Genomic DNA, 167,934 nt, shown 5'->3' on the forward strand with positions numbered 1-167,934 from the left:
ATAGCCCCGGCCGCGCGACAGGGTCATCAGATGTGTGGCGCCGAGGAAGATATCGAGCCGGTCATCATGCAGCCTCACCCGCAGGCGGTGGCCGATCAGCCGCGACGGCACGGTGTAGAAGACCCGCCTCAGAATGAAGCCGCCCGATGATGTGACGGTGACCGTGGTCTCTTCGCCGTCGCTGGTGCGGCGGGTCGGCAGCGGTTGCAGCGTGGCGCGCTCGGCGTCGATGCGCTTGCGGTTGTGGGCGTTGCGCCGACCACAGAACTCATCGAGGAACCGGCGGTAGACGGCGAGGTCGTCAAAGTCGCGCGTGCCGCGCAGCAGCAGGGCGTCCTCGAGCGCCCGCTTGAGATGGCCATGTGGCCCTTCGATCGAGCCGTTCTCATGCGCGACGCCACGGTTGTTGCGGCTCGCCGTCATGGTGTAATGCGCGCACAGGGCTTCGTAGCGGACCGTCCAATCGGTGGCGGCGTCGCGCTCGAGGTTACGGAAAGCTGCGGACAGGCTGTCGCTGCGATGCTCCCGGGGGGCGCCGCCGAGCGCCCAGAGGGCATTCTGCAAGCCCTCGGCCAGCGCCACGAAACTCTCGCCGCCGAGCACCGCATGGACATGTTCGAAGCCGCTGTAGGCCAGACGGAAGTGATAGAGCCGGTGGATCAGCGGCGCGCCCGCGACGCTAACGCCGAGGTCGGCCATGTCAGTGAAGTCCGACAGGCCCATCCGGCCCGGTTCGTGAACCTGGCGGAAGATCACCTCGCGGTCCGCGCCGTGCAGCGCGCGCCAGTGGCGCATGCGACGCTCCAGGGTCCGCCGGATTCCCTCGCCAAGCTCGGGATGACGGCGCAGAACCTCGCCGAGGACCGCCACCGGCCGCAGGCCCGGTGCGGCTTCCAGCATCGGAACGATCTCGGCATCGAAGATCCCGGCCAGAGGATCGGACCGTCGCCGATCCCGCGGGGCGCGCTTGAGCGAGGGGGATCGTGGATCCTCCTCCAGCCGATACCCTGTGGCGGTGCTAAAACCAGCCTTGGCGGCGGCGACAGGCATCGTGTCCGTCGATCGATACTTCATGAAAAGCCTCATCTGATGATCGGTTGCATGACGGCCGGGCACGGGTGCTCCCTCTTCGAGGAGAAAAGCCCCACATACCCCAGCCGACTGCGATCACCCGATGGCGCGGTTCCCCCGGAACCCTTGCCGTCGTAGGGCCGGGAACCTCGTTCGGGCTACGCCCTCCCGATGTTCCCGGCCCTACGACCCATTCTCACCCTGATTGTCGCGCCCGTCGCATCCTGATCGTCGCGCTGCACGCGGGCTCTCTCGAACCGGTGGCGTTTGCCCGCTCGCTCCTGACCCGCTTCACGGCCTTTGGAATGCCGCAAACTCAACGCGCGGGATGAGACTGTCCAAGGAAAGGGAAACCTCGACCTCAGGCTGATTTGCGCAACAGGGCCGGTCCTACACCCCAAAACCGCGGCATCCGAAACCGGATTTCTCACCCCTTGGCGTTTGAGGATCGCGCCAGGCCGACCTGACCTGCGGCCCACGAAACCGGCAGCAGGCCAGTTCTGCAGCAGCCCGCTAAGGCAGCACGCTGAGCAGAATGTCGCCCTCGGACAGCTTTGCGCTGAGGCTGCGGCCGAGGCGCCGGACCTCTTCGGGCACCAGCGCGAACTGCACCTGGGCGGGCGAGACGCTGAGCGTTGCGGCTGGATTGGACAGAACCTCCCACAGGGCGGGATTGATCTTCATGCGTGCCGCCGTGCCGCGCAGGTGCCAGGCCTTGTTTTCCAGGGTCACCACGACGCGGCCGCCAAAAGGCATCGCCGTTTCGAGGCACTGGATCAGCAGGAAGGCGAGCTTCACCTCGCCGCGCGGCTGGTCGCCGGGAACCTGCCAATCGATCGTAAGCCGCCCGCCGCGCGTGGTGTCGGCCAGAATCGACAGGACTTCCGGCCGCCCGATGCGCTGGTCCGGCGCGGCGATGCCAAAGGCCACGCGGTAGAACCGGATGCGGGCATTCGCCGCCGAGACGCTTTCCGAGATCAGCGCAAGCTCCGGCCCCGCCGAGGTCGCGCTGAGCGACAGAAGTTCGACCCCATTGCCGATCGCACCCAGCGGGCTGATAAGATCGTGGCAGATTCGAGAGCCGATCAGCGCAGACAGGTCGGTGGTGTTTGACATCCGGGCGGAACTTTCCAAGGGGCGGGCGGTGACAGGGCTGAACGCGATACTCGAACCGGGCATGTTGGTCAGGCACCCCGGCCGCCCGGACTGGGGCCTTGGTCAGGTCCAGTCGCGGATCGGGGCCCGGATCACCGTCAATTTTGAACACGCCGGGAAGGTCGTGATCGACGGCGACCGGATCGCGCTCGTGCCTGACCGCGATGCGTGATGCCACTATAGGTTGTGAAATTCACGAATTGCAACCGTGAGAATGTCCCGCCGGGGGGGCCCTGCGGGGATGTTGCATTCCCACCATGCAGCGCCTACAACCCGGCGACCCGACTGGCGGATCAGAGCAGCAGACCCGGCGCCGATGATATCCGATGAGCCACATCTTCAGGTCCGGCTGGCAAGGGACGCGCAGGACCTGATGGGGGCGCAGCGTCTGCGCTACGAGGTCTTCGTCGAAGAACTCGGCGGCACCGGAGAGATGGTCGATCATGTCCGCAGGCTGGAATGCGATGAATTCGATCCGGTCTTCGAGCATCTCATCCTGGTCGACACGCGACGCGACGCGACCACTCTTGACCATGTCGTGGGGGTCTACCGGCTGCTGACCGGCGAGGCGGCGTCGCGGTTCGGCCGGTTCTATTCGGAAACCGAATACGACCTTGGGCCGCTCAAGCGCAACGGGCGGCGGCTGCTGGAGCTTGGCCGGTCCTGCGTGCACGCCGACTATCGGGGCGGCACGGCGATGTTTCATCTCTGGAACGGGCTGGCCGATTTCGTGCTGGAGCGCCGGATCGAGATCCTGTTCGGCGTCGCCAGCTTTCACGGCACCGATATCGAGGCGTTGCGGATGCCGTTGGCCTATCTGCACCACAATCACCTGGCGCCCGAGGCGCTGCGCGTGCGCGCGCAACCCGATCACTTTCAGACCATGGACCTGGTGCCGGTCGACCAGATCGACCGCCGCGCGGCGATGGTCGGCACGCCCGCACTGATCAAGGCCTACCTGCGGCTGGGCGGCTTTGTCGGCGAGGGGGCCTTCATCGACCGGCCGTTCAACACCACCGACGTGTGCCTGCTGATGGACACCGCGCGGATGTCGGACCGCCACATCGGGTTCTACACCCGCAAGTTCGAGGCCAAGGCGTGACACCCTGGCGGCGGGAGGACGAGCCCGATCCTGTGCGGGTCGGCCCTCTGGGGTGGGTCCGGGTCGTGCTGAAGGGCGGGCTGCTGTGCCTGGTGACCTACGGCTGCCTGCTGATCCTGCTGCTGGTCCGGCTGATCGAGCGCCCGCTGTGCGGCCTGAACCGGCCGGTGACCCCCTACATCACGCAGTTCGTCTGCCGATCGGCCTTTGTCATTCTTGGCATGCCCCTGCGGGTGGCCGGGCGGCCGATGCGGGGCAACGGGGCGGTGGTCTCTAACCATGCCACCTGGTTCGACATTTTCACGCTGAACGCGCCGCAGCGCGTCTATTTCGTGGCGAAGTCAGAGGTGGCGGGCTGGGCCGGAATCGGCTGGCTGGCGCGGGCGACCGGCACGGTATTCATCAACCGCAAGGGCAACGAGGCGAAACTGCAACAGGAGGTGTTCGAGGCGCGGCTGCGCGCCGGGCACCGGCTGCTGTTCTTCCCCGAAGGCACCAGCACCGACGGGCTGCGGGTGCTGCCGTTCAAATCCACCTTGTTCGCCGCCTTCTTCGCCGACGGACTGGCGCAGGAGATGCAGATTCAGCCGGTCAGCGTGGTCTATCACGGCCCGCCGGGGCAGGATCTCCGCTTCTACGGCTGGTGGGGCGACATGGATTTCATCCCGCATCTGGTGAAACTTCTGGCCGCCCCGCGGCAGGGATCGGTGGATGTGGTGTTCCACGATCCGGTGCGGGTCGCGGATTTCGCGAACCGCAAGGCGCTGGCCGCCTATTGCGAGGAACGGGTGCGCAGCGCCTTTCCGGCCTGAACGGTCAGCCCAGCGGGGCGATCAGGGCGCGCAGCGCTGCAACCGCGTCGTCGGCCTGCCAGATTTCCTCGCCGATGGCGAAGAAGTCGGTGATCGGGGCCAGCGTCGCGACCCGCGCGGCGGTCAGGGCGCCTTCGGCCACCACCGGCACCTCGATCATCTCGGACCACCAGGAAAAGAGCTCGTCGGTGGCCTGGCTGCCGTCGCCCAGCACCGTGTCGCCGACCGGGCCGAAGGAGACATAGTCGCCCCCCGCCTCGGCCGCGTTGATGCCCTCGTGGCGCGAGGTGCCGCAGAAGGCGCCGACGATGGCATCGTCGCCCAAGTCCTTGCGGGCCTTGCGGATATTGCGCGCCCCATCGGGCAGGTGGACGCCGTCAAGGCCGTGGCGTTCGACCAGCCGCAGGTGGGTTTCCAGCACGATCGCCACATCGCGGGCGTGGGCGATCTCGCGCAGCGCGTCGGCGGCGCGGGCGATCTGATCCTCGTCGCGGGTGGCAAGGCCAAGGCGGATGCAGGCAATGTCGGCCGCGTCGAGCACGGCGGCGAGACGGTCGGGGAACACCTCCAGCGTGAAGGCCGGGGGAGTGATGAGGTAGATCTGCGGGCGCTCGTCGTTCGACATGGGGCGTTCCTTCGGTTTTGCGCTCTCCTACCGGGTTTTCGGCGGTTTGCAAACGGGTGCCGTGAGATTTGGCGCAAACCGTTGGGAAGGCAGGAAAAACGGCATACCGAAAAAGCACCGATTTTGCACCGATTTCGCACCGGCGTCGGCAACGGTTCGGGCGCTTGGCGCCGCCGTCAGCCCGCCAGCGCGGCGGCGGGGATGGCGTGTGCGTAATAGCGGATCGCGTGCCCCGCGAACGCGCCGGGGTGGGCGGCGAATCCGGCCTTTTCGGTGACGGCCTGCCAGTTCTTCACGCCCGCCATGATGATTTCCGGCCCGTCGGCGGCGATCTCGGCCGCGCTTTTGCGGGTCGGGCGGACGATGGCGACGTGGCCGGGCACATGCGGGTCGGGGTTCTTGTAGACGGCGACCACCAGTTCAGCCCGGTTCGCGGCCGCAACCGCCGCTGCCGCATCGGGCAGCGCACGCCAGCCCTGCGCGGCGCCGGGGCCCGCCAGCCAGTCGGCCTGCGCGTTGGACAGCAGGATCTGCCCGTGTTCGGGCGGCCGCAGGATGTAGACACCCAGCCGCTTGGCCGCCGCCGCGACGAAGGCGGAACAGTGGGTGTGGTGCGCGGGCAGCGGTTCGGGGTCACCGTCCGGGGCGCCGGTTTCCCAGTTCACATGGCTGCCCGCGATCCACTTCTGCTCGACCCCGAGGCTGTCGAGCACGGCCACCAGCGCCGCGGCCTGCGGCGAGAGGGTCGTTTCGGCGCGGGCGGGCAGCGCGCGGGCCAGCGGCACAAGCGCGAGCGCGAGCGCGAGCGCGGCGACAAGCTGGCGGCGGGTCAGGGTCATGCGGCTGCTCCGGTGCGGCGGGGACGTCGCGCCAGCCTAGCAAGCCCGCGCCGAACGGGTTTTCACGGTAGCGTGAAGTCCGCGCCGCGATCGGTGTAAAGCCGCAGTTCGGCCAGATTGGCGGATGACGGCACCCCCGGCAGCGGCGCGAGGGCGACATAGGGCGGGCGCGCATCGAGGTGCGGCGCCACGTTCGCGGCGATCGCCAGCGCGGTGTAGCCGCGCGTCAGCAGGCCGCCGTCCAGCCGTTGGGTATCAGCTTCGGTGGCGGCACCGACCTCCAGCACATAGCGCACCATCCGACGTCCGCCAAAGGTCCGGTTGCCCAGCAGGACGCGGCGGTTCGTCACCACAACGGCCCAGCGATGCAGCCGGATCGGCCGCATCGACACCGCCCCGCCAAGGCGCGGAACGATGACCAGATCGGCGCGATCGTCGCGCCAGAGCACGGACTCGCCGGGTTCGAAGGCCCAGGTGTCGAGGAAGGTCGCCTTCGATCCGGTGACCTTGCTGACGATCCAGCCCAGCGCCACGATCCCGACGCAGGCGGCAACGAAGATCAGGACCGAGGTCATGCGGCGCATCCGGCGGGCGGGGCGCCCGGGGGCGAGTTTAGGGCGCTCCGCCTTGCCGCGCAATCGGCGGAAGGCGCGCGGAAACCGGCTTAACAGGCGGGGCGGGCGGGCGTATCCTGACGGCGCGCCAGACCGCGGGGTGGGAGTGATGGCAGGCAGTTATCTGATGCTTGGAGCGCAGGGTCAGCAGGTTGCTGGAGACAGCAGGGAAACGGCCCACAAGGGCTGGATCGAACTCAATTCAGTCAGCCTTCCGGGGGCGGGAAACACCTACGGGGACAGTTCCGGGGCGACGGGCAAGATGAAGAACGACCAGATCACTGTCTCGAAGATGACGGATACCAGTTCACCCACGCTCTTTGCGGCCTGCGCGGATGGACGGCATTTTGAAACGGCCGTGATCGACATGTGGGCGGGAAAGCTGCAACTCGTCCTTTCCGACGTCGTCGTGGCGAGCTTCAATGTCTCCCCGGGCGTGGACTCCCACAGCGAAAGCGTTACGCTCCGGTTTGCAACCTCAAAGAGGACGACCCCCGGCCCCTGAACGGCTCAGCAGTTCGGCACGTTCACGGCAAGGCCACCGAGCGAGGTTTCCTTGTACTTCTCGTGCATGTCGTGGCCGGTCTGGCGCATCGTCTCGATGCAGGCGTCGAGGCTGACGAGGTGCTGGCCGTCGCCGCGCAGGGCAAGGCTGGCGGCCGACACGGCCTTGATCGCGCCAAGGCCGTTACGTTCTATGCAGGGCACCTGCACGAGGCCGCGCACCGGGTCGCAGGTCATGCCGAGGTGGTGTTCCAGCGCGATCTCGGCGGCGTTCTCGACCTGCTCCGGCGTGCCGCCCAGCACGGCGGCCAGACCGGCGGCGGCCATCGCGGCGGCGCTGCCGACCTCGGCCTGGCAACCGCATTCGGCGCCCGAAATGCTGGCGTTGTGCTTGCACAGCCCGCCCACGGCGGCGGCGGTCAGAAGGAAATCGCCGATGCGACTGGCCGAGGCGCCGGGAACATGGTCGAGCCAGTAGCGGATCACGGCGGGCATCACGCCGGCGGCGCCGTTGGTGGGGGCGGTGACAACTTGCCCACCGGCGGCGTTTTCCTCGTTCACCGCCATCGCATAGGTGACCATCCAGTCGTTGATGGTGTGCGGCGGGGTCTGGTTCAGCCCGCGTTCGGCCAGCAGCGAGGCGAGGATCCCCGGCGCGCGGCGGCGGACCTTCAGCCCGCCGGGCAGGATGCCGCCGGTTTCCAGCCCGCGATTGATGCAGTCGTTCATCACCTGCCAGAGCCGGGCGAGGCCGACGTCGATCTCGGCATCGGTGCGGTAATGGCGTTCGTTGGCGCGCTTCATACGGGCGACGGTCAGGCCCGAGGCGGCGGCCATCGCCAGCATCTCGGCGGCGGTCTCGAACGGATAGGGCACGGGGGACCGGGCGGCGGACTTCTTCGGGTCGGCCGCGATGTCTTTCGCGGCGGCCTGTTCGGCGGCGGTCAGCACGAAACCGCCGCCGATGGAATAGAACGTTTCTTGCAGGATCACGTCGCCCTGCGCGTCGGTTGCCATCAGGATCATGCCGTTGGCATGGCCGGGCAGCGCGGGGCCGTAGTCGAACACCAGATCGCGGGCGGGGTCGAAGGCCAGCGGCGGCAGGCCGGGCGGCGTCACCATCTTTTCGGCGCGGATCGCGGCCAGCGCCTCTTCGGCCTTCGCCGCGTCATAGGTGGCGGGCTCGAACCCGGCCAGGCCGAGGATGGTGGCGCGGTCGGTCGCGTGGCCAATGCCGGTGAAGGCGAGGCTGCCGTGCAGCGAGGCGCGCAGGCCGCGGGCGTGAAACGGGCTGTCGCGCAGCATCTGCAGGAACCGCGCGGCGGCCACCATCGGGCCCATCGTGTGGCTGGACGAGGGGCCGATGCCGACCTTGAACATGTCGAAGACGGAAAGAAACATGGCAGCGCACGCCCCGGTTGGATTCGTGCAGAGTGCGGCGGGATGCACCGGAAAGCGACGCCGAAAGCGACGCTTTGCAGAGGAAAACGCGGCGAGGGTCAGGCGGCGTCGGGCGGCGGCTGCCAGTACGCGCGGGCGGAAGGCCCTAGCCGGTCAACGACACGGGCGAAATCCATCGCGTCGACATGGCGGTTCAACGCCCAGGCGATGTCGCCGATCACGCTGTCGGGGCTGAAGTTGTGATCGCGCCGGACGTCCTTCACCTCGCGCGTTAGCACGGCCCGGTCGGCGTAGGGCCGGATCGGGTCGTCCACCCGCCAGCGCCAGACGAAGATCGCGCGCAGCACCGAAGGCAGCACGTCGGCGAAGTCGAGCGCCCGCTGCGGCGCGAGCCGACGCCGGAAGACCTGAAACACTGCGTCGGTGCAGGTGTAGGCGACGTTGTCGGAGGGCGTGTCCAGCCGGTCGCGCGCGTCGGTGAGATAGGCGCGGAACTCGTCGCTGGCGTGGGCGTAGGTGAAGGGCATCGGCATCGGGCATCCTTGCAACCGCGACAGGTGCGCCGGTCAAGCGTCCAGGGTGGTCGAAGGCGCGTCAAGGGGCCACGAAAATGGCGTGGGGCCAAGCCCTTCCGCCGCCGCCGCGCGCTGCGCCGCGGGGCGGCGTTCCTGCGCTTGCGCGAGACCTTCCAGAAACGGGAAGGCGGCAAGGTCGAACCAGCCGTCGCCTTCGGCCGACAGGAAAGCGGCCCAGCGCAGCATCACCACGAGGTAGCAACCCAGCACCGAGGCCCCGGCTTCGGGCAGCCAGTCGGAACGGTCGGCGATGGCCAATGCGTCAAGCGCCTTGAAGTGGCGGTTCACGCGGACGGCGGCGATGTCCAGCAGGTCTTCCTGCGCGGTCTTGTTCGGGCCGACATGGCGGCTGGGGTAGAACATCCGCGCCAGATCGGGGTGCAGCGTGTTCGACAGAAAGAACAGCCACTTCAGGAAGGCCGCGCGCTGCGCGTCGCCGGGCGCCGGGGCCAGCGCGCCGTGCCGTTCCGACAGCCAGAGCACGATCGCGCCGGTCTCGAAGATCGGCCCGTCGGGGGTTTCCAGCACCGGGATCAAGCCGAAGGGGTTCAGCTTGCGGTAGGCCGGGCTGTTCAATTCGTCCACCGCGGTGTCGACCTTGGCGGCGCGGTAGGGCACGCCAAGTTCCTCCAGCACCAGCCGGACGACCAGCGCGGCGGTGTCGGGCGCGTAGTGCAGCGTGTACATCAGCGGTCTCCCCGGTTTAAGGTGAATGTGTCACAAATGTTTTCGCGCCGCCCACATGTGATAACGTCGCAGGTCCGGCCGCGCAACCGGGGCGCAATTCAGTCTCGCCCTGCCCCGGCACATTGCCTATAAGCAAACGACGCGAGCGAAGGAGACTGCGATGGCCGGAGAGCTTTCCCCGATCGACAAGGCGAAATTCGTGGCCGCCAAGCGGGCGGTGGATTTCGTCGAGGACGGCATGAAGGTGGGCCTTGGCACCGGATCGACGGCGGCCTGGATGGTGCGCTGTCTGGGCGAACTGGTGCGCGAGGACGGGCTGAAGATCGTCGGCGTGCCGACCTCCAGCCGCACCGCCGATCTGGCGCGGCAGGTCGGCATCAAGGTCGTCAGCCTCGACGAGGCGAAGTGGCTGGACCTGACGATCGACGGCGCGGATGAATTCGACGGCGACCTGAACCTGATCAAGGGCGGTGGCGGCGCGCTGTTGCAGGAAAAGATCGTGGCGACCGCCAGCGACCAGATGATCGTGATCGCCGATGTGGCCAAGCAGGTGGCGCAGCTTGGCGCCTTTCCGCTGCCGGTGGAGGTGGTGCCGTTCGGCTGGCAGACCACCAAGGCGCTGGTCGAGGAGACGCTGTCGAGCATGGACGTGATGGGCCACACCACGACGCTGCGGATGAATGGCGACCGGCCGTTCATCACCGACGAAGGCAATTACATCATCGATCTGCACCTGCACCGGATCGGCAACGGGCGGCAACTGGGGCTGGTGCTGAACCAGATCCCGGGAGTGGTCGAGAACGGTCTGTTCATCGACATCTGCGACATCGTGGTGATCGGCCACGGCGACGGCCGGGTCGAAGTGCGCGACGCGACGGCGGGCACGATCGAGGAAAGCCGGATCGAGTTCACCTCGTCCGACAACATGTTCGCCGACCTCGGGGACTGAGGGATGGCGTTCGACTGCGACCTGTTCGTCATCGGTGGCGGCTCTGGCGGGGTGCGCGCGGCGCGGATCGCGGCCGCCGAGGGTGGCGCGCGGGTGCATCTGGCCGAAGAATACCGGATGGGCGGCACCTGCGTCATCCGCGGTTGCGTGCCGAAAAAGCTGATGGTTTTCGCCTCGTCCTACCCCGGCGCGGTCGACGAGGCGCGCGCCTATGGCTGGGACGTGACGCTGGGCGGGTTCGACTGGATGATGTTCCGGGGCAAGCTGGAGGCGGAACTGACCCGGCTGGAGGCGGCCTATCGGGGCAACCTGACGCGGGCGGGGGTGACGATCCACGACACCCGCGCGGTGCTGGACGATGCCCATACGGTGCGGCTTGCAACCGGCGAGGTGCTGACCGCCAAGCACATTCTGGTGGCGACCGGGGCGCGCCCCTTCGTGCCGCCGGTGCCGGGGGCGGAACTGGCGCTGACCTCGAACGACATGTTCCGGCTCGACGCGCTGCCAAAGCGGCTGCTGGTCGTGGGCGGGGGCTACATCGCCAGCGAGTTCGCCTGCATCTTCAGCGGCCTAGGCGTCGAAGTGGCACAGTATTATCGCGGCGCGCAGATCCTGCGCGGCTTTGATGACGAAGCGCGCGGCCATGTCGCCGAGGCGATGCGGGCGCGCGGCATCGCGATTCATTGCGGCACCGAGGTGATGGCGATGGAGCGGGACGGCACCGGCGTGATGGTGACCGCGACCCATGGACACGACCGCAGCTATGACGCGGTGCTTTACGCCACCGGCCGGGTGCCGAATTCGGGCGGGCTGGGGCTGGAGGGGCTGGGCGTGACGCTTGGCCGCAACGGCCGGATCGTGGTGGATGGCTACAGCCAGACCGCCGTGCCCTCGATCTACGCGGTGGGCGATGTGACCGACCGGATGAACCTGACCCCGGTCGCGATCCGCGAGGGGCAGGCCTTTGCCGAAACGGTGTTCAAGGGCAACCCGGTGATGGCGGATCACGAGTTGGTGGCCTCGGCGGTGTTCACCCAGCCTGAGCTTGGCTCGGTCGGCCTGTCCGAGGAGCAGGCGCGCGCGCAGGAGCCGATCGAGGTCTATTCGGCCGCCTTCCGCCCGATGCGCACCCAATTCGCCGGGCAGCAGGATCGCGTGCTGATGAAGCTGATCGTCAGCATTGAAACCCGCAAGGTTCTGGGCTGTCACATCGTCGCCCCCGAGGCTGGCGAGATGATCCAGCTGGCCGCGATCGCGATCAAGATGGGCGCGACGAAAGAGGATTTCGACCGCACCGTGGCGGTGCACCCGACGATGGCCGAAGAACTGGTGACGCTGAGGACACCGGCGCGCAAGGCTTGAAATTCACGCCGTGGTGACCACTTGGGGGTGAACCCGGCGGCAGCGGCAACAAAGGAATGATATCCCGATGGCAGGTAACAGCGGCGGCCCCTGGGGCGGTGGTCCGGGCGGCGGCGACAACCGGGGCGGCGACAATCGGGGCGACGACAATCGCGGCGGGCGCAGGCCCGGCGAAGGCCCGCAGCTGAACGATATCGAGGATATCATGAAGAAGGGTCAGGAGCGTCTGCGCGTCCTGATGGGCGGGCGCGGCGGCGGCCCGCGCGGCCCCGTCGGCGGCACCGGCGCGGGGCCAAACCCCCGCCTGATCGCGCTGGGCGTGATCGCGCTTGCCGGGCTGGTCTGGTCATTCAACTCGTTCTACACCGTCAGGCCCGAGGAGCGTTCGGTCGAGCTGTTCCTGGGCAAGTTCTACCGCATCGGCATGCCGGGCCTGAACTTCGCGCCCTGGCCGGTGGTCAGCGCCGAGGTGATCCCGACCACCGGCGAGCGCACGACCGATGTGGGCAGCGGACAGGGCGGCCAGTATGACACCGGCCTGATGCTGACCAGTGACCAGAACATCGTCGATGTGCACTTCCAGGTGGTCTGGAACGTCGAGGATCCGGCGAAGTTCCTGTTCAACCTCGCCGACCCGACCGATACCGTGCGTGCGGTTTCGGAATCCGCGATGCGCGACATCATCGCGCGCACCGATCTGGCGCCGATCCTGAACAAGGACCGCGGCGTGATCGCCGCCGACCTGATGACCGCCGTGCAGGGCACGCTGGACAGCTATACCTCGGGCATCCGGGTGATCCGGGTGAACTTCGACAGCGCCGACCCGCCGAAAGAGGTGATCGACAGCTTCCGCGCCGTGCAGGCCGCGCAGCAGCAGCGCGACACGCTGGTCAATCAGGCGCAGGCCTATGCCAACCAGAAGCTGGGTGCCGCGAACGGCGAGGCCGCGCAGGTCAAGCAGGAGGCCGAGGGCTATCGTGCGCAGGTCGTCAACATCGCCCAGGGCGACGCGAGCCGGTTCAACTCGATCTACCAGTCCTACCTGAAGGCGCCGGACGTGACCCGTCGGCGGATGTACATCGAGACGATGGAAACCGTGCTCGGCGGGATCCACAAGGTGATCCTCGACGGCGTCGGCGGCACGGCGGGCGGGGCGGGCGTGGTGCCCTACCTGCCGCTTGACAAGCTTCTGACCGGGGCCAACGCAACGCCGACGGGAGCCGGACAATGACCAACCGTGCAATGTACGTCATCCCCGCCGTCGTGATTCTGGCCGCGCTGGCGCTGTCGTCCGTGTTCATCGTCGACCCGCGCGAGAAGGTGCTGGTGATGCAGTTCGGGCAGGTCACGCAGGTGCGCGAGGAACCCGGCATCGGCTTCAAGGTGCCCTTCATCCAGGACGTCGTGCGCTATGACGGCCGCATCCTCGGCCTGCCGACGCAACCGCTGGAGGTGACGCCGCTCGACGACCGCCGCCTTGTGGTGGATGCCTTCGCGCGCTGGCGCATCGTCGATCTGGTGAAGTTCCGCCAGGCGACCGGGCCGGATGGTGTGCGCTTCGCGCAGAACCGGCTGGAGCAGATCCTGAACGCGGCGACGCGGCAGGTGCTGGGCTCGGTGAATTCCGATGCCGTGCTGTCGGAGGGGCGCACCACGCTGATGAACGACATCCGCGACATCGCCCGGAAAGAGGCGGATTCGCTGGGAATCGACGTCATCGACGTGCGCCTGACGCGGACCGACCTGCCCGACCAGAACCTGCAGGCGACCTACGACCGGATGAAGGCCGAACGCCAGCGTGAAGCAGCGCAAGAAATCGCGATCGGCAACCAGCAGGCGCAATCGGTGCGGGCAACCGCCGACCGGACCGCGCTGCAAACGACCTCGGCCGCGCGCCGCGATGCCGAGATCGTGCGCGGCACGGCCGACGCCGAGCGCAACCAGATCTATGCGCAGGCCTATTCGCAGGATCCGGCGTTCTTTGCCTTCACGCGCTCGATGACGGCCTACCAGAACGCGCTTGCGGGCAGCAACACCACGATGCTGCTCAGCCCGTCGAGCGAGTTCTTCGACTACCTGCGCAATGAAGCCGGACAGCCGGCGGCCCCGACACCTGCGCCTGCGCCTGCACCTGCACCTGCCGGGCAATGATCACGCTGGTGCTGGTGCTGGGCGGGGTCTGCGCGGTCGAGGGGCTGATCCTCGCGCTGATCCCCGGCCGGATCGAGGAGGCGCTGGCCCTCTTTGCCCGGCTGCCGATCGCAACGCGCCGGGGCTTCGGCCTCGGCGCGTTGCGATCGGGGTGGCGCTGATTTGGCTTGCCCGCGTGCTGGGGGGCTGAGACAATCCACCCGGTTTGAAGAAACAAGGCCGTCACGCCGCTCTCACTTCCATGTGAGTCGCGGCGAGCGGGATTGAGTTGCCAGACGGCAGTCGTATTTGCCCATATGTCGGACACGGCGCGTTCCAGTCGGCCGGGTCCGCGGAATCGTAACGAAAGGAGTTCAGCGTGCAGATGAAACTCATGGAGCGATCGGCGCGGGCCCCTGCCCCCGTCCGCGCGGCCTGGACGGTTGTTCTGGGGCTTGCGCTGGCGCTGGCGCAGACGTCCGTGGTCACGGCAAAGGGCGCCCCGGACGGCTTTGCCGACATTGCCGCCAAGGTCAGCCCCGCCGTGGTCGACATCACCACCATGACGACCATCGCCGCCTCGACCGACCAGGGCCCGATGGTGCCGCCGGGCTCGCCGTTCGAGCAGTTCTTCCATGACTTCATGGACCACCAGGGCCAGGGTAACGGGCAGGACCAGGGCAATGGCCAGGATCAAGGCAACGGGCAGGATCAGGGCAACGGTCAGGACCAGGGCAACAGCCCCTCGCCCCAAGGTCCGCAGCGCAGCGAGGCGCTGGGCTCGGGCTATGTGATCTCGGCCGATGGCTACATCGTGACCAACAACCACGTCATCGACGGCGCCGACGACATCCAGATCGAATTCTTCGACGGCGACAAGCTGAAGGCCAAGGTGGTCGGCATCGACAAGGCCACCGACGTCGCCCTGCTGAAGGTTGAAACCGACAAGCCGCTGCCCTTCATCACGTTCGGCGACAGCAGCCAGATGCGGGTCGGCGACTGGGTGCTGGCGATGGGCAACCCGCTGGGTCAGGGCTTCTCGGTCTCGGCCGGGATCATTTCGGCCAAGGGCCGCACGCTTGACGGGACGTTCGACGACTTCTTCCAGACCGACGCGGCGATCAACCGCGGCAACTCGGGCGGGCCGCTGTTCAACATGGACGGTGACGTGATCGGGATGAACACCGCGATCCTGTCGCCCAATGGCGGCTCGATCGGGATCGGCTTCTCGATGGCGTCGAACGTCGTGTCGAAGGTGGTCGACCAGCTCAAGCAATTCGGCGAGACGCGGCGCGGCTGGCTCGGCGTGCGCATTCAGGACGTGACGCCCGACATGGCCGATGCGCTTGGCCTGCCGAAGGCTACCGGCGCGATGGTGACCGACGTGCCGAAGGGACCGGCCGCCGATGCCGGCTTCAAGTCGGGTGACATCATCACCAGCTTCGACGGCACCGACGTGCCCGATACCCGCGAACTGGTGCGCCAGGTCGCCAACACCGCCATCGGCAAGGCGGTGCAGGTGGTCGTGCTGCGCGACGGCAAGTCCGAGACGCTGACGGTGACGCTGGGCCGCCGCGAGACGGCGCCAGATGTCGTCGGCCCGACCGAGAAGCCCGCGCCGGAAGCACCACCGAAGGACGTGGCGCTGCTGGGCATGAAGGTGACCCCGCTGACCAAGGACATGCGCGACAAGATGGGGCTGTCGGCGGGCACCGATGGCATTGTGATCACGGATGTCGACGGCACCAGCGAGGCCTTCACCAAGGGCCTGCGTGCCGGCGATGTCATCACCGAGGCGGGCCAGCAGAAAGTGGCCATCGTCAAGGACTTGCAGGACCGCATCCAGGAAGCCAAGGACGCGGGCCGCAAGTCGGTGCTGCTCTTGATCCGCCGCGACGGCGAGCCGCGCTTCGTGGCGCTGTCAGTCGGCTGACACGCCTGATCCGACCGGATGCAAAGGGCGCCCCCCAGGGCGCCCTTTCGCATTCGCGCCCGTTACAAAACCCTCACACGTGAATTGCGCGAGCGTCACAGAGTGCTACTATTTCGCGGGCATGGCTGACCTTGCCCCCTCATCTGCCGATCCCTCTTCGCCGACCGGCAGGCCTCTGGCGCCGGGGATTTCCCTGCGGGGTCTGGCCAAGTCCTTTGCCGCGCAGACCGCGGTGCAGGACGTGTCGGCCGAGATCGCGGCGGGCGAGTTGACCGTGCTGCTGGGCCCCTCGGGCTGCGGCAAGTCCACGTTGCTGCGGATGATCGCCGGGTTCGAGGCGCCAACGGCGGGCGAAATTTACCTTGCCGATGCGCCGATCGCCGCCCTGCCCCCGTCGCGCCGCAACATTGCAATGGTGTTTCAAAGCTACGCGTTGTTCCCGCATCTGACGGTGGCCGAGAACATCACCTTCGGCCTGTCAGTGCGCCGCACCCCCAAGGCCGAGACGGCGGACCGGCTGGGCCGCGTGGCACGTCTGATGGGGCTTGAGGCGCTGCTGGACCGCAAGCCCGCGCAACTGTCGGGCGGCCAGCAACAGCGTGTGGCGCTGGCCCGCGCGGTGATCTCGGAACGCCCGGTGTGCCTGATGGACGAGCCGCTGTCGAACCTCGACGCCAAGCTGCGCGCCGAGATGCGGGCAGAGATCCGGGCGCTTCAGCGCAGGCTCGGGCTGACGATGGTCTATGTCACCCATGATCAGGTCGAGGCGATGACGATGGCCGACCGGATCGTGCTGATGAACGCCGGGCGCGTGGAACAGACCGGCACGCCGGAAGAGATCTACGCCGAGCCCGCCACCACCTTCGCCGCCCGTTTCATCGGCAGCCCGCCGATGAACCTTGTGCCTGCCGCCGCCCTTGGCCTGCCGGGCGACGCCGTGGCGGGGCTGCGGCCCGAGGATATCCACATCGCCGCCGACGGCGTGGCCGCCCGCATCATCAGCGCCGAATACCTTGGCGCCGACCTGCTGGTGACGCTTGGCCTTGGCACCGCGCGGGTGATCCTGCGCCAGCCCGCCCGCGCCGGGCTGCCCGCCGGCCCCGAGGTGCGGCTGGCCTGGGTGGCCGACGCGCTCCGCCTGTTCGATGCCGCCACCGGCCGCGCGCTCGGCCCCGGCCCGACAATTCCGCAAGCCCCCGTTTCATCAGCCATGCAAGGATGCCCTTGATGACCCTGTTCCGACTGACCCGACAGCTTGGCGGCGCCGCCGTCGCGGCGCTGCTGGCCGCGCAGCCCGCGCTGGCCGTCAACCTGCAGTTCTTCTTCCCGATCGCCGTGGGGGGTGCTGCCGCCGACACGATCAAGGCGCTGACCGACGAATACATGGCCGCGCACCCCGACGTGCATATCGAGCCGGTCTATACCGGCAGCTACACCGACACGATCGCCAAGGCGATCACCGCCTCCAAGGGCGGCAACCCGCCCCAGTTGGGCGTGATCGGCGCGGCCGAGATGTTCAACCTGATCGACGAGGACATGATCGTGCCGTTCGACGACTACGTCTCGGACCAGGACAAGAAGGACTGGCTGGGCGGCTTCTACCCGGCATTCATGGCCAACAGCCAAGCCTTCGGCAAGACCTGGGGCATTCCGTTCCAGCGTTCGACTCCGGTGATGTACTGGAACAAGGACGCCTTCAAGAAGGCCGGTCTCGACCCCGAGCACGCGCCTGCAAGCTGGGACGAGATGGTCGCCGACGCGCAGAAGCTGACAGTCCGCGATGCCGGCGGCAAGGTCACGCAATGGGGCCTGCGCATCCCGACGGCGGGCTTCCCCTACTGGTTGTTCCAGGGGCTGGCGATCCCGAACGACGCGACGCTCGGGGCCGCCGATGGCAAATCGGTCGCCTTCAACAGCCCGGCCTCGGTCGAGGCGGCACAGTTCATGCTGGACCTGACCACCAAGGACAAGGTGATGGAGCCCGGCACGCTGGATTGGGGCGCCACGCCCAAGGCGTTCTTCGAGGGCAACGCGGCGATCATCTGGACCACCACGGGCAATCTGACCAACATCACCCAGAACGCGCCGTTCCCGTTCGGCGTGGCGATGCTGCCCGCGAAACAGCACCTCGGCGCGCCGACCGGCGGCGGCAACTTCTACCTGTTCAAGGCCTCGTCGGATGAGCAGAAGAAGGCGAGCGTCGACTTCGTGAAGTGGATGACCGCGCCCGAGCAGGCGGTGAAGTGGACGATGGCCACCGGCTATGTCGCGCCGCGCCCGGAAGACTGGACCATCCCGGCGATGCAGGACTACGTGAAGAAGGTTCCGGGTGCGCTCGTCGCCCGCGACCAGTTGCAGTATGCGGGGTCTGAACTGACGGTCTACCAGAACGCGCAGGTGACGCAGATCCTGAACGACGCGCTGGAGGCGATCATGTCGGGTCAGGCCGAGCCGAAGGCGGCGCTGGACGGCGCGCAGGCGAAGGCGACCGCGATCCTCGCGCAGTATCAGTAACCCCAAGGGGGCCGGGCGACCGGCCCCCTTTCCCCACACGGAAGACCAATGCGCCGCGAAACCATCCATGCCTGGCTGATGCTGCTGCCTGCCCTCACGGTGCTGGCGGCCTTCATGCATGTGCCCGCGGTCGAGACGATCATCGCCTCGTTCTTCTCGACGCCGCGCGGGCTCCGGCCCGCGCATTTCGTCGGGATGGCGAATTACGAACGGATGTGGGCCGATCCGGTGTTCTGGCAGACGATGCGCAACAACCTGATCTACGGCGCGATCACCGTGCCGCTGTCGATGGGGCTGGCACTCTTGATGGCGCTGCTGGTGCAGGGCAAGGTGGCGGGGCGCGGCTTTCTGAGGATGGCGTTCTTCACGCCGACCGTGCTGCCGCTGATCGCCGTCGCCAATATCTGGATCTTCTTCTACACCCCCGGTTTCGGCCTGATCGACCAGATCCGCGGCCTCTTTGGCCTGCACCACTGGAACCCGCTGGGCACCGGCGACAGCGCGCTTTACGCGGTGGCGGCGGTGGCGGTGTGGAAAGAGGCTGGGTTCTTCATGATCTTCTACCTTGCCGCCTTGCAGACCATCCCGACACCTCTGATCGAGGCGGCGCAATTGGAAGGCGCGAACCGCTGGCAGATCTTCCGCCGGGTGACGCTGCCCTTGATCATGCCGACGACGCTGTTCATCTCGGTCAATGCGGTGATCGACGCGGTGCGGCTGGTGGACCACATCTTCCAGATGACCCAGGGGGGCCCGAACAACGCGACCTCGATCCTGTTCTACTACATCTACCGGGTCGGGTTTCAGTTCTGGGATACCTCTTACGCGGCAACGCTGACGGTGGTGATGATCGTGATCCTGTCGCTGGCGGCGCTGGGGCAGGTGTTCCTGCTCGACCGCCGGGTGCATTACAAATGAAGGGCGCGGATTGGCTGACCACCGTTGGCGGCTGGCTGCTGGCGCTTTTGTGGATCACGCCGCTGGCCTACGCGATCTGGACCGCCTTCCACCCTGCGGCCTACGAGACGCATTTCGACCTGCTGGCGCCGCTGACGCTGGAAAACTTCCCCGCCGCCTGGGTGCAGGCGCCCTTCGCGCGCTATTTCCTGAACACCGTCATCCTGGTCACCATGATCCTTGCGGTGCAACTGGTGCTGGGCACGTTCGCCGCCTTCGCCTTTGCCCGCCTGAAGTTCCCCGGCAAGAACGTCCTCTTCGCGCTGGTGCTGCTGCAACTGATGATCATGCCCGACGTGCTGCTGGTGGAAAACTACCAGACCATCCGCATCCTCGGGCTGACCGACTCGATCCTTGGCATCGGGCTGCCCTACATGGCCTCGGCCTTCTTCATCTTCCTGTTGCGCCAGACTTTCCTGCAGGTGCCGACCGAGCTTGACGACGCCGCGCGGATCGAGGGCGCCTCGCTCTTCACCCTGATCCGGCGGGTCTATGTGCCGCTGGCAAAGCCGACCTACATCGCCTTCGGCCTGATCTCGGTCTCGGCGCACTGGAACAATTACGTCTGGCCGCTGATCATCACCAATTCGGTCTCGGCCCGGCCGCTGACGGTGGGGCTGTCGATCTTCTCGGCGGCCGATAGCGGGGTGCACTGGTCGGTGATCAATGCGGCGACCCTGATGACCTCGGGGCCGCTGCTGATCGGGTTCCTGCTGTTTCAGCGCGCCTTCGTGCAAAGCTTCATGCGCGCCGGAATCAAGTGATCAGGCGTTGAGTGCCCGCGCCAGCCGGTTCTGCCGTTCGATCACGCGCGGCAGATCGAGCGTCGCCACCTGCCCCTCGCGCACCACGCGGCGGCCTTCGACCAGCAGATCGCGCACCCGCATCGGCCCGGCGAGCAAGAGCGCGACCGGATCCCACGATCCCGCGCTTTCCACCCCCGACACATCCCAGATTGCGATGTCGGCGCGCTTGCCGGGCTCCAATGATCCGCAATCGTCGCGGCCCAGCACACGGGCGCCGCCCAGCGTCGCAATCTCCAGCGCCTCGCGGGCCGACATCGCATCGGCGCCGCGCGCGACGCGCTGCAACAGCATCGCCTGCCGCGCCTCGGCCACCAGGTTCCCGGCGTCATTCGAGGCCGAGCCATCGAGGCCAAGCCCCACCTTCACGCCCGCATCCCGCATTGCCCGCACCGGCGCGATGCCGGAGCCAAGGCGGCAATTCGAACAGGGGCAATGCGCCACCCCGGTGCGCGAGCGGGCAAACAGCGCGATTTCCGAACCATCCAGCTTCACGCAATGGGCGTGCCAGACATCGTCGCCGGTCCAGCCAAGGTCTTCGGCATATTGCCCCGGCCGACAGCCGAACTGCGCCAGGCTATAGGCGATATCCTCGTCATTCTCGGCCAGGTGGGTGTGCAGCATCACGCCCTTGTCGCGCGCCAGCAGCGCCGCATCGCGCATCAGGCCGCGGCTGACCGAGAACGGCGAACAGGGCGCCACGCCGACGCGCACCATCGCCCCCGGTTTGGGGTCGTGGAAACGGTCGATCACCCGGATGCAATCCTCCAGGATCGCGGCCTCCTGCTCCACCAGCCCATCCGGCGGCAGCCCCCCCGCGCTTTCGCCGATCGACATCGCGCCCCGCGTCGGATGAAAACGCAGCCCGATTTCCCCGGCCGCCGCGATGGTGTCATCCAGCCGTGACCCGTTGGGAAACAGGTAAAGGTGATCCGAGGTCAGCGTGCAGCCCGTCAGCGCCAGTTCCGCCAGCCCGATCAGCGCCGAGGTGTGCATCTCGTCCGGGCCGAACTTCGCCCAGATCGGGTAAAGCGTCTTCAGCCAGCCGAACAGCAGCGCATCCTGCCCGCCCGGCACCGCCCGCGTCAGCGTCTGGTAAAGGTGGTGATGCGTGTTCACCAATCCCGGCGTCACCACGCACCCCGTCGCCAGAAGCACCTCGCCGGTGGTGGCAAGCCCCTGCCCCACCGCCGCGATCACGCCGTCACGGATCAGCACGTCGCCGCCCGCAATCTCGGCGCGCGCGCCATTCATCGTCACGACGCTGGTCGCGCCGCGGATCAACATCTCGGTCATCGGACATCTCCACATGGGCCATCGCCCCCTTCGGCCCTCGTGGAACCCGGCCGACAGAAGGGAGCGCAAGGACTCGGCCAACCGGGACAATACCAAAACTGCCCGCACTGAGGCAACGCCCCGCCGCCCATTCTTCTTGGCAAAAATACTCCCGCCGGAGGCGCCTTGCGCCGCGCCGCCTCAGGGTGCGCGCGACAGGACCGCCAGCGCCGCCGCGTGAACCGGAGCGTTGGCGGCGGCCAGCACACGCCCGCCCTGATGCGCGGCCCCCCCCTGCCAGTCGGTCACGATGCCACCCGCCGCCTCGATCACCGCGATCGGGGCCTGAATGTCATAGGCCTGCAACCCGGCTTCGACGACCAGATCGACCTGCCCGAGTGCGATCAGCGCATAGGCGTAGCAATCCATCCCATAGCGGGTCAGCCGCACCTGCGCCGACAGCGCATGGAAAGCCGCGCCCTCGTCCGCCGTGCCGACCTCGGGGAAGGTGGTGAACAGGATCGCTTCGGCCAGCGGGCGGGGGGCGCGCGTCGCCAGCCGCCGCCGCCCCTGCGGGCCGTCAAGCCGGGCCTGCCCGAAGCCGCCGAGGAAGCGCTCGCCGATATAGGGCTGGTCGATGATGCCGAGGACCGGGCCGCCTGCGTCCGACAGCGCGATCAGCACCCCCCAGGTCGGCGTGCCGCTGAGGTAGCCGCGGGTGCCGTCGATCGGGTCGAGCACCCAGGTCAGCCCGCTGGTGCCGGGTGCCGCGCCCATTTCCTCGCCCAGAATGGCATCCTGCGGGCGGCGGGCGGTGATCAGGCGGCGCATCGCCGCCTCGGCCGCGCGGTCGGCGATGGTGACGGGGTCGAACCGCGCCGCCTCCTTGCTGTCGGCCGTCAGGCCGGCGCTGCGGAAATGCGCCAGCGTGGCTTTCCGCGCCACATCGGCCAGATCCTCGGCCAGCGCCAGCAGCGCGCCGCGCTCGTCATCGGAAAGTTCGGTCATCGGTCGCCCCCGGCCTGTCGCTGCCCTGCGGTAGCGGCGGCCGGGGGCCCGGTCAAGTCGGTGGCGGTCAAGTCGGCCCCGGTCAGGCGGCGGCGGTCAGGCGGCGTCGCTCAGCACGCGGGCGAGGTCGAACAGGCGGCGGCGCTGATGTTCCGGGATCGCGTAGTAGGACCGGACCAGTTCCAGCGCTTCCTTGTCGGCGAGAATGTCGCCCTCGACCACCGGCTGCCCCTCGCGCGCGGCGTCGATCCCCTCGAAGAAGAAGCTGATCGGCACACCCTCGGCATCGGCGATGTCCCACAGCCGCGAGGCGCTGACGCGGTTCATCCCGGTCTCGTATTTCTGGATTTGCTGGAACTTGATCCCGACCTTGTCGGCAAGTTGCTGCTGGGTCATGCCGATCATCCAGCGGCGATGGCGGATGCGCTTGCCGACGTGGGCGTCTACCGGGTGCTTCATGTCTTCCTCTTCACGTTGAACTTGGGTCCGAGTGTGCTCGTGACGCGTTGAAGCACGAAGCGTGCCAACTCTTGGAGACCTGTCGAAAGAGACAGGTGAAATTCTTTTCCGAAACAGTGGCTTGTCTAAAAGGACAAGTCCATCCCGCGGCCAAGGCACGGGAATCAGGGGGCCTGGCACTCTTCTTGGCGGCGAGTGATTCGATGGGCCGCGCCGCCGTCGCATAAGGGAAAGCGGCTTTGCAGAATGCAACGCCTCGGCGCGGCCGATCTGCGCATTTTGCAACGACCGGCGACCCGCTGGCCTTCTGTGCCCGCTCGCCCTATCACGATCGGATCAACGGAGGATCCCATGCGCGCCTATCAGATCGACCGATACGGAGAACCCGCCACCCTGCGCGATCTCGCCACGCCGGAACCCGGACCGGGCGAGGTGCGGCTGCGGATCGCCGCCTGTGGGTTGAACTTCGCCGACCTGCTGATGCTGAAGGGCGAATATCAGGAACGCCCGCCCCTGCCGATGACGCCGGGGATGGAGGTTGCGGGCACGGTCGAGACGCTGGGGCCGGGCGTCGCGGGCCCCGCCCCCGGCACCCGCGTTGCCGCCTTCGCCGGGGCGGGCGGCCTGGCCGAAGCGGGCTGCTTTCCCGCCGCGCGCTGCGTCGCCCTGCCCGCGGGCATGAGCTTCACCGAGGCGGCGGCGTTTCAGGTCGCCTATTCCACCAGCCATGTCGCGCTGGCACATCGCGCACACCTGAAACCGGGCGAGACCCTGCTGGTGCTGGGGGCGGCGGGCGGCGTCGGGCTGACGGCGGTGGAGATCGGCCGCCTGATGGGCGCGCGGGTGATCGCGGTGGCGCGCGGCGCCGACAGGCTGGCGGTGGCGGCGGCGGCCGGGGCGCATCATCTGATCGACAGCGAGACCGCCGATCTGCGGGCCGAGTTGAAGGCGCTTGGCGGGGTCGATGTCGTCTATGACCCGGTCGGCGGCGATGCCTTCCTGACCGCGCTGCGGGCGACGCGGCCCGAGGGGCGGCTGATCACCATCGGCTATGCCAGCGGCACGGCGCCGCAGATTCCGGCGAACCTGCTGCTGGTGAAGAACCTGACGGTGATCGGGCTTTACTGGGGCGGCTACCTGACGTTCCGGCCCGAGGTCATCGCCGACAGCCTTGCCACGCTCTTTGGCTGGTACGCCGAGGGCAAGCTGAAGCCGCATCTCAGCCACGTCCTGCCGCTCGATCGCACCGACGAGGCGCTGGAGTTGCTACGCTCGCGCCGCTCCACCGGCAAGGTCGTGGTCACGATGGGCTGAGGGCAGGCGCGGGGCGCGGACCGCGTCGCGGATCATCGCGGCCAGCGCCTCGACCGCCGGGCCGTGGCTGGGGTCGGCGACGTAAAGGTTGATCTTGGTGCGGGCAAGGTCGGGCAGCGCTCCACCATGCGGAATGCGCTCGACATAACGCGGCTCGGCACCCGCCACCAGCGCGTGAACGGCAAGGTCGGCGCTGACGCTGGCCTCGATCGACCGGGTCGAGTCGGACTCGACCGCCATCACCCAGGGGATGCCGGCGCGGTCCAGCGCCTCCTGCACCCCGACGCGGAAGATGCAGTTGTGCTCGAACGCCAGCGGCAGCGGTCGCTGTTTCCAGGCGCTTCCCCCCGGCGCGCCGATCCAGACCAGCGCCACCTCGGCCAGCGTCTCGCCCTCGACGCCGCAGAAATCCTCGGTGGTCAGGATGATGTCGGCATCACCGCGCGCGAACAGCCCCTTGAGCCGCCGCGTGTAGGACGACACCAGCGTCACCCGCACCCGCGGATAGTCGCGCGCGAATTTCTGCAACACGGTCGGGATCGCCGGGTAGACGATATCGGCGGGCACCCCCAGCACGATCTCGCCGACATAGGCCTGATGCGTCAGCCGGGCGATCGCTTCGTCGTTCAGGGCCAGCATCCGGCGGGCATAGCCCAACATCTGCTCGCCCGCCGCCGTCAGCGCGACGCCGCGCCCCGAACGATCCAGCAGTTGCAGATCGAGCGCCTCTTCCAGCCGCTTGAGCTGCATCGACACCGCCGATTGCGTCAGGTTCAGGAACCCCGCCGCCCGCGTCACCCCGCCCGCATCGGCGACGGCCACGAAAGAGCGCAGCGAGGTCAGGTCGAGATTGCGCGTCATATCACATATCCTGATGCTACACGTCAAAAGCATTCATTTTACAAATGAACCAGAAGAGCGCACAAAGATCAAGAAGAGTGATGGGGGAACTGTGCCCGATCACCGAATCTGAAGGAGTACGATCATGTTCACCTCGGTCCACACCGCCTCGGCCACCCTGCACCGGCTGTCGGCTCCGCGCCGGGCGGGCCTGTTCACGCGCCTGATGGCCGCGCAGCGTCAGCGCCGCGAGCTTTCGGCGCTTGCGATGCTGGAGGATCGTCTGCTTGACGACATCGGCCTGACCCGCGCCGACGCGCTGGTCGAAGCGCAGCGTCCGTTCTGGGATGCGCCCGCTCACTGGCGTGTCTGAGACGCATTCGACACCATCGGCCCGATTCCCACGCGCGGCGCTTGAAAAGGGCGCCGCGCTTTCCGATATTGACCGCAAGGGGACGCCCGTCAGGGCGGCCCCATCGGAATGTGACATGGAGGCGACTCATGGCTGACTACGAAACGATCCGCCCGGCTGGCGCAGGCGCGCGCGGCTTGCGAATCGACGAGGGGCTGCGGGCCCATATGAACAAGGTCTACGGGCTGATGTCCGTGGCGATGGTGGTAACCGGCATCGTGGCCTACACGGTGAGCAGCAACGCACAACTGATGCAGGCGATCTTCGGCTCGCCGCTGCGTTGGGTGGTGATGTTCGCGCCGCTGGTGGTGGTGTTCGGCTTCAGCGCGATGATCAACCGGATGTCCTACGCCACCGCGCAGGCCGTGTTCTTCGTCTACGCCGCGCTGATGGGGCTGTCGCTCAGCTTCATCTTCCTGGCCTACACCGGGATCTCGATCGCGCAGGTCTTCCTGGTCACCGCGATCACCTTCGGCGGGCTCAGCCTCTACGGCTACACCACCAAGCGCGATCTGAGCGGCATGGGCACCTTCATGATGATGGGTGTGATCGGCCTGATCGTCGCCTCGGTGGTGAACATCTTCCTGCAATCCTCCGCGGTGATGTTCGCCGTCTCGGTGCTGGGCGTGCTGATCTTCGCGGGCCTGACCGCCTATGACACGCAGAACATCAAGTCGATGTATGTGCAGATGGCGCAGGGCGGCGACCGCGAGTGGCTGGGCAAGTCCGCCATCATGGGCGCGCTGCAGCTTTACCTCGATTTCCTCAACATGTTCATGTTCCTGCTGCAATTGATGGGCAACCGGAACTGATCACGCGAACCGCCGCAACGGACCGGGCCGGGGGAAACCCCGGCCCGTTTTGTTTGGGGGTGGAAGGCAGGTCGGGCGGGCGGCCACCCCCAAATGAAAAAGGCCGCGCCCAGCGGCACGGCCCGTTCATCGCAAGGGGGGCAGATCCTACTTGATCTTGCCTTCCTTGTATTCGACGTGCTTGCGCACGACGGGGTCGTATTTCGTCACGGCCATCTTGTCGGTCATCGTGCGGGCGTTCTTCTTGGTCACGTAGAAGTGCCCGGTGCCCGCCGAAGAGTTCAGACGGATCTTGATCGTCGCCGGCTTCGCCATGAAAGTCTCTCCTGCAGCCGGGGGCGGGCCCCCGGTGAAATCCTTGAAGCCCGCCTTTTACCCAGCCCCGGCGCGGAGTCAACCGCAAAAACCGGACGGGCGGGGTTCAGGCGCCCAGCGGCGCCCGGCCCTGCGCCGCATGCAGCGCATCGCGCGTGGCGGGGTCGATCCCCAGCGCCTCGGCAAGCTGGCGCAGGAAGGCGCGCTCGCCGTCACTGTCGACGGTGATGCCCATCAGCGCCGACGAATAGACCTGCGACGCCATCGTCGACCGGGTCTCGCTCACCAGCCCGGCAAGGTCCAGCGGGCGCGCCATCTCGGCCTTCACGAAGTCCAGTTCCTCGGGCGAGGCGCCGACGAGGTGGCTCAGGATGCGCGCCTGTTCGTCGGGGTCGATCTCGCCGTCGGCCTTGGCGGCCTGGATCATCGCGCGGATCATCAGCCGGGCGTTCGCCTCGGCCATCTCGGACGCAGGGCCGCCCCCGGTCAGGGCGTGCATCATGTCGGCCATCATCCCGCTGCCTGCGGTCGCGGTGCCGCCGAGCGTGGCGAACAGCCCGCCAAGGCCCGCCTGCGTTGCACCCGCGGGGGCCGCGGTGAAGCCGCCCATCTGCGCCATCGCGTTGCGCATCAGGCCGGCGCCGCCCGGAAGGCCCATCTTCTCGGCCATGCCGTCCAGCGTGTCGGCCAGCCCGCCCGGCGCGCCTGCGGCCTTCATCATGGCGTCGAAGCCGCCCGATTTCTGATACTGCGCAAGCCCCTTGGCCGCCGCGAAGCCCACCGCCAGCGTTGCCAGTGTCCGCATGAAACTCATCGCACCCTCCCGGTCTTGCGGGGCCGATGATATCGCCGGTCGCCCTGCGGGCAGGGCGACATGTGGATCGGTCGGCGGAATGCCGCCGATGGGGGAAGATGCGCGGATGGCCTGTAAGCCGGATTCTGTGCCAGGGCCGAAGCCCCTTCCGACGACCATTCCTCTAGGCCCGCCGTTACCGACGCGCTCGAGCTGCCAACCCGGACCCCTGGGCTGAAGCATCCCTGCCGGGCCCCGGATCAAGTCCGGGACAGGCGTGGGGCCCCTATTCGGCATTGCTCCAGGTGGGGCTTGCCGTGCCGGTCCTGTTGCCAGTCCCGCGGTGGGCTCTTACCCCACCGTTTCACCCTTGCCACGACCGAAACCGTGGCGGTCTGTTCTCTGTGGCGCTTTCCCTCGGGTTACCCCGGCCGGGCGTTACCCGGCACCTTTGCCTCATGGAGTCCGGACTTTCCTCGCGCGTCTTGCGACGCCCGCGGCCGTCCGGCCATCCGCGCGAGGGCAGCCTTAGGCGTTCGCCCCGACGCGGTCAATGCCGAAGCGGCGCGCCAGATCGGCCGCCGCGCCCGCGTCGTGGCGGTCGACCGGGCCGGACGCCCAGGGCCGGAACCGCAGCCGGAACGCACTAAGGAGCGTGGCGTCGTCCACCTCGGCCGGATAGCCGAAGGCGCGCGCCTCGGCCGCAAACCCGGCCGGATCAGCCTCGCCTTCCGCGGGCCAGACCGACAGGCCGCCAAGCGCCAGCCGCCGCCAGTCGAAGCGCGCGCCGGGGTCGATCTTGCGCGCGGGGGCCATGTCGGAATGGGCGATGACGCCTTCGGGCCGGATGCCCCAGCGGCCCATCAGCCCCGCCAGCAGCGCCTCCAGCGCCGCCATCTGCGGCTCGGGGAACGGGTGGCGCGCGGTATTGACCAGTTCGATCCCGATGGAATGCGAGTTCACGTCGCCCCGCCCGCGCCACGAGCCCGCCCCGGCGTGCCAGGCGCGCTTGTCCTCGGCCACCAGCGCCAGCACCGTGCCATCGGTGTCGATGACGTAGTGCGACGAGACCTCGGCCACCGGGTCGCACAGCAGCGCCAGCGCGGCTGCGGCACTCGCCATCCCGGTGTAGTGCAACACGATCAGATCAGGACGCGCGCCGCCACGGCGTTCGCCGAAGTTCGGCGACGGATGGGCGATCAGGCGCACATCGCCCCTTACTGCGAGGCCTTGCGGAACGGCGCCGGATCCCAGTCGCAGGCAAAGCCGTCACCGTCGGGGTCGATCCCCAGCGAATCGCGCCCCGGCCCGCCCGCCTTCAGGAACGCCATCTGCGCCAGATCGGGCGAGGTGTAGCGCGCGCAGGCGTGCAGGTAGGCGTCATGACCGAAGATGTTGATCCGCTCATAAAGCTTGTGACCCACGGAGTTCGTCGTGCTCAGCGCGTATTCGGCCAGGTTCGGGCCATCGCTCGACGGGCGCGGCGGCAATGGCTGCGGGTTGATCACCTGATACTGGGCACGCTGCTGGGCCAGACGCTGAGCGTCCTGCTGGATCGACACGCGCGATTTGACGGCGTTGAAATCCTGTTCGTCCGAGATGCTCGCGCGGTTTTCCGTCGGCGCGGGTGGCACCAGCTTTCCGTTCGCGTCGTATTCCAGATTGCTGTGCATCTCGGCGATCCCGGCGGGCGCGTCGCCGCGCGGCCGGTTCGGGTCTTCCGGGTTGCTCGCGTCGCCCATCGGCGCGGGGCTGTTCGGCTGCGCGCCGGTGTCGCCCGGCTGAGCCTGGCCGAGCGTGCCCGCGTCCGCCCGTTTCAGATAGTCGCCATAGGTTCCGCCCGCGGCCGAGTCCGGCACCTGCTGAGAACAACCCGCCAGTGCGAGCGCCGCCAGAACCGGAATGATCATTCGCATTGTTATTGCCCTGCCCAACCCACGAACGCGCCCATTACCACCATTTTGACGGTTTGGAAACGAAACCTGCGGCTTGTTCCAGAACGTATGCGTGATTCAGCAGGTCGCCCTCTTCCCACGGCCTGCCAATCAGTTGCAGCCCCAGCGGCAGCCCCTTGCCATCCAGCCCGGCCGGAACCGAGATGCCCGGCAGCCCGGCCAGGTTCACCGTCACGGTGAAGACGTCGTTGAGGTACATCTGCACCGGGTCGGCATCCGCCATTTCGCCCAGGCCGAAGGCCGAGGACGGGGTGGCGGGCGTCAGGATCGCGTCGATCCCGGCGGCAAAGGCGAGTTCGAAGTCGCGCTTGATCAGCGCGCGGACCTTGCGGGCGCGGTTGTAATAGGCGTCGTAGAACCCGGCGCTGAGCACATAGGTGCCGATCATGATGCGCCGCTGCACTTCCTTGCCGAAGCCTTCGGCACGGGTCTTTTCGTACATCTCGGTGATGCCGTCGCCCTGCCCCAGCTTGGCGCGGTGGCCGTAACGCACCCCGTCATAGCGGGCGAGGTTCGACGACGCCTCGGCCGGCGCGATGACGTAGTAGGCGGGCAGCGCGTATTTGGTGTGCGGCAGCGAGATATCCACGATCTCGGCGCCCGCATCCTTCAGCATCGCGGCGCCATCGGCCCAAAGGCGTTCGATCTCGGCGGGCATCCCGTCCATGCGGTATTCGCGCGGCAGGCCGATCTTGCGGCCGCGGATGTCGCCGGTCAGCGCCGCCTCGAAATCCGGCACCGGGATCGCGGCGCTGGTCGAGTCCTTGCCGTCCTCGCCCGCCATCGCGCCCAGCATGATCGCGGCGTCGCGCACCGTCTTGGTCATCGGCCCGGCCTGATCCAGCGACGAGGCGAAGGCGACGATGCCCCAGCGGCTGACGCGGCCATAGGTCGGCTTGATGCCGACGATGCCGGTAAAGGCGGCGGGCTGGCGGATCGAGCCGCCGGTATCGGTGCCGGTCGCGCCCAGGCAGAGGTCGGCCGCCACCGCGCTAGCCGAACCGCCCGATGATCCGCCCGGCGTCAGCGGCGTGGTGTCGTTGCCGCGCCGCCAGGGGTTCACCACGTTGCCGTAGCACGAGGTTTCGTTCGACGAGCCCATCGCGAACTCGTCCATGTTCAGCTTGCCCAGCATCACCGCGCCCGCCGAAAACAGCTTCTGCGTGACGGTGGATTCGTACTCGGGCCGGAAGCCGCGCAGGATGTTGGAGGCCGCCTGCGAGGGCACCCCCCTGGTGCAAAAGAGATCCTTGATGCCCAGCGGGATGCCGCACATCGCGGGCGCCTCGCCCGCCTTCAGCCGCGCATCCGCCGCCCGCGCCTGATCCAGCGCGATCTCGGGCGTCTTGTGCACGAAGGCGTTCAGCCCGTCGGCGGCGTCCATCGCCGTCATGCAGGCCATCGTCAGATCGACCGCAGTCGCCTCGCCCGCCCGCAGCGCGTCGCGCGCGGCGGCGATGGTCAGTTCGTTCAGCCCACTCATTCAACCACCTTCGGCACCGCAAAGAACCCCGCCCGCGCGTCGGGCGCGTTCGACAATATCTGTTGCTGGATGCCGCCATCCGTCACCACATCCGCCCGCCGCTTCAGCCGCATCGGGGTGACGCTGGTCATCGGCTCGATCCCCGTCACGTCGACCTCGTTGAGCTGCTCCATGAAGGTCAGGATGCCCGACAACTCGCCCGCCAGCGCGGGTAGGTCGGCCTCGTCGACGCGGATGCGCGCCAGATGCGCCACACGCCGCGCGGTGTCGATGTCGATGGACATGGGTTCGCTCCTTCGGACGGTCCGGGATCGTTTAACGATGCGGCGCGGGCGCTGCAAGCATCTGGCGGCGCAGCGCCTCGATCATCCAGCCCAGCATCAGGGCGTTCAGGAGGTGCCACAGGAAATGCGTGCCGGTCGGCCAGCGCGAGCACAGCGGCAGGTCCACCGCCCGCGCCGCGATGGAAAGGCTCAGGATCAGCGCGCCCAGCGCCATGTTCGCGGCAAAGGCCGGTGCCCGACGGGCGAGAGCAGCGGCATAAAGCAGGATCAGCAGCGCCACCGGCGCATAGCCAGCCGAGGAGCCAAGCGCGGGGATCAAGTGCCCGAACAGCACCGCCGCCCCGGCCGCCCAGGGGAAGAAGAGCGCCACGCCGACCCCGGCTGCTGCGCGGCCGAGGTGCCAGACCCCGCGATTGACCGCCCAGAGGTAAAGCAGGATGAACCCGAGGATCGGCAGCACGTCGGCGAGCCCGGCCCAGCGTTCGGCGACGGTGTGAAAGAGGCCGGAGCCGAGGCCGATGGCGATGAGCACGGCGCAGAGCGCCCGGCCGTAAGGTATCCCCCGGACGCGCGGCCACATCAGCGCCGCCGCCAGCAGGAACGCCAGATTGGTGACCGCGTTCAGCGGTTCCGACCAGAGCCCCGGCCCCAGCCGTTCACAATATCCGTTGACCGGATCGAACCAGTCCATTTCCTTCGCCCGCCTCTGCCCTACACTTGGCGCAGTCAATCACAGGAGACTTGCCATGAACATCATCTGGCTCGGCCATTCCGGCTTTCGCATCGAGATCGAGGGCGCCGTGCTGCTCGTCGATCCCTGGCTGACCGGCAACCCGATGTTCCCCGCCGCCCGCCGCGCCGAGGCGATTGCGGGGGCGACGCATGTGCTTGTCACCCACGGGCATTTCGACCACAGCGCCGACGGCCTCGTCGTCGCCAAGGAACTGGGGATTCCGCTGGTCGGCACCTATGACCTGATCGGCTGGTGGGAGGCCAAGGAAGGCATCAAGGGCATCGGCTTCAACAAGGGCGGCACGATTGACCTGAACGGGGCGAAGGTGACGCTGGTGAACGCCTGCCATTCGTCCTCGGTCGCGGGGCCGGACGGCGCGCCGATCTATGCCGGGCACGAGGCCGGGTTCATGATCGCGGGCGAGGGCCACACGATCTACCTGTCGGGCGACACCGACGTGATGGCCGACATGGGCGTGTTCAACGCGCTGCACACGCCCGATATCGGCATCCTGTCGGCGGGGGGCCATTTCACGATGGACATGAAGCGGGCGGCCTATGCCTGCAAGACGTTCTTCGCCTTCAAGACGGTGATCCCCTGCCACTACCGCACCTTTCCGCTGCTGGAACAGAACGCCGATGTGCTGAAGGCGGCGCTGCCGGGGGTGGATGTGATCGAGCCGCAGGTGCTGGAGGCGATCACGATCTGACGCGGGAGCGAGCGGGGGTTTTGCACCCCCGCACCCCCGCAGGATATTTTCAAACGGAAGATGAGGGGCGCGGCTCAGTCGCGCCTCGCGGCGAAGAATTCCTTGAGGAGGGCGGCGGATTCCTCTGCGCCGATGCCATCGTAGACCTCCGGCGCATGGTGGCTCTGCGGGTGGGCAAAGACGCGCGGGCCCTGCGCCACGCCACCGGATTTGGGGTCGGCGGCGCCGTAGTAAAGCCGGGCGATGCGGGCCTGGCTGATGGCGGCGGCGCACATCGGGCAGGGTTCCAGCGTGACGTAGAGGCTGTAGCCGGGCAGGCGTTCCGAGCCCGCGGCAGCGCAGGCTTGGCGGAGCGCCAGGATTTCGGCGTGGGCGGTCGGGTCGGCCAGTTCGCGAGTGCGGTTGCCGGCGCGCGCCACGATGCGGCCGTCGGGGGCGACGATGACGGCACCGACCGGCACCTCGCCACGCGCACCTGCGGCGCGGGCTTCGGCGAGGGCGGCCTGCATGGGACTGGTGAAGGGGCTCATACGCCTCGTGATGCCGCGCGCCCTGCGCCCGCGCAAGCCCGCTTTCGCTGAGCGCGGTTTGGCGCTAGGAACGAGGCATGGACAAGACAGACAAAGACGGCGAGCGGATCGCCAAGGTGCTGGCGCGCGCGGGCGTGGCCTCGCGGCGCGAGGCGGAGCGGATGATCGAGGCGGGCCTGGTCGCGGTGAACGGCAAGGTGATCGCCAGCCCCGCGCTGAACGTGTCGCCGACCGACCGGGTGACGGTCGAGGGCAAGCCGCTGGCGGCGAAGGAGCCCGCGCGGCTGTGGCTTTACTACAAGCCGCTGGGCCTGGTGACCTCGGAAGCCGACGAGAAGGGCCGCGACACGGTGTTCGACAACCTGCCGCCGGAGCTGCCGCGGGTGATGTCGGTCGGGCGGCTGGACCTGAACTCCGAAGGGCTGTTGCTGCTGACCAACGACGGCGATCTGAAGCGGCGGCTGGAACTGCCCTCGACCGGCTGGCTGCGCAAGTACCGGGTGCGGGTGAACGGGCGGCCCGACGACGCGGCGCTGGAGCCGCTGCGGCGCGGGCTGGTGGTGGACGGCGAACGGTTTCAGGCGATGACGGTATCGCTCGACCGCCAGCAGGGCGCCAATGCCTGGCTGACGGTCGGGCTGCGCGAGGGCAAGAACCGCGAGATCCGGCGGGCGATGACGGCGGTCGGCATGGTGGTGAACCGGCTGATCCGGATCAGCTACGGGCCGTTCCGGCTGGGCGAGATGGAGCCGGGCGCGGTGGAGGAGGTCAAGCCGCGCGTGCTGCGCGATCAGCTTGGGCTGGCGCCGGAGGACCACGACACCGAGGCGCCGAAGCGGCGGCCAGTGCGCCCGGCGGCGACCGGGGGACCGGCGAAACCGCGCCGACCTGTAGGGACGCAGCTTGACGCGCCGCGCCGGTCAGGCGGACCCAAGGGCGCGGGCGTCGGCCCGAAAGGCGCAGGCGCCGCGCCGCGTGGTGGCGCCACGGGCCCCCGCGGCCCGGCAGCCCCGCGCCCCGGCAAACCGCGCCCGCCCCGCAAGGGGGAATGAGGCGCGGCTTTTCCCCCTTGAGGTGCTTCCGAACCGGCGCGCCATCGCCTATATTCCGCCCTGTCGGCTGAACTATCGCGAGAGGGTGCGGGGATGGGTGGCAATGGCTTGCAGAAGCTCGCGTTTTTCCTGCTGCTGGCGCTGATCGTCTATGTCGCCGTGACGGGGGGCGCCTGATGGCGGAACGGTTCGGCGGGAAATACAGCCCCGAAAACGCCCGCCCAAAGGGCGACGCGACGCCGCCGGGCCCGTTTCAGGGTCAGCGCCGCAGCCTTGCCGGGGGCCGGGTCAATGCGCTGTTCATCGTGCCGCTGATCTTCGCCGTGACCGGGTTCCGGCAGTCGCCGCTTGGCCTTGCGATCGACCTTGGCGCCTGCGGGCTGTTGCTGCTGGCGGCCTGGATGACGCGCGAGGGGCTTTTGGCCGAGGAGGCCTATGCCGCGCGCACCGTGGCGCGCCGCCCGGCGCTGCCGCGCAAGATCTTCGGCGCGGGGCTGACCGGGGCGGGGCTGGCGCTGGGCGGCTATCATCCCGGCGGCAGCCTGCTGGCCCCGGCGATCTTCGCGGTGCTGGGCGCCGGGCTGCACCTCGCGGCCTTCGGGGCGGACCCGCTGGCCGACAAGGGGCTGGCCGGGATCGACCCGGCCGAGACGGACCGGGTGGCCACCGCCGTGCAGGGGGCGGAAGCCTACCTTGCCGCGATGCAGGACGCGATCCGGCGGGCGGGCGACCGGGGCTTGTCGGATCATGTCGACCGCTTCATCGCGACCGCGCGGGTGATGTTTCGCCAGATCGAGGCCGACCCGCGCGACCTGACCGCGGCGCGGCGCTATCTGGGCGTCTACCTGATGGGCGCGCGCGATGCGACGATCGGCTTCGCCGACCTTTACGCGCAGCACCGCGACCCCGCCGCGCGCGACAAGTACGAGGCGCTGCTGCGCGACCTGGAGGGCAATTTCGCCTCGCAGAGCAAGGCACTGCTGGCCAATGACCAGATCAACCTCGACATTCAGATCGACGTGCTGCGCGAGCGGTTGCAGCAGGAGGGCGTGCGCCCCTGAGGCGCCGCCGGAACAGGGAAAGGACACCCGATGACCGACGAAACCACCCCCAGCGCCACGCCCGTGGCCGCAGCGATCGACGCCATGCCCGCCCTCCCGCTGCCCGCCGCCGAGGTGGTGGCGCTGGCGGCCGCCCCGGCCCCGGTGGCCGATGCGATCCGCCAGCGGATGGCCGAGATCGACGTGACCAACACGCAGTCGATCATCAACTTCGGATCGGCGGCGCAGGGCGAGTTGACCACCGTGTCCGCCGCCATGCTGGAGGATGTGAAGAACAAGGATGTCGGCCCGGCGGGCGACAGCCTGCAAAGCATCGTGGTGACGATCCGCGGCTTTTCGGCGACCGAACTGGAGCCGGGGCGGCAGCGGAGCTGGTGGGAACGGCTGACCGGCGGCGGCACCACGGTGGCGAAGTTTCTGGAACAGTTCGAGACGGTGCAGGCGCAGATCGACAAGATCACCAACGATCTGGACATGCACCAGCACAAGCTCCTGATCGACATCAAGGCGCTGGACGTGCTCTACGCCAAGACGCTGGGGTTCTATAATGAACTCGCGCTTTATATCGCGGCGGGCGAGGCGAAGCTGGGCGAACTGGACCAGAGCACGATCCCGGCCGCCGTGTCGGTCGCGGACAGTGCCGCCGAGGCCGACAAGATGCTCAAGGCGCAGGCCCTGCGCGATCTGCGCGCCGCGCGCGACGATCTGGAACGCCGGGTCTACGACCTGAAGCTGACGCGGCAGGTGACGATGCAGTCGCTGCCCTCGATCCGGCTGGTGCAGGAGAACGACAAGAGCCTGGTGACCAAGATCGGCTCGACGCTCGTCAACACCGTGCCGCTGTGGCAAAGCCAGTTGGCGCAGGCGGTGACGATCCAGCGCAGCCAGGACGCGGCGACGGCGATCAAGGGCGCCACCGACCTGACCAACGAGTTGCTGACGAAGAACGCCGAGACGCTGCAAACCGCCAACCGCGAGGTGCGCACCCAGATGGAACGCGGCGTGTTCGATATCGAGGCGGTGCAGAAGGCGAACGACACCCTGATCGCCACGATCAACGAAAGCCTGCAGATCGCCGACGAGGGCAAGGCAAAACGCGCCGCCGCCGAGGTGCAACTGGTGAAGATGGAGGCCGATCTGCGCGGCACTCTGGCCGCCGCCAAGGCGCATACGCCGACACCCGCTGCCGCGCCCGGCCCTGGCGCCGCGTGACCCGGCCATGACTCCGCCCCGGTCGCGCCCGCTGCCGCTTCTGGCGTTGCTGCTGGCCCTGTCGGGCTGCGGCGCGCCGATGGCGACGGACGGGCCGACCGTGGCGGACCGGTCGCCGGCCACGCCCGCCGCGCCGGCCGACACGCCCGCCAGCGCCGAAGTGCGCGCCTACTACACCCGGATGCAGCAGGCCGCGCTGTCGCGCGAGCTGCTGCGCACCGATGGCGGCGGGTCGGACACGCCCTATGACGCGCGCATCCTGGCCGCCAACTTCATGCGCATCGCGCTTTACGACGAATACACGCCCAGCAAGGCCGGCTACATCGACCGGGCCGAGCAAGACCCGATCCGCAAATGGGAAATGCCGGTCCGGATGCATCTGGAGTTCGGGCCGACCGTGCCGGAGGCCGAGCAGCAGGGTGACCGGGCCACCGTCGCCGCCTATGACGCGCGCCTGTCGCGGCTGACCGGGCTGCCGATCGGGCTGACCGACGACAGGCCCGACTTCAACGTCTTCGTGCTGACCGAGGATGAACGCCGCGCCTTCGGGCCGCGCCTGCGCGCGATGGTGCCGGGCATCAGCGAGGTCGCGGTGAAGACCTTCACCGACATGCCGCTGTCGATCTACTGCTTCGTGTTCAACTTCACGCCGCCCGGCAAATACACCTACTCCGGCGCGATCGCGATCGTGCGGGCCGAACTGCCCGACCTGATGCGCACCGCCTGCTATCACGAGGAACTGGCGCAGGCGCTTGGCCCGGCCAACGACAGCCCCGCCGCGCGGCCCTCGATCTTCAACGACGATCAGGAATTCGCCTATCTGACCACGCAGGATGCGCTGATCCTGCGGATGCTCTACGACCCGCGCTTCACGCCCGGCATGACCGCCCCCGAAGCCGAGCCGCTTGCGCGGGAGATTGCGCAAGAGCTGATGGCGGGCCACTCTTGACCCCGGCTGCGGCCGCGACTCACTGAAGGAGAGACGTCTTGGCACTGTTCAACTTTCTCGGCGGCGAGTTCATCGACGTCATCGCCTGGACCGACGACACCCGTGACACGATGGTCTGGCGGTTCGAGCGGCGCGGCAACGCGATCAAGTATGGCGCCAAGCTGACGGTGCGCGAAGGCCAGGCGGCGGTGTTCGTCAACGAAGGCCAACTGGCCGACGTGTTCACGCCGGGCCTCTACCAGTTGCAGACCAACAACATGCCGATCCTGACCACGCTGCAGCACTGGGACCACGGCTTCCAGTCGCCCTTCAAGGCCGAGGTCTATTTCGTCAACACGACCCGTTTCAACGACCAGAAGTGGGGCACCAAGAACCCGATCATCTGCCGCGACCCCGAGTTCGGCCCCGTCCGCATCCGCGCTTTCGGCACCTATTCGATGCGCGTGTCCGACCCCGGCACCTTCCTGAAAGAGATCGTCGGGACCGATGGCGAATTCACGTCGGATGAAATCTCGGACCAGATCCGCAACGTGATCGCGCAGGAATTCAGCCAGGTCATCGCCAAATCGAACATTCCGGTGCTGGACATGGCGGCCAACACCGCCGACCTCGGCAAACTGGTGACCACCGCGATCAACCCGACCATCGCCGCCTACGGGCTTATCCTGCCCGAGTTCTACATCGAGAACGTCTCGCTGCCCGAAGAGGTCGAGAAGGTGCTCGACAAGCGCACCTCTGTCGGGCTGGCGGGCGACCTGTCGAAGTATTCGCAGTTCTCGGCCGCCGAGGCGATGACCTCGTCGGCGGCGACGCCGAATTCCGGCATGGGCGCCGGCCTTGGCATGGGGATGGGCATGGGCATGGCGCAGCAGATGGCCGCCGGGCCCTGGGGCGCCGCGCCGCAGGCCGCTGCGCCTGCCGCCGCCGCCCCGGTGCCGCCACCGCCCCCGGCCGAACCGGTCTGGCACGTCGCCGCCAACGGGGCGACGACCGGGCCGTTCCCGCGCGCCACGCTGGCGCAGATGCTGGCCACCGGCAGTTTCGGACGCGACGCGCTGGTCTGGGCGCCTGGCTATGACGGCTGGAAACCGGCCTCGGGTGTTGCCGAGCTTGCGCCGCTTTTCGCCACCGTGCCGCCGCTCCCGCCCCCCCCGCCGCCGGGGCCCGGAGCCTGACGCGATGGCCGATACGGCAACGGATGTGCACTACAAGTGCGAGGCCTGCGGGGCGGAACTGACCTTCGCCCCCGGCCAGACGCAACTGGTCTGCGGCCACTGCGGCCATGCGCAGGCAATTCCGGGTGCCGCGAACGTGGCGCCCGACAGCATCGCGGAGCTCGACTACCTGAAGGCGGTCGCCAACACCCTGCCCGCCGCCGCGATGGAAACGGTGCGCACCGTCACCTGCCCGTCCTGCGGCGCGGCGTTCACGCTCGACCCGGCGGTGCACGCGGCGCAATGCCCGTTCTGCGCGACGCCCGTGGTGGCCGATACCGGCGACGCGCGGCAGTTCAAGCCGCAGGGTGTGGTGCCGTTCACGCTGACCGAGGCGCAGGCCCGGCAGGCGATGAGCGACTGGCTGGGCCGGTTGTGGTTCGCGCCGAACGGGTTGCAGGAATACGCCCGCAAGGGCCGCGCGCTGACCGGCATCTATGTGCCCTACTGGACGTTCGACGCCGACACGCTGTCACGCTATCAGGGCGAACGCGGCGAATACTGGTATGAAACGCGCACCGTCACCGTGCAGGTCAACGGCAAGACCGAACAGCGCCAGGAACAGGTGCGCCACGTCAACTGGTATCCGGTGTCGGGCACCGTGTCGCGGCAGTTCGACGACGTCCTGGTGATGGCTGCGCAAAGCCTGCCGCGCCGCTATGTCGACGGGCTGGAGCCCTGGACGCTGGCTGAACTGCGCGCCTATTCGACCGACTACCTCGCCGGGTTCCGGGCCGAGGGCTACACCGTCGGGCCGGAGGATGGCCACACCATCGCCCGCGCCCGCATGGACGCGGTGATCCAGGGCGACGTCCGGCGCGACATCGGCGGCGACGAACAGCGCATCTCGGCGGTGCAGACCCAGGCCAGCGCCGAGACGTTCAAGCACATCCTGCTGCCGATCTGGATGGCGGCCTACAAGTATGGCGGGAAAAGCTACCGCTTCGTGGTCAACGCGCAGACCGGCAAGGTGCAGGGCGAGCGGCCGTGGTCGAAGTGGAAGATCGGCTTTGCCGTGGTGCTGGGCCTGATCGTGGCGGGCGCGGCGGCCTACTACTACCAGAAGACGCATTGAGGGCCAAGCGGGGGCGCGTTGCCAGGCGGTTGACTCCGCCCCCGCCGCCGCCGATAGACCGCTGATCCCCGGCCCCGACAGAAGGCGACCCCGGCTGTGCGCATCCTGCAAGACGCGATCATTCCCGAACTGCCCAACCTTTACCGTGGCAAGGTGCGCGACAACTACGACCTGCCCGCCGATGCGACCCATGGCCCGCGGCGGCTGATCATCGCGTCCGACCGGCTGTCGGCTTTCGACCGCATCCTGTGCTGTATCCCCTGGAAGGGGCAGGTGCTGACGCAGACCGCGCGGTTCTGGTTCGACGCCACCGGTGACATCTGCCCCAACCATGTGCTGGGCTACCCCGACCCCAACGTGGTGCTGGGCCAGCGGCTCGACATCCTGCCGGTGGAAATGGTGGTGCGCGGCTACCTGGCCGGGACCACCGGCACCTCGGTGCTGACGCTCTACCGCAAGGGCCAGCGGCAGATGTACGGCCACACCCTGCCCGATGGCCTGCGCGACAATCAGGTGCTGCCGCAGCCGATCATCACGCCGACCTCGAAAGCCTTCGACAGCGGCCATGACGAACCGCTGACGGCGACGCAGATCGTGCAGGCCGGGCTGCTGACGCAGGATCAGTGGGATACCGTGTCGGCCTATGCGCTGAAGCTGTTCGCCCGCGGGCAGGAGATGGCGCGGGCGCGCGGGCTGATCCTGGTCGATACGAAATACGAATTCGGGCTGGACCCGGCGGGCCGCATCGTTCTGGCCGACGAGATTCACACCCCCGACTCCAGCCGCTACTGGATCGCCGAAGGCTACGAGGCCGCCTTTGCCGCCGGCACCCGGCCGCCGTCGTTCGACAAGGACGTGATCCGCGCCTGGGTCGCCGCGCGCTGCGACCCCTACCACGACCCGATCCCCGAGATTCCCGCCGAGATGATTGCGATCACCAGCGGCGTTTACATCAAGGCCTACGAACGGATCACCGGGCAGAAATTCATCCCCGACACCACCGGCGCAACACCGCTGGCGCGCGTTCGCGCCAACCTCGCGCCCTTCTTCAGCGCAAAGACCTGACCTGGCGATTTCTTCTTGGGCCCAATACTCCCGCCGGAGGCTCCGACCGCCACTGCCTGAAGCCTCCGGCGGGAGTATTTGGCGCCAAGAAGAAGCCGGACCACCAAGAGGGGCGCCGTTGACGCCCCTTGCCCCGTCATCCTTGCATCCGCGCGTCAGCCCTTCTGGATCGGCACCCGCTTGGCGCCCTCGGGCTGGCTCGGCGCGCGCTTGGGCAGCGTCACGGTCAGCACACCGTCCTTCAACGCGGCCTTGACCGCCGCCTCGTCGGCATCGGGCGGCAGGCGGAAGCTGCGGCTGAACGAGCCGAACTGACGCTCGCTGAAATACCAGCTTTCGCCCTTCTCCTCGCGGCTGGTCTTCTTCTCGCCGGTGACCGTCACCACGCCATCCTCCACGGTCAGGTGGATGTCGTCCTCGGCGACGCCGGGCAGTTCCATCGCAATGGAATAGGCGGTATCGCTGACCGAAGCCTCGGATGCGGGGGCGACCCATTCGGCGATCCGGCTGCCCATCGTGCGCAGCGGATCGTAGAGCGAGGGCCAGAAGCCGCTCGTATGGGATTTCTCGACCATGTCAGATCTCCTTTCGCTGGTTGGCAGCGCTTTGAAAGATTTGCGCCGGGCCCCGAGTCGCCACCATGACCTGCGTCAATTCCGTTGCCCCTTCGCGCGGGGGCCACTAAACCTCGGCAAGACGAAGCCCCTGGGAGGCCCCGATGATCCTGAGTTGCGGCGAAGCGCTGATCGACATGTTGCCCCGCGTTACCGCGGCGGGCGAGGCCGCCTTTGCCCCCTACGCAGGTGGCGCGGTGTTCAACACCGCCATCGCGCTCGGGCGGCTCGGGGCGCCGTCGGGGTTCTTCTCCGGCCTCTCCACCGACCTGTTCGGCGAGGTGCTGACCGACACGCTGACCGCCTCGCAGGTGGATGCGACGCTGGCCGCGCGCTCGTCGCGACCCACGACGCTGGCCTTCGTGAAACTGGTCGACGGCCATGCCAGCTATGCGTTCTACGACGAGAACACCGCCGGGCGGATGCTGTCGGTGGCCGACTTGCCCGCGCTGCCCACCGCCCCGCGCGCGATGTTCTTCGGCGGCATCTACATCGGTCAGGAACCAGCGGGCGCCGCCTACGAGGCGCTGATGGCCCGCGAGGCGCCGCGCACGGTGACGATGCTCGACCCCAACATCCGCACCAGCTTCATTCCGGACGAGCCCGCCTACCGCGCCCGTGTCGGCCGCATGACGGCGCTGGCCGACATCGTGAAGCTGTCGGACGAGGATCTGACCTGGCTCGAAGGCGCGGGAGACACCGCGGCGCTGGCGCGCGGCATCCTGGCCAAGGGGCCGAAGGTGGTGTTCGTCACCGAGGGCGCGAAAGGGGCAACCGCCTATACCGCGCGCGATACGGTGAGTGTGGCGGCGCCGAAGGTGGTGGTGGCCGACACGGTGGGCGCGGGCGACACGTTCAACGCGGGCGTGCTGGCGGCGCTGCACCAGCGCGGCGCGCTGACCAAGGCCGCCATCGCGGCGGCCGACCGGGCGCTGCTGGAAGCGGCGCTGAGCCTGGGGGTGCGGGCCGCGGCGGTCACCGTCAGCCGCGCCGGCGCGAACCCGCCCTGGGCGCGCGAACTGGTCTGATGCGCGCGCTGCTGCAACGGGTCAGCCAGGCTTCGGTAGCGGTCGAGGGTGCGGTGATCGGCGAGATCGGCGCGGGGCTGCTGATCCTCGTCTGTGCCATGCAGGGCGACGGCGACGACAAGCCCGCGCAACTGGCGCAGAAGGTCGCCAGGCTGCGCATCTTCAAGGACGGCGCGGGCAAGATGAACCTTTCGTTGCGCGATGTCGGCGGGGCGGCGCTGGTGGTCAGCCAGTTCACGCTGGCCGCCGACCTGCGCGGCAACCGCCCCGGCTTTTCCACCGCTGCCCCGCCCGCCGAGGGCCGCCGCCTGTACGAGGCTTTCGCCCAGGCGCTGCGCGGCGAAGGCTTTCCCGTCGCCACCGGCGCGTTCGGCGCCGACATGGCGGTGAGCCTGGTGAATGACGGACCGGTCACGATCTGGATCGAGGTCTAGCCGGGCCCGCCGATCCGGCCTAGTCTTTCGCGACCTCGCGCCCGTCAGCCCGCCGTCAGGCGGGGGGTGCCAAGACACAGGCCCATGAAACCGCTTCTCGTGCTCACCCTGTTCTGCCTCGCCCTGTCGGCCCCCCGGTCGGCACGGGCCGATGACGATGATCAGGACCGCGCCCGCGAGGCGGTGGAGCAGCACGAGATTCTGCCGCTGGCCGGCATCCTCGCCGCGGTCAAGCGGACGTATGGCAGCAACGTGGTGGACATCGAATACGAGGACAGCGGCGGGCAGAAGATCTATGAGTTCGAGATCGTCGACAGCAAGGGCCAGGTGATCGAGGTGCAGGTGGACGCGGTGACCGGCAGGGTGATCGGCAACGAGGGGTCACAGGACTGATGCGGGTACTGGCGGTGGAAGACGATCCGCGGATCGCGGCGAGCCTGCGCACGGCGCTGACCAAGGCCGGGTTTCTGGTGGAGCTTTGCGGCGACGGCGAAGAGGCGTGGTTTCGGGGCGATACCGAGTCCTACGACCTGATCGTGCTTGACCTCGGCCTGCCCAAGCTCGACGGGCTGACGGTGCTGAAGCGCTGGCGGGCGGGCGGGTGCGAGACCCCCGTGCTGGTGCTGACGGCGCGCGGGGCCTGGACCGACCGCGTCGAAGGCATCGACGCCGGGGCCGACGACTACCTGCCCAAACCCTTCCGGATGGAGGAACTGGTGGCGCGCGCCCGCGCGCTGATCCGCCGGTCCGCCGGGCGCGGCACGCCGATGCAGGCACACGGGCGGCTGGCGCTCGACCCCGCCAGGATGGAGATTGCGGTGGAAGGCCGGGCGGTGACGGTGTCGGCGCTGGAATACCGGCTCCTGTCCTACCTGATGCTGCACCGCGACCGGGTGCTGCCGCCGGTGGAGATTCTGGAACACCTCTACGGCGACGAGGATTCGCGCGAGGCGAATGCGCTGGAGGCGCTGGTGGCACGGCTGCGGCGCAAGCTGGGACCGGGGATCATCGGCACGCGGCGGGGGTTTGGCTATTTCCTGGAGGGTTCGGCTTAGGTGAAACGCTGGTCGCTGCACCTGCGGCTGTTCGCGGCCGGGGCGGCCTCGGTGATCGCGGCGCTGGCGCTGGCGGCGCTGGGGCTGTCGCTGTTGTTCAATGCGCATATCGAACGCAGCGCGGTGGCGGACCTGAACATCCAGCTTGATCAGGTGCTGGCGGGGCTGGACCTTGGCCCCGATGGCCAGCTTGTGTTGCCCGAACCGCCCAGCGATCCGCGCTTCAAGCGCCCGCTCGGCGGGCTTTACTGGCAGGTCGGCGCGCCCGGCCTGACGATCCGGTCGCGCTCGCTGTGGGATTTCACGCTGCCGTTGCCGGATGACGGCGTGGTGGATGGCGCGGTGCATCAATACGACCTGCCCGGCCCGGCCGGCGAACCCGTGCTGACGCTGGAGCGCCATGTGCGGCTGCCCGCGCGGCTGGGGGGCACGCCGGTGGTGCTGGCGGTGGCGATGGACCGGGCGGACCTGACCGCCGAGGGACGATCCTTCGTGAAGGACATGACGCCCTATCTGGCGCTGCTGGCGGGGTTCCTGATCGTGGCGGGCTGGGCGCAGGTGGCGATCGGGTTGCGCCCGCTGGCGGCCGTGGGGGCGCGGGTGGCGGCGATCCGGTCAGGGATCAGCACCCGGCTGGGCGAGGATTTCCCGACCGAGGTCCGCCCGCTGGCCAGCGAGGTCGATGCCCTGATCGCGGCGCGCGAGGCCGATGTGGAACGCGCCCGCGCCCGCGCCGCCGATCTGGCGCACGGGTTGAAAACGCCGCTGCAGGCGCTTTACGGCGAGGCCGGGCGACTGCGCGACAAGGATGAGGACGAGTCCGCCGAGGCGATCGAGGACATCGCCGGGGTGATGCACCGCCACGTCGACCGCGAACTGACCCGCGCCCGCATCGCGGCGCGCGCGCCCGCCGCGCAATGCGACCTGGGGCCGGTTGTCGCGCGCGTGCTGTCGGTGATCCGCCGCACCCCCGAGGGGGAGCGGATCGACTGGACGGTGACCGTGCCCGAAGGGCTGGCGGCCCGGATCGACGCCGACGACCTGACCGAGGCGCTGGGGGCGCTGATCGAGAACGCCGCCCGCCACGCCCGCGCCCATGTCGGCGTCGCCGGGCGGCGCACGGTCGACGGGGTGACGCTGGTGCTGTCGGACGATGGCCCCGGCATTCCCGAAGACCGGCTGACCGAGTTGCTGGCGCGCGGGGCGCGGCTGGATACCGGGGGCGGCGGCACCGGGCTGGGGCTGTCGATCGCGGCGGAAATCATTGCCGCCGCCGGGGGCACGCTGACGCTGGCGAACCGCAAGGGTGCGACCGGGCTCGACGTCACGCTGACGCTGCCCGAGGCGCGCGCCCATCGCGGCGAGGGGCGCGCGGCGTCAGCCTGACGTCAGCGGGGATGCGGCAAGGTGGCGCCCGGGCGAACCCAACCGCCTGAACCGTCCGGTGTCCAAGCCGCCGGACTGGCCCGCCGATCCATCCCAGGTCACCGGTCGGCGGGCCGCCCCTTTCCGCTCACGCTCCGCGCAGCGCCCGCAGCGCGTTCAGGATCACGGCGACGTCGATCGCCTCCTGCATCAGCGCGCCCTCGACCGGGGTGATCAGCCCGAACGCCGCCGCCACCATGCCCGCGACCGACAGGCCGATGCCCGCCGTCACGCTTTGCAGGGCGATGGCGCGGGCGCGGCGGGCGATCCGCAGCCCCGGCAGGATCCGGTCCAGCCGGTCGACCAGCAGCACCACATCCGCCGCCTCGGCGCTGGCCGCCGCACCGCGCGCGCCCATCGCCACGCCCAGATCGGCGGCCGCCAGGGCGGGTGCGTCGTTCACGCCGTCACCGACCATCATCACCAGCCCCCGCGCGCGTTCCTCGATCACCACGGCGATCTTGCGTTCGGGCGTCAGCCCGGCGTGGACGGCGTCGAAGCCCAGCCCCGCCACCACCGTCTCGGCCACGTCGGGGCGGTCGCCGGTGGCCAGCACGATGCGGTTCAGCCCGAAGGCGCGCAGCCCGGCGATCAGCTCGGCGGTGCCCTCGCGCAGCCGGTCGGCCAGGATCAGCTCGCCCGCCCAGACGCCGTCGATGCCGACGGCCACCGTCACCTGCCCCGGCCCGCCAAGCCCTTGCGGCGGCTCGGCCAGCCCGCAGCTTGCGGCGACGAAACGGCGACCGCCGACGCAGACCCTGTGGCCGTCCACGCGGCCCTCGACGCCATCCCCCGCCGTTTCCACCACCGCGCCGGGCGGCGTCAGGGTCAGCCCCTGCATCTTCGCCTCGGCCACCAGCGCCTCGGCAATCGTGTGGTGCGACGCCAGATCCAGCGAGGCGGCGAGGCGCAGCAGTTCGACCGCGTCGACGCCGTCGGCCACCCGCGTTTCCACCAGCCGGGGCTGGCCGTCGGTCAGCGTGCCGGTCTTGTCAACCACCATGCCGCGGATGCCCGCCATCACCTCCAGCGCCTTGCCGCCCTTGATCAGGATGCCCTGCGCCGCCGCCTGGCTGAGCCCCGCGACCAGCGCCACCGGCACGGCGAGGATCAGCGGGCAGGGCGTCGCCACCACCAGCACCGCCACCGCCCGGATCGGGTCGCCCGAGAGGATCCAGGCCGCCAGCGCCAGCGCCACCGTCACCAGCAGAAAGCCCAGCGCATAGCGGTCGGCCAGCCGCGTCATCGGGGCGCGCACCGTCTCGGCCTGCTTCACCAGCCGCACGATGCCCGCGAACGTGCTGTCGGCGGCCAGCCGGTCGGCGCTCAGGTCGAAGGGGTCGCCCGCGTTGCTGGCGCCGCTCATCACCGACGCCCCCGTCGCCAGCCGCTGTGGCAGCGACTCGCCGGTCAGCGCCGACAGGTCCAGCAGGGCCACGCCCCCGGCCACCGTGCCATCGACCGGCACCACGTCGCCGCGCCGGATCAAGAGGCGGTCGCCGGGACGCACATCATCCAGCGCGATCTCTTCCAGCCCGCCATCGCGGTGGCGCATCACCTTGCGCGGCACCCGCGACAGCAGCGCCGTCATCTCGGACCGGGCGCGACGCTCGGCGAAGGCTTCCAGCGCCTGCCCGCCGGAATACATCAGCGCGACCACGGCCGCCGCCAGCATTTCGCCGAACAGCAGCGCGGCGATCATCGACAGCGCCGCGACGACATCCAGCCCGAAGTCGCCCCGCCGCAGCGAGGTGATGATCTCGACGATCAGCACCGCCAGCACCGGGATCGTGGCGCCCATCCAGACCGCGTTGGCCGAGGCCGCATCGCCCCGGACCCAGAGGGCCAGGCCGACGATCAGCCCCGACAGCGCCACCACGATCAGGATGTTGCGCAACGCCTTCTGCGCCTTGGTCAGGTTCATCCCGGACTCTCCTCACGATGGCCGCGATCTGCCCACGGATCGGCGCGTCAATCAAGCGTGCGACGGAACCGGGTCAGCGCCAGCAGCGCGAAGCCCACCACGAAGGCCCCCAGCGCCAGCAGGGTCGACTGCACATCCGCAAACCCCGCGCCCTTCAGCATGACCCCGCGCACCAGACGCAGAAAATGCGTCAATGGCAGCGCCTCGCCCAGCACCTGCGCCCAGTCGGGCATCCCGCGATAGGGGAACATGAACCCCGACAAGAGGATCGACGGCAGGAAGAAGAAGAACGACAGTTGCATCGTCTGCATCTGCGAGCCGGCCAGCGTCGAAATGGTGTAGCCCAGCAGCACCAGCCCCAGCACGAAGATCAGCACGCCCGACAGCAAGAGCCACAGCGCGCCCACGAAGGGCACCCCGAACAGCACCTTGGCGGCGATCAGGATCACCGTCATCTGCACCGCGCCGACCGCCAGATAGGGCAGCACCTTGCCCAGCATGATCTCCAGCGGGCTGATCGGCATCGCCAGCAGGTTCTCCATCGTGCCCCGCTCGGTTTCCCGCGTCAGGCCCATCGCCGTCATCATCACCATCGTCATCTGCAGGATGGTGCCCAGAAGGCCGGGCACGATGTTGTATTGCGTGACGCCCTCGGGGTTGTAGAGCTTGTGCACCACGACGTTCAACTGGCTCTGCTGCGCCTGCACCACCTCGGCCTCGTCACCCTGCTCGAAGGTCAGACCCTGCTGAGCGACCGTGCCAAGCGTCGAGACCGCGCCGGAGGCCACCGAGGGGTCGGTGGAATCCGCCTCGATCAGGATCGTCGGGGTATCGCCGCGATCCACCCGGCGGTCGAAATCCGACGGGATGGTGACGACAAAGGACACATCGCCCCGCGTCAGCAGGCTGTCGGCCTCGGCGGCGCTGACGTTGATGTAGGTGAAGTGGTAGTAGCCGGTCAGTTCCAGCGCCGAGACGATGGCGCGGGTATAGCGGTCCTGCGTCGGCGCGACCAGCGCGGCGGGCAGGTGCTTGGGGTCGGTGTTGATCGCGTAGCCGAACAGGATCAGCATTATGATCGGCACTCCCAGCATCATCGCGAAGGTCACCCGGTCGCGGCGCATCTGGATGGTTTCCTTCACCAGCATCGCCCAGAGCCTGCGCGTCGAGAAGAACGCGTTCATGCCATGTTGTCCCGTCCCTGGTTCATCAACTGGATGAACGTGTCCTCCAGGCTCGTCTCGGCCGGGGCCCAGCGCGCGCCCGCCGCCCCCGCAAAGCTTTCCACCGAGGCTTTCAGCGCCGCCGCATCACGCCCGACCACATGCAGCGTGGTGCCGAAGGGGGCGACCTGATCCACCCCCGGCGCGCCGGTCAGGCGGTCGGCCAGCGCGATCATCGGGGTGCTGCCGATCCCCTCGATGATAAAGGTGGTCAGCCCCGCCCCCGCCACCACCTGCGGCACCGTCCCCGAGGCGACAAGGCGACCGTAGGAGATGTAGCTGATCCTGTGGCAGCGTTCGGCCTCGTCCATGTAATGGGTCGAGACCAGCACGGTGATGCCCTGCGCCGCCAGCCGGTGAATCTCATCCCAGAACTCGCGCCGCGCCTTGGGGTCCACCCCCGCCGTGGGCTCGTCCAGCAGCAGCAGGCGCGGCTTGTGCATGGTGCAGGCCGCCAGCGCCAGCCGCTGTTTCCAGCCGCCCGACAGCGTGCCTGCCAGTTGCTTGCGCCGCGCGGTCAGGCCGAGGTCGTCCAGCGTCCTCGCCACGGCGTCGCGCGCCGACCTCAGGCCGTAAAGCCCGGCGACGAAGTTCAGGTTCTCCTCGATCGACAGGTCTTCGTAGAAGCTGAACCGCTGGGTCATGTAGCCGACCTCGTGCTTGATCTTCAGGCCATCGTGCCGCAGGTTGTAGCCTAGGACGGTTCCAGACCCCGCATCCGGTCTGAGCAGCCCGCACATCATGCGGATCGTCGTGGTCTTGCCGGACCCGTTGGGGCCAAGAAACCCCATGATCTCGCCGGTCTCGACGGTGATCGAGACGTTGTCCACCACGGTCTTGTCGCCGTATCGCTTGACCAGCCCCTCGACCTGGATCGCCGGGCCGGTCATCCCCCCGCCCCCGGCAACGCCACATCGACGATCTGCCCCGGCTTCAGCTTGTCGGCATCGGCATCCGGGCGCGCTTCGATCAGGAAGACCAGTTTCTGGCGGTTTTCGAGCGAGTAGATCACCGGCGGCGTGAACTCCGGCGCGTCGGAGACATAGGTGACGGTCGCCGTCTCGCCGTCGCCGCAGCCGTCGCAATGCACCATCAGGCGCGAGCCGACATGGGTCTGCGACACCGCGGTCTCGGGTATGTAAAGCCGCAGCTTCACCGCGCCGTCGGGCAGGAAGGTCAGCACCGGCGCCTGCGGGCCGCCCAGTTCACCGGGGTTGCGCAGGATCTCGAACACCGTCCCGGCGGCGGGCGCGGTCAGGGTGCGCTGGGCCAGTTGCCAGGCCGCCGCGTCGCGGGTTGCGCGGGCCTGCGCGACCGCCGCCTCGGCCGCCGCGATCTGGTCGTCGCGGGCAGGCAGCTTCGCCACGGCCAGGTTCGCCACCGCCTGCGCCACCGCCGCCTGTGCCACGTCCAGCGCGGTGCGCGCCGTGTCGAGGTCGGCCTGCGGAGCGATGCCGCGGTCACTCAGGCTTTGCGACCGGTCGAGTTCACGCTGGGCGTTGGCCTCCTGCGCCTTGGCCGAGGCCAGCGCCGCCTCCAGCACCGCGATCTCTTCCGGTCGCCGCCCCTGCTTGAGGTCGGCCAGCTGGCTTTCCGCCTGCGCCAGACCGGCGCTGGCCTGTGCCAGTGCGATCTCGGCGTCGCGGTGTTCCATCTGCACCAGCACCGCGCCCGCTGCCACGCGGTCGCCACGCGCCACCTGCAGCTTGTCCACCCGCGCCGTGGCGACCGGGGCGACCAGATCGTATTCGCCCTCGACATAGCCGGTCGCCAGCGGCAGCGGCGCCGCGCAACTGGCGAAGAGGGCGCTGAGCAGTGGCACGGCGCAGACCAGGCTCATCGGGTCGTCCTTTCGGTGGCGGCCAGCGCCGCGTGAAGGTTGCGCACCAGAATGTCGCCGATGTGCCCGGCGGCGTCAGGCGAGATCGTGCCCCACCCCATGCGGCGCAGGATGATCGGCTGGCCGATGCGGAAATAGAGCACCTGTCCGACCATCGCGAAGACCGCGAGCCGGGTCGCCTCGCTTTCCGGATCGGTGCCGGTCGCCACGCCCCAAAGCTGGCACAGCAGGCGATGGCGCGGTTCCATCATCTGGCGGTAGATCGTATCGAGCAGCGGCCCGCCCTCGGTGATCTCGCGCAGCATGAACAGCACCATGTCCTGCGCGGGCGCCGCCGAAGCCATGAAGCGCACCGCCTCGCGCACGGCGACCTCCAGCCGCTGTCGCGCGGCCTCGGGCGTGGCGGGCGGCGGCATCCCGTCCAGCACCATGACCTGACCCATCTGCGCCGACAGCGCCTCCACGCAGGCCAGCCGCAGGCCCTCCTTGCCGCCGAAGTGATAGGCGATGGCCGCGATGTTGGCCCCGGCGCGCGCCGCGATCGCGCGGGTCGAGGCGGCGTCGAAGCCCTTGCGCCCGAACAGGTGCAGCGCCGCCTCGACCAGCGCGGCGCGGGTGGGGCTGCGGTCGGGGTTGCGGGGCGCATCGGGCATGATCTTTGGTCCGGACGGGATCGGGTCAGAGTTAAATCGATCGTTTGATTAAATCAAGTTCCGCCACAGCCGCGCGACATCGTGGACCCCTCGTCTCACCCGCCGGGCCTGGTCGCGCCGTGGTCGGCGCCCCCTGGGCGCGTCGGCACGGCCCGCCCCCTCCGGGCGTGACGCGCCAGCGCCGACGGCCTGGAAAATGCTGCGCTCGGCGCCACTTGCGTTGCAGGAAAACACCGGCTGCAGGGAAAATGGCCGCCACAGTTTCGCCACATTGCTGCACATGCAGTCGCCGTGCTACTGCGCCGGAAACCGACGCCGGTCGGATCCAGTCCTCGCGATTTCGTCATATCTCCCTGCGCGGCGCGCATAACGGATCAGTAGCGAAACCGTGGGAAAAGTGATTTGTATCGGCGCGAATTATACATAGCGAATCATACCCTTCCATGTTGGACAAGTCCCTGGCCCCCCTGAACCGCCTCTCGCGCCGCCGCGTTCTCGCGGCGCTGCCGCTGACGGCCATGCTTCTGGCCAGCACCGCGCTGCCGTTCGCGGCCCGCGCCGACGAAACCGCGCCGCAGCCCGCCGCGCCGCAACCCGCCGCCGCGCCGCAGAAGTTTTCGTTCGACCTCTTGACGGAACAGATGCGCACCAAGGCGCAGGCCCCCTATGCCGAGCCCGAGAAGGTGACCAGCTTTCTCGGCGCGCTGAAATACGACGACTATCAGCGCATCCAGTACGACCCCGATCACGCGCGCTGGAATACCCCCGGCAGCTTCTTCCGGGTGGACGCCTTCCACCTTGGCTGGCTGTTCGACACACCGGTGGCGCTGGACGAAGTGATCAGCGGCATGGCGCAGGACTTCGTCTTCACCACCGATGATTTCATCTACCACGGCGATCTTGCCGCGCGGGTGCCCAAGAACACCGCCCTGCCCGGCGTTGCCGGGTTCCGGCTGCGCTACCCATTGAACCGCGCCGATATCTTCGACGAACTGGTGGCCTTCATCGGCGCCTCGTATTTCCGCGCCCTCGGCGAGGGCAATACCTACGGGCTCAGCGCCCGCGGCCTGGCGATCAACACCGGCCTGTCGGGCACAGAGGAGTTTCCGCGCTTCTCGGCCTTCTACCTCGAACGGCCCGAGCCCGGCGCCCAGACCGTCACGCTCAATGCCGCGCTCGACAGCCCCAGCGTGACCGGCGCCTACCAATTCGTCATCACGCCGGGCGAGAACACGGTGATGGAGGTGACCGCGCGGCTGTTCTTCCGCGCCGCGGTGCAGCAGCTTGGCATCGCGCCGCTGACCTCGATGTTCCTTTATTCCGACACCAACCGCGCGGGCTTCGACGACTACCGCCCGCAGGTGCATGATTCGGACGGCTTGCTGATCCGGCGCGCCGATGGCGATACGATGTGGCGCGCGTTGAACAACCCGCCCCACCTTGGCAGTTCGCTGTTCACGCTGAGCGCGCCGAAAAGCTTCGGACTTTACCAGCGCAACCGCGATTTCGACGACTATCAGGATTCCGGCGCGCATTACGAAACCCGCCCCTCGGTCAGCGTCGAGCCGATCGGGGACTGGGGTCAGGGCGCGGTCCGCCTGGTCGAGATTCCGTCAGAGCTTGAGGTCAACGACAACATCGTTGCGTTCTGGATTCCCGCCGCCCCGGTGCAGGCCGGGCAGGAACTGGAATTCCGCTACCGGCTGTCCTGGGGCGACCTGCGCCCCGATGGTCACGGCGAGCGTGCCTATGTCTTCGACAGCCGCGCCGGGCATGGTGGCGTCTCGGGAACCAAGCCGGATCCGAACACGCGAAAGTTCGTGATCGACTACAAAGGCGGCGTTCTGGGGCGGATGCCCGCAGATGCGGCAGTTCAGCCCGTCGTCACGGTTTCCAATGGCAAGATCGTTACACAGACCTTGTTAAAAGTCATGGGAAGCGACATATGGCGACTCGTGATCGATGTCTCCGGTCCGGACTCTGGTGTCGTGGAATTGACTGCCCACATCGCCGGATATGGGCGTAAACTGACTGAAATCTGGCTCTATCAATGGATGAAGGACTGATGCCCAAAGACCTTTCCTCGATGACTGGTGCTGAAGCCGACCTGGCGGACCGTCTGGGGGATCTGCCGCGTGCGCCGCTGGCCATGCCGCACCAGGTTCTGGAACATCCGCTCGGGCTGCTTGCCCGTCTGCGTCCGTTGTGGGATGGCTGGCTCAGGACGCACGTTTTCGGGAACTGATCTTTGGACAAACCCGCGCAAGGCGATGCGGCGCTGAGGCGGCGCCGCTTTCTGGCGCTTGCGCTGAGCCTGGTCCTTGCGACCGGGGCGGGGCTTCTGTTCCTGCAGTTCGGCCTCGCCGATGGCCTCGACATCATGGACATTGTGCGCTCGGTGCTGATCTTCGGGTCCACCTTCTGGCTGGCCTGGGGCGCGGTGCAGGGGCTTTGGGGCCTCCTGTGGCGCAAGACCGCACCACCACGCGTCGAAGGGGCATTGAGCGGCCGCACCGCGATTCTGGTGCCGGTCTATAACGAAGATCCGGTCGTCACCTTCGCCCGCGTCGCCGCGATGGATGCCTCGCTGGCCGCGCTGGGGATGACCGGGTCGTTCGACTTCGCGATCCTGTCGGATACCCGCAACGATCAGATCGCCGCGGCCGAACAGCACTGGTTCCGCCATCTGCTGGACGAACGCGCGGGCGAGGGCCGCTTTTTCTACCGCCGCCGCGCGACCAACACCGGCAAGAAGGCCGGCAACGTCGAGGATTTCTTTTCCCGCTCGGGTGCGGCCTATGACTATGCGCTGATCCTGGATGCCGACAGCCTGATGGAGGGCGCCACCATCGTCGAGATGGTGCGGCGGATGGAGGCGGTACCCGACCTGGGCCTGTTGCAGACGCTGCCCAAGATCATCCGCGCGCACTCGCGATTCGGGCGGGCGCAGCAATTCTCGGCCAGTTTCTTTTCGCCCATCTTCGCGCGCGGGCTGACGCTGATGGCGGGCCGCACCGGGCCGTTCTGGGGCCACAACGCGCTGGTGCGGGTGCAGGCCTTCGCGGCCTCCTGCGGGCTGCCGGCACTGTCAGGGAAACCGCCCTTCGGCGGCCACATCCTCAGCCACGACTATGTCGAGGCGGCGATGCTGGCGCGGGCGGGCTGGCGGGTGCGGCTCGACCCCGATCTGGAGGGCTCGTACGAGGAAGGCCCCGAGAACATCATCGACTTCGCCAAGCGCGACCGGCGCTGGTGCCAGGGCAACCTGCAACATTCGCGCCTGCTGGCTGCGCCGGGGCTGAAACCGTGGAGCAGGTTCGTGTTCCTGCAAGGCATCCTGGCCTATCTCGCGCCGATCCTGTGGCTTTTGTTCATTCTGGCCAGCATCGCCGCCCCCCTGTTCGTGCCCGCGCCCGACTACTTCCCCGAGCCTTACCTGCTGTTCCCGGTGTTTCCCAGCGACCAGGCCTCGAAGGCGATCGGGTTGGCGATCGGGGTGTTCGGCCTCTTGCTGCTGCCCAAGCTGATGATCGCGATCGAGGCCGCCGTGACCGGCCGCGCCCGCCCCTTCGGCGGGGCCGTGATCGGCTTCGTCTCGACGCTGTGGGAACTGGTGCTGTCCAGCGTCATCGCGCCGATCATGCTGATGTTCACCACACGGTCGGTGTTTCAGGTGCTGATGCGGCGGGATGCGGGCTGGCCGCCGAACAACCGCGGCGATGGCACACTGTCACTGGCCACGGCCTGGGCGGCGACAAGCTGGATCGTGGGGACCGGGGTCATCGGCCTGGCGGCAACCTGGTGGCTGGCGCCGGTGCTGGTGCTCTGGCTGCTGCCGGTGGCGCTGCCGATGATCCTGTCGCCGCTGCTGCTGGCCTGGACCTCGCGCCCCGGCGCGCGCTTCGTGCTGCGCACCGGCACCGAGGCGGTCACGCCGCCGGTCGTCGCCCGGCATGACGCGATCCTGGCCGAGTGGCAGGCGCTGGCCGCGCGCGAGGCGGCGGGGCCGCCGATGGCGGCCACCGCCTGAAACGGAAACGGGCGGTCCCGAAGGCCCGCCCGCTGATCATGTTCCGCCCCGGTCCCGCCTACTCTGCCATCATCGGGGCGGCGGCCTCGGCAGGGCGACGGTGGCGGCGGCGGAACAACCGCAGCGTCAGCCCCGAGATCTTCTCCATCTGCACGAACACCACCGGGGTGATGAACAGCGTCAGCGCCTGACTGACCAGAAGCCCGCCGACCACCGCGACACCCAGCGGCTGACGCAGTTCCGAACTGGCGCCGGTGCCGATCGCGATCGGCAGCACGCCCAACAATGCGCAGAAGGTCGTCATCATGATCGGGCGGAACCGGCGCGCGGCGGCTACACGGATCGCGTCGACCGCGCTCATCGCCTCTTCTCGTCGCAAGACCAGCGCCACGTCGATCATCATGATGGCGTTCTTCTTGACGATGCCGATCAGCATCAGAAGGCCGATCAGCGCGATGATCGACAGGTCGAACCCGGCCACCTCCAGCCCCAGCAGCGAGCCGAGCGCCGCCGAGGGCAGACCCGACAGGATGGTCAGCGGGTGGATGAAGCTTTCATAAAGCACCCCCAGCACGACGTAGATCGTCAGCACCGCCGCCGCGATCAGCATGCCGGTGTTGCCGCTGGCCTGCTGGAACAGCGCCGCCGCACCGGCATAGCTGGTCAGCACGGTGGTCGGCATCCCGATCTGCACCTTCAGCTCGTCGATCTTCTGTGTCGCCGCGCCCAGCGCGACATTGCCCGGCAGGTTGAACGACAGCGTCACCGCCGTCAGTTGCCCGGTCTGGTTGACCGACACCGGGCCCGAGGTGCGCACCACCTTGGCGAAAGAACCCAGCGGCACCAGCCCCCCGCTCGTCGACGGCACCTTGAGTTGCGACAGCGCGGTTTCATCCCACGCGAACGAGGTATCGTATTCCAGGATCACGTCGTAGCTGGACCCTGTGGTCTGGATCTGCGTCGGCACGAAGCTGGCGAACCCGGCCTCCAGCGTCGTGCGCAGCGCCTGCGCGGTCACGCCCAGACGGTTGGCGGCATCACGGTCGACCACCACCTGGGCCTCCAGCGCCTTGTCCTGATAGTCCGAAGCGACATCGACGAAATGCGCCCGATCGGCGCGCATCGCATCCTCGAGTGTCTGCGCCCACTGCCGCGCCACGCTGGCGTCGATGGATTGCAGCACAAGTTGATAGTTGCTCTGCGTCGTGCGGCCGCCGAACCGGATACTTTGCGACGGCGTGATATAGGCCCGCAGCCCGGCAATCCCCGAGAGCGACTTGCGCAGCTCGCTCAGCGTCTGTTCCAGCGGCGGGCGCGCGGTCTTGTCCTTGAGCTGCACATACAGGCCGCCCGCGTTGGTCTGCCCCGACCGCAACACCGAAATGGCATGCAGCACCGCCGGATTCTTCGAGATGATCGCGGCCGCCTGCGCCTGCAAATCCTTCATGGCGTCATAAGAGATATCCTGCCGCGCCTCGGTCGCGACGGTCAGCGTGCCCAGATCCTCGGACGGAAAGAAACTGCGCTGGATCGTGGTGAACATGTAGAACGAAGCGGCCGCGGTGGCGAAGAACAGCATCATGATCAAGCCCTGATGCCGCAGACACCAGGCCACCCCGCGTTCATAGCCATCCGTGACGCGGTCCGACAGGCTGCGCTTGGCCACGCCGTGGTGGTGGATCACCGGCAGGCGCGCCGCCATCATCGGCGTCGCCGTCAGCGACACCGCCGCCGAACTGAGGATCGCCAGCGTCACCACCACGCCGAACTCGTTCAGGATGCGCCCCACGACGCCGCCCATCAGCAGGATCGGCAGGAACACCGCCACCAGCGACAGCGACATCGAGATGATCGTGCCGGTCACCTCCTTGGAGCCTTCGAGTGCGGCGTGCATCGACGGCTCGCCCAGTTCGGTGCGCCGCACGATGTTTTCCAGCATCACGATGGCATCGTCGACCACCAGACCGACCGACAGCGTCAAGCCCAGAAGCGAGATGTTGTCGATGGAATAGCCCAGGAAATACATGAACCCGACGGTCGAGATCAGCGACAGCGGCACCGCGATGGCAGGAATGATCGTTGCCGTGAACCGGCCCAGGAACAGGTAGATCACCAGCACCACAAGGCCGATGGTGATCATCAGCGTGCCCTGCACATCCGACACCGCCGATTTGATCGGCGCCGAGGCGTCGTTGACCACCGACACGTTCACGCCCTTCGGCAGGCTCGCGATGATCTGCGGCAACTGGGCCTTGATCGCGTCGACCACGGCCACCGTATTGGCGTCGGGCTGGCGCTGCACCGCCAGGATGATGCCGGGCTTGCCGTCAAACCAACTGCCCTGGTTGACGTCGTCCACGCTGTCATAGACGTTCGCGACATCGCCCAGACGCACGAAATTCCCGTTCGGCTGCGCGATCACCAGGGTGCGGAACTCGGCGGCGTTCGCCTGCTGGGTGTCGGCAGAGATCGTCATCTGCTGGCTGTTGTTCTGGATCGTGCCGACCGGGGTCTGGTCGTTCGCGGCGGCCAGCTTTGCCGCCACCCCATTCATCGACAGCCCGCGCGCGTCCAGCTTGCGCGGATCGACATCAACCCGCACCGCGAAGGTCTGCTGGCCGAAGATCAACGCCTGCGCGACGCCCGGCAGCGTCGACAGTGTGGGCGCGATCACGTTCTCGGCGATGTCGTCCACCTGCGTCAGCGGCACCGTGTCGCTGGTCAGCGTCATCATCAGGATGGGCGAGCTGGCGGGGTTGACCTTCCGGTAGCTCGGCGACTGCGTCATGTTGTTGGGCAACTGGCGCGAAGCCCGGCTGATCGCCGCCTGCACATCCGCCGCCGCCGCGTCGATGTTGCGGCTGAGGTTGAACTGGATGGTGATCGAGGTCGAGCCCAGCGACGAACTGGCGCTGATCGTGTCGATACCCTCGATCGTCTCGAACTGCTTGATCAGGGGCGTCGCCACCGCCGCCGCCATCGTATCGGGCGAGGCCCCGGCAAGGTTGGCCGAGACGCTGATCGTCGGCAGGTCGGCCTGCGGCAGCGCGGCGACCGGCAGGTTGATGTAGCCCTCGTAGCCCGCCATGATGACCGCCGCCATCAGCAGGATGGTGGCGACCGGCCGCCGGATGAAGACGGCGGAAATGCTCATGACTTGATCGCCCCGACGACCGGGGTGGCCTCAAGATCGGCCTGGCCCTGCTTGGTCGCGTCAGGCTTTACCTGCGGCGCGACCACCTTCACCGGCCCGCCCGGCAGCACCGCGGCCTGGCCCTCGATCACCACGTTTTCGCCGACCTTCAGCCCGGCGCTCAGCCCGGCGACATCGCCCCGGCGCAACGCCACCGTCACGGTGCGCTGTTCCACCGTGTTGTCGGCCTTCACGACATAGACCGCCGCGCCATCGGCATGTGGCATCACGGCGACGTTGGGCACCAGCACCAGCACGTCGGTCACGCCGGCCTGCACCGTCACGTTGACCGGCTGGCCAGGCCACAGCACCTCGTCCTCGTTCGCCAATGCGGCCCGCAGGGTGACGGTCGAGGTGGCCGGATCGACCGTGTTGTCGATGAAGGTCACCGGGCCGGTCGCCACCGGCGCCGCTGCGTTCACGCTCTGCACCGGCGCAACCGAGACCGTCAGCGTCCCCGAGGCCTGGGTCTGCCGCAACAGCGCCAGGTCGGATTCAGGCAGGCTGAACTGCACCAGCACCGGCTTCATCTGGGTGATCCGCACCAGCGGCGTGCCGGTCGACAGATAGGCGCCCAACGAGAACTGCACCGCGCCCAGCCGCCCGTCGAAGGGCGCGCGCACCTGCAGATTGGCCAGTTGTACCTGATCCATCGCATAGCTGGCCTGATCCACCGCCAGCGTGCCCTGCGCCACCTTCACGGCGGCCAGCGCATCGTCGCCGGTCTGCGCGGCCGTCACGCCGGTGTCGACCAGATGCCGGGTGCGGTCATAGGTGGCCTGCGCGTCGTCGACCGTCGCCTGATCCTTGGCGATCTGGGCCGCGTCCTTGGCGATCTGCGCCTTGATCGTGCTGTCGTCGAATTGCACCAGAAGGTCACCCTTCTTCACCAGCGCGCCATCCTTCACCAGGATGTCCGACACGGTGCCCGCGATCTCGTTCGCCAGTTGCGTCGAGGCGGCCGCGACGATCGCACCGATCGTGCCACGCTCGACCGGCAGGGTGCCGCTCGTCGCCGCGATGATGCTGACAGCGACGGCGTCGCCGCTTTTCGGCTTGGCCACCGCCGCCGTTTGCGCCGGGGCACCCCCCGCCGGTTTCACCAGCGACGGATCAACCTGGGCGATGTACGGCAGCGCCCATCCCGGCGCGTAGGCCACGAGCCGATCGCGGAAGAAATACCCGGCCGCCAGGGCGACAACCACAACCACAAGGGCGACCTGCTTCATCAATTGCACTCCAGGATGGCGCCGCCTGCCGCGTCGCCGATGTGGCGGAACCTAGGGCCGCTCTCCTGCAAAGAAAATCCTGATTTCAGAGCATCATCGATTCGTGATGCCCTGAATGTCAAAGGCAATGTTAGTGCCATATGGCCGCCTTCGGATCATCCCTCCGAAGCACCAACGAAGCCACCTTTCCTTTCCGTCGCCCCCGTGCGACGAGAGCCCCGAAATTCGGCGCGCGTCGCCCGATGGACCCGCGCGCCCGTCAAGAACCGGCCCCTGCATGACCCTTGTCGCCGCCCGCGCCCTGATCCGTTCCCGCATGCTGCCGCTGATCGTGGCAACCGCGCTGTTCATGGAAAACCTCGATTCGACGGTGATCTCGACCTCGCTGCCACGCATCGCGCAGGATCTTGGCACCAGCCCGATCCACCTGAAGCTCGCGCTCACCTCCTACCTGCTGGCGCTGGCGATCTTCATTCCGGCCTCGGGCTGGATGGCCGACCGGTTCGGCGCGCGCACCATCTTCCGGCTGGCGATCGTCATCTTCGCGGCGGGTTCGATCGCCTGCGGGGCGTCGAACGGCCTGCCCTGGCTGGTGGTGTCGCGCGTCGTGCAGGGCATCGGCGGCTCGATGATGGTGCCGGTCGGGCGGCTGATCGTGCTGCGCACCACGCCCAAGGCGGGCTTCGTCAACGCGCTGGCCTGGCTGACGGTGCCCGCGCTGATCGGGCCGGTGATGGGCCCGCCGCTGGGCGGCTTCATCACGACCTATTTCGACTGGCGCTGGATCTTCTGGATCAACATCCCGATCGCCGTGCTGGGCATCGTGCTGTCCACCGTCTTCATCCCGCGCATCATTCCCGAAGCGGTGCGCAGCTTCGATACCGTCGGGTTCCTGCTGATCGGCCCCGGCCTTGCCGCCTTCCTGACCGGGATCACGATGGCGGGCCTTGGCCTCGCCTCGACGGCGGTCATGGTCGGTCTGGTGTTCGGCGGCCTTGCGCTGGTGGTGCTTTATGTCCGCCACGCGCTGCGGGTTCCGGCGCCGCTGGTCGACCTGCGGCTGCTGGCGCTGCCGACCTTCCGGCTGGCGGCGCTGGGCGGAACGGTGTTCCGCGTCGGCGGCGGCGCGCTGCCGTTCCTGCTGCCGCTGATGTTCCAGTTGGGCTTCGGGCTGACGCCGTTCCAGTCGGGCATGATGACCTTCGCCACCGGCGTCGGGGCGATGACGATGAAGTTCCTGGCGCAGCGGCTGCTGAACCGCTTCGGCTTCCGCCGCGTGCTGATCTGGAACGCGCTGATCGCGGCGCTGTTCCTGGCCGCGCCCGCCGCGTTCCGCCAGTGGATGCCCTACCTGCTGATGGTCGCCACCCTCTTTGTCGGCGGCATCGCCCGATCGTTGCAGTTCACCGCGATCAACGCCGTGACCTACGCCGAGGTGCCGCAGGACCGGCTGAGCAGCGCGACAAGCTTCAACTCGGTGCTGCAGCAGCTTTCCAGCTCGATCGGCATCACCGTGGCGGCCTTCGGGCTGGAGTCGGTGCAGGCGCTGACCGGCTCGACCGCGATCACGGCGGCGACCTTCCCGCCGGTGTTCCTGTTCGTCGCGGCGATTTCGGTCAGTTCGATGATCTGGTTCGCCATGCTCGCCCCCGATGCGGGCACCGCGATGCTGACCCGCCGCGAGGCCGACCGGCCAGCCGCCGTGACGGGCGCCGGGCCGCAGCCCAGCGCCGCGGAGTAGGTTCAGACCACGTCCCAGACCTTCGGCTCGGGCGCGCTCGGTTTCACCGCAGCGGCGGCGCTGCGGCGGAACCAGCGCCGTTTCGCCTTCACCCGGCTGCCGTCGCGGGTGACGATCATCAACAGCGACGGCGTCACGATCAGCGTCAGGATGGTGGCGAAGGCCAGCCCGAACACGATCGCCGACGACAGCGAGATCCACCACTGCGTCGAGGGTGCGCCATAGGTCGTTTCGTGCCCCATCAGTTCGAGGTTCAGCCCGAAGGCGATGGGCAGCACGCCCAGGATCGCCGTCGTCGCCGTCAGCACCACCGGGCGGGCGCGTTCGTGGCAGGTTTCCAGGATCGCCTCGACCTTGCCCATGCCTTCGGCGCGCAGGGTGTCGAAGGTGTCGATCAGCACGATGTTGTTGTTCACCACCACGCCCGCCAGCGCGATGATGCCGATCCCGGTCATCACCACGCCGAACGGCTGGCCCATGATCAAGAGGCCGAGGAACACCCCGATGGTGGACATCACCACCGCCGACAGCACCAGCCCGACCGAGATGAACTTGTTGAACTGCGCCAGCAGCACGATGAAGATCAGGAACACCGCCGCCATCGCCGCCTTGCTGAGGAACGCCGCCGCGTCCTTCTGGTCCTGATCCGATCCGCCAAGCTTCCAGCGGTAGCCCTGCGCCTCCAGCCCCATGCCCTGCATCATCTTCGTCACCTCGGCCTGCACCGCCGCCGTCTGCGCGCCTTCGCGCACGTTGGCCTGCACCGTCACCGTGCGCGCGCCGTCGATCCGGGTCAGCGTGCCGGTGGACGGCGCCGCCGTCCGGGTGACGAAGTTCGAGATCGGCACCGGGCCGTTCGCCGTCGGCACCCGCAACTCGTCCAGCATCGACAGCGTGCGGTCTTGCGGCGGCAGGCGCAGGCGGATGTCGACCGCGTCATCCTCGCCCGCCGGACGGTAATCGGTCAGCTTCAGGCCATCGGTGACAAGCTGCACCATCGCGCCCACCGTGCCCGGCGCAATGCCCGCCTTGGCGGCACCCGAGCGGTCCACGTTCAGTTCCCAAGTCACGCCGGGCGGCGGCAACCCGTCCGAGATGTCCACCGCGTCGGGGTTCGTCTTCAACGCGGCCGCCACCTTGCGCGCAACATCGTTCAGCCCGGTCGGATCGATCGCCGACAGTTCGATCTGGATCGGCTTGCCCGAGGGCGGTCCGGCCTGCGGCACCGAGACCTCGACGTTGACGCCCGGCAACCCCACCATCGCCTTGCGCAGGCTGGCGAGGATGTCGTTCGCGCTCGGACGGTTGCGCCAGTCGACGAATTCGTACTGGATCACCCCCACCACGTCGGGGTCCACGGCATTGCCCGCGCCCGAGGGGGCGCCCGCCCGGGTGTAGACCGTCTTGATCCCCGGCCAGCCCAGCATCCGCACCTCGGCCTGCCGGGTCAGGGCGTCCATCTCGGTAATTGACAGGTTGCCGCGGGCGTGGACGTAAAGCAGGCCGTAATCCGGCTCGACGTTCGGGAAGAACTCCACCCCGTTGCCGTATTTGCCATAGGCCACCGGCACCGCGACCAGCAGCGCGACCGCCGTCGTCACCACCAGCCAGGGGTGCCGCACCGCCCGGCCCACCATCCGCATGTAGAGGCTCTTGCCGGTCTTCGGCACTTCCTTCACCGGCCGCGCGATGATCGAGCCCAGTGTGGGCGTGAAGATCAGCGCGTAAAGCATCGAGGCCGACAGCGTCGCGATCAGCGTGATCGGCATGTACATCATGAACGAGCCGACGATCCCCGGCCAGAACAGCAAGGGCGAGAACGCCGCGATCCGCGTCAGCGTGGCCGCGATCACCGGGCCGGCCATGCGGTGGCTGGCCATCGCGAAGGCCTCGCGCTTGTCCATCCCCTCGCCCATCCGCCGTTCGGCGAATTCGGTCACGATGATGGCGTCGTCCACCAGCATCCCGACCGCCAGGATCAGCGAGAACAGCACGACGATGTTCACCGTCAGTCCGGCCAGCGACAGCCCTAGGATGCCCATCAGGAACGAGGCCGGAATCGCCAACCCGATCAGCAGCGAGGCGCGGCCTGACAGTGCGAAAAGGATGACGATGAACACCAGGATCACCGCCGTCAGCACCGAGTTCTGCAAATCCGACAGCAGTTGGCGGATGCTGATCGACTTGTCCTGGCTGAAGGTCACCACCGTGCCGGGCGGCAGCAGGTTCTGGTTGCTCGCCACCAGCGCCTTCACCGCGTCCACCGTCTCGATCAGGTTTGCGCCGGTGCGCTTTGAAACCTCGATGGCGATGGCGGGCTTGCCGTTCAGCCGGGTGATCGAGGTCGGGTCTTTCTGCGTCGCGGTGATGGTCGCCAGATCGCGCGCCCGCACCACGGCCGTGCCGGTCGAGACGATGGGCAGGTTCGCCACATCTTCGGGCGTTTCGATCAGCGAGGGCAGCTTGATGGAATAGCGGCCCTTGGCCCCCTCCATCGCGCCCGCCGCCACAAGCTGGTTGTTCGCGACCGCGCCGCCGATCAGTTGGTCGGGCCGCAGCCCGTAGGACACCAGCTTGGCCGGGTCGATGATCACATCGACCACGTCGTCGCGCACGCCCTGCAACGTCGCGTCCAGCACGCCATGCACATCGGCGATCTGGTCGCGCAGCGCACGCGCCGCGGCGGTCAGCACACGCTCGGGCACATCGCCCGACAACGTCACCACCAGCACCGGGAATTCCGAGATGTTCACCTCGTAGACCGCCGGGTCCGAGGTCATGCCCGAGGGCAGGTTGGGCTTGGCGTCCGACACCTTGGACCGCACGTCCTCCAGCGCCTTGCGCAGATCGGTCCCGGCCTGGAACTCGATCAGCACCGAGCCACCGCCCTCATAGGCGGTCGAGGTCATCTTCTTGAGACCCGCGATCGTCTTGACCTGCGTTTCCATCGGCCGCAGCAGCAGGCGCTCGCTGTCTTCGGGCGAGATGCCGTTGTAGACCATGTTCACATACATGATCGGGATCTGGATATCCGGCTCGGCCTCTTTCGGGATCGACTGGTAGGCCATCGCGCCCGCCAGCATCAGGAACACCAGAACCGAGATCGTCAGCCGCGCATTGCGGATCGCAAGTTCGACAAGCTTCATGGATTGGTGCCACCCAGCGTCGGCCCGCCGACGGGCGGCGCCACCACGTCGACGGTCTGCCCGTCCTTCACCAGGTCCTGGCCGGACACGACGATGCGCACGCCGTCCGGCACGCCCGCCAGCACCAGCCCCTGCGGCGTGTCATCGACCAGCGTCACCGGGGTGAAATGCGTCACGTTCTGCGCATCCACCGTGCGCAGCCCCAACTCGCCGCTATCCGACAGCGTGATGACCGAGCGCGGCACGGTGACGGCGCGCACCGGCGGCGCGTAAAGCGTGATCTGCGCGGTCATGCCCGCCGGGATCTTGCCATCCGGGTTGGCCAGCGCCACCTCGACCGGGAACGTCCGCGTCACGGCGCTGGCGAGTTTGGACAGGTAGCGCACCGTGCCCTCGACGATGCGGCCATCGACCAGCGTCACCTGCGCTTTCGACCCCGACCCGATCTCGCTCACGTCAAGCTCGTTCACCTCGGCGCGCACCACGATCGGGTCGATCGAGATCAGCGTCGCGACCGGCGAGCCCTGCAACAGCCACTGGCCCTTCTCGACCGTCACGCTGTCCACCACGCCCGTGAAGGGCGCGCGCAGGATCACCTGATCGGCCGCCATTTCGGCCTGCGCCACCGCCGATTCAGCGGCGGTCTTCGCGGTGCGTGCGGCCAGCAGGGTCAGCGTGGGCATATTGCCGCCCTCTGCCAGCTTGTCATCGGCGGCAAGCTCGATCACGCGCTGGGCCAGCATCGCCTTGGCATTTTCCACCCCGGCCAGAAGATCGGGCCCGTCCAGCGTCAGCACCTCGGACCCGGCTTCGATGTGCTGCCCCTCGGTCACGTTGATCGTCGCAATCACGCCATTCCACCGCGCGGCCAGCGTCACGCTCTTGTCGGCCTGGGTCACCCCGGAAATCCGGATTGCCCGCTCATGGTCGGCAAAGACCGGCATCACCGCCGCCACGGTGGGCAGCACCGGCCCCGGCTTGGCCGGTTCCGCCGCGGCGCTGTCCGTCGCAGGTTGCGCGGCCAGCACCTGGTCGCTGCCGACCGAGGAAAACTTGCCCGTCACCACCCAGGCGCCGGCGGCGACCAGAACAACGATGGCGGCGATCCGGTGACCCGGCATGAGACGCGACATGAAACCAACTTTCCTGACCTTGCGACAGACATCCGACTGGCCGCGAGCACATCCCGTACAGGCCCGCGTTGCTCAAAACGTCAGGCGTGCTGCCACAGCGAAAAGATAAGAGCTTTTGGCGGTCTTCAAGACCTCGTGACAAGTGTGCCCGGCAAAATAGGCCGAACTGCCACACCTTCAGGCAGTTTCCGCCGGGTCAGTTGAGCGCATCCACGCATTTGATCAGCGCGCCGATCGACGCCTGCGAGCCCCAGAGGCTGTAGTCCTGCACATCCTCGCCCTGATCGTTGCGCAGGTAGAGCGTGTTGCCCCCGATCACCTCGCGCAGGAACTGGGTGCCGCTCTTGCTGTCGGGCAGGTCGAACAGCACCGACTGCTTGTAAAGTTCGGCATTGGACATCGACCAGGGCGCGCGCCCGTCGATCTGCACCTCGAGGTCGGCGTTGGACTGATCGAAGCTCCAGCCCGAGGAGTAGAACTGAAGCTTGATCGGGTTCGTATTGTCGGCCCAGATCGAGAAGGAATCGTCGGGGTAGGTCACCTGCGCCACGCAGGCCATCGTGCCGTCGTCAAACGCCACGACGCGGACCTCCCAGTCCTTGTAGGAATAAAGCACCTTGTCGGTGCTGCTCGCGGCGAAGACCGAACCGGCGAGAGTGGAGAGAACGAGCACGGAAACCAAAGACCGGACAACATTCATGGCAGCCCCCTGAAATGACTGACTCGAACGTTAATGGTTCGTCGGCAGTCAATCAAGTTTCCGTGAGGTCCGCCTGAGCCTCCGCCGTCAGCCCGGGCGGTCGTCCCACTCCCAGGGCCGGGTGAACTCGCCCAGCACCTTTTCCACCGCGGCGGCTTCGACCACGCCGGTGCGCCGGACCTTCGCCACCAGCCCGCGCTTCTTGTCGTCGACCACCTCGCTCACCTTCGCTTCCACCCCGGCCTTGGTCAGCGCGTGATCATAGACCCGCATGATCGCGCGCTTGCGCAGGTCGGGCTTGAACACCTTGCCCACCGCCGTCTTCGGCAGTTCGGCCAGAATCTCGATGTGCTTGGGCACCGCGGCGCGTTCATGCACATGCTCCCGTGCATGGTGCAAGAGCGCCTCGGGCGTCACCACGGCCCCCTCGACCAGCTCGACATAGACGCAGGGCAGTTCGCCGGCGAAGGCATCGGGTTGACCGATCGCGCCCGCGAAGGCGACCGCCGGATGGCTCATCAGCGCCTCCTCGATCTCGGCCGGGTCGATGTTGTGACCGCCCCGGATGATCAGATCCTTGGCCCGCCCGGTGATATAGAGGTAGCCGTCGGTGTCGATCCGCCCCAGATCGCCCGTGCGCAGATAGCGTTCATCGGCATACAACCCCACGTTCTTGTCGGCTTCGGTGTAGGTCATGCCCGGATAGACGCCCGGATTGGACACGCAGATCTCGCCGACCTCGTCGGTGCCGCATTCCTTGATCACCGTGCCCGCGGCATCGCAGCGCAGGATGCGCACATGCGTGTAGGGAAACGGGATGCCGACCGAGCCGATCTTCTTGTTGCCGCTGGGCGGGTTGACCGACACCAGACAGGTGCATTCGGTCAGCCCGTAGCCCTCGACGATGGTCACCCCGGTCGCCTTCTCGAAGCGGCGGTAAAGCTCCACCGGCAGCGCCGCCGAGCCCGACAGCGCCAGCTTCAACGACGACACATCGGCATCAATCGGCCGCTGCATCAGCGCCGAGATGGCGGTGGGAACGGTGATGACGAAGGTCACCTTCCAGCGTTCCACCAGCTTCCAGAAGTTGTGCATCACGCCGTCGCCGCGATAGCCCGCCGGGGTCGGAAACACCACATGCGCCCCGCTCGACAGCACCGACATCAGGATCGGATAGGCCGCGAAGACGTGAAACAGCGGCAGCGGGCAGAACACCACGTCATCGGCGGTGAACAGCATCCGCGCGCCCAGCCAGCCGTTGTAGATCATCCCCGAAACGCGGTGCTGCGCCACCTTCGGCATCCCGGTGGTGCCGCCGGTGTGGAAACAGGCCGCCACGCGGTCGCCAGCCGGATCGTCGAAGGTCAGCGCATCGGCCCGCTGCCGGGCGCATTCGCGCGCGAAGCTGAGCACGCGCGCCTTGTGCGGCACCGCGTGCCTGGGCCGGATGAACGGCACGATCCACTTCTTCGGCGGGGCCAGGTAGCGGTTGAGGTCGACCTCCAGCACGGTATGCACCCCCGGCGCATGGGCCACCGCCTCGGCGACCTTCCCGGCGATGTCGGTCTTGGGAAAGGCGCGCAGCGTCACCACCACCTTGGCCTTGGTCTCGCGCAGGATCGCGGCGATCTGGGCGGCGTCCAGCAGCGGGTTGATCGGGTTCACGATCCCCGCCACCGCGCCCGCGATCAGCGTCACCGCGGTTTCGGTGGTGTTGGGCAGCACATAGGCCACCACATCCCCCGGCCCGATCCCGAGCGCGCGGAACAGGTTCGCCGTCTGCGTCACCTTGGCCTTCAACTCGGTCCAGGTCAGCGTCTCGGCCGGATCGGTCGGGCCCGAGGTCAGTTGAAAGCTGAAAGCCGACTGGGCCGCATGGCGCGCCGTCGTCTCGCAGAGCAGTGCATAAAGCGACCCGGCCATCGGCCGCGCCTCCCAGGGCGCCTCGGCCTCGATGTCGTTGCGGTCCGCCATTGACGCGAATGAACCCATGATCCCCTCCTCACCGCCTCTTTCGGGCGGCCCTCGGGGAAGGTTCAACGGTTTTGCGCCTTCGCGCAAGCCTCAGCCCGCGCCGCAACGCAGCGTCATGCCCGGCCTATTCCGCCGCCAGCCCGTCGGTGAACTGCAGCCGCGCCAGCCGGGCGTAAAGCCCGCCGCCCGCCACCAGATCGTCATGCGTGCCCTGCGCGACGATGTGGCCGTGCTCGAACACCACGATGCGGTCGGCCTTCTTCACCGTCGCCAGCCGGTGCGCCACGATCAGCGTGGTGCGGGTCTCGCTCAGCTTCTCCACCGCCTGCTGTACCGCCCGCTCGCTTTCGGCATCCAGCGCGCTGGTTGCCTCGTCCAGCAGCAGGATCGGCGCGTCGCGCAGGATCGCCCGGGCAATGGCGATGCGCTGCTTCTGGCCACCCGACAGCATCACGCCGCGCTCGCCCACATAGGTGTCATAGCCGCGCGGCAACGCGGCGAGGAAATCGTGCGCCGCAGCCGCCTGTGCCGCGGCCTCGACCTCGGCGTCGCTGGCCTCGGGCCGGCCAAAGCGGATGTTCTCGCGCGCCGAGGTGGCGAAGATCACCGGATCCTGCGGCACCAGCGCGATCGCCCGGCGGAAATCGTCGCGCGCCATCTTGCGCAGGTCGATGCCGTCGATCGTCACCGCGCCTGACTGCGGATCATAGAACCGCTGCAACAACTGGATGATCGTCGTCTTGCCCGCGCCCGAGGGCCCGACCAGCGCCACCGTCTCGCCCGGCGCCACGTTCAGCGTGATCCCGTCCAGCGCCGAAACTTCGGGCCGCGCCGGATAGCGGAACGTCACCCCCTCGAACCCGATCGCTCCCTTCGCGGGGCGCGGCAGCGGCACCGGCCGCACCGGGTCCGTCACCGTGTCCTTCGCCTGCAACAGCTCCACCAGCCGCTCAGTCGCGCCCGCCGCGCGCTGCAACTCGCCGATGATCTCGCTCAACGCGCCGACCGAGCCCGCCACCAGCACCGAGTAGATCACGAACTGGATCAGGCTGCCCGCCGTCATCATGCCCGCCCGCACATCCCGCGCGCCGATCCACAGCACACCCACGATCCCGGTGAACACCAGGAAGATGACGATCATCGTCATCACCGCCCGCGCCCCAATCCGCGTCTTCGCCGACAGGAACGACTTCTCGGTCATCGCGCCAAAGGTCGCCCGGCTTTCGCGCTCATGCGTGAAGGCCTGCACCGTCTGCACCGAACTCAGCGCCTCGGACGCGTTGCCCGACGACTGCGCGATCCAGTCCTGGTTCTCGCGGCTCAGTTTGCGCAACTGCCGCCCCAGCACCACGATCGGCACGATCACCGCCGGCACGATCAGCAAGACCAGCCCGGTCAGCTTGGCCGAGGTCAAGAGCATCAGCGCCAGCCCGCCCACCAGCATCAGCACGTTGCGCAGCGCCACCGACACCGACGAACCGATCACCGACAGGATCAGCGTGGTGTCCGTGGTCAGCCGACTCAGCACTTCGCCGGTCAGGATATTCTCGAAGAACGCCGGGCTCATTCCCACCACACGGTCGAACATCGCCTTGCGGATGTCGGCCACCACCCGCTCGCCCAGCCGGGTGACAAGGTAATACCGCGTGCCGGTGCCCAGCGCGAGCAGCGTCGCGATCACCAGCGCCGCGCCGAAGTAGCTGTCCAGCAGCGCGGCGCTGCCGGTGTTGAAATTGTCCACCACCCGCCGCACCGCGATCGGCAGGATCAGCGAGATCACCGCGGTCGAGATCAGCGCCAGCCCCGCCCCGATCACCATCCGCCGGTACGGCCGCATGAACGGCCAAAGCGCCGCCAGCGCCCCGATCCGCTTCGACGAATCGCGTTTTTCAAGGATGACCGGTGACCGCGCCATGTGTGCTTCCCCTGCTATGCCGCTCCGCGCTTACGCCCCGAGCCGCGGCCCGGCAAGCGTCAAGGCTGCCGCAGCCGGGTCACGGATGGGTGAACGGGGGGGCAGCATGCCCGGGCCGCAGACCCCCTGCTGGACAGCCCACCGCCCCAGCCCCATAGTCGGCCAACGAACGAGGCGGGACCAGATGAGCCAAACAAGTGACGCCTACACGGAAGCCCGCCGCCGGGTCGCCGAAGCTAAGGCCACGGGCAATACAGAACTCGAGTTGTCGATCTGGGGACTTGCGACCATCCCCCCCGAACTCTCCGCCCTCGCCACGCTGAGAAGCCTGTACCTGATGGGCACTGAGGTCACCGACATCGCCCCCGTCAGCACCCTCACCGCGCTGAAACGCCTCAACATTGAGGGCACAAAGGTCACTGACCTTAGCCCCCTCAGGACCCTTACCTCACTGCAACAACTCTACCTCATGGACACAAGGGTCTCCAACCTCGCCCCCCTCGCGTCCCTTACCGCGTTGGAAGACCTTGACCTCGACTCCTCCGAAGTCAAAGACCTGCGCTCAATCCGCCATTTCACCGCCCTCAGGGAAGCCGCGGGTCTTTCGTCTGATGGCCTCCAATTCCGCGATACCCCCGCCACTCGCCTCGACCCCGAACTGGACCGTCTGTCCGAAATCGACGACGCCGAGACCCGCACCCGCGAAACCCTCGCCTATCTCAACGCACTCGATGATGCCGCCTATGATCGCCTGCTGGGCCTGCCCCCAACAGATCCCGCCCCCACGCCCGAACAGGACACAGCGCTTCCCGTCACCGTCGCCGAGGGCAAGGCCGAGGTCGCCCCGGCGCTGCCCGTGGGTGCCGAACTCACCGATCCGGTCAAGCGCAAGGCGCTCGAACGGCTCCGCGAGGCGGTCGAGGTTCTGCGCCGGTCCGGTAACCAGCACCCTGATATCGACACCATCTCACGCCGCCTCGCCGCCGAGCTTGCGCACGATTTCCCCGCCATCGACCTGATGGAGGTGCATTTCGACCTGACCGCCTGCCGCAGCATCTTCACCCGCCGGGATGAACGCGAAGGCGATGACCGCCTTGCCCCCGAAACTGTCACGGCGCTCGACAGGGTCTGGATGATCGGCCCCGGTCTGACCCTCGACAACCCCGAGGTCGAGGTGTTCGAGGCGCGCTATCGCCGCCATGCGCAGGCCACCGACACCACCGCCCCTATCGCCGCGCAAGACGAGTTGTCGCGCGCCATCATCACGGCCCCCGACGCCTTCGGCCCGCGCATCATCAGCTACAGCGCCACCTTCACCCAAAGTTCGACCGATCCCGAAACCCGCGTCCGCGTCGCGCAGCAGACCGTTAACCGAAACATCGTGATCGCTCTGGGGAGATACGTCGCCCCGGTTGCTTTGAATGCGCTGATCGGACATGAGACTATCAGTTTCGCCGGATGGCTTTGGGCGAACCACTCGGTCATAACGACACTTGCCCAATACTGGGGCGACGGCTTCGCGGCGTGGATCGGGCCAATTCTGGACTACGCCCGCGACCGCGTCCAACCCGGTCCGAAGCGCGACTGAACGCGCCCCAATCCTTACCATCCTCTTAACACCCCGCCCCGAACGTCGATGGAACGTCGGTGCTTTTTCGGTGCAAAATCGGTGCGGAAACGGTGTCCCTGTTTCCCAGCAATTTCAATGGTTTGGAGGAGTGGAGCGGGCGGCGGGAATCGAACCCGCGTCTTTAGCTTGGAAGGCTAAGGTCTTACCATTACACAACGCCCGCGCTGCCCCTCCAATATCCGCTGCGGTGGCTCAAGGCAAGCTGTCAGGCGGCCAGCGGCGCAATCAGGCCGGGGCCCTCGACGCGGTTGGAATTCACTTTGGGATCAACGCGATACACCTCCCAGGTGTGCGCTGGTGCGGCGTGCATCAGGGCCGCCGCCCCGGTGCCCGCCTCGCCCAGCCACAGCGGCCAGTCGGCGCGTTCCACCGTCACCGGCTCGCGGTGATGCACCTTCGCGACCGCGTCGCCGGACTCGGTGGTGACAATCGCGAAGGTCACCAGCGCCTGCCCCTCCCGTTCCCACGCCTGCCAAATTCCAGCAAAAGCAAGGGGTTGCCCGTCCACCCGCCGGATGTACCACGGCAGCCGGGCGGCGTTGTCCCCAGCGCTCCACTCGTAAAACCCCGAGGCCGGGATCAGGCAGCGCCGCGCCCGCACCGCCGCGCGAAAGGCGGGCTTGGTCGCGATGGTGTCGGCCCGCGCATTGATCAGGAGCGGCCCATCCTTGGGGCTTTTGTACCAGCCGGGCAGGAACCCCCAGCGCATCGGGCGCAGTCGCCGCGCGCCGCCCTCGGACGTCACCACGGCGACCGGCTGGGTCGGGCAGATGTTGTAGCGCGGGCTCGGCGGCAAATCGTTCGAGACCACCGCGTCGAACAGCGCGGCGATCGCCTCATCCGGGTGGGTCATCACGAAACGGCCGCACATCTCGCCGTCTTTCGAATTGGTTGCGCGCCCCGCCGCAGCCGGGGCGCGCGCCGGGGTTACTGGCCGACCGTCTTGATCCGGCCTTCGACCTTCTCGGTCACATGACCGATCTTGGCGACATAGGTCATCACGTCGTTCGCCATCAGGTTGCCCGCGGTGTCATTCACCAGCACCTTGCCGCCGCCCAGCGCGGTATAGCCATCGCCGCCCGACAGCATGTAGTCGTTGGTCGCAACCTTGTAGACCGCGTTCATGTCAAGCGACTTGCCGCCCACCATGACCGAGGCGACGCGCGAGCCCGCCGGGGCCTTCGGGTCATAGACGAACTGCATCCCCGCCACCTGCGGGAATCGCCCGGCGCCGTCGGCGACCTGGCTTACCCCGTTCTCCAGCGCCGCCAGGATCTGGCTGCCCGGAATCTCGGTCACCACGGTCTTGTTGCCGAACGGCAGCTCGGTCAGGATGTCGCGCCGCGTCAGTTGCAGGCCCGCGTCATAGGTTCGGTCGGCACGGATGCCGCCGCCGTTGATGATGGCGAGATCGGCCCCGGTGGCGTCCTTCACCGCATCGGCGATCAGATCGCCCATCGCCGATTCCTCGCCGCGCACCACGTTGCGCCGCGAGTCGAGCGCCACGTCGGTGGTGCCGATCACCACGTTCAGGCTCTGGTCGAGCTGCGCCTTCAGCCCGTCGACCACCTTCTGCGTCTCGGGGTCGGGTGCCACGCTCGCGGTATCGACAAAGCGGAAGTTCGGCGTCCATTTCACCGTGCGCTTGCCGTCCTTGACGTCCACCGTCACCGTCAGGTCGAGCGGGTCCATGAAGCGCGCGTCCATCGAGGTCTCGACATAGGCGGTAATGCCGTCGTAGCCGGTCATGTAGTCATGATCGTCGCCCGACATGATCACGTCGAAGGCGTGGCTCGCCATCATCTCGAAGTCCTGGCTGTGCGGCGTCTGCGCGACCGCGATCACCAGATCGGCGCCGTCCTTGCGGGCCTGCCTGGCCGCCGCGACCCCGGTGGAAACCGAGGGCAGGAACTTCAGGTCGCCCGAGCTTGATACGGTGGGCGTGTCATCCTCGGAAATCGGGATCAGCGCGATCTTCAGCCCGGCGATTTCCTTCACCATCACCCCTTGCAGCCCCTTCAGCGGCGAGCCGTCGGCGTTGGTGATCGAGATCGTGGCCCAAGGGTATTTCGACTTCGCCACCTTGTCGAAGAAGTTGTCGGGGCCGAAGTCGAACTCGTGGTTGCCGGGCACCGCGATGTCGAAGGGCACGATGTTGGTCAGGTCGATGGTGTTCTGCCCCTTGTCAAGGCCCGACATCAGCGAGGGCGACAGCATGTCGCCGTCAAACACGTAAAGCGTGTTCGGGTTCGCCGCCTTCTCGGCCTTCGCCAGCGCATTGAGGCGGGCGAAGCCGCCGCGATCCTTCCCGGCGTCGAAGTTGTAAAGATCGCCCACCCCGAGGATGGTCAGCTTCACCGTATCGGCCGCCATTGCCGCGGGCGCGGCAAGGCCAGCCACGGCGGCAGCACCCATCAGGGCGGCGGCGAGCGTGCGGGCACGTCTGGTCATTGCGGGTCTCCTTGTCTGGACTGGCGCGAGAGTGATGGTCCCGATCGCCCGTGTCAAAGCCTTCACGCGGCCAAAATGCGCATTCAAGATGACTTGCGCGTGACGTTGGGCCATTGACCGCCACGAGGACAACGGGCATCACGCACCCATGCTGATCTTCAAGATTTTCCGCCGCTCCGAATGGAACGCCTTCCGTGACGCGGGGGAAACCGCTGGCGCACCGATCGACCGGGCCGATGGCTTCATCCATTTTTCCACCGCCGGTCAGGTGCCGGAAACCGCGGCACGGCACTTTGCGACCGAAAGCGATCTGGTGCTGGTCGCCGTGCGCCCCGATGCGCTTGGCGTGGCGCTGAAGTGGGAGCCCTCGCGCGGTGGCGCGCTGTTCCCGCACCTCTACCGCATCTTGCGGCTAAACGAGGTGGTGTGGGACAAGTCGCTGCCCCTCGGTGCCACCGGCCACATTTTCCCCGAGGGGATGCTGTGAGCCTGATCGAACGCGCGGGCCTTGCCGCGCTGCACCGGATCGACCCCGAGCGGGCGCATGGCCTTGCGCTGCTGGCGTTGCGCGCGGGCCTGGTGCCGCTGCCCGGTCCCGTCACCTCGCCGCGTCTTGGCACCACGCTGGCGGGCCTGAGCCTGCCGAACCCCGTGGGGCTTGCCGCGGGCTTCGACAAGAACGCCGTCGCCCTCGGCCCCCTCGTCCGCGCGGGCTTCGGCTTCATCGAGGTCGGCGCCGCCACGCCGCGCCCGCAACCCGGCAACCCGAAACCGCGCCTGTTCCGGCTGACCGAGGATCGCGCCGCGATCAACCGCTTCGGCTTCAACAACGAGGGCGCCGCCGCGATCGCCGCCCGCCTCGCGCAGCGGCCGAAGGGCGGCGTGATCGGCCTCAACCTCGGCGCCAACAAGGACAGCGCCGACCGCGCCGCCGATTTCGCGGCCGTGCTGGCGACCTGCGGCGGCCATATCGACTTCGCCACCGTCAATGTCTCCTCGCCCAACACCGAACGGCTGCGGGATTTGCAGGGCAAGGCCGCGCTGGCCGCCCTGCTGGCCGGTGTGCTGGAGGTCCGGGCGGGCCTCCTCCGCCGCATCCCGGTGTTCCTGAAGATCGCGCCCGACCTTGACGACGGCGGCCTTGCCGACGTCGCCGAGGTCGCGCTGGCCTCCGGCATCGACGGCATCATCGCCACCAACACCACACTTGTGCGCGACGGTTTGAAAAGCCGCCATCGCGGCGAAGCAGGCGGCCTGTCCGGCGCGCCGCTGTTCGAGAAATCCACCCGCATCCTGGCGCGGCTGTCGCAGCTGACCAATGGCAAGCTGCCGCTGATCGGCGTCGGTGGCATCGCCACGCCGGAACAGGCTTACGCCAAGATCCGGGCCGGCGCCTCGGCGGTGCAGGTCTACACCGCGATGGTCTACGACGGTATCGGCCTTGCCGCCCGGCTCGCCCGCGGCCTTGACGCGCTGCTGGTGCGCGACGGCTTCACGACGGTGGCCGAGGCGGTGGGCAGCGGCCGCGCAGAGTGGCTCTGACCGCTGCGCCAGTGGTGGGGGCCACGGGTCAGCCTACCGGGCTGCGCCGTCTACCCGCATTTCGAATAGCCGCAGTTGGCGCAGGTCATGCAGCCCTCGACCATCCGCATTTCGAAGCTGCCGCAGCTTGAACAGGCCTTGCCGCGGCCGCCCGAGACCTGGGCGATCTGGGCACGCGGGTCGGTCTTCAGCCCCATGCCCTCGCCGTCGATGAAGCCGATCTGGATCAGGTGGCGCTCGATCACGCCGCCGATCGCGGCGAGGATCGAGGGGATGTAGCGCCCTTCCATCCAGGCGCCGCCGCGCGGGTCGAACACCGCCTTGAGTTCCTCCACCACGAACGAGATGTCGCCGCCGCGCCGGAATACCGCCGAGATCATCCGCGTCAGCGCCACCGTCCAGGCGAAATGCTCCATGTTCTTGGAGTTGATGAAGACCTCGAACGGCCGCCGATGCCCGGCGATCACGATGTCGTTGATGGTGATGTAGATCGCGTGCTCGCTGTCGGGCCACTTCAGCTTGTAGGTCGCGCCCTCCAGCGCCTGCGGCCGGTCGAGCGGTTCCGAGAGATAGACCACCTCGCCCGAGGCCGCCGCCTGCGACTGGGCGTGCGCCTCGGCCTGCGTCGGCTCGGTCTTCTCGGATACCGTCAGCACGGACCCGGTGACGTCGTTCGGCCGGTAGGTCGTGCAACCCTTGCAGCCCTGATCCCAGGCGGCCATGTAGACCTCCTTGAAGGCATCAAAGCTGATGTCCGCGGGGCAGTTGATGGTCTTCGAGATCGAGCTGTCCACCCACTTCTGCGCGGCGGCCTGCATCCTGACGTGGTCGAGCGGCGGCAGGGTCTGGGCGTCGACGAAATGATCGGGCAACGGTCGGTCGCCGAACTTCCGCCGCCACAGGGCGACGGCGTAGTCCACCACCTCTTCCTCGGTGCGCGACCCATCCTTTTGCAACACCTTGCGGGTGTAGGCGTAGGCGAAGACCGGCTCGATCCCGGAACTCACGTTCCCCGCGTAAAGGCTTATCGTGCCTGTCGGAGCGACCGAGGTCAGCAGCGCGTTGCGGATCCCGTGGGCGGCGATGGCATCGCGGACGTCCTTGTCCATCTGCAACATATTGCCCGATGCGAGATAGCCCTGCGCGTCGAACAGCGGGAACGGCCCCTTCTCCTGCGCAAGGTCGACCGAGGCGAGATAGGCGGCCCGCGCGATGGCGTGCATCCACGCTTCGGTCGCCGCCATCGCCGCGTCGGACCCATAGCGCAGCCCCAGCATCAGCAGCGCATCGGCAAGCCCGGTGACGCCCAGCCCGATGCGGCGCTTCGCCTGCGCCTCGGCTTCCTGTTGCGGCAGCGGAAAGCGGGACGTGGTCACCACGTTGTCCAACATCCGCACCGCGGTGCGCACCAGCGTGTCGAGCGCCGCCATGTCGATCCGGGCGGTCGGCTCGAACGGATCGGACACCAGCCGCGCAAGGTTGATCGAACCCAGAAGGCAGGCGCCGTAGGGCGGCAACGGCTGTTCACCACAGGGGTTGGTCGCGGCGATCGTCTCGACGTAGTTCAGGTTGTTCATCGCGTTGATGCGGTCGATGAAGATCACGCCCGGTTCCGCGAAATCGTAGGTGGAGCGCATGATGCGGTTCCACAGATCGCGCGCGGGCAGGGTCTTGTAGACCTTGCCGCCGAAAGTCAGTTCCCACGCCTCGCCCGCCTTGACGGCGGCCATGAAGGCATCCGTCACCAGCACCGACAGGTTGAACATGCGCAGCCGGGCCGGATCCTGCTTGGCCTCGATGAAGGCCTCGATGTCGGGATGGTCGCAGCGCATGGTGGCCATCATCGCGCCACGACGCGAGCCCGCCGACATGATGGTGCGGCACATCGCATCCCACACATCCATGAAGCTGAGCGGGCCGGAGGCATCCGCCGCCACCCCATGCACCGCCGCGCCGCGCGGGCGGATCGGCGAGAAATCGTAGCCGATGCCGCCGCCCTGCTGCATGGTCAGCGCGGCCTCGCGCAGCATGTCGAAGATGCCGCCCATGCTGTCGGGGATGGTGCCCATGACAAAGCAGTTGAACAGCGTGACGCTGCGCCCGGTGCCCGCCCCGGCCGTGATGCGGCCCGCGGGCAGAAAACGGAAATCCTCCAGCGCGGCGTAGAAGCGCTCCTCCCAGATGGCGGGGTCGGTCTCGACCTCCGCCAGCGACCGCGCGACGCGGCGCCAGGTCTCCTCCAGCGTGGCGTCGATCGGGGTGCCGTCGGCCGCCTTCAGACGATACTTCATGTCCCAGATCTGCTCGGCGATGGGGGCGGCGAAGCGGGTCATGGCAGCATCCTCGTGGCAGGGAAGTGAGCATTCCAATATACGCCCTCGGCTTGAACTCCGCAACGCGTAGCCTAGAGTCCGGGGCCGACAACATGATCTAGCAAGAGCGAGTCGCGGCCATTTCGACCACCCACATCCTGAAGCTCTGCGTCGGCGCGGATCGCGTCGAGGACCTGATCGACTGGCAGGACCAGCGCCGCGCCGAAGACCCGGCGTGGCAGACGAGCCATGTCACCCGGATGTGGCCCAAGCGCGCCGACGAGGTGCTGAACGGCGGCTCGCTCTACTGGGTGTTCAAGGGGATGGTGCTGGCGCGCCAGCGCATCCTGCGGCTGGACGCGCGGCAGGGGGCCGACGGCGTGCTGCGCTGCGCCCTCGTGCTCGACCCCGCCGTGATCCGCACCGAGCCGCAACCGCGCCGCCCGTTCCAGGGCTGGCGCTACCTTGCCCCCGACGACGCCCCGCGCGACCTGCGCAGGTCCGGCCCGCGGGAAGAGGCGTTGCCGCCCGCGCTGGCGGCCGCGCTGGCCGAAATCGGTGTGCGGTAACGGCCGACTGCGGAAGCCTCCGGCGGGAGTATTTGGGCCAAGAAGAATGGGGTCAGAGGTGATCCGGCAGGTCGAGCCCGAGGGTTGCCAGCAGCGACTCCAGCGCCGGGCGGGCACCGTTCGACCAGTCGGCGGCGCGGGCCGCGTAAAGCGTCGCCTCGGACCGGTGGATCAGGCCGTCCGACAGGATCTTCAGGTGGTTGGCGCGCAGGGTCTCGCCCGATGACGTGATGTCGGCGATCGCCTCGGCGGTGAGGTTCTTCACCGTGCCCTCGGTCGCGCCCTGACTGTCCACCAGTTGATAATCCGCCACCCCGTTGTCGCGCAGGAAATCGCGCACAAGCCGGTGGTATTTCGTGGCGATCCGCAGCCGGTGGCCATGCGCGGCGCGAAAGGCGCTGGCGGCGGCGTCGAGGTCGTCGAGCGTGTCGACGTCGATCCAGAACGCGGGCACGGCGATGATCAGGTCGGCGAAACCGAACCCCAGCGCGGCGAGGTCGGCGACCTGATCCTCCCAGTCCACCAGCTTCTCGCGCACGAGGTCGGAGCCGGTGACGCCCAGATGGATCCGCCCGGCCGCCAGTTCGCGCGGAATCTCGCCCGCCGACAGCAGCACCGCCTGCACCCCATCGGCCCCGCCGACCGCAGCGGAATATTCCCGTTCCGACCCCACGCGGCGCATCTCGACGCCGCGGGCGCCGAACCATTCGAATGTCTTCTCCATCAGCCGCCCCTTGGACGGCACGCCGATCTTCAGGCTCATGCCCGCCCCTCCGTCAGCGCGGCGACAAGGCCGGGGCGGATCACGCCGCCGACGGCGGGGATCGACCGGCCCTGCCCCAGCACCCGCGTCAGCGCATCGTAGCGCCCGCCCGAGGCGACGGGGGGCAGGTCGGCGCGCCCCTCGGCGTGGAAGCTGAAGACGAAGCCGTCGTAATATTCCAGCGTGGTGCGGCCGTGGCTGGCCTCGAAATCGAGGTTGCCGACGTCGATGCCGCGGCGTGACAGCGCATCAAGGCGGCGGGCGAAGCGGTCCACCGCCGGGGCGATGCTCGGCAGGTCCACTGCCACGTCGCGCAGATGGCCCAGCGCATGGGGCGCGGTGTCGCGCAGGGTCAGCACATCCTCCAGCAGGTCCACCTCGGCGGCCGACAGCGGCGGCGTGGCCGCATCCTCGGCCAGCGCGGCGGCGCGGGCGGCAACCTCGGCGGGATCGCGCAGGCCGATGGCGGGGCCGGCGGCAGCGATCAGGTCGGCGGCCGAAGCGCCGGCCAGCGCCGCCAGCAACCGCGCGCGGGGTTCCGGCTGCGGGGTACGGCCGCCGAAGCGGTCGAGCAGCGCGCGGAACCGGCGCGGCCGCCAGATATGGCGCAAAAGCGCGGCGCGGCGGCGCTCGCTGGTGGTCAGGCCGTGCACCGCCGCCATCAGGATGCCGATGTCGCCCGTTGCCGCGCGCAGCCGCAGCGGCGCCAGCACGTCGGCGAACAGCGCGAAGACTTCGGCATCGGCATCCTCGGGGTTGTCCCGCGCGAAAACCTCGTAGCCGACCTGCAGATACTCGCGGGCCCGCACGCCCAGGTGATCCTGGCGCCGGAACACCTCGCCCATGTAGGTGTAGCGCGCCGGTTCCGCCCCGTGCGCCATGTGCATCTGCACCACCGGCACGGTGAAGTCGGGGCGCAGCATCATCTCGCCCTCCAGCGGGTCGTAGGTCATGTAGGCGCGGGCCCGGATATCCTCGCCGTAAAGGTCCAGCAGCGTGTCGGCGGGCAGCAGGATATCGGCATCGACCGGCACCGCCCCGGCCGCCTGGAAACGGGCGAAGAGCCGTTCCGCCTCGGCGCGGTCTGCGGCTTTCATCCGGCGGCCCCGAGGATGCGGCGCACGGCGGCGACCAGATCGGCGCGCGCGACCTCGGTCTGCGCCGGTTGCGCCTTCCATTCCTCGACGCTGGCGGCGGCGGCGATCTTCGCGCCCAGCACCAGATCCTTCACCTGCACGACGCCCCGCGCGGCCTCGTCGGCGCCCTGGATGATGGCCACGGGCGACTGCCGTTTGTCGGCGTATTTCAACTGGTTGCCGAAGTTCTTGGGGTTGCCGAGATACATCTCGGCCCGGATGCCCGCCGCGCGCAACTCACCCACGATGGCCATGTAATCTGCCATCCGGTCACGATCCATCACCGTCACCACCACCGGGCCGGGGGTCGCCGGTTTTGATTTTCGCAACGCATTAAGAATGGCCAACAACCGATCAACTCCGATTGACACGCCAGTTGCCGGAACTGACTGGCCCGTAAAACGCTTCACGAGATCGTCGTATCGTCCACCACCAGCAACCGAGCCGAAGGTTCGCTTTCTGCCCATTTCGTCAAATGTCTCGGCTGTAACTTCAGCTTCGAATACGGGTCCGGTGTAATACCCGAGACCGCGAACGACCGACCAATCGATCATCGTGTTTCGGCCAGCATATCCAAGCTTGTCCAGGAGTTCAGAGATAGTCTCAAGTTCGGATACGCCGTCCGAGCCACTCGGGGTAGAACCAACGAAGCCCCTGATCGAAGCGAGGCGATCTGCTTCGGTACCTTGAGGGGTCTCGAAGAACCAAGCGAACATATCGACCTGTTCGTCGCTGAGACCGGCACCTTTGGTGAAGTCGCCACTTTGGTCCAACCGACCTTTACCAAGCAGCGCCCTGACGCCGTCGACTCCGAACTTGTCGAATTTGTCAATCGCTCGAAGAACGATCCCGCGCTCCATGGCAAACTTGCTGGGATCATTCGCGTCGTAAAGGCCAGTGGCCTCCATCACTCCATTCAGGACCTTGCGATTGTTGATGCGAACAACAAAGCTGTCCTGCGGAATGCCAAGCGCATTCAATGCGTCGCACAGCATCGCGCACATCTCGGCATCCGCCACCACCGACGCCGACCCCACCGTATCCGCATCGCATTGATAAAACTGGCGAAACCGCCCCGGCCCCGGCTTTTCGTTGCGCCAGACCGGGCCCATCGCATAGCGCCGGTAGGGGCTGGGCAACTCGTTGCGATACTGCGCCGCGACGCGCGCGAGGGGGGCCGTCAGGTCGTAGCGCAGCGCCAGCCAATCGGCATCCTCGTCCTGCCAGGCGAACACGCCGTCGTTCGGGCGATCCACGTCGGGCAGGAACTTCCCCAGCGCTTCAACGGTTTCCACCGCCGAGGTTTCCAAGGGATCGAAGCCGTAGCGGTGGTAGACCGCGGCGATCTGCGCCAGCATGGCGTTGCGTTCGGCCACCTCGGCGCCGAAATAGTCGCGAAACCCCTTGGGTGTCTCGGCGCGCGGCCGCCGGGGGGATTTGTCCTGTGCCATCTTGCTCGCCTCGTCCCGCTGTCGCCGGGTGGCTTAGCGGATGGGGGGCGGCGGGGCAAGGTGGGGGGTTAACGCACCGTTCGGAGAACACCGAAACCGCACCGATTTCGCACCGATTTTACACCGACGTTCGCAGCCGCTAGGATGCCGCCATGACCAGCCCGCTGACCCCGCTCGAAGAACAGATCGCCCACCTGACCCGCACGGTCGAAGACCTCTCGGAGGTTGTCGCCCGCCAGGCGCGCGAGATCGACGTCCTCGGCCGCCGCCTCGGCCTCCTGATGCAGCGCGAGGCGGAGCGTGAAGCCGACACCGGCGGCACGATCCCGCTGGCCGATCAGCGCCCGCCGCACTGGTAAGCCCGCGCCCCCCATTCTTCTTGGCGCCAAATACTCCCGCCGGAGGCTCCGCCATCGGCCCCGGTCGCGACGCCCTACAGCATGGCGAAGCGGTAGGCGGCGACGGCCAGCGCGAAAAGGCCGACCGCGATGGTCAGCGGCCGGTGCGGCACCTTGCGGGCCAGCAGGCCGCCTGCGAAGGACGCGGGCAACCCCCCGGCGATCAGCCCCAGGATGGCGCTGCCGACCCCGTGCCAGTTGGTGCCGCCGCCCCAGGTGCCCGCGCCGAAGGTGGCCGCCAGCATCACCGAGACCGCGACCGTCACCACCGCCTCGGCCGCCATCGAGGCGCCGATGGCGTGGCGGGCGGGCAGGCCCATGCCCAAGAGCGCGGGCGTGACGATCGGGCCCCAGCTGCCGCCGATCCCCTCGATCGCGCCGCCGACAAAGCCGACGGCACCAAGGCGGATATGGCTGACCGCTTTGGGCGGGCTTGGGCGGAACGCCTTGACCAGGATCAGCAGGCCGACCACCACAAGGTAGATGTTGGTCAGCAGGATCAGCGGCGCCCCCTTCAGCGTCGACAGCAGGAACGCCCCCGCCAACCCGCCAACCACCCCCCACAGCGCGATGCGCCAGACCACGCGGCCCTCCAGGTTGCCATTCATCCAGTGCGAGAGGGTCAGCGTGGCGAGCGTCGGCAGCTTGGCCGCGTTGACGCTGACCGACACCAGCGGGGCGGCGACGCCCTGCGCCAGCAGGATCGCGGCCGAGATGATGCCGAAGCCCATCCCGAGCATCCCGTTCACCAGCATCGCGAAGAACCCGACGGCAGCGAATTCGATGAAACGGTCCAAGAAAGTCACCTCAGCGCGACAGCGCCAAGGCGGGAAGCTATCTCAGGCAGGCGCATTCTCAACAGGAAATCCGAGGGGGGTGCGGGACGTTGATCCACGATGCCGCAAAGGGTTGGAATTCTGTTCTCGCATCGCGACGTTTCCAAAGACGGCACGGAACAGGGTCTGCGCCCGGGCGATTCGGCCTCAGAGGTCTTCGACCATCACGACGCCCCTGATCGCCTTGATCGCGCCCTTGATCTGCGGGGTGACGGGGAAATCCTGCCCGGCAGTGATGTCGATCTCGCGGCCGGTTTCGGGGTCGGAAATGCAGAAGGTGACCGGCCCACGCGCACGCGCGCCCTCGCCCATCCGCGCCAGCAGGGCGGCGACCGAGGCGATGGCGGTGTCGTTGCCGATGTGGATGCGCAAGCCCGAGGTTCCGGCATCGGCCGCCACGCTGTCGATCGGTTGCGCCGCGCGGGCCAGCAGTTTCAGTGTGTCGCCTTCCAGATTGGCCTCGACCGTCAGCACAACGTTCCTGCCCGGTTCCAGATGGTCGCGGGCGGCTTCCAGCGTGTCGGAGAACACCGTCACCTCGTAAAGCCCGGTCGGGTCCGACAGCGAGACAAAGGCAAAGCGGTTGCCCTTGGCCGATTTGCGCTCCTGCCGGGCCGAGACCGATCCGGCGATCTTGGCGACCAGCGGGCCGCGTTCGGCGGCAATGGTGATTTCGGCCAGCGTCTGCACCCCCTTGCGCTTCAGGGGGGCCATGTAATCGTCCAGCGGGTGGCCCGACAGGTAGAAGCCGATCGCCTGATGTTCCTGCGCCAGCCGTTCCAGCGGCAGCCAGTCGTCGCCGCCCGGCAGGCGCGGTTCCGGCAGGTCGTCGCCCGCCTCGCCGAACAGCGAGACCTGGGTGGACCCCTTCGCCTCATGGATGGCGGCGGAATAGGCGGCCAGCGCGTCGAGCGAGTCGAACACCCGGCGGCGGTTGGGGTCCAGCACGTCGAAGGCCCCGGCGCGGGCCAGCATTTCCAGCGGGCGCTTGCCGATCCGCTTCAGGTCGCAGCGGCGGGCAAGGTCGAACAGCGTGACAAAAGGCTTGTCGCCCCGCGCCGCAACGATCAGGCGCATCGCATCGACGCCCACGTTCTTCAGCGCGCCCAGCGCGTAAAGCAGCGCGCCGTCCTTCACGCCGAAGGTGGCCAGACTCTGGTTGACGCAGGGCGCCACCACCCTGATCCCCAGCCGGTCCACCTCGCGTTTGTAGACAGCAAGTTTGTCGGTCAGGTGGATGTCGCAGTTCATCACCGCGGCCATGAATTCGACCGGGTGGTTGGCCTTGAGCCAGGCGGTCTGGTAGCTGACCACGGCATAGGCGGCGGCGTGGGATTTGTTGAAGCCGTAGTTGGCGAACTTTTCCAGCAGGTCGAAGACCTCGCCCGCCTTCTTTTCCGGCACGTTGTGGGTGGCCCTGGCCCCCTGCACGAACTTCGGGCGTTCCTTCGCCATCTCTTCGGCGATTTTCTTGCCCATCGCGCGGCGCAGCAGGTCGGCGCCGCCCAGCGAATAGCCCGCCATCACCTGGGCGATCTGCATCACCTGTTCCTGATAGACGATGATGCCCTGCGTTTCGGCCAGGATGCTGTCGATGGTGGGGTGGATCGATTCGAGGTCGCGCAGCCCGTTCTTGACCTCGCAATAGGTCGGGATGTTCTCCATCGGGCCGGGGCGGTAAAGCGCGACCAGCGCCACGATATCCTCGATGCAGGTCGGCTTCATCCGGCGCAGCGCGTCCATCATGCCCGAGCTTTCGACCTGGAACACCGCAACCGTTTTCGCCGCCGCGTAAAGCTCGTAGGTGGCCGCGTCGTCCAGCGGGATCGCGCCGATATCGTCCACCGCGCCCGCGGGCGGCTGGTAGAGCGTGCGGCCATCGGCCGCGAGGTGCAGGTGGCGGCCCTGCCCGCGGATCAGGTCCACCGCGTTCTGGATCGCCGTCAGGGTTTTCAGACCGAGGAAGTCGAACTTCACCAGCCCCGCCGATTCCACCCATTTCATGTTGAACTGGGTCGCGGGCATGTCAGACCGCGGATCCTGATACAGCGGCACCAGTTCGTCGAGCGGGCGGTCGCCGATCACCACCCCGGCGGCATGGGTCGAGGCGTTGCGCAGCAGTCCCTCGATCTGCTGGGCGTAGTCCAGCAGACGCCGCACCACTTCCTCGGCCTTGGCCGCCTCGCGCAGGCGCGGCTCGTCGGCCAGCGCCTTCTCGATGCTGACGGGCTTCACGCCTTCCAGCGGGATCATCTTCGACAGCCGGTCCACCTGGCCGTAGGGCATCTGCAACACGCGCCCGACATCCCGCACGGCAGCCTTGGACAGCAGCGCGCCGAAGGTGATGATCTGGCCCACCTTGTCGCGACCATACTTGCCCTGCACGTAGCGGATCACCTCTTCGCGGCGGTCCATGCAGAAGTCGATGTCGAAGTCGGGCATCGAGACGCGCTCGGGGTTCAGGAACCGCTCGAACAGCAGCGAATAGCGCAGCGGGTCAAGGTCGGTGATGGTCAGCGCATAGGCCACCAGCGACCCCGCGCCCGAGCCGCGACCGGGGCCGACCGGAATGCCCTGTTCCTTGGCCCATTTGATGAAATCGGCCACGATCAGGAAGTAGCCGGGAAAGCCCATCTGCTCGATGATGCCCAGCTCGAACGCCAGCCGCGCCTCGTAATCTTCCCGCGACGCGGCCGGAGGGATCACCTTCAGCCGCGCGGCCAGCCCGGCCCAGGCCTGACGGCGCAACTCCTCCACCTCGTCGTCGGCGAACTTCGGCAGGATCGGCGCGTGCTTCTTCACCTTGAAGGCACAGCGGCGGGCAATCTCCACCGTGTTTTCCAGCGCCTCGGGCAGGTCGGCGAACAGCGCCGCCATCTCGGATTCGGACTTGAAGTAGTGCTGCGGCGTCAGGCGGCGGCGGGGTTCCTGCTGGTCGACATAGGCGCCATCGGCGATGCACAAGAGCGCGTCGTGGGCCTGATACATGTCGGGCTTGGGGAAATAGACATCGTTGGTGGCGACCAGCGGCAGGCCCATCGCATAGGCCATCTCGACCAGCCCCTGCTCGGTCAGCCGTTCGGCCTCGGGCGCACCGGCGCTGTCGCGGTGGCGCTGCAATTCGACATACAGCCGGTCGGGGTAGATCGCCGCCAGCCGGGTCATCAGCGCCTGCGCCTTGGGCGCCTGCCCCGCCCGCAGGAAGCGGCCGACCGGGCCATCGGGGCCGCCGGTCAGGCAGATCAGCCCCCCGGCATGGGCGGCCAGCTCTGCCACCGTCACCTGCGGAAGCGCGCCCCCCTTGCCGATGTAGAGGCAGGAGTTGAGCTTCATCAGATTGTGATAGCCAGCCTCGGACTGCGCCAGCAGCACCACCGGCGCCGGATCGCGCGGCCGCTCGCCGGGCTGTGCGGGGTCGTAGGCCAGCGCGACCTGGCAGCCGACGATCGGCTGCACCCCCGCGCCCGCCGCCAGCGTGGAAAACTCCAGCGCGCAGAACATGTTGTTGGTGTCGGTCACGGCGATGGCGGGCATCCCGGCCTTCTCGCACAGGCCGATCAGCTTCTTCACCGGCACCGCGCCTTCCAGCAGTGAATACTCGGTATGAACGCGCAGGTGGATGAATCGGACGGGGCTGGCCATCCGGCGATCTTAGCCAAGCGCGCACCGGGGCGGAAGGCCGCACGGGCTTGGATTGGCCTGCACTTGGGGCTAGAACCGCCCGTGCCCCAACCGCCCGTGCCCCGCCCCGAAGGACCGCCATGACCCTTGAGCCCGACATCGCCACGACCGACCCAGAGGGCGACGCCGAAGGCCCCGCAACCGCGCACGAGCAGCGGCTGCAAACGGCAAAGCCCAACCGCAACCTCGCGCTGATCCTGGTGGGGGCAGTGTTCGCCATGCTGGCCGCGGCCTTCGCGGTGGCGCTGATCGTGGTCTATGGCGGCTGAGGCGCCCCCTCGCCCCTCGCGGCGCGCAATGCTGGCCGGGGGGGCCGCGCTGCTGGCGCTCGCCGCCTGCAAGCCGGACGCGCCGTGGCACGCGGTCGACGTGCGCGATACCCTGCCCGACCTCGCCTTCACCCTGACGCGGGCCGGGGATGGCAAGACGGTGACCGAAGCCGACGATCGCGGCAAGGTGGTGATGCTGTTCTTCGGCTACACCTTCTGCCCCGACGTCTGCCCGCTGACGATGGCGAACCTGACCGAGGTGCTGCACCGGATGGGCCCGGCCGCCGATGCGGTGCAGGTATTGTTCGTCACGGTCGATCCGAACCGCGACACCCCGCCGGTGCTGGCCGCTTATGCCGCCAGCTTCGACCCCCGCGCCGCGGGCCTGCGCGGAACCGACAACCAACTCGCGGTCCTCGCCCGTCGCTACCGGGTCACCTATTCGGTGCTGCCGCCGGACGGCAGCCGCCCCTATACCGTCGTGCACGGCCCCTCGGTCTACGTCTTCGACCGCACCGGCGCGGCGCGGCTGATGGTGCCGAAGTTCTACGACGCCACGGCGGATCTGGCGGGCGTCACGGCGGACATGCTGCGCCTGGTCGGGGAACCCTAGCGCCGACGGCGCGCGGCGGCGGCCTCATCCACCCTGCGCATGTTCGACAACACCATCACCAGCCCCGCCACGCTCATCATCGAGGGTGGAATCCAGATGATGATGCCGCCGATCTGCTGGTCGGCCAGCGCGCTGACCGAGGCGAAATAGCGCCCGCAGTAGGCGTAGTAGGGAAACAGGTCGCGGGTCGCGAAAGTGATCAACGCCCCCAGGATCATCTCGGGGAACATCACGAATACCGACAGCGCGGCCCGGGTGCCGAAGCTGACCCCCGTCTGCGCGGTCGGCCGGGTGTCCAGCACCATCGCCCAGAACAGGATGCCGTCCAGCGCCATCGACCAGTTCATCACCTCGTACAGCGGGCGGTTCAGCATGGTGACGACATGGACCGGCGGGTAGAGCCAGAAATAGAGCAGCCCCGAGAACAGCACGGTCGCGGGCAGCGGGTGCTGTACCACGGCATAGACGCGCCGCACCACGCCGGTCCGCGTCAGGGCAACCAGCCACGCGGGCGCGCCGCGCAGGATCACCGGCCCGGCCATGCTCAGCCCGATCAGCACCGGCCCGGTGTGGTGCAGCACCATGTGTTGCAGCCGGTGCATGAAGAACATCCGCTGCGCCGGATACTCGAACCCGGTCTGCACCACGACGTAAATCAGCCCAAGCCCGGTGAGGAAGCTCACGATCCGCCAGGTGGCGGGGCGTTCGGCGGGCGCGCAGCGCGCCAGCCCGCGCAGGAACCAGAAGCCGGTGAAGGCCACCGACAGGTAGATCGTCGCGCTGAAATCATAGGGCCCGATGGTGGGCATGTCGGCGGGATACCAGCGCGACATCGTCCAGAGCAGCAGGCCGAGGGCAAGGATCGCCCCCTGCGCGGCAAGCCCGCCAAGGCCTGGCCGCTCCGGCGCTGCCGACAGGTCGGCAAGGCTCACGCGTTGCCCCTGCTGCGGCGCGGCATCTGCCCGCCCCAGGGGCGACGGGTGGCGATGCACGGCAAATTCTTCGGCAAAACACGAAACTCCTTCCCGGTCCCGGCGAAAAGTTGTTCTTGCCATATCGTCCCTGGCCCGGCTTCATGCAAGACAGGGAAACAAGGGCGCGCCCCGCTTTACGCCGCATCGGGCGGGTGCGCAACGGCCTTGGACGGGGAGACGGCGGCAGGTCAAACGACATGGCAGAGATCGCGTTTCTTTTGAACGGAACGCCGGTCCGGGTGCGCGACGCGCCACCGACGCGGACGCTGCTCGACTGGCTGCGCGAGGATCGCGGCCTGACCGGCACCAAGGAAGGCTGCAATGAAGGCGACTGCGGCGCCTGCACGGTGATGGTCACCGATGCCGACGGCAGCCGCGCGCTCAATGCCTGCATCCTGCTGCTGCCGCAGCTTCACGGCCGCGCCCTGCGCACCGTCGAGGGCATCGCCGGACCCGGCGGCGCACTGCACCCGGTGCAGCAGGCGATGGTGGACCATCACGGCAGCCAGTGCGGCTTCTGCACGCCGGGCTTCGTCGTCTCGATGGCGGTCGGCCACCTGAACGGGCGCACCGACCATGACGACGTGCTGGCCGGCAACCTCTGCCGCTGCACCGGTTACGCCCCCATCCTCCGCGCCGCCGAGGCCGCCGAAGGCGCCCCGGTGCCGGACTGGATGCGCGCGGATCAGGACGCCCTTTCCTCATTCATCTTGGCGGAAATATCCTCGGGGGGGACCGGGGGGGCAGACGGCCTCCCCGGCGCCTTCCACCCCGCCACCTCTGACGACCTCGCCGAGTGGTATCTCGCAAACCCCTCCGCCACCCTGATCGCGGGCGCGACCGACGTCGGGCTCTGGGTCACCAAAGAGTTGCGCAGCCTCGCGCCGGTCGCCTTCCTCAACGGCATCGACGACCTTCAGCACATCGAGCGGCGCGACGAGATCGTGGCCATCGGCGCGGGCGTCACGATCGAGACGCTGCGGGCCGCGATGGCCGCGATGCACCCGGATTTCGCGGAACTGCTGCGCCGCTATGCCTCGGTGCAGGTGCGCAACGCCGCGACGATCGGCGGCAACATCGCCAACGGTTCGCCGATCGGCGATGCCCCGCCCGCGCTGATCGCGCTGGGGGCGACGCTGCACCTGCGCCGCGGCGACGAGATGCGGGCGATGGCGCTGGAAGATTTCTTCCTCGACTACCGCAAGCAGGACCGTCGGCCGGGCGAATTCGTCGCGGCGGTCAGTTTCCCCACCTCGGCGCCGGTCTTGCGCTGCTACAAGCTGTCAAAGCGCTTCGATCAGGACATCTCGGCGGTCTGCGGCTGTTTCAACGTGACGGTCAGCGGCGGCGTGGTGACCGAGGCGCGGATCGCCTTCGGCGGCATGGCGGGCATTCCCAAGCGCGCCGCGGCGGTGGAGGCGGCACTGACCGGCCAGCCCTGGACCGAAGCCACGGTGAAGGCCGCCCTGCCCGCCTTCGCCCAGGATTTCACCCCGATGAGCGACATGCGCGCCTCGGCCGCCTATCGGCTGGCAACCGCCACCAACATGCTCGTGCGCTATTTCCACGATCTGGCCGGGGCATCGGTGCGCGTGCTGGAGGTTGCGCCATGAGCGTTGCAAAACCCCTGCCCCACGATGCCGCGGCCCTGCATGTCACCGGGCAGGCGCGCTACATCGACGACATTCCCACCCCTGCGGGCACGCTGCATCTGGCCTTCGGTCTGTCCACCGTCGCGCACGGCGAGATCACGGGGCTCGACCTGGCCGCCGTGCGCGCCGCGCCGGGCGTGGTGAGCGTGCTGTCGGCGGCGGATTTCGACCCCATGCCGGATTGCTCGCCCTCGGCGGCGGACGAACCGCTGCTGGCGGTGGGAACGGTGCATTATGTCGGCCAGGCGGTGTTCCTCGTGGTCGCCGACAGCCATCTGGCGGCGCGCAAGGCGGCGCGGCTGGGCAAGGTGACGTATCGCGAACGTCCGGCGATCCTGACGGTCGACGACGCGCTGGCCGCCAATTCGCGCTTCGAGGGCGGCCCGGTGATCTGGGCGCGCGGCGATGCGGCCAAGGCGATCGCGGGCGCGGCGAAGGTGGTCGAAGGCCGCTTCGAGGTCGGCGGGCAGGAGCATTTCTACCTCGAAGGTCAGGCCGCGCTGGTATTGCCGCAGGAGGGCGGCGACATGCTGGTGCATTCGTCGACTCAGCACCCGACCGAGATTCAGCACAAGGTCGCCCACGCGCTGCACCTGCCGATGTCGGCGGTGCGGGTCGAGGTGCGCCGGATGGGCGGCGGTTTTGGCGGCAAGGAAAGCCAGGGCAACGCGCTGGCGGTGGCCTGCGCGGTGGTGGCGGCGCGAACCGGCCGACCCTGCAAGATGCGCTACGACCGCGACGACGACATGGTGATCACCGGCAAGCGCCACGATTTCCGCATCGGCTACCGGGCGGGGGTCGATGCCGAGGGCCGCGTGCTGGGGATCGAATTCCTGCAACTCGCGCGTTGCGGCTGGTCGATGGACCTGTCGCTGCCGGTCTGCGACCGCGCGATGCTGCATGCCGACAACGCCTACTGGCTGCCCCATGTGCGGATCGAAAGCCACCGGCTGAAGACCAACACGACCTCGGCCACCGCCTATCGCGGCTTTGGCGGGCCGCAGGGGATGATCGGGATCGAGCGGGTGATGGACCACGTCGCCCACGCGGTCGGGCGCGATCCGCTGGCGGTCCGGCGGGCGAACTTCTACGCGGAGAGTCCGGTGGAAGCGCCGGGGGGGCCGTCTGCCCCCCCCAGCCCGCCCAAGGGGCGGGCGTTCTTCGCTGGAAATCCTCCACTGGAGGATTTCCGGACGCTCATCCCCTCCGAGGATATTTCCGAACGGAAGAATGGGGGCGCGGTTCAGACCACGCCCTATCACCAGCCGGTCGAGGATTTCATCCTGAACGGGCTGGTGGCGCGGCTGGAGGCCTCGTCGGATTATTCGGCGCGGCGGGCGGCGATCGCGGCGTGGAACGCGGGCAGCCCTGTGCTGAAGCGCGGCATCGCGCTGACGCCGGTGAAGTTCGGCATTTCGTTCACGCTGACCCACCTCAATCAGGCGGGGGCGCTGGTGCATGTGTATCAGGACGGGTCGATCGCGATGAACCACGGCGGCACCGAAATGGGGCAGGGTCTGTTCCGCAAGGTGGCGCAAGTGGCGGCGGCGGCCTTCGGGGTGGATGCGGGGGTGGTGAAGATCACCGCGACGGATACCGCGAAGGTGCCCAACACCTCGGCCACGGCGGCGTCATCCGGGTCGGACCTGAACGGGATGGCGGTGAAGGCGGCCTGCGACACGATCCGGGCGCGGCTGGCCGATTTCCTCGCCGAGCGGCATCAGGTGAAGCCCGCGGAGGTGTATTTCGAGGAGGGCCGCGTCTTTGTCGGCGCGGCGGATTACAGCTTTGCCGAGGTGGCGGCGATGGCCTATCAGGCCCGGATCAGCCTGTCGGCGACCGGGTTCTATCGCACGCCGAAGATCGTCTGGGACCGGGTGAAGGGAGAAGGCCGCCCGTTCTACTACTTCGCCTATGGCGCGGCGGTGACCGAGGTGGTGATCGACACGCTGACGGGCGAGAACCGCATCCTGCGCACCGACATCCTGCACGACGCCGGCACCAGCCTGAACCCCGCGCTGGACCGGGGCCAGGTGGAGGGCGGCTATGTGCAGGGCGCGGGCTGGCTGACCACCGAGGAACTGGTGTGGGACGCGCGTGGGCGGCTGCGCACCCATGCGCCCTCGACCTACAAGATCCCGGCCTGCTCGGACCGGCCGCGGGTGTTCAATGTGAACCTGTGGGACGGCGCGAACCGCGAGGAGACCGTCTACCGGTCGAAGGCGGTGGGGGAGCCGCCGTTCATGCTGGGCATTTCCGCCTTCTTCGCGCTCAGCGATGCGGTGGCGGCCTGCGGCGACGGCTCGGTCTATCCGGCGCTCGATGCGCCCGCGACGGCGGAGCGGGTGCTGGCGGCAGTGCGGCGGGTGCTGGGCGATGTTTGATCTGGGCGCCCTGCGGATGGCGGTGGCGGCGCGGGGCCGGGTCGCCCGCGTGGTGATCGCGGCGCATGACGGATCCAGCCCGCGCGAGACCGGGGCGGCGATGCTGGTCTGGGACGGCGGGCAGGACGGCACCATCGGCGGCGGCGCGCTGGAGTGGGAGGCGACGCAGCGGGCGCGGCGGATGCTGGCGGGAGGCGGCCTACGGCTGGACCGGCAGGCGCTGGGGCCAAGCCTTGGCCAGTGCTGCGGCGGCGCGGTGACGGTGCTGACCGAGGTGTACGACGCCGACGCGGTGGCGCGGCTCGATGGCCCGGTGATCGCGCGGCAGGTGTCCGGCCCGGCGGGCGGGATGCCGTTGGCGGTGGCGCGGCTGCTGAACCGGGCGCGGGCCGAGGGCGTGGCGCCCCTGCCCCGGCTGGTGCAGGGCTGGATGGTGGAGCCGGTTGCGGCACCGGCGCGCGCGCTGTGGGTCTGGGGCGCGGGGCATGTGGGGCGGGCGATCGTGGCCGTGCTGGCGCCGCTGCCCGAGGTGGCGATCACCTGGCTGGACATGGCCGAGGCGCGGTTTCCCGAGGACGTGACGCCGGGTGTCACCCGGCTTTGGGCCGCGAACCCGGCCGATCTGGTGGCGCAGGCGCCGCGCGGGGCCGAACATCTGGTGCTGACCTATTCCCATGCGCTTGACCTGGACCTGTGTCACCGGCTGTTGCAACACGGCTTTGGCGCTCTGGGCCTGATCGGGTCGGACACGAAATGGGCGCGGTTCCGCAGCCGGTTGCGCGCGCTGGGCCATGCCCCGGAACGGATCGCGGCGATCCGCTGCCCGATCGGCGATCGCAGCCTTGGCAAGCATCCGCAGGCCATCGCCATCGGGGTGGCGGCGGAGTTCATACGACAGACCAGCGCAACCGCATCACAGAGGGACAGCGCGCCATGACAGGGACGGGGACGCAACAGGTTCTGCTGACCGTCGAGGGGATCACCAAGGCCTATCCGGGCGTGGTGGCGAACGCGAACGTGTCGTTTCGCATCATGGAGGGCGAGGTTCACGCCCTGCTGGGCGAGAACGGGGCCGGCAAATCGACGCTGGTGAAGATGATCTACGGCCTCGTGAAGCCCGACTCGGGGCGGATGACGCTGCGGGGGCAGGCCTACACGCCGGCCGAACCGCGGGCGGCGCGGGCCTCGGGCGTGGCGATGGTGTTCCAGCACTTCAGCCTGTTCGAGGCGCTGAACGTGGCCGAGAACGTCGCGCTGGGGATGGAGAACCCGCCGCCGCAGCGCGAGCTGTCGGCGCGCATCCGGCAGGTGAGCGAGGATTACGGCCTGCCGCTCGACCCTTCGCGGCTGGTCGGCGACCTGTCGGCGGGCGAGCGGCAGCGGGTGGAGATCATCCGGTGTCTGTTGCAGGAACCCAAGCTCTTGATCATGGACGAGCCGACCTCGGTGCTGACCCCGCAGGAGGTGGAGATCCTGTTCAAGACCCTGCGCCAACTGTCGGCCGAGGGGCGGGCGATCCTTTACATCAGCCACAAGCTGGAAGAGATCCGCGCGCTCTGCGACGAGGCCACGATCCTGCGGCGCGGCAAGGTGGTGGCGACCTGCACCCCGCGCGAGCGGTCGGCGCGCGAACTGGCCGAACTGATGGTGGGCGAGACGCTGACCCCGCCCGCCCGCACCGGCAAGGCGCCGGGGCCGGTGGCGCTGGATGTCACCGGGCTGTCGGTCGCCTCGCCCAACCCGTTCGGCACCTCGTTGAAGAACGTGCACCTGACGGTGCAGCGGGGCGAGATTCTCGGCATCGCAGGGGTGGCGGGCAACGGGCAGGACGAATTGCTGCTGGCGCTGTCGGGCGAGCTGAAAAGCGACAATGACGCGGTGAAGATCGACGGGCGCGGCGTCGGCCAGCTTGGCCCGAACGCGCGGCGGGCGGCGGGGCTGGTGGCGGCGCCCGAGGAACGGCTGGGGCACGCGGCGGCGCCCGACATGAGCCTGACGGAAAACGCGCTGCTGTCGGGCGCGGTTCGCAAGGGGCTGGTGACGCACGGAATGATCGACTGGGCGAAGACGAAGAAGTTCGCCGAAGCCATCGTCAAGGCCTTCGACGTGCGCACGCCGGGGGTGGGCACGGCGGCGCGCGCGCTGTCGGGCGGCAACCTGCAGAAGTTCGTGATCGGGCGCGAGTTGTCGCAAGACCCGGCGGTGATCGTGGTGAACCAGCCGACCTGGGGCGTCGATGCCGCGGCGGCGGCGGCGATCCGGCAGGCGCTGATCGACCGGGCGGCGGCCGGTGCGGCGGTGGTGGTGATCAGCCAGGACCTCGACGAGTTGCTGGAGATCGCCGACCGCTTCTGCGCGCTGAACGGCGGGCGGCTTTCGGCGCCGCGCCCCACGCAGGGGCTGACGGTGGACGAGATCGGCCTGATGATGGGCGGCGCGCACGGGATGGAGGTGGCCCATGCTCATTCTTGAGAAACGCCCGAACCCGTCGCGGTTCTGGGCCGGGATGACGCCGGTTCTGGCGGTGATCCTGACGATGATCGCGGGCGGCCTGCTGTTCGCCGCGCTGGGCAAAGACCCGGTGGAGGCGATCCTCGATATCTTCTACCTGCCCCTCTTTGGTGACAACGCCGACTATTTCCGCGCCCAACTGCTGGTGAAGGCCGGGCCGCTGATCCTGATCGCGGTCGGGCTCAGCCTCGGCTTCCGCGCCTCGATCTGGAACATCGGGGCGGAAGGGCAATACATCATCGGCGCGATCTGCGGCGCGGCGGTGGGGCTGGCGTTCTACCCGGCCGAACACTGGTACATCTTTCCGCTGATGGTGATCGCCGGGGCGCTGGGCGGCTGGGCTTGGGCGATGATCCCGGCGATGCTGAAGAACGCCTTCGGCACCAATGAAATCCTCGTGTCGCTGATGCTGGTCTATGTCGCCCAGAACATCCAAAGCTGGATGGCCTTCGGCCCGCTGCGCAACCCCGAAGGGATGGGCTTTCCCGGTAGCCGCAACCTGCAACAATACCCGGCGGCGTCGAACCCCGAACTGTTCCCGAACACCGGCATCCACTGGGGCGTGGTGGCGGCGGGGGTGGCCGTGGTGCTGGCCTATATCCTGCTGAAAAAGCACATCCTGGGCTTCCAGATCCGCGTCGCGGGTCAGGCGCCGCGCGCCGCCCGCTTTGCCGGGGTGGAGCCCAAGCACCTCTTTACCATCTGCATGGGCATCTCGGGCGCGCTGGCGGGGCTGGCGGGGATGTTCGAGGTCAGCGGGCCGAGCGGGCAGATTTCGACCAACTTCAACGTGGGCTACGGCTTTACCGCGATCATCGTGGCCTACCTTGGCCGCCTGAACCCGATCGGCATCGTGCTGGCGGGCCTGCTGCTGGCGCTGACCTACATCGGCGGCGAGTTGGCGCAACTGTCGCTGGGCCTGCCGTCCGCGGCGATCCAGGCGTTTCAGGGGATGCTGCTGTTCTTCCTCCTCGGCCTCGACGTGCTGTCGAACTACCGCATCCGCATCAAGGAGTCGCGCAAATGAGCGTTGGGGGGATTGATCTTGTCGTCCTGATCGCCACGCTGATGGTGGCGTCCACGCCGATCATGCTGGCGGCGATCGGCGAACTGGTGGCCGAAAAGGCGGGCTCGCTGAACCTTGGCGTCGAGGGCATGATGATCGTCGGCGCGATCTGCGGCTTCATCGCGGCGGTCGAGACCGGCAGCCCGGTGCTGGGCTTCGTGGCGGCGGCGGCTGGCGGCGCGCTGATGGCGCTGATGTTCGCCTTCCTGACGCAGGTTCTGCTGTCGAACCAGGTCGCCACCGGGCTGGCGCTGACGCTGTTCGGCCTCGGCCTGTCGTCGCTGCTGGGCCAGGGCTACAACGGCATCAAGCCACCGGCGACGCCGAAACTGTTCGGCAGCCTCGGCGAGTTGCCGGTGGTGGGGCCGATCGTGTTCGGCCACGACTGGGTGGTCTATCTGTCGCTGATCCTGATCGCGGGCACCTGGGCGTTCCTGAAATACACCCGCGCGGGCCTGATCCTGCGCGCGGTCGGCGAAAACCACGACGCGGCGCACGCGCTGGGCTACCGGGTGCGCACCGTGCGCACGCTGGCGCTGATGTATGGCGGCGCCTGCGCGGGCCTCGGCGGCGCTTACCTCAGCCTGGTGCGCGTGCCGCAGTGGACCGAGGGCATGACGGCGGGTGCGGGCTGGATCGCGCTGGCGATCGTGGTCTTCGCCTCGTGGAAGCCGTGGCGGGTCTTGCTGGGCGCCTATATCTTCGGCGGCGTAACGGTTCTTCAGCTCAGCTTTCAGGCGGTCGGCATCGCCATCCCGGTGCAGATATTGTCCACCGCGCCCTATCTGATAACCATACTGGTGCTTGTCATCATGTCGGCCCGTCGCGGCCGCGCGGCGCAGGGCGCGCCCGCATCGCTGGGCCGGGTGTTCCACGCCTCGCACTGAGGCATCAACTGACGAAACGACCTTCGGGCCCGTCGGGTCCGACAACAACGGGGAGACCACAATGAAACGCAGAGAATTCCTCGCCGCCACGGCGGCAACCGGCACCGTGCTGGCCACCGGCCTTGTGGGCAAGGCGCTGGCCGCCGAGCCGCTGAAGATCGGCTTCATCTACCTCGGCGTGCCGGGCGACGGCGGCTGGACCTACCAGCACGACCTCGCCCGCCTGGCGATGGAAAAGCACTTCGAGGGCAAGGTGGTGACCAGCGTCATCCAGAACGTGCCGGAAGGTGCCGACGCGGAACGCTCGATCACCCAGTTGGCGCTGGCGGGCAACAAGCTGATCTTCACCACCTCGTTCGGCTACATGGACCCGACGGTCAACGTGGCGAAGAAATTCCCCAAGGTGATGTTCGAGCACGCCACCGGCTACAAGCGCGCCGACAACCTTTCGACCTACGACGCGCGCTTCTATGAAGGCCGTGCGGTGATCGGCACCATCGCGGGCCGCATGACCAAGACCAACAAGATCGGCTACATCGCCTCGTTCCCGATCCCCGAGGTCATCCGCGGCATCAACGCCGCCTATATCCACGCGAAAAAGGTCAACCCGAAGGTCGAGTTCAAGATCGTCTGGGTCTCGACCTGGTTCGATCCGGCCAAGGAAGCCGACGCCGCGCAGGCGATGATCGACGCGGGCGTCGATGTCATCATGCAGCACACCGACTCCACCGCCGCGATGGCCAAGGCGCAGGCCGCGGGCGTCTATGCCTTCGGCCAGTCGTCCGACATGATCCAGTATGCGCCCAAGCCGCGGATTTCCTCGATCATCGACAACTGGGCGCCCTACTACATCCAGCGCGCGCAGGACATGCTCGACGGCAAGTGGAAAAGCCAGGGCGTCTGGATGGGCATCGGCTCGGGCGTGGTGCAGATCGGCGACATCACCGACGCGGTGCCCGCCGAGGTGAAGGCCGAGGCACTGGCGCTGAAGGACCAGATCGCCAAGGGCGACTACCATCCCTTCACCGGCCCGCTGAACAAGCAGGACGGATCGGTCTGGCTGAAGGACGGCGAAAAACCCGAAGACTCGATGCTGTCAGGGCTCAACTTCTACGTTCAGGGCATCGCGGGCGACCTGCCGAAATAGAACCGCCGAGACAATGGGAAGGCCCGGCCCGGCGCCGGGCCTTTTCCGTTTCGCTCAGAAAATGTCGCAGGCGACGCCGGAATTAAAAGAAAGACATATTCATCATATGTGATACATTTCCGACTCATGGCGACAAAGAACCCGCCGCAGGAGGAGCAAACATGGCACATATCGTCGTATTGGGGGCCGGACTCGGCGGGTCCATCATGGCCTACGAACTGAAGGACCAGATCCGCAAGGAAGACACCATCACCGTCATCACCAAGGATCCGAAATACCACTTCGTGCCCTCGAATCCCTGGGTTGCCGTCGGCTGGCGCAAGCGCGACGACATCACGGTCGACATCGCCCAGACGATGAAGCGCAAGGGCATCGCCTTCAAGGCGGTCCCGGCCGAGAAGGTGCTGCCCGAGGAAAACCGGATCGAACTGGCCGACGGCACCTCGGTCCCCTACGACTTCCTCGTGATCGCCACCGGCCCCGAACTGGCCTTCGACGAGATCGAGGGGCTGGGGCCGAACGGCGGCCACACCCAGTCGATCTGCCACGTCGACCATGCCGAAAACGCCTACACGGCCTTCGAGGACTTCTGCAAGAACCCCAAGCCGATCGTCGTCGGCGCGGTGCAGGGCGCTTCGTGCTACGGCCCGGCCTACGAGTTCTGCTTCATCCTGGAAACCGAACTGCGCCGCCGCAAGATCCGCGACAAGGTGCCGATGACCTTCGTCACCTCGGAACCCTACATCGGCCACCTCGGCCTTGATGGCGTCGGCGATACCAAGGGCCTGCTTGAATCGGCGATGCGCGAAAAGTCGATCAAGTGGAAGACCTCGACCAAGGTGAAGAAGGTCGAGGCCGGCAAGATGACCGTCGAAGAGATCAACGACGACGGCACCGTGAAGGCCGAGACCGAGCTGCCCTTCGGCTTTGCGATGATGCTGCCCGCGTTCCGCGGCATCAAGCCGCTGCGTGGCATCGAAGGCCTGTCGAACCCGCGCGGCTTCACCATCGTCGACAAGCACCAGCAGAACCCGAAGTACAAGAACATCTTCGCCGTCGGCGTCTGCATCGCGATCCCGCCGATGGGGCCGACCCCGGTGCCCTGTGGCGTGCCGAAAACCGGTTTCATGATCGAATCGATGGTGACGGCAACCGCCCACAACATCGGCAACATCCTGCGCGGCAAGGAACCCGATCAGGTCGGCACCTGGAACGCCGTCTGCCTCGCCGATTTCGGCGACAGCGGCATCGCCTTCGTCGCGCAACCGCAGATCCCGCCACGCAACCTCAACTGGTCGTCGCAGGGCAAGTGGGTCCACCTCGCCAAGATCGGCTTCGAGAAGTACTTCTTGCGCAAGGTGCGCAAGGGCACCTCCGAACCGTTCTACGAGGCCGCCACGATGAAGTTGCTCGGCATCGACAAGCTGAAGAAGGTCGAACAGGGCTGAGCCTGCGGGGCCGTCTGCCGCTTTCTTCTTGGTGAAAATACTCTCGGGGGGCCGTCATGGCCCCCTTGGCCATGACGGTCGGGGGGCAGACAGCCCCCCCTTGCCTTTCCGCCCCCGCTGGCCAAGATGCCGCCATGACACGCGATTTCATCATCATCGGCGGCGGCATCGCGGGCATTGCCGTTGCTGCCGAACTTTCGCGCCTTGGCACCGTGACGCTGCTGGAGGCCGAGCCCGTGCTCGCCCACCACGCCTCCTCGCGTTCGGCCGCGCTGTTCGAGCCGTCCTACGGCCTGCCGCCGGTCGTGGCGCTCAGCCATGCCAGCGCCCCGGCGCTTCAGGCGGCGGGGGTGCTCGGCCCGCGCGGCTTGATGATCGTCGCCCGCGCCGACCAGCGCGCCGACTTCGTCGAGGAAACCGACCGGATGGGGCTGGCCGAAATCACGCTCGACGCCGCCATCGCCCGCGTGCCCATCCTCAACCCGGCGACGGTGGCCTTTGCCGCGCTGGCCGACCACGCCTGGGACATCGACACCGACCGGCTGATCCAGGGCTACGCGCGCGACGCCCGGTCGCGCGGCGCCGAGATCGTCACCGCGGCCCCGGTGACCGCGATCCTGCGCGAGGGTGCGGGATGGCGCGTCGTCACGCCCAAGGGCGACCATACCGCCGCCCGCCTCGTCAACGCCGCCGGGCCCTGGGCCGATCATGTGGCGCGCATGGCCGGGGTGAAGCCCAAGGGCTTCACGCCCTACCGCCGCTCGATGGCGCGCATCCCGGCGCCGGGGGGGCAGGATCCCTCAGGCTGGCCGATGATCTTCGGCGCCGGTGAAAGCTGGTATGCCAAGCCCGACGCGGGCGCCCTGATCGTCTCACCCGCCGAGGAACATGCGATGGAACCGCACGACGCCTGGCCCGACGACATGGTGCTGGCCGAGGGGCTGGCGCGCTATGAGGACATGGTGACCGAGCCCGTCACCCGGCTCTTGGCCAGTTGGGCGGGCCTGCGCACTTTCGCGCCGGACCGGGTGCTGGTGATCGGCCCCGAAGCGGGTGATCCGACGTTCCTCTGGACCGCCGGCCAGGGCGGCTACGGCTTCCAGACCGCCCCCGCCGCCGCCGCCCTGCTGGCCGCGCTGGCAGAGGGCCGCACACCCGCCCTCGACCCCGCCACGGTCGCGGCCTTGTCGCCCGCCCGCTTCGGCTGACGCAGCGTCATATTCCATGTCGTGAATGAATTGACATGGGTCAAGGTGGGCTCTTCCCCGGCGTGCCATCCCGCAGGGAACGCCGGACGACCAGGAGGCCCCGATGACCTACAGAACCGAAATCCACGACATGCGCAGCGAGTTGCGCGTGCTGAACAAGGCCATCCCCGAGGTGGCCAAGGGCTTTGCCCAACTGTCGAAGGCCGCCCATGACGAGGGTGTGCTGGAGGTCAAGCACAAGGAATACGTCGCCGTCGGCATCGCCGTGGCGCAACGCTGCCAGCCCTGCATCAACTTCCACGTCGAGGCCTTGATGAAATCGGGCGCCACGCGCGCGGAACTGGCCGATGTGCTGGCGATGGCGATCCAGATGGGCGGCGGCCCGGCGCTGATGTATGCCGGTCACGCGCTCGCCTGCTGGGATGAACTGGCCGCCCCCGCTGCCTGAGCATCGGCAGAAACCAGCCGTGGTCAGGAAAACCTTACCTAAGGGAAACTCGCGTCTTAGTTGATTCTCGGTCAGGATAAAGCTGCGTCGAGTTTCCCGACGCAGCAACTTTATTTCAGGAATTGGAGATCGAGATGACCCGTTTCGTGGTTGACGTTGGTGACCTGAAGCTGTCGAAAATCCAGACCGAACGGATTTCGAACGCGATCCAGAGGGCCGTTCTCGGCCATCTGGCCGATGACGATGGCTGGTGCGGCACGCCGCCCTTCGTCATCCATTTTCCCCACCCCTGGCCCGGCCTGATCCTGCGGCCCAACATCGACCAGGTGATGATCGCCGAAAAGGCGGTCGAAAAGTCGCTCGCCGTCCGCGGATGAACGCCGTGACGGACGACCCGGCCGGGCCGTCCGTCGCGCGCACCTGCCCCAGCGCGCCCGCCCAACCGGGTGCGACGCTGCTGGGCCGGGTCGGCGCGGACGGCCGCGTCCATCATCTGCGCACCGCGCTGGTGGTGGACGAAGACTTCATCGCCCGCGCCCGGCTTCAGGGCCCGCCCGAGGCACGGATGCGGTTCGCCCACACCTGCGTCGAGGGCAAGTGCCAGCAGTGGACCGGCCATTCCTGCGGCGTGGCCGAAATGGTGCTGCAACACCTGGCGGTAATCGGGCACCCCGATGCCGGGGTCGGCATTCCCGCCTGCTCCATCCGCACCACCTGCCGCTGGTTCGACCAGAGCGGCCATGACGCCTGCCGCGCCTGCCGCTATGTGGTCACCGACCCGGGGCCGATGGCGGCGGAATGACGACGCGGGCCGCGCCGATGGTGCGGCCCGTTCGTCAGGATACCTAGCCGTCCACCCGGATTCGCGCGTTCGACGGGTCGAACGGGCTGTCTTCCGTCACCACGGCATCGAACAGGTCGCGGAACATCCGCACCTTCAGCCGGGTGCCCGTCACCGCGAGGTCTGCGCGCACATAGCCCATGCCGATCTGCTTGCCGAAGGCGACCGAATACCCGCCCGAGGTCAGGCGGCCGATCTTCACGCCGTCATGCAGCAGCGCCTCCTTGCCCCAGGGGTCGGCGTCGGCGGGCCCGTCGATCAGCAGCGTCATGCATTTCGACCGGATGCCCACGTCCAGCATCGCCTGCTTGCCCTGAAACTCCTTGCTCAGATCGACAAAGCGGTCCAGCCCGGCCTCCAGCGGCGTCGCATCGCGGCCCAACTCGTTGCCAAAGGCGCGATAGCTTTTCTCCTGCCGCAGCCAGTTCTGCGCGCGCGCGCCGACCAGCTTCAGCCCGTGCTTTTCGCCCGCCGCCATGAGCTGATCAAAGAGGTGGTTCTGCATCTCGATCGGATGGTGCAATTCCCAGCCCAGCTCGCCGGTATAGGCCACGCGGATCGCCATCACCGGCACCATGCCAAGCTCGATCCGACGCATCGACAGCCAGGGGAACCGTTTGTTCGACAACACCGTGGCCGGGTCGGCGTCCTTGACGATCTCTTTCAGGATGGCGCGGGCATTCGGCCCGGCCAGCGCGAAAACGCCCCACTGGGTGGTGACATCGTGGATGTCGACGTAACCGCCGCCGCTGCCGATGAAATCCTCGGCGGATTTGCGCAGGTAATCCGCGTCATAGGCCGTCCACGCCCCGGCCGAGACGAGGTAATACGAGTCCTCGGATAAACGAACGATCGTATATTCCGTCCGCGTCGTGCCGGTCGGCGTCAGCGCATAGGTCAGGTTGATCCGGCCCACTTTCGGCAGCGCGTTGCAGGTGAACCAGTCAAGGAACGCCGTCGCCCCCGGCCCGCGCACCAGATGCTTGGTGAAGGCGGTGGCGTCGATCAGCCCCGCCGTCTCGCGGATCGCCTTGGCTTCCTCCACCGCATACTGCCACCAGCCGCCGCGCCGGAAACTGCGGCTGGCGTGGTCGTCAAAGCCCATCGGCGCGTAGTAGTTCGGCCGGTCCCAGCCGTTGACCTGCCCGAACTGCGCCCCGCGCAGCTTCTGGCGGTCGTAGGCGGGCGAGGTGCGCAGCGGGCGGCAGGCTTCACGCTCCTCATCCGGGTGGTGCAGGACGAAGACATGCTCATAGCACTCCTCGTTCTTGCGCGCCGCGTATTCGGTCGTCATCCACGAGCCGTAGCGTTTGGGATCAAGGCTGGCCATGTCGATCTCGGCCTCGCCTTGCGTCATCATCTGGGCAAGGTAATGGCCGGTGCCGCCCGCCGCGGTGATGCCAAAGCTGAAGCCTTCGGCGATCCACATGTTGCGCAGACCCGGCACCGGGCCGACCAGCGGGTTGCCGTCAGGCGTGTAGCAGATCGGGCCGTTGAAATCGTCCTTCAGCCCGACCGACTCCGACGACGGGATGCGGTGGATGAACGACATGTATTCCGCCTCGATCCGCTCCAGATCGAGCGGGAAGAGGTCGGCACGGAAGCCTTCCGGCACATCGTAGAGGAACCGCGCCGGGGCGTTGCGTTCGTAGGGGCCAAGGATCCAGCCGCCGCGTTCCTCGCGCACATACCACTTGGCGTCGGCGTCGCGCAGCACCGGGTGTTGCGGATTGGTCTTGCGCCACTCGACCAGCATCGGGTCGGGCTCGGTCACGATGTACTGATGTTCGACCGGAATCGCCGGGAGTTTCACGCCCAGCAGCCGCGCGGTGCGTTGCGCATGGTTGCCGGTGGCGGTCACCACATGCTCGGCGTGGACCTCCACCTTCTCGTCGGAGGGCACTAGGTTGCCGCCCTGCTCCACCATCTTCGTCAGGCTGACGATCCACTCGGAACCGGTCCAGCGGTAGGCATCCACCTGCCAGCGCCGCTCGATCGTCACGCCATGCTGGCGCGCGCCCTTGGCCATCGCCTGCGTCACGTCGGCCGGGTTGATGTAGCCGTCCTGCGGGTGAAACAGCGCCCCCTTCAGGTCTTCGGTCCGCACCAGCGGCCAGCGGTCGCTGATCTCCTTCGGGGTCATGAACTCGTGGTAGACGCCCGCCGTCTCGGCGACCGACGAATAGAGCATGTATTCGTCCATCCGCGCATCGGTCTGCGCCATGCGCAGGTTGCCGACGACATAGAAGCCGGGGTTCAGCCCGGTTTCAGCCTCCAGCGCCTTGTAGAAATCGACCGAGTATTTGTGGATGTGGGTGGTGGCATAACCCATGTTGAACAAGGGCAGCAGCCCCGCCGCGTGCCAGGTGGAGCCCGAGGTCAACTCGTCGCGCTCCACCAGCATGGTATCCCAGCCGGCCTTGGCAAGGTGGTAGGCGATCCCGGTGCCCACGGCACCGCCACCGACGACAAGGGCTTTCACATGGGTCTTCATCGGGCCGACTCCCTGAGGGCAAGGTCTTTGGATCCATACATGCCAGAGGGGCGGAAATCCGGGAAGGTCGGCCCGACGCTTGGCGGCGGAAAACGACATGACCCCATCTTCGCGACACGCCCGCGCCACCGTCCATCAGGCTGGACAGGTTCCGGACACCGGCCTAGCGTCAGGCCATAGTGATCGTTTTCATTCCCTCGCAGCAGGAATTTTCCACATGGGATGCACGGCTGTCTTGCAACCACGCGTGACCGGAATTGCTCATGCCCCCCTTCTGACAATCGTGATGGCCCTGTCGGTTTCGGGCGTTCAGGCCGAACAGCCCAAGACGGCCAGTTCGGTCATCGCGGTCGGCGAGATCACCGTCGGGGGGGATCTGACCGGCGACGAGGCCAAACCCCATGTCGGCAAAGGACTGACCGAAGAGATCATCGGCCAGATCACGACGCAACTGAAAGAGGGTGATTTCACCTGGTGCCCGATCAAGGTGGTCGAGTGGACCCGGCGCGACGAGGTGGCCAAAGAGCAGGCGCTTCAGCTGAGCGGCGTCACCGACAAGACGCTGGCCGTCAAGGAGGCCTATATCATGGCCCCGGACTATCTGATCGGCGGCAGCGTCGATTTCGACAACGGCGGGGCGGCCTGGACGGTTGACCTGCAGAACGCCTCGGGTGGCACGGCGGCACAAAGCATCTCGGGCCATTCCGCAACCCCGGCCGACGTTCTCAAACAGGCATCGCGGATCGCGACCGAGTTTCTTGACAAGGCCTGCCCGCGGCCCTGGAACGTCACCGGCGGCGGCCCCCGCATGAAGGTGACCGGCACGGTGGCGCGACTGGACGAGCCTTTCCCGCTTGATGGCGTCTTTCCCGGCGGGACGGCCGATTTCGTCTACACCCCGACCTCGCGCGATGGTGGCACGGTCGCGTACAAACTGCAGGGCAGCGGCTTCACCGGCAGCGGCAGCGGCAGCTACACCATCGCCCCCGGCAAGAACGACACGATGGTGATCCATCAGACCACCAAGGGCTGCATGGACGGCATTCCGAATGGCTGCAAGACCAACAGCGAAGTGCTGACGCTGACGCCCCTGAAGAACTAGCCCCGGGAGAAGGTTCATGGTTTCGAGGCTAATTCGCCGTGTCCGCTTGTCTTTGGGGTTGGTGACATTGCTGGTCACAGCTTCGCATGCGGAGGCGCCGGATATTGAAATGAGCATGTGTTTTGGGAGGATATTCTCAGCAAGGCTTGAATGCGTCGATGATTTTAACAGATTTCGGGGCATGCCTGTCGAAGGCTCTGTTGCACAAATGGCCTGATGTGCAGGGTTCCCCTTTCCCCCGACAGACTTATCCCACGGCCTTTGTGGCGGGTATGCCGAGCGCGGTGAAGCCGTTCAGAACGGCAACTCTGACTTGGAACTCGGCGACCTGACGGTCGAAGTCCCTCGCGGTCAGGCGCTGGCCCAACAGTTTGACGCAGTGCATCTTGGTCTCTGCGCGGCTCCGGCGGTGATAGCCGCTCCATCGTCGTAAGCCTACGCCGAGGGCCGTCTTCGCCTGACTGATCCTTGTCTTTATTGGACCGTCCATATGGTCTCCTTTTGGACGGTGCATGGGATGCTGGAAGTGATGGATGTCCTTGAGACTGGTCGGCGCCGCGCGGGTCAGCGCGGCGTGTCCCCTCTCGCGCTCATCCCGAGACGTCCGGCTCCGTGTCCAGGCCGGCGGTATCCTGGCCCGCATAGGCCCGCCCGGTTTTCTTGCCCTCCAGCCGGGCGAAGGCGGCGGCGATGTCGGCACCGTCCACCAGGCCCTGCACCGCCTCCCGCGGCGCCGCGGTCAGACAGGCGCGCACGACCGCCTTCAGGATGCCGGCCTCGGCCAGCGTTTCGGTGACCGCGTGCTTGCAGCCCGGCAGGTCGATCCCGATCAGCCGCGATCCCGCCGCGGGCGCGATCCGTGCCCGGTGCCGCGCGTCAAGCCGGTCTGGGTCGCACAGCACATAGACCGAGCCGGGGCATTGCAGCCCGAACGCCGCATCGTGAAACCGGCCGTCCCAGTCGTAGGCCTGCCGCTCTGCCTCGTAGCGCGGATCCCAGGGTGCCTTCTGGCGGTTCAGGGTGGATAGGGCGGCGAAGGCGATCACGTTGTCGGCGCTCAGCGCATCGGCATAGGCCAGCGCGCCGTAGGCCCCCATGCTGTCGCCCATCGTGTGGATGCGCGCGAACCGCGCCAGCAGCCGCCGCATCCTGCGGCTGAGCAGGAAATCGATGAACGCCGGGTCGCGATACCAGTTGGCGACCCGGCGCGGCAGGATGCTGAGCGTGGAATAGCCGTTTTCCAGCAGGAACTTCTCGCCGAAGCCCGGGCGATTCTGGTTGCGGCGATCCACCCACTGGCTTGCCGATTCAAAGCTGACGACGACCTCGGCCGCCCCCTCGACAAGGCTTGCCCGCACCACACAACTGCCCGCCGCGTGAAGGGTCGTCTCGATCGCCGTCACGGGCTCCGTCATGCCTGCGCCCCTTCGGTTGCCGCCCGCAGTCAGGTGCCCGCCGTCACAGCATCCCCGGCAGCACCTGATCCGGCGGCCGGTGGCCATCGGCGAAGGTCTTGATGTTGATGATGACCTTCTCGCCCATCTCGATGCGCCCCTCGAGCGTGGCCGAGCCCATGTGGGGCAGCAGCACGACGTTCGGCAACTCGCGCAGCCGCGGATTGATCTCGTGGCCGTGCTCGAAGACGTCGAGCCCCGCCCCCGCGATCTCGCCCGCGCGCAGTCCGCGGGTCAGCGCGTTCTCGTCGATCACTTCGCCGCGCGAGGTGTTCACGATCACCGCCGAAGGTTTCATCAGCTTCAGCCGCCGCGCGTTCATCAGGTGAAAGGTCGAGGGCGTGTGCGGGCAGTTGATCGAGATGATGTCCATCCGGCTGACCATCTGATCCAGGCTTTCCCACCAGGTCGCCTCCAGTTCCGCCTCCAGTTCGGGGCGCAGGCGGCGGCGGTTGTTGTAGTGGATCTGCAACCCGAACGCCCTCGCCCGCCGCGCCACCGCCTGCCCGATCCGTCCCATGCCCAGGATGCCCAGCCGCCGCCCGCCCAGCCGCCCGCCCAGATGCGCCATCGGCGCCCAGCCCTTCCAGTTGCCCGCCTGCATCTCGGCCAGCCCCTCGGGGATGCGGCGCGTCACGGCGAGGATCAGCGCCATCACCATGTCGGCGGTATCCTCGGTCACCACGCCCGGCGTGTTCGACACCAGAATCCCGCGCTGGCGGGCCGAGGCGACGTCGATATGATCCACGCCCGCGCCGTAATTGGCGATCAGCTTCAGCTTTTCACCCGCCTGCGCCAGCATCGCGGCGTCGATCGTGTCGGTCACGCAGGGCACCAGCACATCGGCGCGGCGCATCGCCGCAACCAGTTCATCGCGCGTCATCTTTTCGTCGGGATCGCGCAATTCGACGTTGAACAGCTCCTTCATCCGGGTCTCGACAACCTCGGGCAACCGTCGCGTCACGACAACACTCAGACGCTCTGCGGGCATCCGACCCTCCTTGCGCTTTTCTTCCGGCGATGCTGGTGGCAGAGTTACCGATAGCGCGGCGCGGCACAAGCGCCGCCGGGCAGACCAGCCGGGAATCGGCCCCGAAAGACGGGCAGCACCGGACGCAGCACGGGCAGAGACAAATGAATCGTCGGGAATTCACGGCTTTGGCCGCCGGGTGGGCCGCTTTGGTTGCGGCCGGACGCGGGTCGGCGCTGGAAGAGGGGCCGGTCACCCACCTGCCGATCCCGCGCTTCGTGTCGCTGAAGGGCACCCAGGGCTATGCCCGCCGCGGCCCCGCACTGACCCAGCGCATCGACTGGGTCTTCACCCGCAACGGCATGCCGCTGCGCATCACCGCCGAGTTCGACCATTGGCGCCGGGTCGAGGACAAGGACGGGCTGGGCGGCTGGATGCACTACACGCTGTTGTCGGGCGCGCGCACGGTGATCGTGACGAAACCGATGGCCGATCTGCGCGCGCTGCCCGAGGAGGGGGCCCCGATCACCGCACGGGCCGAGGTCGACGTGATCGCCCGCCTGCTGTCGGCGCGCGACAACTGGTGCCGTATCGGTGCCGGTGGTGACACCGGCTGGGTCGAGAAAAGTGCCGTCTGGGGCGTTGATCCCGACGAGACGCTGGGCTGACGCGCGCCGGTTGCGCCTGCCCGCTGTGCGGCTTAGGTTGCCCGCCCATGCAGCCAAGATGAGTCCGCGATGGCCCTGCCGACGGAAACCCGCCTGACCGCCTCCGCGGGCTTCGCCTCGTCGCTGGTGGCGGGCGTGCTGGTGCTGTTGAAACTCTGGGCGATGGGGCAGACCGGTGCGCTGTCGGTGGCGGCCTCGCTGGCCGACAGCGCGATGGATTTCATGGTCTCGCTCGGCGCGCTGATCGCGATCCTCTATGCCGCCCGCCCGCCGGATGAGGATCACGCTTTCGGCCACACCTCGGCCGAAGACCTCGCCGCCCTCGGCCAGTCGCTGTTCGTCAGCCTGACCGGCGCGGTGATCGGCTGGGCGGCGGTGGCGCGCCTGCTGTCGCCCGATCCGGTGGCGCTGCAGGCCGAGGGGCGCGGCATGGCGGCAATGCTGGCGTCGGTCGTGCTGACGGTCGCGCTGATCGCGTGGCAGCGCCGGGTGATCCGGCGCACCGGCAGCCGCGTCATCGAGGCTGATTCGATGCACTACCTCGGCGATCTGGTGTTCAACCTCGGCGCCCTGCTGTCGCTCTGGGCGGCCTCGGCGCTCGGTCTGGGCCAGATCGACAGCGTGGTCGCGCTTGGCGCGGCGGCGATCCTGATCCTTGGTGCGCTGCGGGTCGGCAAGGGCGCCTGGGACGCGCTGATGGACCGCGCCGCTGACCCCCGGATCACCGCAGGCATCGCCGCCATCACCCGTGCCTGGCCAGGGGTGCGCGGCTTCCACGACCTCAAGACCCGGACAGCGGGCAGCCGCGTCTTCGTCAACCTGCATGTCGAGCTTGACGGCGACCAGACCCTCACCGAGGCCCACGCGATCAGCGCCGCCCTGCGCCGCGCGATCCTCGCCGCCTATCCGCAGACCGACGTGATCATCCATCAGGACGTGGCGCGGCCGCCGACCGGGGCGGCATAAACCGCGAAATCGGTATCAACGTCGGTGCGAAATCGGTGCGAAATCGGTGCTTTTTCGGTGCCCCTATTTCGCAGCCTTTCCAAGGCTTTGCCCGCTCACGCCGGTTCCAGCAGCCCGCGCCCCTTCAACAGCGGCTCCACCCCCGGCATCCGGCCGCGGAAGGCGGTGTAAAGCGCATCCGCCTCTTGCGAGCCGCCCGCCGAGAGGATGAACCGTTCCAGCCGCGCCGCCGTGGCCGGATCGAAGGGATCGCCCGCCTCCTCGAAGGCGGCAAAGGCGTCGGCGTCCATCACCTCGGACCACATGTAGCTGTAGTAGCCCGCCGAATAGCCGTCGCCCGAGAACACATGGGCGAAGTTCGGGGTGGCGTGGCGCATCCGGATCGCCTTCGGCATCCCGAGGTCGTCCAGCACCTGCGCCTGCAGTGCCATCGGGTCGGCCGGGGCCGCGCCCTCGTGAAACGCGAGATCGACCAGCGCCGAGGCGAGATATTCGACGGTGCGGAAACCTTGATCGTAAGTGCTTGCCGCCAAAAGCTTTTCCAGCATGTCCTGCGGCATCGGGGCACCCGTCGCGGCGTGCCGCGCATGGGTTTTCAGCACCTCGGGCACCTCCAGCCAATGTTCGTAAAGCTGGCTTGGCAGTTCCACGAAATCGCGCGCCACCGAGGTGCCCGAGATGAAGCCATAGGTCACATCCGACAGCATCTGATGCAGCGCATGGCCGAATTCATGAAACAGCGTCCGCGCATCGTCGTAACTCAGCAGCGCGGGTTCCCCCGCCGGGGGCCTGGCGAAGTTGCAGACGTTGACGACGATCGGCCGCTCCTCGCCGCCCAGCTTGCGCTGCCCGCGCATCGCCGAACACCAGGCACCGGACCGTTTCGAGCCACGCGCGAAGTAGTCGCCCAGGAACACCGCCATGTGACGGCCCTTCCGCGTCACCTCCCAGCCGCGCACGTCGGGGTGGTAGAACGGCCCCGCAACCTCTTGAAACTCCAGACCAAAGAGGCGCCCGGCCACATCGAAGGCGGCACCAATCATGGCGTCGAGGCTCAGGTAGGGCTTCAGCGCCGCCTCATCCAGATCATGCTCGGCCCGGCGCCGCTTTTCGGAGTAATAGCGCCAGTCCCAGGCCTCCAGATCGCCGTTGATGCCATCGGCGTGCATCATCGCCGTCAGCACCGCCGCATCCGCTCCGGCCCTAGCCCGCGCGGGGGCCCAGACCCGCATCAAGAGGTCGCGCACCGCGCCCGGCGTCTTCGCCATCTCGGGTTCCAGCTTGTAGGCCGCAAAGCTCGGATAACCCAGCAGCCGCGCCCGTTCTTCCCGCAACCGCAGGATCTCGGCGGCAATCGGCCGGTTGTCGTGGTCATTGCCGTTCGCCCCCCGCGCCACCCAGGCCGCATAGGCCCGTTCGCGCAACCCGCGCCGGGCCGAGAATTGCAGGAACGGCACGATCAGGCTGCGGTTCAGCGTGACCGCGTGGCCCGGCATCCCGCGGTCGTCGGCGGCGGCCTTCGCGCTGGCCACCACGAACTCCGGCAGGCCCTCCAGGTCGGATGCTGCCAGCGGCATCACCCAGTCGCGTTCCTCCGCCAGCAGGTTCTGCGAAAAGGTGGTGCCCAGCACCGCAAGGCGGCTTTTCACCGCCGTCAGCCGGTCGGCCGCCGCGCCCTGCACCTGTGCCCCCGCGCGCACGAACATGCGCCGGTAAAGCGTCAGCACGCGCAGTTGTTCTGCGGTCAGATCAAGGGTTTGCCGGCCCTGCCACAGCGCCTCGACGCGGTCGAACAGCGGCCGGTTCATCGTCACTTCGGACCCGAAGGCCGAAAGTTTCGGCGCCAGATCGCGCTGCAACGCTTCGCGCGCCTCGGTGCTGTCGGCACCGGCCAGGTTGAAGAACACGCCGCCCACCCGGTCCAGCGCGCCCTCGGCCAGTTCCAGCGCCTCGATCGTGTTGGCGAAAGTCGGCGCCGCCGCAGTCCCGGCAATCGCCGCGATGTTGGCGCGCGCCTCAGCCAAAGCCGCATCAAAGGCGGGGGCGAAATCCTCGTCCCGGACTGCGGCAAAGGGCGGCAGGCCAAACCGGCCGGTCCAGGGGGAAAGAAGCGGGTTGGTCATCGGGGTGGTCTCCATCGGGTGTCGGGGCCGCCGGTCCTCCGCAAAGGGCCGGGGCGGAAGGTCACGGCTTCGGCTGCGCGCCGACTTCGATCTCGCGCTGCCATTCGCGCCACATCGCCACGATCAGCGCCATCAGCACCGGGCCGATGAACAGCCCGACGATGCCCATCGTCTCGACCCCGCCGATCAGCCCGAAGAACGTCGGCAGGAACGGCAGCTTCACCGGCCCGCCAACCAGCATCGGCCGGATCGTCTTGTCCACGACGAACAACTCGATGCAGCCCCAGGAAAACAGCGCCAGCCCGGCGAAGGACGAACTGCTGGCCATCAGATAGACCGACACCAGCGTGAAGGCCAGCGGTGCGCCACCGGGCACCAGCGCCATGAACGCCGTGATGACGCCCAGAATGACCGGCGAGGACACCCCGGCGATCCAGTAGGCCACCCCCAGCACGACGCCCTCGCCGATCGCGATCAGGGTCATGCCGGTGACGGTGGCGGTGATCGTGGCGGGCACGATCCGCGACAGCCGGTTCCAGCGCTCGGGTTGCAGGATGCGCCGACCGACGCGGTCGATCTGCGCGACCAGCTTTTCACCATCGCGGAAAAAGATGAACAGGGCGATCAGCATGAACACCAGCGTCAGCGCCAGTTGGAAGGCCAGGTTGCCCACCGTCAGGACGCCGCGGTAGATCGAGCCGAAGTTCGCCCCGCTGACCAGTTGCACGATCTCGCCGATGGCGCCGGGGTGGCCGATCTCTTCGGTCCATTTCTCGCTCAGCCACTCGCCGACCTGCGGAATCCGGCCCAGCCATTCCGGGGCGGGGGCCCCCGCGCTGTTCGCGGCGCTGGCCCAGCGGATCCAGCTTTGCAACTCGCCCCGCGCATAGAACAGCGCAAGCCCGACCGGAACGACGATGAACAGCACGATCAGCAGGACCAGCAGACCCGCCGCGACCTTGCGGTTCAGCCCCAGCCTGCGGTCGAGATACAGCAGGATCGGCCAACTGGCGAAGGCGATCACTGTGGCTGCCAGCACCGGCACGATGAAGCCGTAGAAGAAATAGGCCGAGGCCGCCAGAATGATCACCAGCAGCCAGCGCGCCAGCGACAGGTCGGTGACCAGCGCGCGCCGCGGCACCGGCCGCAACTGCGGCACCGCCACGCTCTCGTCGTCCTTGCCCGTCATGTCCTGCACCGTCGCGCCATCCCGTTACCCGCCACCCCGTCGCCGCAACCGCGCCTCCAGCCGCCGCAGCGCCAGCGACAGCGTGACCGTCATTGTCAGATAGATCAGGGCAACGACATTGTAAGTTTCAAGATAGCGGAAGTTCGCCGCCGCGCTGATCTTGCCAAGCTGGGTGATGTCGGTCACGCCCAGCACCGACACCAGGCTCGAGTCCTTCACCATTGCAACAAAATCGTTCCCCAGCGGCGGCAGGATGGTGCGGAACGCCTGCGGCATCACCACCAGCCGGAACCGCAGCCAGCGCGACAGCCCCAGCGCCTCGGCCGCCTCGATCTGGCCCCGGTCGACCGATTGAAGACCGGCGCGGAACACCTCGGACAGGAAGGCGGAATAGGCAATGGTCAGCGCGATGATCGCGCGCCACAAGAGCGACACGTCGCGCGTCAGCAGGGGCCCGAACCCAAGCGGTTCGGTAACCCGGTTCCACCCGGCCACCAGCAGCGGCGCCAGCACGAATGCAACATAAAGCAGCAAGACGATGATCGGCACGCCACGGATCACCTCGACATAGAACCGCGCCGTCTGCCGCACCACGATCAGCCGCGCCGTCGCCGCCAGCGCAAGCAGCAGGCCCAGCGCCGAGGCCATGCCGAAGGCCACCACGGTGACGAACAGGGTCACCCCGACCCCTTTCAGCAGGGTCCGCAACACCTGCGTGTAGACCGCATCCGACAGGAACCCCACCAGCATGACCGCGCCGATTCCGGTCAGCAGCACAAGCCACCAGGGAAACTCGCGGTCGGTATCGGGCGGTGGCGGCATCAGGAAAGGCCGGACCGAAGGCCCCGGCGCGGGCCGGGGCCGCCTGTGGTCATTGGCTCATCTTGTAGTCGAGGAACCACTTCTTGGTCAGCGCGTCGAAGGTGCCATCGGCCTTCAGCGCCGCGATGGCGGCGTTCATCGGGGCCACCAGCGCCGAGCCCTTCGGGAAGATGAAGCCGAAATCCTCGGCCCCCAGCGGCTGACCCACGATCTTGTAAAGCCCGGGGTTGGCCGCGACGTAGCCCTTGGCCCCGGTGCTGTCCGACAGCACCAGATCGACGTCGCCCGCCTTCAGTGCCTGCAACCCGGCCCCGAAGGTCTCGAACAGCTTCACGCGCGGGTTCGCCTCGTTGCCGTCAAGGATGTCGTAGACGGCGGTATAGAACGGCGTCGTGCCCGGCTGCGCGGCCACCAGCAGCTTGGGGTCGGCGGCAAAGCCCTTGGCGTCGGTGAACCGGGTCTCGTTCGCACGCACCAGCATCAGCATTTCCGAATGCATGTAGGGGTCCGAGAAATCGACCTTTTCCTTGCGGTCGTCGCGGATGGTGATGCCTTCCATCCCGATGTCGTACTGGCCCTGGCTGACGGCCGGGATCATCGCGTCCCAGCTGGAGTTCTGGTAGCTGACCTTCAGGTTCAGCCGCTTGGCGATCTCGGCCATCGCGTCATATTCCCAGCCGATCGGCTTGCCCGAGGCGGGATCGACGAACTGCAGCGGCGGATAGGCATTCTCGGTCACCACGACGATCGCCTTGCCGCCCAGATCCGGCAGCGGCCCGGCATGGGCGAGGGCGGCGGCGGCGGCAACGGCAAGGCCCGCAAGAGCGGCGGCAATTCTCATCGGAAGACTCCTTGTCACGATCATTTGATCGAGCCTAAGGCGGGCGACCGGGGACTGTCCAGCCCGCAGCCGCGTTCAGACATGACCGGCGCCGCAGACCGGGCAATCGGCGCGGCGCGACAACTGCAATTTGCGCGTTTCGCCCCAGAGACCGTCGAAGATCAGCATCTCGCCGCGCAGCGTCCGGCCCGCGCCGGTCAGATGCTTCACCGCCTCCAGCGCCATCATCGAGCCCATCACGCCCGGCAGCGGACCCACCACGCCCGCCTCGGCGCAACTCGGCACAAGACCGGGCGCCGGACGGGTGGGAAAGACGCATTCGTAACAGGGTGTACCATGGGCGGGGTCATAGAGGCTGATCTGCCCTTCCCACTGGGTGATCGCCGCCGAGATCAGCGGCTTGCCCGCCCGCGTCGCGAGCCGGTTCACCAGATAGCGCGTGTCGAAATTGTCCGAGCCGTCGAGGATCAGGTCATATTCGGCGAACAGGTCTGCCGCGATGTCTTCGGTCAGGCGGCGCTGGTACGGGCGGATGGTCACGAAGGGGTTCAGCGCCCGCATTGCCGCCTCGGCCGAAAAGACCTTGGCCATGCCGATCCGCGCATCGGTGTGGATCACCTGCCGTTGCAGGTTGGTGGCCTCCACCGTGTCGTCGTCGATCACCCCGATGGTGCCGACCCCCGCCGCCGCGAGATACAGCAGCGACGGCGCGCCAAGCCCGCCCGCGCCCACCACCAGCACGCGCGCCTCTTTCAGCGCGCGCTGGCCCGGCCCGCCGATCTCGCGCAGGAAGATGTGGCGGGCGTAGCGGTCGATCTCGGCCGGGGTGAAGGGGCCCTCGGGCGCGGCCTCGACGGGGCGCGCGCGGGCCTTCAGGCCGCGCAACCCGGCGCGGTAGCCATAAACCAGCGCCGCCGCCCCGATCAGCACAATCCAGACCTGCGCCGATCCACCGGTGGCCTGCCGGAGCGGATGGCCGGGCGGCAGCACCAGATGTTCCAGGATCACCCCGGCCAGCAGCATGGCGACCATCACCAGCCGAGCCCGCACCGGCGCCTTCATCAGCCAGCCCAGCCCCCAGAGCCCGGTCGCGAGGACAAGCACCAGCGGCATCAGCGCCGCCCCGTCGAGCCAAAACCGCCCTCGCTGCGATCGGTCTCGCTCAGCGCCTCGACCACCTCGAAGCGGGCCTGCAGCACCGGCGCCACCACCATCTGCGCGATCCGGTCGCCGTGACGCACGGTAAAGGGCTCGGCACCCAGATTGATCAGCAGCACGCCCAGCGGCCCGCGATAGTCACTGTCGATCGTGCCCGGCGTGTTGGGCAGGCTGATGCCATGCCGCAGCGCCAGGCCCGAACGCGGGCGAACCTGCGCCTCGAAACCGGCGGGGATTTCCAGCCGCAGGCCGGTCGGCACGATGGTGCGGTGCATCCGTTCCAGAATGAAGCCGGTGGCCCGGTCTTCCGGGCGCAGGTTCGCGCGGATGTCGGCCCCGGCGGCCCCCAGTGTCGCATAAGACGGCAGGCCAAGCGCGCGGTCGGCCCAGTCCTCCCACAGGAAGCGTAGCGTCGGCATCATGCCCCGGCCCTTTCTTTCTGGTCCAAATATCCCCGCCGGAGGCGCAGGGTTCCCCCCGCGATCCCGCCGGTCATTGCAGCGCGGCCGCGATGCGGGCGGCAAGGCGGCGGGCAACCTCGTCCTTGCGCAGCCGCGGCCAGGCTTCGGCGCCCGTTGCGGTCACCAGCGTCACCTCGTTTTCCGTTCCGCCCATGATGCCGGTTGCCGGGCGCACATCGTTCGCCACGATCCAGTCGCAGCCCTTGCGCGCCCGCTTGGCGCTGGCGTTGGCCACCACATCGTCGGTTTCGGCGGCAAAGCCCACGACCAGCGCCGGGCGGCCGGGGCCCATCTTCGACACGGTGGCCAAGATGTCGGGGTTTTCGGCAAATTCCAGCGCCGGGGCGTGGCCGCTGCCGTCCTTCTTCAGCTTCGCGCCGCTCGCATTGGCCACGCGCCAGTCGGCGACGGCGGCGGCGAAGACGGCGGCATCGGCGGGCAACGCCGCCTCGACCGCCGCCAGCATCTCGGCCGCCGTCTCGACCGCGACGACATGCACGCCGGGCGGTGGCGGCACGCTCGCGGGGCCGGTCACGAAGGTCACCCGCGCGCCCAGCGCCGCCAGCGCCGCCCCCAGTGCCGCCCCCTGCGCGCCCGACGACCGGTTGGCGATATAGCGCACCGGGTCGATCGGTTCGTGCGTCGGCCCCGAGGTGACCAGCACATGCCGCCCGGCCAGCGGCCCGTCCCCCAGCGCCGTTTCAATGCTTGCGACGATCTCCAGCGGTTCGGCCATCCGGCCGGGGCCGTGTTCGCCGCAGGCCATCTCGCCCTCGTTGGGGCCGATGGTCAGCACGCCGTCGCCGCGCAGCGTGGCAAGGTTGCGCTGCGTCGCCGGGTGCTGCCACATGCGCACGTTCATCGCGGGCGCGATCAGCACGCGGGTGTCGGTGGCCAGCAGCAGTGTCGAAGCGAGGTCGTCGGCCCGCCCACCCGCCATTTTCGCCATCAGATCGGCCGTCGCCGGGGCGACCACGATCAGATCGGCGGATCGGGACAACTGGATGTGCCCCATCTCGGCCTCGTCGGTCAGATCGAAGAGCGCGCGGTGGACCTTTTCGCCCGCCAGCGCGCTGACCGACAGCGGCGTCACGAATTCCTCGGCCGCCCGCGTCAGCACCGGCGTCACCGCCGCGCCGCGTTCCTTCAGCCGCCGGATCAGGTCCAGCGCCTTGTAGGCCGCGATGCCGCCGCCGATGATCAGAAGAATGCGCTTGCCGTCAAGCATCTGCCGCCCTCGTGGTGACCCTTCCCCGGTTCTAGGGCGGCTAGCCCTGTGGCACAATGGGGGAAGGCCGCGCGGGCGATGACCCTCAGCCCAGCAGTTCGCGCACCTCGATGCTCTGGGTCTCAAGGCTGCGGCGCATCTTGGTCAGGGCGGCGACTTCAAGCTGCCGCACCCGCTCTTTCGACAGGCCCAGTTCCTCGCCAAGGCTTTCCAGCGTCCGCGGCGCCTCGCGCAGCTTGCGTTCGCGCACGATCAGGCGCTCGCGCTCGGTCAGCGCCTGCATGGCGACCACCAGCCAGCGCCGCAACGCGGCCGAGTCGTGGGCGTCGGAAACCAGTTCTTCCGCCTGCGCAGTGTCATCCTCCAGCGCGTCGATCCAGGCGCGGCCCTCGTCATCCGTGGCCTGCGTGGCGTTCAGCGAGAAATCCGAGCCCGCCAGCCGCCCCTCCATCATCTCGACATCCGACAGCGGCACGCCGACCTCATGGGCGATGCGCGCGCGCAACTGGTGCTGGTCCAGCGTCTCGCCACGGTCGCGGGCCTCGCGTTCAAGCTTGGCCTGCACGCGCTTCATGTTGAAGAACAGCGCCTTCTGCCCCGAGGTCGAGCCGGTGCGCACCATCGACCAGTTGCGCATCACATAGTCCTGCACGCCCGCACGGATCCACCACACGGCGTAGGTCGAGAACCGGACGCCCCGATCGGGATCGAACTTTTCGGCGGCCTTCATCAGGCCCAGCCCCGCCTCCTGGATCAGGTCGTTCATCGGCGCGCCATAGCGGCGGAACCGCGAGGCCACCGAAATCGCCAGCCGCATGTAGGCGTTGATCAGCCGGTGCAGCGCCGCCTCGTCACGCTGGTCGCGCCAGGCATAGGCCAACCTCAACTCGGTCTCGGCATCCAGAAACTCGGCCTTCATGGCCTTGCGCGACATCGTCTGGTCGATCGGTCCGTCAAGCGCCATTGGAACCCCCTGCCGGTTGTCGTGCGCCGTATCTGAAGGGATACGTCGACATCGCGGGTTTGGATCAAATCATGCGCGTGAAATGTTTCGATTGCACGGCGGACAGGTTGGTCGATACCGCGCATGTTGGCCGGTCACCCAAATCAGCATTTCCCCGCGGAGAAACTTGCGGCTAGGGTCCACCCTGCCCTGTCCCGGAGACCGCACCATGACCTACGATCTTGCCATCGGCGACCGCGCCTATTCCAGTTGGTCGCTGCGCGGCTGGCTGCTGTTCGACGCCTTCGGGTTGCCGGTGCGCACGCAAACGGCGCGGCTTTTCACCGACGAACTGCCGCGCCTGCTGGAAGAGTATGCTCCCGCCCGCACCGTCCCCGTGATGCGCGCCGAGGATGGCACCGTGGTCGCCGACAGCCTGGCGATGGCCGAGGAACTGGCCAGCCGCCACCCCGACGCCGGGCTGTGGCCCGCGCTGCCCACCGCGCGCGCCGCGGCGCGGATGCTGGCGGCCGAGATGCATTCCGGCTTTTCGGCGCTGCGGCAGGCCTGCCCGATGAACCTGCGCGCGGCCTACGCGGGGGTCGAACTCTCCGACCCGGTGCGCGCCGACCTTGCCCGGATCGAGACGCTGTGGGCCTGGGCGCGTGGCAAGGCGGGCGACGGCGGGCCCTGGCTTTGCGGCGCCTATTCGGCGGTGGATGCGTATTTCGCCCCGGTTGCCGCCCGGATCGCGGGCTATGACCTGCCGGTCGGCCCCGAGGCCGCGGCCTATGTCGCGGCGCATCTGGCGCATCCGTCGTTCCGGCGCTGGCGCGCGATGGCGCTGGTGGATGGGCCGGATCAGGACATCTACAGCCGCGATTTCGCCCGGCGCGACTGGCCGGGGCGGGTGCCGTTGGCGGCAGAGGCGGTCGCCAGCGGCCCGGCGGAAAACCCGGCCTGCCCCTATTCCGGTCAGCCCGTCACGCATTTCCTGCGGCTGAACGGCCGCATCTTCGGCTTCTGCAACGCCTTCTGCCGCGACAAGACGGCGGCCGACCCCGAGGCCTGGCCGCCGTTCATGGCGCTGGTCGGCTGACCCCGGTCAGGGCTTGGCGTCGGCCGGGTGCGCTTCGGTCTGGGCGACCTGTTGGGTGCGGTCGGCGAAGGCCTGCATGATCTGCTTTTCGACGGCGGCATAATTGCCGTCGAAATGGTGCCCGCCATCATCCTTGATCGCCTCGCCGCCCAGCGCGGCCACCGCCGGGCAACCGCTGTCGTCCTCGTCCGCGCCATAGATGCATTGCACCTTGGCCAGCGGCAGTTGCGCCACGTCGGGCCCGGTCGGCACCGCCTGGCCGCCATGCGAGCCCATCCAGCCGTCCACGGTGATCTCCCAATCCGCCGCAGTCGAGAGGCCAAGCAGGCTGATCAGCTTGACCCGGTTCTTCGCTGCTTCGGGCAGACGCGCGAAGGTGGCCGGCAGCACGTCGGCGCCGAAGGAATAGCCGACGAGGATCACGTTATTGACGCCCCAGGCATCGTGGTAGTGCTTGATCAGCGTGGCGAGGTCTTTCGCCGTCTCGTCCGGGGTCCGCTTCGACCAGAAATAGCGCAGCGAATCAAAGCCGACGACCGGGATGCCGTCGGCCTGCATGATCTGGCCCACCGATTGGTCCAGATCGCGCCAGCCACCGTCGCCCGACAGGATGATCGCCATCACGTCATGCTTGGGCGTGGCGGGCAGGATCGTCACCGGCAGCGCGGCCATCGCGGTGCGTGACTCGTCGATCCGGGCCTCGATCTGGCGCACCATCAGGTTCACCGACGGCTCGGTATTCTCCGACAGGGTCACGTTGGTCGCGGTCGCCTTCAGCGCCTCGACGCGGGCGCGCACGTCCGGCTCCACTCCGGGGCTAAGAATCACCGACACCGGGTCGACCTGCTGGCTCGGCGGCAGCGCGTAAACCTCGCCACGGCTGTCGGTCATGTAACCCGCCGGGGTGCACAGGTCGTTGGTCAACGGCACCGCCGAGGCGGGATCGGCGACAACCGTGGCCGCGACCGTGGCGTCAGGCGTCTGGTCGGTCATGTCCAGCGCCAGACCGCCGCCCATCCCGGTGCCGGAAACCACCGGCATCACGTAATCGGTGGATCCCGAAGCGCGCTGAATCTGCTGGCTCAGGCTTTCCACATCCGACACGAGGTAGGAACAGACCGGGTCGTAGGGGTCATCCTTCAGCGTGAGCGGCGCCTGGTCGTTGATCGCCTTCACGTAGGTCGGCATGTCGACGCCGACGACGCCGATCTGGTCGGCCTTCAGCTTTGCCGCGATCGCCTCTTCGCGCGCGCCCCAGCCCGCCGCGTCGGACAGCACGAAGGCCACCCCGCGCGCCGGGCCGTTCGGCATGAAGATGTGATTGACGGGCATAACGTCGCTCTGCCAGCCGTCGGCAAGGGCGGACAAAGGTGCAACGGCAACGCACGCTGCGAGCAAGCGAACCTTCCAGTTCATATCGGATGTAGCTCCACGGAAAAACGCCTGGGGCATTAGCTGCCTTTTGGCGCAGGATAAAGGGGGCGGCGTGAAGGCGAAATCGAAATCGGTGCCGCAGGGGGCGGTCGCAGGGGGGTGATCCATCACTCTTGTGTCAGGATTGCTACAATGACGTGAATCGCGGCCTTCCGCCACCGTTCCGCGAGTCGTTCAGACCGCGTCAGACCGCCGCCGGGGCAAGCAGGTCGCGCAGCGAAACCCAGGCGCCCCCGGCATTGCGAGTCACCTCGAAGACCACACGCAGCAGCCCGTCGGTGTCGGCGTCATGCATCAGATGATGCGTCAGCACCCCGATAGCGCCCTGCCCGGCGTCCCGGCAGGCCCGCATCCGCGCGGCGATCTGGCCCGCCACCTGCACCGGATCGGCGGTCGCCGCCTTGCCGGGCGAATAGGCGACGATGCCGACCTGCGCGTTCACCTCGGGCACCGGCCCGGCGACCTCGGGCCCCCAGGCCGACAGCGCCGCATAGCCCGCCTCGGCCAGACGCGGCACGAAGGCGCGCTCGATCCGGTTCCACGGCGGCACCAGCACCGGCAGCACCCGGTCGCCATGCAGCCGTCTGAGCTTGACCAGCGCGCCACGGGTTTCCTCCAGCCGCACCTCGGCGGGGCGTTGCGGCCCATATTCGCCGCCCGCGCCACCGCCTGCGGCCGCGCCGATGCGGTGGCTTCTGTGGGCCCAGCCATGCACCGCCACGGTGACGTGGTCCTCGCGGTCCAGCCGCACCGCCAGCGGCTCGCCTGTCCGCCTCGGGATAACGGCGAGGGTCAGGGGCACGGCATACGCGGCGGTCAGCGTGATCAGCCGGTCAAGCGCGGGCGTCGGTTCGACGGCGTCGTCGTCGCGCAGCCAGAACACCGGCACCCGGCCCGCCGCGCGCCACAACGCGGCCTCTTCCCGGATCGGCGCGACGAAACGCTCCATGCTGCCCGCCTTTCGCTGACCTCTGCCGTCTCGAATGACCATAGCTTCCGTGGCCGGACAAGAAATCTTTACGCTTTGTCAATCACGACGCCCGATGGTTAACGCGACAGTCGCAAGGTGGGCGGGGAATGACGGCACGGGCATATACCGTGGCTTTCGAGGGGATCGAGGCCCGGATGGTCGAGGTGCAATGCGCCATCACCCCCGGTCTGCCCGCCTTCACCATCGTCGGCCTGCCCGACAAGGCGGTCAGCGAGGCGCGCGAACGGGTGCGCGCGGCGCTGTCGGCGATGTCGATCGCGCTGCCGGCCAAGCGGATCACGGTGAACCTGTCACCCGCCGACCTCCCGAAAGAGGGCTCGCATTTCGACCTGCCGATCGCGCTGGCGGTGCTGGCCGCGATCGAGATCATCCCGCGCGACGAGGTCGCCGGGACGGTGGCGCTGGGCGAGTTGTCGCTCGACGGCACGCTGGTCGCGGTGATCGGCACGCTGCCCGCCGCGATGGCCGCCGCCGAGCATGATCGCGCCCTCCTGTGCCCGCGCGCCTGCGGGCCCGAGGCGGCCTGGGTGGGCGGCTGCCAGGTGCTGGCGGCGGGTTCGCTGGCCGAAGTGGTGCGCCATTACACCGGCCAGGCGCCGCTGACCCCGGCCGAGGCGGGCGAGGTTCTGGCCCCGGCCTGGCGCCGCGACATGGCCGAGGTGAAGGGCCAGGAACGCGCCAAACGCGCGCTGGAGATTGCGGCGGCCGGGCGGCATCACCTGTTGATGACCGGGCCGCCGGGGTCCGGCAAGTCGATGCTGGCGGCGCGCCTGCCCGGTATCCTGCCGCCACTGTCGGCCGCCGAGGCGCTGGAAACCTCGATGATCCACTCGCTCGCCGGCCTGCTGGACAACGGCGGCATCAGCCGGGTGCGCCCGTTTCGGGAACCGCACCACACCGCCTCGATGGCCGCCATCGTTGGCGGCGGCAAGCGTGCGATGCCCGGCGAGATCAGCCTCGCGCACAACGGCATCCTCTTTCTCGATGAATTCCCCGAGTTTCCGCGCGCGGTGCTGGAAACCCTGCGCCAGCCGATCGAAACCGGCGAAGTGGTGGTGGCCCGCGCCAATGCCCATGTGCGCTATCCCTGCCGGTTCCTGCTGGTCGCCGCCGCCAACCCCTGCAAATGCGGCTACCTGACCGACCCCGGCCGCGCCTGTTCGCGCGCGCCGAACTGCGGCGAGGATTACATCGGCCGCATCTCGGGGCCGCTGATGGATCGCTTCGACCTGCGGCTGGAGGTGCCCCCCGTCGCCTTCACCGACCTTGACCTGCCCGCCTCGGGCGAGTCCTCGGCCACCATCGCCGCCCGCGTCGCCGCCGCCCGCGACCGCCAGACCCGGCGCTATGCACAGATCGACCATGTCCGCGTCAACGCCGATGCCGAGGGCGCGTTGCTGGATCAGGTCGCCAGCCCCGATGCCGAGGGGCGCGCGCTGCTGACCCGCGTCGCCGACCGCTTCGGGCTGACGGCCCGCGGCTATCACCGCGTGCTGCGCGTCGCCCGCACCATCGCCGACCTCGCCGCCGCCCCCGACGTGCGTGCGCCGCATGTGGCCGAAGCGGTCAGCTACCGGCTGACGGTGGCGGCTCTGGCCTGAGCGCCGCGCGCACGAAAGCAGCCGCCCGACCCAAGGCATCGCGCGCCTCCGGCACCCAGCCGTCGGCCAGATGCCAGACATGCGGCGCGGTGGGCCAGCTTTCAACCGTCACCACCCCGCCAAAGCTGCGCAACCGATCGGCCAGCCGCAGCGTGTCGTCGCGCAGAATCTCGGTCTGCGCATGCTGCAACAGCACCGGCGGCGGCGCGGGATACGTCGCCATCACCGGCGAGGCTTCCGGATCGTCCGACGGATGCCCGTGCAAATACATCTCCGCCACCTCGGCCAGCCGGGCGACCGGCAACAGCGGATCCGCCCGCGCGTTATCGACCAGCGAGGGGCTGCGCCCGGTTAGATCGACCCAGGGCGAAAAGGCAAACGCCGCAGCCGGGGGCGTTCCCGCCCGGCAGAGCCGCGACAGCAGCGCGAAGGCCAACCCGCCACCCGCACTGTCGCCGCCGATCACGATATGCTCGGGGTCGTAGCCCGCGTCGTAAAGGTGCCGCCAGGCTGCCGCCGCATCCTCCAGCGCCGCCGGAAAGGCATGTTCCGGCGCCAGCCGGTAATCGGGTGCCAGCACCGGCACGCCGGACAGCAAGGACAGCCGCGCCAGCATCGCCCGGTGGGTGTCGGGCGAGCCCGCAACGTAGGCGCCGCCGTGCAGGTAGAGGATCACCCGGCGCCGGTCCACCGCCCCCGACGAGATGCGCAGGACCGCCAGATCGCCCGCCGGACCGGGCACCCGTCCCGGCAGCCAGAGGGAGTACGGCGGCGCGCGGAACCCAAACCGCGCCGCCAAGGTGAGCTCGCGCCGCGCCGCCTCCGGCTCCTTTAGCCAGGCCAGCCGCGGTTTCACGGCCAGACGCAGCACAAGGTTCAGCGCGCCGAGCCTCAGGCTCGGGCGATTGCCCGCTTCGCTTCGATCACTTGCCATATCCGCTCGGCTGCGTTGAACCCATCGAACCGCTCCAGTTCCTGAATGCCGGTCGGCGAGGTGACGTTGATCTCGGTCAGATAATCACCGATCACGTCGATGCCGACAAAAACCTGGCCCTTTTCCCGCAGCACCGGACCGATTTTCGCGCAGATCTCCAGGTCGCGCGCGGTCAGCCCGACCTGTTCCGGCCGCCCGCCGACATGCATGTTCGACCGTGTCTCGCCCGCCTGCGGCACCCGGTTGATCGCGCCGACCGGCTCGCCATCGACCAGAATCACCCGCTTGTCGCCTTTCGCCACATCCGGCAGGAACTTCTGCGCGATCAGCGGCTCGCGGCTGAACGACATGAAAAGCTCGTGCAGCGCGGCAAGGTTGCGGTCGTTCGGGTCGAGCCGGAACACCCCCGCCCCGCCGTTGCCATAGAGCGGCTTCAGGATGATGTCGCCGTGATCGATCTTGAAGGCGCGGATCGCGGCCAGGTCGCGGGCGATCAGCGTCGGCGGGATCAGGTCGGGAAACTGCAGCACCAGAAGCTTCTCGGGCGAGTTGCGCACCCAGAACGGATCGTTCACCACCAGCGTTTTCGGATGGATCATGTCGAGCAGATGGGTGGTGGTGATGTAGCCCATGTCGAAGGGCGGATCCTGGCGCAGCCACACGACATCCCAATCCGCCAGGTCGATCTCCGTCTCGGGCCCATAGCTGACGTGGTCGCCCTTCACGCGGCGGACCTCGATCGGCCAGCCGCGCGCCAGCACCCGCCCCTCACGGAACGCCAGCCGGTCCGGCGTGTAAAAGAACAACTCATGCCCGCGCGCCTGCGCTTCGAGCGCGATGCGGAACGTGCTGTCCGCGTCGATGTTTACGGACCCGATCGGGTCCATCTGCAACGCCACTCTCAGACCCATGCGCGCCTCCGTGCTGATGCCCTTAGATGGCGCAGCCCCCGGCGAGATGCAATCGCCCGCGCGACTCAGGCGCAGAGTGCGTTTTCAAGGATGCGGACCCGGCCACCGCCATCGACCAGAGCCACGTCAAAGCGCGCCTCGGTATCAAGGCCGCGCGGCTCACCGGCCATGAACTCCGACGCCGCGGCATAGAGCCGCCCGATCTGGCCCGGCGACAGGTGCGCGGCCGCGTCCTCGAACCGGCGCGACTGCTTCACCTCGATGAAGATCAGGCCCGCGCCATCGCGCGCGATCAGGTCGATCTCGCCGCCCGCCCCGCGCCAGCGCCGCGCCGCGATCTGCCGTCCGCCGGTCTCATAGAGGCGTTCCACGGAAGCCTCGGCCGCGAGCCCGGCCATATGCGCCATCGCCCCGCGATGCCGGGCCGAATCCGTCACCGCGCCACCGTCAATCCGTTTCTGCTGTGCCATCCTCTTCCTCCGTCCCGTCCTCTGCCCCGAGCGCCAGGGCCGCCTGATACACCTCGCGCCGTGGCAGACCCAAGGCCGCCGACACCGCCGCCACGGCATCCTTGCGCGACTGGCCCGTGAGCGCCTGCCGCAGCGCCGCCTCCAGCCCGGCTTCGGTCGCCCGCACGGGCCCGGCCCGATCCACCAGCACGACGATTTCCCCCTTCACCTCACGCGTGGCGAAGGCGGCGGCAAGTTCCCCGAGCGTCCCGCGCGAGACCTCCTCGAATCGCTTGGTCAGTTCCCGGCACACCGCAGCCTGCCGTTCTGCCCCCAGACTCTCGCTCAATTCGCCTAACAATCGGCTAATTCGCTTTGGCGATTCATACAGCACCAGCGTTGCCTGCACCTCGCCCAACTCCGCCAGAAACCGCTGTCGCGCCCCCGCTGCCGGGGGTGGGAAGCCGGCAAACAGGAAACGGTCGGTCGGCAGACCCGCCACGGTCAGCGCCGCCAGCACGGCCGAGGGGCCGGGCGCCGCGATCACCGGATGGCCCGCCGCGATGGCCGCGCGCGACAGCTGGTAGCCCGGGTCCGCCACCAGCGGCGTCCCCGCTTCCGAGGCGTAGGCGACCGATTTCCCCTCGGCTAGCGCGCGCAGCAGGCGGGGGCGCATCGCTTCGCCGTTGTGGTCGTGATAGGCGATCAGCGGCCGGTCGCCCAGCGGGATGCCGTGAATCTCCATCAGGTGGCGCAGGGTGCGGGTGTCCTCGGCCGCCAGAACCTCGGCGCTGCCGAGGATGTCGAGCGCGCGCAGCGTGATGTCGCGCGCCGCCCCGATCGGCGTGGCGAGAAAATAGAGCCCCGGTGCGAGGGGCCGCGCGGCGCCGTTCATCAATGTCGCCCTCTCGAAAGTTGCCAAGGTCGTGTGAAACGCATAGGCTCCGGCCAACCCGACCCAGCGCCCGAAGCGAGGAATTTCACATGTTTGTCCTTTTGAGCGCTGCCCGCAAGGTCGCCGCGTGGCGCGGTCTGCAGGTCGGCGCGCTGGTTGCCGCCCTTGGCCTGTCGGCTTGCGGCCCCGTGGTCTCCACCGGCGGCGGCGGCGGGGGCGGAAGTGCCTCGGGTGCGGTGCGCGTCGCGCTGCTGGTGCCGTCGGGATCGGGCGAATCGAGCGACGAGCTTTTGTCGCAGAATCTCGAGAACGCGGCGCGGCTGGCGATTTCCGACCTCGACGGGGTCAAGATCGACCTGCGCGTCTATTCCACCGGGGCCACGCCCGAGACCGCTGCAGCCAGCGCCACCCAGGCGGTGAACGATGGCGCACGTGTCATCCTCGGGCCGGTCTTCGCCCAGGCGGCGAACGCGGTCGGCAATGCGGTCGCGGGGAGCGGGGTGAACGTGCTCAGCTTCTCGAACAACGCCGACATCGCCGGGCGCAACGTCTTCATCCTGGGACCGACCTTCCGCAACACGGCCGACCGGCTGGTGCGCTATGCGGTGGCGCAGGGCAAGACCAGCATTGCCGTGCTGCACGATCAGACCCCGGCGGGCACGGCCGGGTTCAAGGCGATCCAGGTCGCCATCGCGGCGAATGGCGCGACGCTGGCGACCGAGGCGAGCTATCCGTTCTCGCAGCAGGGCGTGATCGCCGCGGTGCCCGGCATCGCGGCCTCGATCAAGGCTTCGGGCGCGCAGGCGGTGTTCTTCACCTCGGACACGGCCGGGGCCTTGCCGCTGGTCACCCAGATGTTGAGCGAGAACGGCATCGACCCCGCCGCGATCCAGTATATCGGCCTGACACGCTGGGATATCCCGGCCAGCACGCTGGCGCTGCCCGGGGTTCAGCACGGCTGGTTCGCGCTGCCCGATCCGGCCACCAACCAGCAGTTCGCGGCCCGCTATACCGCGGCCTACGGCACCGGGCCGCTGCCCATCGCGGGGCTTGCCTATGACGGCATCGCCGCGATCGGCGCGCTGGTGAAGGCGGGTCAGGGCGATCTCAGCGCCGGGGCGCTGACCCAGCCCTCGGGCTTCGTCGGCGTGAACGGCATCTTCCGGCTGATGCCCGACGGCAGCGACCAGCGGGGCCTGGCGATCGCCCAGATCGCCAACAACCAGGTGAACGTGATTGACCCCGCCCCCAGAAGCTTCGGCGGCCCCGGCTCGTAAGCTGGCGCCCGCCCCCGCCGACCCACAGGCGCCTGGCCCGCTGATCTGCGCGGCCGAGGCGATCTTCGACGCCCCGGCCGTGGCGGCGGCGATCGCGCTGGCGCTGCGCGATGCGCCCGACGACCGCAGCCGCCGCGCCGCCGCAGTGCAGGTGCTGGCCGAGGCCCGCCGCGCCGGCAACGCGGCACTGGAGGCCGCCTTCGCGGCCCGGCCGCGCGACGCGCGCGAGCTGATCACCGCGCAGGCCTATCTGACCGACGGGCTGGTGCGCAGCGCGCTCGACGTGGCTTGCCGCCACCTGCACCCGCTGGCCAACCCCACCGAGGGCGAGCGCATCGCGCTGGTCGCCGTGGGCGGCTACGGGCGTGCCGAGATGGCGCCCTATTCCGACATCGACCTGTTGTTCCTGACACCGTGGAAGATCACCGCCTGGGCCGAAAGCGTCGTCGAATCGATGCTCTACATGCTGTGGGATCTGAAGCTGAAGGTCGGCCACGCCACGCGCACGGTGAAGGACTGCCTGCGGCTGGGGCGCGAGGACATGACGATCCGCACCGCGCTGCTGGAGCACCGCTTTCTGGACGGCGACGCGGGGCTGGCGGCGGAACTGAAGGAAAAGCTGTGGTCGGAGCTGTTCCGCAACACCGCCGCCGAATTCATCGAGGCCAAGCTGGCCGAGCGCGCCGAGCGGCACAAGCGGCAGGGCGGCCAGCGCTATGTGCTGGAACCCAACGTGAAAGAGGCCAAGGGCGGCTTGCGCGACCTCCAGACGCTTTACTGGATCGCCAAGTACATCCATCGCGTCGACCGCGCCGGGGAACTCGTCGGCCTGGGCGTGTTCAGCCGCGAGGAATATGAGAACTTCCGCGCGGCCGAGACCTTCCTCTGGGCGGCGCGCTGTCACCTGCACTACATCGCGGGCCGCGCGATGGATCAGTTGACCTTCGACCTGCAGGTCGATGTCGCCGCGCGCATGGGCTACCTTGATGGCGGTGGGCGCCGGGCGGTGGAACGCTTCATGCAGGACTATTTCCGCCACGCGACAACCGTGGGGGAACTGACGCGCATCTTCCTGACCGCGATGGAGGCGCAGCACGTCAAGAAGGAACCGATGCTGATCGGCCTGCTGCGCCGTCGCAAGAAGCTGCACGACGGCATGGCGCTGGTGCAGAACCGGCTGAGCGTGTCGGACCCCAAGGCGTTCCTGGCCGACAAGCTGAACATGCTGCGCATCTTCGAGGAAGGGCTGCGCACCGGTCACCTGTTCCACCCCGACGCGATGCGGCTGGTTGCGTCGCATCTGGACCTGATCGACGACGAGGTGCGCGACAACCCCGAGGCGAACCGCATCTTCCTTGACCTGATGCTCAAGCACGGCAACCCGGAACGCGCGCTGCGGCTGATGAACGAACTGGGCGTGCTGGGCGCCTTCATCCCGGAATTCGGCCGCATCGTCGCGATGATGCAGTTCAACGTCTACCACCACTACACGGTGGACGAGCACATCATCCAGTGCGTCTCGACGCTGGCGCAGATCGAGCGCGGCGAACTGGTGGAAGAACTGCCGCTGTCGTCGTCGATCCTCAAGGCGGGGGTGAACCGGCGGGTGATCTATGTCGCGCTGCTGCTGCACGACATCGGCAAGGGCCGGCCCGAGGATCACTCGGTCATCGGCGCGCAGATCGCCCGCCGCATCGCGCCACGACTGGGGCTGAACGCCGAGGAATGCGAGACGGTGGAATGGCTGGTGCGCTACCATCTGCTGATGTCGGACATGGCGCAGAAGCGCGACATTTCCGACCCGCGCACGGTGCGCGACTTCGCCAAGCTGGTGAAGACCAAGAAGCGGCTGGACCTGCTGACGGTGCTGACGGTCTGCGACATCCGCGGCGTCGGGCCGGGAACCTGGAACAACTGGAAGGCGATGCTGCTGCGCCAGTTGCACCGGGATACCACGACGGCGCTGGAGACCGGGCTCGAAGACCTCAACCGCGACCGCCGCGAGGACGAGGCCAAGCGGCAACTGCGCGAGGCGCTGGCCATCTGGGACAAGGCCGACCTGCGCGCCGAGATGGCGCGGCACTACGGGCCCTACTGGCAGGGGCTTTCGGCCGCCACCCATGTGATCTTCGCCCATCTGCTGCGCGGGCTTGGCGATGACGAGATCCGCATCGACCTGCACCCCGACACCGACCACGACGCGACCCGGGCCTGTTTCGCGCTGGTCGATCACCCCGGCATCTTCTCGCGCCTGGCCGGGGCGCTGGCGCTGGTGGGGGCCAATGTGGTGGACGCGCGCACCTATACCTCGAAGGACGGCTTTGCGACCGCCGTCTTCTGGGTGCAGGACACCGAAGGCCACCCCTATGAAGCCGCCCGTCTGCCGCGGCTGAAGCAGATGATCGACAAGACCCTGAAGGGCGAGGTGGTGGCGCGTGAGGCGATGAAGGATCGCGACAAGATCAAGAAGCGCGACCGCCAGTTCAATTTCCCGACCTCAGTCACCTTCGACAATGACGGCTCCGACATCTACACCATCATCGAGGTCGACACGCGCGACCGGCCGGGCCTTCTTTACGACCTGACGCGCACGCTGGCGGCAAACAACATCTACATCGCCTCGGCAGTGATCGCGACCTTCGGGGCACAGGTGGTGGACACGTTCTATGTGAAGGACATGTTCGGCTTGAAACTCTACGCGAAATCCAAGCAGGAAGCGCTGGAGAAGAAGCTCCGCCAGGCCATCGTGGACGGGGCCCAACGGGCGCAGAGCTGAGGGCGCAGCACAGATGAAACCGATCCGTCTAGTCAGGGGCTTCCTGACCGTGGGGGCATGGACGCTCCTGAGCCGCGCCGTGGGCTTCGTGCGCGACGTTCTGATCGCCTCGTATCTTGGCTCCGGCCCGGTCGCCGAAGCGTTCCTCGTGGCGTTCTCGCTGCCCAACACCTTCCGCCGCTTCTTTGCCGAGGGGGCCTTCAACACCGCCTTCGTGCCCCTGTTCTCGAAGAAGTTCGAGGCCGACGAAGACCCCCACCGTTTTGCCGAAGATGCGCTGTCGGGGCTGGCGTTCATCGTCACTGTGGTGTCGGTGATCGCGATGATCGGGATGCCCGTGCTGGTCTACGCGATGGCCTCGGGCTTTGCCGGGGATGATCGCTTCACGCTGGCGGTCTATTTCGGGCGGATCACCTTCCCCTACATCCTGTTCATGTCGGGGGCGGCGCTGTTTTCGGGGGTGCTGAACGCGGGCGGCCGTTTCATCGCCGCCGCCGCCGCGCCGGTGATCCTGAATGTGGTGTTCATCGCGGCGATGCTGGTGGGCAAGCACTACCACTGGGATACCGGCCTGACGCTCAGCTGGGCGACGCCGATCACCGGATTTCTGCAGATGGGTCTGGTCTGGCTGGCCTGCGTGCGCATGGGCTACCCGCTGCGCCTGCGCCGCCCGCGCCTGACGCCCGACATGCGGCGCCTGGTGGCGATCGCGATCCCGTCGGTGATGGCGGGCGGGGTGGTGCAGATCAACCTGCTGGTCGGCCGTCAGGTCGGCAGCTTCTTCGACGGCGCCATCGCCTGGCTGAACTATGCCGACCGGCTTTACCAGTTGCCGCTGGGCGTCGTCGGCATCGCCATCGGCGTGGTGCTGCTGCCCGACATTTCGCGCCGGTTCAAATCCGAGGACGTGGTGGGCAGCCGCTACGCCTACAACCGCGCGACCGAGTTCAGCCTGCTGCTGACGCTGCCTGCCGCGGTGGCGCTGATGGTGGTGCCGGTGCCGCTGATCTCGGTGCTGTTTCAGCGCGGGGAGTTTTCGCATCTCGACACCGTCAACACCGCGCTGACACTGGCCATCTACGGCGCCGGCTTGCCGGCTTTCACGCTGCAGAAGGTGCTGCAACCGCTCTATTTCGCGCGCGAGGATACGCGGACCCCGTTCCGCTACGCCTGGCACTCGATGATCGTGAACGCGGCGGCGGCGCTGCTGCTGGCGCCGCTGATCGGCTTTGTCGCGGCGGCGCTTGGCACCACGCTGGCGGGCTGGTCGATGGTGGCGCAGCTCTGGTGGGGTTCGCGCCACATGGGCGAGGCCGCGGAGTTCGACGACCGGCTGAAACATCGCGTGCCGCGGCTGGCGCTGGCCTCGCTGATTATGGGGGCTTGTCTCTGGGGCCTCGCGCAGATCCTCGCGCCGCAACTGGCGATGCCGGGCATCCGCTACGCCGCCCTGGCGGCGCTGGTTGCGGGTGGGGCGCTGGCCTACGCGGTGGCCTCGGTGCTGACCGGGGCGATCCGGCTGGTCGATGTGCGATCTTCGATGGGGCGCTAGCGGCGGCGGATCATGTCGAGCACGCGGCCCATCCCGCCGGGGCAGATCAGGAACGACAGACCAAAGCCGGTGACGAAGCCGGCGAGGTCGGCGATCCATTCCTTGTTGCCGCCGAACACCAGCCCGAACAGCAGTTGCGCGCCAAGGAAGAAGCCGATCAGGCTGAACGCGCCCGACCGGTTGCCGCCGGTCTGGCCGAGCCGCGTCCACAGGATGAAGCTGAACCCGCCGATCAGCCCGTAGACCGCCGGATAGCCCCCGATCAGCACCATCTGGGTTTGCGAGAACAGGCCATAGGCCACCGCGCCCATCACCCCCGAGGCGAAGAACAGCACCAGAACCGCCCAGGGCCGGAACACCTCGCTGACGTATTTGCCCAGCGCCATCAGGAACACGACGACAAAGATCGCCTGCGTCGGGTTGCCGTGGATGAAGATGTAGCTGACGAAGCGGATCATGTGCTCGGCCGGGAAGAACCGGTTTTCGAGCATCCACTGGAACACCGGCGGCGAGAAGGCGAAGTCCTGCATCGCCTGCAGGCGCCAGCCCACGGCGGCCGGGCCACCCAGCAGGCCGTAGCCGCCAAGGCTCAGCGCGATCTCGATCAGCGCGATCGGCATGGCCAGCACCCAGACCACCCAGGGCAGCGGATGCAGCGGCGGCGCGTTGTGATCCAGATCCATTGGCACTGACCTTCGGTTGACGGCATCTGGTGCCAGCGATAAGCGGTCGGGGCAGCAATTTCCAGACGGAGTCTCAGATGACGGATGCGGTCCAAACGCCTCACGTCGGCAAACCGCGCTTCACGCCCCGGGTGTTCTCGGGCATCCAGCCCTCGGGCGGGCTGACGCTGGGCAATTACCTCGGCGCGCTGAAGCGGTTCGTGCAGAAACAGGACGAGGGGATCGAGACGATCTACTGCCTGGTCGATCTGCACGCGATCACCACCTGGCAAGACCCCGACAAGCTGCGCCAGCAGACGCGCGAGGCGGCGGCGGGGTTCATCGCGGCGGGGATCGACCCGAAACGGTCGATCCTGTTCAACCAGAGCCAGGTCTCGGCCCATGCCGAACTGGGCTGGGTCTTCAACTGCGTCGCGCGGCTGGGCTGGATGAACCGGATGACCCAGTTCAAGGACAAGGCCGGCAAGAACACTGAACAGGTCTCGCTGGGGCTTTACGCCTATCCGTCGCTGATGGCGGCCGACATCCTGCTGTATCACGCCACCCAGGTGCCGGTGGGCGAGGACCAGAAGCAGCATGTGGAACTGACCCGCGACATCGCGGCGAAGTTCAACCACGACTACAAGACCGACTTCTTCCCGCTGACCGAGCCGGTGATCGAAGGTGTGGCGACGCGTGTGATGAGCCTGCGCGACGGCACCAGGAAGATGTCGAAATCCGACCCCTCGGATCAAAGCCGGATCAACCTGACCGACGACGCCGAGGCCATCGCGCAGAAGTTCCGCAAGGCGAAAAGCGATGCCGACGTGCTGCCCGACACGCCCGATGGGCTGAAGGACCGCCCCGACGCGCGCAATCTGGTGAACATCTACGCCGCCCTCGCCGATCAGTCGGTGGAGGAGGTGCTGGCGCAATACGCGGGCCAGGGGTTTGGCGTGTTCAAGCCAGCGCTGGTCGATCTTGCGGTCGCCAAGCTCTCGCCGATCTCGACCGAGATGAAGCGCCTGATGGCCGACCCCGCCGAGATCGACCGCATCCTTGGCGACGGCGCCGACCGCGCCGACGCCATCGCCCAGCCGATCCTGGCGAAAACGCTGGAGATCGTGGGCATGATCCGCTCGCGGCGGTAAACGATGGTCAGGGCGCTCGCACGGGCCGCCCTGACGCTGCTGCTGGTGCTCTCGCTGGCGGGCAGCTTCTGGTCGGTTCGCCAATTGCTGCGCAACCCGCTGTTGTCGGCGATGGTCAGCCGCAGCGCCGACGGGATCCGCGCAGCGACCGACCGGGCGATGGCGGCAGAGGCGACGCCGGACAGGATCGCGGACCGGCTGCGCGCCCTGCTGGCCGAAACCCCGCGCAACTGGGTGGCCATTGATGCCGTCGGCGGCGTGGCGGACGAGCGGGGGATCGCCCTGCCGCCCGACCTGATCGCCACCCGCGATGCGGATCGGGCGGAGGACACGGGTCTTCTTGCCGCCGTTGGGGGCTGCGCCGCCTGTATGGTGGATGCCGCCTCTTGCGCGCTTTCGGCGCAACTTCTGTGTCAGGCGCCGATGGTGCTGACCCCGATCGGCGACCTTTACGGCGTCGCCTCGGAAGGGGCGCACTACTTGGCCGGTCAGCCCGTGGACGACCTCAACCTCGGCCTGTCCGCCATCGGCCTTGGCGCGACGGCACTGGCGCTCGCCTCAGGCGGGTCGTCGCTGACGCTGAAGGCCGGGGCGGGTATGGCCAAGCTGGCGCACCGGATGGGGCTCTTGTCGCCGCGCCTCGTGCATCTGGCGCTGGATGCGATCAGGGACGGCATCGACTGGGGCGGCCTGTGGGCGGTGCGCAGCGGCGACGATCTTGGTCGCCTGCTGCGCCCGCGCGTGCTGGCCCCGGTGATCGAGGTCGCGCGCGATACCGACCGGATCGAGACCGCGCTTGGCCCCGCCGCCACCCTCCACCTGCTGCGCTACGTCGATGACGCGCAGGACGCGCGCCATCTGGCCGATGCGGCCGAGGCGCTGGGGCCAAAGACGGTCGGGCGGCTGGAAATGCTGGGCAAATCGCGCTTCCTGCGCCTGACGCTGCGCTTCAGCCACTTTGCGCTCGGTGTAATGGCCAGCCTGTTCGGCCTGATCCTGTCGGCGGGCACGATGCTGGCCCATGCGCTGCACCACGCGGCCCTGCGCGGGCTGCGCCGCGCGGCGCGCCGCCCGGTCAGATGACGTGCACCTGCGTGCCCACTTTCACCAGTTTGAACAACTGGGTGATATCCTCGTTGTAAAGCCCGATGCAGCCGTCCGACGACATCCGCCCGATCTTGCGCGTGTCCTGGGTGCCGTGCACGCGGTAGTAGGGCCAGCCCAGATAGAGCGCAAAGGGCCCCAGCGGGTTGTCCGGCCCCGGCCCCACCACGGCGGGCAGCCAGGGCATCCGCTGCCGCATCGACGGCGTTGGCCGCCAGGTCGGGCCCACCACCTTTTCGACCACCTCGGTCATTCCCGTGCGCGTCAGATCGGGGCTGCCCGGCACCGAGCAGGGGAACAGCAGGTAGGTCGCCGCATCCTCGGACCAGTAATGCACTGCCCGCGATTGCGTATCGGCAAGGATTGCGCCGTTGCGCAGCGTGGGGAAATAGTCCTGCCAGGCTTTCGCGCGGAAGCTTGATACGTTGGCATCGACCTCGGCGTCGGCGGCGCGCACGAGGGCGGGCGCCGTCAGCCCCGCCGCGGCCAGGGCTGCGCCGAGCAGGAACTTTCGGCGAGGGAGTGCGTGAGTCATCACATGCCTCTTTCTGTATATTTCGGATGTATGGATTACACCGCTGTCCGGCACGGGCAAGTCACGTCGGCGTGCGGGGCTGATGCCACGGCCTCGGGTCGACCCGGGCGTCATGCAACCGCAACAAAACCGACACGGGTTCGATTCCAGCGCTGTCTACCCTCTGCCTTGCGGATTCGTCCGCGGTGCCCGGAAGGTTCCGTCCCCACCTTCCCCAGGCGGCGTGTCTTCCCCGGGCCGCCGCCAATGCCGGGCGCCGGTGGTCACATGCGCTTACCCCGGCGATGACCGCCTGCCCCCGGCCCACGCCGGGGGTTTCTTTTTCTACATCGCCGCACAGTGTGGCTGCGCCAAAGCGACTCACGCTGACCGCCAGGAATGCCTATTCTTGACGGGAGAATTTGCAGGAGAAAGCAATGCCCACCCCGGTCCACCCCGCCACCCGCATCGGTCACGTTCACCTGAAAGTGGCCGACCTCGACCGTGCCATCGCCTTCTATTCCGGCGTGCTCGGGTTCGAACTTCAGCAGAAGTTCGGCAGCCAGGCCGCGTTCCTGTCGGCGGGCGGCTACCACCACCACCTCGGCCTGAACACCTGGGAAAGCAAGGGCGGCACCCCGGCGCCGCATGGCCATACCGGCCTTTACCACACCGCCTTCCTCTACCCCGACCGGGCCAGCCTTGCCGATGCGCTGTGGCGGATCACGCAGGCGGGCATCCCGCTCGACGGCGCCGCGGATCATGGCGTGTCCGAGGCGATCTATCTGCACGACCCCGACGGCAACGGGGTGGAGCTTTACCGCGACCGACCCGAGGCCGAATGGCCGCGCAAGCCCGACGGCACGCTGGCAATGTCCAACGCCCCGCTCGACCTGCACGCGCTTCTGGCCGAACGGGTCGCCTGAACCCGACTGCGTCGGGCTTGCCAGACCCGGCGTGGATCGGCGATGATCCCCCGACCTTGGGGAGACCATCATGCGCAAGTTCCTTGTCGTGCTCGACGACAGCCGAGAATGCCTGAACGCGATGCGCTTTGCCGCGTTCCGCGCCGCCCGCACGCAGGGCGGCGTCACCATCCTGTCGGTGATTCCGCCGGAAGAGTTCAAATACTGGACCGGCGTGACCGACATCATGCGCGCCGAAGCCCGCGAGCGGATCGAAGCGCATTTCGAAGTGTTCGCGAAATGGATGCGGACCGGTCACGGCATCCAGCCGGACCTGGTGATCCGCGAGGGCGAGCCGGTGACAGAGATTCTCGCGCATATCCGGGAGGATCCGGAAATCGGTGTGCTGGTGCTCGGCGCCGGCAACGACAAGAGCGGGCCGGGCAAGCTGGTCACCCAGCTCTCGAAATCCTCCGGCACCTTGCCGATCCCGATCACCATCGTGCCGGGCGAAATGTCGAAGGAGCGGCTGGAGGCGATCACCTGATCGCGACGCGCCGTCGCAATTGACTTTCCCGACCGCAAGGCGCATATCCGACCATAACAGTCGGAGATTGCCCCATGTTCATCCAGACCGAATCCACCCCAAACCCCGCCACGCTGATGTTCCTGCCGGGACAGACCGTGCTTGAAACCGGCACGGCCGACTTCGCCACGGTCGAGTCGGCCGTGATGTCGCCCTTGGCGCGGCGCGTGTTTTCGGCGGGCGGCGTGACCGGCGTGTTCCTTGGCCGTGACTTCGTCACCGTGACGAAGGAAGACGCGCTTGACTGGTCGCATGTGAAACCCGCGATCCTTGGCGCGATCATGGAACATTTCCAATCGGGCGATGCGGCGATCGACGGGCCACAAGCCGATGACCATGCCGATCAGGACGGCCCGGACTCCGAGATCGTGACGCAGATCAAGGAGCTTCTGGATACGCGGGTGCGCCCGGCCGTGGCCAACGACGGCGGCGACATCACCTTCCGGGGCTTTGACCGCGGCATCGTCTATCTGCACATGAAGGGCGCCTGCGCGGGCTGCCCGTCCTCGACGCTGACGCTGAAGATGGGCATCGAGAACCTGCTGCGGCACTACATCCCCGAAGTGGTCGAGGTTCGCGCCGTCGCGGCCTGAACCTTGGTCGGCCCCCTGATCCTTGCCTTCGACACCTCGGCCGCGTTCTGCGCGGCCGCTGTGCTTTCGGGTGACCGGGTGCTGGCCGCCGCCGAAGAGCCGATGGCGACCGGGCAGGCCGAACGCCTGATGCCGCTGCTGGCGGAATTGCTGTCGGCGGCGGGCCTGACCTGGCGCGACCTGCAGGGCATCGGCGTCGGCACCGGGCCCGGCAACTTCACCGGCGTGCGGCTTTCGGTCTCGGCGGCGCGCGGATTGGCGCTGTCGCTGGGCCGCCCCGCCATCGGCGTGACGCGGCTGGAGGCGCTGGCCGAGGGCCTGCCACGCCCGCTGGCGGTGATCGAGGATGCCCGGCGCGGCGCCGCCTATCTGCAACGCTTCGGCCCCGACATGGCCGCCGAACTGGTGGAACCCGAAGACCTGCGCGACCTCGGCGACCTGCCCCGCACCGGGGGCGGTGCAGGGCTGATCCCCGGCGGGGCGATCCTGACCCCGGCGATGCCGATCGCGGTTGCCATCGCGCGCATCGCCGCCCGCCGCCTTGGGGTGCCGCAACCACGCCCGGCGCCGCTTTACCTGCGGGCGGCCGATGCGGCGGTGTCGTCCGATCCGCCAGTGGTCATCCTGCCGTGACGCCCGAGGCCCTGGCCGCGCTGCACGCGCAGGGCTTCACCACTCCCCGCCCCTGGTCCGCCGCCGAGATCACCAGCCTGCTTGCCAGCCCCGGCGTGTTTGTCACCGGCGACGCGCGCGGCTTTGCGATGGGTCGCGTGGTCCTGGACGAGGCGGAGCTGCTGACCCTCGTCACCGCCCCCGCATTCCGGCGGCAGGGCCTTGGCCGCGCCCTGCTGGCGGCGTTCGAGGCGGCGGCGCGCAGTCGGGGCGCGACCCGCGCCTTTCTCGAAGTCGCTGCCGACAATGCCCCGGCGCTCGCCCTCTACCAGGGGCTGGACTGGGCCGAGGACGGGCGGCGGCGCGGCTATTATCAGAGCCCTGACGGCAGACGGATCGACGCGATCCTGTTTTCAAGGCCACTCTGACGGGCGCCGCCCGCCGATCAATCACTTTTATCATCCGGTCAAAGATTGCCACCGCATCGCGCAAGATCGCACTTGACCGTTCGGTCAGGCTGCGGCCTTATTCCCCCCATGATCCGCCAGAGATCAGCACCCAAGACCGGGCCCCTTCGCGCCTCGGCGGACGGCCAGAACAACAACCGGGAGAACCAATCCATGAGCCTGATGACCAAATTCCTTGGCGCCGCTGCCACCTTGGCGCTGACCGCCGGGGCCGCGCTTGCCGACCCCGCGATCATTTACGACCTCGGCGGCAAATACGACAAATCCTTCAACGAGGCCGCCTTCCACGGCGCCGAGAAATGGGCCAAGGAAACCGGCGGCAAGTTCAAGGAAGTCGAGATGCAGTCGGAAGCCCAGCGCGAGCAGGCTCTGCGCCGTCTGGCCGAGTCGGGCGCCAACCCGGTTGTGATGACCGGCTTCGCCTTCGGCGACGTGCTGGCCAAGGTCGCCCCTGACTTCCCGAAGACCAAGTTCGCGATCATCGACATGGTGGTTGACCAGCCGAACGTGGAATCGGTCGTGTTCACCGAGGAACAGGGTTCCTACCTCGTCGGCATCATGGCCGCGATGGCCTCGAAGTCGGGCACGGTCGGTTTCATCGGCGGCATGGACATCCCGCTGATCCGCAAGTTCGAATGCGGCTATGCCCAGGGCGTGATGGCGGCCAACCCGAACGCCAAAATCATCATGAACATGACCGGCACCACCCCGACCGCGTGGAATGACCCGGTCAAGGGCGGCGAACTGGCCAAGGCGCAGATCAGCCAGGGCGCCGACGTGATCTATGCGGCGGCGGGCGGCACCGGCGTGGGCGTGCTGCAGGCGGCGGCGGACGGCAAGATCCTCTCGATCGGGGTCGACAGCAACCAGAACTACATGCACCCCGGCCAGGTGTTGACCTCGATGATGAAGCGCGTCGACAACGCGGTCTATGCCGCGTTCAAAGGCGGCGCCGACCTCAAGACCGGCATCCAGGTCATGGACCTGAAGGCGGGCGGCGTCGCCCCGGCGATGGACGACAACAACGCCAAGCTGGTGACGCCCGAGATGAAGGCCGCCGTCGACAAGGCGACCGCCGGGATCGAGGACGGCACGATCAAGGTGCACGACTACACCACCGACAACACCTGCCCCGTGAACTGAGGCAGGCCGTATATGGCACAGGGTAACACCTCGGGGCGGCAGGAAACTGCCGCCCCCGCCACATCCGCACCCGCGATCGAGCTGCGCGGCATTTCCAAGGCGTTCGGGCCGGTACGGGCCAACAAGGACATCTCGATCAGCGTCGCCAAGGGCGCGATCCACGGCATCATCGGCGAGAATGGCGCGGGGAAATCGACGCTGATGTCGATCCTCTACGGCTTCTACAAGGCCGACGCGGGCGAGATCGTGATCAACGGCAAGGTCGCCCATATCCCCGACAGCCAGGCCGCGATCCGGGCGGGCATCGGCATGGTGTTCCAGCATTTCAAGCTGGTGCAGAACTTCACCGTGCTGGAAAACGTCATCCTCGGCGCCGAGGACGGCGCGCTGCTGGGCCCCTCGCTGGCCAAGGCACGCAAGACGCTGACCGCTCTGGCGCGCGAGTATGAGCTGAACGTGGACCCCGACGCGCTGATCGAAAACCTCTCGGTCGGGCATCAGCAGCGGGTGGAGATTCTCAAGGCGCTCTACCGGCAGGCCGACATTCTCATCCTGGACGAGCCCACCGGGGTGCTGACCCCGGCCGAGGCCGACCACCTGTTCCGCATCCTCGCCAACCTGAAACGCGAGGGCAAGACGATCATCCTGATCACCCACAAGCTGCGCGAGATCATGGAGATCACCGATACCGTCAGCGTGATGCGCCGCGGCCAGATGACGGCAACGGTGAAAACCGCCGAAACCAGCCCCGAGGCGCTGGCGGAGATGATGGTGGGCCGCAAGGTGCTGCTGCACGTCGAAAAAGGCCCCGCCAGGCCGGGCAAGACCGTACTGGAGGTCGAAGACCTGCACGTGACCGACAAGCATGGGGTGGAGCGTCTGAAGGGCGTCTCGCTGAGCGTGCGGGCGGGCGAGATCGTCGGCATCGCGGGCGTTGCGGGCAATGGCCAATCGGAACTGCTGGAGGTGCTGGGCGGCTTTGCGCAGGGGCGCGGCGTGATCCGCATGAACGGCCAGCCGCTGGACCTGACGGGGCGCCATTCCGACGGCCAGACCCGGCGCGCCAACGGCATCGCGCATGTGCCGGAGGATCGCCAGCGACTGGGGCTAATCATGGATTTCGCGGCGTGGGAGAACGTCGCCTTCGGTTATCAGAACGATCCGGCCTACCAGCGTGGGCTGTTGATGGACAATGCCGGGCTGGTGACCGAAACCGCCGCCAAGATGGGCCGCTTTGACGTGCGCCCGCTTGACCCGCGACTGGCGGCCAAAAGCTTCTCGGGCGGCAACCAGCAAAAGCTGGTGCTGGCGCGCGAGATCGAGCGCAACCCCGACCTCTTGCTGGTCGGCCAGCCCACCCGCGGCGTCGATATCGGCGCCATCGAGTTCATCCACCAGCAACTGGTGCGATTGCGCGATGCGGGCAAGGCGATCCTGCTGGTCTCGGTCGAACTGGAGGAGATCATGAGCCTGTCGGACCGTATCGCGGTGATGTTCGACGGCCGCATCATGGGCGAACGCCTGCCGGGCGAAACCGACGAGCGCGAGCTTGGAATGCTGATGGCGGGCATGAACGGAAAGGCCGCGTGATGGACAGACTGCCGAAATGGGCCGATGCGACGCTGGTGCCGCTGATCTCGATCCTGATCGCCTTCTTCATCTCGGGCCTTGTCATCCTCGCGATCGGCGAAGATCCGATCAACGCGATGAAGATCATGCTGAATGGCGGCCTGGGGTCGACCTACGGCTGGGGCTACACGCTTTACTACGCCACCAACTTCATCTTCACCGGCCTGTCGGTCGCCATCGCCTTTCACGCCGGGCTGTTCAACATCGGCGGCGACGGGCAGGCGCAACTTGGCGGGCTTGGCGTGACGCTGGTCTGCCTGATGGTGCCCTGGCCGAACTGGTGGCTGGCGCTGATCTTCGCCTCGCTGGCGGGGGCGGCGTTCGGTGCGGCCTGGGCGGCGATCCCGGCCTGGTTGCAGGCCAAGCGCGGCAGCCACATCGTGATCACCACGATCATGTTCAACTTCATCGCCTCGGCATTGCTCAACTACCTGCTGGTGAACGTGTTGCGGCCGATCGGCACGATGGACCCGGCCTCGGCCAATTTCCCCAAGACCGTCGGCATTCCGCATCTGGGCTCCGTTCTGAACGCACTCGGCATCCCCTTCGCCAAGGGCACGCCCGCGAACATCACCTTGCTGATCGCGCTGCTGGCCTGCCTGCTGATCTGGGTGCTGATCTGGCACACCCGCTTCGGCTTTGCCCTGCGGGCCTTCGGCAAGTCGGAACCGGCGGCGCGTTATGCCGGCATCCGCCCGGTGAAGATCACGATGTATGTGATGCTGATCTCGGGCGCGCTGGCCGGGCTGATGTCGATCAACAACGTGATGGGCGAAAGCGGGCGGCTGGTGCTGAACTCGTCCGAAGGCGCGGGCTTCATCGGCATCGCGGTGGCGCTGATGGGCCGCTCGCACCCCTTGGGCGTGCTGCTGGCGGCGATCCTGTTCGGGTTTCTCTATCAGGGCGGCGCCGAGCTTTCGATGGACACGTCGATTCCGCCGCAACTGATCTGGGTGATTCAGGCCCTGGTGATCCTGTTCACCGGCGCATTGGACAACATGGTGCGGATGCCGGTCGAGGCCGTGTTCCGCAAATTCGGCAAACGGAGGACGTGATGTCGTTCGACACTCTCATCTCGATCCTCGACAGCACGGTGCGGCTGGGCACGCCCTTGCTGCTGGCCTGCCTCGCCGGGCTTTTCTCGGAACGCTCGGGCGTGTTCGACATCGGGCTGGAGGGCAAGATGCTGGTGGCGGCCTTCCTGTCGGCCGCCGTCGCCTACATGACCGGCAGCGCCTGGCTGGGCCTGCTGGCGGGCATCGCCGGGTCGATGTCGTTCTCGCTGATCCACGGGCTGGCCTCGATCACCTTCCGCGGCAACCAGTTGATTTCGGGCGTCGCGATCAACATGCTGGCCTCGGGGCTGACGGTGCTGGTGGGGCAGAACTGGTTCCACCTTGGCGGCGGCACCCCGGCGCTGACCGGCGCGGGGCGGTTTCAGGATATCGACCTGCCCTTCGCCGCGGCGCTGAAGGACGTGCCGGTGCTGGGGCCGATCTACGACCAGTTGATTTCGGGCCACTCGATCCTCGTTTACGCGGCCTTCCTTGCGGTGCCCGGCACCTGGTGGGTGCTGTACAAGACGCGCTTTGGCCTGCGCCTGCGCGCGGTGGGCGAGAACCCGGCGGCGGTCGATACCGCCGGAGTCTCGGTCGTGGGCCTGCGCTATGCGGCGATCTGCATCGCGGGCATCCTGTGCGGCGTGGCGGGCAGCTATCTGTCGACCTCGCTCGCCGCCAGCTTCGGGCGCGAGATGACGGCCGGGCGTGGCTTCATCGCGCTCGCCGCGCTGATCTTCGCCAAGTGGCGGCCGTGGTATGCGCTGGGGGCGACGATGCTGTTCGGTTTCCTGGCCGCGGTGTCGAACCGCTACCAGACGCTCGACCTCGGCTTCGTCGTGATCCCGAACCAGTTCATGGATGCGCTGCCCTACATCCTGACCGTGGTCATCCTTGCGGGCTTCGTCGGGAAGGCGATCCCGCCGCGCGCAGGAGGCGAGCCCTATGTCAAGGAACGCTGAGGCCGTCGCCGCCCTGATCCGGTCGCGCGCGGGCGCGGCTCCGGTGCGGCTGGGCCTGATCCTCGGGTCCGGCCTCGGCCATCTGGCGGGGGCGGTGGATGGTGTGGCGATCCCTTACGGCGACCTGCCGGGGTTTCCCCATGCGGGCGTCTCAGGGCACAACCCCAACCTTGTCGTGGGCGACCTGGAGGGTGTGCGCGTCGCCGTGTTCGGCGGGCGCGAGCACTACTATGAAAACGGTCGCGCCGATGCGATGCGGCTGCCGCTGGAGGTGCTGCGCGCGCTGGGCGCCGACACCCTGATCGCCACCAACGCCGCGGGCTCGCTGAAGGCCGACATGCCAACCGGCGAGTTGATGCTGCTGACCGATCACATCAACTTCTCGGGCCTGAACCCGCTGATCGGCGAGCCGACGGATGCCCGCTTCGTGCCGATGACGGCGGCCTATGATCCGGCGATCCGGGCCGCGCTGAAAGCCGCGGCCGCGGCGGAGGACGTGACGCTGCACGAGGGCGTCTATGCCTGGTATTCCGGCCCGTCGTTCGAGACGCCCGCCGAGATCCGCGCGATCCGCACGCTGGGGGGCGACGCGGTCGGCATGTCCACCGTGCCCGAGGTGATCCTTGCCCGCTTCCTTGGTCTGAAGGTCGCCGCGATCTCGACCATCACCAACATGGCGGCGGGATTGGGCACCGAATCGATCAGCCACGAACACACCAAGGCGATGGCGCCACGCGGTGCGGCAAAACTCGAACGCGTGCTTCGACGATACTTGCAAAAAATGGAATACATGGTAGCTCTGGGCTCCACGTCTTCTCTGTAAGATCACGGCCCGTCAACCGGCGGACCTTCGCCCCGCAAGCCCCGGACGGCCCGCCATGCAGATTTACCTGCCCATCGCCGAGGTATCCGTCAACGTCTTCCTGCTGCTGGGCATCGGCAGCGGGGTCGGTCTGCTGTCGGGCATCTTCGGCGTCGGTGGCGGGTTCCTGATCACGCCGCTGCTGCTGTTCATCGGCATCCCGCCCGGCGTCGCGGTGGCAACCGGGGCCAATCAGGTGGTCGCCGCCTCGGTTTCGGGGCTGATGGTCCACATTCGCCGCCGCACCGTCGATTTCAAGATGGGCACGGTGATGCTGATCGGCGGCTTTGCCGGGTCGAACGTCGGCATCTATGTGTTCGAGCTGATGAAACGAGCCGGGCAGACCGAGCTGTTCGTGCAGTTTTCCTATGTGTTCTTCATGGGCGCGATCGGCACGCTGATGTTCCAGGAAAGCTTCCGGGCCATTCGGCGGAACCGCAGCGGCGCCGCGGCGCCGCGGGCCGTGACGCAACGCAACCGCCATAGCTGGGTGCAGCGCTGGCCGGTGAAGATGAAGTTCCGCACCTCGGGCCTCTATATCAGCGTCTTTCCGCCCTTCCTGATCGGGGTGGTCGTGGGCTTCCTCTCGGCCACGATGGGCGTCGGCGGCGGCTTCATCCTCGTGCCGGCGATGATCTACCTGCTGGGCATGAACACCCGCGTGGTGGTGGGCACCTCGCTGTTTCAGATCATCTTCGTCACCGCTTATTCGGTGATGGCCCATGCCATCGCCAACCAGTCGGTCGACATGGCGCTGGCGGTTCTGCTGATCGTCGGCGGCGTCGTCGGCGCACAGGTCGGCACCATCATCGGCTTCCGGCTGAAAGCCGAGCAATTGCGCATCCTGCTGGCGATCCTCGTGCTGTCGGTCAGCGTGAAGATCGGGCTGGACCTCGTGTTGACGCCCTCCGACCTTTTCTCGGTCCGCTCGGTGAACCACCCATGATCCGCGCGCTTTTCCTTCTGCTCGCCCTCGGCCTGGCCCGCCCGGCCCTTGCCGACGAACAGGTCGTGGCCGGGCTCAGCGAGAACCAGATCGCGATCACCGCCAATTTCAACGGGTCCGACATTCTGGTTTTCGGCGCGGTGAAACGCGACGCGCCGATCCCGATGGATAAACCCCTGCAGGTGATCGTCACGCTGGAAGGCCCGCCGAACCCGGTCGACATCAGCCGCAAGGGGCATGTCTACGGTATCTGGATCAACACGCAGAAGGTTCGCGTGACCGCAGCCCCGGCATTCTATGCCATCGCCACCTCCGGGCCGCTGGCGGATGTGCTGTCGCAGACCGACGACCTGCGCTACAAGATCACCATCCCGCAGGCGATCCAGGACTCGGGCATCGCCAATCAGGCCGCCAATGCCGAGAGCTTTGTCGATGCGCTGATCCGGATCCGCAAGGAACAGGGCCTTTACGTCCTCGACCAGGGCACCGTGAGCCTTGAGCAGTCGACGTTGTTTCGCACCGATATCAAGCTGCCGTCCAACCTGACCGACGGCCTTTATGCCGCGCGCATCTTCCTGACGCGCGGTGGCAGGGTCGTGGCCATGCACCAGTCCGACGTGCTGGTGCAGAAGGCCGGGATCGAGCGCTGGCTTTACCGGCTGGCACAGGACAACCCGCCGGCCTACGGGCTGCTGTCGCTGCTGATTGCCATCGCCGCGGGCTGGCTCGCCTCGGCTGCGTTCCGGCTCGCCAAACGGTAAATCAGCCGCGACCGACGAAGGGCATCTTCGTCGCCATGATCGTGATGAACTGCACGTTCGCGGACAGCGGCAGCATCGCCATGTGCAGCACCGCCTCGGCCACCTCGCGCGCGTCCATCATCGCCTCGGCGCGGATGCTGCCATCGGCCTGCGGCACGCCTTTCGCCATCTGCGCGGCCATTTCCGTCGCGGCGTTGCCGATGTCGATCTGCCCGCAGGCGATGTCGAACGGCCGCCCGTCGAGCGACAGGGTCTTGGTCAAGCCGGTGACGGCGTGCTTGGTGGCGGTGTAGGCGACCGAGCCGGGGCGCGGCGCATGGGCCGAGATCGAACCGTTGTTGATGATCCGCCCGCCCTGCGGCGCCTGCTGGCGCATGTGGCGGAACGCGGCCCGGGCGCAATAGAACATGCCGTTGAGGTTGACCGAGACGGTCGCGTGCCAATCGTCCAGCGAAATCTCGTCGATCAGCCCGGCGGGGCGCGAAATGCCCGCGTTGTTGAACAGCGCGTCGATCCGCCCGAAACGGGATGCCGCCGCCGCGAAGGCGGCATCTACGGCCACCGGGTCAGCCACGTCGCAGGGCAGCGCCAGCGCGCCCGGATGCGCGGCGGCGAGGTCTTCCAGCGGTTCGGCGCGCCGCGCGATCAGCCCGACCTGCCAGCCTGCGTCGAGAAAGCGCAGCGCCGTGGCCCGGCCGATGCCCGCGCTGGCGCCGGTGATCAGGATGCTGCGCGTCATCTCAGAACGCCTTGAACGTCATCGTGGTCAGGGTGCGCACGATACCCGGAATGTCGAACAGCCTTTCCGACAGGAAGTGGCCGACGTCGGACTCTTCGGGGATGTAGACCTTGGCGATCAGGTCGTATTCGCCCGAGGTCGAAAAAAGCTCGCTGACCACCTCGCGGTCGTAGATCGCGTCGGCGACCTCGTAGGTCTTGCCGGGGGTGCACCGGAACTGGACAAAGACGCAGCGCATTCGGGCCTCCAAACTCATTCGTGGCGAAGATTAGGACGAAGCCGCCCGCCCGGCCAGAGGCTTATTCCGCCTCAAGCTCCAGCGCCGCCGTGCCGCCCGGCAGGTCGTCGATGCCCAGCGGCGCCGGGGGCCGGGCAAGGCGGTTGCGCACCACCCACATCAGCCGCCGCTCGGCCCGCGTGATCGCGACATAGGCGAGGCGTTTCCACAAGGGCACACCCGCCTCGCTGCGCCCCGACTGCGCGGCGGCGAAAAGGTCGGGGGCGAAGACCTGCACGGTGTCCCACTGCGACCCTTGCGCCTTGTGGATCGTCACCGCCGCGCCGTGCAGGAAGGCCGCGCCCATGCGGGCGGCGAAGGGGATGAAGGGTTCCTCCTCATCCGGCAGTTCGATCTTGATGATCGAGGCCGCCGACAGCCGCGGCTCTTCGGCGCCCAGCACGTAGAGCCGCGAAAACCCCGGCTTGCGCCCCGGCCCGAGGTAGATCACCTGCGCGCCCTTGATCAGGCCGCGCGCCTCCAGGTCGATGCGCTTCTTGCGGTGCTTCAGCGGCAGTTCGATGCCGTCGCAGATCAGCGGCTCGCCCGGCAGCAGTTCGTCCAGCGGCGCTTCGTAAGCGGCGCGGAAGGCCTGGATCAACCGGATGCGGGTGACGTTGCGCCAGACCAGCACCGGGCTGCGCGCCATCAGCTCGGCCTCGACCCGCTGCGCCACCACCACCCGCTCATCCCGCCGCGCGGCGTCTTCGACCAGCCGCTCGAAGGCGTCGAAGCCAAGTTCCGGGTCGGCCAGCGCATGGGCGAGGTCGAGGATCGGGTTGTCCTCGGCCTGGCGGTGGATGCGGTGCAGCACCAGCCTGCGCGCCTCGGGCAGCTTGTCGAACACCATCTCGCCCGATGACCCCACCGGAGCCAGTTGCGCCGGGTCGCCGAACAGCACCAGCGTCGGGAAAATCTCGCGCAGGTCTTCCAGTTGGCGTTCGTCCAGCATCGAGCTTTCGTCGACAAAGCCGATATCCAGCGGCTCCTCGCGCCGCTTCCAGCCCTTGATGAAGTCCGACCCGCGCAGGCCCGCCGCCGCCAGCGCGCCGGGGATCGACTTCACCGCGTCGTAGAACGCCTTGGCGCGGTCGAGCGCCAGATCGGTCAGCCCTTCAACCACCGGCCGCTCGCCGCTTCCGGCCAGCCATTCGGCGATGCGCTCATACTGCGGATCATAGACCGGGGTGTAGAGAATGCGGTGGATCGTGGTCGCCGGAACGCCCCGGTTGCGCAGCACGCTGGCGGCCTTGTTGGTGGGCGCGAGGATCGCGAGGGTGCGGCGATCCTTCCGCCTGCGCCCTTCGTAGTCGCCCGAGACAGTGTCCACTCCCGCCTCGTGCAGCGCCTTGTAGAGGCGGCCCAGCAGCATCGTCTTGCCCGAACCGGCCTTGCCGACCACCGCCAGCACGGTCCCCTTGCCCGGCGCGTCGGGCGACAGCGTGCCCTCGTCGGGGTCGACACCGGCCGCCCGCAGCACCTCGGCCAGGCGGTCCCAGGCGTCGGCCTGATCCTCGGAAAACGTGAGCGCGGGCAGGGTCATGGCCGGACCTTACAGAACCGCGCACGGCGCCGCCAGACGGCTTAGCCCGGTGGCCCGGCCTGTCGTTCATGGGGCGGCAGCCCGGCACGGGATGCCAGTTCGGCCCTTGCCGTGCGCAGCGTCTCGTCGGCCTTGGCGGCCAGTGTCAGCAAGCCGTTCTGCGTGGCATAGGCCCGCAGGTCGGCCAGCACGTCCAAGATCCACTCATGCCCCATGCGCCCGCCTTGCCCCACCGGGCCGAGCACATGGCAATTGCATTAACAATCCGCTAACACTCTTGGGCGTCAACAGACTGTCGCCGGTGTGGCGACAGTCCGCGGCGCGGGTCAGATCGTCCGGCCCGCCTCCAGCGCATCCTCGAAGGTGCGCAGCCCGGCGCGCGGCGCCTGCACCAGCACCGCCATGTTGCCCGGCTTGTGCAGGTTCTTGCGCATCTTCACATGCGCCGCCGGAATCTCGGCCCAGGGGAAGACCTCGGACATCGCGGGATCAAGCCGCCGTTCCAGCATCAGCTTGTTGGCGGCGCTGGCCTGCTTGAGGTTGGCGAAGTGGCTGCCCTGCACCCGCTTCTGGTGCATCCAGAGGTAACGCACGTCGAAGGTCAGATTGTAGCCGGTGGTTCCGGCGCAGATCACCACCATGCCGCCGCGCTTGACCACGAAAACCGAGACCGGGAAGGTCGCCTCGCCAGGATGCTCGAACACCATGTCGACGTTCACACCCTTGCCGGTGATTTCCCAGATCGCCTTGCCGAATTTGCGGGTCTCGTTGAACCAGGCCTTGTATTCCGGCGTGTTCACCGTCGGCATCTGGCCCCAGCACGAGAATTCCTTGCGGTTGATGACGCCCTTGGCGCCCATCCCCATGACGAATTCGCGCTTGTCTTCTTCCGAGATGACGCCGATCGCATTCGCGCCCGCCGCATTGACCAACTGGATCGCGAACGACCCCAGCCCGCCCGAGGCGCCCCAGACCAGAATGTTGTCGCCGGGCTTCAGGATGTGCGGGCGGTGGCCGAACAGCATCCGGTAGGCGGTGGCCAGCGTCAGCGTGTAGCAGGCCGACTCTTCCCAGGTCAGATGACGCGGGCGGGGCATCAACTGCTGCGCCTGCACGCGGGTGAACTGGGCAAACGAGCCGTCCGGCGTCTCGTAGCCCCAGATGCGCTGGCTGGGGCTGAACATCGGGTCGCCGCCGTTGCATTCCTCATCGTCGCCGTCGTCCTGGTTGCAATGCACCACGACCTCGTCGCCGACCTTCCAGCGTTTCACCTTGTCGCCGACCGCCCAGACGATGCCCGAGGCGTCGCTGCCCGCGATGTGGTAGGGCTGGCCGTGGCCGTCGAACGGGCTGACCGGCGTGCCGAGCGCGGCCCAGACGCCATTGTAGTTGACGCCCGCCGCCATCACGAGCACCAGCACCTCGTGGCTGTCGATCTTCCAGGTATCGACCACCTCGACCTGCATCGCCGTGTCGGGCTCGCCGTGGCGTTCCTTGCGGATGGCCCAGGCGTACATCTTCGCGGGCACATGGCCGAGCGGCGGCATTTCGCCCACCTCGTAGAGATCTTTCACCGGAGCCTCGTAGGGAACGATGCCGGGGGCGGTGTCGAGTGCCATCTTCGTCTCCATCCTTCGGTGCCGCACCGCAGAATCGGCGCGACGTCTCCGTTTGGATACGGTTAGATGCGCAATAATGCAACCAGTTTCGTCCTAATTTTGAAATTTAATAACCCAGCAACTGCGGCAAATTGTGCTGCGTGTGAAAACGCCGGGGCGTCTGGCCCCGGCGCTCGGGCGGGGTCAGCCGCTCAGTTGATCGTCCAGGTTCCGACCGTGCAGACGTTGATGCCGCGCTTGATCACGCTGTCACCATCCTCGAACACGGCCTTCAGGTCGTATTTGCAGTAGCCGGTGCCGTCGTCGAAATTGACGTTGACCGAGGTGCCGGACTCCAGCACGTCACTGCCCAGAATGTCCTCTTCCCACGAATCCGACCCGACGTTGGACCCGTAGAGCCCGGTCATCGTGACGCCGGTCTTGTTGACCACCTTGACGTGCCGATCCTGCGCCGCCACCGGCATCGCAGTCACCGCAACAAGCGCGAAAACCGCAAAGGCGCGTGCCACAGCATGTGCAATCATTTTATCCCTCCAAAAGAACAAAGCCAGACGCCGGACTGATGCTGCGCCCGGCATGGATCATCGCCGAAACGGCGGCAAAATCAACACGAAACCGTGAGTTCTCGCGATGGAACCGTGAGAATTGGCGCCGCAGGCACTGCCTTTGGATGCGCAGCGGATGCCGCAACGCAGCGAATTGACAAGGTCACAAAATTCTCCATATGAAGGCGGTGCAGCAAGAATGTTACCAAAGCGATCCGAGGCCCCGATGACCGACGCGACAGAAAAGCCCTGGCTGTTCCGCACTTATGCGGGCCATTCCACCGCCACCGCCTCTAATGCGTTGTACCGCACCAACCTTGCCAAGGGACAGACCGGGTTGTCGGTCGCCTTCGACCTGCCGACCCAGACCGGCTATGACAGCGACCACGATCTGGCGCGCGGCGAGGTCGGCAAGGTCGGGGTGCCGGTCGGCCATCTGGGCGACATGCGGGCGCTGTTTCAGGGCATCCCGCTTGACCGGATGAACACCTCGATGACGATCAACGCCACCGCGCCGTGGCTGCTGGCGCTCTATATCGCGGTGGCCGAGGAACAGGGGGCGGATGTCGCGGCGCTGCAAGGCACGGTGCAGAACGACATCATCAAGGAATACCTCAGCCGCGGCACCTACATCTGCCCGCCGAAACCCTCGCTGCGGCTGATCACCGATGTGGCGGCCTATACCGCGCAGGCGCTGCCGAAGTGGAACCCGATGAACGTGTGCAGCTACCATCTGCAAGAGGCGGGCGCGACGCCGGAACAGGAACTGGCCTTCGCGCTGGCGACCGCAACCGCCGTGCTGGACGATCTGCGGGGCAAGGTGCCCGCCGCCGAGTTTCCTGCGATGGTCGGCCGCATCTCGTTCTTCGTGAACGCAGGCATCCGCTTTGTCACCGAGATGTGCAAGATGCGCGCCTTCGTCGATCTGTGGGATGAACTGTGCGCGACGCGCTACGGCATTGCCGACCCGAAATACCGTCGCTTTCGCTACGGCGTGCAGGTGAACAGCCTTGGCCTGACCGAGCAGCAGCCGGAAAACAACGTCTACCGCATCCTGATCGAGATGCTCGCCGTCACCTTGTCGAAGAACGCCCGCGCCCGTGCGGTGCAACTGCCCGCCTGGAACGAGGCGCTGGGCCTGCCGCGCCCCTGGGATCAGCAATGGTCGCTGCGGATGCAGCAGATCCTGGCCTATGAAACCGACCTGCTGGAATATGACGACCTCTTTGACGGCAACCCGGCGGTGGATCGCAAGGTCACGGCGCTGAAGGACGGCGCCCGGGCGGAACTGGCGCAGATCGACGCGATGGGCGGCGCGGTGGCCGCGATCGAGTACATGAAGGGGCGCCTTGTCGAGTCGAACGCCGCCCGCATCGCACGGATCGAGTCGGGTGAGACGGTCCTTGTCGGCGTCAACCGCTGGACCGAGACCGCGGACAGCCCGCTGACCGCGGGCGACGGCTCGATCATGGTGGTCGATGTGGCGGCGGAGGCCGACCAGATCGCCCGCCTGAGGGACTGGCGCGCGACGCGCGACATGGCCGCTGTCAGCGCCGCACTGGCCGCGCTGCGTCAGGCTGCGCTGTCCGGCGCCAACATCATGCCGCCCTCCATCGCCGCGGCCAAGGCCGGGGTCACGACCGGCGAATGGGCGGCCGAAATGCGCCACGCCTTCGGCGAATACCGCGCACCCACGGGCGTCAGCCGCGCGCCCTCGAACCGTACCGAGGGACTGGAGTCGATCCGCGAGGCGGTCGATGCCGTCTCGCAGAGACTCGGCCGCCGCCTGACCTTCCTGATGGGCAAGCCCGGCCTTGACGGCCATTCCAACGGCGCCGAGCAGATCGCCGCCCGCGCGCGGGACTGCGGCATGCAGATCCACTACGACGGCATCCGGCTGACCCCGGCCGAGATCGTCGCCGCCGCCGCCGAAACGCAGGCCCATGTCGTCGGCCTCTCGATCCTGTCGGGCAGCCACCTGCCCTTGATCGCCGAGGTGATCGAGCGATTGGCGCAGGCGGGCCTTGGCCATATCCCCGTCGTCGTCGGCGGCATCATCCCCGAGAACGACGCCCGCGCCTTGCGTGGCCTTGGCGTCGCGGCGGTCTACACGCCCAAGGACTTCGAGCTGAACCGCATCATGCTGGACATCGTCACGCTGGTCGGCGACCGCGCGCTGGCGGCTTGATGGTTTTCCATCATCGCCCCGGCAGTTTGCGGTAGATCAAATCGGCGGGGGCGATGGGCGCCTAAATCTTTTGCGAACGGAACGCAAGGAGAGGCGCCATGCTGGAAAAGCTGATGGAGATTCTGGAACGTCGGCGCGCACATCGCGAGATTGATGCGATGGAGTTACGCGAACTCGACGAGATCGGGCTCAGTCGCGCGCAGTTGCGGCAGATCGTGGATACCCCGGACGAGGTCGTTCAGCGCATGACGCTGATGGCGGAACGACACGGACTGAGCGATGAGGAACTGGACGAGTTGCGTCAGGACTATGCGCACCTTCTGGCGACCTGCGCGCATTGCCACGCCACCGGCACCTGCGCGCACTTCCTGGCCGATCCGGCCGCGACGGCCGATCAAGCGACCTTCTGCCCCAACCACGCGGACTACACCGCGCTTGCGGTCCACCCCGCCTGATCCGCCGTCACGGGATGACAGGGTGGCGTAGCGGGACGAAAGTCGCGGCGGCGCAAGAATCCGGGTGAATCCGCGCGGCGTTCCACCTAGTCTCTGCCGGAAACGTCAACCGAAAGGCCCCTCATGACCGTGCATATTGGCGCCAAGCCCGGCGAGATCGCCGAAACCGTCCTTCTGCCGGGCGATCCCTACCGGGCGCGGTGGGCGGCGCAGACCTTTCTCGATCAGCCGCGGCTGATCAACGAGGTGCGCGGAATGCTGGGCTTCACCGGCACCTGGAAGGGCAACCCCGTCACCATCCAGGGCACCGGCATGGGGATGCCGTCGCTGTCGATCTACGTCAACGAACTGATCCGCGACTACGGCGCCAAGACGCTGATCCGCATCGGCTCCGCGGGCGGGATGCAGCCGCAGGTCAGAGTGCGCGACGTGGTGCTGGCGATGACGGCCTCCAGCCTGTCGACCCCGTCGCGCGGCATCTTCCGCGAGCTCAACTTTGCCCCCAGCGCCGATTTCGGCCTGCTGGCCAATGCCTATGCCGCCGCGATGGCGCGTGACGTGCCGGTTCATGCCGGGGGGATCTATTCGTCGGACGTGTTCTACGACGAACGGCCCGACCTGAACGAGCAGATGCAGCGGCACGGCATCCTGTGCGTCGAGATGGAGACGGCCGAGCTTTACACCCTCGCCGCCCGCCACCACGCCCGTGCGCTGGCCATCCTGACAATCTCCGACCACCTGCTGACGCAGGAGGCGCTGCCCTCGGAAGACCGCGAGCGCAGCTTTGGCGACATGGTGGAGATTGCGCTGACCGCCGCCTTCGCCTGAGCGGCCCTTGACCTTCCGCGCCCGAGCGGCTTCCCTGCCGCCGCAACAGGACGGGAGAACATGATGCAGAAACGGCAACTCGGCGCGGGCGGGCCGATGGTTTCGGCGATCGGTCTGGGCTGCATGAGCTTTGCGGGCTTCTTCGGCGAAACGGACGAGGCGACCTCGTTGCGCTGTCTCGACGCGGCGTGGGATCACGGCATCGACTTTCTCGACACCGCGAACATCTACGGCATGGGCCGGTCGGAACGGGTGATCGGCACCTGGCTTGCAACCCGCAAGCCGAAGGTGGTCATCGCCACCAAGGCCGGCATCGTCTCGGGCCCCGAGCGGCGGTTCGACAACTCCGAAGCCTATCTGCGCGCCGAACTCGACGCCTCGATGAAGCGGCTTGGGGTCGCGTTCGTGGACCTGTTCTACATTCATCGCCGCGAGCAGGAACGGCCGGTGGAAGAGGTCGTGCAGACGATGCAAAAGCTGATCGCCGAGGGCAGGATCGGCGGTTATGGCCTGTCCGAGGTGTCGCCCGCGACGCTGCGCCGCGCCCAGGCGGTGCATCCCTGCCGGGCGGTGCAGAACGAATATTCATTATGGACCCGCGGACCTGAACTTGGCCTGATCCAGACCTGCGCCGAACTGGGGGTGGCCTTCGTGCCGTTCTCGCCTCTTGGCCGTGGCGTTTTCGGTGAGGTCTTCCCCGACCCCACGACGATGGCCGAAACCGATTTCCGCGCGCGCATCCCGCGCTTCACGGAACCGAACTACACCTACAACCGCGCCGCCATCGCGCCATTCAAGGCCTTCGCCCAGTCACGCGGTTGGTCCGTCGCCGCTGCCGCGCTGGCCTGGGTGCTGGATCAGGGCGCACATCTGATCCCGATCCCCGGCACCCGCACTGCCGAACATCTGGCCGAATGGGCGGGGGCGGACGCCCTCACGCTGACCGACGCCGACCGCGCCGAGATCAAGCGCCTGCTGCCGGTGGGGTTTGCCCACGGCGACCGCTACAACGACAGCCAGATCATCGGGGCCGAACGCTACTGCTGATCGCTGCGGGGTCGAAGACGAGGCACGTCCCGCCTCAGTTCCCCGCAGCCGGGGCGGTGCCAAGGGTGCCGTTGTCCCAGCTTCCGCTTTGCTGCAACCCGCTGGCATAGTGCATGGTGCCCTCGCCCTGGCGATGACCCTTGGCGAACATGCCGTCGTAAACGTCGCCATTGGGATAGGTCGCGGTGCCCTTGCCGTCGATCTCGCCCGCTTTCCACTCGCCCGTGTATTTGAAGCCGTCGGGCATGGTGATGTCGCCCGTGCCCTGACGTGCGCCCGCGACGAACTGCCCCTTGTAGACGGTGCCGTCGGGGTAGGTCGCCACGCCCTGCCCCTCGCGCTGGCCGTCGTTCCAGTCGCCCTCGTATTTATAGCCGTCGGGATAGGTCATCGTGCCCTGCCCGTCGTTCTTCGCCGCCTTGAACCCGCCGGTGTAGGTGATGCCGTTGGCGTAATGCGCCGTGCCCTGCCCGTCGATCACGCCCGCCTTCCAGTCGCCCTCATAGGTCGAGGTATCGGGGTAGGTGATCTTGCCGGTGCCGTCGGCGAGGTCTTCGTGGAAGCTGCCAACATAGATCGAGCCGTCCGGGTAGGTCACCTGGCCCTGCCCCTCGATCCGGCCGCCCTTCCAGTCGCCGGTGTAGGTGTAGCCGTCATGGCCCTTGAAGGTGCCCTTGCCCTCGCGCTTGTCGGCGGCAAAGTCACCCTCGTAGACATCGCCATTCTTGTAGCTGACCTTGCCGTGGCCCTGACGCTGGCCGTTGACCAGGGTGCCCTCGAACACGTCGCCGTTGGGCTGGGTCAGGGTGCCGGTGCCGTTGATCTGGCCGCCCTTCCACTGGCCGACAAAGGTCAGCCCGTCCGTCATCGTCAGCGTGCCGGTGCCTTCGCGGTCGCCATTGACCAGATCGCCCTCGTAGGTGGTGCCGTTCGGATAGGTGATCCTGCCCTTGCCGGTCTTCACGCCGTTGGCCCAGTCGCCGTCGTAAACGTAGCCGTCCGAACTTTCCATCTTGCCGCGGCCATTCTGCACCGCGTTCAGGAACCCGCCGGTGTAGGTCATGCCATTGGCATAGTGTTCGGTGCCCTGCCCGGTCATCTGGCCGGCCGCCCAGTCACCCTCGTAGGTGGAGCCGTCGGCGAAGGTGATCTTGCCCTTGCCGTCGGGCTTGCCCGCCTTGAACGTGCCTTCGTAGATCGCGCCGTTCGGGAAATGCGCCTTGCCCTGCCCGCTGATTTCGCCTGCGACCCAGTCGCCCTCGTAGGTGTAGCCGTTCGGCAGCTTGTAGCTGCCCTTGCCGTCCTGCTTGCCGTCCTTGAACGTGCCGGAATAGACGCCGCCATCATCATACTGCTTGGTGATCACCTGATCGGCGCTTTGCGCCATCGCCGCCGAGGCGACGAAAAGCAAGACCCCGGCCATGCGCGTACTGCGCGCCATTACGCCTGACAATCTTGCCACCGCGACGCCCCCTGTCGTTTGTTCCTGCCCCGTCCCGAGGGACACCCCCCAGAAGGTAAAGGACGCCTTCCGGGCTGACAAGCGTTTCGCCATCAATCGGCTTTCCCTTGCCGTGCAACCTGCTAGAACCGCTGCCGACCAAGGACGCCGCCGATGACCGACCGTTTCCGCCTGAGCATGGCGCAATTGAACCCGACCGTTGGCGCGCTGGACGCCAACGCGGGAAAGGCGCGTGCCGCCTGGGCCGAGGGGCGCGCGGCGGGCGCGGATTTCGTCGCGCTGCCGGAAATGTTCGTGACCGGCTACCAGACCCAGGACCTGGTGATGAAGCCCGCCTTTGCCGCCCATGCGATGCGCGTGATCGACGCGCTGGCCATCGCCTGCGCCGATGGACCCGCGCTGGGCATCGGCGGGCCGTTCCGGGACGGCGACCACCTTTACAACGCCTATTACATCCTGCAGGGCGGCAAGATCGTCGCGCGCCTTCTCAAGCACCACCTGCCCAACGACGACGTCTTCGACGAGGTGCGCCTGTTCGACGCCGGTCCGATCTCGGGCCCCTACCGCATCGGCCCGCTGCGCATCGGCACACCGGTGTGCGAAGACGCCTGGTATGAGGATGTCGCCGAGACGCTAGCCGAAACCGGGGCCGAGATCCTGTTCGTTCCGAACGGCTCGCCCTACCGCCGCCACAAGCTCGACCTGCGCATGAACGTCACGGTCGCGCGGGTGATCGAGACGGGGCTGCCGCTGGTCTACCTCAACACGGTCGGCGGGCAAGACGATCAGGTCTTTGACGGCGCGAGCTTCGCGCTGAATCCCGGCGGCAAGCTCGCCCTCCAGATGCCCGCGATGGAGGAATGCGTCGCGCATCTCGACTTCGTCCGCAGCGCCGAAGGCTGGCGCGCCGAACAGGGAATGATGGCACCGCAGCCCGATGCGTGGGAACAGGACTACCACGCGATGGTGCTGAGCCTGCGCGACTACCTTGCCAAGTCGGGCTTTTCCAAGGTGCTCCTCGGCCTCTCGGGTGGCGTCGACTCGGCGCTGGTGGCGGCGATTGCCGCCGACGCGATCGGGCCGGGAAACGTGCATTGCGTGATGCTGCCCTCGGCCTTCACCTCGGCCCATTCGCTGGAGGATGCGGCGGCGGTGGCGACGCGGCTCGGCTGTCGACTGGATACCGTGGCGATCACCGGCCCGCAGGCGGCGGTGACGGACGCGCTGGCACCGCTGTTCGCGGGCACCGGGGTGGGCATCACCGAGGAAAACGTGCAAAGCCGGTTGCGCGGGCTGCTGCTGATGGCGATCTCGAACAAGTTCGGCGGGATGCTGCTGACCACTGGCAACAAGTCGGAAATGGCGGTGGGCTACTGCACGATCTACGGCGACATGAACGGCGGCTACAACCCGATCAAGGATCTGTACAAGACCCGCGTGTTCGAAACCTGCCGCTGGCGCAACGCCAACCACCGGCCCTGGATGCAGGGCCCGGCGGGCGAGATGATCCCGCCCCGCGTGATCGACAAGGCGCCCTCGGCCGAACTGCGCGCCGACCAGAAGGACGAGGACAGCCTGCCACCCTACCCGGTGCTCGACGCAATCCTCGACGGGTTGGTGGAGCGTGAAGCCTCGGTGGCCGATCTGGTCGCCGAAGGCTTCGACCGCGCGACGGTGAAGAAGGTCGAACAGCTCCTCTACCTGTCGGAATACAAACGCTTCCAGTCCGCCCCCGGTACGCGGCTTACCGCGAAGGCGTTCTGGCTCGACCGCCGTTACCCGATCGTCAACCGCTGGCGCGACCCGGGCTGAGCGCCCTCACGTCAGGATTGTGTTGCGCGACTCCGGCTCGGCGTGGTTCGATGCGGGCAGACAGTGGCACAGCGCGAGGTCAGCATGGTTTGCGCACTCTGCAACGGCCCCGATCACCCGCAGCCCGGCGGCCCCGGCGCGCACCGGGTGATCAACTGCCCGGTCTTTGTCTCGACCACCCAACCACTGAAGGACATGATCCGCGCGGTCTACGAGCGCAATCCGCAGGACGTCGCGCGGGGCGATGACCTGTCGCAGTGGATCTATGACAACATCTATGGCGACAACCCCGGCCTGATCGCGCCGCGGTGGGTGTTCTACATGAACGGCGATCCGCGCGGCCGGGTCGAGGAACGGATCTACCTGTCGGTCTTCGCGCCGCATCTGCTGACCGTCTGGAACGCCCTGATGCCGTATTTCGAGGAACAGACGCACGACGTGGTGCAGGCCAAGCGCTGCTCGGTCGAGGCGGCGGCGACGCGGCTGGATACCATCGTGATCTACCTGCGCAACAAGGCCTCGGTCTGGCGGATGGAAAACGAACTGCGGCGCCTGCGCGGCCTCGGCACGCTGATCGACGGGTATTTCAAGCCGCAGGTGCCCCCCGGCACCGGGCGGCTGGCCGACTTGCCGGGCGCCAGCACCGCGCGCCAGCCCGAGGGCGACGGCAGCTATGGTCAGGAACTTTCCGCCCTGATCGGCGAGGCGTTCGACCGGTTCTGCCGCCCGATGCGCCCGCCGACCTGGTTCGACCTTGCCGAACGCTGCCTTGCGATGATGAAGGACCGGGGCCTCAACCTGGCCAAGCCGTGGAACCGGCCGCCGCAGGGGTTCTGAACTCAGCACAGGCGCGGGCCGCAGGGAGCCGACCCCGCCATCGCAAGCGGCAGGCTATCCGGAGGCCGCGCCGCCATCCGCCCGAGCGCGTCGAGAAACGCGCCTTCCACGCCGATGACCCGCACGAAACTGCTCATCTCAAGGCTGAACGGCATCCCGTTGCGGCTGAGGTTGCCGGTGCTGCTGACGATGGCCACAAGACGCAGCACGCCGCCCTGGCGCAGAAGCATGGCGCCGCCCGAACCGCCCGCATCCATCGAGCCGGTCAGATAGACCGGGCGCGGTTCCCCCACCCCGACCGCCCCGACCTGTTCCACCACCGCCTCCTGCGCGACCGGTTCGCGGTTGCCGAGGGTCGGCAGCAAATCGTCCTGAAAGGCCGAGATCAGGATCACCCGCGTGCCCGGCGCGGTCGGCAGCGGCCCGATCAGAAAGGGCACCGCCGCGGCGTTGCGCAGCGGCGCGGCCAGATGAACCACGGCATAGTCGTTCGGGTCAGCGGCATCCTCGCGCCCGCCGGGGCCCAGCACCTCGGTGCCGTCAAGCCGCAGCGCCACGGTCTCCGGCGGCAGGCTCTGGTTGCGGAACAGGCAGCGCGTGCCCTGCGGCAGCGCGATCCCCGCCCGCGCCGGATCGCGCAGCACATGCGCGGCCGTGATCAATGTGGCGGCATCGCCCGCCAGCATGCCCGTGGCCAACGCCTGCATCCCGCCAATGTCGCACAGGATCAGCCCGGTGGTGGCGCGAACCCGGGCGACCTCGGCATCGCTCAGGCCAAGCCGCGCCTGCTGGTTCGCCAGGCTGTCGCGACGATCATCGGGCGTGCCATCCGGGCGGCGCCCGACGATGTTCACCCGGATCACCGCGCCGCAGCCGTCGCAGCGGGGCGCAACCAGACCGCCGCCCGGCCATGCGGGCGTCGCGGCCGCAAGCGCGGCCAGCAGGGCGATCACGGTGCTCATCGGGCGTCTCGCGGATCCGGGTCCGGCGCGCCCAGCATAGCACAGGGGCCTGAGTCGCTATTCCCACCAGCGGTCGATGCTGGCGATGTCGTCGTCCGACCAGCCGAAGTGATGCGCCACCTCGTGCACCACCACATTGGCCACCAGATCGCCCAGCGTGACATCGCCCCGGCTGGCCCATTCGTCCAGGATCGGGCGGCGGAACAGCCAGACCGCATCGGGTTGCACCGGCTGATCCGAAACCGATTTCTCGGTCAGCGGGATGCCGTCGTAAAGCCCGGTCAGCTCGAACGCATCCTCGATCTTCATCGCGTCCAGAATCTCGTCGGGCGCGAAATCGACGATGCGCAGCACCAGCGCGCCCGCCGCCTTGCGGAACTGGGGCGACAGGGCCTCCAGCGCGGCGCGGGCCAGCGTCTCGATCACCTCTTCGTCGGGGGAGGGCACATCGGCCCATCCGGTCGTGTCCTCGGTCATCGCGGAACTCCCTTCTCGCCCATCATATGGACAAAACGGACCTGTTGTGAAAGAGCGGGGCCAACAGGAGTTGCCCCGATGACCGTTACCCGCTTCGCCCCCTCGCCCACCGGCTACATCCACGTCGGCAACCTGCGCACCGCGCTGATGAACTACCTGATCGCACGCAAGGCGGGCGGCACCTTCATCCTGCGGTTGGACGACACCGATCAGGAACGCTCGAAACAGGAATACGCCGACGGGATCATGGAAGACCTCGAATGGCTCGGCCTGACCTGGGACCGGCTGGAAAAGCAGTCCCTGCGGATGGACCGCTACGCCGACGCGGCCGACCAGCTGCGCGCGGCGGGTCGGTTCTACGAGGTGTTCGAGTCGCCGCTGGAACTGGACCTGAAGCGCAAGAAGCAGCTCAACATGGGCAAGCCCCCGGTCTACGACCGCACTGGCCTGCACCTGTCGGCCGCCGAAAAGGACGCGCTGCGGGCCGAGCGCCCCGGCTACTGGCGGTTCCTGCTGGATCAGGAGCGGATCGAGTGGACCGACGGCATCCTCGGCCCGATCTCGATCGACGCGGCCTCGCTGTCGGACCCGGTGCTGATCAAGGCCGACGGGCAGGTGCTCTACACCTTCGCCTCGTCGGTCGATGACGCCGACATGGGCGTCACCCATATCGTGCGCGGCGCCGACCACGTGACCAACACCGCGACGCAGATCCAGATCATCCGCGCGCTGGGCGGCACCCCGCCCGCCTTCGCCCACCACAGCCTGCTGACCGGCCCGCAGGGCGAGGCGCTGTCAAAGCGGCTGGGCACCCTCAGCCTGCGCGACCTGCGCGCCGAGGGGATCGAGCCGATGGCGCTTTTGTCGCTGATGGCGCGGCTTGGCTCGTCGCAGCCGGTGGAGCTTGCCCATTCGCTCGACGACCTGATTGCGGGATTCGACCTCGCCTCCTTCGGCGCCGCGCCAACCAAGTTCGACGCCGAAGACCTCAAGCCCTTGACCCGCGCCCATGTGCAGGCGCTGCCCTTTGCGGCGGTGCAGGACCGGATTGCGGGCTTGGGTGTGCCCGATGCGCTGGCGGCCAATTTCTGGGCGGTTGCCAAGGGCAATATCACCGTCCTGAACGATCTTGAGGGCTGGTGGCACCTCTTCCGTGATGGCGCCGAACCGGTGATCGCCCCCGAGGATGCCGAGTTTGTCGCCACCGCGATGACGCTCTTGCCGCCACCGCCCTACGGACCGACGACCTGGGCCGACTGGACGGCGAAGGTGAAGGAGGCGACCGGGCGCAAGGGCCGCGGCCTCTTCATGCCGCTGCGCCGCGCCGTCACCGGGCAGGACCACGGGCCGGAAATGGCGGATGTGATGCCGCTGTTGCAGACCGTGCGCGCCCGCGGCTGAACGGCCTGCAAGGGTTTGGTGCGGAACGGAAATCAGCCTGCCGAAAAAACACCGATTTTGCACCGATTTCGCACCGACGTTGATACCGAAAACCGCGCTCCTCATTCTCTTTGGCGAAAATACTCCGGGGGGTGAGGCCCGAGACGGCCGAGGGGGGCAGCGCCCCCCTAATCCGCCAGCCGCCGCACGCCGAGCCGGTCGAGGTGGTCATCCACCAGCCCGCGCGCGGCCTCGGTCAGCCGCTGCGCGCGCGGATACAGCGGCCGGGCGCGGTCGTCCAGCACCGGAGCCTGCCAGCCGTCGGTCGTCTCGAAGAAGCGCGCCAGGCCGCCCGCGCCGAACTCGGCCAGAAAGCCCTGCACCACCACGTCGAGATAGCTGAGCAGGATCGGGTGCTCGCGCAGGTCACGCGGCACCGGCTCGGGCGGGATGACGTAGACCGCAACACCCTCGGCCACTTGCGCGGCGATCTGCTCCGGCGCAAGCCGGAGCCTGCCGTATCCCGACTCGCGCCGGTCGAGCGCGGCCCAGTCGCCACCCGGCACCTCGGCCACCAGCCCCTCGATCACGCCGCCCGGATCGGGGCGCACCGACAGGAACGCCAGCCGCCGCCGCCCGGTGGCGCGCCATTCCCGGCGCCAGCCGCTGACGCGCGCCGGGTGGGCGGACGCATGGCCATGCGTCAGCCGGTTGACGAGCGAGCCATAGCCGAAGACATACCGATCCATGCCGCCCAGTGGTGCCGGAACCTCGCCGCCGCAGCAAGCCCCCCTGCAGCAAGCCCCCCTGCATCAAGCCCCCCCGTATCAAGCCCCTTGCCAGCGCGGGGGGCAAAGGGCTAAGCCCAAGGGGTCAGGATCGGGAGAATCCGGCGGGGCGCCAGTCTTTACAGACGAGCGCCCGGAGCCGGTGCCGAAGGAGCAACCGCCCCGGTAAACTCTCAGGCGCACGAACCGTTCTGACAACAGACTCTGGAGAGACCCTGAATCACGTTCAGGGCGCCGAAGGGATAACGATCTCAGGCGAACGGACAGAGGGGGCATCGGAACGCAGGCCTTGGCTTGCCTGAACGGTGCCGGACGATCATGACCGGCGGAACAAGGGAGGGCGGCATGGCCGACCTGAAACGCACGGTCCTTTACTACCTGCATCTGCGGCTTGGCGCGAAGATCGTGCCCTTCGCCGGATACGAGATGCCGGTGCAATATCCGCTCGGCGTGCTCAAGGAACATCTGCACACGCGGGCGGCGGCGGGGCTCTTTGATGTCAGCCACATGGGGCAGGTGATCCTGCGGCCGCACTCGGGCCGCCTGGCCGATGCGGCGGCAGCGCTGGAGAGTTTGGTGCCGGTCGATGTGCTGGGGCTGAAACAGGGCCGCCAGCGCTACGCGATGTTCACCGCGCCGGATGGCGGCATCCTCGACGATCTGATGGTCGCCAACCGGGGCGATCACCTTTTCGTGGTGGTGAACGCCGCCTGCAAGCAGGCCGACATCGCCCATATGCGCGCCGATCTGGCGGGCGCCTGCGCGGTGGAGGAAATCACCGATCGCGCCCTGATCGCGCTGCAGGGACCAAGCGCCGAGGGCGTGCTGGAACGGCTGGCGCCGGGGGCGGCGGCGATGCGGTTCATGGATGTGGCGGTGCTGCGCTGGCAGGGCGCCGATCTGTGGGTTTCGCGGTCCGGCTATACCGGCGAGGACGGATTTGAAATCTCGGTGGCGGAAGACCGGGCGGAAGCCTTCGCCGAAGCGCTGCTGGCCGATCCTGCGGTGCAGCCGATCGGGCTTGGCGCGCGGGATTCGCTGCGGCTGGAGGCGGGGCTGTGCCTTTATGGCCATGACATCGACACCGGCACCTCGCCGGTGGAAGGCGCGCTCCACTGGGCGATCCAGACGGCGCGGCGGACGGGCGGCGCGCGGGCGGGCGGGTTCCCCGGCGCGGGCCGCATCCTTGCCGAACTGGAGAACGGACCGGCCCGCCTGCGGGTGGGCCTGCGCCCCGAGGGCCGCGCGCCGATGCGCGAGGGCACCGCGGTGTTCGCCGATGCCGAAGGTGGCGAGGCGATCGGCCGCGTCACCTCGGGCGGCTTTGGCCCGTCGCTGGAGGCGCCCATTGCGATGGGTTATCTGCCAACCGCGCTTTGCGCACGGGGCACCACGGTATACGGTGAGGTGCGGGGCAAACGGCTGCCCGCGACGGTGACCGATCTGCCCTTCCGCCCCTCCACCTACAAACGCTGACACGGCTTGGTGCCGCGGCGCCCAACGCAAGAGGACGATGATGAAATACACCAAGGATCACGAATGGCTGCGCGTCGAGGGCGACCTCGTCGTCGTCGGCATCACCGAACACGCGGCGACCCAGTTGGGCGACGTGGTGTTCGTCGAACTGCCCGAGGTCGAGACGATGGTGGCCACCGGCGACGAGGTCGTGGTGATCGAAAGCGTCAAGGCGGCGTCCGACATCCTGGCCCCGGTCGAGGGCGAGATCGTCGAGGTCAATTCCAAGCTCGCCGACAACCCCGGCCTGGTGAACGAAGACCCGACCGGCGACGCCTGGTTCTTCAAGATGAAGGTCGATGACCTCGCCGCACTCGACGAGTTCATGGACGAAGCCGAATACAACGAGATGATTGCCTGAGGATGTCATGACCTTCACCCCCACCGCCTACAATCCCTACGATTTCGCCAACCGCCGCCACATCGGCCCCTCGCCCGCCGAGATGGCCGAGATGCTGACAGCGGTGGGGGTCGGATCGCTCGATCAGTTGATCGACCAGACCGTGCCCGCCGCGATCCGGCAGAAGGTGCCGCTAAGCTGGGCGCCGCTGGCCGAGCATGAACTGCTGGCGAAGATGCGCGAGGTGGCGGCGAAAAACCGGGTGATGACCTCGCTGATCGGGCAGGGCTATTACGGGACGGTGACGCCGCCCGCGATCCAGCGCAACATCCTGGAGAATCCGGCGTGGTATACGGCCTACACGCCCTATCAGCCCGAGATCGCGCAGGGGCGGCTGGAGGCGTTGCTGAACTACCAGACGATGGTGGCGGACCTGACCGGGCTGCCGGTCGCCAATGCCTCGCTGCTGGACGAGGCGACGGCGGCGGCCGAGGCGATGACGATGGCCGAACGGCTGGCCAAATCGAAGGCGCGGGCGTTCTTCGTCGATGAGAACTGCCACCCGCAGACCATCGCGGTGATCCGCACGCGGGCGGAACCGCTGGGGATCGAGGTGGTCGTGGGGGCGCCCGAGGCGATGGTTCCCGAACAGGTGTTCGGCGCGATCTTCCAGTATCCGGGCACCTTCGGCCATGTGCGCGACTTCACCGCCGAGATTGCCGCGCTCCATGCGGCAAAAGCGGTGGCGGTGGTGGCGACGGACCTGCTGGCGCTGTGCCTGCTGAAGGAACCGGGCGCGATGGGGGCAGATATCGCCATCGGGTCGAGCCAGCGGTTCGGCGTGCAGATGGGCTATGGCGGGCCGCACGCGGCCTTCATGTCGTGCCGCGATGACATGAAGCGGGCGATGCCGGGGCGCATCGTCGGCGTGTCGGTCGATGCGCGCGGCGGGCGGGCCTATCGGCTGAGCCTGCAAACGCGCGAACAGCATATCCGGCGCGAAAAGGCGACCTCGAACGTCTGCACGGCGCAGGCGCTGTTGGCGGTGATGGCCAGCTTCTACGCGGTGTTCCACGGCCCGCTGGGGCTGCGGGCGATCGCGGAACGGGTGCATTTCCTGACCAACCGGCTGGCGCGCGCGCTGAAAGCGGCGGGGGCGAAGGTCAGCCCGAAGGCGTTCTTCGACACGATCACCGTCGAGGTCGGCGTCGGGCAGGCCGGGATTCTGGCCGCCGCCCGGCAGGAAGGCATGAACTTTCGCAAGATCGGCCATGACCGGGTGGGCATCAGTCTGGACGAGACAACGGACGAAAAGGTGCTGCTGCGCATCCTGCGCGCCTTCGGCATCGAGGGCGTGCCGCCGCATCGCGCCACGCTCGGCTTCCCCGAGGCGATGCTGCGGGAAAGCGACTACCTGACCCATCCGGTCTTTCACATGAACCGGGCCGAGTCCGAGATGATGCGCTACATGCGGCGCCTGTCGGACCGTGATCTGGCGCTGGACCGGGCGATGATCCCGCTGGGCTCCTGCACGATGAAGCTGAACGCGGCGGCCGAGATGATGCCGATCACTTGGCCCGAGTTCGCCGCGCTGCACCCGTTCGCGCCGCGCGATCAGGCGGCGGGCTATGCCGAGGCGGTCACCGACCTGTCGGCAAAGCTCTGCGAGATCACCGGCTATGACGCCTTCTCGATGCAACCGAATTCCGGCGCGCAGGGGGAATATGCGGGGCTGTTGACGATTCAGGCCTATCACCGGGCGATGGGACAGGGGCACCGCAGGGTCTGCCTGATCCCGGTGTCGGCGCATGGCACCAACCCGGCCTCCGCGGTGATGGCGGGGATGGAGGTCGTGGTGGTGAAAAGCCGCGAGAACGGCGACATCGACCTTGACGACTTCCGCACCAAGGCGGCGGCGGCGGGCGACACGCTGGCGGCCTGCATGATCACCTACCCTTCGACCCACGGCGTCTTCGAGGCGACCGTGAAAGAGGTCTGCGCGATCACGCACCGTCATGGCGGGCAGGTCTACATCGACGGCGCCAACATGAACGCGATGGTCGGGCTGGCCAAACCGGGCGAAATCGGCTCGGACGTCAGCCACCTGAACCTGCACAAGACCTTTGCCATTCCGCATGGCGGCGGTGGGCCGGGAATGGGGCCGATCGGGGTAAAGGCGCATCTGGCGCCCTATCTGCCCGGCGACCCGTCCACCGGCGTCGGCGAGGGGCCGGTGTCGGCGGCGCCCTACGGCAGCGCGTCGATCCTGCTGATCAGTTGGGCCTATTGCCTGATGATGGGCGGGCCGGGCCTGACGCAGGCGACCAAGGTGGCGATCCTGAACGCGAACTACATCGCCGCGCGGCTGCACGGTGCGTTCGAGGTTCTGTTCAAGGGCGCGAACGGCCGGGTTGCGCATGAGTGCATCCTCGACACCCGCCCCTATGCCGACAGCGCGCATGTGACCGTGGACGATATCGCCAAGCGGCTGATCGACAACGGCTTCCACGCCCCGACGATGAGCTGGCCGGTGGCGGGCACGCTGATGGTAGAGCCGACCGAGTCGGAGACCAAGGCGGAACTCGACCGCTTCATCACCGCGATGCTGGCGATCCGGGCCGAGATCGGCGCGATCGAGCGCGGCGAGATGCCGGTCGAGAACAACCCGCTGAAGAACGCGCCCCACACGGTGGAGGATCTGGTCGCCGACTGGGACCGCCCCTACCCGCGTGCGCAGGGCTGCTTTCCGCCCGCCAGCTTTCGGGTCGAC

156 protein-coding genes, 1 tRNA gene, 1 other RNA gene, 1 pseudogene and 2 riboswitches are annotated in these 167,934 nt (G+C 67.9%); of the genes and pseudogenes, 85 read left to right on the forward strand and 74 right to left on the reverse strand.

All coding sequences use genetic code 11. The features are described from left to right. Both istA and AC11WY_RS00900 read right to left on the reverse strand, forming a co-directional pair. On the reverse strand, window positions 1-1,116 hold a 1,116-nt coding region (gene istA / locus AC11WY_RS00895), incomplete at its 3' end, for an IS21 family transposase (protein WP_482921571.1). A 468-nt stretch (window positions 1,117-1,584) separates the two neighbouring features. Beyond that, window positions 1,585-2,187 (reverse strand): histidine phosphotransferase family protein, encoded by a 603-nt coding sequence (locus AC11WY_RS00900; protein ID WP_482921573.1) that lies wholly within the window; start codon window positions 2,185-2,187, stop codon window positions 1,585-1,587. A gap of 28 nt (window positions 2,188-2,215) precedes the next feature. Here AC11WY_RS00900 and AC11WY_RS00905 point away from each other — a divergent pair, with 28 nt between their 5' ends. The 3 genes from AC11WY_RS00905 (at window position 2,216) to olsA (ending at window position 4,140) form a co-directional block, all read left to right on the forward strand. Beyond that, complete coding sequence (locus AC11WY_RS00905; protein ID WP_482921871.1) at window positions 2,216-2,398, forward strand: DUF3553 domain-containing protein; 183 nt, start codon at window positions 2,216-2,218, stop codon at window positions 2,396-2,398. 144 nt (window positions 2,399-2,542) lie between these two features. Next, a complete protein-coding gene (olsB, locus tag AC11WY_RS00910) occupies window positions 2,543-3,328 on the forward strand; it encodes an L-ornithine N(alpha)-acyltransferase (protein WP_482921575.1) in 786 nt (261 codons plus the stop codon). After that, entirely contained in the window at window positions 3,325-4,140 is an 816-nt protein-coding gene (olsA, locus tag AC11WY_RS00915; protein ID WP_482921577.1) for a lyso-ornithine lipid O-acyltransferase, read from the forward strand. The genes olsB and olsA overlap by 4 nt, the downstream gene beginning before the upstream one ends. Window positions 4,141-4,144: 4 nt before the next feature. Here olsA and AC11WY_RS00920 read toward each other — a convergent pair whose 3' ends face one another. The 3 genes from AC11WY_RS00920 to AC11WY_RS00930 form a co-directional block, all read right to left on the reverse strand. Beyond that, window positions 4,145-4,765, reverse strand: a complete 621-nt coding sequence (locus AC11WY_RS00920; protein WP_482921579.1) for a thiamine phosphate synthase — start codon at window positions 4,763-4,765, stop codon at window positions 4,145-4,147. Between the two features lie 176 nt (window positions 4,766-4,941). Further along, window positions 4,942-5,604 carry a hypothetical protein gene (locus tag AC11WY_RS00925; protein ID WP_482921581.1) on the reverse strand — a complete coding sequence of 221 codons (663 nt, stop codon included), beginning with the start codon at window positions 5,602-5,604 and terminating at the stop codon, window positions 4,942-4,944. A gap of 62 nt (window positions 5,605-5,666) precedes the next feature. Then, entirely contained in the window at window positions 5,667-6,179 is a 513-nt protein-coding gene (locus AC11WY_RS00930) for a hypothetical protein (protein ID WP_482921583.1), read from the reverse strand. Between the two features lie 148 nt (window positions 6,180-6,327). On the opposite strand from AC11WY_RS00930, the gene AC11WY_RS00935 reads away from it, so the two are divergent. Further along, complete coding sequence (locus AC11WY_RS00935) at window positions 6,328-6,723, forward strand: type VI secretion system tube protein Hcp (RefSeq protein ID WP_482921585.1); 396 nt, start codon at window positions 6,328-6,330, stop codon at window positions 6,721-6,723. 5 nt (window positions 6,724-6,728) lie between these two features. Here AC11WY_RS00935 and AC11WY_RS00940 read toward each other — a convergent pair whose 3' ends face one another. The 3 genes from AC11WY_RS00940 to AC11WY_RS00950 form a co-directional block, all read right to left on the reverse strand. Next, a complete protein-coding gene (locus AC11WY_RS00940; protein ID WP_482921587.1) occupies window positions 6,729-8,123 on the reverse strand; it encodes an L-serine ammonia-lyase in 1,395 nt (464 codons plus the stop codon). Between the two features lie 98 nt (window positions 8,124-8,221). Continuing rightward, entirely contained in the window at window positions 8,222-8,656 is a 435-nt protein-coding gene (locus tag AC11WY_RS00945; protein WP_482921589.1) for a DUF2267 domain-containing protein, read from the reverse strand. 33 nt (window positions 8,657-8,689) lie between these two features. Continuing rightward, window positions 8,690-9,385, reverse strand: coding sequence for a glutathione S-transferase family protein (locus tag AC11WY_RS00950; RefSeq protein ID WP_482921591.1), 696 nt, complete (start codon window positions 9,383-9,385; stop codon window positions 8,690-8,692). Window positions 9,386-9,545: 160 nt separating this feature from the next. Between AC11WY_RS00950 and rpiA the strand changes: the two genes are divergently transcribed. From rpiA to AC11WY_RS01000, 10 genes are all read left to right on the forward strand, one after another. Beyond that, the gene (gene rpiA / locus AC11WY_RS00955) at window positions 9,546-10,334 is read left to right on the forward strand and encodes a ribose-5-phosphate isomerase RpiA (protein WP_482921593.1); all 789 of its coding nucleotides are present in this window, start codon (window positions 9,546-9,548) and stop codon (window positions 10,332-10,334) included. A 3-nt stretch (window positions 10,335-10,337) separates the two neighbouring features. Beyond that, window positions 10,338-11,696 carry a glutathione-disulfide reductase gene (gene gorA / locus AC11WY_RS00960; protein WP_482921595.1) on the forward strand — a complete coding sequence of 453 codons (1,359 nt, stop codon included), beginning with the start codon at window positions 10,338-10,340 and terminating at the stop codon, window positions 11,694-11,696. Between the two features lie 67 nt (window positions 11,697-11,763). Continuing rightward, window positions 11,764-12,927: an FtsH protease activity modulator HflK gene (gene hflK, locus AC11WY_RS00965; protein WP_482921597.1), complete on the forward strand. Its 1,164-nt coding sequence runs from the start codon at window positions 11,764-11,766 to the stop codon at window positions 12,925-12,927. After that, on the forward strand, window positions 12,924-13,847 hold the full coding sequence (hflC, locus tag AC11WY_RS00970) for a protease modulator HflC (RefSeq protein ID WP_482921599.1): 924 nt from the start codon (window positions 12,924-12,926) through the stop codon (window positions 13,845-13,847). Before hflK ends, hflC begins: the two co-directional genes overlap by 4 nt. Then, window positions 13,844-14,008 carry a DUF2065 family protein gene (locus AC11WY_RS00975; protein WP_482921601.1) on the forward strand — a complete coding sequence of 55 codons (165 nt, stop codon included), beginning with the start codon at window positions 13,844-13,846 and terminating at the stop codon, window positions 14,006-14,008. Before hflC ends, AC11WY_RS00975 begins: the two co-directional genes overlap by 4 nt. A gap of 203 nt (window positions 14,009-14,211) precedes the next feature. Then, window positions 14,212-15,759 carry a Do family serine endopeptidase gene (locus tag AC11WY_RS00980; protein ID WP_482921873.1) on the forward strand — a complete coding sequence of 516 codons (1,548 nt, stop codon included), beginning with the start codon at window positions 14,212-14,214 and terminating at the stop codon, window positions 15,757-15,759. 121 nt (window positions 15,760-15,880) lie between these two features. Further along, window positions 15,881-16,987: an ABC transporter ATP-binding protein gene (locus AC11WY_RS00985; RefSeq protein ID WP_482921603.1), complete on the forward strand. Its 1,107-nt coding sequence runs from the start codon at window positions 15,881-15,883 to the stop codon at window positions 16,985-16,987. Next, window positions 16,987-18,273 carry an ABC transporter substrate-binding protein gene (locus tag AC11WY_RS00990; protein ID WP_482921605.1) on the forward strand — a complete coding sequence of 429 codons (1,287 nt, stop codon included), beginning with the start codon at window positions 16,987-16,989 and terminating at the stop codon, window positions 18,271-18,273. The genes AC11WY_RS00985 and AC11WY_RS00990 overlap by 1 nt, the downstream gene beginning before the upstream one ends. 48 nt (window positions 18,274-18,321) lie before the next feature. Continuing rightward, window positions 18,322-19,191 carry a carbohydrate ABC transporter permease gene (locus AC11WY_RS00995; protein WP_482921607.1) on the forward strand — a complete coding sequence of 290 codons (870 nt, stop codon included), beginning with the start codon at window positions 18,322-18,324 and terminating at the stop codon, window positions 19,189-19,191. Beyond that, window positions 19,188-19,994 (forward strand): carbohydrate ABC transporter permease, encoded by an 807-nt coding sequence (locus tag AC11WY_RS01000; protein WP_482921609.1) that lies wholly within the window; start codon window positions 19,188-19,190, stop codon window positions 19,992-19,994. The genes AC11WY_RS00995 and AC11WY_RS01000 overlap by 4 nt, the downstream gene beginning before the upstream one ends. On the opposite strand, the gene AC11WY_RS01005 is transcribed toward AC11WY_RS01000, so the two are convergent. The 3 genes from AC11WY_RS01005 to AC11WY_RS01015 all read right to left on the reverse strand — a co-directional run bounded on the left by AC11WY_RS01005 (window position 19,995) and on the right by AC11WY_RS01015 (window position 22,775). Continuing rightward, window positions 19,995-21,329, reverse strand: coding sequence for an 8-oxoguanine deaminase (locus AC11WY_RS01005; protein ID WP_482921611.1), 1,335 nt, complete (start codon window positions 21,327-21,329; stop codon window positions 19,995-19,997). A gap of 180 nt (window positions 21,330-21,509) precedes the next feature. After that, window positions 21,510-22,316: a histidinol-phosphatase gene (gene hisN, locus AC11WY_RS01010; RefSeq protein ID WP_482921613.1), complete on the reverse strand. Its 807-nt coding sequence runs from the start codon at window positions 22,314-22,316 to the stop codon at window positions 21,510-21,512. A 96-nt stretch (window positions 22,317-22,412) separates the two neighbouring features. After that, window positions 22,413-22,775, reverse strand: a complete 363-nt coding sequence (locus tag AC11WY_RS01015) for a helix-turn-helix domain-containing protein (protein ID WP_482921615.1) — start codon at window positions 22,773-22,775, stop codon at window positions 22,413-22,415. Window positions 22,776-23,126: 351 nt separating this feature from the next. Here AC11WY_RS01015 and AC11WY_RS01020 point away from each other — a divergent pair, with 351 nt between their 5' ends. Beyond that, entirely contained in the window at window positions 23,127-24,089 is a 963-nt protein-coding gene (locus AC11WY_RS01020; protein ID WP_482921617.1) for an NADPH:quinone oxidoreductase family protein, read from the forward strand. Here AC11WY_RS01020 and AC11WY_RS01025 read toward each other — a convergent pair. Further along, window positions 24,042-24,950, reverse strand: coding sequence for a LysR family transcriptional regulator (locus tag AC11WY_RS01025; RefSeq protein WP_482921619.1), 909 nt, complete (start codon window positions 24,948-24,950; stop codon window positions 24,042-24,044). The two genes, AC11WY_RS01020 and AC11WY_RS01025, sit on opposite strands and share 48 nt — an antisense overlap. Window positions 24,951-25,074: 124 nt before the next feature. Between AC11WY_RS01025 and AC11WY_RS01030 the strand changes: the two genes are divergently transcribed. Then, window positions 25,075-25,302, forward strand: coding sequence for a DUF1127 domain-containing protein (locus tag AC11WY_RS01030; protein WP_482921621.1), 228 nt, complete (start codon window positions 25,075-25,077; stop codon window positions 25,300-25,302). Between the two features lie 128 nt (window positions 25,303-25,430). Beyond that, entirely contained in the window at window positions 25,431-26,153 is a 723-nt protein-coding gene (locus AC11WY_RS01035) for a Bax inhibitor-1/YccA family protein (RefSeq protein ID WP_482921623.1), read from the forward strand. A gap of 147 nt (window positions 26,154-26,300) precedes the next feature. On the opposite strand, the gene rpmG is transcribed toward AC11WY_RS01035, so the two are convergent. The 8 genes from rpmG to AC11WY_RS01075 all read right to left on the reverse strand — a co-directional run bounded on the left by rpmG (window position 26,301) and on the right by AC11WY_RS01075 (window position 31,674). Next, on the reverse strand, window positions 26,301-26,468 hold the full coding sequence (gene rpmG / locus AC11WY_RS01040; protein WP_482921625.1) for a 50S ribosomal protein L33: 168 nt from the start codon (window positions 26,466-26,468) through the stop codon (window positions 26,301-26,303). Window positions 26,469-26,574: 106 nt separating this feature from the next. Continuing rightward, window positions 26,575-27,282: a DUF533 domain-containing protein gene (locus AC11WY_RS01045; protein WP_482921627.1), complete on the reverse strand. Its 708-nt coding sequence runs from the start codon at window positions 27,280-27,282 to the stop codon at window positions 26,575-26,577. A 98-nt stretch (window positions 27,283-27,380) separates the two neighbouring features. Next, an RNA gene (gene rnpB, locus AC11WY_RS01050) (RNase P RNA component class A) lies at window positions 27,381-27,777 on the reverse strand. Window positions 27,778-27,789: 12 nt separating this feature from the next. Continuing rightward, complete coding sequence (locus tag AC11WY_RS01055) at window positions 27,790-28,470, reverse strand: N-acetylmuramoyl-L-alanine amidase (RefSeq protein WP_482921629.1); 681 nt, start codon at window positions 28,468-28,470, stop codon at window positions 27,790-27,792. A gap of 8 nt (window positions 28,471-28,478) precedes the next feature. After that, complete coding sequence (locus AC11WY_RS01060) at window positions 28,479-29,171, reverse strand: hypothetical protein (RefSeq protein WP_482921631.1); 693 nt, start codon at window positions 29,169-29,171, stop codon at window positions 28,479-28,481. Between the two features lie 40 nt (window positions 29,172-29,211). Next, window positions 29,212-30,699, reverse strand: a complete 1,488-nt coding sequence (gene gatA, locus AC11WY_RS01065) for an Asp-tRNA(Asn)/Glu-tRNA(Gln) amidotransferase subunit GatA (RefSeq protein WP_482921633.1) — start codon at window positions 30,697-30,699, stop codon at window positions 29,212-29,214. Continuing rightward, window positions 30,696-30,983: an Asp-tRNA(Asn)/Glu-tRNA(Gln) amidotransferase subunit GatC gene (gene gatC, locus AC11WY_RS01070; protein ID WP_482921635.1), complete on the reverse strand. Its 288-nt coding sequence runs from the start codon at window positions 30,981-30,983 to the stop codon at window positions 30,696-30,698. Before gatC ends, gatA begins: the two co-directional genes overlap by 4 nt. A gap of 31 nt (window positions 30,984-31,014) precedes the next feature. After that, window positions 31,015-31,674: a ceramidase domain-containing protein gene (locus tag AC11WY_RS01075; RefSeq protein WP_482921637.1), complete on the reverse strand. Its 660-nt coding sequence runs from the start codon at window positions 31,672-31,674 to the stop codon at window positions 31,015-31,017. Between the two features lie 55 nt (window positions 31,675-31,729). Between AC11WY_RS01075 and AC11WY_RS01080 the strand changes: the two genes are divergently transcribed. Beyond that, entirely contained in the window at window positions 31,730-32,425 is a 696-nt protein-coding gene (locus AC11WY_RS01080) for a metal-dependent hydrolase (protein ID WP_482921639.1), read from the forward strand. Between the two features lie 74 nt (window positions 32,426-32,499). Here AC11WY_RS01080 and AC11WY_RS01085 read toward each other — a convergent pair whose 3' ends face one another. After that, window positions 32,500-32,955 (reverse strand): nucleoside deaminase, encoded by a 456-nt coding sequence (locus AC11WY_RS01085; RefSeq protein WP_482921641.1) that lies wholly within the window; start codon window positions 32,953-32,955, stop codon window positions 32,500-32,502. A 77-nt stretch (window positions 32,956-33,032) separates the two neighbouring features. Here AC11WY_RS01085 and AC11WY_RS01090 point away from each other — a divergent pair, with 77 nt between their 5' ends. The 7 genes from AC11WY_RS01090 to AC11WY_RS01120 all read left to right on the forward strand — a co-directional run bounded on the left by AC11WY_RS01090 (window position 33,033) and on the right by AC11WY_RS01120 (window position 40,583). Next, window positions 33,033-34,007 carry a pseudouridine synthase gene (locus AC11WY_RS01090; RefSeq protein WP_482921643.1) on the forward strand — a complete coding sequence of 325 codons (975 nt, stop codon included), beginning with the start codon at window positions 33,033-33,035 and terminating at the stop codon, window positions 34,005-34,007. A 176-nt stretch (window positions 34,008-34,183) separates the two neighbouring features. Beyond that, window positions 34,184-35,068, forward strand: coding sequence for a 5-bromo-4-chloroindolyl phosphate hydrolysis family protein (locus AC11WY_RS01095; protein WP_482921645.1), 885 nt, complete (start codon window positions 34,184-34,186; stop codon window positions 35,066-35,068). Window positions 35,069-35,098: 30 nt separating this feature from the next. Further along, complete coding sequence (locus AC11WY_RS01100) at window positions 35,099-36,280, forward strand: toxic anion resistance protein (protein ID WP_482921647.1); 1,182 nt, start codon at window positions 35,099-35,101, stop codon at window positions 36,278-36,280. Window positions 36,281-36,287: 7 nt separating this feature from the next. After that, a complete protein-coding gene (locus AC11WY_RS01105) occupies window positions 36,288-37,229 on the forward strand; it encodes a DUF2927 domain-containing protein (protein WP_482921649.1) in 942 nt (313 codons plus the stop codon). A gap of 38 nt (window positions 37,230-37,267) precedes the next feature. Next, on the forward strand, window positions 37,268-38,404 hold the full coding sequence (locus tag AC11WY_RS01110) for an SPFH domain-containing protein (RefSeq protein WP_482921651.1): 1,137 nt from the start codon (window positions 37,268-37,270) through the stop codon (window positions 38,402-38,404). 4 nt (window positions 38,405-38,408) lie between these two features. Continuing rightward, window positions 38,409-39,518: a primosomal protein N' (replication factor Y) - superfamily II helicase gene (locus AC11WY_RS01115; RefSeq protein ID WP_482921653.1), complete on the forward strand. Its 1,110-nt coding sequence runs from the start codon at window positions 38,409-38,411 to the stop codon at window positions 39,516-39,518. Window positions 39,519-39,614: 96 nt separating this feature from the next. Further along, window positions 39,615-40,583: a phosphoribosylaminoimidazolesuccinocarboxamide synthase gene (locus AC11WY_RS01120; protein WP_482921655.1), complete on the forward strand. Its 969-nt coding sequence runs from the start codon at window positions 39,615-39,617 to the stop codon at window positions 40,581-40,583. Window positions 40,584-40,738: 155 nt separating this feature from the next. On the opposite strand, the gene AC11WY_RS01125 is transcribed toward AC11WY_RS01120, so the two are convergent. Further along, window positions 40,739-41,158 (reverse strand): Hsp20/alpha crystallin family protein, encoded by a 420-nt coding sequence (locus AC11WY_RS01125; RefSeq protein ID WP_482921657.1) that lies wholly within the window; start codon window positions 41,156-41,158, stop codon window positions 40,739-40,741. A 143-nt stretch (window positions 41,159-41,301) separates the two neighbouring features. On the opposite strand from AC11WY_RS01125, the gene AC11WY_RS01130 reads away from it, so the two are divergent. The 5 genes from AC11WY_RS01130 (at window position 41,302) to AC11WY_RS01150 (ending at window position 45,100) form a co-directional block, all read left to right on the forward strand. Further along, window positions 41,302-42,225, forward strand: coding sequence for a carbohydrate kinase family protein (locus tag AC11WY_RS01130; protein ID WP_482921659.1), 924 nt, complete (start codon window positions 41,302-41,304; stop codon window positions 42,223-42,225). Further along, window positions 42,225-42,659 carry a D-aminoacyl-tRNA deacylase gene (gene dtd / locus AC11WY_RS01135; protein ID WP_482921661.1) on the forward strand — a complete coding sequence of 145 codons (435 nt, stop codon included), beginning with the start codon at window positions 42,225-42,227 and terminating at the stop codon, window positions 42,657-42,659. Before AC11WY_RS01130 ends, dtd begins: the two co-directional genes overlap by 1 nt. Window positions 42,660-42,743: 84 nt before the next feature. Next, entirely contained in the window at window positions 42,744-43,052 is a 309-nt protein-coding gene (locus AC11WY_RS01140) for a PepSY domain-containing protein (protein WP_482921663.1), read from the forward strand. Beyond that, the gene (locus AC11WY_RS01145; RefSeq protein WP_482921665.1) at window positions 43,052-43,714 is read left to right on the forward strand and encodes a response regulator transcription factor; all 663 of its coding nucleotides are present in this window, start codon (window positions 43,052-43,054) and stop codon (window positions 43,712-43,714) included. Before AC11WY_RS01140 ends, AC11WY_RS01145 begins: the two co-directional genes overlap by 1 nt. After that, window positions 43,715-45,100, forward strand: a complete 1,386-nt coding sequence (locus AC11WY_RS01150) for a sensor histidine kinase (RefSeq protein WP_482921667.1) — start codon at window positions 43,715-43,717, stop codon at window positions 45,098-45,100. Window positions 45,101-45,227: 127 nt separating this feature from the next. On the opposite strand, the gene AC11WY_RS01155 is transcribed toward AC11WY_RS01150, so the two are convergent. Genes AC11WY_RS01155 through AC11WY_RS01175 form a run of 5 tightly spaced genes read right to left on the reverse strand, consistent with a single transcriptional unit; the run spans window position 45,228 to window position 50,779 of the window. Beyond that, the gene (locus tag AC11WY_RS01155; RefSeq protein ID WP_482921669.1) at window positions 45,228-47,063 is read right to left on the reverse strand and encodes a heavy metal translocating P-type ATPase; all 1,836 of its coding nucleotides are present in this window, start codon (window positions 47,061-47,063) and stop codon (window positions 45,228-45,230) included. 47 nt (window positions 47,064-47,110) lie between these two features. Further along, window positions 47,111-48,247, reverse strand: coding sequence for an ABC transporter permease (locus AC11WY_RS01160; protein ID WP_482921671.1), 1,137 nt, complete (start codon window positions 48,245-48,247; stop codon window positions 47,111-47,113). After that, window positions 48,244-49,176, reverse strand: a complete 933-nt coding sequence (locus AC11WY_RS01165) for an ABC transporter ATP-binding protein (protein WP_482921673.1) — start codon at window positions 49,174-49,176, stop codon at window positions 48,244-48,246. Before AC11WY_RS01165 ends, AC11WY_RS01160 begins: the two co-directional genes overlap by 4 nt. After that, window positions 49,173-50,126: an HlyD family secretion protein gene (locus AC11WY_RS01170; protein WP_482921675.1), complete on the reverse strand. Its 954-nt coding sequence runs from the start codon at window positions 50,124-50,126 to the stop codon at window positions 49,173-49,175. Before AC11WY_RS01170 ends, AC11WY_RS01165 begins: the two co-directional genes overlap by 4 nt. Continuing rightward, a complete protein-coding gene (locus AC11WY_RS01175; RefSeq protein WP_482921677.1) occupies window positions 50,123-50,779 on the reverse strand; it encodes a CerR family C-terminal domain-containing protein in 657 nt (218 codons plus the stop codon). Before AC11WY_RS01175 ends, AC11WY_RS01170 begins: the two co-directional genes overlap by 4 nt. Window positions 50,780-51,222: 443 nt before the next feature. Here AC11WY_RS01175 and AC11WY_RS01180 point away from each other — a divergent pair, with 443 nt between their 5' ends. The 3 genes from AC11WY_RS01180 to mdoH are packed head-to-tail and all read left to right on the forward strand — an operon-like array spanning window position 51,223 to window position 54,809. Then, the gene (locus AC11WY_RS01180) at window positions 51,223-52,845 is read left to right on the forward strand and encodes an OpgD/OpgG family glucan biosynthesis protein (RefSeq protein WP_482921679.1); all 1,623 of its coding nucleotides are present in this window, start codon (window positions 51,223-51,225) and stop codon (window positions 52,843-52,845) included. Then, window positions 52,845-53,024 carry a hypothetical protein gene (locus tag AC11WY_RS01185; protein WP_482921681.1) on the forward strand — a complete coding sequence of 60 codons (180 nt, stop codon included), beginning with the start codon at window positions 52,845-52,847 and terminating at the stop codon, window positions 53,022-53,024. The genes AC11WY_RS01180 and AC11WY_RS01185 overlap by 1 nt, the downstream gene beginning before the upstream one ends. A gap of 3 nt (window positions 53,025-53,027) precedes the next feature. Next, window positions 53,028-54,809, forward strand: a complete 1,782-nt coding sequence (mdoH, locus tag AC11WY_RS01190; RefSeq protein WP_482921683.1) for a glucans biosynthesis glucosyltransferase MdoH — start codon at window positions 53,028-53,030, stop codon at window positions 54,807-54,809. Between the two features lie 58 nt (window positions 54,810-54,867). Here mdoH and AC11WY_RS01195 read toward each other — a convergent pair whose 3' ends face one another. Together AC11WY_RS01195 and AC11WY_RS01200 are read right to left on the reverse strand one after the other, a co-directional pair. Further along, the gene (locus tag AC11WY_RS01195; RefSeq protein WP_482921685.1) at window positions 54,868-57,963 is read right to left on the reverse strand and encodes an efflux RND transporter permease subunit; all 3,096 of its coding nucleotides are present in this window, start codon (window positions 57,961-57,963) and stop codon (window positions 54,868-54,870) included. Beyond that, window positions 57,960-59,231, reverse strand: a complete 1,272-nt coding sequence (locus AC11WY_RS01200) for an efflux RND transporter periplasmic adaptor subunit (RefSeq protein WP_482921687.1) — start codon at window positions 59,229-59,231, stop codon at window positions 57,960-57,962. The genes AC11WY_RS01195 and AC11WY_RS01200 overlap by 4 nt, the downstream gene beginning before the upstream one ends. Before the next feature lie 277 nt (window positions 59,232-59,508). Here AC11WY_RS01200 and AC11WY_RS01205 point away from each other — a divergent pair, with 277 nt between their 5' ends. Beyond that, window positions 59,509-60,972 carry a DHA2 family efflux MFS transporter permease subunit gene (locus AC11WY_RS01205; RefSeq protein ID WP_482921689.1) on the forward strand — a complete coding sequence of 488 codons (1,464 nt, stop codon included), beginning with the start codon at window positions 59,509-59,511 and terminating at the stop codon, window positions 60,970-60,972. A gap of 2 nt (window positions 60,973-60,974) precedes the next feature. On the opposite strand, the gene AC11WY_RS01210 is transcribed toward AC11WY_RS01205, so the two are convergent. The 5 genes from AC11WY_RS01210 to AC11WY_RS01230 form a co-directional block, all read right to left on the reverse strand. Then, window positions 60,975-64,118, reverse strand: coding sequence for an efflux RND transporter permease subunit (locus AC11WY_RS01210; protein ID WP_482921691.1), 3,144 nt, complete (start codon window positions 64,116-64,118; stop codon window positions 60,975-60,977). After that, complete coding sequence (locus tag AC11WY_RS01215; RefSeq protein WP_482921693.1) at window positions 64,115-65,251, reverse strand: efflux RND transporter periplasmic adaptor subunit; 1,137 nt, start codon at window positions 65,249-65,251, stop codon at window positions 64,115-64,117. Before AC11WY_RS01215 ends, AC11WY_RS01210 begins: the two co-directional genes overlap by 4 nt. 196 nt (window positions 65,252-65,447) lie before the next feature. After that, the gene (locus tag AC11WY_RS01220; RefSeq protein WP_482921695.1) at window positions 65,448-65,951 is read right to left on the reverse strand and encodes a hypothetical protein; all 504 of its coding nucleotides are present in this window, start codon (window positions 65,949-65,951) and stop codon (window positions 65,448-65,450) included. A gap of 87 nt (window positions 65,952-66,038) precedes the next feature. Then, window positions 66,039-67,943 carry an acyl-CoA synthetase gene (locus AC11WY_RS01225; protein WP_482921697.1) on the reverse strand — a complete coding sequence of 635 codons (1,905 nt, stop codon included), beginning with the start codon at window positions 67,941-67,943 and terminating at the stop codon, window positions 66,039-66,041. Window positions 67,944-68,049: 106 nt separating this feature from the next. Beyond that, on the reverse strand, window positions 68,050-69,840 hold the full coding sequence (locus tag AC11WY_RS01230; RefSeq protein ID WP_482921699.1) for an ABC transporter transmembrane domain-containing protein: 1,791 nt from the start codon (window positions 69,838-69,840) through the stop codon (window positions 68,050-68,052). A 184-nt stretch (window positions 69,841-70,024) separates the two neighbouring features. On the opposite strand from AC11WY_RS01230, the gene AC11WY_RS01235 reads away from it, so the two are divergent. Continuing rightward, on the forward strand, window positions 70,025-71,428 hold the full coding sequence (locus AC11WY_RS01235) for a leucine-rich repeat domain-containing protein (protein WP_482921701.1): 1,404 nt from the start codon (window positions 70,025-70,027) through the stop codon (window positions 71,426-71,428). A 131-nt stretch (window positions 71,429-71,559) separates the two neighbouring features. On the opposite strand, the gene AC11WY_RS01240 is transcribed toward AC11WY_RS01235, so the two are convergent. The 3 genes from AC11WY_RS01240 to AC11WY_RS01250 form a co-directional block, all read right to left on the reverse strand. After that, window positions 71,560-71,633, reverse strand: a tRNA-Gly gene (locus tag AC11WY_RS01240). 42 nt (window positions 71,634-71,675) lie between these two features. Beyond that, window positions 71,676-72,341 carry an SOS response-associated peptidase gene (locus tag AC11WY_RS01245; protein ID WP_482921703.1) on the reverse strand — a complete coding sequence of 222 codons (666 nt, stop codon included), beginning with the start codon at window positions 72,339-72,341 and terminating at the stop codon, window positions 71,676-71,678. A 56-nt stretch (window positions 72,342-72,397) separates the two neighbouring features. Then, a complete protein-coding gene (locus AC11WY_RS01250; protein ID WP_482921705.1) occupies window positions 72,398-73,921 on the reverse strand; it encodes a bifunctional metallophosphatase/5'-nucleotidase in 1,524 nt (507 codons plus the stop codon). A 148-nt stretch (window positions 73,922-74,069) separates the two neighbouring features. Between AC11WY_RS01250 and AC11WY_RS01255 the strand changes: the two genes are divergently transcribed. Both AC11WY_RS01255 and AC11WY_RS01260 read left to right on the forward strand, forming a co-directional pair. After that, complete coding sequence (locus AC11WY_RS01255; protein ID WP_482921707.1) at window positions 74,070-74,408, forward strand: DUF952 domain-containing protein; 339 nt, start codon at window positions 74,070-74,072, stop codon at window positions 74,406-74,408. After that, window positions 74,405-75,463: a quinone-dependent dihydroorotate dehydrogenase gene (locus tag AC11WY_RS01260; RefSeq protein ID WP_482921709.1), complete on the forward strand. Its 1,059-nt coding sequence runs from the start codon at window positions 74,405-74,407 to the stop codon at window positions 75,461-75,463. Before AC11WY_RS01255 ends, AC11WY_RS01260 begins: the two co-directional genes overlap by 4 nt. A 50-nt stretch (window positions 75,464-75,513) precedes the next feature. On the opposite strand, the gene AC11WY_RS01265 is transcribed toward AC11WY_RS01260, so the two are convergent. Further along, window positions 75,514-77,796, reverse strand: a complete 2,283-nt coding sequence (locus AC11WY_RS01265) for an adenosylcobalamin-dependent ribonucleoside-diphosphate reductase (protein WP_482921711.1) — start codon at window positions 77,794-77,796, stop codon at window positions 75,514-75,516. Between the two features lie 119 nt (window positions 77,797-77,915). On the opposite strand from AC11WY_RS01265, the gene AC11WY_RS01270 reads away from it, so the two are divergent. Further along, window positions 77,916-78,344, forward strand: coding sequence for a DUF1489 family protein (locus tag AC11WY_RS01270; protein ID WP_482921875.1), 429 nt, complete (start codon window positions 77,916-77,918; stop codon window positions 78,342-78,344). Between the two features lie 52 nt (window positions 78,345-78,396). Here AC11WY_RS01270 and hisG read toward each other — a convergent pair whose 3' ends face one another. The 3 genes from hisG to hisS are packed head-to-tail and all read right to left on the reverse strand — an operon-like array spanning window position 78,397 to window position 81,694. Beyond that, entirely contained in the window at window positions 78,397-79,107 is a 711-nt protein-coding gene (gene hisG, locus AC11WY_RS01275) for an ATP phosphoribosyltransferase (protein WP_482921713.1), read from the reverse strand. Next, entirely contained in the window at window positions 79,104-80,204 is a 1,101-nt protein-coding gene (locus tag AC11WY_RS01280; protein WP_482921715.1) for an ATP phosphoribosyltransferase regulatory subunit, read from the reverse strand. The genes hisG and AC11WY_RS01280 overlap by 4 nt, the downstream gene beginning before the upstream one ends. Further along, window positions 80,201-81,694, reverse strand: coding sequence for a histidine--tRNA ligase (hisS, locus tag AC11WY_RS01285; RefSeq protein WP_482921717.1), 1,494 nt, complete (start codon window positions 81,692-81,694; stop codon window positions 80,201-80,203). Before hisS ends, AC11WY_RS01280 begins: the two co-directional genes overlap by 4 nt. A gap of 152 nt (window positions 81,695-81,846) precedes the next feature. Here hisS and AC11WY_RS01290 point away from each other — a divergent pair, with 152 nt between their 5' ends. After that, window positions 81,847-82,053: a SlyX family protein gene (locus AC11WY_RS01290; protein WP_482921719.1), complete on the forward strand. Its 207-nt coding sequence runs from the start codon at window positions 81,847-81,849 to the stop codon at window positions 82,051-82,053. 74 nt (window positions 82,054-82,127) lie between these two features. On the opposite strand, the gene AC11WY_RS01295 is transcribed toward AC11WY_RS01290, so the two are convergent. Then, window positions 82,128-82,889, reverse strand: coding sequence for a sulfite exporter TauE/SafE family protein (locus tag AC11WY_RS01295; protein WP_482921721.1), 762 nt, complete (start codon window positions 82,887-82,889; stop codon window positions 82,128-82,130). 186 nt (window positions 82,890-83,075) lie between these two features. Beyond that, on the reverse strand, window positions 83,076-86,570 hold the full coding sequence (dnaE, locus tag AC11WY_RS01300) for a DNA polymerase III subunit alpha (protein WP_482921723.1): 3,495 nt from the start codon (window positions 86,568-86,570) through the stop codon (window positions 83,076-83,078). Window positions 86,571-86,689: 119 nt separating this feature from the next. Here dnaE and AC11WY_RS01305 point away from each other — a divergent pair, with 119 nt between their 5' ends. Further along, window positions 86,690-86,878 (forward strand): hypothetical protein, encoded by a 189-nt coding sequence (locus AC11WY_RS01305; RefSeq protein ID WP_482921725.1) that lies wholly within the window; start codon window positions 86,690-86,692, stop codon window positions 86,876-86,878. Window positions 86,879-86,906: 28 nt separating this feature from the next. Beyond that, window positions 86,907-87,491, forward strand: a complete 585-nt coding sequence (locus AC11WY_RS01310; RefSeq protein ID WP_482921727.1) for an SCO family protein — start codon at window positions 86,907-86,909, stop codon at window positions 87,489-87,491. Here AC11WY_RS01310 and AC11WY_RS01315 read toward each other — a convergent pair. Then, window positions 87,488-88,423: a cytochrome c oxidase assembly protein gene (locus AC11WY_RS01315; protein WP_482921729.1), complete on the reverse strand. Its 936-nt coding sequence runs from the start codon at window positions 88,421-88,423 to the stop codon at window positions 87,488-87,490. The genes AC11WY_RS01310 and AC11WY_RS01315 overlap by 4 nt on opposite strands. Before the next feature lie 239 nt (window positions 88,424-88,662). Here AC11WY_RS01315 and xdhA point away from each other — a divergent pair, with 239 nt between their 5' ends. The 12 genes from xdhA (at window position 88,663) to AC11WY_RS01375 (ending at window position 102,018) form a co-directional block, all read left to right on the forward strand. Beyond that, window positions 88,663-90,078, forward strand: a complete 1,416-nt coding sequence (xdhA, locus tag AC11WY_RS01320) for a xanthine dehydrogenase small subunit (protein WP_482921731.1) — start codon at window positions 88,663-88,665, stop codon at window positions 90,076-90,078. After that, a complete protein-coding gene (xdhB, locus tag AC11WY_RS01325; protein ID WP_482921733.1) occupies window positions 90,075-92,501 on the forward strand; it encodes a xanthine dehydrogenase molybdopterin binding subunit in 2,427 nt (808 codons plus the stop codon). Before xdhA ends, xdhB begins: the two co-directional genes overlap by 4 nt. Continuing rightward, window positions 92,494-93,438, forward strand: coding sequence for a xanthine dehydrogenase accessory protein XdhC (gene xdhC / locus AC11WY_RS01330; RefSeq protein ID WP_482921735.1), 945 nt, complete (start codon window positions 92,494-92,496; stop codon window positions 93,436-93,438). The genes xdhB and xdhC overlap by 8 nt, the downstream gene beginning before the upstream one ends. Then, on the forward strand, window positions 93,435-94,973 hold the full coding sequence (locus tag AC11WY_RS01335) for an ABC transporter ATP-binding protein (protein WP_482921737.1): 1,539 nt from the start codon (window positions 93,435-93,437) through the stop codon (window positions 94,971-94,973). The genes xdhC and AC11WY_RS01335 overlap by 4 nt, the downstream gene beginning before the upstream one ends. Continuing rightward, complete coding sequence (locus AC11WY_RS01340; protein ID WP_482921739.1) at window positions 94,960-96,039, forward strand: ABC transporter permease; 1,080 nt, start codon at window positions 94,960-94,962, stop codon at window positions 96,037-96,039. Before AC11WY_RS01335 ends, AC11WY_RS01340 begins: the two co-directional genes overlap by 14 nt. After that, window positions 96,036-96,965 carry an ABC transporter permease gene (locus tag AC11WY_RS01345; RefSeq protein ID WP_482921741.1) on the forward strand — a complete coding sequence of 310 codons (930 nt, stop codon included), beginning with the start codon at window positions 96,036-96,038 and terminating at the stop codon, window positions 96,963-96,965. Before AC11WY_RS01340 ends, AC11WY_RS01345 begins: the two co-directional genes overlap by 4 nt. A 61-nt stretch (window positions 96,966-97,026) precedes the next feature. Further along, complete coding sequence (locus AC11WY_RS01350; protein ID WP_482921743.1) at window positions 97,027-98,112, forward strand: BMP family ABC transporter substrate-binding protein; 1,086 nt, start codon at window positions 97,027-97,029, stop codon at window positions 98,110-98,112. A 161-nt stretch (window positions 98,113-98,273) separates the two neighbouring features. Then, entirely contained in the window at window positions 98,274-99,560 is a 1,287-nt protein-coding gene (locus tag AC11WY_RS01355) for an NAD(P)/FAD-dependent oxidoreductase (protein WP_482921745.1), read from the forward strand. Between the two features lie 134 nt (window positions 99,561-99,694). After that, entirely contained in the window at window positions 99,695-100,768 is a 1,074-nt protein-coding gene (locus AC11WY_RS01360; RefSeq protein ID WP_482921747.1) for an NAD(P)/FAD-dependent oxidoreductase, read from the forward strand. 103 nt (window positions 100,769-100,871) lie between these two features. Further along, window positions 100,872-101,216: a carboxymuconolactone decarboxylase family protein gene (locus AC11WY_RS01365; protein ID WP_482921749.1), complete on the forward strand. Its 345-nt coding sequence runs from the start codon at window positions 100,872-100,874 to the stop codon at window positions 101,214-101,216. Between the two features lie 134 nt (window positions 101,217-101,350). Then, window positions 101,351-101,593, forward strand: a complete 243-nt coding sequence (locus AC11WY_RS01370) for a hypothetical protein (RefSeq protein ID WP_482921751.1) — start codon at window positions 101,351-101,353, stop codon at window positions 101,591-101,593. Window positions 101,594-101,598: 5 nt separating this feature from the next. After that, window positions 101,599-102,018 carry a hypothetical protein gene (locus tag AC11WY_RS01375; RefSeq protein WP_482921753.1) on the forward strand — a complete coding sequence of 140 codons (420 nt, stop codon included), beginning with the start codon at window positions 101,599-101,601 and terminating at the stop codon, window positions 102,016-102,018. Window positions 102,019-102,061: 43 nt separating this feature from the next. On the opposite strand, the gene AC11WY_RS01380 is transcribed toward AC11WY_RS01375, so the two are convergent. Then, window positions 102,062-104,551 carry a GcvT family protein gene (locus tag AC11WY_RS01380; RefSeq protein ID WP_482921755.1) on the reverse strand — a complete coding sequence of 830 codons (2,490 nt, stop codon included), beginning with the start codon at window positions 104,549-104,551 and terminating at the stop codon, window positions 102,062-102,064. Between the two features lie 286 nt (window positions 104,552-104,837). On the opposite strand from AC11WY_RS01380, the gene AC11WY_RS01385 reads away from it, so the two are divergent. Then, entirely contained in the window at window positions 104,838-105,653 is an 816-nt protein-coding gene (locus AC11WY_RS01385) for a hypothetical protein (protein WP_482921757.1), read from the forward strand. 247 nt (window positions 105,654-105,900) lie between these two features. On the opposite strand, the pseudogene AC11WY_RS01390 reads toward AC11WY_RS01385, so the two are convergent. The 3 genes and pseudogenes from AC11WY_RS01390 to AC11WY_RS01400 form a co-directional block, all read right to left on the reverse strand. Then, a pseudogene (locus tag AC11WY_RS01390) lies at window positions 105,901-106,083 on the reverse strand (IS5/IS1182 family transposase); the annotation flags it as partial. A gap of 160 nt (window positions 106,084-106,243) precedes the next feature. Further along, entirely contained in the window at window positions 106,244-107,068 is an 825-nt protein-coding gene (locus AC11WY_RS01395) for a hypothetical protein (protein ID WP_482921759.1), read from the reverse strand. Window positions 107,069-107,111: 43 nt separating this feature from the next. Next, the gene (locus tag AC11WY_RS01400; protein WP_482921761.1) at window positions 107,112-108,098 is read right to left on the reverse strand and encodes a 2-hydroxyacid dehydrogenase; all 987 of its coding nucleotides are present in this window, start codon (window positions 108,096-108,098) and stop codon (window positions 107,112-107,114) included. A 143-nt stretch (window positions 108,099-108,241) separates the two neighbouring features. On the opposite strand from AC11WY_RS01400, the gene AC11WY_RS01405 reads away from it, so the two are divergent. Both AC11WY_RS01405 and AC11WY_RS01410 read left to right on the forward strand, forming a co-directional pair. Continuing rightward, complete coding sequence (locus tag AC11WY_RS01405; RefSeq protein WP_482921763.1) at window positions 108,242-108,745, forward strand: SH3 domain-containing protein; 504 nt, start codon at window positions 108,242-108,244, stop codon at window positions 108,743-108,745. 69 nt (window positions 108,746-108,814) lie between these two features. Beyond that, complete coding sequence (locus AC11WY_RS01410) at window positions 108,815-109,711, forward strand: cation diffusion facilitator family transporter (protein ID WP_482921765.1); 897 nt, start codon at window positions 108,815-108,817, stop codon at window positions 109,709-109,711. 95 nt (window positions 109,712-109,806) lie between these two features. Here the strand turns inward: AC11WY_RS01410 and AC11WY_RS01415 are convergent, their stop codons facing one another. The 8 genes from AC11WY_RS01415 to AC11WY_RS01450 form a co-directional block, all read right to left on the reverse strand. Further along, a complete protein-coding gene (locus AC11WY_RS01415; protein WP_482921767.1) occupies window positions 109,807-111,834 on the reverse strand; it encodes a M3 family metallopeptidase in 2,028 nt (675 codons plus the stop codon). A 61-nt stretch (window positions 111,835-111,895) separates the two neighbouring features. Further along, the gene (locus AC11WY_RS01420; RefSeq protein ID WP_482921877.1) at window positions 111,896-113,023 is read right to left on the reverse strand and encodes an AI-2E family transporter; all 1,128 of its coding nucleotides are present in this window, start codon (window positions 113,021-113,023) and stop codon (window positions 111,896-111,898) included. 24 nt (window positions 113,024-113,047) lie between these two features. Then, window positions 113,048-113,845, reverse strand: coding sequence for an amino acid ABC transporter permease (locus AC11WY_RS01425; protein ID WP_482921769.1), 798 nt, complete (start codon window positions 113,843-113,845; stop codon window positions 113,048-113,050). A gap of 49 nt (window positions 113,846-113,894) precedes the next feature. Continuing rightward, entirely contained in the window at window positions 113,895-114,686 is a 792-nt protein-coding gene (locus AC11WY_RS01430) for a transporter substrate-binding domain-containing protein (protein WP_482921771.1), read from the reverse strand. Between the two features lie 75 nt (window positions 114,687-114,761). Beyond that, a complete protein-coding gene (locus tag AC11WY_RS01435; RefSeq protein ID WP_482921773.1) occupies window positions 114,762-115,799 on the reverse strand; it encodes a HesA/MoeB/ThiF family protein in 1,038 nt (345 codons plus the stop codon). Continuing rightward, a complete protein-coding gene (gene dut, locus AC11WY_RS01440; RefSeq protein WP_482921879.1) occupies window positions 115,799-116,263 on the reverse strand; it encodes a dUTP diphosphatase in 465 nt (154 codons plus the stop codon). Before dut ends, AC11WY_RS01435 begins: the two co-directional genes overlap by 1 nt. A 73-nt stretch (window positions 116,264-116,336) precedes the next feature. Then, window positions 116,337-117,533 carry a bifunctional phosphopantothenoylcysteine decarboxylase/phosphopantothenate--cysteine ligase CoaBC gene (coaBC, locus tag AC11WY_RS01445; protein WP_482921775.1) on the reverse strand — a complete coding sequence of 399 codons (1,197 nt, stop codon included), beginning with the start codon at window positions 117,531-117,533 and terminating at the stop codon, window positions 116,337-116,339. A gap of 85 nt (window positions 117,534-117,618) precedes the next feature. Further along, the gene (locus AC11WY_RS01450) at window positions 117,619-118,497 is read right to left on the reverse strand and encodes an RNA polymerase factor sigma-32 (protein WP_482921777.1); all 879 of its coding nucleotides are present in this window, start codon (window positions 118,495-118,497) and stop codon (window positions 117,619-117,621) included. Between the two features lie 208 nt (window positions 118,498-118,705). Here AC11WY_RS01450 and AC11WY_RS01455 point away from each other — a divergent pair, with 208 nt between their 5' ends. Beyond that, on the forward strand, window positions 118,706-119,575 hold the full coding sequence (locus tag AC11WY_RS01455) for a glutathione S-transferase (RefSeq protein WP_482921779.1): 870 nt from the start codon (window positions 118,706-118,708) through the stop codon (window positions 119,573-119,575). Window positions 119,576-119,581: 6 nt separating this feature from the next. Here AC11WY_RS01455 and AC11WY_RS01460 read toward each other — a convergent pair whose 3' ends face one another. Continuing rightward, on the reverse strand, window positions 119,582-120,907 hold the full coding sequence (locus tag AC11WY_RS01460; RefSeq protein WP_482921781.1) for a virulence factor family protein: 1,326 nt from the start codon (window positions 120,905-120,907) through the stop codon (window positions 119,582-119,584). Between the two features lie 286 nt (window positions 120,908-121,193). Further along, complete coding sequence (locus tag AC11WY_RS01465) at window positions 121,194-121,958, reverse strand: polysaccharide deacetylase family protein (protein ID WP_482921783.1); 765 nt, start codon at window positions 121,956-121,958, stop codon at window positions 121,194-121,196. A 128-nt stretch (window positions 121,959-122,086) separates the two neighbouring features. Here AC11WY_RS01465 and AC11WY_RS01470 point away from each other — a divergent pair, with 128 nt between their 5' ends. Continuing rightward, complete coding sequence (locus AC11WY_RS01470; RefSeq protein WP_482921785.1) at window positions 122,087-123,601, forward strand: YifB family Mg chelatase-like AAA ATPase; 1,515 nt, start codon at window positions 122,087-122,089, stop codon at window positions 123,599-123,601. Here AC11WY_RS01470 and AC11WY_RS01475 read toward each other — a convergent pair. The 4 genes from AC11WY_RS01475 to rsmI all read right to left on the reverse strand — a co-directional run bounded on the left by AC11WY_RS01475 (window position 123,567) and on the right by rsmI (window position 126,790). After that, on the reverse strand, window positions 123,567-124,535 hold the full coding sequence (locus tag AC11WY_RS01475) for an alpha/beta hydrolase (RefSeq protein ID WP_482921787.1): 969 nt from the start codon (window positions 124,533-124,535) through the stop codon (window positions 123,567-123,569). The genes AC11WY_RS01470 and AC11WY_RS01475 overlap by 35 nt on opposite strands. Further along, window positions 124,493-125,446 (reverse strand): glutathione synthase, encoded by a 954-nt coding sequence (gene gshB / locus AC11WY_RS01480; RefSeq protein WP_482921789.1) that lies wholly within the window; start codon window positions 125,444-125,446, stop codon window positions 124,493-124,495. Before gshB ends, AC11WY_RS01475 begins: the two co-directional genes overlap by 43 nt. A 65-nt stretch (window positions 125,447-125,511) precedes the next feature. Then, complete coding sequence (locus AC11WY_RS01485; protein WP_482921791.1) at window positions 125,512-125,916, reverse strand: YraN family protein; 405 nt, start codon at window positions 125,914-125,916, stop codon at window positions 125,512-125,514. Continuing rightward, a complete protein-coding gene (gene rsmI, locus AC11WY_RS01490) occupies window positions 125,894-126,790 on the reverse strand; it encodes a 16S rRNA (cytidine(1402)-2'-O)-methyltransferase (protein WP_482921793.1) in 897 nt (298 codons plus the stop codon). Before rsmI ends, AC11WY_RS01485 begins: the two co-directional genes overlap by 23 nt. An 89-nt stretch (window positions 126,791-126,879) precedes the next feature. Here rsmI and AC11WY_RS01495 point away from each other — a divergent pair, with 89 nt between their 5' ends. Genes AC11WY_RS01495 through murJ form a run of 3 tightly spaced genes read left to right on the forward strand, consistent with a single transcriptional unit; the run spans window position 126,880 to window position 132,395 of the window. Then, window positions 126,880-128,067 carry a penicillin-binding protein activator gene (locus AC11WY_RS01495; RefSeq protein ID WP_482921795.1) on the forward strand — a complete coding sequence of 396 codons (1,188 nt, stop codon included), beginning with the start codon at window positions 126,880-126,882 and terminating at the stop codon, window positions 128,065-128,067. Next, window positions 128,027-130,843, forward strand: coding sequence for a [protein-PII] uridylyltransferase (locus tag AC11WY_RS01500; RefSeq protein ID WP_482921797.1), 2,817 nt, complete (start codon window positions 128,027-128,029; stop codon window positions 130,841-130,843). The genes AC11WY_RS01495 and AC11WY_RS01500 overlap by 41 nt, the downstream gene beginning before the upstream one ends. A gap of 13 nt (window positions 130,844-130,856) precedes the next feature. Beyond that, entirely contained in the window at window positions 130,857-132,395 is a 1,539-nt protein-coding gene (murJ, locus tag AC11WY_RS01505; RefSeq protein WP_482921799.1) for a murein biosynthesis integral membrane protein MurJ, read from the forward strand. On the opposite strand, the gene AC11WY_RS01510 is transcribed toward murJ, so the two are convergent. Beyond that, window positions 132,392-133,078: a rhomboid family intramembrane serine protease gene (locus AC11WY_RS01510; protein ID WP_482921801.1), complete on the reverse strand. Its 687-nt coding sequence runs from the start codon at window positions 133,076-133,078 to the stop codon at window positions 132,392-132,394. The genes murJ and AC11WY_RS01510 overlap by 4 nt on opposite strands. 77 nt (window positions 133,079-133,155) lie before the next feature. Here AC11WY_RS01510 and trpS point away from each other — a divergent pair, with 77 nt between their 5' ends. Together trpS and AC11WY_RS01520 are read left to right on the forward strand one after the other, a co-directional pair. Further along, window positions 133,156-134,208: a tryptophan--tRNA ligase gene (trpS, locus tag AC11WY_RS01515; RefSeq protein ID WP_482921803.1), complete on the forward strand. Its 1,053-nt coding sequence runs from the start codon at window positions 133,156-133,158 to the stop codon at window positions 134,206-134,208. Between the two features lie 3 nt (window positions 134,209-134,211). Continuing rightward, on the forward strand, window positions 134,212-135,291 hold the full coding sequence (locus AC11WY_RS01520) for a hypothetical protein (RefSeq protein ID WP_482921805.1): 1,080 nt from the start codon (window positions 134,212-134,214) through the stop codon (window positions 135,289-135,291). Here the strand turns inward: AC11WY_RS01520 and AC11WY_RS01525 are convergent. Beyond that, complete coding sequence (locus tag AC11WY_RS01525; protein ID WP_482921807.1) at window positions 135,284-135,847, reverse strand: L,D-transpeptidase; 564 nt, start codon at window positions 135,845-135,847, stop codon at window positions 135,284-135,286. The genes AC11WY_RS01520 and AC11WY_RS01525 overlap by 8 nt on opposite strands. Before the next feature lie 416 nt (window positions 135,848-136,263). Between AC11WY_RS01525 and AC11WY_RS01530 the strand changes: the two genes are divergently transcribed. The 12 genes from AC11WY_RS01530 (at window position 136,264) to AC11WY_RS01585 (ending at window position 146,350) form a co-directional block, all read left to right on the forward strand. Beyond that, on the forward strand, window positions 136,264-136,752 hold the full coding sequence (locus AC11WY_RS01530; protein WP_482921809.1) for a VOC family protein: 489 nt from the start codon (window positions 136,264-136,266) through the stop codon (window positions 136,750-136,752). 70 nt (window positions 136,753-136,822) lie between these two features. After that, on the forward strand, window positions 136,823-137,278 hold the full coding sequence (locus AC11WY_RS01535; RefSeq protein ID WP_482921811.1) for a universal stress protein: 456 nt from the start codon (window positions 136,823-136,825) through the stop codon (window positions 137,276-137,278). A 74-nt stretch (window positions 137,279-137,352) separates the two neighbouring features. After that, a complete protein-coding gene (locus AC11WY_RS01540; protein ID WP_482921813.1) occupies window positions 137,353-137,910 on the forward strand; it encodes a NifU family protein in 558 nt (185 codons plus the stop codon). A gap of 3 nt (window positions 137,911-137,913) precedes the next feature. Continuing rightward, window positions 137,914-138,543, forward strand: coding sequence for a tRNA (adenosine(37)-N6)-threonylcarbamoyltransferase complex dimerization subunit type 1 TsaB (gene tsaB, locus AC11WY_RS01545; protein WP_482921815.1), 630 nt, complete (start codon window positions 137,914-137,916; stop codon window positions 138,541-138,543). Further along, window positions 138,540-138,950 (forward strand): GNAT family N-acetyltransferase, encoded by a 411-nt coding sequence (locus AC11WY_RS01550; protein ID WP_482921817.1) that lies wholly within the window; start codon window positions 138,540-138,542, stop codon window positions 138,948-138,950. The genes tsaB and AC11WY_RS01550 overlap by 4 nt, the downstream gene beginning before the upstream one ends. A gap of 192 nt (window positions 138,951-139,142) precedes the next feature. Beyond that, window positions 139,143-140,132 carry a BMP family lipoprotein gene (locus AC11WY_RS01555; protein WP_482921819.1) on the forward strand — a complete coding sequence of 330 codons (990 nt, stop codon included), beginning with the start codon at window positions 139,143-139,145 and terminating at the stop codon, window positions 140,130-140,132. Between the two features lie 12 nt (window positions 140,133-140,144). Further along, entirely contained in the window at window positions 140,145-141,722 is a 1,578-nt protein-coding gene (locus AC11WY_RS01560) for an ABC transporter ATP-binding protein (protein WP_482921821.1), read from the forward strand. After that, window positions 141,722-142,816 carry an ABC transporter permease gene (locus AC11WY_RS01565; protein ID WP_482921881.1) on the forward strand — a complete coding sequence of 365 codons (1,095 nt, stop codon included), beginning with the start codon at window positions 141,722-141,724 and terminating at the stop codon, window positions 142,814-142,816. The genes AC11WY_RS01560 and AC11WY_RS01565 overlap by 1 nt, the downstream gene beginning before the upstream one ends. Then, the gene (locus AC11WY_RS01570; RefSeq protein WP_482921823.1) at window positions 142,816-143,781 is read left to right on the forward strand and encodes an ABC transporter permease; all 966 of its coding nucleotides are present in this window, start codon (window positions 142,816-142,818) and stop codon (window positions 143,779-143,781) included. Before AC11WY_RS01565 ends, AC11WY_RS01570 begins: the two co-directional genes overlap by 1 nt. Continuing rightward, entirely contained in the window at window positions 143,765-144,604 is an 840-nt protein-coding gene (locus AC11WY_RS01575) for a purine-nucleoside phosphorylase (protein WP_482921825.1), read from the forward strand. The genes AC11WY_RS01570 and AC11WY_RS01575 overlap by 17 nt, the downstream gene beginning before the upstream one ends. A gap of 55 nt (window positions 144,605-144,659) precedes the next feature. Then, complete coding sequence (locus AC11WY_RS01580; protein ID WP_482921827.1) at window positions 144,660-145,589, forward strand: sulfite exporter TauE/SafE family protein; 930 nt, start codon at window positions 144,660-144,662, stop codon at window positions 145,587-145,589. Then, window positions 145,586-146,350, forward strand: a complete 765-nt coding sequence (locus tag AC11WY_RS01585) for a TIGR02186 family protein (protein WP_482921829.1) — start codon at window positions 145,586-145,588, stop codon at window positions 146,348-146,350. Before AC11WY_RS01580 ends, AC11WY_RS01585 begins: the two co-directional genes overlap by 4 nt. 1 nt (window position 146,351) lies before the next feature. Here AC11WY_RS01585 and AC11WY_RS01590 read toward each other — a convergent pair whose 3' ends face one another. From AC11WY_RS01590 to AC11WY_RS01615, 6 genes are all read right to left on the reverse strand, one after another. Beyond that, the gene (locus AC11WY_RS01590; protein WP_482921831.1) at window positions 146,352-147,089 is read right to left on the reverse strand and encodes an SDR family oxidoreductase; all 738 of its coding nucleotides are present in this window, start codon (window positions 147,087-147,089) and stop codon (window positions 146,352-146,354) included. 1 nt (window position 147,090) lies between these two features. Continuing rightward, window positions 147,091-147,327 carry an Lrp/AsnC family transcriptional regulator gene (locus AC11WY_RS01595; RefSeq protein ID WP_482921833.1) on the reverse strand — a complete coding sequence of 79 codons (237 nt, stop codon included), beginning with the start codon at window positions 147,325-147,327 and terminating at the stop codon, window positions 147,091-147,093. Between the two features lie 61 nt (window positions 147,328-147,388). Further along, entirely contained in the window at window positions 147,389-148,909 is a 1,521-nt protein-coding gene (locus AC11WY_RS01600) for an ATP-dependent DNA helicase (RefSeq protein ID WP_482921835.1), read from the reverse strand. Between the two features lie 41 nt (window positions 148,910-148,950). Then, a complete protein-coding gene (locus AC11WY_RS01605) occupies window positions 148,951-149,124 on the reverse strand; it encodes a hypothetical protein (protein ID WP_482921837.1) in 174 nt (57 codons plus the stop codon). A 111-nt stretch (window positions 149,125-149,235) separates the two neighbouring features. Continuing rightward, window positions 149,236-150,528: a crotonyl-CoA carboxylase/reductase gene (gene ccrA, locus AC11WY_RS01610; protein WP_482921839.1), complete on the reverse strand. Its 1,293-nt coding sequence runs from the start codon at window positions 150,526-150,528 to the stop codon at window positions 149,236-149,238. Between the two features lie 191 nt (window positions 150,529-150,719). Beyond that, entirely contained in the window at window positions 150,720-151,052 is a 333-nt protein-coding gene (locus AC11WY_RS01615) for a hypothetical protein (RefSeq protein ID WP_482921841.1), read from the reverse strand. 247 nt (window positions 151,053-151,299) lie between these two features. On the opposite strand from AC11WY_RS01615, the gene AC11WY_RS01620 reads away from it, so the two are divergent. The 4 genes from AC11WY_RS01620 to AC11WY_RS01635 all read left to right on the forward strand — a co-directional run bounded on the left by AC11WY_RS01620 (window position 151,300) and on the right by AC11WY_RS01635 (window position 155,591). Next, window positions 151,300-153,261 carry a methylmalonyl-CoA mutase family protein gene (locus AC11WY_RS01620; protein WP_482921843.1) on the forward strand — a complete coding sequence of 654 codons (1,962 nt, stop codon included), beginning with the start codon at window positions 151,300-151,302 and terminating at the stop codon, window positions 153,259-153,261. 98 nt (window positions 153,262-153,359) lie between these two features. Then, the gene (locus AC11WY_RS01625) at window positions 153,360-153,716 is read left to right on the forward strand and encodes a DUF6455 family protein (protein WP_482921845.1); all 357 of its coding nucleotides are present in this window, start codon (window positions 153,360-153,362) and stop codon (window positions 153,714-153,716) included. A 123-nt stretch (window positions 153,717-153,839) separates the two neighbouring features. After that, window positions 153,840-154,544, forward strand: a complete 705-nt coding sequence (deoD, locus tag AC11WY_RS01630) for a purine-nucleoside phosphorylase (RefSeq protein WP_482921847.1) — start codon at window positions 153,840-153,842, stop codon at window positions 154,542-154,544. 63 nt (window positions 154,545-154,607) lie between these two features. Further along, a complete protein-coding gene (locus AC11WY_RS01635) occupies window positions 154,608-155,591 on the forward strand; it encodes an aldo/keto reductase (RefSeq protein WP_482921849.1) in 984 nt (327 codons plus the stop codon). A 34-nt stretch (window positions 155,592-155,625) separates the two neighbouring features. On the opposite strand, the gene AC11WY_RS01640 is transcribed toward AC11WY_RS01635, so the two are convergent. Continuing rightward, a complete protein-coding gene (locus AC11WY_RS01640) occupies window positions 155,626-157,032 on the reverse strand; it encodes an MORN repeat-containing protein (RefSeq protein WP_482921851.1) in 1,407 nt (468 codons plus the stop codon). Window positions 157,033-157,206: 174 nt separating this feature from the next. On the opposite strand from AC11WY_RS01640, the gene AC11WY_RS01645 reads away from it, so the two are divergent. Then, complete coding sequence (locus AC11WY_RS01645) at window positions 157,207-158,865, forward strand: NAD+ synthase (RefSeq protein ID WP_482921853.1); 1,659 nt, start codon at window positions 157,207-157,209, stop codon at window positions 158,863-158,865. An 84-nt stretch (window positions 158,866-158,949) separates the two neighbouring features. After that, window positions 158,950-159,702: a T3SS effector HopA1 family protein gene (locus AC11WY_RS01650; protein ID WP_482921855.1), complete on the forward strand. Its 753-nt coding sequence runs from the start codon at window positions 158,950-158,952 to the stop codon at window positions 159,700-159,702. A 2-nt stretch (window positions 159,703-159,704) separates the two neighbouring features. Here the strand turns inward: AC11WY_RS01650 and AC11WY_RS01655 are convergent, their stop codons facing one another. After that, window positions 159,705-160,664 (reverse strand): trypsin-like serine peptidase, encoded by a 960-nt coding sequence (locus AC11WY_RS01655; protein WP_482921857.1) that lies wholly within the window; start codon window positions 160,662-160,664, stop codon window positions 159,705-159,707. Window positions 160,665-160,721: 57 nt separating this feature from the next. Then, window positions 160,722-161,141: a metallopeptidase family protein gene (locus tag AC11WY_RS01660; protein WP_482921859.1), complete on the reverse strand. Its 420-nt coding sequence runs from the start codon at window positions 161,139-161,141 to the stop codon at window positions 160,722-160,724. Between the two features lie 78 nt (window positions 161,142-161,219). Here AC11WY_RS01660 and gltX point away from each other — a divergent pair, with 78 nt between their 5' ends. Next, window positions 161,220-162,542: a glutamate--tRNA ligase gene (gltX, locus tag AC11WY_RS01665; protein ID WP_482921861.1), complete on the forward strand. Its 1,323-nt coding sequence runs from the start codon at window positions 161,220-161,222 to the stop codon at window positions 162,540-162,542. Between the two features lie 167 nt (window positions 162,543-162,709). On the opposite strand, the gene AC11WY_RS01670 is transcribed toward gltX, so the two are convergent. After that, window positions 162,710-163,270, reverse strand: coding sequence for a gamma-glutamylcyclotransferase family protein (locus AC11WY_RS01670; protein WP_482921863.1), 561 nt, complete (start codon window positions 163,268-163,270; stop codon window positions 162,710-162,712). A gap of 121 nt (window positions 163,271-163,391) precedes the next feature. Continuing rightward, a riboswitch (glycine riboswitch) is annotated at window positions 163,392-163,508 on the forward strand. A gap of 3 nt (window positions 163,509-163,511) precedes the next feature. Further along, window positions 163,512-163,578: riboswitch (glycine riboswitch) on the forward strand. Between the two features lie 76 nt (window positions 163,579-163,654). Between AC11WY_RS01670 and gcvT the strand changes: the two genes are divergently transcribed. From gcvT to gcvP, 3 genes are all read left to right on the forward strand, one after another. Next, the gene (gene gcvT, locus AC11WY_RS01675; protein ID WP_482921865.1) at window positions 163,655-164,785 is read left to right on the forward strand and encodes a glycine cleavage system aminomethyltransferase GcvT; all 1,131 of its coding nucleotides are present in this window, start codon (window positions 163,655-163,657) and stop codon (window positions 164,783-164,785) included. 40 nt (window positions 164,786-164,825) lie between these two features. Next, the gene (gcvH, locus tag AC11WY_RS01680) at window positions 164,826-165,185 is read left to right on the forward strand and encodes a glycine cleavage system protein GcvH (RefSeq protein ID WP_482921867.1); all 360 of its coding nucleotides are present in this window, start codon (window positions 164,826-164,828) and stop codon (window positions 165,183-165,185) included. 7 nt (window positions 165,186-165,192) lie between these two features. Next, window positions 165,193-167,934 (forward strand): aminomethyl-transferring glycine dehydrogenase (gcvP, locus tag AC11WY_RS01685; protein WP_482921869.1); only part of this gene is annotated, 2,742 nt, incomplete at its 3' end.

The organism is Solirhodobacter sp. (assembly GCF_964715405.1).

Bases quoted from the DNA above. Each gene is read 5' to 3' on its own strand.
- AC11WY_RS00940 (WP_482921587.1), bottom strand. From the start codon at position 8,123: ATGTTTCTTTCCGTCTTCGACATGTTCAAGGTCGGCATCGGCCCCTCG.
- AC11WY_RS01105 (WP_482921649.1), top strand. From the start codon at position 36,288: ATGACTCCGCCCCGGTCGCGCCCGCTGCCGCTTCTGGCGTTGCTGCTG.
- dut (WP_482921879.1), bottom strand. From the start codon at position 116,263: ATGCCGACGCTACGCTTCCTGTGGGAGGACTGGGCCGACCGCGCGCTT.
- AC11WY_RS01140 (WP_482921663.1), top strand. From the start codon at position 42,744: ATGAAACCGCTTCTCGTGCTCACCCTGTTCTGCCTCGCCCTGTCGGCC.
- AC11WY_RS01245 (WP_482921703.1), bottom strand. From the start codon at position 72,341: ATGTGCGGCCGTTTCGTGATGACCCACCCGGATGAGGCGATCGCCGCG.
- AC11WY_RS01155 (WP_482921669.1), bottom strand. From the start codon at position 47,063: ATGAACCTGACCAAGGCGCAGAAGGCGTTGCGCAACATCCTGATCGTG.
- AC11WY_RS01465 (WP_482921783.1), bottom strand. From the start codon at position 121,958: ATGGAGCGTTTCGTCGCGCCGATCCGGGAAGAGGCCGCGTTGTGGCGC.
- AC11WY_RS01525 (WP_482921807.1), bottom strand. From the start codon at position 135,847: ATGACTCACGCACTCCCTCGCCGAAAGTTCCTGCTCGGCGCAGCCCTG.
- xdhA (WP_482921731.1), top strand. From the start codon at position 88,663: ATGGCAGAGATCGCGTTTCTTTTGAACGGAACGCCGGTCCGGGTGCGC.
- AC11WY_RS01385 (WP_482921757.1), top strand. From the start codon at position 104,838: ATGGCCCTGTCGGTTTCGGGCGTTCAGGCCGAACAGCCCAAGACGGCC.
- AC11WY_RS00980 (WP_482921873.1), top strand. From the start codon at position 14,212: ATGAAACTCATGGAGCGATCGGCGCGGGCCCCTGCCCCCGTCCGCGCG.
- AC11WY_RS01625 (WP_482921845.1), top strand. From the start codon at position 153,360: ATGCTGGAAAAGCTGATGGAGATTCTGGAACGTCGGCGCGCACATCGC.
- AC11WY_RS01075 (WP_482921637.1), bottom strand. From the start codon at position 31,674: ATGGACTGGTTCGATCCGGTCAACGGATATTGTGAACGGCTGGGGCCG.
- dtd (WP_482921661.1), top strand. From the start codon at position 42,225: ATGCGCGCGCTGCTGCAACGGGTCAGCCAGGCTTCGGTAGCGGTCGAG.
- gorA (WP_482921595.1), top strand. From the start codon at position 10,338: ATGGCGTTCGACTGCGACCTGTTCGTCATCGGTGGCGGCTCTGGCGGG.
- AC11WY_RS01280 (WP_482921715.1), bottom strand. From the start codon at position 80,204: ATGAAAGCCGCAGACCGCGCCGAGGCGGAACGGCTCTTCGCCCGTTTC.
- AC11WY_RS01180 (WP_482921679.1), top strand. From the start codon at position 51,223: ATGTTGGACAAGTCCCTGGCCCCCCTGAACCGCCTCTCGCGCCGCCGC.
- AC11WY_RS01450 (WP_482921777.1), bottom strand. From the start codon at position 118,497: ATGGCGCTTGACGGACCGATCGACCAGACGATGTCGCGCAAGGCCATG.
- AC11WY_RS01125 (WP_482921657.1), bottom strand. From the start codon at position 41,158: ATGGTCGAGAAATCCCATACGAGCGGCTTCTGGCCCTCGCTCTACGAT.
- AC11WY_RS01035 (WP_482921623.1), top strand. From the start codon at position 25,431: ATGGCTGACTACGAAACGATCCGCCCGGCTGGCGCAGGCGCGCGCGGC.
- AC11WY_RS01615 (WP_482921841.1), bottom strand. From the start codon at position 151,052: ATGATTGCACATGCTGTGGCACGCGCCTTTGCGGTTTTCGCGCTTGTT.
- AC11WY_RS01595 (WP_482921833.1), bottom strand. From the start codon at position 147,327: ATGCGCTGCGTCTTTGTCCAGTTCCGGTGCACCCCCGGCAAGACCTAC.
- AC11WY_RS01290 (WP_482921719.1), top strand. From the start codon at position 81,847: ATGACCAGCCCGCTGACCCCGCTCGAAGAACAGATCGCCCACCTGACC.
- AC11WY_RS01560 (WP_482921821.1), top strand. From the start codon at position 140,145: ATGGCACAGGGTAACACCTCGGGGCGGCAGGAAACTGCCGCCCCCGCC.
- AC11WY_RS01565 (WP_482921881.1), top strand. From the start codon at position 141,722: ATGGACAGACTGCCGAAATGGGCCGATGCGACGCTGGTGCCGCTGATC.
- AC11WY_RS01045 (WP_482921627.1), bottom strand. From the start codon at position 27,282: ATGAGTTTCATGCGGACACTGGCAACGCTGGCGGTGGGCTTCGCGGCG.
- AC11WY_RS01400 (WP_482921761.1), bottom strand. From the start codon at position 108,098: ATGCCCGCAGAGCGTCTGAGTGTTGTCGTGACGCGACGGTTGCCCGAG.
- gatC (WP_482921635.1), bottom strand. From the start codon at position 30,983: ATGTCCATCGACATCGACACCGCGCGGCGTGTGGCGCATCTGGCGCGC.
- AC11WY_RS01415 (WP_482921767.1), bottom strand. From the start codon at position 111,834: ATGACCAACCCGCTTCTTTCCCCCTGGACCGGCCGGTTTGGCCTGCCG.
- AC11WY_RS01575 (WP_482921825.1), top strand. From the start codon at position 143,765: ATGTCAAGGAACGCTGAGGCCGTCGCCGCCCTGATCCGGTCGCGCGCG.
- AC11WY_RS01420 (WP_482921877.1), bottom strand. From the start codon at position 113,023: ATGACGGGCAAGGACGACGAGAGCGTGGCGGTGCCGCAGTTGCGGCCG.
- AC11WY_RS00920 (WP_482921579.1), bottom strand. From the start codon at position 4,765: ATGTCGAACGACGAGCGCCCGCAGATCTACCTCATCACTCCCCCGGCC.
- gltX (WP_482921861.1), top strand. From the start codon at position 161,220: ATGACCGTTACCCGCTTCGCCCCCTCGCCCACCGGCTACATCCACGTC.
- AC11WY_RS01095 (WP_482921645.1), top strand. From the start codon at position 34,184: ATGGCGGAACGGTTCGGCGGGAAATACAGCCCCGAAAACGCCCGCCCA.
- xdhB (WP_482921733.1), top strand. From the start codon at position 90,075: ATGAGCGTTGCAAAACCCCTGCCCCACGATGCCGCGGCCCTGCATGTC.
- AC11WY_RS01210 (WP_482921691.1), bottom strand. From the start codon at position 64,118: ATGAAGCTTGTCGAACTTGCGATCCGCAATGCGCGGCTGACGATCTCG.
- gshB (WP_482921789.1), bottom strand. From the start codon at position 125,446: ATGGGTCTGAGAGTGGCGTTGCAGATGGACCCGATCGGGTCCGTAAAC.
- AC11WY_RS01090 (WP_482921643.1), top strand. From the start codon at position 33,033: ATGGACAAGACAGACAAAGACGGCGAGCGGATCGCCAAGGTGCTGGCG.
- gcvH (WP_482921867.1), top strand. From the start codon at position 164,826: ATGAAATACACCAAGGATCACGAATGGCTGCGCGTCGAGGGCGACCTC.
- AC11WY_RS01405 (WP_482921763.1), top strand. From the start codon at position 108,242: ATGAATCGTCGGGAATTCACGGCTTTGGCCGCCGGGTGGGCCGCTTTG.
- AC11WY_RS00930 (WP_482921583.1), bottom strand. From the start codon at position 6,179: ATGACCTCGGTCCTGATCTTCGTTGCCGCCTGCGTCGGGATCGTGGCG.
- hisN (WP_482921613.1), bottom strand. From the start codon at position 22,316: ATGACCGAACTTTCCGATGACGAGCGCGGCGCGCTGCTGGCGCTGGCC.
- AC11WY_RS01100 (WP_482921647.1), top strand. From the start codon at position 35,099: ATGACCGACGAAACCACCCCCAGCGCCACGCCCGTGGCCGCAGCGATC.
- AC11WY_RS01570 (WP_482921823.1), top strand. From the start codon at position 142,816: ATGTCGTTCGACACTCTCATCTCGATCCTCGACAGCACGGTGCGGCTG.
- AC11WY_RS00985 (WP_482921603.1), top strand. From the start codon at position 15,881: ATGGCTGACCTTGCCCCCTCATCTGCCGATCCCTCTTCGCCGACCGGC.
- AC11WY_RS01485 (WP_482921791.1), bottom strand. From the start codon at position 125,916: ATGGCACAGCAGAAACGGATTGACGGTGGCGCGGTGACGGATTCGGCC.
- AC11WY_RS01425 (WP_482921769.1), bottom strand. From the start codon at position 113,845: ATGCCGCCACCGCCCGATACCGACCGCGAGTTTCCCTGGTGGCTTGTG.
- AC11WY_RS01670 (WP_482921863.1), bottom strand. From the start codon at position 163,270: ATGGATCGGTATGTCTTCGGCTATGGCTCGCTCGTCAACCGGCTGACG.
- AC11WY_RS01250 (WP_482921705.1), bottom strand. From the start codon at position 73,921: ATGACCAGACGTGCCCGCACGCTCGCCGCCGCCCTGATGGGTGCTGCC.
- AC11WY_RS01360 (WP_482921747.1), top strand. From the start codon at position 99,695: ATGACACGCGATTTCATCATCATCGGCGGCGGCATCGCGGGCATTGCC.
- coaBC (WP_482921775.1), bottom strand. From the start codon at position 117,533: ATGCTTGACGGCAAGCGCATTCTTCTGATCATCGGCGGCGGCATCGCG.
- AC11WY_RS01080 (WP_482921639.1), top strand. From the start codon at position 31,730: ATGAACATCATCTGGCTCGGCCATTCCGGCTTTCGCATCGAGATCGAG.
- AC11WY_RS01200 (WP_482921687.1), bottom strand. From the start codon at position 59,231: ATGAAGCAGGTCGCCCTTGTGGTTGTGGTTGTCGCCCTGGCGGCCGGG.
- AC11WY_RS01645 (WP_482921853.1), top strand. From the start codon at position 157,207: ATGACCGACCGTTTCCGCCTGAGCATGGCGCAATTGAACCCGACCGTT.
- AC11WY_RS01145 (WP_482921665.1), top strand. From the start codon at position 43,052: ATGCGGGTACTGGCGGTGGAAGACGATCCGCGGATCGCGGCGAGCCTG.
- AC11WY_RS01660 (WP_482921859.1), bottom strand. From the start codon at position 161,141: ATGACCGAGGACACGACCGGATGGGCCGATGTGCCCTCCCCCGACGAA.
- deoD (WP_482921847.1), top strand. From the start codon at position 153,840: ATGACCGTGCATATTGGCGCCAAGCCCGGCGAGATCGCCGAAACCGTC.
- AC11WY_RS01165 (WP_482921673.1), bottom strand. From the start codon at position 49,176: ATGACCGGCCCGGCGATCCAGGTCGAGGGGCTGGTCAAGCGATACGGC.
- AC11WY_RS00935 (WP_482921585.1), top strand. From the start codon at position 6,328: ATGGCAGGCAGTTATCTGATGCTTGGAGCGCAGGGTCAGCAGGTTGCT.
- AC11WY_RS00950 (WP_482921591.1), bottom strand. From the start codon at position 9,385: ATGTACACGCTGCACTACGCGCCCGACACCGCCGCGCTGGTCGTCCGG.
- AC11WY_RS01195 (WP_482921685.1), bottom strand. From the start codon at position 57,963: ATGAGCATTTCCGCCGTCTTCATCCGGCGGCCGGTCGCCACCATCCTG.
- AC11WY_RS01220 (WP_482921695.1), bottom strand. From the start codon at position 65,951: ATGAATGTTGTCCGGTCTTTGGTTTCCGTGCTCGTTCTCTCCACTCTC.
- AC11WY_RS01175 (WP_482921677.1), bottom strand. From the start codon at position 50,779: ATGCCCGATGCGCCCCGCAACCCCGACCGCAGCCCCACCCGCGCCGCG.
- AC11WY_RS01225 (WP_482921697.1), bottom strand. From the start codon at position 67,943: ATGGGTTCATTCGCGTCAATGGCGGACCGCAACGACATCGAGGCCGAG.
- AC11WY_RS01520 (WP_482921805.1), top strand. From the start codon at position 134,212: ATGGTCAGGGCGCTCGCACGGGCCGCCCTGACGCTGCTGCTGGTGCTC.
- AC11WY_RS01410 (WP_482921765.1), top strand. From the start codon at position 108,815: ATGGCCCTGCCGACGGAAACCCGCCTGACCGCCTCCGCGGGCTTCGCC.
- AC11WY_RS01635 (WP_482921849.1), top strand. From the start codon at position 154,608: ATGCAGAAACGGCAACTCGGCGCGGGCGGGCCGATGGTTTCGGCGATC.
- hflC (WP_482921599.1), top strand. From the start codon at position 12,924: ATGACCAACCGTGCAATGTACGTCATCCCCGCCGTCGTGATTCTGGCC.
- dnaE (WP_482921723.1), bottom strand. From the start codon at position 86,570: ATGGCCAGCCCCGTCCGATTCATCCACCTGCGCGTTCATACCGAGTAT.
- AC11WY_RS01305 (WP_482921725.1), top strand. From the start codon at position 86,690: ATGACCCTTGAGCCCGACATCGCCACGACCGACCCAGAGGGCGACGCC.
- AC11WY_RS00925 (WP_482921581.1), bottom strand. From the start codon at position 5,604: ATGACCCTGACCCGCCGCCAGCTTGTCGCCGCGCTCGCGCTCGCGCTC.
- AC11WY_RS01230 (WP_482921699.1), bottom strand. From the start codon at position 69,840: ATGGCGCGGTCACCGGTCATCCTTGAAAAACGCGATTCGTCGAAGCGG.
- AC11WY_RS01555 (WP_482921819.1), top strand. From the start codon at position 139,143: ATGAGCCTGATGACCAAATTCCTTGGCGCCGCTGCCACCTTGGCGCTG.
- AC11WY_RS01655 (WP_482921857.1), bottom strand. From the start codon at position 160,664: ATGAGCACCGTGATCGCCCTGCTGGCCGCGCTTGCGGCCGCGACGCCC.
- rsmI (WP_482921793.1), bottom strand. From the start codon at position 126,790: ATGAACGGCGCCGCGCGGCCCCTCGCACCGGGGCTCTATTTTCTCGCC.
- AC11WY_RS01015 (WP_482921615.1), bottom strand. From the start codon at position 22,775: ATGAAGCACCCGGTAGACGCCCACGTCGGCAAGCGCATCCGCCATCGC.
- AC11WY_RS01310 (WP_482921727.1), top strand. From the start codon at position 86,907: ATGCTGGCCGGGGGGGCCGCGCTGCTGGCGCTCGCCGCCTGCAAGCCG.
- AC11WY_RS01510 (WP_482921801.1), bottom strand. From the start codon at position 133,078: ATGGATCTGGATCACAACGCGCCGCCGCTGCATCCGCTGCCCTGGGTG.
- AC11WY_RS01600 (WP_482921835.1), bottom strand. From the start codon at position 148,909: ATGACCCTGCCCGCGCTCACGTTTTCCGAGGATCAGGCCGACGCCTGG.
- AC11WY_RS01470 (WP_482921785.1), top strand. From the start codon at position 122,087: ATGACGGCACGGGCATATACCGTGGCTTTCGAGGGGATCGAGGCCCGG.
- AC11WY_RS00990 (WP_482921605.1), top strand. From the start codon at position 16,987: ATGACCCTGTTCCGACTGACCCGACAGCTTGGCGGCGCCGCCGTCGCG.
- AC11WY_RS01170 (WP_482921675.1), bottom strand. From the start codon at position 50,126: ATGAGCCTGGTCTGCGCCGTGCCACTGCTCAGCGCCCTCTTCGCCAGT.
- gcvT (WP_482921865.1), top strand. From the start codon at position 163,655: ATGGCCGACCTGAAACGCACGGTCCTTTACTACCTGCATCTGCGGCTT.
- AC11WY_RS01115 (WP_482921653.1), top strand. From the start codon at position 38,409: ATGGCCGATACGGCAACGGATGTGCACTACAAGTGCGAGGCCTGCGGG.
- AC11WY_RS01335 (WP_482921737.1), top strand. From the start codon at position 93,435: ATGACAGGGACGGGGACGCAACAGGTTCTGCTGACCGTCGAGGGGATC.
- AC11WY_RS01185 (WP_482921681.1), top strand. From the start codon at position 52,845: ATGCCCAAAGACCTTTCCTCGATGACTGGTGCTGAAGCCGACCTGGCG.
- AC11WY_RS01085 (WP_482921641.1), bottom strand. From the start codon at position 32,955: ATGAGCCCCTTCACCAGTCCCATGCAGGCCGCCCTCGCCGAAGCCCGC.
- AC11WY_RS01590 (WP_482921831.1), bottom strand. From the start codon at position 147,089: ATGACGCGCAGCATCCTGATCACCGGCGCCAGCGCGGGCATCGGCCGG.
- AC11WY_RS01255 (WP_482921707.1), top strand. From the start codon at position 74,070: ATGCTGATCTTCAAGATTTTCCGCCGCTCCGAATGGAACGCCTTCCGT.
- AC11WY_RS01430 (WP_482921771.1), bottom strand. From the start codon at position 114,686: ATGAGAATTGCCGCCGCTCTTGCGGGCCTTGCCGTTGCCGCCGCCGCC.
- AC11WY_RS01355 (WP_482921745.1), top strand. From the start codon at position 98,274: ATGGCACATATCGTCGTATTGGGGGCCGGACTCGGCGGGTCCATCATG.
- AC11WY_RS01475 (WP_482921787.1), bottom strand. From the start codon at position 124,535: ATGGCAAGTGATCGAAGCGAAGCGGGCAATCGCCCGAGCCTGAGGCTC.
- AC11WY_RS01605 (WP_482921837.1), bottom strand. From the start codon at position 149,124: ATGGGGCATGAGTGGATCTTGGACGTGCTGGCCGACCTGCGGGCCTAT.
- AC11WY_RS01580 (WP_482921827.1), top strand. From the start codon at position 144,660: ATGCAGATTTACCTGCCCATCGCCGAGGTATCCGTCAACGTCTTCCTG.
- AC11WY_RS01020 (WP_482921617.1), top strand. From the start codon at position 23,127: ATGCGCGCCTATCAGATCGACCGATACGGAGAACCCGCCACCCTGCGC.
- AC11WY_RS01530 (WP_482921809.1), top strand. From the start codon at position 136,264: ATGCCCACCCCGGTCCACCCCGCCACCCGCATCGGTCACGTTCACCTG.
- AC11WY_RS01030 (WP_482921621.1), top strand. From the start codon at position 25,075: ATGTTCACCTCGGTCCACACCGCCTCGGCCACCCTGCACCGGCTGTCG.
- AC11WY_RS01650 (WP_482921855.1), top strand. From the start codon at position 158,950: ATGGTTTGCGCACTCTGCAACGGCCCCGATCACCCGCAGCCCGGCGGC.
- AC11WY_RS01435 (WP_482921773.1), bottom strand. From the start codon at position 115,799: ATGCCGCTGGTGCTTGTCCTCGCGACCGGGCTCTGGGGGCTGGGCTGG.
- AC11WY_RS00995 (WP_482921607.1), top strand. From the start codon at position 18,322: ATGCGCCGCGAAACCATCCATGCCTGGCTGATGCTGCTGCCTGCCCTC.
- AC11WY_RS01005 (WP_482921611.1), bottom strand. From the start codon at position 21,329: ATGACCGAGATGTTGATCCGCGGCGCGACCAGCGTCGTGACGATGAAT.
- AC11WY_RS01025 (WP_482921619.1), bottom strand. From the start codon at position 24,950: ATGACGCGCAATCTCGACCTGACCTCGCTGCGCTCTTTCGTGGCCGTC.
- trpS (WP_482921803.1), top strand. From the start codon at position 133,156: ATGACGGATGCGGTCCAAACGCCTCACGTCGGCAAACCGCGCTTCACG.
- AC11WY_RS01215 (WP_482921693.1), bottom strand. From the start codon at position 65,251: ATGTCGCGTCTCATGCCGGGTCACCGGATCGCCGCCATCGTTGTTCTG.
- AC11WY_RS01350 (WP_482921743.1), top strand. From the start codon at position 97,027: ATGAAACGCAGAGAATTCCTCGCCGCCACGGCGGCAACCGGCACCGTG.
- AC11WY_RS01000 (WP_482921609.1), top strand. From the start codon at position 19,188: ATGAAGGGCGCGGATTGGCTGACCACCGTTGGCGGCTGGCTGCTGGCG.
- AC11WY_RS01540 (WP_482921813.1), top strand. From the start codon at position 137,353: ATGTTCATCCAGACCGAATCCACCCCAAACCCCGCCACGCTGATGTTC.
- gatA (WP_482921633.1), bottom strand. From the start codon at position 30,699: ATGAGTGGGCTGAACGAACTGACCATCGCCGCCGCGCGCGACGCGCTG.
- ccrA (WP_482921839.1), bottom strand. From the start codon at position 150,528: ATGGCACTCGACACCGCCCCCGGCATCGTTCCCTACGAGGCTCCGGTG.
- AC11WY_RS01345 (WP_482921741.1), top strand. From the start codon at position 96,036: ATGAGCGTTGGGGGGATTGATCTTGTCGTCCTGATCGCCACGCTGATG.
- hisG (WP_482921713.1), bottom strand. From the start codon at position 79,107: ATGAGCCTGAAGATCGGCGTGCCGTCCAAGGGGCGGCTGATGGAGAAG.
- AC11WY_RS01365 (WP_482921749.1), top strand. From the start codon at position 100,872: ATGACCTACAGAACCGAAATCCACGACATGCGCAGCGAGTTGCGCGTG.
- AC11WY_RS00900 (WP_482921573.1), bottom strand. From the start codon at position 2,187: ATGTCAAACACCACCGACCTGTCTGCGCTGATCGGCTCTCGAATCTGC.
- AC11WY_RS01585 (WP_482921829.1), top strand. From the start codon at position 145,586: ATGATCCGCGCGCTTTTCCTTCTGCTCGCCCTCGGCCTGGCCCGCCCG.
- AC11WY_RS00945 (WP_482921589.1), bottom strand. From the start codon at position 8,656: ATGCCGATGCCCTTCACCTACGCCCACGCCAGCGACGAGTTCCGCGCC.
- AC11WY_RS01535 (WP_482921811.1), top strand. From the start codon at position 136,823: ATGCGCAAGTTCCTTGTCGTGCTCGACGACAGCCGAGAATGCCTGAAC.
- AC11WY_RS01205 (WP_482921689.1), top strand. From the start codon at position 59,509: ATGACCCTTGTCGCCGCCCGCGCCCTGATCCGTTCCCGCATGCTGCCG.
- AC11WY_RS01455 (WP_482921779.1), top strand. From the start codon at position 118,706: ATGACCTACGATCTTGCCATCGGCGACCGCGCCTATTCCAGTTGGTCG.
- AC11WY_RS01495 (WP_482921795.1), top strand. From the start codon at position 126,880: ATGTTTGTCCTTTTGAGCGCTGCCCGCAAGGTCGCCGCGTGGCGCGGT.
- xdhC (WP_482921735.1), top strand. From the start codon at position 92,494: ATGTTTGATCTGGGCGCCCTGCGGATGGCGGTGGCGGCGCGGGGCCGG.
- AC11WY_RS00975 (WP_482921601.1), top strand. From the start codon at position 13,844: ATGATCACGCTGGTGCTGGTGCTGGGCGGGGTCTGCGCGGTCGAGGGG.
- AC11WY_RS01130 (WP_482921659.1), top strand. From the start codon at position 41,302: ATGATCCTGAGTTGCGGCGAAGCGCTGATCGACATGTTGCCCCGCGTT.
- AC11WY_RS01265 (WP_482921711.1), bottom strand. From the start codon at position 77,796: ATGACCCGCTTCGCCGCCCCCATCGCCGAGCAGATCTGGGACATGAAG.
- AC11WY_RS01340 (WP_482921739.1), top strand. From the start codon at position 94,960: ATGCTCATTCTTGAGAAACGCCCGAACCCGTCGCGGTTCTGGGCCGGG.
- AC11WY_RS01060 (WP_482921631.1), bottom strand. From the start codon at position 29,171: ATGATCATTCCGGTTCTGGCGGCGCTCGCACTGGCGGGTTGTTCTCAG.
- AC11WY_RS01395 (WP_482921759.1), bottom strand. From the start codon at position 107,068: ATGACGGAGCCCGTGACGGCGATCGAGACGACCCTTCACGCGGCGGGC.
- AC11WY_RS01380 (WP_482921755.1), bottom strand. From the start codon at position 104,551: ATGAAGACCCATGTGAAAGCCCTTGTCGTCGGTGGCGGTGCCGTGGGC.
- AC11WY_RS01460 (WP_482921781.1), bottom strand. From the start codon at position 120,907: ATGCCCGTCAATCACATCTTCATGCCGAACGGCCCGGCGCGCGGGGTG.
- rpiA (WP_482921593.1), top strand. From the start codon at position 9,546: ATGGCCGGAGAGCTTTCCCCGATCGACAAGGCGAAATTCGTGGCCGCC.
- AC11WY_RS01640 (WP_482921851.1), bottom strand. From the start codon at position 157,032: ATGGCGCGCAGTACGCGCATGGCCGGGGTCTTGCTTTTCGTCGCCTCG.
- rpmG (WP_482921625.1), bottom strand. From the start codon at position 26,468: ATGGCGAAGCCGGCGACGATCAAGATCCGTCTGAACTCTTCGGCGGGC.
- murJ (WP_482921799.1), top strand. From the start codon at position 130,857: ATGAAACCGATCCGTCTAGTCAGGGGCTTCCTGACCGTGGGGGCATGG.
- hflK (WP_482921597.1), top strand. From the start codon at position 11,764: ATGGCAGGTAACAGCGGCGGCCCCTGGGGCGGTGGTCCGGGCGGCGGC.
- AC11WY_RS01370 (WP_482921751.1), top strand. From the start codon at position 101,351: ATGACCCGTTTCGTGGTTGACGTTGGTGACCTGAAGCTGTCGAAAATC.
- AC11WY_RS01160 (WP_482921671.1), bottom strand. From the start codon at position 48,247: ATGAACGCGTTCTTCTCGACGCGCAGGCTCTGGGCGATGCTGGTGAAG.
- hisS (WP_482921717.1), bottom strand. From the start codon at position 81,694: ATGGCACAGGACAAATCCCCCCGGCGGCCGCGCGCCGAGACACCCAAG.
- olsB (WP_482921575.1), top strand. From the start codon at position 2,543: ATGATATCCGATGAGCCACATCTTCAGGTCCGGCTGGCAAGGGACGCG.
- AC11WY_RS01620 (WP_482921843.1), top strand. From the start codon at position 151,300: ATGACCGACGCGACAGAAAAGCCCTGGCTGTTCCGCACTTATGCGGGC.
- AC11WY_RS01235 (WP_482921701.1), top strand. From the start codon at position 70,025: ATGAGCCAAACAAGTGACGCCTACACGGAAGCCCGCCGCCGGGTCGCC.